189 protein-coding genes, 3 rRNA genes and 2 pseudogenes (2 of these 194 only partly in view) are annotated in these 230,686 nt (G+C 64.7%); 87 read left to right on the top strand and 107 right to left on the bottom strand.

All coding sequences use genetic code 11. The annotated features are described in order from the left end of the window. Together AC4EEV_RS16790 and AC4EEV_RS16785 are read left to right on the top strand one after the other, a co-directional pair. Positions 1 to 293, top strand: the final stretch of a protein-coding gene (locus AC4EEV_RS16790; protein ID WP_491329531.1) for an aldehyde dehydrogenase family protein. It extends 1,123 nt beyond the left edge of the window; only the last 293 of its 1,416 coding nucleotides appear in the window; its start codon lies off the left edge, out of view; the stop codon is at positions 291 to 293. Between the two features lie 55 nt (positions 294 to 348). Beyond that, positions 349 to 1,760, top strand: a pseudogene (locus tag AC4EEV_RS16785) (aspartate ammonia-lyase). Here AC4EEV_RS16785 and AC4EEV_RS16780 read toward each other — a convergent pair. After that, positions 1,757 to 2,218: an Lrp/AsnC family transcriptional regulator gene (locus tag AC4EEV_RS16780; RefSeq protein WP_018761987.1), complete on the bottom strand. Its 462-nt coding sequence runs from the start codon at positions 2,216 to 2,218 to the stop codon at positions 1,757 to 1,759. The pseudogene AC4EEV_RS16785 and the gene AC4EEV_RS16780 sit on opposite strands and share 4 nt — an antisense overlap. A 73-nt stretch (positions 2,219 to 2,291) precedes the next feature. On the opposite strand from AC4EEV_RS16780, the gene AC4EEV_RS16775 reads away from it, so the two are divergent. Together AC4EEV_RS16775 and rlmC are read left to right on the top strand one after the other, a co-directional pair. After that, positions 2,292 to 3,026 (top strand): HAD hydrolase-like protein, encoded by a 735-nt coding sequence (locus AC4EEV_RS16775; RefSeq protein ID WP_491329530.1) that lies wholly within the window; start codon positions 2,292 to 2,294, stop codon positions 3,024 to 3,026. A gap of 85 nt (positions 3,027 to 3,111) precedes the next feature. After that, a complete protein-coding gene (gene rlmC / locus AC4EEV_RS16770; protein ID WP_491329529.1) occupies positions 3,112 to 4,239 on the top strand; it encodes a 23S rRNA (uracil(747)-C(5))-methyltransferase RlmC in 1,128 nt (375 codons plus the stop codon). 12 nt (positions 4,240 to 4,251) lie between these two features. Here rlmC and AC4EEV_RS16765 read toward each other — a convergent pair whose 3' ends face one another. Both AC4EEV_RS16765 and AC4EEV_RS16760 read right to left on the bottom strand, forming a co-directional pair. Next, positions 4,252 to 4,875 carry an FMN-binding negative transcriptional regulator gene (locus AC4EEV_RS16765; protein WP_491329528.1) on the bottom strand — a complete coding sequence of 208 codons (624 nt, stop codon included), beginning with the start codon at positions 4,873 to 4,875 and terminating at the stop codon, positions 4,252 to 4,254. A 16-nt stretch (positions 4,876 to 4,891) separates the two neighbouring features. Next, on the bottom strand, positions 4,892 to 5,767 hold the full coding sequence (locus AC4EEV_RS16760; protein ID WP_491329527.1) for a DMT family transporter: 876 nt from the start codon (positions 5,765 to 5,767) through the stop codon (positions 4,892 to 4,894). A 52-nt stretch (positions 5,768 to 5,819) separates the two neighbouring features. Here AC4EEV_RS16760 and AC4EEV_RS16755 point away from each other — a divergent pair, with 52 nt between their 5' ends. The 3 genes from AC4EEV_RS16755 (at position 5,820) to AC4EEV_RS16745 (ending at position 10,168) form a co-directional block, all read left to right on the top strand. Beyond that, positions 5,820 to 7,232 (top strand): aminotransferase-like domain-containing protein, encoded by a 1,413-nt coding sequence (locus AC4EEV_RS16755; RefSeq protein ID WP_491329526.1) that lies wholly within the window; start codon positions 5,820 to 5,822, stop codon positions 7,230 to 7,232. A gap of 139 nt (positions 7,233 to 7,371) precedes the next feature. Further along, the gene (locus AC4EEV_RS16750; RefSeq protein ID WP_491329525.1) at positions 7,372 to 8,388 is read left to right on the top strand and encodes a DUF6454 family protein; all 1,017 of its coding nucleotides are present in this window, start codon (positions 7,372 to 7,374) and stop codon (positions 8,386 to 8,388) included. Positions 8,389 to 8,449: 61 nt separating this feature from the next. Then, entirely contained in the window at positions 8,450 to 10,168 is a 1,719-nt protein-coding gene (locus AC4EEV_RS16745; protein ID WP_491329524.1) for a phospholipase C, read from the top strand. 402 nt (positions 10,169 to 10,570) lie between these two features. On the opposite strand, the gene AC4EEV_RS16740 is transcribed toward AC4EEV_RS16745, so the two are convergent. Both AC4EEV_RS16740 and AC4EEV_RS16735 read right to left on the bottom strand, forming a co-directional pair. Beyond that, complete coding sequence (locus AC4EEV_RS16740) at positions 10,571 to 11,395, bottom strand: SDR family NAD(P)-dependent oxidoreductase (RefSeq protein WP_043424016.1); 825 nt, start codon at positions 11,393 to 11,395, stop codon at positions 10,571 to 10,573. 190 nt (positions 11,396 to 11,585) lie between these two features. Next, a complete protein-coding gene (locus tag AC4EEV_RS16735; protein WP_491329523.1) occupies positions 11,586 to 12,539 on the bottom strand; it encodes a plastocyanin/azurin family copper-binding protein in 954 nt (317 codons plus the stop codon). A gap of 471 nt (positions 12,540 to 13,010) precedes the next feature. On the opposite strand from AC4EEV_RS16735, the gene AC4EEV_RS16730 reads away from it, so the two are divergent. Next, on the top strand, positions 13,011 to 14,192 hold the full coding sequence (locus AC4EEV_RS16730; protein WP_491330907.1) for an MFS transporter: 1,182 nt from the start codon (positions 13,011 to 13,013) through the stop codon (positions 14,190 to 14,192). Between the two features lie 134 nt (positions 14,193 to 14,326). Beyond that, positions 14,327 to 14,761, top strand: a complete 435-nt coding sequence (locus AC4EEV_RS16725; protein ID WP_491329522.1) for a YdeI/OmpD-associated family protein — start codon at positions 14,327 to 14,329, stop codon at positions 14,759 to 14,761. Between the two features lie 205 nt (positions 14,762 to 14,966). Here the strand turns inward: AC4EEV_RS16725 and AC4EEV_RS16720 are convergent, their stop codons facing one another. Further along, positions 14,967 to 15,170 (bottom strand): cold-shock protein, encoded by a 204-nt coding sequence (locus AC4EEV_RS16720; RefSeq protein ID WP_009372930.1) that lies wholly within the window; start codon positions 15,168 to 15,170, stop codon positions 14,967 to 14,969. A gap of 353 nt (positions 15,171 to 15,523) precedes the next feature. Here AC4EEV_RS16720 and AC4EEV_RS16715 point away from each other — a divergent pair, with 353 nt between their 5' ends. Both AC4EEV_RS16715 and AC4EEV_RS16710 read left to right on the top strand, forming a co-directional pair. Further along, positions 15,524 to 15,925 carry a TfoX/Sxy family protein gene (locus AC4EEV_RS16715; RefSeq protein WP_285320147.1) on the top strand — a complete coding sequence of 134 codons (402 nt, stop codon included), beginning with the start codon at positions 15,524 to 15,526 and terminating at the stop codon, positions 15,923 to 15,925. Positions 15,926 to 15,927: 2 nt separating this feature from the next. Next, the gene (locus AC4EEV_RS16710) at positions 15,928 to 17,193 is read left to right on the top strand and encodes a flavin-containing monooxygenase (RefSeq protein WP_491329521.1); all 1,266 of its coding nucleotides are present in this window, start codon (positions 15,928 to 15,930) and stop codon (positions 17,191 to 17,193) included. 59 nt (positions 17,194 to 17,252) lie between these two features. Here AC4EEV_RS16710 and AC4EEV_RS16705 read toward each other — a convergent pair whose 3' ends face one another. After that, positions 17,253 to 17,957: a hypothetical protein gene (locus AC4EEV_RS16705; protein ID WP_285320149.1), complete on the bottom strand. Its 705-nt coding sequence runs from the start codon at positions 17,955 to 17,957 to the stop codon at positions 17,253 to 17,255. Between the two features lie 252 nt (positions 17,958 to 18,209). On the opposite strand from AC4EEV_RS16705, the gene AC4EEV_RS16700 reads away from it, so the two are divergent. Then, positions 18,210 to 18,893 (top strand): response regulator, encoded by a 684-nt coding sequence (locus AC4EEV_RS16700; protein ID WP_491329520.1) that lies wholly within the window; start codon positions 18,210 to 18,212, stop codon positions 18,891 to 18,893. Positions 18,894 to 18,920: 27 nt separating this feature from the next. Here AC4EEV_RS16700 and AC4EEV_RS16695 read toward each other — a convergent pair whose 3' ends face one another. From AC4EEV_RS16695 to AC4EEV_RS16685, 3 genes are all read right to left on the bottom strand, one after another. Then, positions 18,921 to 20,597 carry a GAF domain-containing sensor histidine kinase gene (locus tag AC4EEV_RS16695; protein WP_491329519.1) on the bottom strand — a complete coding sequence of 559 codons (1,677 nt, stop codon included), beginning with the start codon at positions 20,595 to 20,597 and terminating at the stop codon, positions 18,921 to 18,923. A gap of 95 nt (positions 20,598 to 20,692) precedes the next feature. Continuing rightward, complete coding sequence (mgtA, locus tag AC4EEV_RS16690; RefSeq protein ID WP_491329518.1) at positions 20,693 to 23,440, bottom strand: magnesium-translocating P-type ATPase; 2,748 nt, start codon at positions 23,438 to 23,440, stop codon at positions 20,693 to 20,695. Between the two features lie 109 nt (positions 23,441 to 23,549). Continuing rightward, entirely contained in the window at positions 23,550 to 24,257 is a 708-nt protein-coding gene (locus AC4EEV_RS16685; RefSeq protein ID WP_491329517.1) for a hypothetical protein, read from the bottom strand. Between the two features lie 201 nt (positions 24,258 to 24,458). Here AC4EEV_RS16685 and AC4EEV_RS16680 point away from each other — a divergent pair, with 201 nt between their 5' ends. Further along, the gene (locus tag AC4EEV_RS16680; RefSeq protein ID WP_491329516.1) at positions 24,459 to 26,048 is read left to right on the top strand and encodes an alkaline phosphatase D family protein; all 1,590 of its coding nucleotides are present in this window, start codon (positions 24,459 to 24,461) and stop codon (positions 26,046 to 26,048) included. Between the two features lie 127 nt (positions 26,049 to 26,175). Next, positions 26,176 to 26,901, top strand: coding sequence for a hemerythrin domain-containing protein (locus AC4EEV_RS16675; RefSeq protein WP_491329515.1), 726 nt, complete (start codon positions 26,176 to 26,178; stop codon positions 26,899 to 26,901). A gap of 93 nt (positions 26,902 to 26,994) precedes the next feature. On the opposite strand, the gene AC4EEV_RS16670 is transcribed toward AC4EEV_RS16675, so the two are convergent. From AC4EEV_RS16670 to AC4EEV_RS16615, 12 genes are all read right to left on the bottom strand, one after another. Further along, positions 26,995 to 27,837, bottom strand: coding sequence for an esterase/lipase family protein (locus AC4EEV_RS16670; protein WP_491329514.1), 843 nt, complete (start codon positions 27,835 to 27,837; stop codon positions 26,995 to 26,997). Positions 27,838 to 28,258: 421 nt separating this feature from the next. After that, positions 28,259 to 29,296, bottom strand: coding sequence for an AAA family ATPase (locus AC4EEV_RS16665; protein ID WP_018762010.1), 1,038 nt, complete (start codon positions 29,294 to 29,296; stop codon positions 28,259 to 28,261). A gap of 96 nt (positions 29,297 to 29,392) precedes the next feature. Continuing rightward, the gene (locus AC4EEV_RS16660; protein WP_491329513.1) at positions 29,393 to 30,409 is read right to left on the bottom strand and encodes a metallophosphoesterase family protein; all 1,017 of its coding nucleotides are present in this window, start codon (positions 30,407 to 30,409) and stop codon (positions 29,393 to 29,395) included. 18 nt (positions 30,410 to 30,427) lie between these two features. Beyond that, positions 30,428 to 31,102, bottom strand: coding sequence for an SDR family NAD(P)-dependent oxidoreductase (locus tag AC4EEV_RS16655; RefSeq protein WP_491329512.1), 675 nt, complete (start codon positions 31,100 to 31,102; stop codon positions 30,428 to 30,430). Then, a complete protein-coding gene (locus AC4EEV_RS16650; protein WP_491329511.1) occupies positions 31,099 to 32,337 on the bottom strand; it encodes a sialidase family protein in 1,239 nt (412 codons plus the stop codon). Before AC4EEV_RS16650 ends, AC4EEV_RS16655 begins: the two co-directional genes overlap by 4 nt. Before the next feature lie 4 nt (positions 32,338 to 32,341). Then, entirely contained in the window at positions 32,342 to 33,133 is a 792-nt protein-coding gene (locus AC4EEV_RS16645; RefSeq protein ID WP_491329510.1) for an HpcH/HpaI aldolase family protein, read from the bottom strand. Positions 33,134 to 33,177: 44 nt separating this feature from the next. Continuing rightward, on the bottom strand, positions 33,178 to 34,167 hold the full coding sequence (locus AC4EEV_RS16640) for an aldo/keto reductase (protein WP_491329509.1): 990 nt from the start codon (positions 34,165 to 34,167) through the stop codon (positions 33,178 to 33,180). 34 nt (positions 34,168 to 34,201) lie between these two features. Continuing rightward, entirely contained in the window at positions 34,202 to 35,032 is an 831-nt protein-coding gene (locus AC4EEV_RS16635) for an ATP-binding cassette domain-containing protein (protein WP_491329508.1), read from the bottom strand. Continuing rightward, positions 35,025 to 35,897, bottom strand: coding sequence for an ABC transporter ATP-binding protein (locus tag AC4EEV_RS16630; protein WP_491329507.1), 873 nt, complete (start codon positions 35,895 to 35,897; stop codon positions 35,025 to 35,027). The genes AC4EEV_RS16635 and AC4EEV_RS16630 overlap by 8 nt, the downstream gene beginning before the upstream one ends. A gap of 1 nt (position 35,898) precedes the next feature. Next, positions 35,899 to 36,837: an ABC transporter permease gene (locus AC4EEV_RS16625; RefSeq protein ID WP_491329506.1), complete on the bottom strand. Its 939-nt coding sequence runs from the start codon at positions 36,835 to 36,837 to the stop codon at positions 35,899 to 35,901. Continuing rightward, positions 36,834 to 37,769 carry an ABC transporter permease gene (locus AC4EEV_RS16620; RefSeq protein ID WP_018762019.1) on the bottom strand — a complete coding sequence of 312 codons (936 nt, stop codon included), beginning with the start codon at positions 37,767 to 37,769 and terminating at the stop codon, positions 36,834 to 36,836. The genes AC4EEV_RS16625 and AC4EEV_RS16620 overlap by 4 nt, the downstream gene beginning before the upstream one ends. Before the next feature lie 3 nt (positions 37,770 to 37,772). Continuing rightward, positions 37,773 to 39,347, bottom strand: coding sequence for an ABC transporter substrate-binding protein (locus AC4EEV_RS16615; RefSeq protein ID WP_491329505.1), 1,575 nt, complete (start codon positions 39,345 to 39,347; stop codon positions 37,773 to 37,775). Positions 39,348 to 39,535: 188 nt separating this feature from the next. Between AC4EEV_RS16615 and pdxA the strand changes: the two genes are divergently transcribed. The 3 genes from pdxA (at position 39,536) to AC4EEV_RS16600 (ending at position 43,116) form a co-directional block, all read left to right on the top strand. Then, the gene (pdxA, locus tag AC4EEV_RS16610; RefSeq protein ID WP_491329504.1) at positions 39,536 to 41,911 is read left to right on the top strand and encodes a 4-hydroxythreonine-4-phosphate dehydrogenase PdxA; all 2,376 of its coding nucleotides are present in this window, start codon (positions 39,536 to 39,538) and stop codon (positions 41,909 to 41,911) included. A 75-nt stretch (positions 41,912 to 41,986) separates the two neighbouring features. Next, positions 41,987 to 42,760: a DeoR/GlpR family DNA-binding transcription regulator gene (locus AC4EEV_RS16605; RefSeq protein ID WP_491329503.1), complete on the top strand. Its 774-nt coding sequence runs from the start codon at positions 41,987 to 41,989 to the stop codon at positions 42,758 to 42,760. Positions 42,761 to 42,813: 53 nt separating this feature from the next. Next, positions 42,814 to 43,116, top strand: coding sequence for a YciI-like protein (locus AC4EEV_RS16600; protein WP_491329502.1), 303 nt, complete (start codon positions 42,814 to 42,816; stop codon positions 43,114 to 43,116). Positions 43,117 to 43,146: 30 nt separating this feature from the next. On the opposite strand, the gene AC4EEV_RS16595 is transcribed toward AC4EEV_RS16600, so the two are convergent. Beyond that, complete coding sequence (locus tag AC4EEV_RS16595) at positions 43,147 to 43,626, bottom strand: nucleoside deaminase (protein ID WP_491329501.1); 480 nt, start codon at positions 43,624 to 43,626, stop codon at positions 43,147 to 43,149. Further along, positions 43,623 to 44,153, bottom strand: coding sequence for an SRPBCC family protein (locus AC4EEV_RS16590; RefSeq protein WP_491329500.1), 531 nt, complete (start codon positions 44,151 to 44,153; stop codon positions 43,623 to 43,625). Before AC4EEV_RS16590 ends, AC4EEV_RS16595 begins: the two co-directional genes overlap by 4 nt. 225 nt (positions 44,154 to 44,378) lie before the next feature. On the opposite strand from AC4EEV_RS16590, the gene AC4EEV_RS16585 reads away from it, so the two are divergent. After that, positions 44,379 to 44,726: a PH domain-containing protein gene (locus AC4EEV_RS16585; RefSeq protein WP_206073952.1), complete on the top strand. Its 348-nt coding sequence runs from the start codon at positions 44,379 to 44,381 to the stop codon at positions 44,724 to 44,726. Between the two features lie 20 nt (positions 44,727 to 44,746). Here AC4EEV_RS16585 and AC4EEV_RS16580 read toward each other — a convergent pair whose 3' ends face one another. Next, positions 44,747 to 45,613, bottom strand: coding sequence for a class I SAM-dependent methyltransferase (locus AC4EEV_RS16580; RefSeq protein ID WP_491329499.1), 867 nt, complete (start codon positions 45,611 to 45,613; stop codon positions 44,747 to 44,749). A gap of 184 nt (positions 45,614 to 45,797) precedes the next feature. Here AC4EEV_RS16580 and AC4EEV_RS16575 point away from each other — a divergent pair, with 184 nt between their 5' ends. The 4 genes from AC4EEV_RS16575 to AC4EEV_RS16560 are packed head-to-tail and all read left to right on the top strand — an operon-like array spanning position 45,798 to position 52,531. Further along, positions 45,798 to 47,240, top strand: a complete 1,443-nt coding sequence (locus tag AC4EEV_RS16575) for a DUF3375 domain-containing protein (RefSeq protein ID WP_491329498.1) — start codon at positions 45,798 to 45,800, stop codon at positions 47,238 to 47,240. Further along, positions 47,237 to 47,899: a DUF4194 domain-containing protein gene (locus AC4EEV_RS16570; RefSeq protein WP_491329497.1), complete on the top strand. Its 663-nt coding sequence runs from the start codon at positions 47,237 to 47,239 to the stop codon at positions 47,897 to 47,899. Before AC4EEV_RS16575 ends, AC4EEV_RS16570 begins: the two co-directional genes overlap by 4 nt. Continuing rightward, positions 47,896 to 51,303, top strand: a complete 3,408-nt coding sequence (locus AC4EEV_RS16565) for an ATP-binding protein (protein WP_491329496.1) — start codon at positions 47,896 to 47,898, stop codon at positions 51,301 to 51,303. Before AC4EEV_RS16570 ends, AC4EEV_RS16565 begins: the two co-directional genes overlap by 4 nt. Next, positions 51,293 to 52,531 carry a Wadjet anti-phage system protein JetD domain-containing protein gene (locus AC4EEV_RS16560; protein WP_491329495.1) on the top strand — a complete coding sequence of 413 codons (1,239 nt, stop codon included), beginning with the start codon at positions 51,293 to 51,295 and terminating at the stop codon, positions 52,529 to 52,531. Before AC4EEV_RS16565 ends, AC4EEV_RS16560 begins: the two co-directional genes overlap by 11 nt. Before the next feature lie 281 nt (positions 52,532 to 52,812). Here the strand turns inward: AC4EEV_RS16560 and AC4EEV_RS16555 are convergent, their stop codons facing one another. Both AC4EEV_RS16555 and AC4EEV_RS16550 read right to left on the bottom strand, forming a co-directional pair. Further along, complete coding sequence (locus AC4EEV_RS16555; RefSeq protein ID WP_491329494.1) at positions 52,813 to 53,868, bottom strand: 2,3-butanediol dehydrogenase; 1,056 nt, start codon at positions 53,866 to 53,868, stop codon at positions 52,813 to 52,815. Between the two features lie 14 nt (positions 53,869 to 53,882). Then, a pseudogene (locus tag AC4EEV_RS16550) lies at positions 53,883 to 55,682 on the bottom strand (NAD(P)-binding domain-containing protein). A gap of 170 nt (positions 55,683 to 55,852) precedes the next feature. On the opposite strand from AC4EEV_RS16550, the gene AC4EEV_RS16545 reads away from it, so the two are divergent. Next, complete coding sequence (locus AC4EEV_RS16545; protein ID WP_491329493.1) at positions 55,853 to 57,136, top strand: GAF domain-containing protein; 1,284 nt, start codon at positions 55,853 to 55,855, stop codon at positions 57,134 to 57,136. A gap of 6 nt (positions 57,137 to 57,142) precedes the next feature. Here the strand turns inward: AC4EEV_RS16545 and AC4EEV_RS16540 are convergent, their stop codons facing one another. Then, on the bottom strand, positions 57,143 to 57,391 hold the full coding sequence (locus AC4EEV_RS16540) for a hypothetical protein (RefSeq protein WP_491329492.1): 249 nt from the start codon (positions 57,389 to 57,391) through the stop codon (positions 57,143 to 57,145). Between the two features lie 604 nt (positions 57,392 to 57,995). Between AC4EEV_RS16540 and AC4EEV_RS16535 the strand changes: the two genes are divergently transcribed. Continuing rightward, positions 57,996 to 58,586, top strand: a complete 591-nt coding sequence (locus AC4EEV_RS16535; RefSeq protein ID WP_491329491.1) for a hypothetical protein — start codon at positions 57,996 to 57,998, stop codon at positions 58,584 to 58,586. A 29-nt stretch (positions 58,587 to 58,615) separates the two neighbouring features. Here the strand turns inward: AC4EEV_RS16535 and AC4EEV_RS16530 are convergent, their stop codons facing one another. Together AC4EEV_RS16530 and AC4EEV_RS16525 are read right to left on the bottom strand one after the other, a co-directional pair. Further along, complete coding sequence (locus tag AC4EEV_RS16530) at positions 58,616 to 61,321, bottom strand: restriction endonuclease (RefSeq protein WP_491329490.1); 2,706 nt, start codon at positions 61,319 to 61,321, stop codon at positions 58,616 to 58,618. 10 nt (positions 61,322 to 61,331) lie between these two features. Beyond that, positions 61,332 to 63,179 (bottom strand): site-specific DNA-methyltransferase, encoded by a 1,848-nt coding sequence (locus tag AC4EEV_RS16525; RefSeq protein ID WP_491329489.1) that lies wholly within the window; start codon positions 63,177 to 63,179, stop codon positions 61,332 to 61,334. A 119-nt stretch (positions 63,180 to 63,298) separates the two neighbouring features. Between AC4EEV_RS16525 and AC4EEV_RS16520 the strand changes: the two genes are divergently transcribed. Beyond that, positions 63,299 to 63,580 carry a helix-turn-helix domain-containing protein gene (locus tag AC4EEV_RS16520; protein WP_491329488.1) on the top strand — a complete coding sequence of 94 codons (282 nt, stop codon included), beginning with the start codon at positions 63,299 to 63,301 and terminating at the stop codon, positions 63,578 to 63,580. Positions 63,581 to 63,603: 23 nt separating this feature from the next. Here the strand turns inward: AC4EEV_RS16520 and AC4EEV_RS16515 are convergent, their stop codons facing one another. The 3 genes from AC4EEV_RS16515 to AC4EEV_RS16505 form a co-directional block, all read right to left on the bottom strand. Then, the gene (locus AC4EEV_RS16515; RefSeq protein WP_491329487.1) at positions 63,604 to 66,480 is read right to left on the bottom strand and encodes an SNF2-related protein; all 2,877 of its coding nucleotides are present in this window, start codon (positions 66,478 to 66,480) and stop codon (positions 63,604 to 63,606) included. 201 nt (positions 66,481 to 66,681) lie between these two features. Beyond that, entirely contained in the window at positions 66,682 to 68,472 is a 1,791-nt protein-coding gene (locus AC4EEV_RS16510) for a GmrSD restriction endonuclease domain-containing protein (RefSeq protein ID WP_491329486.1), read from the bottom strand. 1,253 nt (positions 68,473 to 69,725) lie between these two features. Beyond that, a complete protein-coding gene (locus tag AC4EEV_RS16505; RefSeq protein WP_491329485.1) occupies positions 69,726 to 71,219 on the bottom strand; it encodes a DUF3427 domain-containing protein in 1,494 nt (497 codons plus the stop codon). Positions 71,220 to 71,295: 76 nt separating this feature from the next. Between AC4EEV_RS16505 and AC4EEV_RS16500 the strand changes: the two genes are divergently transcribed. From AC4EEV_RS16500 to drmB, 5 genes are all read left to right on the top strand, one after another. Further along, positions 71,296 to 72,483, top strand: coding sequence for a DNA cytosine methyltransferase (locus AC4EEV_RS16500; protein WP_491329484.1), 1,188 nt, complete (start codon positions 71,296 to 71,298; stop codon positions 72,481 to 72,483). 878 nt (positions 72,484 to 73,361) lie between these two features. Further along, positions 73,362 to 78,011 (top strand): DEAD/DEAH box helicase, encoded by a 4,650-nt coding sequence (locus tag AC4EEV_RS16495; RefSeq protein ID WP_491329483.1) that lies wholly within the window; start codon positions 73,362 to 73,364, stop codon positions 78,009 to 78,011. Beyond that, positions 78,008 to 79,816, top strand: a complete 1,809-nt coding sequence (locus tag AC4EEV_RS16490) for a UvrD-helicase domain-containing protein (RefSeq protein WP_491329482.1) — start codon at positions 78,008 to 78,010, stop codon at positions 79,814 to 79,816. Before AC4EEV_RS16495 ends, AC4EEV_RS16490 begins: the two co-directional genes overlap by 4 nt. Before the next feature lie 9 nt (positions 79,817 to 79,825). After that, the gene (locus AC4EEV_RS16485) at positions 79,826 to 83,059 is read left to right on the top strand and encodes a helicase-related protein (protein WP_491329481.1); all 3,234 of its coding nucleotides are present in this window, start codon (positions 79,826 to 79,828) and stop codon (positions 83,057 to 83,059) included. Then, on the top strand, positions 83,052 to 85,139 hold the full coding sequence (gene drmB / locus AC4EEV_RS16480; RefSeq protein ID WP_491329480.1) for a DrmB family protein: 2,088 nt from the start codon (positions 83,052 to 83,054) through the stop codon (positions 85,137 to 85,139). Before AC4EEV_RS16485 ends, drmB begins: the two co-directional genes overlap by 8 nt. Positions 85,140 to 85,208: 69 nt before the next feature. Here drmB and AC4EEV_RS16475 read toward each other — a convergent pair whose 3' ends face one another. From AC4EEV_RS16475 to AC4EEV_RS16460, 4 genes are all read right to left on the bottom strand, one after another. Then, positions 85,209 to 86,204: a protein NO VEIN domain-containing protein gene (locus AC4EEV_RS16475; RefSeq protein ID WP_491329479.1), complete on the bottom strand. Its 996-nt coding sequence runs from the start codon at positions 86,202 to 86,204 to the stop codon at positions 85,209 to 85,211. Between the two features lie 41 nt (positions 86,205 to 86,245). Continuing rightward, positions 86,246 to 88,453: a 3'-5' exonuclease gene (locus tag AC4EEV_RS16470; protein ID WP_491329478.1), complete on the bottom strand. Its 2,208-nt coding sequence runs from the start codon at positions 88,451 to 88,453 to the stop codon at positions 86,246 to 86,248. 559 nt (positions 88,454 to 89,012) lie between these two features. Beyond that, positions 89,013 to 90,164, bottom strand: coding sequence for a hypothetical protein (locus tag AC4EEV_RS16465; RefSeq protein ID WP_491329477.1), 1,152 nt, complete (start codon positions 90,162 to 90,164; stop codon positions 89,013 to 89,015). A gap of 136 nt (positions 90,165 to 90,300) precedes the next feature. Continuing rightward, the gene (locus AC4EEV_RS16460) at positions 90,301 to 90,972 is read right to left on the bottom strand and encodes an NUDIX domain-containing protein (RefSeq protein ID WP_491329476.1); all 672 of its coding nucleotides are present in this window, start codon (positions 90,970 to 90,972) and stop codon (positions 90,301 to 90,303) included. A 93-nt stretch (positions 90,973 to 91,065) separates the two neighbouring features. On the opposite strand from AC4EEV_RS16460, the gene AC4EEV_RS16455 reads away from it, so the two are divergent. From AC4EEV_RS16455 to AC4EEV_RS16430, 6 genes are all read left to right on the top strand, one after another. Continuing rightward, positions 91,066 to 92,031, top strand: coding sequence for an ARPP-1 family domain-containing protein (locus AC4EEV_RS16455; RefSeq protein WP_491329475.1), 966 nt, complete (start codon positions 91,066 to 91,068; stop codon positions 92,029 to 92,031). Beyond that, positions 92,028 to 93,557: an ADP-ribosylglycohydrolase family protein gene (locus AC4EEV_RS16450; protein ID WP_491329474.1), complete on the top strand. Its 1,530-nt coding sequence runs from the start codon at positions 92,028 to 92,030 to the stop codon at positions 93,555 to 93,557. The genes AC4EEV_RS16455 and AC4EEV_RS16450 overlap by 4 nt, the downstream gene beginning before the upstream one ends. 29 nt (positions 93,558 to 93,586) lie before the next feature. Then, entirely contained in the window at positions 93,587 to 94,588 is a 1,002-nt protein-coding gene (locus tag AC4EEV_RS16445; RefSeq protein WP_491329473.1) for a sigma factor-like helix-turn-helix DNA-binding protein, read from the top strand. A 21-nt stretch (positions 94,589 to 94,609) separates the two neighbouring features. Beyond that, a complete protein-coding gene (locus AC4EEV_RS16440) occupies positions 94,610 to 96,148 on the top strand; it encodes a TY-Chap domain-containing protein (protein ID WP_491329472.1) in 1,539 nt (512 codons plus the stop codon). A gap of 66 nt (positions 96,149 to 96,214) precedes the next feature. After that, on the top strand, positions 96,215 to 97,729 hold the full coding sequence (locus AC4EEV_RS16435) for a TY-Chap domain-containing protein (protein WP_491329471.1): 1,515 nt from the start codon (positions 96,215 to 96,217) through the stop codon (positions 97,727 to 97,729). An 88-nt stretch (positions 97,730 to 97,817) separates the two neighbouring features. Beyond that, a complete protein-coding gene (locus AC4EEV_RS16430) occupies positions 97,818 to 99,602 on the top strand; it encodes a hypothetical protein (protein ID WP_491329470.1) in 1,785 nt (594 codons plus the stop codon). Between the two features lie 114 nt (positions 99,603 to 99,716). Here the strand turns inward: AC4EEV_RS16430 and AC4EEV_RS16425 are convergent, their stop codons facing one another. After that, positions 99,717 to 100,325: a DUF6308 family protein gene (locus AC4EEV_RS16425; protein WP_491330906.1), complete on the bottom strand. Its 609-nt coding sequence runs from the start codon at positions 100,323 to 100,325 to the stop codon at positions 99,717 to 99,719. Between the two features lie 439 nt (positions 100,326 to 100,764). Here AC4EEV_RS16425 and AC4EEV_RS16420 point away from each other — a divergent pair, with 439 nt between their 5' ends. The 5 genes from AC4EEV_RS16420 (at position 100,765) to AC4EEV_RS16400 (ending at position 111,729) form a co-directional block, all read left to right on the top strand. After that, on the top strand, positions 100,765 to 101,328 hold the full coding sequence (locus tag AC4EEV_RS16420; RefSeq protein ID WP_491329469.1) for a hypothetical protein: 564 nt from the start codon (positions 100,765 to 100,767) through the stop codon (positions 101,326 to 101,328). Continuing rightward, the gene (locus tag AC4EEV_RS16415) at positions 101,325 to 103,010 is read left to right on the top strand and encodes a nuclease-related domain-containing DEAD/DEAH box helicase (RefSeq protein WP_491329468.1); all 1,686 of its coding nucleotides are present in this window, start codon (positions 101,325 to 101,327) and stop codon (positions 103,008 to 103,010) included. The genes AC4EEV_RS16420 and AC4EEV_RS16415 overlap by 4 nt, the downstream gene beginning before the upstream one ends. 78 nt (positions 103,011 to 103,088) lie before the next feature. Beyond that, positions 103,089 to 105,605 (top strand): sigma-70 family RNA polymerase sigma factor, encoded by a 2,517-nt coding sequence (locus tag AC4EEV_RS16410; protein WP_491329467.1) that lies wholly within the window; start codon positions 103,089 to 103,091, stop codon positions 105,603 to 105,605. Positions 105,606 to 105,625: 20 nt separating this feature from the next. Further along, positions 105,626 to 108,436 carry a PD-(D/E)XK nuclease family protein gene (locus tag AC4EEV_RS16405; RefSeq protein ID WP_491329466.1) on the top strand — a complete coding sequence of 937 codons (2,811 nt, stop codon included), beginning with the start codon at positions 105,626 to 105,628 and terminating at the stop codon, positions 108,434 to 108,436. Continuing rightward, positions 108,433 to 111,729: a UvrD-helicase domain-containing protein gene (locus AC4EEV_RS16400; protein WP_491329465.1), complete on the top strand. Its 3,297-nt coding sequence runs from the start codon at positions 108,433 to 108,435 to the stop codon at positions 111,727 to 111,729. The genes AC4EEV_RS16405 and AC4EEV_RS16400 overlap by 4 nt, the downstream gene beginning before the upstream one ends. 13 nt (positions 111,730 to 111,742) lie before the next feature. Here AC4EEV_RS16400 and AC4EEV_RS16395 read toward each other — a convergent pair whose 3' ends face one another. After that, the gene (locus AC4EEV_RS16395) at positions 111,743 to 111,988 is read right to left on the bottom strand and encodes a hypothetical protein (RefSeq protein ID WP_491329464.1); all 246 of its coding nucleotides are present in this window, start codon (positions 111,986 to 111,988) and stop codon (positions 111,743 to 111,745) included. 174 nt (positions 111,989 to 112,162) lie between these two features. Between AC4EEV_RS16395 and AC4EEV_RS16390 the strand changes: the two genes are divergently transcribed. Next, positions 112,163 to 112,300 (top strand): hypothetical protein, encoded by a 138-nt coding sequence (locus AC4EEV_RS16390; protein ID WP_491329463.1) that lies wholly within the window; start codon positions 112,163 to 112,165, stop codon positions 112,298 to 112,300. Positions 112,301 to 113,105: 805 nt separating this feature from the next. Here the strand turns inward: AC4EEV_RS16390 and AC4EEV_RS16385 are convergent. Both AC4EEV_RS16385 and hisC read right to left on the bottom strand, forming a co-directional pair. Beyond that, positions 113,106 to 114,518 carry an amino acid permease gene (locus AC4EEV_RS16385; RefSeq protein ID WP_491329462.1) on the bottom strand — a complete coding sequence of 471 codons (1,413 nt, stop codon included), beginning with the start codon at positions 114,516 to 114,518 and terminating at the stop codon, positions 113,106 to 113,108. Positions 114,519 to 114,559: 41 nt separating this feature from the next. Further along, a complete protein-coding gene (gene hisC / locus AC4EEV_RS16380) occupies positions 114,560 to 115,669 on the bottom strand; it encodes a histidinol-phosphate transaminase (RefSeq protein WP_491329461.1) in 1,110 nt (369 codons plus the stop codon). Between the two features lie 93 nt (positions 115,670 to 115,762). Here hisC and AC4EEV_RS16375 point away from each other — a divergent pair, with 93 nt between their 5' ends. Continuing rightward, entirely contained in the window at positions 115,763 to 116,266 is a 504-nt protein-coding gene (locus AC4EEV_RS16375) for an Lrp/AsnC family transcriptional regulator (RefSeq protein WP_491329460.1), read from the top strand. Between the two features lie 116 nt (positions 116,267 to 116,382). Further along, a complete protein-coding gene (locus AC4EEV_RS16370; RefSeq protein WP_491329459.1) occupies positions 116,383 to 118,041 on the top strand; it encodes a thiamine pyrophosphate-binding protein in 1,659 nt (552 codons plus the stop codon). A 78-nt stretch (positions 118,042 to 118,119) separates the two neighbouring features. Here AC4EEV_RS16370 and AC4EEV_RS16365 read toward each other — a convergent pair whose 3' ends face one another. Further along, positions 118,120 to 119,202 carry an endonuclease NucS domain-containing protein gene (locus AC4EEV_RS16365; protein WP_109863577.1) on the bottom strand — a complete coding sequence of 361 codons (1,083 nt, stop codon included), beginning with the start codon at positions 119,200 to 119,202 and terminating at the stop codon, positions 118,120 to 118,122. A gap of 404 nt (positions 119,203 to 119,606) precedes the next feature. On the opposite strand from AC4EEV_RS16365, the gene AC4EEV_RS16360 reads away from it, so the two are divergent. The 5 genes from AC4EEV_RS16360 (at position 119,607) to AC4EEV_RS16340 (ending at position 124,072) form a co-directional block, all read left to right on the top strand. Then, complete coding sequence (locus tag AC4EEV_RS16360; protein ID WP_491329458.1) at positions 119,607 to 120,539, top strand: DUF4352 domain-containing protein; 933 nt, start codon at positions 119,607 to 119,609, stop codon at positions 120,537 to 120,539. Positions 120,540 to 120,663: 124 nt separating this feature from the next. Then, positions 120,664 to 120,816 (top strand): hypothetical protein, encoded by a 153-nt coding sequence (locus AC4EEV_RS16355; protein WP_491329457.1) that lies wholly within the window; start codon positions 120,664 to 120,666, stop codon positions 120,814 to 120,816. Positions 120,817 to 120,881: 65 nt separating this feature from the next. Further along, positions 120,882 to 121,631: an SDR family oxidoreductase gene (locus AC4EEV_RS16350; protein ID WP_491329456.1), complete on the top strand. Its 750-nt coding sequence runs from the start codon at positions 120,882 to 120,884 to the stop codon at positions 121,629 to 121,631. Between the two features lie 83 nt (positions 121,632 to 121,714). Continuing rightward, on the top strand, positions 121,715 to 122,470 hold the full coding sequence (locus AC4EEV_RS16345) for a hypothetical protein (RefSeq protein WP_491329455.1): 756 nt from the start codon (positions 121,715 to 121,717) through the stop codon (positions 122,468 to 122,470). A 60-nt stretch (positions 122,471 to 122,530) separates the two neighbouring features. Then, entirely contained in the window at positions 122,531 to 124,072 is a 1,542-nt protein-coding gene (locus AC4EEV_RS16340; protein ID WP_491330905.1) for an HD domain-containing phosphohydrolase, read from the top strand. A gap of 50 nt (positions 124,073 to 124,122) precedes the next feature. Here AC4EEV_RS16340 and AC4EEV_RS16335 read toward each other — a convergent pair whose 3' ends face one another. Continuing rightward, entirely contained in the window at positions 124,123 to 125,250 is a 1,128-nt protein-coding gene (locus AC4EEV_RS16335; RefSeq protein ID WP_491329454.1) for a methyltransferase, read from the bottom strand. Between the two features lie 306 nt (positions 125,251 to 125,556). Between AC4EEV_RS16335 and AC4EEV_RS16330 the strand changes: the two genes are divergently transcribed. Both AC4EEV_RS16330 and AC4EEV_RS16325 read left to right on the top strand, forming a co-directional pair. After that, positions 125,557 to 125,973 (top strand): SRPBCC family protein, encoded by a 417-nt coding sequence (locus AC4EEV_RS16330; RefSeq protein WP_491329453.1) that lies wholly within the window; start codon positions 125,557 to 125,559, stop codon positions 125,971 to 125,973. Continuing rightward, the gene (locus AC4EEV_RS16325) at positions 125,973 to 126,455 is read left to right on the top strand and encodes a MarR family winged helix-turn-helix transcriptional regulator (RefSeq protein WP_491329452.1); all 483 of its coding nucleotides are present in this window, start codon (positions 125,973 to 125,975) and stop codon (positions 126,453 to 126,455) included. Before AC4EEV_RS16330 ends, AC4EEV_RS16325 begins: the two co-directional genes overlap by 1 nt. Here the strand turns inward: AC4EEV_RS16325 and AC4EEV_RS16320 are convergent. The 9 genes from AC4EEV_RS16320 to AC4EEV_RS16280 all read right to left on the bottom strand — a co-directional run bounded on the left by AC4EEV_RS16320 (position 126,448) and on the right by AC4EEV_RS16280 (position 136,903). Continuing rightward, entirely contained in the window at positions 126,448 to 127,884 is a 1,437-nt protein-coding gene (locus AC4EEV_RS16320) for an MmgE/PrpD family protein (protein WP_491329451.1), read from the bottom strand. The genes AC4EEV_RS16325 and AC4EEV_RS16320 overlap by 8 nt on opposite strands. Next, positions 127,881 to 128,789, bottom strand: a complete 909-nt coding sequence (locus AC4EEV_RS16315; RefSeq protein ID WP_491329450.1) for a polysaccharide deacetylase family protein — start codon at positions 128,787 to 128,789, stop codon at positions 127,881 to 127,883. The genes AC4EEV_RS16320 and AC4EEV_RS16315 overlap by 4 nt, the downstream gene beginning before the upstream one ends. Next, complete coding sequence (locus AC4EEV_RS16310) at positions 128,786 to 129,646, bottom strand: polysaccharide deacetylase family protein (protein WP_491329449.1); 861 nt, start codon at positions 129,644 to 129,646, stop codon at positions 128,786 to 128,788. The genes AC4EEV_RS16315 and AC4EEV_RS16310 overlap by 4 nt, the downstream gene beginning before the upstream one ends. After that, entirely contained in the window at positions 129,643 to 130,515 is an 873-nt protein-coding gene (locus AC4EEV_RS16305; protein ID WP_491329448.1) for an ABC transporter substrate-binding protein, read from the bottom strand. The genes AC4EEV_RS16310 and AC4EEV_RS16305 overlap by 4 nt, the downstream gene beginning before the upstream one ends. A gap of 29 nt (positions 130,516 to 130,544) precedes the next feature. Then, positions 130,545 to 131,312, bottom strand: coding sequence for an amino acid ABC transporter ATP-binding protein (locus tag AC4EEV_RS16300; RefSeq protein ID WP_491329447.1), 768 nt, complete (start codon positions 131,310 to 131,312; stop codon positions 130,545 to 130,547). Next, positions 131,309 to 132,226 (bottom strand): amino acid ABC transporter permease, encoded by a 918-nt coding sequence (locus AC4EEV_RS16295; protein WP_285320643.1) that lies wholly within the window; start codon positions 132,224 to 132,226, stop codon positions 131,309 to 131,311. The genes AC4EEV_RS16300 and AC4EEV_RS16295 overlap by 4 nt, the downstream gene beginning before the upstream one ends. A 66-nt stretch (positions 132,227 to 132,292) precedes the next feature. Beyond that, complete coding sequence (gene argH, locus AC4EEV_RS16290; RefSeq protein WP_491329446.1) at positions 132,293 to 133,735, bottom strand: argininosuccinate lyase; 1,443 nt, start codon at positions 133,733 to 133,735, stop codon at positions 132,293 to 132,295. 323 nt (positions 133,736 to 134,058) lie between these two features. Beyond that, on the bottom strand, positions 134,059 to 135,120 hold the full coding sequence (locus tag AC4EEV_RS16285; protein WP_026264666.1) for a LacI family DNA-binding transcriptional regulator: 1,062 nt from the start codon (positions 135,118 to 135,120) through the stop codon (positions 134,059 to 134,061). 424 nt (positions 135,121 to 135,544) lie between these two features. Then, positions 135,545 to 136,903 carry a virginiamycin B lyase family protein gene (locus AC4EEV_RS16280; RefSeq protein WP_491329445.1) on the bottom strand — a complete coding sequence of 453 codons (1,359 nt, stop codon included), beginning with the start codon at positions 136,901 to 136,903 and terminating at the stop codon, positions 135,545 to 135,547. Positions 136,904 to 137,151: 248 nt separating this feature from the next. Here AC4EEV_RS16280 and AC4EEV_RS16275 point away from each other — a divergent pair, with 248 nt between their 5' ends. Then, entirely contained in the window at positions 137,152 to 138,378 is a 1,227-nt protein-coding gene (locus tag AC4EEV_RS16275; RefSeq protein ID WP_491329444.1) for an amidohydrolase, read from the top strand. A gap of 1 nt (position 138,379) precedes the next feature. Here AC4EEV_RS16275 and AC4EEV_RS16270 read toward each other — a convergent pair whose 3' ends face one another. Continuing rightward, entirely contained in the window at positions 138,380 to 138,646 is a 267-nt protein-coding gene (locus AC4EEV_RS16270) for a hypothetical protein (RefSeq protein ID WP_026264667.1), read from the bottom strand. 145 nt (positions 138,647 to 138,791) lie between these two features. Between AC4EEV_RS16270 and AC4EEV_RS16265 the strand changes: the two genes are divergently transcribed. The 3 genes from AC4EEV_RS16265 (at position 138,792) to AC4EEV_RS16255 (ending at position 140,560) form a co-directional block, all read left to right on the top strand. Next, positions 138,792 to 139,562, top strand: a complete 771-nt coding sequence (locus AC4EEV_RS16265) for a YoaK family protein (protein WP_491329443.1) — start codon at positions 138,792 to 138,794, stop codon at positions 139,560 to 139,562. Positions 139,563 to 139,640: 78 nt separating this feature from the next. Further along, the gene (locus AC4EEV_RS16260) at positions 139,641 to 140,090 is read left to right on the top strand and encodes a DUF3592 domain-containing protein (RefSeq protein ID WP_491329442.1); all 450 of its coding nucleotides are present in this window, start codon (positions 139,641 to 139,643) and stop codon (positions 140,088 to 140,090) included. Between the two features lie 71 nt (positions 140,091 to 140,161). Next, positions 140,162 to 140,560, top strand: coding sequence for a hypothetical protein (locus AC4EEV_RS16255; RefSeq protein WP_491329441.1), 399 nt, complete (start codon positions 140,162 to 140,164; stop codon positions 140,558 to 140,560). A gap of 38 nt (positions 140,561 to 140,598) precedes the next feature. On the opposite strand, the gene AC4EEV_RS16250 is transcribed toward AC4EEV_RS16255, so the two are convergent. Both AC4EEV_RS16250 and AC4EEV_RS16245 read right to left on the bottom strand, forming a co-directional pair. Further along, positions 140,599 to 141,186 carry a hypothetical protein gene (locus AC4EEV_RS16250; protein WP_491329440.1) on the bottom strand — a complete coding sequence of 196 codons (588 nt, stop codon included), beginning with the start codon at positions 141,184 to 141,186 and terminating at the stop codon, positions 140,599 to 140,601. Positions 141,187 to 141,316: 130 nt separating this feature from the next. Next, complete coding sequence (locus tag AC4EEV_RS16245; RefSeq protein ID WP_018762072.1) at positions 141,317 to 142,186, bottom strand: DUF1295 domain-containing protein; 870 nt, start codon at positions 142,184 to 142,186, stop codon at positions 141,317 to 141,319. Positions 142,187 to 142,326: 140 nt separating this feature from the next. Between AC4EEV_RS16245 and AC4EEV_RS16240 the strand changes: the two genes are divergently transcribed. The 3 genes from AC4EEV_RS16240 to AC4EEV_RS16230 are packed head-to-tail and all read left to right on the top strand — an operon-like array spanning position 142,327 to position 145,081. Next, on the top strand, positions 142,327 to 142,788 hold the full coding sequence (locus tag AC4EEV_RS16240) for a MarR family winged helix-turn-helix transcriptional regulator (RefSeq protein WP_491329439.1): 462 nt from the start codon (positions 142,327 to 142,329) through the stop codon (positions 142,786 to 142,788). Then, positions 142,785 to 144,653, top strand: coding sequence for an AMP-dependent synthetase/ligase (locus tag AC4EEV_RS16235; RefSeq protein WP_491329438.1), 1,869 nt, complete (start codon positions 142,785 to 142,787; stop codon positions 144,651 to 144,653). The genes AC4EEV_RS16240 and AC4EEV_RS16235 overlap by 4 nt, the downstream gene beginning before the upstream one ends. Next, positions 144,650 to 145,081, top strand: coding sequence for a DUF2177 family protein (locus AC4EEV_RS16230; protein ID WP_491329437.1), 432 nt, complete (start codon positions 144,650 to 144,652; stop codon positions 145,079 to 145,081). Before AC4EEV_RS16235 ends, AC4EEV_RS16230 begins: the two co-directional genes overlap by 4 nt. 134 nt (positions 145,082 to 145,215) lie before the next feature. On the opposite strand, the gene AC4EEV_RS16225 is transcribed toward AC4EEV_RS16230, so the two are convergent. Beyond that, on the bottom strand, positions 145,216 to 145,359 hold the full coding sequence (locus AC4EEV_RS16225; RefSeq protein ID WP_285249306.1) for an MFS transporter small subunit: 144 nt from the start codon (positions 145,357 to 145,359) through the stop codon (positions 145,216 to 145,218). A gap of 1 nt (position 145,360) precedes the next feature. Then, positions 145,361 to 146,746 (bottom strand): OFA family MFS transporter, encoded by a 1,386-nt coding sequence (locus AC4EEV_RS16220; protein ID WP_491329436.1) that lies wholly within the window; start codon positions 146,744 to 146,746, stop codon positions 145,361 to 145,363. A gap of 340 nt (positions 146,747 to 147,086) precedes the next feature. Here AC4EEV_RS16220 and AC4EEV_RS16215 point away from each other — a divergent pair, with 340 nt between their 5' ends. The 5 genes from AC4EEV_RS16215 to AC4EEV_RS16195 all read left to right on the top strand — a co-directional run bounded on the left by AC4EEV_RS16215 (position 147,087) and on the right by AC4EEV_RS16195 (position 151,205). Then, positions 147,087 to 148,352, top strand: a complete 1,266-nt coding sequence (locus AC4EEV_RS16215) for an alkaline phosphatase family protein (RefSeq protein ID WP_491329435.1) — start codon at positions 147,087 to 147,089, stop codon at positions 148,350 to 148,352. 2 nt (positions 148,353 to 148,354) lie between these two features. After that, complete coding sequence (locus AC4EEV_RS16210) at positions 148,355 to 149,485, top strand: alkaline phosphatase family protein (RefSeq protein WP_491330904.1); 1,131 nt, start codon at positions 148,355 to 148,357, stop codon at positions 149,483 to 149,485. Between the two features lie 143 nt (positions 149,486 to 149,628). After that, on the top strand, positions 149,629 to 150,150 hold the full coding sequence (locus AC4EEV_RS16205; RefSeq protein WP_018762080.1) for a hypothetical protein: 522 nt from the start codon (positions 149,629 to 149,631) through the stop codon (positions 150,148 to 150,150). Between the two features lie 258 nt (positions 150,151 to 150,408). After that, positions 150,409 to 150,849 carry a hypothetical protein gene (locus tag AC4EEV_RS16200; RefSeq protein ID WP_240617818.1) on the top strand — a complete coding sequence of 147 codons (441 nt, stop codon included), beginning with the start codon at positions 150,409 to 150,411 and terminating at the stop codon, positions 150,847 to 150,849. 98 nt (positions 150,850 to 150,947) lie between these two features. Further along, entirely contained in the window at positions 150,948 to 151,205 is a 258-nt protein-coding gene (locus AC4EEV_RS16195; protein ID WP_109863597.1) for a hypothetical protein, read from the top strand. 65 nt (positions 151,206 to 151,270) lie between these two features. On the opposite strand, the gene AC4EEV_RS16190 is transcribed toward AC4EEV_RS16195, so the two are convergent. Continuing rightward, complete coding sequence (locus tag AC4EEV_RS16190) at positions 151,271 to 152,167, bottom strand: diacylglycerol/lipid kinase family protein (protein WP_491329434.1); 897 nt, start codon at positions 152,165 to 152,167, stop codon at positions 151,271 to 151,273. Between the two features lie 124 nt (positions 152,168 to 152,291). On the opposite strand from AC4EEV_RS16190, the gene AC4EEV_RS16185 reads away from it, so the two are divergent. Together AC4EEV_RS16185 and AC4EEV_RS16180 are read left to right on the top strand one after the other, a co-directional pair. Continuing rightward, on the top strand, positions 152,292 to 153,968 hold the full coding sequence (locus tag AC4EEV_RS16185; protein WP_491330903.1) for an FAD-binding dehydrogenase: 1,677 nt from the start codon (positions 152,292 to 152,294) through the stop codon (positions 153,966 to 153,968). Between the two features lie 34 nt (positions 153,969 to 154,002). After that, positions 154,003 to 154,506 (top strand): DinB family protein, encoded by a 504-nt coding sequence (locus AC4EEV_RS16180; RefSeq protein ID WP_491329433.1) that lies wholly within the window; start codon positions 154,003 to 154,005, stop codon positions 154,504 to 154,506. A 43-nt stretch (positions 154,507 to 154,549) separates the two neighbouring features. Here the strand turns inward: AC4EEV_RS16180 and ppsA are convergent, their stop codons facing one another. From ppsA to AC4EEV_RS16140, 8 genes are all read right to left on the bottom strand, one after another. Further along, entirely contained in the window at positions 154,550 to 156,970 is a 2,421-nt protein-coding gene (ppsA, locus tag AC4EEV_RS16175) for a phosphoenolpyruvate synthase (RefSeq protein WP_491329432.1), read from the bottom strand. Between the two features lie 142 nt (positions 156,971 to 157,112). After that, positions 157,113 to 157,931, bottom strand: coding sequence for a pyruvate, water dikinase regulatory protein (locus AC4EEV_RS16170; RefSeq protein ID WP_026264675.1), 819 nt, complete (start codon positions 157,929 to 157,931; stop codon positions 157,113 to 157,115). Positions 157,932 to 158,025: 94 nt separating this feature from the next. Further along, the gene (locus AC4EEV_RS16165) at positions 158,026 to 158,835 is read right to left on the bottom strand and encodes a slipin family protein (RefSeq protein WP_018762088.1); all 810 of its coding nucleotides are present in this window, start codon (positions 158,833 to 158,835) and stop codon (positions 158,026 to 158,028) included. Between the two features lie 227 nt (positions 158,836 to 159,062). Continuing rightward, the gene (locus AC4EEV_RS16160) at positions 159,063 to 159,284 is read right to left on the bottom strand and encodes a hypothetical protein (RefSeq protein WP_491329431.1); all 222 of its coding nucleotides are present in this window, start codon (positions 159,282 to 159,284) and stop codon (positions 159,063 to 159,065) included. A 235-nt stretch (positions 159,285 to 159,519) separates the two neighbouring features. Next, a complete protein-coding gene (locus AC4EEV_RS16155; RefSeq protein ID WP_491329430.1) occupies positions 159,520 to 160,617 on the bottom strand; it encodes a DUF2891 family protein in 1,098 nt (365 codons plus the stop codon). A 34-nt stretch (positions 160,618 to 160,651) separates the two neighbouring features. Then, positions 160,652 to 161,623: a DUF979 domain-containing protein gene (locus AC4EEV_RS16150; RefSeq protein WP_018762091.1), complete on the bottom strand. Its 972-nt coding sequence runs from the start codon at positions 161,621 to 161,623 to the stop codon at positions 160,652 to 160,654. Next, positions 161,620 to 162,333 (bottom strand): DUF969 domain-containing protein, encoded by a 714-nt coding sequence (locus AC4EEV_RS16145; protein WP_109863603.1) that lies wholly within the window; start codon positions 162,331 to 162,333, stop codon positions 161,620 to 161,622. Before AC4EEV_RS16145 ends, AC4EEV_RS16150 begins: the two co-directional genes overlap by 4 nt. A 211-nt stretch (positions 162,334 to 162,544) precedes the next feature. Then, positions 162,545 to 163,222, bottom strand: coding sequence for a GntR family transcriptional regulator (locus AC4EEV_RS16140; RefSeq protein ID WP_018762093.1), 678 nt, complete (start codon positions 163,220 to 163,222; stop codon positions 162,545 to 162,547). A gap of 59 nt (positions 163,223 to 163,281) precedes the next feature. On the opposite strand from AC4EEV_RS16140, the gene AC4EEV_RS16135 reads away from it, so the two are divergent. Then, positions 163,282 to 164,295 (top strand): prenyltransferase/squalene oxidase repeat-containing protein, encoded by a 1,014-nt coding sequence (locus AC4EEV_RS16135; RefSeq protein ID WP_491329429.1) that lies wholly within the window; start codon positions 163,282 to 163,284, stop codon positions 164,293 to 164,295. Here AC4EEV_RS16135 and AC4EEV_RS16130 read toward each other — a convergent pair. The 7 genes from AC4EEV_RS16130 to AC4EEV_RS16100 form a co-directional block, all read right to left on the bottom strand. Further along, positions 164,292 to 166,040 carry an acetyl/propionyl/methylcrotonyl-CoA carboxylase subunit alpha gene (locus AC4EEV_RS16130; protein ID WP_491329428.1) on the bottom strand — a complete coding sequence of 583 codons (1,749 nt, stop codon included), beginning with the start codon at positions 166,038 to 166,040 and terminating at the stop codon, positions 164,292 to 164,294. The two genes, AC4EEV_RS16135 and AC4EEV_RS16130, sit on opposite strands and share 4 nt — an antisense overlap. Then, positions 166,033 to 167,682, bottom strand: a complete 1,650-nt coding sequence (locus tag AC4EEV_RS16125; protein ID WP_491329427.1) for a 5-oxoprolinase subunit B/C family protein — start codon at positions 167,680 to 167,682, stop codon at positions 166,033 to 166,035. Before AC4EEV_RS16125 ends, AC4EEV_RS16130 begins: the two co-directional genes overlap by 8 nt. Before the next feature lie 2 nt (positions 167,683 to 167,684). Continuing rightward, positions 167,685 to 168,443: a LamB/YcsF family protein gene (locus AC4EEV_RS16120; protein ID WP_133831988.1), complete on the bottom strand. Its 759-nt coding sequence runs from the start codon at positions 168,441 to 168,443 to the stop codon at positions 167,685 to 167,687. A gap of 93 nt (positions 168,444 to 168,536) precedes the next feature. Next, positions 168,537 to 170,144, bottom strand: a complete 1,608-nt coding sequence (locus AC4EEV_RS16115) for a hypothetical protein (protein WP_491329426.1) — start codon at positions 170,142 to 170,144, stop codon at positions 168,537 to 168,539. 327 nt (positions 170,145 to 170,471) lie between these two features. Then, positions 170,472 to 170,588, bottom strand: a 5S ribosomal RNA gene (gene rrf / locus AC4EEV_RS16110). Positions 170,589 to 170,752: 164 nt separating this feature from the next. After that, a 23S ribosomal RNA gene (locus AC4EEV_RS16105) occupies positions 170,753 to 173,881 on the bottom strand. Between the two features lie 530 nt (positions 173,882 to 174,411). Next, a 16S ribosomal RNA gene (locus AC4EEV_RS16100) occupies positions 174,412 to 175,936 on the bottom strand. Together the 16S, 23S and 5S rRNA genes form the textbook arrangement of a ribosomal RNA operon. Between AC4EEV_RS16100 and AC4EEV_RS16095 the strand changes: the two genes are divergently transcribed. Further along, on the top strand, positions 175,933 to 176,442 hold the full coding sequence (locus tag AC4EEV_RS16095) for a hypothetical protein (protein ID WP_491329425.1): 510 nt from the start codon (positions 175,933 to 175,935) through the stop codon (positions 176,440 to 176,442). The genes AC4EEV_RS16100 and AC4EEV_RS16095 overlap by 4 nt on opposite strands. Before the next feature lie 40 nt (positions 176,443 to 176,482). On the opposite strand, the gene AC4EEV_RS16090 is transcribed toward AC4EEV_RS16095, so the two are convergent. Beyond that, on the bottom strand, positions 176,483 to 177,571 hold the full coding sequence (locus AC4EEV_RS16090) for a TerC family protein (protein WP_491329424.1): 1,089 nt from the start codon (positions 177,569 to 177,571) through the stop codon (positions 176,483 to 176,485). Between the two features lie 347 nt (positions 177,572 to 177,918). On the opposite strand from AC4EEV_RS16090, the gene AC4EEV_RS16085 reads away from it, so the two are divergent. Then, positions 177,919 to 178,791 (top strand): universal stress protein, encoded by an 873-nt coding sequence (locus tag AC4EEV_RS16085; RefSeq protein ID WP_347876408.1) that lies wholly within the window; start codon positions 177,919 to 177,921, stop codon positions 178,789 to 178,791. On the opposite strand, the gene AC4EEV_RS16080 is transcribed toward AC4EEV_RS16085, so the two are convergent. The 3 genes from AC4EEV_RS16080 to AC4EEV_RS16070 all read right to left on the bottom strand — a co-directional run bounded on the left by AC4EEV_RS16080 (position 178,788) and on the right by AC4EEV_RS16070 (position 181,740). Continuing rightward, entirely contained in the window at positions 178,788 to 179,579 is a 792-nt protein-coding gene (locus AC4EEV_RS16080; RefSeq protein WP_133832443.1) for a DinB family protein, read from the bottom strand. The genes AC4EEV_RS16085 and AC4EEV_RS16080 overlap by 4 nt on opposite strands. 103 nt (positions 179,580 to 179,682) lie before the next feature. Beyond that, complete coding sequence (locus AC4EEV_RS16075; RefSeq protein ID WP_491329423.1) at positions 179,683 to 180,393, bottom strand: PASTA domain-containing protein; 711 nt, start codon at positions 180,391 to 180,393, stop codon at positions 179,683 to 179,685. A 66-nt stretch (positions 180,394 to 180,459) separates the two neighbouring features. After that, positions 180,460 to 181,740 (bottom strand): GmrSD restriction endonuclease domain-containing protein, encoded by a 1,281-nt coding sequence (locus AC4EEV_RS16070; protein WP_491329422.1) that lies wholly within the window; start codon positions 181,738 to 181,740, stop codon positions 180,460 to 180,462. Positions 181,741 to 182,120: 380 nt separating this feature from the next. Between AC4EEV_RS16070 and AC4EEV_RS16065 the strand changes: the two genes are divergently transcribed. Continuing rightward, positions 182,121 to 182,516, top strand: coding sequence for a VOC family protein (locus AC4EEV_RS16065; RefSeq protein ID WP_109863989.1), 396 nt, complete (start codon positions 182,121 to 182,123; stop codon positions 182,514 to 182,516). Here the strand turns inward: AC4EEV_RS16065 and AC4EEV_RS16060 are convergent. Genes AC4EEV_RS16060 through AC4EEV_RS16040 form a run of 5 tightly spaced genes read right to left on the bottom strand, consistent with a single transcriptional unit; the run spans position 182,513 to position 186,973 of the window. Further along, positions 182,513 to 183,016 (bottom strand): GNAT family N-acetyltransferase, encoded by a 504-nt coding sequence (locus tag AC4EEV_RS16060; protein ID WP_491329421.1) that lies wholly within the window; start codon positions 183,014 to 183,016, stop codon positions 182,513 to 182,515. The two genes, AC4EEV_RS16065 and AC4EEV_RS16060, sit on opposite strands and share 4 nt — an antisense overlap. A 29-nt stretch (positions 183,017 to 183,045) precedes the next feature. Continuing rightward, positions 183,046 to 184,071: a LacI family DNA-binding transcriptional regulator gene (locus AC4EEV_RS16055; RefSeq protein WP_026264725.1), complete on the bottom strand. Its 1,026-nt coding sequence runs from the start codon at positions 184,069 to 184,071 to the stop codon at positions 183,046 to 183,048. Positions 184,072 to 184,107: 36 nt separating this feature from the next. Further along, positions 184,108 to 184,839 carry a cupin domain-containing protein gene (locus tag AC4EEV_RS16050; RefSeq protein ID WP_133832447.1) on the bottom strand — a complete coding sequence of 244 codons (732 nt, stop codon included), beginning with the start codon at positions 184,837 to 184,839 and terminating at the stop codon, positions 184,108 to 184,110. 2 nt (positions 184,840 to 184,841) lie between these two features. After that, positions 184,842 to 185,810, bottom strand: coding sequence for a DUF6807 domain-containing protein (locus AC4EEV_RS16045; RefSeq protein WP_491329420.1), 969 nt, complete (start codon positions 185,808 to 185,810; stop codon positions 184,842 to 184,844). 29 nt (positions 185,811 to 185,839) lie between these two features. Next, positions 185,840 to 186,973: a Gfo/Idh/MocA family protein gene (locus AC4EEV_RS16040; RefSeq protein WP_491329419.1), complete on the bottom strand. Its 1,134-nt coding sequence runs from the start codon at positions 186,971 to 186,973 to the stop codon at positions 185,840 to 185,842. 309 nt (positions 186,974 to 187,282) lie between these two features. Between AC4EEV_RS16040 and AC4EEV_RS16035 the strand changes: the two genes are divergently transcribed. After that, positions 187,283 to 189,661: a glycoside hydrolase family 3 N-terminal domain-containing protein gene (locus AC4EEV_RS16035; RefSeq protein ID WP_491329418.1), complete on the top strand. Its 2,379-nt coding sequence runs from the start codon at positions 187,283 to 187,285 to the stop codon at positions 189,659 to 189,661. Between the two features lie 18 nt (positions 189,662 to 189,679). On the opposite strand, the gene AC4EEV_RS16030 is transcribed toward AC4EEV_RS16035, so the two are convergent. Further along, entirely contained in the window at positions 189,680 to 190,375 is a 696-nt protein-coding gene (locus AC4EEV_RS16030) for a helix-turn-helix transcriptional regulator (protein WP_285318553.1), read from the bottom strand. A gap of 73 nt (positions 190,376 to 190,448) precedes the next feature. Between AC4EEV_RS16030 and AC4EEV_RS16025 the strand changes: the two genes are divergently transcribed. Next, a complete protein-coding gene (locus AC4EEV_RS16025; RefSeq protein WP_018762286.1) occupies positions 190,449 to 191,186 on the top strand; it encodes an alpha/beta fold hydrolase in 738 nt (245 codons plus the stop codon). Positions 191,187 to 191,191: 5 nt separating this feature from the next. On the opposite strand, the gene AC4EEV_RS16020 is transcribed toward AC4EEV_RS16025, so the two are convergent. The 7 genes from AC4EEV_RS16020 to AC4EEV_RS15990 all read right to left on the bottom strand — a co-directional run bounded on the left by AC4EEV_RS16020 (position 191,192) and on the right by AC4EEV_RS15990 (position 199,119). Then, entirely contained in the window at positions 191,192 to 191,869 is a 678-nt protein-coding gene (locus tag AC4EEV_RS16020) for a DUF624 domain-containing protein (RefSeq protein WP_043424104.1), read from the bottom strand. Between the two features lie 48 nt (positions 191,870 to 191,917). Then, positions 191,918 to 193,552, bottom strand: a complete 1,635-nt coding sequence (locus tag AC4EEV_RS16015) for an ABC transporter substrate-binding protein (protein ID WP_018762284.1) — start codon at positions 193,550 to 193,552, stop codon at positions 191,918 to 191,920. 6 nt (positions 193,553 to 193,558) lie between these two features. Next, positions 193,559 to 194,428, bottom strand: a complete 870-nt coding sequence (locus AC4EEV_RS16010) for a carbohydrate ABC transporter permease (protein ID WP_491330902.1) — start codon at positions 194,426 to 194,428, stop codon at positions 193,559 to 193,561. Positions 194,429 to 194,511: 83 nt separating this feature from the next. Beyond that, positions 194,512 to 195,492: an ABC transporter permease gene (locus AC4EEV_RS16005; RefSeq protein WP_018762282.1), complete on the bottom strand. Its 981-nt coding sequence runs from the start codon at positions 195,490 to 195,492 to the stop codon at positions 194,512 to 194,514. Between the two features lie 8 nt (positions 195,493 to 195,500). After that, entirely contained in the window at positions 195,501 to 197,579 is a 2,079-nt protein-coding gene (locus AC4EEV_RS16000; protein ID WP_491329417.1) for a beta-galactosidase, read from the bottom strand. 388 nt (positions 197,580 to 197,967) lie between these two features. Continuing rightward, positions 197,968 to 198,549, bottom strand: a complete 582-nt coding sequence (locus tag AC4EEV_RS15995) for an SOUL family heme-binding protein (protein WP_018762280.1) — start codon at positions 198,547 to 198,549, stop codon at positions 197,968 to 197,970. A gap of 54 nt (positions 198,550 to 198,603) precedes the next feature. Beyond that, positions 198,604 to 199,119, bottom strand: coding sequence for a DUF3592 domain-containing protein (locus AC4EEV_RS15990; protein ID WP_491329416.1), 516 nt, complete (start codon positions 199,117 to 199,119; stop codon positions 198,604 to 198,606). 125 nt (positions 199,120 to 199,244) lie between these two features. Here AC4EEV_RS15990 and AC4EEV_RS15985 point away from each other — a divergent pair, with 125 nt between their 5' ends. Beyond that, positions 199,245 to 199,706, top strand: coding sequence for a MarR family winged helix-turn-helix transcriptional regulator (locus AC4EEV_RS15985; protein ID WP_018762278.1), 462 nt, complete (start codon positions 199,245 to 199,247; stop codon positions 199,704 to 199,706). Further along, entirely contained in the window at positions 199,703 to 200,956 is a 1,254-nt protein-coding gene (locus tag AC4EEV_RS15980) for an MFS transporter (RefSeq protein WP_491329415.1), read from the top strand. The genes AC4EEV_RS15985 and AC4EEV_RS15980 overlap by 4 nt, the downstream gene beginning before the upstream one ends. A gap of 57 nt (positions 200,957 to 201,013) precedes the next feature. Here AC4EEV_RS15980 and AC4EEV_RS15975 read toward each other — a convergent pair whose 3' ends face one another. The 9 genes from AC4EEV_RS15975 to AC4EEV_RS15935 all read right to left on the bottom strand — a co-directional run bounded on the left by AC4EEV_RS15975 (position 201,014) and on the right by AC4EEV_RS15935 (position 206,936). Next, positions 201,014 to 201,364: a cupin domain-containing protein gene (locus AC4EEV_RS15975; protein WP_491329414.1), complete on the bottom strand. Its 351-nt coding sequence runs from the start codon at positions 201,362 to 201,364 to the stop codon at positions 201,014 to 201,016. A 136-nt stretch (positions 201,365 to 201,500) separates the two neighbouring features. Next, positions 201,501 to 201,887 carry a VOC family protein gene (locus tag AC4EEV_RS15970; RefSeq protein ID WP_018762275.1) on the bottom strand — a complete coding sequence of 129 codons (387 nt, stop codon included), beginning with the start codon at positions 201,885 to 201,887 and terminating at the stop codon, positions 201,501 to 201,503. A 245-nt stretch (positions 201,888 to 202,132) separates the two neighbouring features. Next, positions 202,133 to 202,456 (bottom strand): hypothetical protein, encoded by a 324-nt coding sequence (locus AC4EEV_RS15965; protein ID WP_018762274.1) that lies wholly within the window; start codon positions 202,454 to 202,456, stop codon positions 202,133 to 202,135. 63 nt (positions 202,457 to 202,519) lie between these two features. Continuing rightward, positions 202,520 to 203,005: a hypothetical protein gene (locus AC4EEV_RS15960; protein WP_491329413.1), complete on the bottom strand. Its 486-nt coding sequence runs from the start codon at positions 203,003 to 203,005 to the stop codon at positions 202,520 to 202,522. A gap of 170 nt (positions 203,006 to 203,175) precedes the next feature. Then, the gene (locus AC4EEV_RS15955) at positions 203,176 to 203,520 is read right to left on the bottom strand and encodes an iron chaperone (protein ID WP_018762272.1); all 345 of its coding nucleotides are present in this window, start codon (positions 203,518 to 203,520) and stop codon (positions 203,176 to 203,178) included. A gap of 7 nt (positions 203,521 to 203,527) precedes the next feature. Next, entirely contained in the window at positions 203,528 to 203,995 is a 468-nt protein-coding gene (locus tag AC4EEV_RS15950; RefSeq protein ID WP_491329412.1) for an SRPBCC family protein, read from the bottom strand. A gap of 31 nt (positions 203,996 to 204,026) precedes the next feature. Continuing rightward, entirely contained in the window at positions 204,027 to 204,944 is a 918-nt protein-coding gene (locus AC4EEV_RS15945; RefSeq protein WP_018762270.1) for a 2-hydroxyacid dehydrogenase, read from the bottom strand. Further along, positions 204,941 to 205,723, bottom strand: coding sequence for a DeoR/GlpR family DNA-binding transcription regulator (locus AC4EEV_RS15940; RefSeq protein ID WP_491329411.1), 783 nt, complete (start codon positions 205,721 to 205,723; stop codon positions 204,941 to 204,943). Before AC4EEV_RS15940 ends, AC4EEV_RS15945 begins: the two co-directional genes overlap by 4 nt. A 70-nt stretch (positions 205,724 to 205,793) precedes the next feature. Further along, on the bottom strand, positions 205,794 to 206,936 hold the full coding sequence (locus AC4EEV_RS15935) for a Gfo/Idh/MocA family protein (protein WP_018762268.1): 1,143 nt from the start codon (positions 206,934 to 206,936) through the stop codon (positions 205,794 to 205,796). 136 nt (positions 206,937 to 207,072) lie between these two features. On the opposite strand from AC4EEV_RS15935, the gene AC4EEV_RS15930 reads away from it, so the two are divergent. The 9 genes from AC4EEV_RS15930 (at position 207,073) to AC4EEV_RS15890 (ending at position 216,934) form a co-directional block, all read left to right on the top strand. Next, positions 207,073 to 207,978: a carbohydrate kinase family protein gene (locus tag AC4EEV_RS15930; RefSeq protein WP_491329410.1), complete on the top strand. Its 906-nt coding sequence runs from the start codon at positions 207,073 to 207,075 to the stop codon at positions 207,976 to 207,978. A gap of 31 nt (positions 207,979 to 208,009) precedes the next feature. Then, positions 208,010 to 208,894: an aldolase gene (locus AC4EEV_RS15925; RefSeq protein WP_018762266.1), complete on the top strand. Its 885-nt coding sequence runs from the start codon at positions 208,010 to 208,012 to the stop codon at positions 208,892 to 208,894. Between the two features lie 94 nt (positions 208,895 to 208,988). Next, positions 208,989 to 210,278, top strand: a complete 1,290-nt coding sequence (locus tag AC4EEV_RS15920) for an ABC transporter substrate-binding protein (protein ID WP_018762265.1) — start codon at positions 208,989 to 208,991, stop codon at positions 210,276 to 210,278. Continuing rightward, complete coding sequence (locus AC4EEV_RS15915) at positions 210,275 to 211,231, top strand: carbohydrate ABC transporter permease (RefSeq protein WP_018762264.1); 957 nt, start codon at positions 210,275 to 210,277, stop codon at positions 211,229 to 211,231. The genes AC4EEV_RS15920 and AC4EEV_RS15915 overlap by 4 nt, the downstream gene beginning before the upstream one ends. 4 nt (positions 211,232 to 211,235) lie before the next feature. Beyond that, entirely contained in the window at positions 211,236 to 212,051 is an 816-nt protein-coding gene (locus AC4EEV_RS15910) for a carbohydrate ABC transporter permease (RefSeq protein ID WP_018762263.1), read from the top strand. 59 nt (positions 212,052 to 212,110) lie between these two features. Then, complete coding sequence (locus tag AC4EEV_RS15905; RefSeq protein ID WP_018762262.1) at positions 212,111 to 213,550, top strand: NAD-dependent succinate-semialdehyde dehydrogenase; 1,440 nt, start codon at positions 212,111 to 212,113, stop codon at positions 213,548 to 213,550. After that, a complete protein-coding gene (locus AC4EEV_RS15900) occupies positions 213,551 to 214,294 on the top strand; it encodes a sulfite exporter TauE/SafE family protein (RefSeq protein ID WP_018762261.1) in 744 nt (247 codons plus the stop codon). Positions 214,295 to 214,344: 50 nt separating this feature from the next. Beyond that, positions 214,345 to 215,592, top strand: coding sequence for an AGE family epimerase/isomerase (locus AC4EEV_RS15895; protein ID WP_018762260.1), 1,248 nt, complete (start codon positions 214,345 to 214,347; stop codon positions 215,590 to 215,592). Positions 215,593 to 215,692: 100 nt separating this feature from the next. Continuing rightward, a complete protein-coding gene (locus AC4EEV_RS15890; RefSeq protein ID WP_018762259.1) occupies positions 215,693 to 216,934 on the top strand; it encodes an MFS transporter in 1,242 nt (413 codons plus the stop codon). Positions 216,935 to 217,006: 72 nt separating this feature from the next. Here the strand turns inward: AC4EEV_RS15890 and AC4EEV_RS15885 are convergent, their stop codons facing one another. Together AC4EEV_RS15885 and AC4EEV_RS15880 are read right to left on the bottom strand one after the other, a co-directional pair. Next, positions 217,007 to 217,342, bottom strand: a complete 336-nt coding sequence (locus tag AC4EEV_RS15885) for a cupin domain-containing protein (RefSeq protein ID WP_018762258.1) — start codon at positions 217,340 to 217,342, stop codon at positions 217,007 to 217,009. A 10-nt stretch (positions 217,343 to 217,352) separates the two neighbouring features. Continuing rightward, positions 217,353 to 218,396, bottom strand: coding sequence for a helix-turn-helix transcriptional regulator (locus AC4EEV_RS15880; RefSeq protein WP_491329409.1), 1,044 nt, complete (start codon positions 218,394 to 218,396; stop codon positions 217,353 to 217,355). Between the two features lie 87 nt (positions 218,397 to 218,483). On the opposite strand from AC4EEV_RS15880, the gene AC4EEV_RS15875 reads away from it, so the two are divergent. Together AC4EEV_RS15875 and AC4EEV_RS15870 are read left to right on the top strand one after the other, a co-directional pair. Then, positions 218,484 to 218,891, top strand: coding sequence for a DUF1304 family protein (locus AC4EEV_RS15875; RefSeq protein ID WP_026264716.1), 408 nt, complete (start codon positions 218,484 to 218,486; stop codon positions 218,889 to 218,891). Between the two features lie 125 nt (positions 218,892 to 219,016). Next, a complete protein-coding gene (locus AC4EEV_RS15870) occupies positions 219,017 to 219,772 on the top strand; it encodes an ArsR/SmtB family transcription factor (protein ID WP_018762255.1) in 756 nt (251 codons plus the stop codon). A 306-nt stretch (positions 219,773 to 220,078) separates the two neighbouring features. Here AC4EEV_RS15870 and AC4EEV_RS15865 read toward each other — a convergent pair whose 3' ends face one another. Further along, a complete protein-coding gene (locus tag AC4EEV_RS15865) occupies positions 220,079 to 221,200 on the bottom strand; it encodes an IS110 family RNA-guided transposase (protein WP_491329408.1) in 1,122 nt (373 codons plus the stop codon). A gap of 373 nt (positions 221,201 to 221,573) precedes the next feature. Here AC4EEV_RS15865 and AC4EEV_RS15860 point away from each other — a divergent pair, with 373 nt between their 5' ends. Continuing rightward, entirely contained in the window at positions 221,574 to 222,878 is a 1,305-nt protein-coding gene (locus AC4EEV_RS15860; RefSeq protein ID WP_491329407.1) for a hemolysin family protein, read from the top strand. A gap of 5 nt (positions 222,879 to 222,883) precedes the next feature. On the opposite strand, the gene AC4EEV_RS15855 is transcribed toward AC4EEV_RS15860, so the two are convergent. The 4 genes from AC4EEV_RS15855 to fdhA form a co-directional block, all read right to left on the bottom strand. Further along, complete coding sequence (locus AC4EEV_RS15855; RefSeq protein WP_026264715.1) at positions 222,884 to 224,245, bottom strand: MFS transporter; 1,362 nt, start codon at positions 224,243 to 224,245, stop codon at positions 222,884 to 222,886. A gap of 68 nt (positions 224,246 to 224,313) precedes the next feature. Continuing rightward, the gene (locus AC4EEV_RS15850; RefSeq protein ID WP_491329406.1) at positions 224,314 to 225,249 is read right to left on the bottom strand and encodes a serine hydrolase; all 936 of its coding nucleotides are present in this window, start codon (positions 225,247 to 225,249) and stop codon (positions 224,314 to 224,316) included. Positions 225,250 to 225,417: 168 nt separating this feature from the next. Next, positions 225,418 to 225,771 (bottom strand): GNAT family N-acetyltransferase, encoded by a 354-nt coding sequence (locus tag AC4EEV_RS15845; protein ID WP_018762251.1) that lies wholly within the window; start codon positions 225,769 to 225,771, stop codon positions 225,418 to 225,420. A 111-nt stretch (positions 225,772 to 225,882) separates the two neighbouring features. Then, positions 225,883 to 227,094 (bottom strand): formaldehyde dehydrogenase, glutathione-independent, encoded by a 1,212-nt coding sequence (gene fdhA / locus AC4EEV_RS15840; protein WP_018762250.1) that lies wholly within the window; start codon positions 227,092 to 227,094, stop codon positions 225,883 to 225,885. Positions 227,095 to 227,416: 322 nt separating this feature from the next. On the opposite strand from fdhA, the gene AC4EEV_RS15835 reads away from it, so the two are divergent. Continuing rightward, positions 227,417 to 228,391, top strand: a complete 975-nt coding sequence (locus AC4EEV_RS15835; protein ID WP_285318517.1) for an aldo/keto reductase — start codon at positions 227,417 to 227,419, stop codon at positions 228,389 to 228,391. 28 nt (positions 228,392 to 228,419) lie between these two features. Then, on the top strand, positions 228,420 to 228,749 hold the full coding sequence (locus tag AC4EEV_RS15830) for a DUF6457 domain-containing protein (protein WP_018762248.1): 330 nt from the start codon (positions 228,420 to 228,422) through the stop codon (positions 228,747 to 228,749). 139 nt (positions 228,750 to 228,888) lie between these two features. Here AC4EEV_RS15830 and AC4EEV_RS15825 read toward each other — a convergent pair whose 3' ends face one another. Continuing rightward, a protein-coding gene (locus tag AC4EEV_RS15825) for an FdhF/YdeP family oxidoreductase (protein ID WP_491329405.1) crosses the window boundary here: on the bottom strand, positions 228,889 to 230,686 show its 3' portion. The gene runs 530 nt beyond the window's last position; 1,798 of the gene's 2,328 nt are visible here — the last part of the coding sequence; its start codon lies off the right edge, out of view — the gene reads right to left on this strand; its stop codon occupies positions 228,889 to 228,891.

Here is a 230,686-nt window from a genome sequence, read left to right as displayed (position 1 = left end):
TCGGGCCGGTGGCCATGCTCCAGCCGTTTTCAACCCTTGACGAGGCGCTGGAGATGGCCAACGCCGTGGACTTCAGCCTCCACGCCGGAATCTTCACGCGGTCGCTGGAAACAGCGCTGCAGGCGGCGTCCCGCCTCGAGGCGGGCGGCGTCATGGTCAACGACTCGTCCGACTACCGCTTCGACGGCATGCCGTTCGGGGGATCCAAGTACGGCAGCATGGGCCGCGAAGGCGTGCGTTTCGCCTACGAGGAGATGACCCAGCCCAAGGTTGTCTGCATCAAGCGCCCATGACGGAGTGCACCCGCCGTTCCCAACAACCACAAGATTCTTCCCGGCGAAAGAAACCATGGAATATCGCATCGAGACGGACACACTAGGGCCCATCGCCGTTCCGGCGTCCGCCTATTGGGGAGCCCACACCGCGCGGGCCCTGCAAAACTTCGCCATCAGCGGCATCCCCGTATCCGCCCATCCGCACCTTGTTCGGGCACTGGCGATGGTCAAGAGCGCTGCTGCCCGCGCCAACGGAGAACTCGGCGTGCTCTCACAGGACAAGGTCCGTGCAATCCGGCAGGCGTGCCAGGAGATCCTGGCCGGAAAGCATCACGGGCAGTTCTGCGTGGACGTCATCCAAGGTGGGGCCGGCACCAGCACCAATATGAATGCGAACGAGGTCATCGCCAACCTGGCGCTGGAGAAGTTGGGCCACGGCCGCGGTGACTACGGGCACCTGCATCCGATTGACCACGTCAACAAGTGCCAGTCAACCAATGACACCTATCCCACGGCCCTCCGGCTGGCGCTGGCCGCCGGTGCGCTGGAACTGGCCGAGGAACTGGAACAGCTTGCGTCCGCGGCCATGGCCAAGGGAACCCAGTTCAGCGGCGTGGTGAAGATTGGGCGCACCCAACTGCAGGACGCCGTCCCCATGACGCTGGGGCAGGAGTTCCGAGCCTTCGGCACCACTATCCGGGAAGACTGCGCCCGCATCCTGGAAGCCGTTGACCTGATGCTCGAATGCAACCTCGGCGGGACGGCTGTGGGGACCGGCATCACGGCCGAAGACGGATTCCAGCGGCGGGCTTTGGCCGCCCTCGCGGAGATCTCCGGCCTTCCGGTCCGTGCCGCCGACGATCTGTTCCAGGCCACATGGGACGTCGGCGCCTTCATGCACTTATCCGGAATGCTGAAACGCGCCGCGATACGACTCTCAAAGATCTGCAGCGATCTGCGGTTGCTGGCGAGCGGGCCGCAAAACGGGCTCGGCGAAATATCCCTGCCGGCGCGCCGGCCGGTTCTTCCATCATGCCCGGCAAGGTGAATCCGGTCATTCCGGAGGCCGTCAACCAGATCGCCTTTGCCGTGGCCGGAGCGGACACCACGGTGACAATGGCCGCGGACAACGGGCAGTTGCAACTCAACGCCTTCGAGCCCGTGATGGCCCATGTCCTGCTGCAGTCCATTGGCTGGCTGGGAGCGGGTGCTGCGAGCCTCCGCACCCTCTGCATCGATGGAATCGAAGCCAACAGCCAGATGCTTCGGACTCGCACCGAGGCATCTGCCGGCGTCGCGACAGCCTTGGTACCGAGCATCGGATACGCGGCCGCTGCGGCGGTGGCAAAGGAGGCCCTCCGGAGCGGGGAAGCCGTGGTGGACATCGTGGCCGGGAAGCAACTGATGGACCTTGTGTCAGCCAAGTCCGTGGTGGATGCGGCCATTGCGGGAGGTGGCACCCGGATGCCCGGTTCCGTTGGCTAGGCCGGCAGCACTCCTGCGCCGCGCCGGACATAATTGGACAGGGTCATTGCCGTTACCGTGTCCGTTACGCCGGGTGTGGCCGCAATCTGCTCCCAGATCTCCTGGATCCGTTCAAGCGAACGCGCTTCAACGCGCACCAGGAGGTCAAAGTCGCCACTGACCACGTCGCACAGCACCACCTCCGGGATCGACTGCAGCACCGCAATAACGTCGGCCCCGCGAACCCTGTCCTTCCGGTAGACCATCAGGAAGGCCGAAACTGTGCCCTGTCCCGGAGCGCCGGCCACCACGGTATAGCCCTGGATGTAGCCCTGCCGTTCCATTCGGTCGATCCGTTGCCGGACGGCATTGCGGGAGAGCATGACTTTCGCTGCAAGTTCCGCATGACTGATGCGGGCGTTGCGCGTCAGTTCCGCCAGGATGCTCTGATCGATCCGGTCAAGACTAGCCCGATCCATGTCCACCCTTCACCGTATGTACTCCCAACATGCAGACACGAGTCGGCCGGCTCCAGAATGAAAGCACAAAGAGATGATACTTCGGCACCAGAGCCTCCAACGCACGGCAGCCTTCGGTTGCGTGCTGTTCGACATGGACGGGACGCTGCTCGATTCGGCACCGGGTGTCACGGCCAGTGCCGCCCTCGCCTTGGCTGCCGTCGGGGCGCCGGTTCCAGCGCCTGCAGGGCTGCTCCGCTTGGTGGGGCCGCCCATGCTCGAATCCCTTAGGGAGATACTGGGCCACGATGAAGTCCTCGCCCGCCGGGCCCTGACCCATTACCGGCAGGCCTATGCGGACGTCGGCGCGCACCAGTCGGTTCCGTACCCGGGCGTCCGGGAAATGCTGGAACAACTGCGCCTTGCCGGCATACCGATGGCGGTGGCGACGTCCAAAGCCGAAGACCAGGCCGTCCGGATGGCACGCCGTTTTGGGCTGGACCACTACTTCACCACCATTTGTGGTGCGTCGGACCTGGACGCGAGGTGGAGCAAGGCGGATGTTATTGCCGAAGCGCTGGTCAGGCTGGAGGCTGCAAAGGTGGACCTCCGCGCCCCGCTCATGGTGGGCGACCGCAGCTACGACGTTGCCGGAGCCACAGTCCATGGCATTCCCGCAGTGTTCGCCAGCTGGGGTTACGGCTGCTCGGGAGAAGAAGAAGGAGCCAGCCTCGTGGCTGCCTCCCCGGCCGCAGTGCTCGCTGCGGTCATAGGCCCCGACGGAAGCACCGGACAGAAGGCACGGCGCACACCGCGTCACCACCCTTAAAGGTACGACGGCGGCGCTGAGCCAAGTGCCGTCGTCGTCCGTGCACTTCGAGGCTGCGAAAGGCAGCGGGTAAACTTGTCCGGTCATGGACTGCTCCTATTTCGATGCCGGCGCCTGCCGTTCCTGCACCCACATGGGCATGCCTTACGGCGAGCAGCTGGCCGGCAAGCAACGCCACTGCCAGGGCCTCCTGTCGGGCCACACCGGACTGGAATGGCTGCCCCCGGTGGCCAGCCGGGAGTCCGGCTTCCGCAACAAGGCCAAGATGGTGATCGGCGGGACGGCCCAGAACCCCACCATCGGAATCCTCGACGCCGACGGCCACGGCGTGGACCTGCGCCGGTGCGGCGTCTGCTCCCCGGGCCTGTTGGCCTGCTTCCCGGTCCTGGCGAACTTCATCCGCCGGATCCGCCTGACGCCCTACGATGTGCCGCGCCGGACCGGCGAACTCAAGCACGTCATTATCACCGAATCCCCCGATGGCGAGATCATGCTCCGCCTGGTCCTGCGCTCCGAACAGGTGCTGCCGCGTATCCGCAAACACCTGCCGGAACTGCTGGCGGCGCTTCCCCAGGTGAAAGTGGTGTCGGTCAACCTGCATCCGGAGCACAAGGCCGTCCTGGAAGGTGACCGGGAGATCCTGTTGACCAGCCAGGAAACCTTGGCCATGCGCGTCAACGACGTCACCCTGCACTTGCGCCCGCAGAGCTTCTTCCAGACCAACAGCGAGATGGCCGCGGCGTTGTACCGGCAGGGCCGCGAGTGGGTCACCGAGCTCGCGCCCGCATCCGTCTGGGACCTGTACTGCGGGGTGGGCGGTTTCGCCCTGCACTGCGCCGCCCCGGCCCGCACCGTCACCGGCATTGAAACCAGCGGCGAGGCAATCGTGTCCGCCCGGCTCAGCAGCGGGGAGGCGGGCCTGGAGGGAATGGAGTTCCAGGCCGGCGACGCCACCGCCTTCGCCTTGGCTTCTGATGAGTCGCCGGACCTGGTGATTGTGAACCCGCCCCGCCGCGGCATCGGCACGGAACTGTGCGGCTGGCTGGAAGCCTCGGACGTGCAGCACGTGGTGTACTCCAGCTGCAATGCACAGTCACTGGCCCGCGACCTGGCGAACCTTCCGTCCTTCACGGCGCGCCGGGCCCGCGTCCTGGACATGTTCCCGCAGACCACGCACTACGAGGTGATGGTGCTCCTGGAACGGGCAGCATAGGGCCCTCAGGCGTCAGTTTCGGCGGGCGCGTTCGACGGCGGCCGCCCCGGCTTCGCGCCCCTCGGCCCGAAGACCCGCTGCCACTCCTTCAGCGTCGGCGTCGGACCGGTTTTGGCTCATCTTTTCCTTCGCCTCGATCCGGCTGACCAGCAATTCCACGCCGACCACCGCCCGCAGCTGGCCGGCGACGAACTTCTCCGGGGCGTCGTCCACGGCCCAGGGATGCTCCCGGCCGTCCTCGTGCAGGCCGGTCAGGTGCCGGACGTGCCGTGCCAGCCAGCCGGCGTCGTCATGGATCACTAATTCGCCGTAGACATGCAGCGTGGCGTAGTTCCAGGTGGGCACCACCCGGCCGTGCTCGGCCTTGGCGGCGTACCACGACGGCGAGATGTAGTCGTCGGGGCCCTGGATGATGGCCAGCGCTTCGCCGGTGGGCAGGGCGGTCCACTGCGGGTTGTTCCGCGCCATGTGCGCCTGCAGGGAACCGTGCGCCCCCACGCCGGGGTTGAAGGCGAAGGGCAGCAGCGTGGCCAGTAGGCCCTGGTCCGTCATGGTGATGAGGTTGGCTGCGCCGGGCTCTGCCAGCAGGCTGTGGACGGTTTCGGAGGCGGCAGCGAAGTGCGCGGGAATGTACATGGTGCTCCTTTTCGGGCTAGCGGGCGGGACGGTTGAGGCGGACGCGGACGGCCGCGGCGGCGCAGAGGATGACGGCAAGGGCGCCCAGGAGGGTGGTCCAGGTGAGCGGCTCCCCCAGCAGCAGCGCCGCCCAGCCAATGCTGAGGACCGGCTGCAGCAGCTGGATCTGGCTGACCTGCGCCATGGGCCCGATGGCCAGCCCGCGGTACCAGGCGACGAATCCCAGGAACATGCTGACCACTGCCAGGTAGCCGAAGGCCGCCCACTGGACGGGCGTGGCCGACGGCGGCTGGCTGAGGACGGAGGCAACCGCCAGGACCAGCATGGCCGGGGCGGCGAGGACCAGTGCCCAGGCGATGGTTTGCCACGATCCGAGTTCGCGGGCCAGCAGTCCCCCTTCGGCGTATCCGACGGCGGCGCAGGCCACCGCACCCAGCAGCAGCAGGTCTGCCCACTGCAGGTGCCCCACTCCCCCGGACTGCAGGAAGGCGAAGGCGATCGCCGCCAGCGAGCCAAGCGCCATGACCACCCAGAAGGCGGGGGCCGGCCGCTCGCCTGTGCGGAGCACGGCTGCCGTCGCCGTCGCCGCCGGCAGGAGGGCGATGACCACGGCACCGTGCCCGGCGGGAACCGCAGTGAGGGCATAGGACGTCAGTAGCGGGAAGCCGGCGACGACGCCCCCGGCCACGAAGGCAAGGCGCAGCCAGGTGCCGCGCCGGGGCAGCCGCTGCCGGGTCACGGCAAGCGCTGCGGCGGCGAGGAGTGCGGCGACGACGGCACGGCCCGAGCCGATGAACAGTGGCTGGATCCCGGCGACCGCCACACGGGTGAACGGCACGGTGAAGGAAAACGCTGCCACGCCGAGGAGTCCCCACCACACTCCGGCCGACATTCCCAGCGGTATCGCTGGGCGCTCAAGGACAGTAGCGCTACTATGTTCTTTCATGAACAACGATAGCAGTTCGCGCATCACTGCGGCACTCCGTCAGTGGATCAGCAGTGCGGCTCCCGGTGCGCGGCTGCCGTCCACCCGCCAGTTGGTGGCCGAACACCAGGCAAGCCCCGTGACGGTGCAGAAAGCCCTGCAGGCCCTGGCCGCCCAGGAACTGATTGAAAGCCGGCCCGGCGTGGGAACCTTCGTCCGCGCGGTCAGGACGGCCCGGCCGTCCGACTATGCCTGGCAGACCGCAGCGCTGCGGTCCCCGTCCTCGCCGCTGCCGTCGTCGTCGAGCACCATGCGCAACGTTCCCGGCGATGCCATCTGGCTGCATTCGGGGTACCCGGACCGGGAGCTGCTGCCCGAACGGCTGGTGCGGGCAGCCCTGGCCCGTGCTGCCCGCGGGGATGCCGCGTTGTCGCGCCCGCCCGCCGCGGGCATGCCGGAGTTGCAGCAATGGTTCGCCCGCGAGCTGGGGCAGGCAACACCGGTAGGGGTCACCCCGCCTACGCCCAATGACGTCATCGTGCTGCCGGGCAGCCAGAGCGGCCTCAGCTCCATCTTCCGCGCCCTGGTGGGGGCCGGTCAGCCGCTGCTTATCGAATCGCCGTCCTACTGGGGCGCCATCCTGGCCGCCGCGCAGACCGGGGTGCGCCTGGTGCCGGTCCCCACCGGGCCGGACGGACCCGACCCTGCGGACGTGGACCGCGCCTTCGCCGAGACCGGGGCCCGTGCCTTCTATGTGCAACCCAACTACGCCAACCCCACCGGCACGCAGTGGGCGGCGGCACGCGGCGGCGAGATCCTGGACGTGGCCCGCCGGCACGGCGCGTTCCTGGTGGAGGACGACTGGGCGCACGACTTCGGCATCACCTCCGATCCCGTGCCACTGGCCACCCGGGATGATTCCGGGCATGTGGTGTACATCCGGTCGCTGACCAAAAGCGTCTCCACTGCCATCCGCATCGCAGCGGTTGTTGCCCGGGGTCCGGCGCGGGAACGCATCCTCGGCCAGCGTGCCGCGGAATCCATGTACGTCAGCGGGTTCCTCCAGGCCGCAGCCCTGGATGTGGTCACGCAGCCCGGCTGGCAGACACACCTGCGCAGCCTCCGCCAGCAGCTCCAGTCGCGCCGGGACCTGCTGGCCACCAGCATCGGCGAACACGTCCCGCAAGCACACATCGACAACCTGCCCCGCGGCGGATTGAACCTGTGGGTGCGCCTGCCCGATGGCACGGACCTCCCGCGGCTGGCGCGCGACTGCGAAGATGCCGGCGTCATCATCGCCGCCGGCACCGAGTGGTTCCCCGCGGAGCCCGCCGGGGCCTTCATCAGGCTGAACTTTTCCGGCCCCAACCCGGGCGCGTATCCGGACGGTGCACGAGTCATCGGCGAGGCGCTGGCCCGGCAGGACCGCTGAGGCATTCCGTGGCCTCCTGACGGCAACGCGTCAACCGGACAGTCCGGTGACGACGGCAGTTCACCGGGGCGCCATGCCCGGTTCATTACCCATTAGTAACTTGAGAGCTCCTGTTGAGACCCCAACCTTAAGAGGCCCCATGAGCTCCACTCCCACGCGGCGCGCCCTCACCGTTGCCGCGTCCCTGATCGTTGCAGCCTGTGCGGCCGCCGGTACAGCGGCCGCACAAGCGGACACCCCGGACAACGGCAGCCCTGCTTCCGGGACCCGCCACGAAACAAACACCGACCTGGCGGACGCCTTCGACTCCGTCAGCCGGACCACAGCCTGGCAGCAAACGTCCAAGCTGAAACTGAACTTCCCCACGTACCACACCGAGGGAATCGCCTACAGCCAGGACCACATCTTCCTCTCCGCCGTCCAGATCCTCGAACCCACGGTCAAGTACCCCGCCCCGCAGGACGGCTACGACCGCACACCGGGCAAGGGCATCGGCCACCTGTTCGTCATGGACAAGGCAGGCAACCTGCAAAAGGACATCATCCTGGGCGAAGGCGAAACGTACCACCCGGGCGGCATCGATTTCGATGGCACCAACGTCTGGGTGCCGGTAGCCCAATACCGGCCGGACAGCAGCGCCATCATCTACAGGGTTGATGCGGAAACCCTGGACGTCCACAAGCAGTTCGAGGTCAAGGACCACTTCGGCGGCATCGTGCTGGACAAACAGACCGGCCACCTGGTCGGGAACACCTGGGGCTCCCGGCGGTTCGCGGAGTGGGACCTGCAGGGCAAGGAAGTGTCCACCTGGGAAAACCCGAACTACTTCATCGATTACCAGGACTGCCAGTACGTCCCCAACGCCAAAATGCTCTGCGCAGGAGTCACCAACCTCCCGCAAACCCCGCCGGCCGGCGGGACCGCAGCCACCTACGAACTCGGCGGCATGGCAATGATCGACCTGAAGTCCCATGAGGTGACCCGCGAGGTCCCGTTCCAGCAGTGGTCCAGCGCCGGGCACGTGGCCACCCGCAACCCGTTCAAGATGACCGCCAACGGCGGGCACCTGACCATGACGGTGGCCCCGGACAACGGCGATGAGGGCAACGGCACCGAAATCCTCACCTACGAAGCCGACGCCACCCCCGCAAAGTAGCACTCCCCCGCAACCGCCGCAGGCCGCGGCGGTGCACCCACCAGGAATGATTGGATACCCCATGCCTTATCCGGCACCCAGATTCACCAGGAAGAGCGTCACCGCCGCCACCGGTGCGGCCGCCCTGGCGGCCACCGCCCTGACGGCCGGACTGGTCGGCTTCGGCGCCGCCCCGGCGAGCGCCGGCACCCACAACGACACGGCGACGCCGATCAAGCACGTCGTGGTGCTCTTCCAGGAGAACGTTTCGTTCGACCACTACTTCGCCACCTACCCCAACGCGGCCAACACCCCCGGCGAAACCCAGCAGGGCTCCGGTGCCCCGGCGGCCAAATTCACCGCGTCCACGGACACGCCCAAGGACATCAACACCCTGGCCAATGCAGGACTGCTGGCACCGAAGAACCCCAATTCGGTCCAGCCCTCGCGGCTGTCCCCGATGCAGGCCGTCACGTGCGACCAGGACCACGGCTACAACGCCGAACAGAACGCCTACAACGGCGGGGCGATGGACAAGTTCGTCCAGTTCACCAGCCGTGACGCGTGCGGGACCAACCAGTACGGACGCCCCGGCCTGACCATGGACTACTACGACGGGAACACCGTCACCGGAATGTGGAACTACGCCCAGAACTACGCGATGAGCGACAACCACTTCAGCACCGTCTTCGGCCCCTCGACTCCGGGCGCGCTCAACCTGATCTCGGGCCAAACCCACGGCGCCAAGGAATACAACGCCGCCGGGGCACCCGTGGCCACACCGGCCGCCGGCAGCAGCGCCGTCCGCCAGCCGGACGCCAACGGCGTGGGCACCGTGATCAACGACCCCGACCCTGTCTACGACGACTGCTCCAACAGCAGCCACGCCAAGGCCAACAACCTTGCCGGCATGACCGGCCGGAACATCGGCGACCTGCTCAACGCCCAGGGAACATCCTGGGGCTGGTTCCAGGGCGGCTTCGCCCCCACCACCGCGGCCACCGGCAGCGCTCCCGCCTCGTGCCTGGCCGCCCATACCAACGCCGCCGGCGCCTCCGTGGTGGACTACTCCCCGCACCACCAGCCGTTCCAGTACTACGCCTCCACCGCCAACCCGCACCACCTTCCGCCCGCTTCGGACGCGGAAATCGGGCACAACGGCCAGGCCAACCACCAGTACGACCTCGCCGACTTCAGCAAGGTGGTGGACAGCGACAACATGCCTGCCGTGTCCTTCCTGAAGGCCTCCGAGTTCCAGGACGGCCACGCCGCGTACTCGGATCCGGTGGACGAACAGAACTTCATCACCAAGACCGTCAACCAGATCCAGCAGTCCAAGAACTGGGACAACACCGCCGTCGTGCTCGCGTATGACGACTCCGACGGCTGGTACGACCACGTCGCCGCCCAGCCGAAGAACGCGTCCACCGGGTCCGACGACGCCGCATGGTGCTTGAATGCCGCAGCGAACGGCGTGCCGGTGGCAGGGGGCTACGCTGACCGGTGCGGCCCCGGACCCCGCCAGCCGCTGGTGGTCATCTCCCCGTACGCGAAGAAGAACTTCGTGGACCACACCGAGACGGACCAGGCCTCCATCCTGCGGTTCATCGAGGACAACTGGCACACCGGCCAGATCGGTGACTCCTCGGCCGACGCGACGGCAGGATCCGTGGACGCGATGTTCAACTTCCACCACGAGCGCAACGACAAGGTGCTGCTGGACGAACAGTCCGGCGCCGTGGCCTCCATCAGCCACAACGGCAACGTCCAGGGCGGCGGAGCGGACAACTCCGGCCACTGACCGTCCCGCGAGGCCTAAAGGTCCGCGCCGCCGGCAATGCGTCACTTATCAGCCAAGGTCAGGACATGGCACCCGTCTTCGCGGGGCCATGACCTGCCAGGGCGCTGATAAGTGGCGCATTTCTGCGTCCGCCGACATCTCCGGTTCCGCAGTGGGCCGGTCACAGAATCCGCCACTGCAACCCCCAGGGCAACACCCATTGCCGGTACGGCGTACATTTCTGTCCCCGGGCTCGAAGCCACCCAGTCCAAGCGCTTAACCGAGAAGCCTGCCGCCGCGGCGGCGGCAATGGACCGGCCCACGTCCGGGGCCCGGTGCAGGTTATCGGCCGCGACATCTATGGACTGGACGCGGACCACGACGGCGTGGGATGCGAGTAGGCCCCACGGCCCGAGCCGCGGGTCAGGCTGCGGCTTTGACCAGCTCTTCGCTCTTCTCCCACAGCCCTCGTGCCAGGTCGGCGTCATACGCCTGGCGGTTGGCTTTGGCCAGGGCCCGCTTGGCGTAGTAGGCCCCGGAAATCCAGTCGGTGCCGGCCGTCCCGTTGATCAGCCACAGCATGGTGTCGGCACCCTGGTCCGGGCTGAGCATGAAGCGGTTGGCCACGCTCTTGTACAAATGCCGGAACGGGCTGCTGGAACCCGCCGCGAAGTTGGTGCGGACCACGCCCGGGTGGAAGGCCGCCGTCGTGATTCCCTGGTCGTGGAAGCGGCGGTGCAGCTCGGACGTGAAGAGGATGTTGGCCAGCTTGCCGGTGCCGTAGGCACGGAAGGTGCGGTACCCGTGCTCGGCGTTGAGGTCGAACAAATCCACCTTGCCGGAGAAGTTCGCGGCGCTGGCGGTGTTGATGATCTTCGCGTGGCTGGCGGCCAGCGTGTCCATCAGGGAGGTGGTGAGCAGGAACGGCGCCAGGTGGTTGACCTGGAACGTCAGCTCGTTGCCGTCCACGGTGAGCGTGCGCTTGCCCATCATGCCGCCGGCGTTGTTCGCCAGGACGTCGATGCGCGGATAGGTGGAGCGCAGGGTGTCGGCCAGCGCGCGGACCTGGGCCAGGTCCGCGAAGTCGGCGAGGTGGTGGTCCGCGCCGATCTCAGCAGCCAGGGCGCGGGTCTTCTCCGCAGACCGGCCGACGACGACCACCCGCTCCCCTGCCTTGGCCAGCGTCCTGGCGGCTGCCGCGCCGATGCCGTCGCTGGCGCCGGTGATCACGATGGTGCGAGGAGTCAAGGGGTGTCCTTCGGTCGGCGGGCGGCGCACCGGGAGGGCACACCAAGGGAAACAACGATGGCGGGGAGCCAGGTGTTCCCCGGACTGCAGGTGGCGGGACTTCCCACACGGCCTGAAACGCGGCTGGCCCGGCCGAAGCCTCCGCTTCGGCCGGGCCAGCGCATCCGTCAGTTGGTGTCAGTCAATGGTGTCAGTCGACCACCCGCACCTGGCCCACCATGCCCATGAAGTCATGGAGTGCGCAGATGTACTTGAACGTGCCTGCCGTCTTGAAGGTCACCGAGAACTCCCCGCCCGGCGGAATGATGCCGGAGTTGAGGTCGCCACCGGTGAAGTTGGACGGCGTACCCGACGGCGCAAAGACATTCGCCGGTTCGGTGCCGAAGGTGACCGTGTGGGGTGCTCCCATGCCGGTGTTGGCGAACACCACTGTTTCGCCGACATGCACCGTCACGCTGGGCCGGACGAAGCGCATGACCATTGCAACGCCGTCGTCACCGCCTGCCAGGACCCTGTGGTTGCTGGCTTGTTCGGCCAGCGAGGCGTCAAGCTGGTGCCCGTCCCGAAGGATGGCCCGCGCCTGGGCCCGTGATGCCTTGTTGTAGTCCGCTTGGCTGTACGGGTAATCCGTGCCCTGCTCGCGGACGTGGACGGTCCCCTTCATCATCTCGCCGTGGACCAGGCAGTAGTAGGTGAAGTCGCCCTCCCGCGGGAAGGTCAGGCTGTAGCTCGTCGTGACAGGGAACCCCGGCACCTCCACGTTCGAAAGGAGGCCTGAGTTGTAGTACGAGTGCCCGTCGTAGCTGTCCCCTCCGCGCTTGAGAAGTTCATCCTCGTTGAACGGATTGAACGGCTGCAGCGACTGGCCGGCCGCCAGGAATGTCACCGTGTGGATCTCGGCGGCGTTTGCCGCCCAGTCGATGGTGTCATGCTCATTGATGAAGATCTCCGAAGGGAGGAACGACATTCCCTGGATTTCCTGGTCACGGGACTCGGAGCCCACTTGGACCTGCCAGCTCCGATGGCCCCAGCCGCTGGCCGATGCCGGACCGGCAGCGGCCAGTGAGGCCAGCAGCGCCACGGCGAAGGCGACAATAAATGCGAGTTTGTTGAATCTTGTGGTGTTTCCCCGGTTTTGCTTCATGGCAACGCTCTCTTGAACGGTATTCGGCCGAAAAGCCGATGCAGCGGTGGCCGGTTCAACTCAACCCATGGGCCAAACAGGCCACTGATTTCGGAGTAAAAGGTGCCGGACGCCCGGGCTGGGGAGCACGGGACCCGGTTCCGGCGCATCAACACGCCGGACATGCACCACCCCAACTGGTGTCGCAGAGGTTGAATATGGTTTGTCCACGCGCCGCCGCCGTAGCTTGCCACGCGGCAGAGGCCCGCACCTTTTAGATTGCTCCTTCAACCGAACTTTGTCGAGAAGGGAAACCTTCGGCGGATGGGGGTTCCAGCAGGGACTCCCATCGCTGCCGCATTAGCTGGTTGGGTTGTAGGCGTGGCAGTCCCCAAGGAAGACAACGAGTTGCAGACCGAATCGTCCGCAGGCCCGGCATCGGAACCGGCCACCGGGCCGGCGGGTGTCCCCGTTCCGGGGCGCCCCGCGAGGATCCCCCGCGCGGGGCTTCTTGTCCTGTCCGCGGCAGGCTTCACCGCGGTCACCACCGAGCTGCTGCCCTCGGGCCTCTTGCCGGAAATCAGCCGCGACCTTGGCGTCCAGGAATCAGCCGTGGGCACACTGACAGCGGTTTACGCTGCCGTCATCGTGTTCACGGCGCTCCCGCTCTCGCGGCTGCTCGCCGGTCGCATCCCCCGGAAGACGCTGCTGATCGCCACGATCCTGGCGTTTGGCCTGAGCAACGTGCTGCTCGCGGCCAGCCCCACGCTGCCGCTGGCCATTGCTGCCAGGCTCCTGGGCGGGGTGGCCCACGGGCTCCTGTGGTCCAGCATGGCGCCCTACGTATCGAGAATCGTGCCGGCGCATTCCGTGGGCAAGGCCATGGCCATCGTGTTCAGCGGCAACAGCATTGCCTTGGCCGTCGGTGCGCCGCTGGGCACCATGATGGGTGCCGTGCTGTCCTGGCGCAGCTCATTCCTGGCCCTGGCCGGAGTCGCGGCACTCCTCGCGTTGCTCGCCATGTACCTGCTGCCGACGGCCACGGATTCCGGGCGGGAAGCACGGCCGTCGCTGCGTGCGGCCCTTGCCGTGCGCGGAGTGATTGCTGTTGCCGTTGCATGGCCGCTCCTGGTCCTGGCGCACTTCACGCTGTTCACCTACATCGCGCCGTTCCTGCTGGCCTCCGGACTGCCGGCCGGCGCGGTCAGCATTTCGCTGTCCGTCATCGGAGTGGCCAGCCTGGTGGGAATCTGGATCGCGGGCGTCACCACCGATTCCAGGCCACGGCGCTCCCTTCTCGTGACGGTGGCCGGACTGCTGGCGGTCTTCGGCCTGCTCCCGTTGCTGGGCGCCACCTGGCCCGGAGCCATGGTCCTGCTGTCACTGTGGGGAATAGCGTTTGGCGCCATCGGCATCTACAACCAGGCAGCGATCCTCCGCGCGGGAGGCGAGCACCGGGACGCCGCCAACAGCCTGACGGTGGTCACCATCCAACTGGGCATCGCCGTCGGCGCCTCCTACGGCGGCCTTGCGTTCACTGCGTTCGGTGCCGGCCTGGTGCCGTACGCCGCCGCCATCCCGGTGGCCGCGGCCCTGGCCATCATTGCAGCCAGCGGCAAGGGCGGCTACCCGGCAGGTCCACGGGAATCGTCGCGTCGCGGGGGAGCACCGTAAGCCGCATGGCCGGGTGCCGGCCCGGCGGCTCCCAATTCTTGAAAAGCGTGGATATTGATGGCCATGGCGGCGTGCTCCATGCTGAACTTGGTTCCAGCAGCATTCCCTGCCCGCAAGCCTGACAGGAGCCAGCCATGAAGTTCACGACCATCCTCCAGCTCGACGGCGCCACCGCAACCGGAATCCGCGTCCCCGACGACGTCGTCGCCGCCCTCGGCGGAGGCAAGCGTTTCCCTGTCCAGGTCACGATCAACGGGGTTACTTACCCGAGCACGGTGGCCACCATGAAGGGCGAGCCCAAGGTCCCGGTGAGCTCGGAGATCCGCAAGCTCGCCGGCATCAAGGCCGGCGATGAAGTCACAGTGGAGCTCTCTGCGGACGACAAGCCGCGCTCGGTGGATGTTCCTGAGGACCTTGCCGCCGCCCTCGCTGCGGATACAGCCGCCGCGGAACGCTTCCAGTCCCTCTCCTACAGCAACCAGCGGCGCCATGTGCTCGCGGTGACCGGCGCGCGCACCGAGGAAACGCGCTCCCGCAGGATCGCTGCGGTCCTCGCCGAACTCGGCTAGCCCACCGCTGCCCGGCCACGGAACGGCGTACCGGGCGCATCCGCCAGCCTGGGCGGCACTGACGGCGGGGCGTCCCGGACCGCACTGGCGGCCGGTGAGCCGCAGAAGGCACCGGGAGTTCGCACACCCGGGTTAACACAAAGCAGGGCTTGCCGGTGACGGCAAGCCCTGCTTGGAAACCTAACGGTCCCGGAACCCTAAGAAATTAGAGAGCCTGGATGTTGGTGGCCTGGGGACCCTTGGGGCCCTGCTCGGTGTCGAAGGAAACCTTCTGGTTCTCTTCGAGGGAGCGGAAGCCGTTGGAGTTGATCGCGGAGTAGTGCGCGAAAACATCCTGCGAGGAGTCGTCCGGGGAGATGAAGCCGAAGCCCTTTTCAGCGTTAAACCATTTGACGGTACCAGTAGCCATTATTTTTGTCCTTCGTGAAGGTGGAGGGAAAATCCCGACTTTCGGGCCCTCCGGTGTGGGGTGTTCAAAAACCGCTACTTCAGAAGAACACGGACTTTCGACCGCGCGTACTGCCTGAACTACCAACTGCATAAACACAACAACAGGTTCAACACTACAGGAGATTCGGCCCACGCCTAATTAAGCCGGGGTCACCGCCGTGCGCCGTCATCCGGGACCGGACTCTTGCCGGAGTGTCCCCCGACGAATGGGCCGCCGAAACGGAGGGCAGCCGCCCCTCGACCAGTGTTCCAAACAGGCATATCCTGCATCCATATCCGCGGACAACCACGCTGCCACCGGGAGATCACGCCATGGAAATGCCCAAAGCGACGGAGGAAGAAAAGGAACGCTTCCGGCGCCTTGTGCCGGACCATCCGGGCGTGGTGGTGAAGCCGATGTTCGGCAACCTTGGCGCGTTCGTCAACGGCAACATGTTTGCGGGCTTGTTCGGCTCCACCATCGGGCTGAAGCTCTCCCGCGAGGACAAGGAACTGTTGGAGTCCTCCGAGCGGACAGTTCCGTTCGGGCCCGCGGAGCGGCCCATGGGCGGCTACACCGGGCTGCCTGAAGTCTGGAACGAAGAGGGCGACGGCGACGACACGCGGGCGCGTGCCTGGGCCGGGAAAGCCCTGGACTACGTGGCCACCCTGCCGCCTAAGGAACCCAAAACCCGGACGCCCCGGACCAGCGGCCGCGGGACAGCGGCGCGGTAGCCGTGTCCGCCTCCGCAGTTCCCCGGCAGGACACCAACACCTTGGTGGTGGGTGCGGGCCAGGCGGGCCTGGCCACCAGCTACTGGCTGGCGCAGCGCGGCGTGGAACACCGCATCCTGGAACAGCGGCCCGCCCTCGGCGGCGCCTGGCAGGACCGGTGGGATTCCTTCTACCTGAACACGCCGAACTTCTCCGTCGCCCTGCCGGGGTCCCCCTATGCAGGGCCTGACCCGGACGGGTTCCTGACCAAGGACGCCACCATCGGGTTCTTCCGCGGCTACGCCAGGGACATCCAGGCCCCGGTGGAACTGGACACCGGGGTTACCCGGATCACCCCGACGGAAGGCGGCTTCGACGTCCTGACAGGCCAGGGCACCTGGACGGCCCGGAATGTGGTGCTCGCCAGCGGCGCGTTCCAGCGCCCGCGGATCCCTGCCGCCGCCGTCGGCATCTCCCCGCAGGTCCTGCAACTGCACAGCCATGACTACCGCAACCCGGACCAACTGCCGCCCGGGGCCGTCCTGGTGGTGGGGACGGGGCAGTCCGGCGGCCAGATCACGGAGGACCTGCTCGACGCCGGCCGGAACGTGCACCTGTCCGTGTCGTCCTGCCCGGAGGCACCGCGCCGATACCGCGGCCAGGACATCTTCCACTGGATCTGGGAGGTAAACGTCCATGGCCCCGACTTCGGCATCAACGCGCTGCTGGTGGACCAGTTGCCCTCCCCCGCCGGGCGGTTCCTGTGCAACCCGCTGCTGTCCGGCACCGGGGGCGGGCACAGCGTCCGGCTGCGCGGACTGGGCCGGCGCGGGGTCCGGCTGCACGGCCGGTTCGAGGGGGTCGACGACGGTGTGCCCGTCTTCACTGACGACCTCGCCCAGCGCCTGGCTGCCGCGGAGGCGGGGTTCGGCCAGCGGTTCAAGAAGCTCTTTGACGCCTACATCGACGCCGCGGGGATCGACGCCCCCAAGGCCGAGCCGGCGGAACCGGACAGCTGGCAGCCGGACGGGCCGGGTTCCCGGCTGGACCTCCGGGAGGAAGGAATTACCTCCATCATCTGGTCCACCGGGTATGGGCTGGACTTCAGCATGCTGGACCTTCCGCTCCTGGACGAGTGGAACTACCCGCGCCACAGCAAAGGCGTGACGGAGCACCCGGGCCTGTACGCCGTCGGGCTTCCCTGGCTTACCCGGCATATTTCCGCCACGTTGGTGGGGGTGGGCCCGGACGCCGAATACGTGACTGAACGCTTGGCAGCGCGGGGCTGACCGGATCCACGACCTTGCTTGAACTGGCCACCGCTCCGGATGGAGCGGCCGGCTGAGCCTTATCCTGCCGTGGGGCCGGGACCGTGCGCCTTCTGCCGTCCGTCGCGGTGGGCGAGGTAGGCGTAGACCATCAAGGCGAGCCCTGCCAGGATCATGACCGCCGGGAACGCGAAGTCCAACGGGATGAGCACCGCCGCGGACTGGAGGATGAAGATTGCGCCCATGGCCGCGAGGATTCCGGCCGGGACCAGCGGCCACTTCATCCGTTCCGCCTGGTTGCCGGCAGGGCCCGCTGCATGGACCGGAACCAGGGACAGCACGCCAAACGTGGCTGCCAGGCCGAGGAAGAGCACGGCGGCGGTGGGGGTGCCCTGCATCGCCTGCGGAAGGGCCACGATGGCCGCCAGGGTGAACATGACTCCGGACGGGATCAGGGCCCACCAGTTGGCGCGCTCCCGCAGGTAAACGGCCGCGAATCCACCGCCCATGAAGACGAACAGGAAGGCCGCGCCCCAGGCACCGTCCGTCAGTTGGGTCGCGACGATGACGGCCGCCAGCCCAAGGAAGACCGAGCCCGGGATGGCCGCCCACCAGTTTTCCCGGCGTCGCACGAACAGGGAAGCGAACAGGACCCCCACCGCCGCGAATATCAGTGGTGCCACAAAGGCCCCGCTGTCCGTGACGCCAAGCCGGTCCAGCAGCAGCAACCCACCCAACGCGATGAGGACGATGCCTGCGATGATGCTTGCATTTGTCGATTTCACCGTGCGCCTCCCGGATCAGGCAGGCGGCGCGGCACCGCCCTGCTCATCTCAGGCTAGGGCGGCCGCATAGGCCGAAACAGGGCACAAAGCCCCCGCTTGCCGCCCTCTTGATCGGTGAAGAAACCGGCTATGGACTTTGGACCCTGCCAGCTGGGGACGATGCTGCGGGATGATAATTGAGGTTCCTTCCACCAGGGGCGGCTGAGTCAAACCGGCGGCCGGGAAGGGCCACGAGCCGACGAGAGCATACAGATGGAAACACCCGCAGCACCCCGGGATGTGTTCCGGTCCCCCGGGTCCGCCCGGATCTTCATCCTCAACGACCACGAACCGGTGCGGCGGGGCCTTCGGGACCTGCTCGAAAACGATGGCTTCGCCGTGGCCGGAGAAAGTGGTTCGGCGGCGGAGGCATGCCGCCTCATCCCCAGCCTGAGCCCGGACCTGGCTGTCTTGGACGACCGGCTGCCGGACGGTACCGGGATAGAGGTCTGCCGGGACCTCCGCGCCACGGCCCCGGCGGTGAAATCCCTGATCCTGACCGGCTGGGACGAACAGCATGCGGCGCGCGCCACGGTTCTGGCGGGCGCCTCCGGGTACCTCCTCAAACAGGTAAAGGACCACAAGGAACTGCTGAGCCGCATCCGGCGGACCGCCGAAGGCGACACCTTGTTCACCTCCGAAAACAGGGACCGGGTAGCCGAGAGCCTCTACGCCGCGTCCTCTGCCTCGTGGTTGAAGAGCCTCACGGATATGGAGCGGAAGGTACTCGCCTTCATGGCGCGGGGGCTGACGAATCGGCAGATCGGGCAGGAGCTGCGGGTGCCCGACGATGCCGTCATCGGCAGCGTGTCCTCTGTCCTGCAGAAGCTGGGTTTCCGGCGCCGGAGCCCATTGATCCCGGCCCCTATCCCCAGGGCCTGGGAGGTGGTGTCCTGACGTCCGCACACCCGCACACGGTGGCCTTCACACCACCACGGGCACCGTCCAGACCACGCTGGTGCCCTTTCCGGGGGCGCTGTCAACGACGCAGGTACCGCCAAGGCGTGAGGCACGGGTCTTCATGTTCTCCAACCCGCTGACCCTCTCAGGATGGTCGAACCCGTTCCCATGGTCGCGCACGGTGAGGACGACTTCGCCGTCCTGCGCCGCCAACAACACATGGATATCCTCGGAGCCGGAATGGCGCACCGCGTTGCTGACGCTTTCGGTCAGCACGGGCAGGAGCTGCTCGGCAACCTCATCCCCCACCAGGTCGATGGGTCCGGAGAGCTGGACTCTCGGCAGGAATCCGGCGGCGTTGGCGGCTTCCAGGACGGCGCGCAGGACCCGCCCGCTGAGCAGTTCCCGGTCGGGTTGCCTGGCCTGGAGCGAGTAAATGGTGTCGCGGAGCTGGTGGATGCAGTCGTCAAGCTCTGCGGTGATGCCGGCAATACGGCGTTCATGGGCATCCGGGTCAGAGGTGTAGCGGCGCAGGCTTTGGATGCTGAGTCCGGCCGCGAACAGCCGCTGGATGACGAGGTCGTGCAGGTCCGCCGCAATCCGCTCACGGTCGATGAACAATGCGTGTTCTTCCCGCAGCTGATTGGCCTTCAACAGTTCAAGCGTCAGCCCGATCCTGGAAGCGAACACTGCGCTTTGTTCAAGATCCAGGTCTGTGTAGCGTGCTCCGCCGGCAGCCCTGGCCAGGATGAGCACCGTGTCACGCTGGCCGTCCGTGTCGCTGCCCAGGGCCGCCACCAGGACAGGGCCGAGTTTTTCTGCCGATTCCGGGTCGAATACCTTCCGTGGATCGGTGAAGGACTTCGATTGCCTCGACGAGAGAACCTGGCTGAAGACTGCTGCGGGCGGGAGTTCCTGCCCTGCGGGTATCGATTGCACCCCCAGGGAGGTCCGGCATCTGAGGCTTCCGTCCCCCGAAACCGATGCAATAAGGGCCAACGCGGAGGCGGAGGCGTGCATTGACCCTTCCGCGATCATCTCCAAATTCTCGGTGTCGGAGCGCGGGTTGGCCTTTAACCGGTCGCTGACCTCGATCCCTGCTTCGAGCCACCGTTGGCGGCTGCTGCTGTCCTCGTACAACCGCGCATTCTGGATCGCCACACCTGCCGCAGAGGCGAGCGCGACCGCCAGGTCTTCATCCTCGGCAGTGAAATCCTGGCCGTCGATCTTCTCGGTCAGGTACAGATTCCCAAAGACGGTGTCCCGCACCCGGACCGGGACACCCAGGAAGGTCTTCATGGGCGGGTGGTTGGCCGGGAAGCCGACAGCCATCGGGTGCTCGCCCAGGTCATGGAGCCGCAAGGGCTTGGGTTCGCGGATCAGCTGCCCAAGAACGCCGTGGCCGGTGGGGAGGTCACCAATGACGCGGATGCCGTCGTCGTCGATGCCGACGGTGATGAAGTGGCTGAGCTGCTGGTCGTCGCCGATGACGCCCAGCGCTCCGTAGCGCGCGCCGACGAGTTCGCAGGCGGATTGCACCACCCGGTCAAGGACCGCTTCGAGGCTGAGGTCTTCCGCGAGGGACACCACCGCACCGAGGAGGCCCTCCACATGCTCCTGTGTCCGCACCAGCTCGTCTGCCCGGTCCACGAACTCGCGGAGGAGTTCGCGGGTCCGCCGCCTGATAGGTTCACGCCACACGATAAGACACCTCGGTCGGTTGACCAGCATGATCCACGGCGGGCTTCATCGCCTGAATCCATATGAGACAGCTTAAAATCCCTCTTCCAGCCATGTTAGCCCCCGGAGCGCCGCATCGTTCCCTGTTCTGGCGAGGCGGATCGGATCCGCTCCGTCCGCCGCTTCCCGGGACGCCGGAGTCCCTCGGGACTCGGAGTGAAGGGGGGCATTTTGACGGGGATGCTGAAGCGGAAGGCGCGGCGGGCGATGTGGTGGGTGTCCGCGCGGCGCCGGACCGGGACAGTGGGCACCTGCTGGGCGGCGCGGGCGAAGAACCATGCCTTGGCGATCTCCACCAGCACCAGGTACAGGACGATCATGCCCAGCAGTGCAAGGAAGAACGGGACGGGAAGGGGATCGAACCCGAGCACGCCCTGCAGCGGCGAGAGGGGCAGGAGGATGCCCAACGCCACCACGCCCAGGGACGCCGTGATCAGCCCGGCGGACGGCCGGCTCCGCACGAACGGCACGCGCCGGGTGCGGATGGCGAAGATGATCAGTGTCTGGGTGGCGATGGACTCGATGAACCAGCCGGCCCGGAACTCCCCCGGTACGGCATCGAACACGAACAGCATCAGGGCAAACGTGGCGAAGTCGAACAGCGAACTGATGGGCCCGAAGAGGAACATGAACCGGCGGATGAAGGCGATGTTCCAGTGCGAGGGGGCGCGGAGCTGTTCTTTGTCCACGCGGTCGCCCGGGATGGCCAGCTGGCCGCTGTCATACAGCAGGTTGTTGAGCAGGATCTGGCCGGGGAGCAGGGGCAGGAAGCTCAGCACCACGGACGCGACGGCGGCGCTGAACATGTTGCCGAAGTTGCTGGAGGTGCCCATCAGGACGTACTTGATGGTGTTCGCGAAGATCCGCCGTCCCTCCATCACCCCTTCGGCCAGGACGCCGAGGTCCTTGTCCAGGAGGACGACGTCGGCCGCGTCCTTGGCGACGTCCGTGGCACTGTCCACGGAGATGCCGATGTCCGCCTTGTGCAGGGCGAGGGCGTCGTTGACGCCGTCGCCCATGAACCCGACGGAGCCGCCGCTTTGGCGCAGCAAGGCGATGATGCGGGCTTTTTGTCCGGGCGATACCCGGGCGAAGATGGTGGCCGTCCGGGCGGAGGCGGCAAGGTCGGCGTCGGACAGGGCGTCGATATCCGCCCCGGTGAGTGTGCCACCCGAGATGACGTCCAAGTCGGCGCAGACTTTCTCGGCCACCTTGGCGTTGTCACCCGTGGCGATCTTGACCGAGATGCCCAGTTCCTCCAGCCGGTCCAGCGATTGCCGGGCATTGGCCTTGGGCCGGTCCAGGAATACCAGGAAACCCGCCAGGGTGAGGCCGCGTTCATCGGCCGCGGTCAGCGTGCCCGGTCCGTCGGCCGGGCGGGTGGCGACGGCCACCACCCTGGATCCGGCGTCGAACTGTTCATCCAGCAGGGCCTGCACGGCCGGGGCGACCGGGCCGCACAGGGCGAGGACGTCCTCGGGGGCGCCCTTGGTGACCAGTTGCGGCGGCCCGCCGGCTTCCCGCACCAGCACGGTGGTGCGGCGGCGCTGGTGGTCGAAGCCGATCATGTCCAGCCGCTCGTAACGGCCGGGGTCGAACCCGGAGGCGCCCGGGCTGTCCCAGAGGGCGGCGTCCAGCGGGTTTTGCCCGGCGGAGGTGAGCTTCGCGTCGGTGTAGTCCGCCTCGGTGGCCAGCAGGCCCAGGGTGAGCAGGGCGTCGCCGGGCAGCTCCGCCGTGGCGGGGAGGGCAGCGGTGAAGCTGATCTTCCCTTCGGTGAGGGTGCCGGTTTTGTCCGTGACCAGGATGTCCATGTCCCCCAGGTCCTCGATGCACACCAGCCGCTTGACCAGGACCTTCCGCTTCGCGAGCTGGCGGGTTCCGGTGGCCAGGGAGGTACTGACGACGGCGGGGAGCAGTTGCGGAGTGATGCCCACCGCGATGGCCAGGGAGAACAGCAGCGATTCGATCAGCGGCCGCTGCAGCAGCAGGTTGGCGATGAAGATGAGCGTGGTGAGTCCGATGGCCACCTGGAGCAGCAGGAAGGAGAACCGTTTGAGGCCCAGCTGGAATTCAGTTTGCGGCTGCCGTTCGCCCAGGCCCAGGGCGATCCGGCCGAATTCGGCCCGGCCGCCGGTGGCCACCACCACGCCGGTGCAGTTGCCGGACTGGATGACGGTGCCCATGAACGCGCATGAAGAGAGGTCCGCCAGCGCCGCGCCGGCCTGCACGGCGGCGGGGTCCTTGGCGGCGGGCAGGGACTCCCCCGTCAGGATGCTTTCGTCGCAGAGGAGGTTGCCGGTGGCCAGGAGGCGGATGTCCGCCGGGATGATGGCACCCAGAGAGAGATGGACGACGTCGCCGGGCACCAGCGCGGTGACGTCCACTTCCGTGGTGGCTCCGTCGCGGAGCACCACGGCACGGTGGGTGACGCGGTCGTGCAGGGCCTCGGACGCGCGCTCGGCCCGGAACTCGTTGGTGAATCCGAGTCCCACGCTGACCAGAAGGATCACGCCGATGACGATCGAGTTGGTGGCGTCCCCCAGGAAGAGGGACAGCCCGGCGGTGATGAGCAGCAGGATCAGGATGGGGCTGGCGAACTGGCGGCCCAGCACGGCCCACCCGTTGGCCCGGTGGGTGCGGACGGCGTTGGGCCCGATCTCCGCCAGGCGCCGTTCCGCTTCCTCGCCGGTGAGCCCACCCGGACCGGATCCCAGCCGTGCGAGTGCCTGGTCCGTCGTCAGGCCCGCTGCCTCGGTAATGGGCAGCAGGAGGGATGTCCGCTCCTGCACGTTCAGCTCTGGCATCTGGGTCCGTTCGCACACTTAGGTAGTGGATGGATCCAAGAGTACGACGCCGGGCCGACAGTGGCGCTGCACGTGCTCCTATGCCTTTAAGCGGTCGGGGCTGACGGCGCTACTTAAGGCTGAGGACCTCATCAATGGGGCGGCCGTTGACGAACACTTGCGCGCTGGTGGCACCGGAGGCGGCCATGGCGGTGTACTCCAGTTGGGCCTTCGCCCGCGGGATGTCGCACACGCCGCCCAGCATGAACTGCCCGGTCAGCCAGATGGTGATGGTGCTGCCGTCCAGCTCACCGGCCACGTACGTCAGGTTCGACTGGTACAGCGCGTTGATCAGTCCGGACATGCCCACGTCCCGGCTCTTGTTCGCGAGCAGGGTCCCGACGCTGGGGCCCACCTGGTCCGTGAAGCGGACCGGCCCGGTGGTGGTGGCCACCAGGCTGTCGCCGCAGCCGATCTTGGGACCGGACACACCGTTGTCATCGACGGCCACGTAGTAGATGGTCAGCGGGCCCACCTGCTCCGGGAGGCCGGTTGGGCTGGGTTCCTGCGTAGCCGTCGGGCTGGCAGGGGCGGACGACGGCGGCGCGGCGGCGGTGGTGCCCGGCGCGGCTGCCGTCGTGGTCGGCGTTGTGGTGGCGGCTGTGGAGGTTGGCGCGGCGGAAGGGCTTGCCGTGGCACTCGGGGTGGGGGCCGTCGTCGTACTTGGTGCCGCGGAACTGGTGCTGGGGGACGGGGCCGGCGGGCCAAAGCACCCTGTCAGCATGATCGTGGCGGTAAGCCCCAAAACACTGAGAACCGAAAGCCCGGCCTTGGCCATGATGCCCCCTACTAACGCGGTTCCCGCAGGCGCAGGATCCACTTTTGACGGTACTCCCGGGGGTTACTCCAGAACAGGGACTAAAGTCCGGCGGCCCCTGCCGAGATCCGCCAGCGCGGCTTGTCACTTCTTGCATGCTGTTAACCAGCCATTCATATGCTCCTAAAATCCTGTACAAGGGCTGAAAATACGGTGGGAGCCATGGACAACATTTCCCGCAGATCCCTTATCTCCGCCGGCCTCGGGGCCGGCCTGGTCGCCGCATTGCCGGGTGCCGCCGTCGCCGTTTCCACCGCGGACGACGCCGGACTCCGCAGCGATCCCTTCATGCTCGGCATCGCGTCGGGCGAGCCCTGGCCGGACGGCTTCGTCCTGTGGACCCGGCTGGCCGTCAACCCGGTAGCGGAGGACGGGCTGGGCGGCATGCCGTCCCGGCCGGTGGCCGTGCAATGGGAAGTTGCCGAGGACGCAGGCATGCGCAGCGTGGTGGCCCGCGGCGTGGAGCAGGCCAGGATCGAGACCGCACACTCGGTGCACGTGGAGCTGCGGGGCCTGAAGCCGGGCCGCGAATACTTCTACCGGTTCCGCACCGGCAAGCACGTCAGCCCGGTGGGACGGACCCTCACCAGCCCCGCCCTGAACGAGACCCCCGCGGCGCTGGCCATGGCGTTCGCCAGCTGCGCGCAGTACGAGCACGGCTACTTCACCGCGTACCGGCGCCTGGCGGAGGACCACCCGGACCTGGTGCTGCACCTGGGCGACTACCTGTACGAGTACAAAAAGGACAGCTACGTGATCGGCGGCGGCAATCCGCGCGACCACGAGGGCCCGGAGACGGTCTCGCTGGCAAGCTACCGCCAGCGGCACGCGCAGTACAAGGCCGACGGCGACCTCCAGGCTGCGCATGCCGCCGCGCCGTGGCTGGTGGTCTGGGATGACCACGAGGTGGACAACAACTGGGCGGACGACGTTCCGGAGAACAAGGACGCCGGCCAGCTCAATGACAGCGTGGAGCATTTCCGCCAGCGCCGCGCCGCCGCGTTCCAGGCGTACTACGAGAACATGCCGCTGCGCCCGTCCTCGCTGCCGGCCGGACCGGATATGAAGATCTACCGCAGGGTCCAGTGGGGCCAGCTCGCCAACTTCCACATGATGGACACCAGGCAGTACCGGGACGACCAGCTGGCAGGCGACGGCTGGCAGAAGAATGTGGCCGAACGGCTTGCCGAGGACCGGACCATCACCGGCGCCGAGCAGGAAAAGTGGCTGCTGGACGGGTTCCGCAGCTCCACCCAGCGCTGGGACATCCTGGGCCAGCAGGTCTTCTTCGCGGAGCGCGACCGGAACAAGGCCCCGGACATCGACGACGTTTCCATGGACGGCTGGGACGGGTACGCCGCCTCCCGCCGCCGCATCACCCAGGGGTGGGTGGACGCGAACGTCCGCAACGCCGTGGTGCTGACGGGCGATGTGCACCGCAACTGGGCCAACGACGTCAAAGTGGACTACAAGGACCCCGCCTCCCCCGTGGTGGGCTCGGAACTGGTGTGCACCTCGATCACCTCCACCGGTGACGGCACCGGCTCCACCACGGATGCCACCATGGCCTGGAACCCGCACCTGAAGTTCTACAACGACAACCGCGGCTACGTGGCCACCCGCATCACCAGGGACGCGATCACCGCGGACTTCCGGGTGCTGGACCACGTGACCACGCCCGGCGCACCGGTGTCCACGAAAGCCTCCTTCGAAATCCGCGACGGCGTTCCCGGGTTGCAGGCGCGGGCCTGACGGGTCCCAAACTACGCCGTCGCCGCCTGGAGCCCGTTGCGGTGCGCATTGTGTGCGCCGGGGCGCAGGACTAGGATGCTCGCGGGGAGAGGTCCTTAGTCTCGCGAGACTGGAAAGGGCCACGCTCATGACCGACTTCTTCACCATGCAGCCCGGTGAGACCGCAGCTCCGCTGCCGCCCGGACCGGTGCTGTGCACCGGAACCGCTGCCATGCGCCGCATCCACCGCTTCTTCCTCTGGGCTTACGGCGAGGCACCGGGACTGGTGCGCTCCGCCGCCCCCGGCGACACTGCGCGGGCAGCCTACGTGGGCGAAGTGCTGGGCAACTTCGACAAGGTACTGCATATCCACCACGAGGGCGAAGACCTCCTGATGTACCCGCAACTGAAGGAGCGGGCACCGGCATGCGCACTTCATGTGGGGCAGATGCTCGAGCAGCACAGGCAGGTCACGCAGAGGCTGCAGGCCATAGAGCCGGTCCGGCTGCGCTGGATGCAGACGGCGGATGAGGAGTCCGGCGCGGAACTCGCGGCCCGCTATGAAGACCTGTCCGGTGTCCTCAATGTCCATCTGCGCCGCGAGGTCACGGAGATGATGCCGGTTGCGGACAGGGTGATGACAGAGAAGGAAGCTGCCGCGGTCGGCCAGCACGGGATCCAGGAACTCGACAAGAAATTCCTGGTGGGGTACCTCGGCATGGTGCTTGCGGCGAATCCGCGGGAAGACCAGGTTGAACTGTTCAAGGAAATCCCCGCACCCGTCCGGCTTGCCTACAAGCTGGTTGGGCGGCGGATGTACCGGAAGCAGTATGCCGCGCTCTTTCCGGGACGGCCCATTCCCCCAACGCTCTAGGCCTCTTGGCCGGGTACGACGGCGGGCGGCCGGCGTGGGTGCCGGCCGCCCGCCGTCGTTATTGCTGTCAGGGGTTAGGCGTTGCTTCAGGGGCTAGAGGCAGACGGGCTGGAACGCCGGGTCCGCCGGGCCGGACGGCTGGCCCAGGGCGTTGCCCACGAGCTGGTGGACCACGGGATCATTGGGCGTTTGATCGTGTTCGAAGACGTCCGCCGGGCACTTGTCCTGGATGGTGATGTTGGTGACCTGCCGCGCACTCCCATTCAGGAATTGGCTGTTGTACGGGATGACCACCTCGTCGTGGGTGGTGGAGATGACCGTGTAGGCGGGACCGGCCACGGTGTCGCCGATGGAGTTGAGTTCCTGCATGAACGGCGAGCCTGCCTGCTGGTCGGCGCAGGCGGCGCAGCCGGCGGCCGTGTAGTCGGGAGTGGGAACCAGGTCCGGCGGCGGCAGGATCACGCCTTTGGTGCCGTGGTTGGACGGGGCGATGCCGACGAGCTGGTGGACGTACTTGGCGCCGCCGAGGAAGCCCATGTAGTACCGGGGCATCATGCCGCCCTGGCTGTGGCCCACCAGGTCCACCTGCTTGGCGCCGGTGGCCGAGCGGACAGAGTCCACGAACGGGGCGAGCTCCTTTGCGGATTCGGTGACCGGAGCCGTGGCGTACACACCGTTGGTGGCGCCGTAGTTGAGGGCGAAGACACAGTAGCCCTGGCTCTTGAGGTACGGCGCCATGGTGGACCAGTTCTTCTCCATGCTCTCGAACGTGCCGGGAACAAGGATGACCGGATATGGGTGTTGCGCAGATGGCTTGCAGGTCCAGTCGTTGGCGCCCGGCGGAGAGACATCAACGGCCTGGGCAGGGACTGCCATCAGGGAGGAGGCAAGGACGGCGGCTGCCGCAACGGACAGGGCCCGGGTTAGGAGTGACATGGAAACCTCTTTGTTTGTCAGTCTGCGGGGCGCCGGGCCTCATGGTTTTGGGGGATCCATGAGGCCCGGCCGAGGTTTTCCATGCTTGCAGTGATGCCTTCCCTGCGCAGCGGATCTGCACAGACGTGCGGCCAAAATCCCGTCCCTGCAGCGCGGCCATGTGCACCTGATGTGACCCACGGCACAGGTATTGTTACTGGTGAGTAGCTATTTTTGGTCTTATCGCGGCGTGGACGGGCTCCCAGCGGCGTTTGCACAAATGTGCAGTTTTGCGGCTCGCGCCGAGATCGCCGGAGCGGTGTCCGGGTCGCCGGAGCGGTGCGAACTCGCCGGAACGTTCCGGCGGGCTCGCACCGCTCCGGCGATCTCGAGGGCTGGCGGATTCAGGGCGCCCGAGGATCCAGCCCGGGCGTAGACAGCGTCAGGCCAACAGCCAGCGTTTCCAGCGTGGCTGCTCGGGTGGCGGCGTCGGTTCCGGTTCCGGCTCCTCGCCCAACGCCATCGCGGCCTGGACGAGGTCGTCAGCGGTGAGCGTCATGACGGCCTCCCGGTCGAGCGCGTCGAGGCTTTGGTCCTTGTCGAGGGAGAGCCGCAGCGCCTGCCTGTTGAGCGCTTGCTCGAACAGCGTGCGGGCGAACCGTGCGTTGCCGGAGTCTTCACCGGCGTGGAGCCCGGTGAAGATGCGGCGCAGCATCTGGTCCGCGTCCGGCTCCAGGATGTACTCGTGCTGGGCCAGCATCTGGCTGAAGATGGCCAGGAGTGCGTCCACGGAGTAGTCCGGGAACGTGATCTCGCGGGCGAACCGGGAGCGGAGTCCGGGGTTGGAGAGCAGGAAAGCCTCCATCAGCCGCGGGTACCCGGCCACGATCACCACCAGGCGGTGGCGGTGGTCCTCCATGCGTTTGAGCAGGACCTCGATGGCTTCCGGGCCGAAGTCCATCCGGCCGTCCTCCGGGGCGAGCGCATAGGCCTCGTCGATGAACAGGACGCCGTCCAGTGCGCGCCGGATTACCCGGTCCGTCTTGATCGCGGTCTGGCCGACGTATTGCCCCACCAGGCCCGAACGGTCCACCTCGACCAGGTGGCCCTTCTGCAGCAGGCCAACCGCCCGGTACATCTCGGCCAGGAGCCGCGCCACGGTGGTTTTGCCCGTACCCGGGTTTCCGAGGAACACCAGGTGCTGTGAGGTGGCCACTTCCGGCAGGCCGTGCGCCTTGCGGCGTGCCTGGACCTGGAGCAGCGCGACCAGGGCACGCACCTGTTCCTTGACGGTCTCCAGTCCCACCAGCGCATCGAGCTCGGCTTGCAGCTCGGACAGCGGCCGCGCCGGCCCGGGCCTGGCACCCATAAGATCGCCGACGAGGTCGTCGACGCGTTCCGAACCGGGCAGCTTGAGTTGATCGGCGAGGTGGCCGATGGTTTCACGCAGGTCATCGAGCGGATTGCGGCTGAGAGCCATGCCTCCACTGTAGACCTCGATTCGCCACCGGGGCGGATGGGTCATGGGTGCGCTGGAGGATGGGGAGCACGCGCGGGGTTCTGCCTGGCGGACAGATCAGGGTGCCGACCGCGAACCTGTGTCCGTGCTCTGCCCTGTGGTCGGGACGAAGTTCCAGTCGAACGAACCGTCACCATGCAGCGTCAGCCGGAGAAACCCGTGGGTGTCGCTGAACCGCTTGGCGATGTATTTTGGGCTGCTGGTGAACGGGCGGAGGGTGCGGCCTCCCGTTGAAACCTGGAAGGCTGTCATGCCGTCATCGACGCACGTATCCGCATTATCCACGGGGCAGGACCGCTCGTAGTTGTGTTGTGAGGCGGACAGGGTCAGCCGGACCCGGTGCTTCCACATCACGTTGATCCAGGGCTTATGGTTTGCGGCCCGCTCATGTTCGTCCGTGTCCGACGTGAAGTAGGGCTCGTGGTAGACCACCGCAAGGTGTTTGCCTGCTGCCCTGGCGGCACCGAGGTCAGTGTCCAGCCATGTTGTCGCGGCGGAAGCCGCTGCCTTGTCGTACCGCCACAGCCCGGAAGGCAGGAATGCGAAGTGCCAGTTCCCAAAGTCCTTTGAATACGGTTTTTCGTTGGGAATGAAGCCCCTTTCCTCGTTGATGGCCGCTTTCGCGTCCGAGCCCGGGCACTGGCCGTTCATGAAATCATCAAGGTCTTCGTTGCGGCCCGGTTGCCAGTCGTGGTTGGGGGCGGACACCCAGTACAGCTTGGGCATCGTGCCGCCCCACAGCTGCGTCCAGTAGTCCACGTAGTCCCGGCAGTAGGCGGTGTCGTACTGGAAGTCGCCGAGCCCGAGGAACGCATCGATCTCATTGTCCTTAACAAGCCGGGAGATGGCCGCACCGTTCCGGCCAGACCTGCTGTCCGGGTCCGCGTTCCCCTCGGGGTTCATGTCCCCGACGGCGGCGATCCGGACATCCGCCGCGGGGCCCGCGGTGCCGCCGGGCGGCCCAGGGGGTTCCGGGGCACCGGTGCAGCCCGCGGCGGCGGCCACCAGGAGGGCCGCAGCGATTGCGGCAACACCTCGAACGCGCTTGCGGTACGTCAACCCCACGAGGACCATGATCCTCCTCACCGAGCGCTAAAGGGAGGCGCCGCCGCAGATCACGTAGTTTTGGCCGGTGATGGACTTGCCATGCGGACCCAGCAGGAACGCGGCCAGGGCGGCCACATCCTCCGGGTCCACCAGGGCGCCCAGTGCAGGCAGCTTCACCGGAGTGGCGGCGCGGCCCGGGTCGTTCAGCATCGGGGTGTCGGTCGGGCCCGGGGAGAGCACGTTCACCGTGATCCCCCGCGGCGCGAGCTCCTGCGCCCACGTCCGGCCGAGCCCCATCAGCGCCGCCTTCGTCGCGGCGTAGTGGCTCTTACCCGGCATCCCCGTGGAGGTGCGGCTGCCCAGCAGGACGATCCGGCCGCCGTCGGGCATGGACGGCACCAGTTCGTTCGCCAGCACCGACGCGGCCGCAACGTGGACCGTGAACATCCCCGCCAGCGCCGCCGGGTCAAGGGAGCCAAGGTGCGCGGTGCGCTGGAATCCTGCGGCATGAACCAACGCGTCAACGGAACCCAGCCCGGCCAGGACATCCGGCAACGATTCGGGCTCCGAGAGATCGGCCTGGCGCCACGCGAACTTCCCGACCAGCGAAGCCCCGGTCCGACTCAGGCCTGTCACCTGCCACCCGTCGGCCAGGAGCCGCTCGGCTATCGCCTTGCCGATCCCCGAGCTGGTGCCGGTGACCACAGCATGCCGGGTCATGAGTCCCCGCCCGGCGTGGTGGTGCCCTCGTAGGCCCACTGCGGGTCGATCCGGACGAACTTGATGGCCTGCCGGAAGTATGTGTAGGCGATGTTGAGGGCGCCGTCCGGGCCTTGGTGGATGGACGGGTACGAGTACTCGCGGTTGAGCCCGTCACGGGAGTTGTTGGACAGGCAGTACCCGTCCCCCACGTCCAGGTTCCGGCGGATCGGCCACGTCCGGCCTGAATCCTCGGAGATGGCCAGCGTCATAGGTGAGCGCGGCGTCCCCCAGAAGGCGCGCTTCACGCCGTCGTCCGGAACAGAAGCATCCGGCTCGGCCACCTGCCCCTGTTCGTCGGCCAGGCCGTCGTCGTCAATCTCGTCGTAGAGGGACAGCCGCCGTTCGGTGCCCTCCCCCGCCCGGCTGTGGTTGTACACCAGGGCAAGGCGGCCGTCGGCGAGCGCGGTGAATTGGATGGAGGAGTTGTTGTTCGGCAGCTCGGTGGGGACGGGCTCGCTCCAGGTGGTGCCGTCGTCCGTGGAGCGGGATTCGTAGATCGAGTCGGCCCAGCGGCTGCGGAACAGGGCCAGCAGGGAGCCGTCGGCCACGGGCTGGATGTTCATGTGGACGCAGCCCAGGCTGCCGGGAAGCACGGTTTCGGTCCAGGTGGCGCCGGCGTCGTCGGAGATCATCACGGCGCTGTCGTCGCTGTTGCCCACCCACTTTTCGCCAGGCGTGGTGATGCAGCGGAAGATCGGGATGATCAGCCGGCCGGACGGGAGCACCACGGGCAGCTGGCGGACGAACACGCCGCCGGTCTCGTTGGCCGGGAACAGGGTCTCCACCTCACCCCAGGTGCGGCCGCTGTCCAGGGAGATACGACGGCGGACCTCGGCGGTGTCCTGGTTGCCCGCCTTCTGCGCGGTGTACAGCAGCCACAGGGCTTTGTCCGGCGCAACGAACAGGATGGGGTTTTGCTCGGACCGGGTGGAGTCATCCGAAAGCTGGACGGCGTCGGACCACTGCCTGCTGCCAGGCTCCAGGGTGGAGAACCAGATGGAGATGTCCGGCACGCCTTCCTGGGTGCCGCCGAACCACACACAGCCTAAACGGCCGTCGGGAAGGGTGAGCAGGTTGGCTGCGTGGCTCTGCACGGTGGGTGCGGGCAGGTAGGCGAAGTCGGCGCCGTCGGCCGTCTTGACCGCCCCGTCCGGGGTGATGGTGTTGTACGCGTCGGTTGTGGTGTTCTGCATGGGATTAGCTCTCCTTGGTGCCGGCATCGGAGCGGGCAGCGTCGAGGTGGGACTTGGCGATCTGTTCCAGGTGCGTCAGGTCCGAGGCCACGGTGGTGAACGTGTAGCCCTGCCGCAGCCGCTGGTTGGCAACTGTGCCAGCGGCCGTGTGGATGCCGGCGGCGATCCCCGCGGAGGCCGCTGCCTCGGCGATGGTTTCCAGTGCGGCGTTGAATTCGGTTTCGACGGCGGGATCCCCGGGGAAGGCACCGCCCACCGCAATGCAGAGGTCGGAGGGGCCAACGTAGATGCCGTCCAGGCCGGGGGTGGCGCATATTTCCTTGACGTTGGCCAGGCCCTCGGGGGTCTCGATCATGGCGAACACCAGGGTGGTGGCATTCGCCTCGGCCGGGACGGGCCCGATCCGCAGCGCCGAGCGCATGGGCCCGTAGGAGCGGCCGCCCAGCGGCGGGTACTTGGCGGCGGCCACGGCGGCAGCGGCGTCTTCGGCGTTGTTGATGAGCGGAACGATGACCCCCGCGGCGCCGGCGTCCAGTGCCTTGCCGATGGCGGTGAAGTCGTTGGCCTCCGTCCGGACCATGCCGACGGCGGTGTGCCCGGCGTCGATGGCCATCAGCCCGTTGAGCACGCCGGAGTAGCCGAGCAGTCCGTGCTGCGCGTCCAGGGCCACGTAGTCGTAGCCGAGCCGGCCGATGCGTTCGGTGGCCACGGGCGCGTCCAGCACCGCCCAATAGCCCACCGCCTGCTCACGGGCGCGGATCTTGCGGGCGAATTCGAGGGCCAGTTGGGAGGTCATCAGAGTCCTTCAGTTTCGTAATCGGTTCAGTCGGGAGGAATGGGTCAGCGGTTGTAGGCGGGCATGGGGCCGCGCAGCGAGGTGCCCACGGCGTCGCAGGCGTCCGCGACGTCGGCCGGCAGCGGCCCGTTGGCCACGGCGGCGATGTTGGCGCGCAGCTGTTCCACGTTGGAGCCGCCCAGCAGCATCGAGCCCACACCGTCGCGGTAGGCGAGCCAGCGCAGCGACAGTTCCGCGAGGGTCACGTCAGCGTCGGCTGCGATCCGGGACAGCTCGCCGATCGCGTCGAAGAGCTGCTTGTCCCAGTAACGCTGCGTGTACATGGCGGCGAGCTTGGAGTCTCCGTAGCGGCCCTCGGTGGGCTTGGCGTCGAAGCTGTGCTTGCCGGTGAGCAGGCCGCCGCCCAGCGGGTTGTAGACCATGGTGTGTACGTTGTGGGTGGACGCGAACTCGAGGTATTCCTCCTCCAGCCGGCGCGCCACCAGGTTGTAGAGCTGCTGCGCGACGACGGGCTGCGGCGCCCCCACTTCGCGTGCCGTGTGGATGACATCGGCGATCTGCCAGGCGGCGAAGTTGGACACGCCCAGCGCCCCGATTTTGCCTTCGGCGACCAGGGCCGCCACGGTGGAGAGCGTTTCGGCCAGCGGCGTGGCCCGGTCCGGCTGGTGCAGATAGAAGAGGTCGAGGCTGTCCACGCCCAGCCTGCGCAGGCTGCCTTCAACGCTGGCGCGCAGCCCCGCCGCGGAGAGCGGTGCATTGGAGCCGTGGTCCGCGTGCGGCATGCCGGCCTTCGAAGCCAGGATGACGGCGTCGCGCTTTCCCTTCAAAAGGCGTGCGAGCATCTCCTCGGTCACCCCGCCCACGTAGGCGTTGGCGGTGTCGATGGTGGTGATGCCGGCGGCGAGCGCTTCTTCCACCATCCGACCCGCGGTGGCCTCGTCAGCGGTGTCGCCGAACGTCATGGTCCCCAGGACCAGCCGGGAGATGGGTAGTTCCAGGCCGTCCACCTGGGTGCCGTTGGGCTGCGTGCTCATGCGTTGATTCCTCGTGGTTGCGTGTGTCAAAGGGTCAGGGCTGGTTGGCGAGCGCCAGGGAACGGACGATGTGCCGCGGCTTCAGGCCGGTCATGGTGGAGGGGTCCAGGGCCGCGCGGCGGAGTTTGCGGGTGTAGTCCTCCTTGGGGGCGGTCAGGACGTCGGCGGTAGGGCCGAGTTCCACGAGCTTGCCGCGCTGCATCACCATGACGGTATCGCTGATTTCCTGCACCACGCCAAGGTTGTGCGAGATGAACACGTAGGTGATGCCGGTTTCGTCCTGGATGGACTTGAGCAGCCGCAGCACCTGCGCCTGGACAGAGACGTCCAGGGCGCTGGTGGCTTCGTCGCAGACCAGCAGTTGGGGCTTGGAGGCCAGCGCCCGGGCGATCCCGATGCGCTGGCGCTGGCCGCCGGAAAACTCGCCGGGGTGCTTATCCAGGGACCGGACCGACAGGCCCACCTGGTCAATCAGCTTCGCCGCCGCCGCATGCCGTTCGGCCTTGGAGCGGACTCCCTGCAGCTTCAGCGGCTCGGCCACGATCTCCTGCGCGGTCATGTGCGGGTCCAGGGAGCCGTATGGATCCTGGAACACCATCTGGAACTTGGAGCGCAGCGGCCGCAGCTTGGCCTCGCTCATGGCCGCGATGTCGGTCCCGTCCAGGTTGATGGACCCGCTGGTGGGGGTCACCAGCCGCATCAGGGCCTTGGCGATGGTGGATTTGCCGCAGCCGGATTCACCCACCACGGCGATCGTCTTGCCTTTGTCCACGGAGAAGGAGACGTCGTCCACGGCGCGGAAGGTGCCGCCGGGGACGTGGTAGTCCACCACCAGGTTGTCGACGGCGAGAAACGGCTTAGTCATGGCGTGCTCCAGTAGTGGTCAGGGTGGAGTTGGGGGTTTCGTCCCACGGCCCCAGTACGGGCACCGCGGCCAGCAGGGTGCGGGTGTACTCCGTGGCGGGGTGGTCCACGATCTGCTGGACCTCGCCGGATTCGACGAAGGACCCGTCCTTCATCACGTGGATCCTGTCAGAGATGAGCCGGGCCACGCCGAGGTCGTGCGTGATCATCAGGATGCCGATGCCGCGCTGTTCCTGCAGTTCCAGCAGCAGGTCCAGGATGCCGCCCTGCACCGTGACGTCCAGGGCCGATGTCGGCTCGTCCGCCACCAGCAATTGCGGCTCGGACGCCAAAGCGATGGCTATGAGCACGCGCTGCAGCATGCCGCCGGAGAGCTGGTGCGGGTACTTCTTCAGTTGCTTCTCCGGCGTGGGGATGTGCACCTGATCCAGCAGCCGCACGGCCCTGGCCTGCAGGGCCGCCTTGTCCTTGGCGGACGCGGCGCCGGCGATCCGGATGGCCTCGAACAGCTGGCTGCCGATCGAGTGCACCGGGCTCAGCGCCGTCATCGGGTCCTGCGGGATCAGCGCCAGCGTCCTGCCGCGCACCTTGTCGATGGCCTTGGGGTCGGCGGAGATGTCGACGCCGTCAATCAGCACGGTGCCGGACAGGACCGCCAGGTCCTCGGGCAGCAGGCGGAGGATGCCCATCGCCGTCGTAGATTTTCCCGAACCGGACTCCCCGATGATGGTGACCGTCTCGCCCCGGTGGATGCTGAAGCTGACGGAGTCCACGGCGCGGATGATGCCGGCGTCCGTGATCAGTTCCACCTGGAAGTCGCGGACCTCCAGCAGCGGCTGCTCGGTGAACGTGGGGGAAACAGACATGTCAGGCACCCTTCTTCTTGCGGCGGGGACGGTCGCGGAGGCCGTCGCCCAGCAGGTTGACGCCCACCACCATGAGCACGATCACCAGGCCGGGCAGGGTGACCATCCACCAGGAGGTGGTGATGTAGTCCTGGCCGTCGGAGATGATCCGGCCCCAAGTGGCGAAGGGGCGCTGGGGGCCGGCACCGAGGAAGGACAGCGCGGATTCGAGCAGCACGGCCTGCGCCAGCAGGAGCAGCACCACCAGGGTTGCCTGCTTGATGACGTTGGGGATGATGTGCCGGATCAGGATCTGGATGCGGTGCAGGCCCAGGATCCGGGCGGCGGAGACGTAAGGCTTTTCGCGTTCCACCAGGACCATGGAGCGGGTCAGGCGGGCCACCTCGGGCCACTGCGCGATGGCGATCACGAACGTGATCACGGGGATGGAGGGGCCGAAGAGGGCCACCACCAGCAGCAGCATCATCAGCAGCGGCAGGGACATCTGGGCTTCGAGGAGACGGGAGACAATGGTGTCCACCCAGCCGCCGAAGTAGCCGGCGGCGGAGCCGAGGATCACCCCGATGGCCCCTGAGACCAGGACTGCCATCAGGCCGATGGTCAGCGAGACCTGGCCGCCGTGCAGGACGCGGGAGAGCAGGTCGCGGCCCAGCTGGTCGGTACCGAACAGGTGGCCGTCGGTGAGCGGGGGCAGGCGCCGGGCGGCGAGGTCCTGGAAGTTGGCGTCCGGGAGCGGGAGCACGTTGGCCAGGATGATCGGGATGATCACCAGCAGGGTGCAGATGGCGCCGACCACCAGTTTCCATTGCGCGGCTTTCCGACGTCGGGTGGCGCCGGCGCGGGCAAGGTCCGCCTTGGTGACGGCGCTGGGGCTTGGCTGCCGGGTTGGCGCGCCGGTGCTTCCGGACGGGCCGGCCGGGGTTGCGGTGTGGAGGCTCATGCTGTGGCCGCCTTTCCGAGACGAACGCGGGGATCAAGGAGCGGGTAGGCGAGGTCGATCAGCAGCTGCACGCCTACGGCCAGGAGCGCGGTGATGAGGACCGTGGCCTGGATGAGGGGGTAGTCGCGGGTTTCCAGGGCCCGGACGATCAGGGAGCCGACGCCGGGCCAGGCGAACACCACTTCCACCACCACCACGCCGTTGAGCATCGCGGCAAACCGGGTGCCCAGTGCGGTGAAGACGGGGATGGCGGAGTTGCCCATGGCGTAGCGCCAGGTGAGCACGGAGTTCTTCACGCCGCGGGAGCGGGCCACGGTGAGGTACGGGGCGGCCAGGTTGTTGGTCATCTCGCGGCGCACCATGCGGGAGATCAGCGCGATCTGCAGGATGGCGATGGTGACCGTGGGCAGGACCAGGCCGCCCCAGGTGGCGAAGCCGGAGGCAGGAAAGAGGGGGACCAGCACGGCAAACCCGGTGAGCAGCATGATGCCGGTCCAGAAATCGGGCATGGACTGCCCGGCGATGGTGAGCACGTTGACGCCGAATTCGCGGCCGGTGTCAGGGCGGCGGGACATCCACACCCCCAGCGGGATGGCGACGACGGCGGTCAGCAGGATTGCCGACGTCGCCAGGGTCAGGGTGTAGGGCAGGCGTTCGAAGACCACCTGCATGGCCGGCGCCTGGAACGAGTAGGACTGGCCGAGGTTGCCGCTGAACAGTTGCTGCAGGAAGATCCAGTACTGCTCCAGGAGGGGCTTGTCCAGGCCGAACTGTTCGCGCACCTTGGCGAGCTGTTCGGAAGTGGCCAGCGGACCGGCGTAGGAGACGGCGGGGTCGCCGGGGGCCATGCGGATCAGGATGAACACGGTGGATACCGTAAGGAACACGGTGAGCAGGCCTTGTCCCAGGCGTTTGAGGATGTAGTTCGTCATGGCTTAGGCCTCCAGCCGGACATCAACGAGGGGGTAGGAGTTGGTGGGTGCCAGGTTGATCCCGGACACCCGTTCCCGGTGGGCAAGGACGGACTTGGGCACGAACGCCCAGGCGCAGGGCCAGGTGTCCCAGACTGCCTGCTGGGCGTCGTTGAGCAGTTGCGTCCTGCGCGCCGGGTCCGCCTCGGCGGAAGCGGCCTGGATCTTGGCGGTGACCTCGGGGATGACGTACCCCTGGTAGGTGTCGCGGGTGGCTTCCTTTTCCGGGGTGCCGGCGTACATGCCTTGGAGCATGGTGATGGCCAGGCCGGTAGGGCTGGGGTAGCCGTTGGCCAGCAGGTCCCAGTCGCCCTGTTTGCCCTGGCGCCAGGCCATGATGTTGCCGCCGGGTTCGAACTGCTGGAGTTCGGCCTTGACGCCGATCTTGCCGAACATTTCCACCAAGGCTTCCATCACGGAGGTGTCGGAGGCGAATTCGCCGGTTTCCCAGATGATCTTCAGGGTGAGGTCCTTGACGCCAAGTTCTGCAAGGGTGGCCTTGGCCTTCTCGGGGTCGTAGACGTATTCGCCGGTCTTGTAGTAGCCGGTGAGGCTGGATGGGGTGACGCCTGCGGCCTGGGTGACGGAGTCCACCAGGACGTCCTTCACCAGGGACTGTCCGTCGATGGCCATGCTGAGGGCCTGGCGGACGCGGGGGTTGGCCAGCGGGTGGCCGGCGGGCTTGCGGAAATTGAAGAAGATCTGGTTGAGGCGCAGGCTTGAGGCTTCCTGCAGCGTGACGCCGGGCAGGCCTGCGAGCTGTTCGCGGGAGTCTGGGGTGATGGAGTCGATGACGTCCACCTCGCCGCTGCGCAGGGCGATGACGCGGCTGGATTCCTCAGGGAGGAACCGGACCTCCACGTTGTCGATGTGCGGCGCGGGACCCCAGTAGTTCTTGTTGCGTTCCAAGCTGTAGGTGCCGGCACCACGGTTGTACTTGGTGACAACATAAGGACCGGTGCCCAGGCCTTCCTGGAGTTCCTCCGGTTTGTTCTGTGCGGCCGGGGTTATCAGGATCATGCTCATCAGTGAGTCCAGGATGGGGACCGGCTTCTTGGTGACCATCCTGAACGTGCGGTCATCCATGGGGACAACCTCGGGGAATTCGGGGAAGAACCCGGCCACGAAGGAGCCCTGGACCTGCTTGTACATCTTCAGGGCGGTGGAGACGTCCTCCACCGTGACGGGGCTGTTGTCCGAGTAGCGGATGCCGTCGCGGAGCCGGACGGTCCATTCGGTGGGGCCGGTCATCTCGAAGCGTTCGGCCAGGACCAGGACGGGCTTGGTTTCGGGGCCGATGGCGGTGAGTCCCTGGCGGACCGAGCGTTGCACGGTGACGGCTGCGTCAAACTGGTTGAGCTTGTTGTCCAGGCTGACCAGGGACCGGTTGAGGGCCAGGGTCAGGGTGCTGGGTCCGGGGAGTCCGGTGGGGCCGGCGCAGCCGGCCAGGCTGCCGGTGCCCAGCAGAAACCCGGCGGCCGCACCGAACTGCAGGAGGCGGCGGCGGGAAATCTCACTTCCTTGAGGAAGAACGGTCATCGTTGACCTCTCGGTAGATCGGGGATGGCGGGCTGCCGGAATGGCTGCGCCGAATGTTGTGTCCATCACTTTGCCACTCCTGCGCAAATTGCGCAACCTATCTAGCGCGATTCGCGCAACCATGTCATGATGTTGGAAAGCTTCCCGCTGATTGGCGGGTTCCAGCCGACTATGACGAGAGGAGCACCGTGGCTTCCGTATTTGTGCAGGCCGACGACTTCTCCGGCGCCGCCGAGGTTGGCTATTGCTTTGTGGAACATGGGCTGACTGCGCAGGTCATTCTCGCCGCGTGTACGTCTTTCGGAACGCACGACGGCGGCCCCTCCTTTGCGGGAGAGGTCACCGACGTGGTGGTCGCCGATACACACTCCCGTGGCGTGTCCGGGGCGGAGGCTGAGGCGTTGGTGAAGGAGGCGTTCTCCGGTCCCGAGGCCTCTGCCGCACAGGTGCAGTTCAAGAAGATGGATTCCCTGTGGCGCGGCAACATCCAGGCTGAGGTGTCGGCCTTGGCCAGCCTTGGATTCCACGCCGTGATTGCGGGCGCACTCCCCCAGCTGCAGCGCACAGTACTCGGTGGCAAGCCGCTGGCTGCCGGCACTCCCCTGGCGGAAACGGACCTCTGGCAGGCCGAGCTGTCGGCCCCGCCAGTCGATGTTCCTTCATTGCTGGCCCCGGCGGATCCGTCCTCTGTGCGCTCCGTTGATCTGGCTGCGGTCCGCTCCGGATCCCTGGCTGCGAAGCTCGCCGGGCTGCTCGAATCCGAGCGGCCGCAGCTCGTGGTGGTGGACGGCGAGACCGTCCGGGACCTGGAGAACACCGTGGACGCCCTGCTGGACCTGGAGTTCCGGGCCGGCGGACGCCGCATCGTGCTGGTCGGAACCGGCGGGGCGGCCGATGTCCTCGCCCAGCGGCTCAGCCCACGACTTGCGCGAAATGCGCAACATGTGGCAACGGCTGACGCAACCACCGCGGAACCGCAGGAGGCACCCGGGCCGGTGCTCGCCGTCGTCGGCTCCGCTTCACAGACCGCGCAGGCGCAACTGGCTGCCCTTGAAGCCCAAGGGTTCACGGTGGTCCGGCTGCACCCGCTCTACGCCGGTGCGGACGGCGCCTACGTGTCCCAACTGGCCCAGGTTTCGGCGGATTTGCGGTCAGGTGCCCGCGTGATCATCACGTTGGCGGCCCAGAAAGTGGACCCGTCCGCCTCGACCCGCATCGTGCAGGCGCTGGCAAGGTTCGCCGCCGAGGCCGTCAAGGGAACTGGGGCCGACCTGATCCTCACCGGCGGTGAGACGGCCAGGGAAGTCCTGGACGCCGTCGGCCGCTCCAGCTTGGCGCCGCTCGCGGCGGTGCAGCACGGAGCCGTGCTGAGCCGCGCGGACGACGGGACGCTGGTGGGCACCAAGCCCGGCAGCTTCGGCGACCACCTGGCCCTCCTTCAGCTGTATGACGAAATCCGGAAGCGCCGCGGCCAGGCCGCCGCAGCTTCCACCCAAACCCTTTCCCACAAGACTTCCGAAGAATCTGGAGCAACAATGACTGACGAATCAACGCAGAACCAGCCCCTCCCCTACGTGGCCGTGACCATGGGCGACGGCGCCGGAGTTGGCCCCGAGGTGGTGGTGGCCGCCGTGCTGGATCCGCAGAGCAATGCTGAGTGCCGGCCCGTGGTGATCGGCGACGCGCTGCGGCTGCGGCAGGCGGCGGAGGTACTGGGCATCGGGGCGGACATCCGGCCGATCGAGGATGTGGACGATGCTGTGTTCACGCCGGGCCGGGTTAACGTCATCGATCTGGCGTTGCTGCCGGCAGACCTGCCGTGGGGCCAGCTCTCGCCCGTGGCCGGGCATGCCGCCTACGAATACATCCGGGTGGCCAGCGAGCTGGCGATGGCCGGGAAGGTGCAAGCCATTTGCACCGCGCCGCTGAACAAGGAGGCGCTGCACGCCGCCGGGCACATCTACCCCGGGCACACCGAGCTGCTGGCGCACCTGACCGGCACGGAGGAAGTGTCCATGATGCTCTCCACGCCCAAGATCAGGGTGATCCACGTGACCACGCACATCGGCCTGGTGGATGCCATCCGCAAGATCAACCCGGACCTGGTGGAGCGGACCATCCGCCGCGGCCACGAGGCGCTGGTGCGGGCGGGCATCCCCAACCCGAAGATCGGCGTGTGCGCCATCAACCCGCACGCCGGCGAGAACGGCCTGTTCGGGCAGGGCGAGGAAGCGGAGAAGATCGAGCCGGGCGTGAAGGCGGCGCAAGCGGACGGGATCAACGCCGTGGGCCCGCTGCCCGCGGACACGCTGTTCTTCCTGGCCGGCCGCGGTGATTACGACCTGGTGGTGGCCATGTACCACGACCAGGGGCACGGACCGGTGAAGGTGCTGGGGATCGAGGCAGGCGTGAACATCACGGTGGGCCTGCCGGTGATCCGGACCTCCGTGGACCACGGCACCGCGTTCGACATCGCGGGCAAGGCCATCGCCGATTCCCGGTCCATGGTGGAGGCCCTGCACCAGGCGGCAGAAATGGCCACCCGGCCGGCTGTGGCCGTGTAGTCCTCCGGTTTGATGAGGGCCGGAACTAGCATGGGTAGCACTGCCACCGCCATGCCCACGGGAAGGAGACCGGGAATGCTCAGCGCAAACGCGCGGCGCGAGGAGATCTACCACCTTGCCGTGACCACCGGCCTCGCGTCCGTGGAGGAGCTCTCGGCGAAGTTCGAGGTGACGGCGTCCACCATCCGCCGCGACCTGGCATTGCTGAACGGCCAGGGCCGCCTGGCCCGCACCTACGGCGGGGCAATGGCGCTGGGCGCGCACCCGGAGGCGTCGCTGCGGCAACGCACTGGTGAGGCGTTCGAGCAGAAGCATGCGATCGCCCGGTGGGCGGCCTCGGTAATCCAGCCCGGGGAGAGCATCCTGCTCGACGCCGGCTCCACCGCAGGTGCCCTGGCGCACGAGCTGCGCGGGTTTGACCGGTTGTCGGTCACGACGCCGGGAATCAACACGCTGCAGGAGCTGGCCGAATGCGATGGCATCGAGGTGGACTGCCTGGGCGGGCGGTTGCGCAGTGTTTCCCAGAGTTTCGTCGGCCCGCTGGCGGAGGCGGCGCTGGAGCGGATGAGCTTTGACCGCGTGTTCCTGGGGGCGGACGCCGTCACCGCCGACGACGGCATCTGCGAGGCCGACCACGCCCAGACCCGCCTCAAGGAGCTCATGGCCCGGCGCGGGCGCTCCGTCTACGTTTTGGCCGACTCCTCCAAGCTGGGCCTGCGGCCCTTCCACGCTTGGGTGCGGCTGGCGTTGCCGTGGACTTTGGTGACGGACGACGGCGCCGACCCCGCCCAGGTGCAGAAGTTCCGGGACGCGGGGGTCAGCGTTGAGGTGGCGGCGGTTGCTGCGTAGGTTCTGCCGGGTACGCTGCTGCTACCAAGCACCTGAATGAAACGGAGACGTCCATGCACGCCGTGCTCGAATACACCTACGCTGACGACTATCTTGAGAGCCGTGAACAGTACCGCGGCGACCATCTCAGGGCCGGGTGGGCAGCCGTGGAGCGCGGCGAGCTTCTGCTGGGCGGAGCAGCCGGCGAGGGCCCCTTCAAGGGACTGCTGATTTTCACCGGAGAGAATCCGCTCGAGGCCGCCAAAGCGTTTGCCGCCGCAGACCCTTACGTCATCAACGGCGTCGTGACATCGTGGGCCGCCAGCCCATGGACCACGGTATTGGGCAACGAGGCCGCTTCACCGGTCCACCCGTAGACGTGAGCGCTTGGCCGCACTGACCTGAACCTACTCGGCGATGTCTTCGGCCCACAGTTCCGGCTTGTCGGCTTGGAACGAGCGCATCATGTCCACGCAGCGCTGATCGTCCAGGACCACCACCTCAACTCCGCGTGCGCGCAGGAGGTCCAGTTCGCCGTCGAACGTGCGCGCCTCCCCCACCACCACGCGGGGGATCTTGAACTGGATGATGGTCCCCGCGCACATGGCACACGGGGCCAGCGTGGTGTAGAGCGTGGTGTCCCGGTAGCTCTTCTGCCGGCCGGCGGCGCGAAGCGCTGACATCTCGCCGTGCGCGATCGGATCGGCGTTCTGGACCCGTTCGTTGTGCCCGCTGGCGAAGACCTCACCGTCCCGGGCGATCGCGGCCCCAATGGGGATCCCGCCCTCGGCCAGGCTCTTCCGGGCGGCCTGGTAGGCGGCCTCGAATGCCTGAAAATCGTTGCTCTCCAGTGCCGGCGCGGCTGTTTCGTGCTGTTCGTGGGTCATAGCGGGGACCTTACGTCGTCGTGTGCGGCGATGGACTCGGCGATTCTCTTGATTGCCTCGAGTGTTTTCGGGATGCCGTCCAGCGCTTGCTGGGTGCGGTCGGCGATCTGCGCGTCTGCGTCGGCGCCGTACTTTTCTCCGAACATGGCGATCCCTTCGGGCAGGAATTCCCAGGACTCGGTGAGGACGGTTCCGGTGCCTGCCGGGGAGAGGGTGAAGCCCCAGCGGACGTATTTGCCGCCCACCACCCAGGCGAACTCGTGTCCCGGCTCGGCGGCCACCACCTGCGAGCGGGTCTCCCAGGTCCGTTCCGGGAGCTCGTTCCGGCCGGTGAACCAGGCGCCAACGTGGTCGGCGCTGGTCTCGTCGTCCCACCAGCACGCTTTGCAGACCGGGCTCCACTCACCGGTGCGGGTGACGTCGGAGACCAGGCTGTAGAGCGTCTCGGCTGATGCGTTGACCGTGACGGAATCCTGGTGTTGGCGGGGGCTGCTCTGGTTTATGGCTCCATCCTTGCAGACGGGCACTTCTTGTGCCGGGCTACAGGGCGCGCCTGTCCTCCCGCTCAAGAAGGATTCCGTCCGGCCACCCTCCTCCACGTGATCACCGAAATCCCAGAGGCCTGCCGGTAGGGTAGGGCAGCAGCAGTTCCACGCCACGATCTTGCCGGAACACGGCCGAAATAGATCTGGTTTGACCTAGATCCAAAACAGGGGGAAATCGTCTTGGAAGCAGCCGCAGTAACTACCTGGATGTTCGTCGAAGAATGTCCTATTCCGAATGACGTCATGGAGCTCATGGTTGGTGGGGAGCAGCCGGTCGCGGCCTACAGGACCTTCCGGGACAGCGCCATCTTCACAACCAAGCGCATGATTGTCCGGGATGCCCAGGGCATCACGGGTAAGAAAGTGGAGATCTATTCGCTCCCGTACTCGGCCATCAACATGTGGTCGTCAGAGAATGCCGGGAAATTCGATTTGGATGCGGAGTTGGAACTGTGGACACGGGCAGGGCATATCAAGATCAAAGTCGGCAAAAAAGCCGACATCCGGCGCCTCGACATGTTGATTGCCCACTCCGTTCTGGGAACGCAGCACTGATGTGATGGGCGCCGTCAGCGTTAGTTTGCCCGGTTCGGCTGAGCACCAGGCGCCCCAGCCTTGGCGAGCGTGAAGATCCCGTAGCGCATGGCACCGGTGCGGTAGGCCAGGATCAGGCGCGGGATGCTGAGGACGAAGACGCGGTTGCGGGCGCGAAGGGCCAGCCGGCGCATCTCGGGATCGACGAGCAGGGCCTTCACCAGCCGGCGAGCGCAGATCGGCCAGGTGCGGGCGACCCAGCGGCTGACATCCTCATAGCCGGTGACCTCAAAGCCGGCCGTCATAGCCATCGCCTCATATTCTTCGCGCGTGCCCATCGATGGCAGGCGCCCTTCGCGGCAGATCGGCTCCAGAAGGTGGCGGACCTTCCAACCGCTCGCATCGGTCTCGGCGAGCCACGCGCAGATGACGAACTGTCCGCCGGGTGCCAGCACGCGGTGCGCCTCGGCGAAAAACCGGGACTTGTCCACCATGTGCTCGCTCGACTCGATGGCCCACGCGGCATCGGCCGAGGCGTCGGCTAGCCCGTTGTCGAGCCAGTCGCGGACCTGGATGTCCACGGCCGGTACTGGGCGCCCGGCGGCATACTGGGCCTGCTCAGCGGAGAGGGTGAAGCCGGTAACCCTGACCCCGCGCATCACGGCGAGCCGCCGTGCCGTGGAGCCGCAGCCGCAGCCGATGTCCACGCACGCGTGGCCGAGTATGAGACCCAGCCGGCCGCCAACGGTGTCCACGAGCGCCTCTACCGCCTCGGCAGGTGTCTCGCGGCCCGTCGTCCACAGTCCGTGGTGGACATGATCGCCCCACACCCGGCGGTAGATGGGATCGAGCTCGTCGTAGTGGTCCGCCACCGCCACGGCGTCCTGGGAGATATCGGGGACGATCACGCCCCGACCCTACAACGGGGCATCAGCGCGACGGAAGGGAGGAACGACGACGAAACTCTACTTCCGCCGTCGTCCGTCCACCGGTCCCTACCAGTTCGTCGTTGACACGCTGGGGTGAAGGTTTGTCGTGGGTGTCGCTTAGAGTAAAAGCCGACGACGTGACGCACCAAACACGGGACCCCCAATGGACTTCTACGCCATCAATTCCCTGCGGGAGAACCATGCAGGCTGGTCACTGCTCCGTGCCCAGAGTGCCCCGCTGGCACTGACGTTTTTCATGGCCGCGTTCACGGGTCCCAATCAGCGCAACCTGGGCCGGCAGGAGCTGATCGATGTCCTGGATGACGTGCTGTTCGGCCTCCGCGACAGGGAAGGCGGGGACAGGTTCCCCCGTCCCGCGGGTGAATACCTTGATGACTGGGCGGCCGACGACCGCCAATGGCTAAGGAAGTACTACGTCCCCGGCGAGGACGAACCCCACTACGATCTCACGGCGGCCGCGGAGGACGTGGTCCGCTGGGTGGAGAACCTGCGCGGGCGGGACTTCGTCGCAACCCAATCCAGGCTCACCAGCATCTTCGCGGTCCTAAAACAGCTGGTGCAGCAGTCCGAGACGGACCCGGAGGTGCGGCTCGCAGAGCTGCAGCGCCAGCGGGACGGGATCGACGCCGAGATGCAGCGGATCCGCGAAGGCAACATCCGCGTTATGACCGGCCCGGAGGCATTGGACCACTTCCAGCAGCTGACGTCCCTGGCCAAGGACCTGCTGTCCGACTTCCGTGAGGTGGAGCAGAACTTCCGGAAACTGGACCGCCAGGTCCGCGAACAGATCGCCACGTGGGACGGTACGCAGGGTGAACTGCTGGAATCCATTTTCGACAACCAGCAGGACATCAGCAGTTCCCTCCAGGGGCGCACGTTCCAGGGGTTCTGGGACTACCTGATGTCGCCCCAGCTCCGCACCGAGCTGCAGGACCTGCTTCAGCGCGCCACCCGGATCGAAGCCCTGGCCAACGCGGACAGCCTGAACGCGCTGGCCAACCTCCACCAGGACTGGCTTCCCGCCGTTGAACAGACCCAGGCCACGGTCCGCCAGCTTTCCCAGCAAATGCGCCGGCTCCTGGACGACAAGGTGTTCCTGGAGAACAAACGCATCATGCAGCTGATCCGCCGCATTGAATCCGGTGCATTGGGCACCCGGGAGGCGCCGCCGTCGGGCGCTTTTATGGAGATTGACGCCCCATCCGTGGACGTGGTGCTGCCCTTTGAACGGCCCCTTTATGAGCCCAGCCGCAAAGTGCTGGTGGACGACGCCGTCGAAACGGCCGATGACGCCGATGTGGACGCCTCGGCCCTGTTCGGCCAGTTCTTCGTGGACAAGGAACGCCTGCAGGCCAACATTGACGCCATTCTGGCCGATGCGGAGCAGGCCACCCTCGCCGAAGTCACGGCAGCGTTCCCCCTCTCCCAAGGCTTGGCGGAGGTGGTGGCGTATTACCAGCTGGCCACCGAATCGGACTGGGCCACCATCAACCCGGAACAGTCCCAGCGCCTGTCCTGGCAGCTGCCGGACGGCTCCATCCGCGAAGCCACCATCGAACAGATCATCTTCGGAAGGCCGGCATGAACGTCCCAGCCCCAGCTGCCCCTGAAACCCGCACGCCGGAGGAGCTTCCCGCCGTCGTCACCCGGCTCTTCAAGGGCGTGCTGTACGCGGAGAACGACGAAAAGCTCTGGCAGTCCCTGCTCGGGCTGACCTCGCACGTGCGCGACTACGTGGCGGTGCTGGGCCTGGACCTGTTGCTGGACGAGTCTGAGGGGTACGCGTTCCTGCGGTCCAAGGATGATCCGGACGGCACGCTCCCCCGGCTCATTGCCCGCCGCTCCCTGACCTTCAACGTCAGCCTGCTGCTGGCCCTGCTCCGCCGGCGCATGATGGAGTTCGACATCAACAGCAGCGAGATCCGGCTCATCATGAGCGAGCAGGAAATCGCGGACATGGTCTCGGTGTTCCTGCCCGAATCCAGCAACGAGGCCCGGGTCCTTGACCGGCTGGGGGCTGACATCAAGAAAGTGGTGGAGCTCGGTTTCCTGCGCAAGCTCAGGGGGCAGGCGGACACGTACGAGGTGGCACGGATCCTGAAGGCGTACGTGGATGCGCAGTGGCTGGAGGAGTTCGACGCACGGCTGGATGACTATCGCCGGACGCTCGCCGGCGAGCCGCCCGCCTCTACGGAGCAGGGCAAGGCAACCGACGCCGCACGCACAATTGGGGAGGACCAGTGACCACGGATTTGGGCACGGACCTGCAGGAGAGCCTGTTCAGTCTGGATGAAACATCTGCCGACGGCGGCACTCCCCCGGGCTTCCGGCTGAACCGCCTGGAGCTGCTCAACTGGGGCACCTTCCATCAGGGGGTGCGCACGTTCCGACTGGACGGGGCCAACAGCCTGCTCACCGGCGACATCGGTTCGGGAAAGTCCACGGTGGTGGATGCGATCACCACACTGCTGCTTCCGGCGCACAAAATCGAGTACAACAAGGCCGCAGGGGCGCAGAAGAAGGAACGCTCCCTCATGTCGTACGTCCGGGGCTTCCACAAGAGTGCCCGGAGCGCCGGTGGAGAGTACTCCAAGCCGGTACCTTTGCGCGCCACCGGCCAGCTGACGGTGGTGCTGGGCGTTTTCCACAACGCCGTGCTCGGCAAGTGGGTCACGCTGGGCATCACGTTGTGGGCTACTCAGGAGGCGGGGCAGCCCAACCGGTTCTACTCGCTCGCGGAAGCGGACCAGACGATTGCGGCGGACTTCAGCAATTTTGGCCAGGACCCACTGAAGCTAAAGAAGAAGCTGCGTGCGGCCGGCGTATCGGTTCACGACGCCTTCGACCCGTACTCCGCAGCTTTCAAGCGCCAGTTCGGGATCAGCGGTAACCAGGCCATGGAGCTGTTCCACCGCACGGTGTCCATGAAGCAGGTGGAGAACATCACCTCGTTCGTCCGCGGCAACATGCTGGAGGAGGACGACGTCGCCGCCCGGATCACCAACCTGATCCACCACTTCGACGACCTGAAGAAAGCCCACGACGCCGTCCTCCGGGCCAAGGACCAGATCGCCCTGCTGACACCCATCAAGGAAGGCGCCGCCCTCCATGCCGGGCTGACCGCCGACGACGAGCTGGCCCGGAAACAGCGTGACCAGCTGCATCCGTGGTTCACGGACCGGAAACTGCAGCTGAGCCTGGAGCACCAGGCCGAGCTGGAGCGCACCGGTGTGCGGCTGCAGGAGGACTGGACTCGGCTGAACGGCGAAGTCAAGCAGCTGCGCCGGGACCTGGCCGGAGTGGATGAGGACATCCGCACCAACGGCGGCGGACGTCTCGCAGCAATCGACGCCGAACTTGCTGCTTTGGCCGCCAAGTCCGCCGAGCAGCGGCAGCGGTTCGAGGCCTACTCGGATGCAGCCGCGGAGCTTGGCCTGCCGGCCCCGGAGGACCGTGTCCTCTTTGACGCGAACCGGGCCCGCCTCGCCACCGTGGAACAGGAGTTGGCGGACCGGTCCAACGTGTTGCACGAAGAGCGGACAACGCTGTCCATCAGGCAAGCGGAACTCACCTCCAAGTCAGCGGAGATCAAGGCCGAGCTCACCAGCCTGCAGGCCCGCCGCAACCTGATCCCCCTACCCCAGCTGGACATCCGCCGTCGGCTCTGCGAAGGCACCGGGATCACGGACAGCGACCTGCCGTTCGTGGGCGAGCTGCTCAAGGTCCGCGAGGGCGAAGCCGCGTGGGAGGGCGCCGCGGAACGGACCCTCCACGGGTTCGCCCTCTCGCTCCTGGTCCCCGCGGAGCACTACGCCGCGGTCAGCAGCTGGGTGGACGCAAACAACCTGCGGGGCCGGCTGGTGTACCTGAGAATCGGGGAGTCCTACGCGCCCGGGGCCGCCGAGCCGGGCACGCTGGCGGCGAAGATCGCCATCAAGCAGGGGACCCCGTTCAGGGACTTCCTGCAGGACGAGCTCAGCAGCCGGTTCGATTACTTCTGCTGCGAGAACCTGGCCGATTTCCGCCGCTACCCGAAGGCGCTGACACCCAACGGCCAACTCAAAGGCGGGCGGGGCCGCCATGAGAAGGACGACCGCAAGGACCTGGCCGACCGGCGCAACTACGTGCTGGGATGGGACAACCACGACAAGATTGCCGGGTTCCGCGCCGACCTGGACGAGGTGCAGGGCACGCTGAAGGTTCTGGCCGGGCAGCTGGAGCGCGTCAACACCAAGCTGGGGTCGCTGGGCCGGCACAACCAGCAGCTCGGCACCGTCCGTTCCGTCACGGAATTCGGCGAGATCAGCTGGCACGCCACGGCCCGCAGCATCGAAGACCTGAAGGCAGAGAAGCGGGCCTTGGAAACCGCCAGCGACGTCCTGCAGCAGCTCATGGCCAAGCAACAGCAGGTCACGGCGGAGCTGGAGCGGCAGGAGGATAAAGCGGGCAAGCTCCGAGAACGGGTTGGCTCCAACGAGAAGGACGCGCGGGACATTGCCGAGGGAATCGAGGAATGCCGGGCTGTCCTGAGTGATTCACCGGTGACTGACGACGCGGGGGTGCTGGCCGCCGTCGGACGCCTCACCGACGCAGCACTCGGGGACAAGCCGCTCACGTACAAGAACACAGCCGCCGTGGAAAGCACTGTGCGGAACGGGTTGACGGACACCATCGACGCGTTGTCCAAGAGGATCGCCCGTGCAGCGGAGAGCACCGTCACCAAGATGGCGGATTTCCGCAACAAGTATCCGAACGAAACCACCGACGTCGACGCCTCGCTGGAAGCCGCGGCGGACTACAACCGGCTGCTGGAGCAGCTGGTGGGCAACGACCTGCCCCGGTTCGAGAACCAGTTCAAGGACCTGCTGAACCAGAACACTATCCGCGAGGTGGTGGCGTTCAATGCGTTCCTGGACAGCCGGCGGCAGAACATCATTGACCGGATCGGCGAGATCAACCAGTCCCTGTCAGGTATTCCGTACAACACGGGGCGGCACATCCAGCTGGAGCATCAGGCCACATCGGACCAGGACGTGCGGGAGTTCGGCAGCGACCTTCGGGCGTGCTCGGAGGGGACCATCGGTGGGATGGACCAGTACTCCGAGCAGAAGTACCTGCAGGTGGAGCGGCTGATCGACCGGTTCCGTGGCCGGGAAGGCCTGACGGACCTGGACCGGAAATGGACGGCGAAAGTGACCGACGTGCGGAACTGGTTCACGTTCTCGGCGTCGGAGAAGTGGACGGAGACCGGAGAGGAATACGAGCACTTCACGGATTCGGGCGGCAAGTCCGGCGGCCAGAAGGAGAAGCTGGCGTACACCATCCTGGCGGCGGCCCTGGCGTTCCAGTTCGGGCTGGGGTCCGGCAAAGGCGCGGGCAGGAACGCCGGCAGCGGCAGGAGCTTCCGGTTCGTGGTGATTGACGAGGCGTTCGGCCGCGGCTCGGACGAGTCCGCCCGCTATGGGTTGGAGCTGTTCCAGCGGATGAAGCTGCAGCTGCTGATCGTCACTCCCCTGACGAAGATCCACGTGATCGAGCCGTACGTCTCGCACGTTGGGTTCGTGGCGAACACCAACGGCGACGATTCGCAGCTGCGCAACCTGACCATCCAGGAGTACCGCGCGGAGAAGGACCGGCATGGCGGCTGACTCCTGGACCACGCTGGCGGACCTGAAGGCCCTGTCGTTGAAGGCCTGGAGCAGCGGTTCGCTCCTCCGTGAGCTGCTGGAACCCACCGGGCTGTACCCCCGGCGTCGTCCGTTGAAGCGTCCGACGGCGGCCGAGCTGCTCAGCGATTACGCGGCGGTCCGCGCGTGGGCAGCTGAGCTTTTTTCCGGGGCAGGTGCCTACTCATTGGAGACGGTAGAGACCGGGCGGCGGACTGTGGGGGCCAATTCCCTTCCCCGCGCGGCTGTATTTGCCACTGTTGAGGACGAGATCGGCTTTGTGGGGAAGGCACGGGAGGCCGGGGTCTTCCGGTCCCTTGTCGACGGACTTGGCGCGCTGGATCCCGGGTTCATCACTTGGGCCGCCCGGCGCCCGCTGAAGCTCCTGGACCTGGGTTCGGACGCCCCGACTGCGGCGCGAGTGGCATTATGGCTCCGCAACAACCCGGCCCCGGGTATCTTCGTCCGGCAGATCGGATTGCCGGGCGTGCACACGAAGTTCATCGAGCGGCACCGGCAGGTTATTGACCAAATGCTGGTCACCCTCGAGCCTTCTTCGCGCGACCAGGAAATGTCCGCGGGTGACGACGAGCTGGAGTCCTCGGGCCGTGATTCGGGGCTCGAAGACAGCGCGGGAAGGACACCTGCGGCGAGATTTGCCCGCCGGCACGGGTTCCTGCACCCTCCGGAGTTAGTGAGGTTTCGTCTGTTGGATCCTGCAATTGACCAGTTCGGTGGGGCGCGGGACATCACATTGACAGCCGAAGCGTTCGGCGGGTTGCGGCTGCCGGTGGATACCGTCATCGCAACGGAAAACCAGGTCAATTTCCTGGCGCTTCCCGACCGCCCTGGGACGCTGGCACTTTTTGGGGGCGGGTACGGATTCTCTTCCCTGCGGGACGCCGCATGGCTCCGTGACTGCCGTGTCCTCTACTGGGGCGACATTGACACCCACGGCTTCCGGATCCTCGACCAGCTCCGGGCCGCCCATCCGCATGTGGAGAGTGTCCTGATGGATGAGCGAACCCTGCTTGCACACAGGGATGCCTGGGGTAGAGAAGAATCGCCCTCGCGGGCGGCGCTTGCGAGGCTGGCGGCGGCAGAAGCGGCGCTCTACGAATCGCTGGGGAACAGCACCTATGGCTCGAATATTCGTCTGGAGCAGGAGCTGATCAACTGGTGCTGGGCGCTCAAAGTGCTGGGGGCCTGAGTCCTTATCCCAGTTACCGGGCCAGGCCGAGAAAAGACAGCGAGCGACTGCTCCACAGCCACCATCGTTTCCGAATTCGTAGCGGCTCACGCCGGCCAGTCTTCTGAAATCTGCTCGACGAAATCCTGGTCGTCTGTAGTGCGGTCAGTGGCTGCGACGGCGCGTGCCTGGCGGTGGGCTGGAGCACGGGGCCTTCCACCAGAGCGAAGGGGAAGGGCGACGACGGAACGTGCGTCCCGCCGTCGTCCTCCCTTCCGTGCCGGGCGTCCGCCCACCGGGCCCTACGGGTGCACCAGCACCTTCACCGCCGTGTCTTTGTGGTTGATCAGGGTGTCGAAGCCCTGCTCCACCAGGTCCTCCAGCGCGATCCGGCCGGTGATGAACGGCTTGAGGTCCACCTTGCCCTCCTGCACCATCTTGATCACGGCGGGGTGGTCGCGGACGTAGGCGATGGTGCCGCGCAGGTCGATCTCCTTGAGCACAATCTTCTGCATGTCCACGGTGGCGGGAGCGCCCCAGATGGACACGTTGACCACCACGGCGCCGGGCCGGACGGCGTCGAGCATGGTGTCCAGCACCGCGTTCACGCCGGCGCACTCGAACGCGACGTCGGCCCCGGTCCCGCCGGTGAGTTCCCGCACCCGCTCCGGGACGTCCTCCTTGCTGGGGTCCAGGACGTGGTCCGCCACCCCGCTGGAGGTGGCCTTTTCCTTCCGCGCCTGGGTGAGCTCGCTGATGATCGTGGTCACCCCCATGCCCTTCAGGACGGCGGCGGTGAGCAGGCCGATGGGCCCCGAGCCGCCCACCAGCGCCGTGTCGCCCGCCTTCACGCCGCTGCGCGCCACCGCATGGTGCGCCACGGACAGCGGCTCGATCAGCGCCGCCTCGTCCAGCGGAATGTCCCCGATGGGGTGCACCCACCGCTGGTCCACCACGATCTTCTCGCTCAGCCCTCCCCCGCCGCCGGACAGCCCGATGAAGCCCATCTGCCGGCACAGGTGGTAGCTGCCCGCCTGGCACATGTCGCAGGTTCCGTCCACAAAATAGGGTTCGACGACGACGTTGTCCCCCTTCGCCAGGCCCGTCACCCCTTCGCCCACCTCGGAAACAGTCCCGGAGAATTCGTGCCCCAGGGTCACCGGGGATTCCTCGTGGGACAGCGGGTGCGGATGGCCCGGCGCCGGGCAGAAGATGGGCCCTTCCAGGTACTCGTGCAGGTCAGTGCCGCAGATACCGCACCACGCGACGTCGATCTTCACCGCCCCGGGGCGGAGTTCCGGCTCCGGGATGTCCTCGATGCGGATGTCCTTGCGGGCGTGGAAACGTGCTGCCTTCATGATGGGTTCTTCCTTTAGCGGGTGTGGTGGCTGGGCTGCAGTTCGTACACCGGCGTCTCGAGTCCTTCCATCCGGGCCTTGAGCTGCAGCGCCAGGTAGGAGGAGTAGTGCCGGCTCTGGTGCAGGTTGCCGCCGTGGATCCAGAGGTTGGGGACGTTGGTTGGTTTCCACATATTGCGCAGCTCCCCCTCCCACGGACCAGGGTCTTTGGGCGTGTCTGAGCCGTATCCCCAGCATTTGCCCACGCGGTCCGCGATCTCGGGCGAGACCAGGTCCGCCAGCCACCCGTTCATGGAGCCGTAGCCGGTGGCGTAGACGATGAGGTCGGCCTCCAGCTCGGTGCCGTCGTCCATCACCACGGCGTTGCCGGTGATCTTGGAAACCTGCCCGTTCTTCAGCTTTACGCGGCCGTCGATGATCAGCTGGGAGGCGCCGACGTCGATGTAGTAGCCGGAGCCGCGCCGCAGGTACTTCAGGAACAGGCCGGAGCCGTCCACGCCGAAGTCCAGGTCAAAGCCGGCGGCCTCCAGCTGGGAGTAGAACTCGGCGTCCCGCCGGGCCATCTCCTGGTACACGGGCACCTGCGCCTCGGGCAGGATGCGCATGGGAAGGGATGCGAACAGCAGGTCCGCCTTCTCCGTGGTGACGCCGCCGGCCAGCGCCTTCTCCGAGTACAGGTCCCCCAGGGCCAGGTCCATCAGCGATTCGCTGCGGGCGATGTGGGTGGAGGAGCGCTGGACCATGGTGACGTCGGCGCCGTGCTCCCAGAGGTCGGCGCAGATATCGTGCGCGGAGTTGTTGGAGCCGATCACCACGGCCTTCTTCCCCGTCCAGTCCCCGCCGCCGGGGTGCTGGGAGGAGTGCCGCTGCTCCCCCAGGAAGGACTGCGCGCCGTCGAACGCGGGGATGTTCGGGTAGCCGGAGACGCCAAGGGCGAAGACCAGCTGCTTGGGCCGCAACGTCACAGGCGACCCGTTGCGGAGGACCCTGACCGCCCATTCCTGCGTGCCGTCGTCGTACTCCGCGCCCACGCACTCGGTGCCGGACCAGTAGTTCAGCTCCATGATGCGGGTGTAGTGCTCCAGCCAGTCGCCGATCTTGTCCTTGGCGGCGAAGACCGGCCAGTCGTCCGGGAACTTCAGGTACGGCAGGTGGTCGTACCAGACGGGGTCGTGCAGGTGCAGGGACTTGTAGCGGTTGCGCCAGGAGTCGCCCGGGTTCTGGTTCTTCTCGATCACGATGGTGGGCACTCCCAGCCGCCGCAGCCGCGCCGCGAGGCCGATGCCGCCCTGCCCGCCGCCGATGATCACGCAGTAGGGCTGCTCCTCGTAGCCCAGCCGCGCCTCCTGTTCCTCCTTAAGTTCCTTCCAGGAGCGGCGGCCGCGGATGATTTCGTGTGCCACGCCCTGCTCGCGGCGCGGACCCTTCTTCTCCTCGAAGCCCTTCAGCTCCTGCATGGTGGTGAGCAGCGTCCAGCATTTGCCGTTCCGCAGCCGGAGGTGGCCGTAGCCGCGGGCGGCGCCGGTTTCGAACGTGATTCAGGCTTCCACGGTCCCGTCCCGGCCCGCGTTGCCGGTGGCATCCTCCGCGAGCGCCCAGTTGGCCGGCTGCACGTGGTCCAGCGTGGCCTGCAGCATCCGGCGGATGTCTGCCTTGCCTTCCAGTGTTTTCAGGTTCCAGGTGAACGCCACGAAGTCGCGCCAATAGCTTTCATCCTCGAAGAGGTCCAGCGCGGCGTCCACGTCGTGCCGCTGCAGCGCGCCCTCCAGGCTGGCAAGCCAGGCCTGGGCGGCGGCGGTGGGTGTTTCGGTCATCTCCACTCCTTTGTGTCGGTCCCTCAGGTGGTCCGGGCGGCTCCATCCCGCCGGTGTCCCTGCGGTATGCTGGGGCGGGCGTGAGCTGCATCACTATTGGAACGCGGCGGGGGTTACAAGCGCGTTACACGGGCACTGCCGGCAAGGACGCCGGCGGTGAGGAGGAGACGGTGGACTACGGCCTGAGGTTCTCGGACCCGGCGAAGTACGCGCGTGCCCTGCGCCGCGCGCACGAGCAGGTCATCTCCGGTGTCCGACGCCCCGAGATCCCCACGCCGCTGGCGGAATCGTGGCGCCGGTCCATGGCGCTGGGCATCAGCCCGGACCAGCACAGCCCAAGGCACCTGCACGATCCGTCCGAGGTAGTGCAGCTGCGGCGCGAGCACCGGCTGCAGCGGGTGATGCCGGCGCTGCAGGACCTGCTGGCCGACGATTCCAGTTCCGGCCGGCACCTGCTGGTGCTCACCGACGCCACTGGGGAGATCCTGTGGCGGGTGGGCAGCCGGGAGGCGTTGCGCCGGGCGGACCGGCTGGAGTTCTCCGAAGGGGCCGACTGGTCCGAAGCTGGCATCGGCACCAACGCCATCAGCGAGGCCCTGGTCACCGGCGGGCCGGTGCAGCTGTTCTCGGCCGAGCACCTGGTCCGCACCCACCACGAGTGGGCCTGCACCGCCGCGCCCATCACGGACCCTTTGACGGGCGCGCTGCTGGGAGTGCTCGACGTCTCGGGCCCGCTGGACACCATCAGCGCGGACACCCTGCGGATGGTGCGGTGCGCGGTCCGGGTGGCGGAGTCCCTGTTGGGAACGTCCGACGGCGGCACCTCCCTGGGTGCTTCGGCTTCCGTGCGTCCGTCCCGGCAGCCTGTCCTGCCTCGTGTTGCGGTTCAGCGGCTGGAGCTCCTCGGCGACCGGCCCGCCGCCGTGTTTGCCGACGGCAGCCGGGTGCCGCTGACGCTGCGCCGGGCGGAGATCCTGGCGCTGCTGGATTCACGGTCCCAAGGGTGGAGCGCCGAGGAACTGGCCTATGAACTGCATGGCGATGCAGGGACGCCGCAGGCCATCCGCACGGAGATGTTCCGGGTGCGGTCGATTCTGGGTGATGCCGTGGAGTCGAACCCGTACCGGCTGGCTGCCAGGCTTGTTGGGTGTTCGGATTCGGGGCGGGTGCTGCGGCTGCTGCGCGAAGGCCGTGTGGCCCCGGCGCTGGAGGCGTACACCGCTCCGCTGCTCAGCCGGTCCGGCGTCCTAGCCGTCCAGTTGCTGCGGGACCAGCTGGACCTGGCCGTCGGTTCGGCTGTCAGGGCCAGCGGCGACGCCGGGCTGCTGGTTCGATGGTTGTCCACGGATATGGGTGCAAAGGAGGTTCGAGCGGTGGAAGCCCTGGGACGGCTGGTGGGACGAGGCGATACGCGCTATTTGTCCTTTCTCGCTTCATCCACTTTCGGTGGCTGAGCGGTTCTAAACGCTGGCCGGCCGCGCCGAGCACGACCTGGTGGTCGCCATGTCCCATGACCGGGGGACGGGCCGGTGAAGGTACTGGGCATCGAGGCCCGCGTGAACATCACGGTAGGCCTGCCGGTGATGCACGTTCGTGGACCACGGCAGCCCTACAGCGAGGTCGCGGTGGACGGTGAGCTGGAATTCCGCAAGCTCGCCGTGGACCCTGCCCTTCAAGGCGGCGGGGCGGGCAGTGGTGCGCCGCGTCATCGAGCATTCCCGATCCCTGTCAGAGAACGGCGCGATCAGGATCACCAGCGCGACGTTCATTGAGCGCGCTCACACCCTGTACGAGTCCCTGGATTTCCGCCGAGCCCCCCGAGCGGGACTGGTACGTGCCGGGCGAGGATGTCCTGCTATGGGTATTCACGCTGGAGGTGTAAGGCGAGGTGACTTGCCCGGCCGAACTCTTAGGCATGGGCCACCAAAAACCCAGTGGCGCATCTTTCGTAGCCGCAAGACGGGCATGCATTGATCAACACTGCCACGCGAAAGGACACAGCGTATGTTCTATGCCGCTCGACTGGTTTAGCAGCATTGACTGCTCAGGTCCGCCCACGAGGGAATCCGGGAAAGGCGAGTAGTTGCACTTACTGTGAACAAGTACTCATCACTCGCGCAAGTACGAAGCAGGATTTGTAGCCTTGCCTGATAGAGCTACCGCAAATTCTGGCTTGTGTCTGCGAGGACGGTTATGGCTTCAGGTAACGTACGCCGGTCGCAACGATATAGAGGACCTCGGATTCCCAAAACTCCACTCCGAAAAGCTGATACCCTCGCCACTCTCCCGCGAGCAGACTCGATATTTAGGCATGTGCTCGATGGTGTTTCCATATTTGCTTCCCATGCGCCCTCGGGCCATGACCGCTTACCAGAGATAATCAGTGCGGAAATCCAGTGGCTTCGTAGGACCAAGCACTATACATGCAACGATGCGCGAAGATGTTTTGAGTTTTGGGCAGCCCTAGACGACACCTACGGCAGCGAAGGAAGGATATCCCCCGAAGGTGTTGCAACCCTGTTAGACACTTGGCAGCTATGGTTGAGAGAAACCACTGAGCTCGCAGAAGCGGAACTGTCAGCAATGAGCCTTCGATGGCTTGAGGAGTTTGAAAATTCAGGAATCGGCTGGAGGCCAGCAAAAAGAGAACTGTTTAGTTTTCGTGTGGAGCGTCTTCGAGACGCTGCGCAACACTTTTTTCGCTTACACCAGCGAAGGTTTCCGAGCATCACCCAGATTGCCGATATCCGCCCGCTGCAAGAACGGCAAAAGCGGATGCAAAAACGCAAAAAGCAGATTCCGAGAATATGCGGGCAACGCGGCGCGTATGTAGGACCAGATTTCGTTTCAGTCAGAGATGACTTCATGGGAAACAGACAAGACTACTGGCCCTACCCAAAATAACGCTAACGACTCTCCAATAAAACTAAGACCTAAATTTCAGCGGCTGTAACTACAGGCCCCTCATACCGCACATCGATCGCGCCGAAGTGGGCGCGGCCGCAGGCGATTTTCCGAGCCTCTTCGGGGTGAAGCTTCTCGATCTCATGGGTTGACTTGGTCTCCACCACCATGGTGACATCGGTTTCGCGCCCGTCCTGCACATCGATCTTGAGGATTGCCCAGTCCGGGTTGTAACCGCCAAGCGGTGTGGGGACCTTGAACCGGGGCGGCAGTTTCATGAACATCCGAATGTCTCCGTCCGTGTCGCCGTCGGCAAGACGCCCGGAAAGGTCTAAGGCGAACTGCTCCTCCACCGCCGAGTCGAACCGCACATGGCTGAAGATGGAACCGTCCACTTCGACCAGGTATTTGCGGTCGACCGGGCCTTCGGCGTCCGTTACGATGTCCAGCTGCCATTCCGAATCATCATGGTCCTCGATGCGGTGGTAGACGATTCCTTCCACCATCAATGCACGCTTGGACTCGTTGATGGCTCGGGCCAGCAGGTCCAGCACGCCCTGCGGATTGATGCCCAGCTGCGCTGTCCGCCCCGAAGCCTTGATAATCTTGGCAAGCGTCCCGCGGGTCAGCCCGGTCTCTCGCTGAAGGTAGCCCAGGACATCCGGAATACGGACCCTGGCTTGCACGGAATCCACCTCGTGCAGGGCCCCTGCCAGTTGTGCCTTCACACCACCGGCAGCCTGTTCCGTTCCCCGTTTGATGGCCAGGGAGGCGTCGGCGATCACGAACTTCGGTGCGGTGATGTCATCCGCTTCCTTGAGCCGCTGTACGACGTCGGCTAGCAGCTTGTCGCTGTCAATGGTCACCTCATAGCGGGTCCGGGGCTTGATCCTGTCCCACAATTCCTTGAAGTACAGGTTATGGCGGAAGCCCGGATCCAACGTGACGGAAACTTGGTCGCGCTCGTTTCGGATACGGCCGCCGTCGAACTTCACTCCCGTCTCTTCCTCGATCTCGGACTGCAGTGCCGCAGCGAAGTCGTCATAGTGCTCGTTTGCAATGACGGTCACCTTGTTCACGGCCTTGTCGAAGCAGCGCACGCCCGACTCGTTCACCGGCAGGCGTAGTCCGCGGCCAATTTCCTGGCGTTTGCGATCGGCGGAGACCGATTCATTCAAGGTGCAGATCTGGAAAACGTTTGGGTTATCCCAGCCTTCCCGGAGCGCGGAGTGGCTGAAGATGAAGCGGCGCGGGTTGTCCAGGTTGAGGAGCAGCGTCTTGTCCCGCATGATTTCGTCATAGATCGCCTGGTCATCGGCCGTCGTTCCAGAGGTGTCCTTCGCGACGCTCGAGCGGTCTTTGGCGAAATAGCCACTGTGGACTGCATCGACATCCGGAAGGTTCAGCTTTGCAAAGCGCTCTTGAACACTCAACTCGGCGTAAGCCTGCTCGAACCAGCGCCGGATCTTGGGCTGGGCGGAGTCCGGACCGGCATAGTGGGCCACCTTGTCGATGAAGATGACCGAAAGCACCTTGACCCGTTCCCCCGGAGCGGTGAGTTTTTTCCGCAGGTACTCCTCATGCTGCAGATGCTTCTCCACGGTTGCATGGACCTGGGCCTGCATCAGTGCGTCACGGTCGACGCCCAGGTCCTCGCCTTCCCGGACGATTTTGTCGTTCGCGAAGATGACCTCCCCGGTGTCCGCCTTGATGTCCTCCACCATCCAGGAGGCATACTGGCTCAGTCCGCCGGAAAGTTCATAGAGGCTTTGCCCGGCACGGTCCAGCTTTACGGTCTTCTTGCCGATCTTGCCGTTTGTGATCACGAAGATTTCGACGTCGGCAATCACCTTGGTTTTGGTGGCCAGGATTTTCTTCACCTTGATGCTGGTAGCGTTCAGGTTTTGTTCCTGAACCACCGAGCGCACCATGATCTGCTTGACCAGCCCGAGGTCGTAGGCGCGGACCGGGTCCAGCTTGTAGATCTGGTGGTAGTGCTCTTTGTGGGTGGCGGAGTAGCGCAGCGTGAAAAGCGGGTTGAGCTGGGCAAGGGCTTCCTTGCTCTTTTTGCTCTCCATTTTCTGCGGTTCGTCCAAAATGACGATGGGGCGCGTTCCGGCAATCAGGTCTATGCCCTGGCCAAGGCCTTCGATGTCCTTGAACAGCACGTTGCCGGCCTTGTTGAACGAGGCCAGGGTCATGATCATGACCTTGAGGTCGCTGTCCCGGTTGAAGCTGCGCACCTTGTTGATGTCCTTGGAGTCATAGACCCAGGCGTCCATGGATTGCCGTTCGAAGACCTCGGCGAAGTGGTCCGCCATGCCCTCGATGCTCTGCTTGACGCCTTCACGAATCGCAACTGATGGCACCACGATGATGAATTTCCGCCAGCCGTACAGCTCGTGGAGCCGGCGGATGGTCCGCAGGTAGACGTAGGTTTTGCCTGTGCCGGTTTCCATTTCCACTGTGAAGTTGTTGGAAACCAGCTGCTGGTCCCGAGCCTCCTGGGGAACAAAGTTTTCTTCCCGGCCTTGCACGAGGCGGAGGTTCTGGAGGACCTGGTCGTCGGTGATGGCGAGCCGGTTACCGATCCCGGTTTCTGTCAACAGCGCACCTTCCTCCACGAACGACGTTTCGAAGGCGCTTTGTGCCAGCGGTTGGCCGGCAAAAAGGTCGACGACGGCGTCAACGGCCGCGCGCTGGTACGGCTGGGTGGCGTCAAACTGGAGTTTCATATGCAGTGCCTCAGACGGTACGGAGGGCGTTGTCTTTGTCCGGATCCGATTCCGGGCGCCGGCTGGCAAATTGGTGCCGCGCGTTGAGTTTGAGGGAGTCGTTGTCCCCGAACCCGGCGTCCAGCAGGACCACCTGCACAGGCCACGGTTCCAGCGCGAGGAGGCCGTCGATCAGTTCCTGACTGATCTTTCGCCCAGCGCTCACGACGAAGAGGCCACCCATTGCCACATAGACGTCCTCGCCTGCGATCTTGATCTTATTCAGGTCAACGTCAAGAGGCACTCCGGCCTTGAGCAGGATCTCGTGGACCACATCGTCATCGGAGGCACCGGAGTTGATGTTGTCGATGTAGAAGTCGAGTTCCTCGCTCAGGAATGTGTCCGTATCCGAATCCCAGTTCCTGAAGTTCGATTCGGCTAGCCTGAAGGCCCTGAAACCGATATCTAGGTTTGCGCCCTTTTCTCCGCTCTCTTCCTTGATTTTCGTCCCCGCACGGCGGACTCGTTCGCGGGTGATGTCAGAGATCTTGGGGTACTCGGGATTGTCCGTGGCCTCGGGAAGCTGAACGAGGATAAATCGGCGGTTTCCGCCGTCTTCGGCATTCTGCTTCATGACGGCGTGGGCAGTCGTTCCAGACCCGGCGAAGAAATCCAGGACAATATCGGACGATCGCATCGTCGTTTGCATTAGGCGCCTGATGAGCAGTGTCGGCTTCGGATAATCAAAAGTGCCTGCTGGAAGGAGCGCATCGACCTCCTTCTTTGCTGTCGACGAGTCCCCGGCGTAATCCCGTCGCAAGAGAGTTACAGGAACCAGACCGTCTTGTACATCCGCCAAGTAGCGCTTGACCATTGGATATGAGTCGCCACTTCCCCAAATAACCTCGTTGCGGGCCACCTTCGTCTTCCATGTTTCCTCACTCAGAGCCCAGAAGCGGTCAGATGGCCGTTGCAGGAGGACACCATTGGGTTTTTCAATGGTGTAATCAGCCGAGTAGTAATTGTGCGCGGTGATCGGGTCAGTCTTCCATGGCCCTTTCGGATCGTTGTCAGGGTTGGCGTAAAGTGACTTACCCTCACGGGCGAGCAGTTGGCGATCCCAACTCTCCTTTTTCTTGGCATACACGACGACGCTGTCGTGACTCAGCGAAAAGTACTTTGCTGAATTCTTCCTGGTGTGCACTTTCTCCCACACGAGCGTGGCAAGGTGGTTTTCCGGACCAAATACCTCGTCGCACAAGTGCCTGAGATTGTGGACTTCATTGTCATCGATGGTGATGAAGATTGCCCCAGTTTCTGCGAGGACGTTTCTTGCGGACATCAACCGAGGACACATCATTGTCAGCCAGTCTGAGTGATACCGCCCTGAGGACTCAGTGTTTCCGCTAGTACGCAGACCCTGCCCGTCCACCTGAGCTGAGCGGCGGAGGTAGCTGTCAGTGGGTTCAGCAAAATCATCATCGTAAACAAAGTCGTTTCCGGTGTTATAGGGCGGGTCAATGAATATCATCTTGACCTGGCCGTAGTAGCTCTTCTGAAGGAGCTTCAGGACTTCGAGGTTGTCGCCTTCGATGATGACGTTCTTGGTGGTGCCGAAATCTACTGACTCGGTCGGCATTGGCTTGAGCGTGGCGGTGGACTGCTTCTGCGCGAGGCGGATGGCATCGCGCTTTCCGGGCCAGGTTAGCCCGTAGCGTTCGGGAGATTCCTCGATAGTCTCGCCGAGGAGCAGCTTCAACTTCTCGACATCTAGCTTGCCGTCAGTCATTGCCTCCGGGAACAGCTGCCCCAGTTCGGCGGCCCGGTCCGGCAAGCCTTCCGACGCCAGTTCCTGAATCTTCCATGCGCCGTCGGACATCAAATTTGCACCCCGTGTTCAGCAAGACAAAAGCGAGCGGGCCTGAACGTGACCGAGCTCGCAAACAATGACATATAAATATGGCATTAACCCACCGGGATTGCACGCATATGGAGTGAGTGTCCAGCCACAACAAGCTCAGCCCGGAGGCCTCGCGGGCTCTTGGGCTTCGGCTGCAGAATCTGCGGGTGGACTTCGGCTGGACGCAGGCGGAGGTGGCGGGTCTTGCCGGCATTTCTCGGGGCCACTACCGCACCCTGGAACTGGGTCACGCGGACTATGGCGACCGGTCGCCGTCGAACCCCACCATGGCCACCCTCCTGGAGTTCGCACGCGTGTACCGGATCGATCCGAAGGAACTCATCGATTTGGTCATCACGAACAGCTCCTCGGAGCAGTAAACGCCACGCTGCGACAGTGAACCTCAGACCAGCCTCCAGCGGATGGCAAACAGCTCCTCCACGATCACCTTGGCCGCGAGCTTAGTCTCCACCTCGGACAATAATTCATCCCTGCGGGTGTCAATCCTGTCCTGTTCCTCGTAAAGTTCCCTCCGCTTCTGGTTCCGCTTGCGCTCCAGCTCCTGCTTTTTCCGCTGTGCCAAAAGTTTTTCCTGGATGCCCATCCCGGCGGACTGGCGGGCTTCCCGGCCGGCGTCCTTAAGCGTCTTCTCGATCTCCTTGAGCTCCAGTTCCAGCCCCTGCCGGAGATCATCCGCCCAACGGTCCAGCTTTTCCGATTCCTCGGAGAGCAGCACGTCCAGCCGTTCACGTTGCGCTGTCTCGAAGGCTTTGACGTCACCATTGACCTGTTTGGCCAGGACGGAACGGACCTCGCCGGGCGCCAGCGCACTGCCAAGCTCGGCGGCCTGCAGACTGAACATCCTGGACAGCTGCTCTCCGTCGAGCACGTCGCCGCCATCGGTAACACCGGTCAGGATCAGCTCGAGCATGCTGTCGGCCGATTCAACGGTAACGAGTTGGGCCGCCATGAGCCCTGAGGTTCCTCGAAGTGGCTCCAGCGCACCCACAGTGCTGCCATGGGACGAATAGTCGAAGACCACCTCGGACTCGGGAAGCTGTCGCGCCGCCGCCCTTGCGCTCAGCAACTCCGCGAGCGGTGAGAGATGATGGTAGAAGGTCGCTCTGAGCTCATCGGCTCTTGCCCAGTCCATGACATAGCGTCCTGAATGTTCGCCGCCGTCCAGTTCAAACATCAATTTGTCCCGGTCGAACACCGCAGCTGCATTGACAGCCTGCTGGAGTTCGTACTGTGTCAGAAACCAGAGTGCCGCCTGCTGGAGTCCGAGCGACCGTTTGCTTTCGCCAAGCTGTACGTCCAGGCGCTCGATGACCTCATCGTCAAAGTCCTCCAGGAGCGTGGCCTTCGTGGCATCCATCTTGGATTCAATCTCGGTCTCGAGTTCACTGCGGAGTTTGTCGAACTGCTCCTCGATCTCCTGGGCCGTGCGGCAGGTCTGGTACACCGCGCCGATCCGCTTCTCGAGGTCGAAACCGGATGCCAGCGCACCCAGCACCTCATCGCTGGCGCCGAACACCCCGCTGAACAGCTTGAATTTCTCATCGAGGAGTTCGAAAACCCGCTTGTCCGCCTCGTTGGACGTGTTCAAGAAGTTCACCACCACAACGTCGTGCTTCTGCCCATAGCGGTGGCAACGCCCAATACGCTGTTCGATGCGCTGGGGGTTCCACGGCAGGTCGAAATTTACCACGAGGGAACAGAACTGAAGGTTGAGGCCTTCTGCCGCCGCTTCAGTGGCCACCAGGATCGGGTAGTCATCCCGGAAGGCGTCCACGATCGCTGATTTCGTGTCCGACACCCGGTTGGCCACGGCCAGCCCGGCTTCCAGCCGCTTGGCCCGCCACGCGCTGTAAACCGCCTGGACCTGCGCCTCAGTGTTCTGCCCGTTGATGGTGATGACTTTTCCAGCGTAGCCAGTTGCTTCGAGGAGCTCCACCAGATGATGCTGGGTCCGGCGCGACTCTGTAAAAATGACCGCCTTCTCCTGGGCTCCACGTTCCTGGGCCATGGCAAGGGCCTTGGGCAGGATCTCGATTAGTGACTTCGCCTTTGCGTCGAGCTGGATCGAATGCGCCAGGTCGGCAAACTGCCGCAGTTCGGATGCTTCGGACCGCCGGCCGTCGATATCCTCCGCAAGTTCCCGGTCCACAAACTCGACCCCGCCGGATTCCTCCAGCTCGCCGTCGTAATCCTCATCGATCTCCAGCTCCTCAGCCAGATCCTCCGCATCGGAGTGGCGCGTTCCGCCGTCGGACCTTTCCCCGGAAAGGTGGCGCACCTGGCCCTCCAGCTTGGCTGCCATATTCTCCAGAGTTGCGGCGATTGCCACCGATGAGGATGCGAGGATCTTGCGAAGGATCAGTGTCATCAAGGTACGCTGCGCCTTGGGCAGCGCATAGGACTCCTCCTGCTGCAGATAGTCGGACACGAGGTCATAGAGCACCTGCTCGTCCTCGCTTGGCGTGAAGTCCTGGGTTATGGGGATACGGCTGGTGAACTTCACATATTCCCGAACCTGGCGGCGCAGTGTCCTCTTGACCATCGGCTGCAGGCGTGCCTTTAACTCCAGCATGGTGGCTGCATCCGTGGCTGCGCTGGAATAGGCGCTGCGGAACGTCTTCTGGTCACCGAAGACGTGTTCATCAATGATCTGGACGAGACCGTAAAGTTCCATCAGCGAATTCTGCAGGGGCGTGGCCGTCAGCAGCAGTTTGGGAGCGTGGCGGGTTGCCCTTGCGAGCGCCTTGGCCCGCTGGTTCTGGGACTTCCAAACGTTCCTCAGCTGGTGTGCCTCATCAAAGACGATGCGGTCCCAGGCGATCATCTGGATGTCGCCCTGGTGGCGGGCGGCAAAGTGGTAGGAGCAGATCAAAACCGACCGGTCGTCGTCGAACGGATTCCCTCTGCCCCCATACGAGTCTGCATCAAGGACCCGGGCGGGAAGTCCGAACTTTTCAGAAAGTTCGGATGCCCATTGGCGGCGGAGGGTTGCGGGGGCAATGATCAAAAGCCGCCGTTTGCGCCGGGCCCACAGCTGCAGCAGCACCAGCCCGGCCTCGATGGTCTTGCCGAGGCCTACTTCGTCGGCAAGGACCACGCCGTTGCTCAGGGGCGAGCGCAGCGCAAAGGACGCCGCCTCCACCTGGTGGGGGTTGAGATCCACCCGCGCCGATGACACCGCAGCCATGATGTCGCTGCTGGTTGATGTTTGTGCCTTGAGCAGGTTTGCCCAATATTTGGCATGGTAGTCCGTGGTCACGCGCGCCCCCTGGGATACATATATATCTGTCAATTGTGCATGGGAGCGGCGGCTTTTACGTTGTTCTCGAACCATTCACATCGCTGACGGAGTTAATTTCGATGAGTCGTTCCAGTGCACCAACAAGCTGCCTGACAAGCTTGCAATCGGCAGAGAGCGCGCGAGCAACCATGCCGAGATGAGCTCAGTCCAGTGTTTTGATCAAAGGCTGCGGTAGTAATCCCGAATGTAGTGCGACATCATCAGGCGGCGGTCTACCAGGAACTGTCCGTAAGTCTCCGCTGTGGTGTCATGAATGGATTCCGGAACAGCGTTCGCTGCCAGGTTCTCCTTCAGCTCGTACCGCTCAGTGATTTCACCGAGCCGTAGTTCACCGTCGTCGATCTGTTGTTTCACCCGTTCCATGTAGTCAGCTGGTGCAGAATCCTTGATGCCAATATTGATGGGCGTCTCAGTCAGCGCGTAGTTTGCAATCTGGTTATAGTCGCTACGGTCACGAATACCGTTCTTTTGTAGGTAATTCTTCGGGACGAGGTGATGGATATCCCCGGACTCTTCCAGCATGTTGGCCACAGTGATGTTCTTGGAGAGGAATCCGCGCGCACCGGAGTGAACTTGGGCAGCAAGGTAGGTCTGGAAGAAGGGGCTGCGGATGCTGGATGACTCCATCGACATAGGCACCGCTACATCCCAAAAGTTCTCGCTCATGGAAGACCGCTCGATGTTGGTCAAGTATTCGCTGGCCCCGTACTCCGAAAGCCTGCGTATATCCGCTTCGAAAGCAGTCTCGAAGGAACCCGTGTACCTGCTGGTGATGAGGGACATAACGAACCACTTTCGAACGACGCGTTTGATGTCGCCCTCTGTAAGCTGTCCCTCGCTGCGTAGGTGCAGGTAGAGGGCATAAGCAAAATTCAGTGCGTTCTTAGAACTGATCATGCCGGGAGAAATGAAACCGGCAGACTTAATGGTCATGACGAACTGCTGGAAGTTGTACTCATTGGCAATTTCAAGCAGAACCTTTTCCAGCCGGGCAAAGGACTCCACAGCAAGCTGCTCATCAAAAGTTCTAGTCTCGAAGTCACGACCCGACAAAAGGCTGACCAAGGCGGCCACTTTACCCCGCTTGAACTCTTTAATTCCGGCAACCCGGATGACGTCCGTGTAGGTGGGGTCGTAGAGGTCGGAGGCATCGCGCCTAAGCCAGGCGATTTTCTTCATATAGCCGGAGGATGCGAAAGCAGTGTCATTCTGCGCAATGTCGTCATACACGTGGGGAGACACAGCTAGGTGGCAGAAATAATCGATGAGCTTCCGAAGGTTAGATCCGAACTCGCCGTGGCTTGCGATCTTGCTCATGGCAAAGTCCGCACTGCTCAGCGGGACGCCCTTCGAGTTAATTCGAATAAAGATCTCTGTCACCGTAGTGATATCCAGGTCATCCGCCAGAGTGATAATGCCCACTTGCGCTGTCTTAATCGCCCCGAGCCTACCGAAAGCCTGTTCGACCGCTAATTCGTCGGCCTCCGGGTTGGCGGCAATGTAAGTCTTCATAAGGCCGAGGACAGACGGGGCACTAATAAACTCCGCCACGTCGGGAATCCATTCTGGACTTTTGGCAAGCACCGGGGTCAGGGTGGCGAATTCCTCGGTCACCGGGTTGAAAGCGATCTTGATTCGCTTTCTTGCGTAAGTCTTATCAACAACTGGCTCTCCGACCAGCGCTGCCGTCATGGCCGTAATGCGCTGCTGTCCATCGATGAGGATCTGCTTGAAGTTTGATTTACTTCCGTCCTTCAATCCAACGTCCAGGCTTTGCCAGGTGATCAAGTAACCAATAGGAAAGCCGTTATACAGCGAGTCCATGAGGTCACGAACCTTGGTGGAATTCCATACGAAGGGCCGTTGCATCTCGGGAATCGCCACCTGCCCGCTGCGGACCCACCCAAGAAGCGTGTCCACTTGCTGCTGCTGAACCGTGTACTTCGCCATGATTACTCCCACTGTGCTTCGATATAGTGCTGGCAGTGATGCCATCTGAACGACCGCCTATACAGATTGTGCCTGCTTAGGCCCCCCCTACTCACGGAGCTGGCAGAGTAGCTGACACGCAACTTGTCACTGCAACAGCCCGGGGCCCGTGACCATATGGCCGAACGATCGCAGATGAAGCGTTGAATGCTGCTGTGCCCATAATGTAACGACGGATCAGCGGCGCTTGCCAGTGCCTTGTGAAGCGCCGAGCCTCACCCTGCGCCAGCCGCCATCGGTTTCGATGTCCTGCCGAGGGGCATCTTGAAACAACGTCCAGTGATCTTCGTCCTTTATGCGGTTCTTGGGGAGACTGAAGCCGCCGGCGGCCTTCTTGCTCGGAAGCATGTCGGGACGTTCCCTGTTTCCAGGGACGGGTCGTTCTAATGGCTTTATTTGCAGCGTCGGTCGGGGTGAGGGCTTCGGGCTTTTCTTACGGGCTATAACTCTTCCTCGAGCCCCCTGACCAACTCTTGGTGCCGCTTTTGCCGAGAGGCTTACAGCCGCCTTACCTACACCGCTACACAAATCTCCTCTGCCATTTGCATGCTTCGTAACCCTTCCGGCCAGAGGCTTGGCCGCCAAGATTCTGTTGCAAGCAGGACACTGCCATTTTGAGTCGCTTGCGCCGGCCGAAGGCGCCATCTTCCCCCCAAGGAAGTTGAAGATTGAAACATCGACCAACCTACGACACCAGTAGCAGGCATGTATTTATTGCAGAACCTTCAAGACGCGTGTCGCCAGCGCCAACCCCGACGTGACGCGTACCAAGGTAAAGGCTGGCGACGACAGATCGAGATACTAACGGCGTTTCCCAGTTCCTGGAGGTGAGGATGGGGTTGCTCGGACACTTGTTGAGCCGAGTTCGGGTAAGCCAAAATTCGGCCTGTACGGCCTTCGTATACGAGCCCGCTCTGCCTCCCTGCCTCCACCGGAACATATTGGCCCCGTCTTCCATCTATGTGCAGGCAGAAGCCTTGACCCAGAGAGTAGTTGTTTCTCCTGCCCACAGGATGGGCAACGGCCCATTCGTATAGGCCTGTCTGGTTCAGGTTCAATGAGGAGCGGATTCATTTGTGCCTCAACAGCGAAGAACGAACGTCCGGATGCGGAACAATATCGGCCTCGCGGACTTGAGTGATTAGGGATCCTGACATCGTCACTCAAGGTGTCCAAGGCTTTTTCACACATCGGGCATTCCCGGGCAACCGGACTCACTGAGCCACCGCAGCTGCGGTCGCAAATACATCCGCCGGCATCGCCCGGTGCAGCTTCCAGGTGATCGCGATCGGCTTCTCCCCCGAGTGCTGAACGTAGTCCACCTGTCCCAGGCAGGTGTACGGAACTGTCAGCCCCGTCTCGTCGCCGGCTGTATCCCTCGTGAAGATCAGAACCTTTGACCCATGCGATGTCGGGTCCAGATATCGGCGACCCGTCGGGCTCGTGGGAGCCGTTGCGTTCTGCGACTCCCAGTGGAACAGCTCGGGGCTAATTGCGTAGTCCTTGTACATCGTGGTGACCGAATGCTTCTTGTCGTCCTTGTTCAGAGTGACAAAGAAGGCGTCAGTGGACGTAGCCGGACACCACGCAACGCCCTCACGGTGCTGGACGTTCTTGCCCTGTTCCAAAGAGCCGTACTGCAACGCCGCAAGAACCTCCTCGCGCCGATAGGTGGCGTGCGAGAGCAGCGGAATGTGCTGCAGCCCTGCACCGAGGCTCTTGGCCGCGTGTTTGGACGCGGCAACGCCGAGCTTTACGATCTGCTGAATCTCGCGGCACACAAACTGGTAGCCGCGCAGGTAATCCAGTCCGTCGTCGTACGTTTTGAAACCGCCGCCGTCATCCCACAGAGTGTAAAAGAGCATTCGCGCGAAAGCCTGCTCGCGCATGCCAAGCTCCGTGTAGCGGGGCGCGTCGGGAGAAACCAGCATGGAGTAGGCGGCGGCGCGTTCCGGATCGTCCACTTGAATCAGCGCGGCCATGCGGCCCAGCAGCTTCTTTTCCTCCGCGTCCGACAGCTCCTCGATCTTCCCGCGGAGCACCGTCTCCAGGGGCGAGTACCCTTCGATCAGCCCAGCCTGCCGGAGGTAACCGGTCCACGAGTCCCTGGTGGACCGGTAGATTGTCTTCACCTCATTCCCCGACCGCTCCAGATAAGCCTCCAGCTCGGTCTCGGCGTACGAGGCGATGTCCCGGACCAGCTGCGCCCGGTTGAACCGGAGCTGTGCCTTAATGTTGTCCAGCACCACCTTCTGCGCCACCCGGTCCAGCACGATCTGCGAGCCAGACGGCAGGTACGGGAACTCATCCTCGACAGCCTTCTCCAGCTCCTTGCCCCCGTAGCCGGTCAGCGCCCGGTAGCGCAGATCAAAGCGGAACTCACGGCGCTGCTGGCCAATGAAGTCCAGGACCGTCAGCACCGCTTTGCCCTCGGCACGGCGCAGCCCGCGCCCCAGCTGCTGGAGGAAGACCGTCGCGCTCTGAGTGGGTCGGAGCAACAGGATGGTGTCCACCTGCGGCAGGTCCAGGCCTTCATTGAAAAGGTCGACGGCGAAGATGCAGCTGATCTCCCGCTTCTCCAGGAGCCGGAGGGCTTCCTCGCGGTCAGCATTGTCAGTGGTGCCGTCGACGGCAAATGAGGGCCCGCATCTTATCTGTGCTGGTGACCTTGCCCGCGGGCACACCGCTATTACCGCCAGTAAATGCATCGGTCCAGACTCCCATGACCGATTGCACTACTGAGTTGCCCGGTCGGCGACCCGCGGACCGATATCATCGTGTCCCATGAACCTTGCGCAATCAGACCCAACTACTTCTGGCGCTCAAATGGTGGATCTCTTCGCCGGTCCGGGTGGGTTGGATGTCGCTGCACGCTGGTTGGGATTATCCGTGGCCGGTATCGAGTGGGACGATAATGCCTGCGCAACCAGGCGGGCCGCCGGGCTTGGAACTATCCAAGGTGACGTACGGGATCACGGTCCGGCCGAGTTTCCCCGTGCGACGATCCTCGCCGGGGGGCCGCCCTGTCAGACGTACACCGTGGCCGGGGCAGGTGCTGGTCGCAAGGCACTGGACCAGGTCCTGTCCTTCATTGCACGCATGGCCGATGGGGACGACGTCACAACCGAGCTAGCCACTTTGGACGATGAACGGACCGGGCTGGTGCTGCAGCCGCTGCGATGGGCATTGGAGGCCCATGAGGCGGGGAACGCCTACGAGGTGATCGTATTGGAGCAGGTGCCAGCGGTTCTGCCTGTTTGGGAGGCCATGGCGAAGGCCCTGGAACCACTGGGTTATGAGACCGTGACTGGCATACTCCACGCAGAAGAGTACGGGGTTCCGCAGACCCGTCGCCGCGCGATCCTCATCGCGAACCGGTACGGCACGCCCGTACTTCCCGCCCCATCGCACCAGCGGTTTAGGAGAAAAGAGGTCGAAGCTCCTACGGACCGACCAAGCTTGCTGCCCTGCCAAAGCATCGGCGAGACCTTGGACCGTGTAGAGCCTTTTGTGATGATCTCCAATTATGGAACTGGTGGTGATCCGAAGGCGCGCGGTCGGCGCACTTCAGAGGAACCGGCTTTCACGGTTACCGGGAAAGTGTCCCGGAACCGCTTGTTCTCCACCAACGAGGATGAACTCGATCGCCTCAAAGTTTCTGAGGCAGGCCGGCTCCAGACCTTCCCCGCTGATTACCCGTGGTCGGGCAAGGACGTCTCACAACAGATTGGCAATGCCATTCCACCCCGTCTCGCAGCTCACGTCTTGGCAGCAGCGCTCGGTCAAGAACTTGACGCGGATTTCTTCGACACGATGACAAGAAAGCGGTGGACCGATGCGGCCTGCGAAACGGCACCCGCACCACAAGACACCGACGGTCCCAACGGCCGTCCTGTGCCGAGAAATGGACTAGGGCCTCAGCTATCACTCATCGACATTCCCGATAGCGCCCTCAGCCTCGTGTCCTCCTGAGCGTCCACTTAGTAAGAGGACTCCCTCTGGATCCGTTTGTCGGTACTCGACCAACGACCAACGTATATTCACCGCTACCGAAACGGTCGGTGGTGACCACTTCACTGGCCGGGACGGTGTCATCAAGGATGATAACTTCCGGCGGCACGTCTTGAACGCAGCTGGCTACGTGGCTCCCCAGGTGCGAAATCGCCAGCCTGATCGGCATCACAAATGTCCCTTTGGAGATTTCAGGTGCCAACACACCTCAGCAGCACCGCATGGTGTGGCAGACCTTGCGGAAAATCGATATTCGCCTATCGCAGACGGTAAATCCTGACCGTAATACAGGACTGGTGTACTTCGGCGGAAGAATTCCGAACGTTTGAGTTACCGGCCGAGACTACGCCAGGCTATCGTTTGACGGATTCGCTGAGGTCCCCTTGGCCGGAATCGCTTCGATCGTCCGCAGAATCTCCACGCATCTTGCTCCTTACTGCCTGAAGCACGCGACTGGAGCTGTTGAGGCACCGGACATATGCATTGGGACAGACTCTCCGTCACGTACGAAGCGAGTCCTTCAAGTCGAAAGAGGGCCGCTACCTCTATCTAGTCGAGCCTCGAGCCATCACGCATCTCGTGGCGTCCGCGTTGCAGGGTGTCGCGGAGGACCGGTTGTTGATCCATTCAAAAACTGCAATTTGAAAGCATCTCCACAACACTGGACCCAACGGCCTCGGCTCCACGATCGCCGTCCTCTTGCCGTAAAAGTTCAGCCAAACACTACATAAACCGGAGTCGTGTCTTGTTTTGTCTATACCAGGTGATAGAACCATAAACGTAAGTCTTAGGCGCCGCTCTGATACATCGGTGTAGCAGAGTTGTTATGAGGAAATGATTTGAACACTTTTTCGACGTGGCAGGGGCCGCTAGGGCACCTGGGGACTTGGGTCACTCAAGATGCCGAGGCGGCCCTTAAGGCTTACAGGATCCGCCCCAACCTGGCACGCGAGCACGACAACATCGAGCGAAGTACCGTCGAGAGCGGCTATGGGCGCAAGCAGTTACACGAGCTTGTCCAGAATGCGGCGGACGCCATGGATGGAATGTCAGGCCGCATCGCCCTCGTCCTTACTGCCGATACTCTCTATTGTGCAAACGAGGGAGCGCCACTGTCCCAGTCCGGTCTCGAAGCGCTTTTTATGTCGCACTCCTCTCAAAAGCGTGACGACAAAATAGGCCGATTCGGGCTGGGTTTCAAGTCGGTTCTTCAAGTCAGTGATCGACCGGAAATCATAAGCCGCACGGTTTCAGTACGTTGGAATCGCGACAAAGCTCGTGAGGCCATTTTACGGGTTCTTCCTGAACAAAAACATTTTCCGGTATTGCGCCTAGCCGAAGCCTTCGAGCCAGTTGAGGCGGCTCAGAATGATGCAGTACTGGCGGAGCTCATGGAATGGGCAGCCACGATCGTACGGTTACCGCTCCGGGAAGAGTTTCTTTGGCTTGATCAGGAATTCAAGGATTTCCCCCCTGAATTTATGCTCTTTTCCGAACAAATTCAGACCTTAGAATTAGACAACCAGCGCACGGGGTCAAGAGCGTCATGGAATGCGTCGAGAGAAGGTCACGAGGTAAGACTCCTGGCAGACGACCAAAAAGAGATCCTTTGGGACGTACTCAGCATCCCACACCATCCAACCGCTGAGGCCAGGAAGGAAGCCGGGTCCATTGCTGCCCGAGCGGAACTGCAAGTATCTTGGGCCGTCCCTCGTAAGAACAGGGGCAAGCGTGCTGGCCAGTTCTGGAATTACTTTCCAACCCCCACCTTCACGTCGCTGAGCGGTATCGTCAACGCTGCATTTAAGTTGAATGAGGACCGGCAGAACATGCTGGCGGGGCGATACAACGAGGAAATTCTCAAGCTCACGCTCCCCCGCATCGTTGCCGCGGCCCTTCCCGAACTCGTTGATCCTGAAGACCCCGGAAGTATTCTTGACATCCTTCCCGCCCGTTTTCGCCCAATCGAGTCACGATCCTGGGCGGATGAAGTTCTGAACAACCCTGTCATGCAGGCTGTTGCATCCATGAGTTTTATCCCAGACCTAGCGGGCAAGTTGAGATTCGCGAGCGAGATACGTGTGGCGCCAGACCTCCGGGAAGCGGGAAAGATTGAGGCATTGTGGGATGCTGCCGTCCCGCGCGATCGACCTTGGGCACATCGGACGACGTTCGTCGGCAAAGACCGAAACGCCACCCTGGAGCGCCTGCTTGGATTTGCCAAGGTTGAACGCACCACTGTGGTGGAATGGCTCGAGGAGGTCGTTCAGGCGGGTACAATTAAAAGCTTTGCCAGTGCTCTTGAAATTGCTGTTGCCATAAACAAGTCACACCCGGAACTCTGGGCCGACATGAGGCAGTCGAAGATTGTCCTTGCTGGCGACGGCAGCCACCAGAAACCGCTTGCTAGCTCAATTTTTGTTCCCATAGATGATGACGACAACGCTGAAAACCTAGTTTCGCTGGAACTGGCTAGTTTCCAGAATGTGCGAGAGCACCTGAGGGCTCTTGGCATCGGCCTGCTGGACGCGCAAGGTCAACTGCGCAAGGTAGTTGCAATCGTCTTGAGCGATGGGTCCGATGACGATGCCAAGAGCAGCATGTGGCGGCTTGCTCGTTCCGTGCCTGCACCTCAGATGGTGATTCAGCTGCAGGAGGCCTTTCCGCAGCTTTCCGTTCCTCTTCGATGCGAAGACGGCAGTTGGCGCAAGGCTTCGGAAGTTTGGCGCCGAGGAGGAATTTTTCCGACTAACGGCACAGGAGACGCCGAACTCGTTGTTGACGGCGTATTCCACGCTGCGGACATGCCGCTCCTTCGACAACTTGGAGTCCGGACCGGCCTCAGCCAACCCGTCCAAACCTCCTCCGGCCAGCTCTATCGTGACTGGCGTGAGGCGCAAGGTAAAGCAATTCAACAGCGCTTCGTTGGTTCTCCCACACCGGTTTCCAGCATTCACTTGAAGTTCGCCGCTGCGTTCACAACTCCTGGGCTTGAACTCCTCTCCAAGGCAAGCAAAGAAGCTCGGCTAATGGCCACGCGACACGTCCTAAGCAGCCGTCATTACCCCGTGGTAGTGAGCATCAGCAACCAGTATGTCGCAGACATTCAAGTTGACGATCCTGACCTCTGGTGGGCAGTAACATATGGAGTTGTGGACACAGCCTTGGGGGTCGTGGACGCGGTTAATGCAGTCAGCCCTGTCGACGGCATACCCAACGGATTCCTTCCCACGCCGAGTGATCCTGAGTCCGCTGCCATCCTCCGGTTGCAGTCCGATCCCTCGAAATTCAATTGGTCTCATATCTACAAATTGGCCGCCGGAAGCCTAGTTATCTCCCAGCTGCACCAGCTCTATGGGATCGCTGCACTGAAGCGGCTGCCGCGCCCCAAGCAAATCCGGGTGGAAACGAAAGACGGCCCTACAGAGCTTCCCATCTCCGATGCAACGGTAGCGATTGACGAAGCCACATACCAGCACTACGCGAAGACCCGTGGCGCTGCGGTTATCTTCACGAACAACACCGACCTAACCAGCGCTCTCTCTGAAGTTTGGAAAATACCTACAGTCAACGTCAACTTCACCACTGAGCTCGTGTTCACTGAAACCGGTCCGCGGCAAAAACTCGGGGACCGGATCCCGTATGTTCATATACCGTTTGGGGGCACTTCCAAAGTGGAGCTCGTTCCTTGCTCCGATCTGTCGTTCGTAACCGCCAACGACGTTGACGACTACAGAAGTAAGCGCGCCCTCGAGACTCATCTGGATGATCAGACCTTCTACTACCTCTCTCACCTAAGTCCCCAGAGGTGGCTCCAAGCACTTCTCGAAGCAAGAGGGAAGAAGTCGACAGCCGCCAACGTACTTGCGGCAGCGAAAGCCGCCGCCGCCGAAGCTGAGCGAGCCCGCAAGCTCAAAGAAATCGCCGGACTGACGGATGAAGATGAAAAGCTCGTGGCGCTCGTTGGCGAACAGGCTATACGCGACCTCATCCCGGCGCATGTTTTCGAAATGCTTGATTATCGTACTGATGAGCAGCTAACGGGGAAGAAGCTTGCTGGGCTAGCAAGTACTCTGCACGGCGCCAGTCTCTTCAAAAAGCTAAAGCCGCTCCTGGACGAACAGGGGATCGAGACTCCGGCCCAATTCAACGGCAGTGCGTCCGCCAGAGCCTTCCTCAAGAGTCTTGGTATCTCGGAAGACTATTTTCCAACTTCTCTTGGCGCTAAGAAGCCAGCGCGAGAAGAAGTGGTTGGCCCTATCCAGCTGAGCCCTATGCATGATTATCAAATAGACGTCGGCAAGCAGATTGAAGATGTGTTGGCTGGCAAGCGCAAGTCCCGTGCGATCGTCCAGTTGCCGACAGGTGCCGGAAAGACACGTGTAGCGGTCGACTCGATCGTGGCACATGCTGCAGCGACTGATAACCCCCAATTGGTCGTCTGGGTGGCACACACTAAAGAGCTCTGCGACCAGGCGGTGGACGCCTGGATTTATGTTTGGCAGGCCGGAGGCATTCCTGGGGAGCGTTTGGCCGTGAGCCGGCTATGGGACGGCAACGAGGCCAAACACGAAGAGACGCGGATGCACGTCGTCGTCGCATCAATTCAGACGCTGAGCAGCGTTCTGGAAACGCGGCAAGCTGAGTATGACTGGCTTTTCAAAGCCGACATCTTGGTAGTCGATGAGGCACATGGCGCTATTGCGCCCACCTACACGGACGTTTTCAGGGCCTTTGGCCGCACCAACTCCGAGCGTGGAAAGCCCGTAATTGGCCTTTCCGCGACTCCCTATAGGGGGGTGAATGAGGGCGAAACCGAGCGCTTGGTAAAGCGGTTCGATGGCCAGCTGCTTGTGCCGTCGCAATTTGATTCAGAACACGCCCACACCTACCTTCAAGACATGGGTGTGCTCGCGGCTGTCCGTCACGAATCACTTGACGGCATACAACTCAAACTCACAGCGGGAGCAGCGCTCCCAGGAAAATCCACGAGCGCGATGCTTGAAACTCGCATCGACTTAGGTACGGTCGCTCGAAGCAAGGCCCGAAACGACACGATCCTCAACCATGTCAAGAGCGTCGCGGCCAGTCAGACTGCCCTGGTATTTGCTGCTTCCGTAGAACATGCGGAGGCACTCGCAGCGACACTCGCCGCGGAAGGGGTGCCGTCGGCTGCAATCTCGTCCAAAACACATCCGGCTGATAGACGCCGTCAGATCGAAGATTTCCGCGCCGGAAAAATCCGCGTTCTCACGAATTTCGATGTACTTTCTCAAGGATTTGATGCTCCGAAGGTTGGCGCAGTATATGTTTGCAGGCCTACTTTTGCACCAAACAAGTACCTCCAGATGATCGGCCGTGGTCTGCGCGGCCCCAAAAATGGCGGAAGCGAGGAAGTTCTAATCGTCAACGTCAATGACAATATTGACCAGTTTGGGGAGCAACTGGCCTTCAACCACTTTGACTACCTCTGGAATCGGGAATCATGACAGTGACGGAACTGGATTCAAGCCAGGCAGCCGTGGCATTCGCTCCCTTGAACGATAGACAGTACGTCATCGCTGGTGCAGGCCAGGGCAAGACAGAAGTCCTCGTCTCCCGCATCGAATATCTAGTGGAGCACGAAGGATTGAATCCAGCGGACGAAATTCTCGTGCTCAGTTTCTCAAGAGCTGCCGTCGAAGCTGCCCGCAACCGGGCCGCAGCCGCGGATGTCGAACAGGTGACCGTTCGGACCTTTGACTCTCTGGCTTCCACCATCTTGATGGAGCTTGACGACAATGAAGAGTTTCGCGGCCTGTCCTTCGACAAACGAATCCAAAGGGCAATCTCCCTCTTAGCAGAGCATGGCTTACCCGACTTTCTGGCCGAGCTTAAGCACTTGTGCGTGGATGAGGCACAAGACCTCGTCGGCGATCGGGCGCAGCTGGTTACAGCAATAATCGAGCGAGCCGACGATGAGTTCGGCTTCACTTTCTTGGGTGACCCTCTTCAGGGGATCTACGATTTTCAGCTGGGCGATTCGAATCATAAGACCACGGCTAGGGATTTGTTCCGAAGACTGCTGGTTGGCTTTGGTGCGACTCGTCGCGAGCTCACGACCAACTATCGCGCGCGAAGCCAGAGAGCAAGGGATCTTGTCCTAGTCGGGAATGGACTTCGAGACCTGGGGTTCGAAAAAAGCGAAGCCGCCGAGGTGGCTTTCGCAAGTTTAGAGGAATTTCGTTTAAAGGAGCCGACCTCCCGGTCTTTCCTGGATGTAACATCGGTCCTGGATCCTGAGCCTGATACCGGAGCGGTACTCTGCAGTAATAACTATGAGGTCCTGGTTGCTAGTGAGCAATTGGACGCTGCAGGATGGGCGCACTCGGTTCGGCGTCAGGCTCGAGAGTTGGGGGGTGCTCACTGGATCTGGTTAGCACTCCATGACCTTGCACCCACAAAATATGCACGGGAAAACATCGAGCAAAACCTTTTTACAGCTGGCCGGCCCGAACCTGAAACCGATTGGTTAGCGCTGAAACAGTGCGAAGGAAACTGGCGCGACCCTGAGACGCTCAATATCGGGTTCCTGGCACGGCGCCTGATGGCTGGCAGTATTCCCATGGCACTGACAGTCCAGGACAAATCCGCGTTAACCGTCTCCACTGTTCATCGGGCAAAAGGCCTAGAGTACGGGCACGTACTCTTCATCGAACCCGGAGATCAAAGGGAGGGGGACAAGAATTACGACGAAATCACCCGCCACAGGTATGTTGCACTGAGCCGGGCTAGAGACTCGATCCTGTCAGCAAAGCTAGCTGCACCTCCAGGAACGTTTGGCAAAAAGCATCAGAAAAACAAGCGATGGACCGAATTACATTTTGCAAGGCCGAGGCATTATGTGACGCGAATGGAAGTTTTTTCCAGTGATATCCGAACAACTTCGCCCTATGCTTCAGAGGGGCTAGACGGCATGTCCATCCAACACAACATACTGCATGCTGGATTCGGAACTCCCGCTCAAGCCGTCCTTGTCGTGGAAGCCCACGACGATCAGCCTGCATTCTATGAATTGCAGACAACAGACGGAACTCCGCTAGGGATAACTACGGAGCGGTTTGGCCGCGAAATGAAGCAAGTGTTTCACCGATGGGGTGAGTTCAAATGGCCCACGAGGTTCACCGGTTTACGGGTTGCGTCCATAGAGTGTGCAGCAGGTGCCTCAGAGCAAACGGAAGAAATGGGTCTCGGCAGATCGGGTTTGTGGCTCGTGCCTAGGTTCTCGGGTCTCGCAAGAGCAAGCTGGAAGTGAGTTAGTCAAATGGGAAGCCTTGATTCAAAGTACGCCTTCCGGGCAGAAACGGTTGATCGACTCGAACGCGATCTCTACGGCCCCGACGCCGTTGACGAGATACTCGACGAACGCCCTCTGGACCGATACCTGACAGGGGTCCTCTGGCCAGTATCAGACGACGCGCAAGAAGATGTTCCGGAGGATGCGGACGCGGCGACAGGCGACGACGATGAAGTCGTGGACAGCCCGGTGGCTAGCAGCCGAATGACGTACCCGTCCAGCATCGGAATGACCTTCACCGTTGATCTGAACGTTGCGGACAGGGCTATTATCCACCCGAAGGCCGCACGCTACGTACCTGTCTCCGCCGGGCACGAAGCGACCGACCCTGATGTGGAGGGTTCGGTTAGGGCCTCGAAAAGCATCGTCGATCGGTGGGGCCGGCGTGAACTCTCACTGGCCCCGATCTCTATTGATCTCCTCTCGCCTCCTTCCGTGCCCACGCCCCTGGTAATTGGTGCCCTCGAGCTATACATTCTCGTTCGACCTCCAATTCAAGGTGCCGTAACCGTGACCGTCGCTCTACGGAACCTCCTGCGCAAACCTGCGGAGGGTGACCGGGACGCTAACTGCTGGTTCCAGGTTGGGCTGGGCGTCGAGACAAAAACTCCCGCGCTCATGGATCGTCAGGCACTTCACGAAGGTGTCTCCGACGACAGCGACCTGGCGACGGCGCAACTCCTGTACCGAAATGCACGGATGTTTGCTGCAGGTCATGGGTGCGCTACCACCTGGAAGGAGGAAGACATTCACGAAGGCCTTTGTAGTTATGCCGAGACGACATTTATACCGCGGCAAGAAGTGCCCCGAGCCATGACGGGCGATGTCCTGGCTGACTTGTCCTTCGGGTTCCTCGCCAGCGCATCTCCGGATCAGGTAACTGCTCAGCTTTCCCTACTGGTCCAGGAATACCGCGATTGGATCGCCGTCAAGCTGGCTGGCCTCGACGTCCAAGTAAGTGCGGACGAGGATGTTCCCAAGCATCTACGCTTGCAAGCGGAGAGCCATCTAGAGGCAGCGTCTGCAGCTGCCGAGCGAATACAGGCCGGCATAGACCTCCTACAATCCGAGCCCTTAGCTTTTAGTGCGTTTCAGCTAGCGAATAAGGCGATGCACATCCAGCGATCAAGGCAGGACTGGGTGCGGGCAAAATCCGGCGGAACATTTGTACTAGACGCCAAACAGTCCTGGAGACCGTTCCAAATTGCGTTCATTCTTCTGAATCTTCCGTCTCTTACTGAGGCAAGCCACGAGGAACGCGATGTCGCCGACCTCCTATGGTTTCCAACGGGCGGCGGGAAGACTGAAGCATATCTTGGCCTTATTGCGTACACGATTCTCCTTCGACGCCTTCGTGATCCTGATGCCAAAGGTGTGGCTGTGATTATGCGCTACACTCTCCGGTTGTTGACGATCCAACAGTTCGAGAGATCCGCCATGCTTATTTGCTCCCTTGAGTACTTAAGGAAAGAGGCCGTAAACCTCGGGGCCGAGCCATTCAGCATCGGACTATGGGTAGGGGCTGGCGCGACGCCCAACAACACAGACGTCGCCCGACGAAATCTGCGGAAACTGGCCGACGGCCTGAATGTTATCGAAGGCAATCCCGTCCAGCTCAAAGCTTGCCCGTGGTGCGGGCGGGTCCTTTCGGAGTCGGACTATTCAGTCCGCAGCGCTCCTACTCAGCGCATGCTAATCAAGTGCCCAAATTCCTCGTGTGACTACAGGACCGGCCTTCCGGTGCACCTCGTGGACTCCGACATATACCGGGAGCGCCCAGAACTGGTAATCGCCACTGTGGATAAGTTCGCACAGATGGCATGGAACGGTGCAATCGCCAATATCTTTGGCCGGGGGGTAGCAACAGACTATGGCCCAGACCTTGTCATACAGGATGAACTCCATCTGATTTCGGGGCCGCTCGGGTCGACGGTAGGTATCTACGAGGCGGCATTCGATTTGGCAGCTGGAGATGCTCTAAGAAGCGGTAGTGACAGTTCTACTCGCCGCCCCAAAATCGTTGCATCAACAGCCACAATCCGTCGCGCTGCAAAACAGATAGAGGCCGTTTTCGACCGTCGCTCGTCCTTGTTTCCCTCGCCTGGACTTCTACCCGATGACTCGTTCTTTGCAGAACGCGCACCACGTGACGAATACGGGACCAGAGAGTACGTCGGCGTCATGGCCTCGGGAACTAGCCATGCGACATTGATGGTCCGTGTCTACGCATCCTTGTTGAATTCGGGGCTGCGAGTTGAGGGAACGGACGAGGATCGGGACCCTTACTGGACCCTTATCGGATACTTCAACAGCCTGCGCGTACTCGGAAGCGCCTATCTTCAGGTGAGCGATGACGTCCGCGTCAGACTTGGCCTGCTGGCGTCTCGCGATGGCGAAGCAGAATCGGTGCGCCAAGCCCACCCTAACGAGCTAACCAGTCGCGTACCAAACAACTTGATACCTGCTCAGCTTAAGAACCTTGAAACTCGATTGGGCCAAGAAGGGGTTGAAAACGTCGTCCTAGCGACAAACATGATTTCCGTTGGCCTGGACGTCGATCGACTGGGCCTAATGGCAGTCATGGGCCAACCTCAGTCGAGCGCGGAATACATCCAGGCTACGAGCAGGGTCGGGCGAAAATTCCCAGGCTTAGTTGTCACGATTTTCAACTCGTCGAAGTCCCGGGACCGTTCCCATTTTGAGGGCTTTGTTCCGTTCCATCAGGCCATGTACCGGGCGGTAGAGGCCACAAGTGCCACGCCTTTCGCTGCCCGCTCACGCGACCGCGCCCTTCACGGTGTCCTCGTCTCTGCAGTCCGTATGCTATCGCAAGAGTTGGCTGGCTCCGGCGCCGCTGCATACATCAGCCGAAAAACGGAAGTCGTAGACGATATAGTACGGCGGTTGGTTAGCCGCAGCAGGTCGGTGGCGAAGCCGGAGGCTGAAGCCACACGTGAGCAGCTTCAGACCCTCCTAGATGTGTGGGCCGCGGAAGCGGCTGGCAAGGCGTCACTTCAGTATGAAGACCAAAAGAACTCAGGCAATGCCCTGCTTATCCGCTACTCCAAGGCTCTAGAACAAGACGACTTCGACTTCTCTCTGGATCAGGCTCCCTGGGCCACTCCGGAAAGCATGCGCGACGTCGATGCAGTTACTCCGCTACGGCAAGTTACCCTCCGGAAGGAAACTTCTAATGAATGAGTTCAATCTCCGCAGGGCACAGCTTCTGTCTACTTACGGGGTTGGCGGACTGCTGCCTGACGAAAACGCCAGTTTCATGGTGGCCAGTTTAGATCAGTGGGATACGGAGCTTCTGTCCCGAGTACCTGAACCGCGGTTGGCACGCGCTCTGCACGTGTCAGATCTCTTCTTGCCTTCTTCCAGCAAGCGCCAAGGATCAGTGCCGGTTATCCGCTTCCCGTTCGTTCAGTCCTGCGGCAAGTGCGGGCGCCTGGGAAATCTCCATAGTTTGAAATCGAAATGGAATGATCCCATATGCGGCTTTTGTAAGCCGAAATCTGCCCTCACTCCATCTCGCCTTATTATCACGTGCGAGGACGGACACATAGATGACTTCCCATACCACTTCTGGGTCCACGATGAATACTATTCGTCTACTCCAGACGATCATCAGCTCTCCTTGAAAGCAAGGGGCCGTACATCCTCGCTGGGTGACATGCTCGTCTCCTGCTCTTGCGGCCGAAAACGCAGCCTTGGGGACGCGTTCACCCCCGGCGCCTTCGGCCCCATGCGATGCAGTGGTCGCCGCTTATGGCTCGGTGGACCATCTTTTTCGCAGAAAGGGTGCGCTAAGCCGCCCCGCACGGTACAACGCGGTGCTTCAAACGTTTGGTTTCCATCCATTTCTTCTGTCATTTCAATCCCGCCTTACTCTGAGGCTCTCGCAAAAGCAGTAGCGCAAGACGGTCATATTCTGTCCGAACCTGAGGTTCTCGGGCCAGAAGGTACATTCGTCATTAAAGCCACGGTCAAGAAGCACGGATCGAAATTTACAGCCGAGCAAATTCTGGCGGAGGTAAGACGCCAGTTTCACAGCGGTGAAGACGACGTCCCAGACATGGTGGAGCTTCGCCGCCAAGAATTCGACGCCTTGATTGAAGGCCGCGAAGACGGTCCGGGCCGAGACTTTGTCTGCCTCCCAGTTCAAGTTGATCCGAGCATTCAGCCACTCGTTACGGCGGTTCGGCGTGTTACTCGTCTTCGCGAGGTCAGGGCCTTGTTCGGTTTCACGCGGCTGTTGGCTCCGTCTGAGGATAATCCCGACGTCAAAACCTGCGTTCTAAGCCCGGAGGATGGACGAGTCAACTGGCTTCCGGCCGTGGAGAACATCGGTGAGGGAATCTTCATTTCCCTTGATCGCGACCAATTGCATACCTGGGCTGAGCAGGATTTCGTCAAGAGCCGGAAGGCCCAGCTGGATTCCAATGCGCGCAAGGCGGCGGCGCAGCGCAAGCAGAAGCCGGTTCCCGTAGATATTGTCAAGGTAGCGGTTCACACGTTGTCGCACGTGCTGATAGACCAACTAGCTCTGGACGCAGGTTACCCGACGTCGTCTATACGTGAACGCTTATACGTAGATGAGGAATCTGCGGGCCTTTTGCTGTTTACGGCTTCTGCTGACTCCGCTGGCAGCTTAGGAGGCCTGGCCGCCCAGGCTGACAGTGACGTTCTCGCGAAGGTATTCATAGATGGGCTCCGAAGACTGGAATGGTGCTCAGCCGATCCGGTCTGCATCGAATCCTCAGGCGCAGGAACCGATGGTCGCAACCTTGCGGCCTGCCATAACTGCGTCTACTTGCCGGAGACAAGTTGCGAGCACTTTAACGGTGCCCTGGACCGAGGGCTTCTATATGGAACAGGAGCGGACCTCGATAAGGGCATGTGTAGTGCCATGGTCGGGAACGCGGCAACAGGCGGTGATATCTCCGGCCTCGGGGTAAGCCCGAGCAACCCGCTCGAACCCGAGCAAGCCGAGGATTTCAGTCCGTGGGAGTCAGTACTAGAGCTGACAAGTGAACGAGTCCGGCCTTTGGCACACGCGTTGAAATCTCTGAATGTTCCAGTTCCTGAGACAGGTGCGGATATTGGGCCATCGTGTGAATGGATCGCTGAGCTGGTATGGCCCACTCATAAGGTGGCCGTCGTTGATGGAGAAAATGAGGCACGCGACGAATGGCTCTCGAAGCAGGCTTGGACCCACTTCAACGCAACGTCCGTCCACCCTTCCGAAGTCTCGGCGGCGCTGATTGGGCGACTCTGACAAGGACCGGCACATACACGCCTTGTCAGGGTCGCCCGGCCAGAAGGGGCACCTTTGAGCAGCTAAGGACTAGTCGAGGAAATACTCGAAACTGAGCGGCTTCAGATTTTCCTGGGACGGCCGCCAGTCTGGATACACGCTCATGATCCCCTTGCCTGTGGTGATAGAGCCGTCGAGATGACGCTCCCATTCGATATCCGCAACGACTACTAAATCTGTTCGGCCGAAATGGTTAGCGTGAGTTACCTCATTGCGAGTTAGGATGACTTTCTGCACGTAGCCCTGAGAGCCTTTAACCTCGACGTGCCGAACCTCATCCCCGCGCTTTACATCGAGGTCGTACGACTCGAATGCCCCGACGTCCTTGACCTTGTAGCCGGCTGCTTCGTAGTGCTCTGTGGCCTGACGTACGGCCTGCATCTCGATGGCCTTTTTTAGTATAGGATCGGCGCAGAAGCCGGCGTAGCTCTGCTTTACGCCATTCTGTCCCGCCACCGGAGGCGCCACTAGGGGACGGTCAAACCCTCCCCAATCACTGTCGGGCAGGAGGTCCGGGACGGCGGCGATAACCTTTATCGGCAGCTTGAAGAGGTAGCCTTGGTTAGGTTTCAGGCCAGTCGTAGGGTGCTTCTGAAACGGAAAATAGATCGTATATCCCGCGGCGTCTGCAAAATCTCGTTCCAGCTCGCCTTTGACCCCAAGAATGTCGTCCTGGTGGTCCGCGCGAAGATCTGTCAGCAGGTAAGGGCGAGAAAGCGGCGAGTACTCTGTGAGCGGAATCGTGTTGGCTGGCTTCCCGAACCAGTCTCCTGCCCGCGGCTGCAGCTCGCCGGCCACAATCGAGGCCCCGTACATTCCGGATTTGAACCCCATCGGGTTGTTCTTTCCCACCCAGTGGAGAACAACATCGCCGACTCGGACATCGTGCATGAGATCGTAGCGAGGCGTGTCAGGGGCAATGAGTTCGCTTCCCCAGGTATCGACGTTGACCAATTCCATCCAGTACCGCTGCGTGGCGTCGCCGTCCCACCATCGCGCTTTTTTGCCTGTCGCGCTAACCGCCATTCCTCCCCCAAAAGTTTGTTTATTGCCCTGAACTATCGAGACTACTTTGTACCAAGCAGCTCTGACGGTTTACCGTTCCATGTCACCACAAGCTCGTCGCGGGCGCGGGTCACTGCCACGTAAAGCAGTGATCTTTCCCGCAGCAAAGCATCGTCGCGCTCCGCTTCCGCCAGACCCTGGATAGCGTGCTTCTGTGGAAGGCTGGAGTCGCTAACACCGAAGAGAATGACCTTGGCGAATTCCATTCCTTTAGCCCGATGCATTGTCATGACCACTGGCTCTTTGTTGTCCCCTGCCGATGCGTCGATAGATCGGACCTGGATTCCACGCTCGTTCAGGCTGCTAACCAACTGAGCCTGGTGATGCTTAGCTCGGACTAGTATTCCAATCGAAGCACCGTCGGTCCCCGCCTCCTGCCACCGACGAATGTGGTCGGCAGCGAGGTCCAGCTCGCTGTTCAGCGACTCAAGGCCTTTCCGGACCGGCTCCGGACCGCTGCGTGCTGAGCGGTAGTCGCTGGACTTCTCCTCGCCGTCCTCGATGTCGCGGAACTCCGCCCCGGAAAGGAGTTTCACAGCGAAGGCGAGGTTCTGCGCCGTCGTGCGGTAGTTCAGCGTTAGTCGCCGGGAACGGCCAACAATGTGTATGCCAAAGCGGGACAGCGGCACCTTCTGTCCATATAGCCGCTGATGGGAATCCTCGGCGATGAAGAGGTCATTCGTTCCCTCCGCAACGAGGGCCCTCAGCAGGAGCCAATGTCCTGCATGAAAATCCTGCGCCTCGTCCACTATAACGTGATCCGCCGGCCGCGGTCCCCCACTTGAGACCCGGTGGTTCAGGGCTGCCGCAGCGAGGGCTGCGATTTCCGCGTAGCTTGCTTCGTCCTCCATCCGGTTCGCACGTCGATACGCCTCGACGATCCGCCACACCGCAATGCGCCTTGTCCGGTTCAAGGCAGTGCCGCGTCCGCCGCGGGAGACCTTCAGGTACTCGTCCTTGGTTGTCACACCGTTGGCCAGGACCACAGAGAGGTATTCCTGCTCTAAAAAAGTGGAGTTGGCCAGCGTTGACTCCAAGCCATGGTCCACGGAATCGGCCGCCCGGTCCCAGGCATCGTTGTGGGTCCGCTTAGTCGTCTTCTGGTCCCCCGCCCTAAAAACCCTGTCGAGCGCAGCGGACCGCTCGTCTGCGGATGCCGTCGTCCAGATCTGAAATGCCAATGAGTCGATGCCAGCCACGCAGAGGCCCGGGCGGCCCAGCTTTGGGGAAATCGCCAGGGCTGGGTCCAGCTTGGCCATATTCGTGGCCAGCGATTCGGCCAGAGTGGTGGTGTATGTCGTCAGGACGACTCTAGCTGGCGTCTTTGCGTCGGCAAGGACTTTGGCGCGGTGCAGCGCAACGACAGTCTTGCCCGTCCCGGCTCCACCCGATAGGCGGAACGATCCGTTGCGGCTCTTCTCTGCATACTGCCGCTGCTCCGGGTGCAGGAACGTTCGCCAGGCTTCAAAGTCACCGAACTCGATGATGTTCTTCAGCTCCTGCGCGTTCTCGCCAATGAACGCAAACTGGATCTTCGATGCGGGGTGTTCCAACGCCTCTTGAATCTTCTCGTCCTCGGACTTCGTCTCATCTTCGACGTATTGGCCGAGCCCGAGCTCTTCCTTCACCTCAGCCAGGGACTTTCCGGCCTCGAGATCGATCAGTGCAATGCCCTGCCACTCGGGCGCATTGTCCACGACCGCTGAAAATTCCTCGAGTGAACGCGCAGCCACTGCCCGCCGGGCGACCTCGGCATCGATGCCTAGGTCCTCCATCAGATACTCTGGCGTGTAGCCCGCTGAAACCAGTCCGTTCTCATACCCCGGCTGAGGCCTTGGGTTCACGACGGGCGGCTTAATCTTGGACGTGTCCCCGGGCTCGCCGCCCACTGTGTCGGGTTCCGAGTCCTTGATAAGTTCCAGCACGCCATTGACCGGGTTGACTTGAAGCACGCTGGCGCGGGCGATCTCTATTGCCTCATCGTGCGGCCACGCTCCGATGTAAATGTAATGTGGCTCACCCGCCGGGTCCAGACGGTAGAGGACGGCCCTGTAGTTCAAATCTACGCGGCCAGTCCGGACACGTTGGTCCTTCGGCTTGTGCATCGGTTCAATGTGCAGACCGGGTGCCGTATCGTCTTCCTGCAACTTTTCGAGAAAGTTGTAGATTTTCGATTTCAAGGATCCATCAAGTTTGGATTTGCCCTTCATCCACGTTACTAATGGCATTACTTACCTTCCGTCACACTGAGCGACTGGACTATGTCTGCGGTATCTGGTCCTCCGGACGTCCATCCATCCGCCGTCGTTTAGTGCCTGTTGGTCGTCGCCGTCCAGCAGAATGCCCACTTTGAGTTCTTCCCATGGAAATGACAATGCCGACCCCCAGCTGGAATCCGAGTTCGGCAACAGGTAGACCGTCGATTGTGGCAAGTTCCATCAGCAAACGCCTTCATCGTCGGTGGCATTCAAAAACGACCCAAACCTGGGTAGCCCGCAATTCTGCCGCCCATCCATCTGTCCATGGCGCGGTCAGCAGTTTGTTCTCTTACCATAAACTAGACTTCCTTGGTCCTACCAAAAAACATATATCGTGAACTCCAGAGAAGGCCGCGTCTGAGATGCGTATAAGGAGCCAGCAGCGACTGACCACTTTGACGCTTACGCTAATCACGCTGACTTCGACGAGAGATTCCTGGACTGGTTCTACAGATCCTAAGGGGCCACCTGTGCGCGGGTAAGCGACCGAGCCAACTGCAGCAGCGCTGTGTCAGTTTCCCAACATGTGGGAGGAATGTTTTCCTGCAAACCAACGGCCGGTCACCCGTGATTTTCGGAATTCGCCAATGTATCCGAGCGGTGCTGACGTGACATCGACTCTCCACGATCGCCCGTCTGGACGCACGGGCAACTGGCCCGCACTCAGGTGCAGAGCCTCGTACCATCCGCCCCCCTCGGCGAGGAGCAGGTGCGTGTGTTTAGTTGAGGTAACATCGTGACCGCCTGTGAGCCGAGGAGTTCGAAGACCTGGCCCAATCAAGTGTGTCCGCAAATGTTCGCTCAAGTGCAAGGAATCGGTGCCCTCATCGGACATTGCGCGCCACCTACTGTTGTTGTCAACGATCTGCTGAACGTCCGGATGCTCGAGCAGGAACAGGGAAGGATCAAATGTTCCTGAACTTTCACCCCCACGGTCAACGGTTCTGGCAGCCATCTCGTTGGCAACATAAGTAACATTCGCATTGAGTACGACAGCGGCGGCATCAGCTCCATAAAGGCGTTTCAAACCGGTAAGAACTCCCCCGTCCCCTGGCATTCCGCAATTGATCCACCGAGTCATGCCAAGAGCTGGGTTGGCCCATGCTAAATGGCCTAGGACTACGGCTGAGAGTGAATACCAATAGGTGATGAAATAGGCGTGCACGCCGGACCCTGCGGGATCGGCCGGAGGCAGCCACTCCTCGTTGCCGGACCTCAAAGCTCTCCAGACCAACGGGAGCTCGTATTCAGAGTTTCGCAGCCCACTGTCCCAGCCCGCGTTGAAATCGCTCCACTGCCATCCACATTCACTCAGCTCTCGTGGTTCATGCACAGATCTGACCACTTGACGAAGCCGCTGCAACAGTATTTTCACTTGATCGAAGAGCTCGTGCCGCGTCCTACCACCTGTTAAAGTCGAGCTTCCGCTAAGAGCCAGCAAACGGCCTACGACGGCAGCCGCGTCTGCTGACCTCATGTCTTGAAACCCGCCCACCGGATTTTCGTCTCGCCGTGGTTCACCCGAGGAATGCAGCCCCAGAACCTTATGAATATAGCTGGCGAGGTTACTGGCGAGAAGATGAACCGCCGGTGTTGCAACCTTCTCGGCAGAGTTTGCCGACACAAGACTTGCTAGTTTTTCCAAGTCGTCGAGTTTCTCCATGTCTGACCTCGTCAAGAGGGCAATCCTCACTGCCACTTCGAACTCAAATTCTCGGCTTTGCATGATTCCTTCAACGCTGGCTGGGTGTATTTGGATCGAGTCTAAGCAGGACGGAAATACTGAGGACTTAGGCGCGCTAGCCAGCAGCCCGCACCCACAATCGCGAAGGCCTCCCCCGCGTCCCGTCCGACATCTGCCCCGCCCCGGTCAGCTTCGGTTCCATAAACCGCCGAAACGTGTCGCGCATCAAAGGCGCTCCCGCCACCACCTCGTGCAGCTCGCGCAGGTCCTTCAGCGTGAACGGCTCATCCAGCAGCGCCCCCGGATCCGGCTCCTCCGCGTAAGCAGCCCGCAGCCACTCCACCGCCTTGGCCACGATGTTCGCGTGACCGTACGGCAGCCCGGCGATCAGCTCCGCTTCCCTGGTCACGGAAGCCAGCCGGACGCCGTCGGACTTCAATGCCTCCTCCAAAGCGGCCAGCGGCACCACATCCACGTGCGCCACCGACAGCACCCAGCCGCGGTCATCACGCCCCGGCTCGTCGAAGACCTGCAGCTGCCGCGGCACCCGGCCGGAAATCACCGCCTTCTCCCGAAGGCACCGCAGCACGGCGTCCGCCAGGGTCTCGCGCTCCCGCAGGAACGTTCCCGGCAGCGCCCACTTTCCGTGCTGGTGGTCCTCGGCGCGGCGCACCAGCAGCACGCACACGCTCCCGTCCGCAACAGTCAGCACCGCGGTATCCACCGCCACCGACGGCCGCGGGTAGTCGAGCAGCGACAGGGCCGGACTGTTGTTGGAATCCTTCACACTCTTATTTATCGCAGTATTGCGCTAAAGAAGCAACCCGTGCATACTGGAACCAATTAGCGCAGAAATGCGATAAATCAACCGGAGGTTCCCATGAAAGTCCCCCAGCTCCACATTGGCGCCGGCAGCAGCCTCGGCCCGCTCAGCATCTTCCCTGTCTGGACCTCCGCGCCCGGAAGCCTCGGCATCAGCACCGGCACCCACGCCGACGTCGCCGTCAGCGAACTCGCCAGCGGCGCCCAGGTGTCCCGCCTAACCGTCACCAACAACGGCCCGCACCCGGCACTGATGCTGGAAGGCGAGCTGCTCGAAGGAGGCCAGCAGCACCGGACCTGCGCCCGCGACGTCGTCCTCGGCCCCGGCGAAACCCGCGACATCGACACCTTCTGCGTCGAAGCCGGCCGCTGGGAAGCCGGACAGAACAGCCACCGGAGGCAGGCACGGCGCGCTCCGCTGAACGTGTGGTCCGAGCTGGCCGACGGTATGAACGGGCAGCGGGGAAGGAACCGGCAGGACCGGATCTGGGAACGGGTCCGCCGCTTCGACGCCGCCCGCGGCGCCTCCGCCACCAGCTCACTCCTCCAGCACCTGGATTGGTTCAAGGACGACAAAGAGGAACGCAACCGGTTCAGCGCCGCGGACGCGCCCGCCCCGCTGGAGGGCCAGCGCGGCGTGGTGATCGGCCTGGGCCGGCAGCCGCTGCTCCTGGAGGTCTTCGGCACCAGCACGCTGTTCCGCCGCCATTACCGGCAGCTGATCGAGTCTGCGCTGCTGGACCTTGAGCTCCTGCCGCCCCAGGCGCTGGCCTCCGGGCCGATGCCCGGCCAGCGCGCCCGCGACTTCGCCGCCGGCGTGCAGGCGATGGACTTCGGCACGTTCGACGGCGGCAGCGCGGCCGTTGAAGTACGGCACCACGGCTCCCTCCGGAGCCGCAACGTCTCCCGCACCGCCGGAGCGGTCACCGCCGCCGGCATCGCCGTCGCACTCCCCCAGCGCCCGCCCCAGCTGGCCCACCTGACCGGCTGGAACACCCAACACCCCCTGATGGAGATGGCATGAAACTGAACTCCCTGCAGCATGACCGAGCGGCCGGCGTCCTCGTCGCCATGGCCGCCGGCGACGCCCTCGGAGCCGGCTACGAGTTCGGCGCACCGCTGCCGGACGGCGCCGTCGTCACGATGAAGGGCGGCGGCCCTTTCGGGTTCGCGCCGGCTGAGTGGACCGACGACACGTCCATGGCCATCCCGATCGCGGAGGCGCTGCTGGAGTCCGCGTCCGAGGGCGGCCCCTCCTCCCCCGCGGCCCTCACCACGGTGGTCCGGGCGTGGACTGGCTGGGCCACCGGGGCGAAGGACGTCGGGGCTCAGACCAGCTCCGTCATCGCTGCCGCCGGCAGGCTGGCTGCTGCTTCCGGCCGCGAGGTTCAGGCCGCCGACTTCACTGCTGCTGCCGCCGACTTCCATGCCCGGACCGGCCGCAGCGCCGGCAACGGGTCCCTGATGCGCACTGCTCCTTTGGCCTTGGCGTACCTGGACCGGGAGCCCGCTGAACTGATGGCTGCCGCCGGCGAGCTTAGCGCCCTGACCCACGCCGATCCTGATGCCCAGGAGGCGTGCGGCCTGTGGTGTGTGGCGATCCGTCACGCGGTCCTCACCGGTGTGCTCGATATCCGGGCTGGCCTGCCGCTGCTGCCTGCCGATCGCGCTTCGGTGTGGCTGGAGCGGATCAAGACGGCGGAGCGGTCCCGGCCCCGCGACTTTACCCGCAATGGCTGGGTGGTGGAGGCATTCCAGGGGGCATGGAGCGCCATCCACTATGCCGGCCTGTCAGCTGTTGGCCCCGCCCATCTTCGGGCTGCTTTGGAGGAGGCGGTGCGCGGCGGGCGCGACACGGACACCGTGGCCGCCATCGCCGGCGGCCTGCTTGGCGCTGCCTACGGCTACACCGCGGTGCCGTTCGAGTGGCGGCAGCGGCTGCACGGCTGGCCGGGCCTGCGGGCCCGCGACCTGATGGTCCTGGGCATGGAGCTGGGCCGCGCCGAGGGCCAGCGGTCTCTGTCCTGGCCGCGGGCTGAACGGCATGACTACAGCATGTGGGGCCGCACCGACGTGCTGGCCCGGCACCCGCACGACGACGGCGTGTGGCTGGGCGGGGTCGGCTCGCTTCAGCGGGTGGCTGAGCTGGGCATCGACGCGGTGGTGTCGCTCTGCCGACTTGGCACGCGGGATGTACCGGGCGTGGCGCCCGAGGACCATGCCACTTTCTGGGTGGTCGACTCCGCTGTTGAAGGCGACAACGCACACGCCGCCTTTGTCCTGCAGGAGGCAGCGGCCGTCGTCGAACGCTACCGCGCAGAGGGCAAGACTGTGCTGCTGCACTGTGTCCGGGCGGAATCCCGGACACCGACTGTCGCTGCTTTGTATGGTGCCCACGCTGCCGGCATTTCTCCGTTGGCAGCGTTGGCAGACCTGCAGCGCGTCCTACCGGGTGCGCGGCCCAACCCTCTCTTTATGCGCCTTCTGGAGGATGCACATGCTGCTGGCCGTCCCGCGTGCACCGAAGCCACGGCTGCCGCTGCCGAGTAATGTCCGAGCCTGCTGATAGGAATATGACCATGACAACAACCCCTGAACTCAGCCGGGAGCAGCGCGACGCTGCGATGGTTGAGCGCTACGCCGACGGCGAGACGTTGGACGCCATCGGCCAGAGCTTTGGCATCACCCGCGAGCGGGTCCGGCAGATCATCGCCAAAGTGGGCGGAACGAATGCGGAGGAATCTCGTAGGAACCGGATTGCGGCACGAGAAGCGGCTACACGGGCCGCTCATCAAGCCTTCCTGGCAGAGTACGGGGACATGGCCCGGCAGATGGCGAAGCGTGGTGTGACCCGGCCAGATGCCGTGCTCAAGCTGCAGGCACTGTACCCGGGGATCGACGTGGATATCGCTGAGGAAGCCTTCAAGGGGTCGACCATTGTCTTTTCCAAGGCGCAGGCAGACGATATCTTCTCAAAGGAGGCGCTGGCGGCAGCGATCTGGTTCCTCCTGGGATCCGACCGGAGCCTCGCTCCTGACCATGCGTGGGCGGCAGTAAACCTGGACCTGTCCCTCATAAGCGAGCTGCGGGCCGCCTTGGAATTGGCAGAAGCGACGCCAGATGACGTGGCAACCATATTGGGAGTCATCGGCGCCGCGCAGAAGCATGTTTCTGAGGACCCGGCCGCCAGCATCACCGGCGCCCGGTACCAGGAGCTCCGTGACGAACTTGTTGTCGCCTTCGGCCTGGTTTCTCGGCAGGGAGCCTTCCCGTGGCCACCTACCCGGCAGACTGTGTCAAAGCGCTTCGGCGGCTGGAACGAGGCCTTGGAGGCCATGGGCATCGGACTTGCGACCAAGGGCCGTCCCAAAGGCCTCGTGAAGTTCACCCGCGAAGACTACGACGATACCGTGAGCGACTTCTGCTTTTACGCCAAAGCAGCCGAAATGAACGCGACCTATGCCGCATACGACGATTGGGTGAAGCAGGAACAGGCAGCTGGTCGCTCCCGCCCTTCGGGGGCATCGGTAAGGAACATCTACGGCACCTGGGCGGACGCCCTGCGTTCGGTGCAAGAGTAAGTCGCGAAGCTGGGGGATATTTTGAAGGAACGCGCGGTCGCCGCACCCGAGCATTGGACGGGACGGACGGAGCTGGTCAAGTCATATCGCGAGGGCGATCCGCTTTGGGTGATTGCCGCCGCAGTTGGCGCAACGGTTGAGAGCCTTTGCTCGCTACTGACCCAAGCTGTCCGCGACGAAGACGAATTGGCTCGGATGCAAACGACCCGTGCCAGGGCCGCTGGTGCGATGTCTGCACTGGATGCACAGTCTCACCTCGTGTGGCGTCTTTTGGAGTCCGGGTTTTCCACGGTAGAAATTCCAACGGTGCTTGGGGCGCTGGCCACAGGGACCGCGAGTGATTCGGCCATCACGACTGCAGTGCTTCAGTATCTAAGGCTTCAGGACCCCCGCATTTGCAGAGACATGCCGCCGCCGGAGACACCCCGGCGGAGTGACACACTCAGCCTGCTTTATGTCCTTGGAAAGCATCACGGCATCGAACCGGACTACCAGCTCGCGTTGGGACAAATTGCCCCCGGTGACCTCGCCGAAATCCAGCAGCTGAGCAAAGCTGGCTGTCCTCCACGGCGGTTGGCTGAAATCTTGGCAGTCGTAGAGACCACAAAGCTGGCCATTCGGGCACGGGTTATTACAAGTTCGCCGGTGACAGAGTACGCCGCAACAGCCGGACCTATTGCAAGGCTGTTAAGAGGCCATATCTTCGAGGAATCCGCCTCTTGGCCAGCCCCTGCTTCAGACCTGGTCCGCCGACTGGGTGGCGGATTCTGGGACCAGGCATTGGCGACGGTCAGGCTGGAGATGGGACGGGCGGTGGACCGGTTCCAAGAGCACGACTTTCCACTTGCAGTCGATGATTTTACCGAAGAACGTTCTGGTCGCGGTCTTGCGCCGAGCCTCGAAAATTATGATCGGTGGGTTATTGCCGAGCTAGCACTGCGCAGGGACCGGCCCTCCGCCCTGGAGCTAGTGGACCATTATGGGGGCTGGGCTGCGGCTCTCCGCAAAGCTTTGGCCAGCCGTAGCAACGTCCAGACAGATGCCCACGCCAGTGCGATGCCCCTTCACGACGACGGGGCGCTCTTCGAGGTTCCTGATCCTGCGCATGAAGCAGCCTGGGTCCGAGCCGGCGAGTACATCTGTGAACTGCTTGCGCGCATCCCCCGACGACGATCTCTTGTGATCGAGTACGCTGCAGCTGCCGACGGCGCTTTCCAGCTATATGCCTGGGCCGGCCGTGGCGAAGCCGGTGTGTGGTGCGAGATTTTCCCCGATGAACTCCTGTCCGGTGAGCTCTCGGATACCGACGAGGATCATTTGGCTTGCGAAGGCTGGACCTCGCCAAACGACGCCTCATCAAGCTGGCGCAGGGAAGGGATGCTCTTCGAGGACGCGGGACACCTCATTCTCGACGGCCTAAGGTACGGCGGGCAATGCCCCGACCCCTGGCTGCTCAGGTGGAGCACCCGACAACCAATCAGCGGGCAGGGACGCAATAACGGTGTCACCATCGAAGATGCTCTGGCCGGCGATGTCCAGTCACTGCGGAACGCCGGGTAAGGCCGCCAAGATTCTGCATGTTCATTGCCGAACTTGATCTTTACTACGACTTTTGGGGAGCACATGATGACGGAACCCGATTCCAATCGACCAATTACCTCTGACGTCCGCAGCCCAACCGACCAAGCCGTGGCGTCCTACCTCGCCGGTGACCCACTGCGGTGCATCGCCGCCGCGCTGCAAGAGCAAAGTTACCAAGTCTTGCGAATGGTGAGCACGCGCATAGCGGATAGCGGCGAAAAGCAGCGGTCAGAGGCGCTCCGAAAACGTTGTGGCGCGACTGCTGAGCTCCTTGGTGGGGAAATGGAACGAACCGAGCGGCTTATGAGCGCTGGAATAGAAGCCATCGATGTGCCCAAGGTTCTGGTGGCTTTCGGAGTGCCGCTTGATGTTGAGATCGCTGTCGAGTTGCTCCGGAGTCTCGAAATCTTGGAAGACATCTACCTACGGGGGTTCCAAGCCGACGGCAATAATCGTCCGGTGGTGCGCTCAATCGAAATGCTCAGCTTGTTCTACGTCATCGGACGGCATCGGGGCGTGGAACCTGATTACCGTTTTGCGCTCGGGAAGATGCCGCTGCCGGGAATTGCAGAATTCCGTGAGCTTCAAACGGGGCGACTCCCTGCGTCTGAGATAGCCAAAGTGATTGCCACGGTTGAGAAAACAGCCGAAGAAGTTAGAACAGGGAACACGGCGGGGATTTCCTATTCGGACTACAGGGATACAGCCCTGATGTTGGCGGAGGAATCAGATCATGGCGGACACGGCTGGCTGGTTCCGGCTCCTGTTATTCGCGATCGGGTAGGCCGGGGGTCGTGGTCCACTACGCTTATGGCTGCCTGTCTTACACCGCCTTCAACGGAGGAGCGCTTTAGCCCCAATGACTACGAAGACGCAGCCCAAGAATTTTTGAGGGTATTTCACTATTTCGGCTCGCCGAAAGACGTTGCGAGCTACGACAGTTGGGTCACTGCCGAAAAGGCCGCCGGACGCGACCGCCCATCGGTGGTCGCAATTCGTCGATACTTCGGAGCCTGGGAGTCCATGATCGGGGCGGCTATGCCCCCGGAGGTCGGCGTGGACGAGTTCGCTGGGCTCGTTGCCATGTGCCGGAGCCAGAATGATGTGGAATACGATTGGGCCCGCGCGGGCGAGCGGGTCAGCGAAGTGCTGGCTCAGATGCCATGGAACTCATTCCTGAGCATCGATTACGGGGACGAAACTGACGGACCGAATCGGCCGTACGCGCAGGCAACCACGAGTGCAGACGGTGTTTGGTGCGAGATCGTATCGGAAGAGTTCCTTTCCGCAGAGCTGTGGCCGATTAGCATCGACTATCTCGTTAGGAATGGCTGGTCCGCACCAGACGAGGTAGTCCCCAACTGGCACAAACAGGGCGTCCCGCCGATCGAGGCCGGCCACCAGATACTGGAAGGCCTGGCGTACGGCCGGAACTGCCACGATCCGCAGAAGGTCCGCTGGCACAGCGGAGAATTCCCCGGCGGCCCCGGACCTGATGGTGGCGTCATTCTCGACTTTGCATCCACTGGCGTGGACCGAGCTTTGCGGAAAGCAAGTTGATGGAGTGACGCTCGCTCCAGTGAATTGTCTCAGGCTGGATCTACTCTGAAACCAGCCGGCCAGACACCGGGAAGAAAGGAGCGCGCTCGTGCCCAAACGTCGCCGCCACCGCCAGCCCGCTGGCGCTGCAACTGAGGTCTTGGATACAGCCGGGTTGGCACACTCGGCAGCGCTTTTCGATCTAGATCCTCAGGACTTGGCCGTTCTATTGCTGGAACCATCCCGCGTGCGGCCGGTCGTCGTTATTTCCCGGTTCTCCGAGGAGGAAGACCCTTGTCTCGACGGGGTCAGCATCGCCGACGAGCTTAAGGGCGTCGCCGACGTCGTAGTCGTAACGAACGGCCCTTTCACATACGAACTGGAAAAGCTCCTGCCACCTGACACCCACATCTTCGGTAGTGCCGCCAGAGTTTACGCGCCCGGCCTCAAATGGGTTGAAAACCCTTATAGCAGTCCACTGCGGCTTGTCCGGAGCAGGTCTGATGTTGGGCCTGTCACCGCGCAAATAATCAGGGATGCAGAGGACCTTGCTTTCTCCGCGGGTTGGAAGACGGCCAGTCCCTCCAATACGAGAAACTCCCGGGAGACGGGGTTGGTGAAAAGCATTGCTCCAGATGGAACAAGGGCAGTTCTGGAGCTCAGCAACGGCTCGCAGGTGTTCCTGCCCATGGAATCCACCCGCCTTGAAGTCCCGCTGCATTGGATACTGCGCGGAGGGATGACGATTTCGGGTGCCTTCGATGCTACGAAACGACTCTTTACCAATGCACCTATCGAACTGCCAGCCCCAGGTGCGGGCTACGCGGACGGTGCTGTGGTGCCTGCCCTTGTCCGGTCGGTTGGGCCACATTCAGCAGACCTCGCCTTGGTTCCCGGACACTCGCACACCCTGCCTCTCAGCAGCATTTCCTCAAATGAGCTGGATTCAGTGGCTGACCTCCTGACCGTGGGTGAAGTTGTCGCCGTCCGGCTCCATCGGAGCAGCGGCCAGCTAGCCCTGTCGATGCTGGACGTCAATGAGGCAGAACCTGTCCTGACCGCTCCAGAGCTGGTTCCGGGCGGAGGGCCCTGGCTTGTTCCCGGCCGAGACCTTCTGCAGGCCACAACTGAACCCGCAAACACGAGGCTCACCACGCAGGCGCCTGAGCCGCGAAGCGCAAGTCCTGTGTCGGGAGCAACGGCACTGAAAACCGCGGAACTGGCGCTTGCGGTGGAGCGCGCCAAACGTGAACGGCTTGAAACAGAGCTAAATGGACTGAAGTCGGCTAACCACCAACATCAGGTGCACGCGGCTGAGCTGAATGCTGACGTAATGCTCGGCCGTCAGCAGGCGGCCGAGCTTGCCCGACTGCAGCAGGAAACCGAGCGCCTTCGCCGTGACCTTGCCGCCGCCAACAAACAGCTCAGCGACCTACGAAAGAAGCTGCGCGGAGTTCGCAAGGAGGAAGCAATCCCGGATCGTGTGTTCCTTGACCCGAAAGAAGACTTCGATTTCCTGCTCCTCCAGACATGGGCGGTTCAGATCCCGGCCGGAGACAAGGACCGGCTACCACTGAGTCGATACCGCATCGGAGAGAACTTCCTGGAGAGTTTGAACGAGCAGCCCAGAGAGAAGCGGAAGAAGGCTCTCAAAGCCATCGTCGATCTACTGGTCAAGGATCCGGCAATGCTCAACGCGCGCGAGGCCCACCAGCTCCGAACTCATGCGTCTGGAGGATCCGAAGCAGTCACTCGCAACAACGGCCAGGACGTTTGTTGGCGGCTTTATATCGAACAAAACGTCGCGGCGGCAAGGCGCCTCCATTATTGGAAATGCGCCGACGGCGTGATCGAACTGTCCAGGGTGGCCGTGCACGACGAAACCTTGGCCTAGGTGGACACTTCTTGTCGGTCTAACCGCCCTATCCGGATCCCCCGTTTCCTAGGAGCCGAGTGCTCGTAGGCGCTCCATGGAAAAGCTGCCGGGCACCCGAATTGCAGCGGGCCGTTAGTCCGCATCTGAATCGTCAACGCGCTCCAGCCCTTCAATGCCACTACTACCATGCATCCAAAGCACGACATCGAGGACGCGCAACAACGAGATATGTTCAATGTCGGCTGCTTTACGCAGGATGTGCAGTCGATCTCGAAATTCCTTGTCAGAGGTCAATGCGTGATGCCATGCACACCATGTCCCGTCCGAATTGGCAAACCCTGTCACCCTAGCGATGACGGAATCAAAGATCGGGATAAGAGCAGGTCGTTTGCGGGCGGCCAACTTGCTAACAGTAGTGGGACCAACGCCATAGTGCGCCCGAAGAAGCTTCCAGAGCAACAAAGGGGAGGAACCCTTGCCAAAGTACCTGTCATGGTCCTCGAAAGGAATGTCTTCAAGGGCTAAATCAGTCGGTATAGCCGCGAGAAGGGCTGATACCTCTTCCGACTCCTGGGTCAACATCTTGACGGCAGCCTTCGATGGCACATGGATCGACAGGCAGGCTACAGCGACAATGTCTTCAGCTGTCAGCCGGTCTGTCTGTTTGTCCTGCACAGCGTCGAAGTAGGAGCCGGTGTATTCTTGGCCCCGCCATTTCCTTAGCCCGTAGTAACGTTCCAGGTACCCTATAGCCGCTTCGTCAGAGATGGCCGCCAGTGCAGAAGTGACTCTCGATCCGTCGCAAGTTGTTCCCGTGATTTCTCGTCCCCTTCAGAGAGAGCCTTTTCTATTTCGAACATAGGCCGGAGTGGAGCTACCGCCAGCCTAGTGCGCTCCAGTCCTCTGAGTCATTCAAAGCGCTGGGTTTGCTGTACTCCGCCCGATGCGGGGAGCCTATAAACGGAACAAGGTTGGATTAGGGCAAAATGGGTTAGCCAGTTCAAATAATGCGACACTCCTGGAGACGAGCACCAGGCTGCCGAATAATGTAAGACCCTGCTGATACAAATATGACCTGAAACAAGTTCTGAACTCTGCGAGGCGACGCACGCTGAGGTGGCCGGAGCTTAAGAACCGTGCGCGTTCAAATGCGCAGCAGTGGAAAGATTGATACCCCGTTATGGAAATGCTCAGCGGAGCCAGCGTAGACACGTTCAGGAATCTCGTATTGTCCGCTGCCGTGCTTGTCGGCTTCCTGTTTCTACTCGGAAGCCGTGTGTCCACTCCCCTGACAATTGCCGCCAGGCTTGTCACCGCCGCCACCGCAGGCACGGCGGCCTTTGCCGCGGCCAATCTCGCGGTGGTCTTCTATATCCTTGCGCACCTCATGGATCCGCGCTGGTCCGTCGGGAGAGATGCAACGCTTCAGAGCCCTGAACTGTCTGCAGGACCGTTCTTCCAGCCGGTCACCGACACCTTGAATGACATCTTGGACGGCCTGACGGGCAACTTAAACAATGTCATTGCACTGAAGAACGCGTTCCTCACCATGCCGGAATTTATCATCGCCGCGGGATGGGCCTCCTTCGCGCTGGTGGGCTTTGCGATCGCGAATCGCATTCTTTCCTCGATCATCGAAAAGAAACAGATGAAGCAGATCGACCGGAATACGCAGGACCTTGCTGACATCCGCGCCCAGATTGGGTTGGCCGCCTTCCAGGACACCAAGGTTAGGGCGCGGTGAGGTGCATTCCGGAGGAACCGGAGTTCGGCGAGGGACACCACGCGGAGAAGGCCGTCTGGACCGCCCTGCGGAACAGCCTCGCCGATGACTGCGTCCTGGCCCACTCGGTCCATGTCCGCGACGGCCGGAACGAATACGAAATTGACCTGCTGGTCCTCTGGCCCAATGTGGGCATGGCCGCGATCGAGGTCAAGGGCGGCCAGGTCTCCATTGACAGCGGCCAGTGGTACCAGTCGGACCGGAACCAGAAGCGCAAGATCAAGAGTCCCGTCGCGCAGTCCCAGAGCTCGCTGCACGCCCTCAAGGACTGGCTTGAGATCCAGCTAGGTTCGCGTATCAGCAGCCGCTGCGCCTACATGGTCAGCCTGCCCTATACCGACGTGCCACGGAACTGGACCATGGCTGGCTGCCCTCGGTCACTTCTCCTTGACCAGACCGACAGCAAGTCCCCGGCTGAACTCGTCCGCCAGGCCATTGAAATCGAGGGCGGCGGCGCCTCCCCGCTGGCCCCGGCCTTCCTGGAACGCATCGTCCGCAAGCTTGGCGGAAACATGGACACCGCCGTCGTACCTTCCACCACATCCCAGGAGGATGAGGCAGCGCAGGACCATCTCACTGAGCGCCAGTCCGTGCTGCTTCAGGCCACCCGCGCGCTCCCCCGGATCCGCTTCACCGGCGGCGCCGGCAGCGGAAAGACCTGGCTCGCCGTCGAAAAGGCCCGCATGCTCAGCAAAGAGGGCAAGCGAGTGGGCCTCTTCTGCTACAACAAAGGTTTGGGGCAGTACCTTCAGGACCGCGTCGCAAGCTGGCGACAGGCCAAGCCGGTGTTCACTGGCGAGTTCCACGAATACGTGCGCGGACTCGGCGTCCCCGATGGGCAGGGACAGGACTATTTCGACGTCGAGATGCCCCGCCTCCTGAAGGAACTGGCAGCCGGGATGGCGCCGCGCGAGCGGCTGGACGCCGTCGTCGTCGATGAAGCGCAGGACTTCGCACCCCTGTGGTGGGACGCGCTGCTCGCCTGCACCACCGCTCCCGAGGCCGGTGAGGTTTACGCCTTTATGGATGACCGGCAGGACGTCTACCAGCGGTGGGGAGGCGCGACGGCGGACCTCACCATTGGTCCGATGGCCACGCTGGTGCCCATCCACATCGACGACAACCTACGCAATACCCGTAAAATCGCCGAGACCTTCAAGCCCTTCGCCGGCGCGTATTTCACACCCCGGGGCAGCACCGGCCTGCCCGTTCGTTTCGTGGACTGCCCAACCGAGGAGGCGCTCCAGGTCGCCGATGACTGTGTGGATGCCCTAATTGACGAGGGCTGGGCGAACAACCAGATCGCGCTCCTCACTACGAAGGACCGCCACCCCATCCATTTGGACTACTTCAACCGGGGTGCCACGGAGGAATACTGGCGGGACTTCCACGCCAACGACGGTGAGTTCTACGGGCATGTGCTGGGGTTCAAGGGCCTGGAGCGGTCCGTGGTTGTCCTTTGCGTCAACGGGTTCAAGGACATGGGCAGGGCCCGGGAACAGCTCTACGTCGGGTTGTCCCGGGCGCGGAGCCTACTGGTCGTTGTGGGTGATTCCGGGCTGCTGGAGGAGGCCGGCGGCCGCGAACTGGGGCTTGCGTTGTCGCGAAGCCAAGCATGGAAGCCGGCGCTGGAAGACGGTTAGTGGCGCTGCTCACCTAAATTGTCGGTGCCTCGCAATACTCTTCAGGCACCAGATCAGAACCGTCCAATGGGGGATGAAATGCCAGAACTAGCCGACGCCGGGCCCCACCCGATTGCGACGCTTCCGCGGGTGCCTGTCCCGGCTCCGCCCACGGCGGTGCCTGCCTCGTACGACTACGCCTTCCTCTATCCCTGGCAGCAGGAAGCGCTGAAGGCTTGGCACTCAAATGCACGGCGTGGCGTGGTGGAGGCCGTTACAGGTTCCGGTAAGACCCGTGTCGGGATTGCCGCCGCGTTCGAGGCCGTCCGGCAGGGAATCAAAGTCTTAATTCTGGTGCCAACTGCGGAGCTTCAGCGCCAATGGCTGGTGTCCCTCCGGCGCGACCTGCCCTCCGCGCGGCGGGGTGCCCTTGGCGACGGCCGGTCAGATTCCCTCGATGACGTGGACATCCTCGTGGCCATCGTTCATTCGGCGTCCAACCGGGAGACCCTCCGCTCGCACAAGGCCGGCCTGATCATCGCCGATGAGTGCCACCGTTATGCGGCGCCCATGTTTACCGGCGCCCTGCAGGAGGGGTACGCCTGGCGGCTTGGGCTGACGGCCACGTTCGAAAGGGCGGACGGTGAGCACGAGAGCCTCCTGACGCCCTACTTCGGCGGCATCATCTACAACCTCTGGTATGACCGGGCGTTGAAGGACCAGGTCATCGCCCCGTTCGACATCGCTTTGGCCGGTGTTGATCTGACGCCGTCGGAACAGAATGACTATGACGAGTTCTCCACAGTGATGGTGGAGGCGGCGCGGAACCTGGAGACGTACGCGGGCATCCCGCGGCGGCCCTTCCCCCAGTTCATCACTGCCGTGGCCGCGCTGGCCGCCTCGGATTCGCCCAGCCGGGAAGCAACCATCGCGCGCAGGTACATGCGGGCGATGTCCTCGCGGCTCACCCTGCTGGCGGAGGCGAAGACAAAGTACTTGGCGCTGGCAGCTCTGAAGGGAACGGTTGATGGGTCCCGCGGGACCTTGGTCTTCACGCAGACCCAGGACTCAGCCCGGCGGGCACAGGAGCTGTATACGTCCCTCGGATCGACGGCGTCGGCCGTGTTCAGCGGCATGGCCAAGGATGACCGCCGGCAGGGCCTGGAGGATTTCCGCACCGGCGCATCACAGGTTCTGACGGCACCGCGGCTCCTTGATGAAGGCATCGACGTACCCGAGGCCGACCTCGGGATCATCGTTGCAGCCAACCGCAGCCAGCGGCAGATGGTGCAGCGGCTCGGCCGCGTTATCCGCAAGAAAGCCGACGGACGGCCCGGACGCCTGGTTGTCCTCTACTCCAAGGGCACGGTGGAGGACCCGGACGTCCAGGGCGAGGAGTTTTTGGGCAAAGTCCTCCCCTTCGCCCGCAACGTGGGGTTCTTCGACATCAGGACGGACCAGGACGGGTTGGAGGAGTTCCTCCGCCAGGCCGAACCTGAAGAGGCTTCAGGGCCCGAGCCCGATGAGCCCGCGGCGGGTACGCCCGGCGACGGCGCTGGACCGGAGGCCGGCAATGACCAGGAGCCGGTGGTGGAGCCTCCCGTGGACGAGGACGACGACGACGAGAGCGCGCCGACGTCGTTTGACCTCGAGGACTCCGGCTGGCGTGAGGAACTCCAAGGGCTGGAGGGCTTCAGCGACGACGGTGTGTCGGACTACCTCCAGCGGGCAGGCCGCGCGGACCTGCTGACAGCCGAGCAGGAAGTGGAGCTCGCCAAAGGCATCGAAGCCGGCCTTTACGCTGCGCACCTGCTGGCGGATGGCACCGCACGTGGCCGCCGCGAGACCCGGGAGCTCCGGATGGTCGCACAGTTGGGCGAGCGGGCCGCGGACGCATTGCTCGAGGCGAACCTCCGGCTGGTGGTCTCCATCGCCAAGAAGTACGTGTATCAGGGTATGGACCTCTTGGACCTGATTCAGGAGGGGAACATCGGTCTCCATCGAGCCGTCTGCAAGTTCGACTACACCTTGGGTAACAAGTTCTCCACGTACGCCACTTGGTGGATCCGGCAGGCTGTGTCCCGCGCCCTGGCCGACCAAGCGCGGGTCATCCGGCTCCCGGTCCACATGGTGGAGCAGATCAATAAGGTGAAGACCATCCAACGCGATGCGTTCCGGAAGGGCCTCGAATACAGCCTTGAGGAACTCGGCAAGCTCACGGACCAGTCGACTGCAAAAGTGGAGCACCTTCTGTCACTGGACCAGCCCGTGCGTTCGCTGGACTACCTTGTACCGGACGGCAAGGGGGGCCTCGAGCCGCTAGCGGACCAGCTCCTCGATCCCTGGCACGTGGATGTCGTTGACCAGATCGCCAAGGAACAGCTGACGGCACAGGTGCATGCGGTCCTGGACACGCTGACTGAACGGGAGGCCGGAGTCATTGCGATGCGTTTCGGCCTGGACGACGGCGAGGAAAAGACCCTGGATGCCATCGGCAAGGCCTACGGCGTCACGCGCGAGCGCATCCGCCAGATCGAGTCGAAGACGATGGCTCTGCTCAGAGAACCAGAACGATCCCAGTCCCTACGCGAGTACAACTATGGTGGTGTTGCATGACCTGCACGATTTTCCCTTTGGTGAGTCTCGCTTTGGCCGAGCTGGAAGCACTGATCAGCCATGCCCAGGCCGCCGATCCGCTGACTCCCGTCACCATCCTGGTCCCTTCCCATGCCGCAGGGCTGGACGTGACCCGTTACCTGGGCAGGACCCTCAACGGGGGCGCCGGGAGTGTGGGGGTCAGGGCGTTCACACTCAGGGACCTCGCAACCGAACTTATTGCCGACGACGACGCTGTGAACGGGCGACGTCCCCTTCTTCCCGTCCTCCGGCTTGGAGCCGTGAGCCGGGCCCTGCTGGACGAACCAGGGCTTTTCAAGGATGTCGCCGACCAGCCCTCGACCGCCCGTGCGATAGCCCGGACAGCCGAGCTCCTCGACGCGGTTCCGGATCCCACCGACCCGGAACTGCCCGAGCTCATGCAGGAAGTGCTCCGGCTTCACGGGGCCGCAAAGGAGGCTCTGGGCCGGCGGTGGTTCACGGACCATGAGGCTTTTACCCTTGCCAGCAACAAGCTCGTGACCAAGACCGTGATGCAGCGGCTCGGCACCATTATCGGATTCATGCTCGGTACAGAAACCCGTCCCGGCGAGGCAATCTTCAGAGCGAGCCTCGACGGGGCCGGAATGCAGCATCTCACAGCGGCCGGCTCGACAGAGAATGGCGTAACACTTCTGACAGCGTCCGACGCCGACGATGAAGCTCGCGCCGTGGTGCGCCTCGTCGTCGAGCGGCTTGCCGCAGGGACCCCAGGCCACCGTATCGGAATATTCCACTCGGCCTCCCAGCCCTACGCCGCGCTCCTCACCCAGCGCCTCAGCCAGGCCGGAGTCACTTTCGTCGGACCATCAGCCCACCGGCTCATGGACTCGCCCCTGGCCCGCGGCCTCCTTCAGTTGCTCAAACTGGACCCGCTGGATCTCGACGCACGGACCATCCTGAACATCCACGCGGAAGGTGCCCTCTGCTGGCACGAGCAGAAACTGCCCAGCAGCGCAGCATGTGAAAGGTTCTACGCAAATCCACCAGCCGAAGAGGATTACGTAGGAGCAGACACCTCCGCCCACGCGGACTACTTCGAAAAGTTCCGGATATTCCAGTCCTTTAAGGAGGCACTGGCGGCACGGATAAGCCTGGTCCAGGCTGCTGCCTCATGGAATGACGCCTCCGCGTCCCTGATCTCGCTTCTTGAGGACTTCATGGGGGCCAAGGGCGCCGGCGAACGCCCGGAGAAAAGCGCTGCCCGCAACGCCTTGATCGAAGCCGCCTCGGATCTCCGGCATCTGGACCTTGTTGGTCCTTTGCCCAGTCCGGCACTCCTACAAAGCGCCCTGGAAGACGGCGTAGCTGCAAAAGGCCGCTGGACCGGTAAGAGCGGCACGGGTGTCGTCGTGGGTAGCTTCGCTGATGCGGTCGCCAGGGACCTTGATGTCGTCTTCCTCATGGGGGTTGCGGAAGGGCTTGCGCCAGCACGGACAAAGGAGAACCCACTGCTGCCCGACAGCGCCCGTGCCATGCTGGCCGTCGGCCTCCCCACGGTTGAAGAGCGTGCCGAGGCCAACAAAAAGCAGTTCTTCACTGCCCTCGCTACAGGATCCGAACGGTTCATCACCAGCCCCCGCGGGGACCTGCGCGGCTCCGGGAGTTACGAAGTGTCACGCTGGATCAACCGCAAGCCTGAACCCCAGGACCAGTTGCGGTCCTTCTCCCACGGCATTGAGAACGGCGCACCCGCCTCCGATGCGTTGCCCCCAACAGCTCAGGAATGGCGGCTCCGTCGCATCCTCACCGCTGGGGAGGGCACCTCGGTATTGCAAGAGGACGAGGCGCTGCAGCATGCGCTAGCTGCCACCCGGGACAGGCGGGCTGGCATCTTCTCGAGGTTCAACGGCAACCTCGGTGCATATGCAGGGATCATTGTGGATCCCGAAAAGCCGCTGTCCCCCACCCGGCTTGAGGAATGGGTCACCAGCCCGTTCAGCTACTTCATGAAACACGTCCTGAAAGTCAACATCTTGGAGGACGTGGCACTCGAAGTGCAGATCTCGCCGCAGCAACGGGGCAACCTGGTTCACCGAGTGCTGGAAGACTACGTCCGCAGCATCACGAAAGACGGTCTTCCGCCGTCGTTGGACCGCCTCATGGAGCTGGCAGACTCCGCTTTTGAGGACGTCACAAACCCGGCATGGCTCAACCACGTGTGGGACCGCAACCAGGCCATGCTCCGCCAAGACCTAAAGCGGGTACTGGCGGACGACCAGGAGAGGTTTGCCGATGGCTGGAAGTATCTCGCCGAAGAGGCGAGCTTCGGGCCCGAGGACACGGACAGCCACCCGCCTGTTGAGCTGACTCTCGACGACGGCACTACGGTTCGCTTCCGGGGAAAGGTGGACCGGATTGATCAGCATTCCGATGGCAGTGTCCGGGTTATCGACTACAAGACAGGCAAGGCCGACAAGTACAAACCGCTCAGGGACCACCCCACCGCGGAAGGCACCCGCTTCCAGCTTCCGGTCTACGGACTGTTTGCCCGGACACTCGCGGACTCTTCGTCCGACGTCGCGGCAGAGTACTGGTTCATCTCGAAAGCAGGTGCCTTCGCCAAAATCGGCTACACAGTGACTGACAAGGTCGTGGAGCAACTGCGCACAGATGTGGGCTTGATCATTTCTGCCCTGCGGAACGGGATCTTCCCGCCCCGGCCTGAGTCGGATCGATACGTCAACTTCACCACCATGATGGGTGCCCAGGAGCTCGGCCAGCAGTGGCTGAAGCTTCAAAACGCCCCCGAATTGCAGCCTTATGCCCAGCTCCTGAAGGCGGAGAAATGAACCCTGAAGTCCTGGAACTCACAGACCAAACCGACCGAACACTGATCGAGCAGGAGCTCGAAGCCAACATCTTCGTCGAAGCGGGTGCAGGAAGCGGCAAGACGCATGAACTCGTCGAGCGTATCTGCGCGATGGTTGACGCCGGCGTCGAACTCAAGAGCGTGGCAGCCATCACCTTCACCGAAAAGGCAGCAGGTGAGCTGCGGGAACGGGTACGTCGGCGGCTGACGGACGCCAGCCCCACAGACCTGCGCCAGCGGGCGCTCGACCAGCTGGATACGGCTCCCATCGGCACCATCCACTCCTTCGCGGCGCGCATCATCAGCGAACATCCGATCGAGGCCGGAGTCCCTCCCCTGATCACCGTGGTGGATGAACTGCGGTCCCAGATTGCGTTTACGCGGCGGTGGGAAGATGCCCGCCAGAAACTGTTCGCCGACGCGTCCTTGGACGACGCACTCCGTATACTCCTCGCCGTCGGCGTTTCGCTTGACCACCTGCAAAATGTTGCGGCAGACTTGGATGCCAACTGGGACCGGCTGGAAAGTCATCCTCCCCACAGGCGCCATATCCCGGCCGTAGATCTTGGTCCGCTTCTCCGCCAAACTTCAGACGTCCTCGCACATGCCGACCATTGCACTGACCCTGCCGACAAGCTGCTGACCGCCTTCGAACACATTAAGAGCTGGCACGGTCGCCTCTCCGAGGCAGAATCCGGGGAACTGGGCCTCGTCCTCGAGCTGCTCCACGCTGTTCCGCAATCCGGCTTTAGTGGGGGGCAAAAGGGCAACTGGTCCGTCAACGTCGCCGAGGTGCGGAGCTCCTGTAAAGATCTGGCCCAACAGGCGATAGCCCTGCGCAACAGCTTCGTACAGCCGGCCGTTGAGACCGTTACCGCCGCCATGGCCGAAGTCCTTCTTCAAGCGGCTCGCGAACGTCAGCGGAGCGGCGAGCTTGAGTATCACGACCTTCTCGTTCACGCACGGGACCTCCTCATCGGCAAGGACAAACAGGGCGTCCACGCTGCCCTGCATGATCGCTACCGCTGCATCATGCTGGACGAATTCCAGGACACGGACCCCATTCAGGCTGAACTGGCCACGCGGATAGCCGCCAGCGACGTCTGCGGGCCCGACGGCTGGGAGCATCTCAGCGTACCTCCCGGCCGGCTGTTTACTGTCGGGGATCCGAAGCAGTCCATTTACCGCTTCCGCAGGGCAGACATCGCCACCTACCTCGCGGCACAGCAGCGCTTCTCACACGACGCGGATTCCAGAATCGCGTCGCTCCAGACAAACTTCCGTTCCACCGGAAAGCTGCTTGAGTGGATCAACGGCACGTTCGGCGAGCTCATCACGGCCAACGGCACGGTTCAGCCGGAATACCAGGCCTTGGTGCCTGATCCCCGGCGTCCCGAATGGAGCGACGAAGATGGTCCAGCCGTCTCGATCATTGGTCGCGGCGGTGCGCAGCCCGATGAAGCGGGAAAGGTCTCTGCCGATGCGATGCGCCGGCAGGAAGCCGCGGACGTTGCTGCAGCAATCAGAGTCGCGACCGGTACCGCAGGCCTTTCAGCTTGGCAGAAGCAGAGCAAGCGATCGGGTGACGGCTTTACAAGTTCGCCGGTTGAGTTGAAGGACATTTGTGTCCTGATCCCAACCCGGACGTCCCTCGCCGCTCTTGAGGATGCCCTCGACGATGCAGGCATTGAGTACCGGGCTGAGGCATCGTCTTTGGTTTACTCCACTCAGGAGGTTACCGACCTGCTGCTGGGGATGCGGGCCATCTCCAATACAGCGGATGAAGCCGCGCTGGTGCTTTGCCTGCGGTCGGCATTGTTTGGCTGTGGTGACGACGAGCTGTTCGAGTGGAAGCAGGCCGGGGGCCATTGGAACCTGTTCTCCCCCGCGCCCGACCCACTCAGAAACTCCACTGTGGCACATTCCCTGGCTTACCTTGCGGCCCTGTGCCGTGAGATCGAGGTGCTGACGCCTGCCGAAATTATGGAGCGCCTTGCTACCGACCGCCGCATGCTGGAGGGAGCCATCGATGCCCCGCGTTACCGGGACGTCTGGCGCCGGCTGCGCTTTGTGATTGATCAAGCTCGGGCGTGGACGGAGGCCACTCACGGCAGCCTGCGTGACTACCTGGTGTGGGCCGCCGTACAGCAGGAGGAAAACTCACGGGTCAAAGAAGCCGTAGTGCCGGAAACGGATGTTCAGGCCGTCAGGATCATGACCATCCATGCCTCCAAGGGCCTGGAATTCCCGATGGTGATTCTCGCAGGTACTGGTTCCGGACCCAACAACCAGAAGGCTGCTGCCCTCTGGGATCAGAGCTCCCAAGTGCAGGTGCACTTCATAGGCGACATACGGTCCGCAGGATACGGAAGTGCCGAGGCCATCGAGAAGCAATTCGACGACGCCGAGCGGCGTCGGCTCCTCTACGTTGGCTGCACACGCGCGGAAAGCCACCTCGTTGTCTCCCACTACGTGAATGCCAAGAACAGTCTCGGGCAATTGCTCAAGGACGCAGCCGATGCTGTTCCCGTGCCAGATCTCAGCATCCCAGAGGACATGCCTCTTCATGGGAGGTCGGCTCACGAAGTCCAACCAGTCAAAGCGCTTGAAGAGTGGCAGCAGCGGTGTGATGTCTGGCAGAAGAACTCGGCCGTCGTATCGTCCACCTCTGTCACGGCAACTGCCAAAGGAACGGACGGCCTTGCCGCGTCTGAGGTGGACGGGACCCCGCATTTTGTGAGCATTGATGAGGACGGCTCGCTCCCGACTCCGGCAGCGACGGGCGGGGAACACGGCAAGGAGTTCGGTACGGCCCTGCACCGGCTGCTTGAGCTGAGTGACCTAAGAGAAAACGAGAATCTCGACGTTCTCTCTGAAAGGATCGCCAGCACCGCCGGACTGGCAGACCCCGCTGGTTTGGCTGAACGTGCCCGTTCTGCACTACGGAGCGCACCTGTACAGCGTGCGGCTGACCGGAAGCACTGGCTTGAGCTTCCCGTGGTCACACCCAACAACGGAATGACTCTTGAGGGCATCATCGACCTGATGTACCGCGAGGATGACGGAACCCTGGTCATCGCCGACTTCAAGACTGACATCAGTGTCACGCAGGAGACCTTAGGGGCTTACTGGCGCCAGCTGTCGACCTATGCGGGCATGGTGGAGCGCATCACCGGCCAAAAAGTGAGTGAGTTGGTATTGATTTTCTGTAGGGCTGGCGACGCCGAAATCCGCCGTCAGTCTCAAGACGTGGGTGCTGAGGGAAGGGCGTAGGCGTAGGGTGCCGTCACCACCAACGGTGGCGGCACCCTGGGCTCTGACAGGCCCACTTCGGCACGCCCCACTCAACGTGGCCGGTCGTCGGGTAGAGACGCTGTTCCTCCATCATCACGCAACCGGCAAACTCCGCCTTCGGGTATTGCTCCAACACGTCGGGCATAACCATGCCGTAGATGACGCGCCAGGATTCGTACCCGCACACCGGGCATCTCCTCGTCGCAGCTGCCTTCTTTGTCTTTCTCTCCTCAGTCATGAAAGCAACTTAGCCGCGGAGCCAGACATTCCCCGACTTACAAAAAGTTCTTAGCTGCTGAGCGCGCTTTGTTAGCGAGCGGTTGCTCAGGCCGTACCGCTCCCTCGCCCACATACTAGGGGCTACTTCCCCTCTCCCCGGTGAGATACGATAAATTTATAGTTTATTTCCAGAATGGAGAAAGTAATGGGGCGCCCACCGGGCTCGACGAACAAGACACCGAGGGAACTTCGAGCAGAGGCGGCGCGTCTCATCGAGAAGGCTAAGTACATCGAGAAGCTGGCGGCCTTGAAGAAGGACAAGAAGAAGTAAGCTACTCGGCGGCGCCAGGCGGATATGTTACGTCGGAAGTTTCGAAGCCTTATGCAGTGAATAGGGTACTTTTGCAGCAGTATGGCAAGGCCAGTCAGTATTTTGCCGCCTAGTGCAGGCGAGCATCGTTGCAAACTTAGAAGGAGAAAAATGGGTTTTTTCAGTACGTTACTCAGCGGATTGGCCGGCAGCAGCGATGGAAACAGTGGTGAGGACGAGACGACCCTGACATGTGACTCGTGCGGCGATGACGTCAACGAAAGCGATATGCAGGAGGGACAGTGCGAAGACTGCTATAACTCCGACTATTCAGGCACGAATTACTGCTGTGGCGCTATTTATGAGGAGGGAGAGGACACTTGCATGAGTTGCGGTGAGCCTCTGTAGCCGGTTACAGCTCAACGGAGACTTCTCCTCGCCGTTGGAGCGAACGTGCCGTTTGAGAAGCCTTACCGCGATCCTGGGAGTCGATAGGTGACTTCAGTAAGGGTGTTCGTTGCACTCGCGGCCGGTATTCGACCGCGTGCTGCTTGCACCAACACTGCCAGAACGTTCATCTTGTACGGGCGCTACCGCGAACGCGCAGCCTTTTCTTGCATTCCTGCGTACCTTCATCGTCAACCACATAAGCGATCGAGATAACCGCGGTCACGCTCTGGCCGCGCTGCAGCTCACACGACTTCAGCAACTGGCCGACGTTCGTCGCGAGAGCCCGATCCTCGGCTAACTGCTCAACGTCGGACGCGCCCGGCCAAGCCGGACGCGCCCTTCGTTTAATGGCTGCTAAGGCATCTGCCCGATTGATCTAGTCCATGAGCACTGGCTGCTTGGCGTCGTTCGATGACTCGACGACGGCCGGGGCCTTCCGGTTCCGGCGGTTGATCCAGTTCGCCACCGCCAGCAGCGCCACGAGTCCAAACGTGCTCAGAAGCTGGGGACGGGAATCCTCGCCGATGAAGCCCACCGTGAAGATCGCCGCGAGGATGACCAAGCCAACCACCGTGAGCCACGGGAATCCGGGCATCCGCAGCGGAAGCGCTGTTCCCTCGCGGTCGGCGCGGAGGCGCAGCGCGAGTTGGGCCAGAAGCGCTGAGGTCCATACCAGCAGGCAGGTCGAGCCCACGATGTTGAGCAGAACGCCAAGGACCATCTCGGGGAACATCAGCTCCAACACAACCGTGACAACGCCGAAGGCAACGCTGGCCAGCACGGCCACCACGGGAACCCTGGCCTTGGACACCGAAGCAAGCATGCGCGGAGCCTCACCGCGCTCGGCAAGGGAATACGCCATCCGGGAAGCACCGTAAAGGTTGGCGTTGAGGGCAGACAACAGTGCCGCAACAGCCACCAGAGTAATGGCGGTGGCAGCGCCCGGCATGCCGGCGGCGTCCAACACTGCGGCGAACGGGCTCTTCAGCCCCTCGGACCCAACCGGAACCACCGCAGCGATCACGAAGATGGCGCCGATGTAGAACACCAGGATGCGCCACAGCACGGTCCGGACTGCCTTCTTCACGCTGCGGGCCGGCTCAGCCGTCTCCGCTGCAGCCACGGAGACGATCTCTGTGCCGCCAAACGCGAACGCCACCACGAACAGTGCCGTCGCAATGCCGCCGAAGCCGTTGACCGCGAAGCCCTCACCCATGAAGTTGCCCAGGCCCGGCGACTGTGCGCCCGGCAGCAGACCGAACAGCAGCGCAAAGCCCACCACCAGGAAACCCACGATCGCCGCCACCTTGAGCAGGGCGAACCAGAACTCGAACTCCCCGAAGTTCTTCACACTTGTCAGGTTCACGGCGGTGAGCACCACGATGAACACGAAGGCCATCAGCCACACCGGTAGGGCGGGGAAGATGGTGGCCAGTAGGCCGGCCGCGCCCAGCGCTTCGGCCGCGATGACCACCACGAGCTGGATCCACCAGAGCCAGCCGACGGTGGCGCCGGCCACCGGCCCGTAGGCCTTGGCGGTGTAGACGGAGAAGGCGCCGCTGTCCGGGTTGGCCGCGGCCATCTCGCCGAGGGCCCACATCACCAGGATGATGAGGGTGCCAGCCACGAGGTAGGAGATCAGCACCGCCGGGCCGGCGGCCTGGATACCCGCGCCGGAGCCGATAAACAGGCCCGCACCGATCGCGCTGCCAAGCCCCATCATGGTGAGCTGGCGTGGTTTGAGGGCCGCGCCGAGGGGGCGGGCAGACGTCGTTGTCTGTTGTTCCATGGGGATTCCTCTGGTTGTAGTGGAACGGAATGAGAAGAAGATCAGAGAGATGCCAAGGGTGCGTGGGCTGCCAGGAGCCGGAGCACCCGGTTATTGGAGTCGGGATCGGCAACAGTGATGCGCACGCCGTCGCCCTGGTAGGCCCGGACCATGATGCCCGCGTCGTTGAAGGCGTCCACCAGCGCCCCCAGGAGCGCAGCATCCGCGCGGATCCACAGGAAGTTGCCCTGGCTTGGCTGCAGCTTCCAGCCCTGGGCTTCCAGCTCGGCGGCCATCCGGGCACGCTCCTCCTTCACCAGGGAAACCCGCGCTGCCATCTCCTCCCCCGCGTCCAGCGATGCGATGGCCGCCTTCTGCGCCAGCGCGCTCACGGCGAACGGCAGGGCGGTGCGGCGCAGACCCTCGGCGATTGCCGCCGTCGTAATCGCATACCCGACGCGCAGGCCAGCGAGCCCGTAGGCCTTGGAGAAGGTGCGCAGGATGCACACGCTCGGGTACCGGCGGTAGAGCGCCAGGGAATCGGGGCTGCTGCCGGCGTCGGCGTACTCCACGTAGGCCTCGTCGATCACTACCAGGACGCTGGAGGGCACGGACTGCAGGAAGGCCTCGAGGCGGTCGTGGCTGATCGGCACGCCGGTGGGGTTGTTGGGGGTGCAAAGCAGGATCACCTTGGTGCGGTCGGTGACGGCGGCGGCCATGGCGTCCAGGTCGTGACCCTCGGCGTCGTCCAGCGGGACGCGGACTGCCCGGGCGCCTGCCAGCTCCACGAGGATGGGGTACGCCTCGAAGGAGCGCCACGCGAACACCACCTCGTCCCCGGCGTCGCACAGCCCGGTAATGATCTGCTGCAGGACGCCCACGCTTCCGGGCCCCACCGCCACTTCCTCCGCGGTGACGCCCAGGTGCCGGGCGAGCCGTTCGCGGAGTTCGACGGCGGCCATGTCCGGGTAGCGGTTCATCCTGCCGGCCGCTTCGGTCACCGCAGCCATGGCGGCGGGCAGGGGGTCGTAGTGGCTTTCGTTACTGGCGAGGGCGGCGATGTCCGCGCCAGCGCTGCGCCGGCCCGGGATGTAGGACGGCAGGCCGGCCACTGCGCCCCGCAGGGTAGGCAACGCAGTTTCGGGAGCGGCAACAAGCTGATCAGTGGTCATGAAGTCCGATCATGGAAGTGACCCGGACCACAATGCAAGGTAGGCTCCGGTGCTTGGGACTTCTGCTCAACTTCTAGTACCTCTGGTGAAAATATGACCATCGCAAACTCTCGCACCCTCGATTCCCTCGACGGCCGGATTATCCTTGCCCTGGACAAGGACCCCGAAGCCAGCGCCCTGGCACTCTCCCGGTCACTCGGCGTCGCACGCAACACCGTCCACGCCCGGCTGGCGCGACTGGAGCGCAGCGGCGCGCTCCGCTCCTTCAGCCGCAGGCTGGACCCCGCCGCGCTCGGCTACGAACTCATGGCCTTCCTCTCGCTCTCCATCAGCCAGACCCGGACAGGCTCGGTGGAGAACGGGCTCGCCGCCATCCCGGAAGTCATCGAGGTGCACGCCACCACCGGCGACGCGGACCTCATGGCCAAGGTGGTGGCCCGCGGCACGGCCGATCTCTACCGCATCACCAACGAGATCCTGGAGATCGACGGGATCGAGCGGACCAGCACGGCCATCTCCATCCTGGAGCTCATGCCGCCCCGGTACGACGGCCTCATCAGCCGGTTGTCGGAGCAGGAATCCCGCACACACGACTAACCCGTGACGCCCGCCACAGGTGGGCAAATTGTCACTGTGAATGCCTTCTGCTGCCAAAAGTCCCAGCGGCATCCCACGGTATTGCAAACGTGAGATGCAGGCCACACGATGCCTGCATGACTTCACTTACCGTCTCCGGCCGCGTGGCACAGGTTCTCAGCGGCTATGTCAGCGACGTCTTCGGCGTCATGGGCAACGGCAACGTCTACTTCCTGGACGCCGCCGAGCAGCAGGGCCTCCGCTTCTCCCCCGTCCGGCATGAGGGTGCCGCCATCGCCGCGGCTGACGCCTACTACCGGACCTCGGGACGGCTCGCCGCGGGCACCACCACCTACGGCCCCGGCTACACCAACGCGCTCACCGCCCTGGCCGAGGCGGTCCAGGCGCAGATCCCGGTGGTGCTGGTCACCGGCGACGCCCCCACCACCGGCGCCCGGCCCTGGGACGTGGACCAAACAGCCATCGCCACCGGCCTCGGCGCGGCCACCTTCACCGTCACCCGCGACGCCGCGGGCGCCATCACCCGGCAGGCGGTGGAGTACGCACTCACCCGGCGCACCGCCGTCGTGCTTGCCATCCCGTACGACCTCGCCGCACTCGATGCTGCGGACGAGGACCTTCCGGAAGCAGCGGCACCAAAGGTGACGGACGACGTCGACGGCGGCCTTGGGCAGGTTGCCCGCCTCCTCGCCGGTGCCAGGCGGCCGCTGATCCTGGCCGGCCGGGGTGCGCACCTCGCCGGCGCCGGCCAGGAACTGCGCGAACTCGCCGACCGGCTCGGCGCCCTGACCGCCGGAACCGCCCTAGCGCTCAACCTCCTCAATGGCGAGGGGTACCTGGGCGTGGCCGGCGGTTTCGGCACCGACACCGCGGCCGGGCTCATGGGCGAGGCCGACGTGGTCCTGGTGGCAGGGGCCAGCCTGAGCCCGTTCACCATGCGGTTCGGGCACCTGCTGGGCCCGGACAGCACCGTCATCCAGATCGACACCGCCCTGCAGCCGACCAACCCGCGGGTGGACCTGTTCGTTCACGCTGATGCGAAAGCCGCTGCGGGACGCCTCCTCGCGCTGCTTGACGGCGAGACTGCGGCGGAAGCCTGGCGCGCGGAAGCCCGCCGTCGACTGGCCGGGGGGCCGGGGCACCACCCGGGCTCCGCGGAAACCCCGGACGGTCGGCTGGACCCGCGCGCCCTCGCCACTGCGTTGGATGCCGTCCTACCGCAGCGCCGCACGGTGGTCCAGGACGGAGGCCACTTCATCGGCTGGGCGCCCATGTACTGGAACATCCCGCGGCCGCAGGATCTGGTGATGGTGGGCACCGCGTTCCAGTCCATCGGGTTGGGCCTGGCCAGCGCCGTCGGGGCGGCCCGTGCGCTGGAGGATGGCCGCACCCTGGTGCTGGCCTCCGGCGACGGCGGTTTCCTGATGGGACTGTCCGACCTCGAGTCTCTGATCGGTGCGGCCCGCAGCGCCATCGTTGTGATCTACAACGACGCCGCCTACGGGGCCGAGATCCACCAGTACGGCTCGCAGGGACTGACCGAGAAGCCGATGCTCATACCGGAGGTGGACTTCAGTGGCGTTGCCCGGGCGCTGGGGGCTGAGTCTGCTGTCATACGGTCCCTGTCTGATCTGTCTGCGCTGCAGGAGTGGATCGACGCCGGCGCTCGTGGGACTTTTGTTGCGGACTGCCGGATCACGTCCTCCGTCCGCGCACCGTGGCTGACCGAGTGGATGAACGCCACGCGGGCGGCAAAGGCGGCGGTGGCGGGGTAGCGTTTCCCGTGCGTCAGGCTCGGCAGCTACCTAACCGGCTGGCGTTCCGGTTGCTATCTGGACCGCCAGCCTCGTCCATCAGTTCAAATTGAAATGACGGGAAACTTCGTCAATGGTGAACTGATTGCGCAGTTTGCAGGCACTATTTTGGTTCGCAAACATGCCTTCGCGCCACAGGGCGTTGTCGAGGGAGACTTGTTTTGTCCATTCAACGGGAACCACGTACTCAGCTGAGTCAGCTCCTTCCCCAGCCTCCGGATGGACATACTTCGCCTTTAAGTTTAGGCTTCTGAAATTCCTCAACTCCCCGTTGACTTGCAAAACTGCTTCGTCTGCCGGTTTGGCGGAAGCGAGCACTGTACCCACTCCTACGTAACCGCGTTTCGGAACGTGTACGAAAATTCGGGCTCCTACTGGAAGCCCCTTCAAAGTGCGCGAGTACCAGTCCGCTCCCCCCGCAGAAACGAAGCCATAGGCCGCTGCATCCTCCCAAGAACGGGACTCGCCGTCGACGCCGAAAGCTACGTACCAATCCTGACCGTTCCATGATGCTCGCGTTCCCCTCTTTGATGCGGGAGTCGGCAGGACCTGAACGGCGTCGTCAATAAGCCAGGTCCGAGCAAGATACTCATGGCCTTCATCCACGAAGTAACGGAAGATCATGACGTTGATGGGCACACCATGGGTCCGGTTAAGGTACGAAACGATCCTTTCAGTGCTGCTATCCAAATCGCTGGCTACGATGGTCATAACATGGCTGGAGTTAAGCTCATCAGGGACAGGGGCCCCGTCAAATCGGATGGCAAACTCTTCATCAAAGCTTCTGTCTGGGTGGTTTGCTTCGAAAATGCCACGGACCTCTTCGTTGCCAAGGGCTTCAACCCACGAAGCGTAGTCCAGCGCCTGCGCCACGACTTCACGCGGAGTCCTGTCCCTTTTCAGTTCCAGGATGTGGAGTGTACCTTCGGAATCTACCCCGAGGATATCTATGAATTTCCCATATCCAGTTGGTACTTGGCTTCCAATGAGCAGCAGTTTTGCTTCCAGTATTTCCGGGTCCTGCAGGATGAGCCTTTCGAGTTTTGCCTCTAGCGGCATGGCCTGTGTAGCTATTCTTCGGGGAGCGTCATCGACCCGCCACAGACCGAGTTCTACAGCCATGAAATCTCCTGGACTCTAACAACAGCCGATATATCTGGGTCAAGGATAGCGCCAGAACAGACAATACAGATCAAAACAGGGGAGTCTTACGTTAGCTATTCAGACATTTAGTCGTCCGGCACGAGGGCGCAGCAGGGCTGGCGGAGGTAGCCGTAGTCTGATGGCGCGCTTCTTCAGCTGTGGCGGCCGTCCTCCGCGGGGCGCTGCTGATTGATCTCTCTAGGGTGGGCCTCCAAACAGAGCAGAGCGCAGCGACAGTGAATCTAGATCAAGGTTTGTGCAGGATTTTCCTAGTAAAAACCAAATATTGCCAGAGGGTTGAGGAAAGTTCCAGTGGGATAAAGAGTTGGCCTGCCGAAACAGGCCAAAACCACGGCGGCCCAGCAATTTTCAAAATCAAAGTCATGAATGCGGAAAGCCAAATATTCTGGCATCATCATCACATGACTACACCAGAGCTTCCGGGGGCAAGCTCTCAGCAGACTTCGCCCCACCAGCAACCACCAATTCCACCCTCACCGCCCAGCTATGGTCCACCAGGACTTTCGGGCCCCAAAGAGTACGCGAAAGCAAAAAAGCAGCGAAATGTCATCGGGCTCATCGCCCTTATTGCGGCGATTCTCGGCTTCATCCTTTCATGCATTCCCGGTGTGCTCATTGCCGGCTGGGTCTTGTTGCCGATTGCGTTCATCTTGGCAATTGTTTCCCTCTTCCTAAAGGACAAGGCCAAGGGAATGGGCATCACAGCCCTGATCTTGTCCATCGTGGGAACCATTGTCGGCTTTGTTGTCTTCTTCTCCGTTGTCACCGCTTCCGCCAAGGACGCTTTCGGCGGCACCGACACTAAAGTTTCGGCACCGACCACTGAAGCGGGTGGAGGTGCTTCAGCAGCAGCGCCCGCTGCCAAGGCCGGAACACGGGAAAATCCTTCGCCGATCGGTTCAGTCGTGGAGTCAAAGGACTGGCGGGTAGTGGTTAACTCTGTCACTTTGGCGGCTACCGACGCAGTCGTGGCGGCCAACCGGTTCAACGACGCTCCCACTGCGGGTTCGGAGTACATCCTGGTGAACTACTCGGCAACCTACGTCGGCAGCGACGCCAATGGACAAACGCCGTCTTTCGTCTCCGTGGAATACGTCACCGCAGACGGTAAAACCATTAATTCGTACGATCACCATGTCGTTGCGCCCGACGCGATCGACAGTAACACCCTCTACAAGGGCGGCACCGCAACGGGCAATATCGCCATTCAGGTACCAAGCGCGACAGCTGGCCAAGGCGTTCTCGCCGTCCGGGCGGGCATGATCGCCGACAAGGTCTTTGTCGCCGTCAAATAGCTTCGTCCCCAACAACACAAGGCCTCCGGCAGTTACCGGAGGCCTTGCTGTGTTGTTAGCGTGACATGGGACTGACGGTGATCGTCAAGCCCGCGGACGACTCCGGTTGGTACAAGATCACGCAGTGACAGTGACCTCCGCTTTGCAGCACTGGATCGACGCCGTCGCTCAGGGCACGTTTGTGGCCGACTGCCGGATCACCTCAACTGTCCGTGCACCCTGGCTGACTGAGTGGATGAACGCCACCCGGGCGGCGAAGGCTGCGGTAGCGGGGTAGGACCCGTCGGGACGCCGCGCGGCGGGCACCCGTTTTTGTCAGTCATCCCGCATAGGATTTCAACCATGAGAATCGCCGTTGCAGGGGGAACCGGGACAGTAGGGCGCTACGTGGTGGCCATCGCCAGGGAGCGCGGGCACAACGTGGTCAGCCTGAGCCGCGCGGATGGGGTGGATCTCATCACCGGGCGCGGCCTCGACCAGGCACTCGAGGGCGCCGACACCGTCATCGACGTCTCCGGCATCCAGGTCCTGTCCACCAAGAAGGCCGTGGATTTCTTCACCAACGCCACCCAGAACCTGGTGGCGGCCGGGAAGAAAGCAGGCGTAACGCACCATGTGGCGCTGTCCATTGTGGGCATCGATAAAGCCAACTCGGGACTCTACGCCGGGAAGCTGGTGCAGGAGGACGAAGTCAGGCACGGCGGCGTTCCCTGGACCATCCTCCGGTCCACCCAGTTCCACGAGTTCGTGCCAACGTCCATCAAGGCCGCCTCCGTGGGCCCGCTGGCCTTCGTGCCAACCATGGTCACCCAGCCCGTGGCGGCAAAAGAGGTGGCAGCGGCCCTGGTGGACGCGGCCGAGGCCGGCCCGAAGGGACGGCTCCCGGACCTCGGCGGCCCACGGACCGAACAGCTGAAAAGCCTGGTCACGGCCTACCTGGCCAAAACGGGGCAGAAAAAACGGATCATTCCGCTCCGCGTCCCCGGCCCCATGGGCACGGCCATGCGCACAGGCGCGCTGATCCCGGCGCCGGGCTCCGCCGTCGGACGCCAGACGTTCCAGGAGTGGCTCGACGCCATCGGTGCCGCGTAAAACCGACGCTAAATGGGGCACTTGCCCCATGCCCCTGCCGCGGCCCGCTCCTAATCTCAAGGCATAGAGACAAGGAGGCGGCCATGACCATCCACCAGCCGCAGTCATTAGCACAGGCAACACCGACACTTGCCGAACTCCCCGAAGACCCCGCCGAGCACTTCGCCGGCAGCGCCGTCTTCGGGCTACCCTTCGCGAGCGGCCACTACCTGGCATTCCGGGATTTCCCGGTGAGCTCCGTCGGCCCCGGCTACCGCTCCGTCTGGCACCGCTCGCCCGGCGGCGAATGGACCCTCTACGCCAACGTCCCGCCCCAATTCAGCTGCGCCCGCTACTTCGGGCTGGCGTTCCACCGCACGGTGGAGACCGACGTCGACATCAGCTGGAGCGGCCCGTCCAGCGCCGTGATCACGGTCCCGGGAGTCCTCGACTGGGACCTGCAGCTGGGCACCTCCGCGGCCACGAAGATACTGACCGCCATGGCCGTCCGGATGCCCGAAAGGTTGTGGCGCAGCGAGCCCGTCCTCAGGGCCATGGGGGCGTTCGCCGGTCCGCTGCTCGGCGCCGGCCGGATGAAAATGTCCGGCCGCGTGCCCAACGGCCAGACGTTCCAGGCCCAGCCCCGGCAGCTGTGGCTGGTCGCCGATTCCAGGGCAACTGTCCTGGGCGAGGGCGCCGGACGGCCCGGCCCGCTCAAGGTCCAGGACCACCTGGCGGACTTCTGGCTTCCGCAGCGTGGACTGTTCGGCGCGCAGGTGGGCGTCAGGTTCCCGTCCACCGCCCATCCCGCCGGGCCAGCCGCCGCCCAGGGACGGACCGGGACAAGCCAGGCGGCATAGCGGCCGACGGCGCGCGGTCCCTACTGCCGCGGCCGGCGGCTTCCTAGAATGGCAGGTGTGATGCAGTCACCGGCTGCGCCCCGCCGCAGCGAAGTCCTGGCCGCGCTGTCGCTCGCCATCGACCTGGGGCTGGGGCAGCCGATGGAGCACATGCTGCGTGCGTCCCTGCTGGCTCTGCGGATCGCTGCGGCGGCAGGCGTCGACGCGGCGGGCCAGGGCAGGATCTACTACGCCAACCAGCTGGCCTGGATCGGCTGCCACGCGGATTCCTTTGAGCTCGCCGCGCTGTTCACGGACGATATCGGCTTCCGCGCCGACTACTACCGCCGCGACCAGCACGGCCTGCCCATGTACGCCGGCATGTTCAGCCACGCCGGGGCCGGCCTCCCGCCGCTCCCCCGCCTCGCCCGCTGGACGCGTTTCGCGGCGACCGGCAGCGGGGCAGTGCGCACCATGATTGCCTCGCACTGCGTCTCCGCGGGGGTGCTGGCCAGCAGTGTAGGGCTCGACGACGGCGTGGCGGGACTGCTCGCCCATACCTTTGAGCGGTGGGACGGCAAGGGGCTGCCGGAGGGAGTTGCGGGGACGGACATCCCGCTGGAAATGCGGATCATGCACCTGGCGGATACCGCCGAGGTGTTCCTGCGGACGGAAGGAGTGGCCGGCGCGGTGGCAATGGTGCGGGCCCGCCGCGGCAGCCAATTCGATCCGGCACTGGCTGGGCTGTTCATCGACCAGGCCCAGGCCCTCACCGATGGACTCCTCGACCTCGACTGCTGGCAGGCGGCCCTGGACGTGGCCCCCACTGACGCTCCCCTGTCCGGCAGCCAGCTCGACACGGTGCTGCGCGCCATCGGTGACTTCGCCGATCTCAAGTCCCCCTACACCGCCGGACACTCCCGCGCGGTGGCGGCGCTGGCGGCCGCCGCCGGCGAGGAACACGGGCTCCCGGCGGGGGACGTCAGCGAGCTCCGCCGCGCGGGATGGGTGCACGACCTGGGCCGCTTGGGGGTGTCCAACCAGGTGTGGGACAAGAAAGAGCCCCTCTCCGCCCTGGAGCAGGAACGCATCCGCATGCATCCGTATCTGGGCGAACGGATCCTCAGCCGCGTACCCGGGCTGAAGGGCGAGGCGGCCCTCACCGGCTCACACCACGAGCGGCTCGACGGGTCCGGTTATCCGCGCGGGATTGGCGGAAGCGAGCTGGGGATCAAGCAGCGGATTCTGGCGGCAGCGGACTCCTACCATGCCTCCGTGGAGCCGCGCCCGCACCGGCCCGCGCTCACGCCGCCCGATGCCGCTGCCCGGCTGCGGCAGGAAGTTTCGGCCGGGAGGCTCGCCGCCGCTGCGGCGGAGGCAGTGCTCGTGGCGGCCGGCCAGCAGCCCCGCCGACCGCATTCGGCCGCAGCTGGGCTCACCCCGCGGGAAGTGGAGATCCTCGGCATGCTGTGCCGCGGCCTGACGCCGGCCCAGATCGCAGACGGCCTCTTCCTTTCCCGGAAGACCGTCCGCAACCACGTGGAGCACATCTACACCAAGATCGGTGCCACCAACCGGGTGGGTGCCACCTTGTTCGCGATCAGGAATGGGCTGACCGAATAGGAGAGCCCAATTGGACCAGTCCGCGCTGGCCCGGGACACATCCCTTGTGACTATTGGCTGACCAGCCGCCACAATGACGTGACCTCGGCCGAGCGCGCCTCGAACAATGGATCTTCGCGGTCCGAGGCCTTCGGATGCGTTGGCTTGGTGTCCAGCCGCTCCACCACCGTCAGCCCGGCCGCTTCGATGGCGGCCAGCAGGTCCGCACGTGAGCGCAGGCCCAGGTGCTCGGCCAGGTCGGACAGAACCAACCAGCCCTCACCGGCCGGCTCCAGATGGCCGGGGAGTTCTGCCAGGAAGCGGAACAGCATCCTGCTTCCGGGGTCGTAGACGGCGCTGTCCAGGCTGGAATGCGGCGTGGCCGGGATCCAGGGCGGGTTGCATACGATCAGCGGTGCCCGTCCGGGCGGGAACATGTCGGTCAGCACTGCCTCGGCCCGGTCGTCGACTCCGAGGTTACGGAAGTTCTCCGCGGCGCAGGCAATGGCACGCGGTTCATTGTCCGTCGCCACCACGCGGCGGACGCCGCGGCGGGCGAGGACGGCGGCGAGCACTCCGGTGCCCGTTCCGACGTCGAACGCGAGCGTGTCCGCGGGCAGCGCGGCCGCTGCCACGAGATCCACATACTCGCTGCGGGTAGGGAAGAATGTGCCGTAATGCGGGTGGATGCGGTCCTGCAGGGCATCGACGTAGACCCCGGTCCGCCGCCACTCGTGGGCGCCGATGGCCCCCACGAGCTCATGCAGGGACACCACGGAAGACTCTGCAATGTCTCCGTACGCTTCCGCGGCGGCTTCGCCGATGTCCGGTGCGCGGCGCAGCGGCACCACCGGACCCGGATTAAGGGGAATCAGCAGCAGGCCCAGGATGCGTGCCCGGTGCGAGGCGGCCTGCCGGTGCCGGTAGAACCTTTCAGCCGGGGTTCCTGCGGCCTTCTTTCCGGCGCCTATCCGGCGGTCCTGGGCGTTGAGGATCTGCCGCGCGTTGTGGAAGTCTCCGTGCCAGAGCAGCGCGATCCCCTGGGATGCCATGCGGTACGCCTCATCGGCCGTGAGGGCGTCGTCCACCACCTCCACCCGCCCGGGCGCCGGCCTGCCGTTGGCCGACCGCCACCGCGCGGACATCCCGGTGCCGGCGTCCTTCCAGGTCACGTGCCCGGCCGCCGCGGCTGTGTTCAAAGGGGTGGGGTCAAAGGGCGGGACTTCCGCCGGAGCTGGGGTGCCAGTAGGGATGAAGTTCCATTCCAAGATGTTGGGTGCGATCGGATTCGGGCCGATTACAGCGGGGGTTCGACGACGTCGAAGGGGACGGTGCCAAGAGACCAGACCGTCCGCCGGCAACAAACGCGGGATGAAAGAATGGAGGGCGCTCAAGCCCAGAACCTACTGTGTCAGGGTACAGGTAAAACATGCGATTTCCCTCTGGACAAGAAATAGTCCGTGCACAGATAATCTTTGTATAGACCATCTTCCGAGGAGGACACCATGTGGGAATACGAGCACGGCATCGACACCAACGCCACGCCAGAGGCCATCTGGCGGCTCTGGTCCGACGTCGAGAACTGGGGCGCCTGGAACGGGGAGATCGAGAAGATCGAGATCAACGGCCCCTTCGCTGAAGGAACCCAGATCCTGATGGCGCCTCCGGGGGACGATCCGATCCCCCTGGTCATCGCCGAGGCGGTCGAAAACGAACGCTTCGTGGACGAGGCCCGCTTCGGCGGCCTGCTCCTGCGCACCACCCACCGCATCGATCCAGCCGGCGGGGACCGGATCCGGGTGGTGTACCGGATGGAGATCACCGGCGACGGCGCCGACGAGGCCGGCCCGCAGATTGGGCCCGGCATCACCGCGGACTGGCCGGAAACCATGGCCGCGCTGGTCAAGATGGCTGGCGGCTGATGCCGCTCAACCCCGGCGAGAGCCCCGGATTCCTGCTCTGGCACGCCACGCTGCGCTGGCAGCGGGAGATCGCCGCAGCACTCGCGCCGCTCGACCTGACCCACGTCCAGTTCGTGCTGCTCGCCTGCGCCTGGCGGCTCAACAACCAGGGCGAGCACCCCAACCAGCTGGCCCTCGCCCGGCAGGCGGGCACCGACGTCAAGATGGCCTCCCAGGTCCTGCGCGCCCTGGAAGCGAAGGGACTCATCGAACGGGAAGTCGACCCGGCGGACACCCGGGCCAAACGGCTGCGCGTCACCAGCGCCGGAGCCGAGCTGGCTCCCCGGGCCATCGCCGCCGTCGAACTCGCCGACGCCAAATTCTTCGGGCCGGTGCCCCTGGACGATGCCGTATCCCTGCTCCAGCGCCTGGCCCGGCCCGGGCCGGGCACACCGCCAACGGCCGGCGGTGACCGCACGGAACCCGAGGCACGGGCTACGTAAGGACGGCGGGCTCCGAATCTGCCGCGAGCAGCCCCAGGAGCGGTCCGGCGTCGTGGGTGGATTCCAGGCCCAGCACCATCCGGCTGATGGCTTTGACGCGGTCGCCGGGCAGCCTGGTGCCGGCCAGCCCCTCGAACTTGCCGATGGTCTCCTGGTCGCTGAGCCGGTTGGTGGCGGCCCCCTTTGCCTTGACCGCCTGCACCCCGAACGAGTCCGTATCCGTCTGCACAGAGAGGAAAGGTTCGGCCGATCCGCCGTGCTGCTCCGGGTCCACTTCCACGTGGATGCGGCCCATCAGCTCCCTCAGCCGGGGATCGTTCCGGCCCTGTTCCGCCACCTCGTCCAGTCCCACGGTGCCGTGCATCAGCGCGGCGGCGAGGGCGAACTGCATGCTCAGCTGGGTCGAGACGAGGGAACGGACATCGGCGGTGCCGCACATGTCCGCGATGAGGGCGCTGGTCCGCACCGTGATTTTCTGCGTTGCCTCCGCAGTGATCCCCCGGTCACGGAGCTCCAGGATCGCGTCAATGGCCGAGTGGGTGCTCCGGCAGGTGGCGTACGGCTTGATGGACGCGCGCTGGACCTGCCAGTCCTCCCCCAGGGTGTCAAAGAGCCGTGACTCCTGGACCTCGCCCGGCTGGCCGTAGAGCTTGAGGAAGCTGCCCCACGGAGCGGAGAACAGATCCCGCGGCCCCGTGAATCCGGCCTTGGCCAGCAGCGCACTGTTCAGCCCGGCTTCGGCCGCGCGCCCCACATGCATGCGCTTGGACATGGCCCCGTCCCCGATGAACGCCCAGGTTCCGCCGGTGAAGGAGCCGGCCAGGCCCATGGCGGACACCAGTTGCGGCGCATCAAGCCCCAGGACCACGCCCGCCGCCACCGCGGCCGCGAACGTGCCGGTCACCCCCGTGGAGTGCCAGCCCTGGTTGTTCACCGGGTCGTAGCCGCCCAGGGCGTCCTGCACCCGGCGGCCCACCTCGTACCCGCTGACGACGGCGTGAAGGAGCCTTCCGCCGTCAACTCCCGAGCCGCCGTCGTCCGCTCCGCCCGCGGAACCGCCGGCCCGGACGGCCAGGGCGGCGAGCGCGGCCGGAACCACCACCGCCCCGGAATGGTCGCACCCGCCCGAATCGTCAAGCTCAAAGGCATGGCACGCCACGCCGTTGACGAAGGCTGCCGCCAGCGGCGGCAAACTGGAGGGTGTGCCCCACACCGGCGAGCCCGTTCCGGGCGGCGGGGTTCCGTGCGCTGCGGCGAGCGCCGACCTGCTGAGGTGGACTTCCCGCGACGCCGCCCCGGCAATACCTGCGCCGAGGGTGTCCAGCAGGTGGAGTTTCGCCCGGTGCAGGACCTCGGGAGGGATGTCCTCGGGCCGCAGTGCCGTGAGAAAGTCCGCTATGCGTTCTGATGCTGTCCGCTCTGGGCTCATGCCGGGGTGCCTTCACGTGTGAGGGAATGGAAGATTTCTGCCGGGTGGGAGGGGCTGTTGGGCGCGGCGGTGTCCCGCCACCACCGGGCCACGTCCCCGCCGGTAGCGTGCCAGACGTCGCCGTACGCATGGACGTGGTCCAGGAACTCCCGGAGCATCCCGATCCGCCCGGGAGTGGCGATAATCTCCGGATGCAGGGTCAGGACGAAGCAGAGTCCTTCGGCGCGGTAAGCCTCGAATTCCAGGATCCAGTTGCGGAGCACCTCCCGGCTGGACGCGATCCGCGGGCTGCCCTTGGGGATGGGCGGGTCCAGGTTAAAGACAAAATAGGGAAAGTCGTCCAATTCGTGGTGCCGTGGCACCTCCACCAGTCCTGCAGCGCGGCCGGCATGGAAATGGGGCAGGTCGTCGCCGTGCCACGAGGAGGACCAGGTGAACCCCAGGTCCAGCAGCTCACCGGGCAGGCCGTGCGCCATTGATCCGCGGGCCGCCCGGAAGCCCTGCGGCCGCACGCCAAGGAGCGCCTCGAAAGCGTCCTGGCCCCGGCCGATGCTGTCCAGCTGTTCCGGCAGCGGCTGCAGCCCCATATCCTCCAGGGCCCAGCCCATGTTGGCAAGTTCGTGCCCGGCCGCCGCCACGGCTTCAACCTGGCGCGGGTAGGTGCAGAGGTTGGCCCCGGGAATGAACCAGCTCGCCGTGGTGCCCGTGCGCCCGAGCTCCGCCAGGAGCCGGTCCACGCCGCGGGTGGCGCCGTACTGGCCAACGGACAGGCTTTTGGCGCGGTCGACGGCGTCCGGTGCCGCCGCGAGCACCGACAGTTCCGCTTCAAATCCCACGGTGACCACGAAGGCGCACCGGTTCGCCCCGGGCCAGCGGCCCGCCGGCGGTTCCTGCGTGAACGTCATGCTGCCTGCTCCGTTCCGTGCTGTTGCTGCCACCAGGTGGCGATCTCCGCGCACGTGCCGAACCACACGCCGTCGGCCTCCTTCATGTGCTGGATCCAACGGTCCAGGAGCGCTGCCCGGCCGGGCTTCCCCACCACCTTCGGATGGAAGATGGTGGAAAGGCACAGTCCCTCGGCGTGGTACCCGTCAAACTCCCTGGTCCAGTTGTCCAGGGTGGGCTCGTAGCCGGCGATCCGGTCACCGCCGGAGGGCCAGTCCGGGTTGGTGGTGTAAGCCAGGGAGGCGTAGTCGTCCATATCGGACCTGGCCGGGATCTCGATGAGCTTCCCGCCGGCATGGAGGTACGGCCGGTCATCGCCCCGCATGGAGCTGGAGTAAAGTAAGCCCATCTCCGCCAGCAGGGCCGGGGTCTCCGGACGCCAGTCACCGGACGGGGTGCGGAAACCGACGGCAGTGGTGCCCAGGACGTCCTGGAAGATCCGCTGGCTGGTCTCGATCACCTGCCGCTGTTCGTCAGTGCTGAGGTCCCAGTACTTTTCGTGCTTATAGCCGTGGTGTGCTACTTCGTGGCCGTGCTCCACGATCCGCCGGCACTGTTCGGGCCAGGTTTCCACCACCCAGGCGGGGGTAAAGAAGGTTGCCGGGACCTGGTGGGCGTCCAGGAGCCGGAGCATCCGGTCCAGGGCCCGCCACGGTCCGTAGGCACCTTGGCTGAAGTACTCCGGCCGGGACCAGATGGTGCCTTTCAGCATGGCATCGCCGGTGGGCCCGTCAAGATCGAAGGCCAGGGCGACGGCGCTGCGGTTGCCTTCCGGCCACCGCACCGCCGCCCCCGCCTCCAGGGACTGCTGGCTCACTTAACCCCGTTGATCTCGGGCTTCATGGCGCCGTAGCTGATGCCCCACTTGTCCAGGATCTTCTGGTAGTCACCGCTGTCCGTGACCTTGGTCAGGGCATCCTTGACCGCGTTGGCCAGCTGGGTGTTGTCCTTCTGCATCAGGATGCCGAAGGGCTTCGCCGGCAGCGGATCGAGCACGGCCGCGTACTTTCCGGGATCGGTCTTGTCGAAGTAGGCGAGGTTCTCGGCACCCTGGGCGGCCAGGTCCACGCGGCCCTGGTCAATCTGCAGCCGCGCGGCCGCGCCGGAGTCCGTGGGCAGGATGCTCAGTTCCGGGAGGCCCTTGTCCGTGCAGATGGTCTTGCTCAGGGTTTTCACCTGTTCGAAGTAATCGGTCTTGCCGCTTACCGCGAGGGTCTTGCCGCAGAGATCGCTCTCCTGCTTGAACTCACCTGCCCGGGTGCCCGACGTGTAGAGGCGGCCCTGGGACTTGAAGTAGTCAACGAAGTCGGCCGTCTTCTGCCGTTCCACGGTGTCCGAGATGCCGGACATGACCAAGTCCACGCGGCCGGTCTGGACGGAGTTGATCAGCTGGTCAAAGGGCGATTCCACCACTTCGACCTGAACCCCGAGCGCCTCGCCCAGCTTTTGCTGCAGCTCGATGTCCACGCCTGCCAGCTTCTTGTCGGAGTCGCGGAATTCCATGGGCGGGAAGTCCGGGGACAGGCCGATCCTGATCTTCCCGGCGTCCTTGATGGCCTGGGGCAGGCCGGTGGTGCCGGCGCTTGTGTCCGCGGTGGTTTCGGCGCCGCCGACGCAGCCGGTGAGGCCGAACGCTGCAACTGCGGTGAGGGCCGCAATGCGGGCGGCCGTGGTGAACTTCTTCATGGATGGCTCCAAAGGGGTTGGGGTGATGTTTAGAAGACGCGGGAAAGGAAGGCTTTGGTCCGCTCGTGCTGCGGGTTGCCCAGGACCCCGGCCGGAGGACCGATTTCGACGATTTCGCCGCCGTGCATGAACGCCACACGGTCGGCCACTTCCTTGGCAAAGCCAATCTCGTGGGTCACCACGATCATGGTGAGGCCGGACTTTGCCAGGTCCTTCATGACGTCCAGCACTTCGCCCACCAGTTCGGGGTCCAGTGCCGACGTCGGTTCGTCAAAGAGGATCAGCTCGGGTTTCATGGCCAGGGCCCTGGCGATCGCCACGCGCTGCTGCTGGCCGCCGGAGAGCTGCCGCGGGTAGGACCCTTCGCGTCCCTCCAGGCCCACCCGGGCCAGCAGTTCGGAGGCGTGCCGTTTGGCCTCGGCCGGTTTGACCTTGTTGACGAGGACCGGGCCTTCGATGATGTTTTCCAGCACGGTCATATGGGGGAAGAGGTTGAACCGCTGGAACACCATGCCGATGGACCGGCGCTGGCGGGCGGCTTCCTTGTCCGAGAGCTCAAAGAGGCGGTTGCCGTCCTGGCGGTAACCCACCACCTTGTCCCCCACCCAGATCCGCCCGTTGGACAGCGTTTCCAGGTGGTTGATGCAGCGCAGGAAGGTGCTCTTTCCGGACCCCGAGGCACCGAGCAGGCAGACCACCTCGCCGCTGTTGACCTCGAGGTTGATGCCCTTGAGGACCTCGTTGAGGCCAAAACTCTTGTGGACGTTTTCGGCGCGGACCAGAACGTGGGTGGTCATGACTTTGCCTTCCTGTTGGTACCGAAAATGCTCGACAGCCGCTGGAGGGGCGTCATGGGCAGCTGCCGGCTTGAGGATCCCTTGGCGAAGAACCGTTCAAGGTAGAACTGCCCGATGCTCAGGATGGACACGGCGCCCAGATACCAGACGGCGCAGACGATCAGGAGCTCCATGATCCGGTTGTTGACGTAGTAGATGTGCTGGGCCTCGGAAAGGATCTCGCTCACGCCGATCGCGGAAGCCAGCGATGTGGTCTTCAGCATCCCGATGACCTCGTTGCCCACGGGCGGGATGATGACCCGCATGGCCTGCGGCAGGACGATCCGCCGCATGGCCTGCAGCCGCGTCATCCCGACAGCCTGCGCGGCCTCCAATTGCCCCTCATCAACGGAGAGGATGCCGCCGCGGACCACCTCGGAGGTGTAGGCGCCCTGGTTCAGCCCCAGGCCGATGGAGGCGGCGACGAAGGGGGTCAGGATGTCGATCATGCGGCCCGAGTAGAGCCCCGGGATGCCGATCACCGGGAAAATGAGGGCCAGGTTGAACCACATCAACAGCTGCAGGTACACCGGGGTGCCTCGGAAGACCCAGATGTAGAGCCACGCAACGCCAGAGACCACCGGGTTCTTCGACAGGCGCATCACGGCGGTGACCACGCCAAGAACCAGTCCGATCGCCATGGCGACGGCGGTGAGGATCAGGGCTACTCCGATTCCCTGGATCAGGACGGGAACGGCCAGGTATTCCTGCACGGTGGGCCAGTTGATCTTGGCCCGTGAGAAGGAGACGGCCAGCCAGACCAGGAGCAGCACCACGGCCGCAGCACCAATCCACCTCCCGATATGCCGGCGCGGGACGATTTTCAGATCTGCCGCTGCAGTGCCTGTGATGCTGGGCGCTGGTTGAGTCTTCATGGCGTTTTCCTGATCGTGGAGGGTTTTAAGGTCGCCGCGGGGACCGGCGTTGGTGGGCGCCACGGGTCAGCCCGCTGCGCCGGACGGGACGCGAAGCCCCTGGTAGTCGGCCGCCCAGCTTCGTGCCTGGTCAAGCTTCGCCCGGAGACGCGTCAGTTGTTCGGCGACTCGTTCCGGGGCGGTACCGCCAAACCCGGAGTGGGCCGCGAGGGCAGCTTCAAGGGTGAGGACCTCCCTGATATCAGGCGTCAGCCGCGAATCCACGGCAGCGAGCTGTTCATCAGTGAGGTCGTCGTAGTCCAGGCCGTGTGACTCGCAGAACCGCACCAGCGCTCCGGAAATCTCGTGCGCCTCGCTGAACGGAATTCCCTGCCGCGCCAGCCAGTCGGCAACCTCGGTGGCCAGGGTGTAGCCGGCGGTTGCCTGCCGGCGGACCTCCTCGACGTTGACCGAGAACGTCCGTACCAGGCCGGACAGGGCGGGCAGGGCGATCTCGATGGTCTCGACCGCGTCGATGACCGCGTTCTTGTCCTCGGCAAGGTCCCGGTTGTAGGCGAGCGGCAGCGACTTGACCGAAGCCATCAGCCCCATGAGGTCCCCCAGGACCCGGCCGGCCTTGCCCCTGGCGAGTTCGGCGATGTCCGGATTCTTCTTCTGCGGCATGATCGAGCTGCCGGTGCAGTAGGCATCGTCCATGGTGATCCAACGGAACTGCTGGGACGCCCAGGAGACGATCTCCTCGCAGAGCCGGGAGATATCGATAAGCGTCAGGGAGCAGACGAACAGGAACTCGATGGCGGCATCGCGGCTTCCCACGGCATCGATCGAGTTTTCCGCGCTCGAATCGTAGCCCTGGTCCAGGGCCGCGAGTTCCGGAGACAGGGCGAAGGTGGATCCGGCCAGCGCTGCCGCGCCCAGGGGCGAGACGGCTGCCCTGCGGTCCCAGTCCCGGAACCGGTCCAGGTCCCGGACCAGGGGTTGGGCGTGGGCCAGCAGCTGGTGCGCGAACACAACGGGCTGCGCCGACTGCAGGTGGGTGAATCCCGGGACCGGAGTGTGGAGGTGCCGGTCTGCCTGGGAGGCCAGTGCCCCGGCCAGTTCCACCAGGAGGTCGGCGATCAGCCGGACCTTGTCCCGCATGTAGAGCCGGAGGTCGTTGGCGGCCTGGTCATTGCGGGAGCGGCCGGCGCGGATCTTTCCGCCCACCGGACCCATGCGTTCGATCAGCAGCCGCTCCAGGAACGTGTGGACGTCCTCGTCCGCTTCCTGCGGGTGGACCAGGTCCGCTTCAATGTCCCTGGCCAGGAGATCGATCGTGTCGAGGAACAGCGCGAGTTCGGCGTCATCGATGAGGCCCGACCGGTTGAGTTCGCGCACGTGGGCCCGGGAACCATGCAGGTCGTAGGGGGCCATCCGGAAGTAGCGCGGATCGGACCGTGAGAAGCGGGAGAGTTCGGGACTGGAGGCACCAGAAAACCGGCCGCCCCACAGCTTTGTCTGTTCTTGCATATGCGTCTAGCTCCTTGGGAAGACTGCCCGGGAAGTGATCCGTATCACTTCGTGCAACGAAAGTATTTCTGGGGTAAACCCTAACTGTCAATGATTTCCGCTTTGTTTCGCGGCTATTAATTTGATGACGCCGATTTTGTGACACCGGTTTCAGAGAATAAATCATTGTGGCTGAGACACCGGTATCCTGACCACTCCTCCGCTCCAGGTGACCGGAGAACTTGGTGTTTGTTACGGGTCCGGAAGGCGCGTCGAAGCACCAGGGCACACTGAACGAACAGGACGCCACGCGGCGCAGAGCCCCCGGAGGAGCTGCCCTGCCGTTACGCGCCTGCGGGAATTTTCGCCACGGAGCCACGCTCCGTGAACGTGGCCGGCAGCAGATGGTCCCTCTGGTCCGGACCCGAGTGCTCGATCCGGCCAACCAGGACCTCCGCCGCCTTCAGCCCCAACTCATAAGCGGGCAAGGCAACGGCCGTCACCTCGGGGCTGCTGACGGTCATCCACTCGGCGTCGTCCAGGCAGACCAGGGAGATGTCCCGGGGAACCTCCATGCCTGCCTCCCGGATGGCTTGGAACGCCGGCAGCGCCAGGCGGCTGTAGGAGGCAATGACGGCGCTGGGCCGGTCAGGGCGGCGGAGGAGGGAGGCAACAATTTCGTGGGCCCGCTCCGGGGACATGGCGTCGGAGATGAACTCGTACCGGATCCCCGCTGCCCGGGCGGCCGTGCGGACGGCGCGCACCCTGTCCGCGATGGTGGAAATGGGCAGCGGATGCCCGGATTCCAGCTCCTCCGGCGTCTTTGTGGTGGCCGAAAGGAACACGATGTTCGTGTGGCCGCGGCCGATAAGGTACTCCATGACCGCGGTGGCGTCGGCATAGCAGTCAGTCCCCACCCAGTCGGCTTCCACGTTGTCCGGGCGCCGGTCGAAAAGGACCAGCGGCCGGCCCATCCGCACCACGTCCAGCAAATGCGCGGAGTCGCTTCGACTCGTGGAGGCTACGATCAGCCCATCCACCCGCTTGTCCAGGAACACCTGGACGGCTGCCCGTTCGGCGTCCAGGTTCTCATCCGTATTGGCCAGGATGACGTCGAACCCGGCTGCCTTCGCGGCATCGGTCATGCCCCGGACGGCTTTGGCGAAGTGGGGATTCTCAATGTCGCTGATGACCACCCCGATGGTGTGCGAGCGTCCGGAGCTCACGCTCCGGGCCAGGGCGTTCCCCCGGTAACCCAACGCTTCGGCAGCAGCCGCCACCATCGACTGCAGCTCATGGCTTACCGAGCCGTAGCCGCCGAGCGCCCTGGCCGCGGTGGACCGGGAGACGCCGGCCATGCGCGCGACATCCAGCAAGGTAGCGCTGCCATACCGTCGAGATTCCATTCAAGAAATTTACCCCAGAATTTTCAGCCGGATGGAAAAGGGGTCTATTGACACCGGTTTCATTGATATGCTTCGCAGCAGTTGTCAGCTCTTCTCCGGGAAGCGCCAACCTCCCGCCGGGTCACGGCCCAGCTCCGGCCGGCCGAGGACCGGCACGCACGGGGTGATCTCAAGATTCGCGCAATTAATCCCCGTCATGGATAAATCCCCTTCCCCGCCGCAGCACAGGTCCCTATGGTGTTCAGACAAGCTCGCCCAAGGGGGTCCCTCTTGAAATTCACGGATGAATCTTCAGGCACAAGCTGCAACGCATCGGATGCGGCAGAGCACGCAGGCACAGCCAAACCAGCGGTGTCCAAGGAGCAGCGAACGGCGGCACCGGCCGCCCACCGGCGGCCTGTCCCTGCTCCCCCACGCACCAAGCTCACACCCATCCAAGGCCAGCCTTCCCGGGCAAGGAACCGGGAGCATGAGGTACGGCGCCTGATCCACGATCTGGCCGCCCTCGCGTCAAGGCAGTGCCCGCAGTAGTTACCAGCCCGGCACCCCGGACTGGGAGCCGGGCTGAGTCCAGCGCCCAGGCCTCGGCACCGTCGGCCCCGCCGGTTTTCCTGCGCCGCCTGAGCACCACCACAAGGAGCGCAGCACTGGCGAGGAGCCCAACACCCGCCACAGCGGCAACTGCCGCAACGGGCACGTTGAAGGACGCCTTGGCAACAACCGCACCGTCTGACGCGCCGCCGTCGGCCGCTGCTTCCGCTGGCTCGTCCCCACCCGTGGCGGGGGCCGCAACAGCGCCGGCCTGTCCGGCGTCGAGCACTGTCAGCCATCTGCTCCGCCTGTTGACCACCACCACGGACCCGTCAGCCCGCTGGGCCATGCGGCCCGGATCATCGCCGGCGGCAACCGTCTGCGCGGCGGCAGCACCGGCCGCGATGACGGACACAGTATCGTCCATGCTGTTGGTCACGTACACGGTCCCGTCCGCGGCGGCCAGGACCTCCTGCGGCGCCTGGCCTACGGGGATCCGCCGCGCCACCGTGGTCCCGCCCGGTTCGATCACCGCCACATCGGCGGTCATGATGTTGGCAACGTAGACGGTCCCGTCCGGCGCGACGGCAATCCCGTGCGGGTGGGCCCCGGCTTGCACGTCGATGGTGTGCGACGGCCACGGCGCACCGGCCGGAATCACGGTCACGGTGCCTGCGGCTTCGTTAACGGCGTAGGCTGTCCCGTCCTTGGCCACCGCCAGCCTCACCGGATGCGGGCCGGCCTGGATGGTCCGCTGGACCCACGCGTCGCCCGGCTTGACGACTGACACCGAGTGCTCGTCCGGATTCACCACATACAGCGATCCCTCCGGGCCCACGGTCAGCCAGTGGGTCCCGGAAGACACCTTCATCACCAGGGAAACCTCGCCGGCGCCCGGGGCAACGACGCCGATCTGGGACTGGGCGCCCTCGCTTTGGGACACGTACAGGGTCCCGTCGGCGGTCACCGCCAGCGAGGTAGGGCCGCGCCCGGTCTTGATGGTGCGGGACGGTGCGGTCTCCCCGGGCGCGTAGGCGTTGACAACCCCGGCATAGTCGTCGTCGCTGACGTACAGGGTGCCGTCCGGTCCGGTGGCGATGCCCAGGGGCTGGCCGACGGCGTCAAGCGACTTGGCGGCGGCGGCAGGCGGGGGCACGACGGCGGAGGCCAGGACCAGCGCGGCGCCGGCCAGCAGTGCCATCCCGGCAGAGGAGACCGCGCCGGCGGCACGGCGAAGCGGCTGATGGATCACGGTGTCCCCCCAAATTCCTGCCGACCCCCGCGGCAGTCCTCCGATCCTACCTACACGGCGCAGCAGACTCAGTGGCGGGCCGCACCGCCATCAGGAAGCCTTGCCGCCCGGACCGGCCGGGGCACGGCACCACGCGGCACCAGGCGGCTCCTGGCACCCGGGTGGGGCCCGTCGTCGTACCCTCCGCCGCCGGCCCTAAACTGAAGTCCGAACCCTGCCGCCGACTTTCCCATGACAGGACCGCGCCCATGACCCTCGTCCTCCACAACGTCCGCCCCTGGGGCGGGGACGCCGCCGACGTGACGCTCGACGGCGGGGTGATCACCACCGTCGGCCCCGTTGCCGTGGAAGGGACTGCTCCAGGGGACCCGGGCTCCAAGCCCGCCGCCACCGTGGACGGGCGCGGCCGGATCCTGCTGCCGTCTTTCTCCGACGTCCACGTCCACCTCGACTCCACCCGGCTGGGGCTGCCGTTCCGCCCGCATACCGGAGCGCCCGGGGTGTGGAACATGATGCTCAACGACCGGAACAACTGGCGCGACGCCGAAGCGTCCATCACCGAGCGGGCCACGCACACCCTTGGCGCGATGATCGGGCGCGGCACCACCCGGGTGCGCAGCTACGCGCAGGTGGACGCCGACGCCGGGCTGGAACGCTTTGAGGCGGTCCTCGCCGCCCGGGAAACGCACCGCAGCCGGGCGGACGTTGCGGTGATCGCGTTCCCGCAGGCCGGGCTGCTTCGCGAGCCCGGAAGCGCCGAGGTACTGGAGGAGGCGCTGAAGCTCGGCGCGGACGTGGTGGGCGGGATCGACCCCTGCGCACTGGACCGCGACCCGGTCCGGCACCTGGACATCGTCTTTGGCCTGGCCGAAAAGTACGGCAAGCCCGTGGACATCCACCTGCACGAGCCGGGCCAGCTGGGCCTGTTCAGTACCCAGCTGATCCTGGAACGCACCAAGGCGCTGGGCATGCAGGGGCTGGTGACCATCTCGCATGCCTTCTGCCTCGGTGAGCTGCCGGACGCCCAACTCGACGAGCTCCTGGCGGACATGGCCGAGCTGGACGTCTCCGTGGCAACGGTTGCGCCCGCGTCCCCGCTGCCGCTGGAACGGCTCACCGCCGCCGGCATCCGGGTGGGCCTGGGCGAGGATGGCCAGCGCGACTACTGGTCCCCCTACGGCAACGCGGACATGCTGGACCGGACATGGCAGCTGGCGTTCACCAACAAGTTCCGGGCGGACGGGCTGATCGAGCATTGTGCGGCCGTGGCCACCATCGGCGGGGCAAGCATCATCGACCCCGCGGCACAGCGGCTTGGTTCCGTGGCGGACCGGCCCGGCCTGGCAGTGGGCGACCCCGCGGAACTGGTGCTGCTGGAGGGCGACACCGTCACCGCCGCCGTGATGGACAAGCTCCCCGGCCGCACGGTGGTCCACCGCGGCACCGTGGTGGCCGACGGACTGCAGCTGGCCTGAGCTACTCCCCCATGCCAGGATGCACCGGAACGTAGTCCACGGTGTTGCCGGAGTTGGTCCGGCCGGCAGGGGCACGGTTGAACCCCCGCGCGTCGAGCCCGTTCTTGGCCCGAAATTCCGCGAGCGCAGCATCGTAGGCGTTGTTGAGGGTCCGGCCGGAGAATTCACCGGTGCTGCCATCGGCGAAAGCGATCCGGATGCGGATACCGGCCGGGTAGTGCCGGCTCATCCGGATAAAGCCTTCGGCGTCCTGGTGCAAGGTAATCAAGGGGGCTGCTTTCGGTCGTGGATCAGCCTCAAGTCTGCCACCCCTCCGCAACGCCCGACGGCGGCACCCCGGGTTCCGCGGGCGGCCACCTGCACCGCTCATACTGGAATCATCCCGTCACGGCACCTGACCATGGAAGGTACCCATGCCTGCCCGCTTCCTCCCTGCCCATCCGCCCAAGCTGCACCTGGTGCTCATGCTGGCGCTGACCTTCTCCACAGGCGTGCTGGACGCCGTCGGTTACCTGGGCCTGGACCGGGTGTTCGCGGCGAACATGACCGGCAACGTGGTCATCCTGGGCATGGCACTCCTTGGCGGCGGGAACCTGCCCATCCTCGGCCCCATCGCAGCCCTGGCAGGGTTCATGACCGGTGCCATGATCTCCGGGCGGACGCTGCGGCTCAGCACCTCCGGCTGGAACCGGCGCACCACGGTGCTGCTGATCGGTGTCAGCGCCATCATGGCCGTAGTGGCATTACTGCTGCTCAGCGGCCTGAACCCGCGGGACAGCGAAGCCCTTACGGTAACCATCACCGGCACGCTGGCCGTCTCCATGGGGGCGCAGGCCGCCACCGCCCGGCACCTCAACGTCAAGGACGTCCCCACCGTGGTGGTCACCTCCACCATCACAGGCCTGGCAGCCGATTCTCGCTTTGGTGCAAATACCCACCCGGTTTGGGGCCGGCGGCTGGCTGCGATCGGGCTCATCATGGCCGGCGCGGCAGTGGGTGCAGGGTCCGCGCAGCTGCACCTCGGGCTCGGGGTACTGCTGACCGCCCTGCTCACCCTTGGGGTCGCCGTGCTGGGCCGGAGCGCCACAAACCGGCAGCTGCGTGGGCATGGCATGGAAACGGCCACGGCCGCACCCGCCCCGGATGCCGCCGTCGTGAATCCTGACGCCGAGGCCGGTCAGTAGTCCCCGGCTCCAGTCGTGGGCCGGCCATGGGGCAGAATGGCCGATGTGAGCAAACCCCAGCCCCCGAGGAAGCGACCCATGAAAAGCCACCGAAGGCGCCTAGGCGCCTTCGCCTTTATCCTGATCGTGCTGCTCGCAGGCCCCGGGCTGATGGTGCTGGGGACTGTCATGATCGATGCTGATGCTGAGCTGTCCCGGACAGGGGTGCAGAGCACGGGCACCATCACGGACTTCAACGACACACAGCGCGCCTCCAGCCGGGACATCAAAGTCCAGTACACCTCCACAGACGGAGCCGAGCATGTCGTCTCGGCTAGCGTTGACCACGACCAGCACCCCGAGGTCGGCACCCCCGTAACGGTTGTCTATGACGGCCAGGAGCCCTCCCGCGCCGTGGTCCTGGGTTTCGAGAGCGGGGGCGTGTCCATCCGCGGGGTTGGAACCATCCTGACCCTCGTGGCCGCCTTGGTAACGCTCATCGCGTTCATCATGAGGGTAGCCGGGAAACGCCGTGCGGGGCGCAGCTGATGTCGCAGCCGGGGAGGGACTTGATACGGGCCTACGGAATGCCACCCAAAAAGCGGAAGGTGTGGCCATGGGTGGCAGGTGGAGCGGCCATCGTGGCGCTCTGCATTGGAATCATGGTGGTGTCGCTGATGCCGTTGATCAACGGGGCTCCGGCCCGTGAAACAGCCCGGATCAACGAGATGGTGTCCATCGCGGACGCAATTCCCGCCGGGGACGGCTGGGAAGTGACTGCAGCCAGCGATCCGAAAAATGATCCCGGCTGCATCCCCTTGGAGACGTCCTGCCACAATCTGGACAGGACCTGGTCCACCCCCTCGCAGGTCACCCTGGACGACCTGCGAGATTCGACCGGCTACGCCCTCAAGACGTTCACCAATCCCAACTGTGCCTCGGGCACCGTTCAGGAGAACTACCACATCGAACTCTGCGTCCGCCCGTACGAGGTAGAGCTCCGGATGTACGACAAATAGGGGCAGCCCTCCTGGCATCACTTGTCCTGCACGGGCAGCTACCGAAGGCTCAGCGCCACCACAAGGCCGATGACCACGGCGGCCACAACCCCCAGCGAGATGTAGAGTCCGGCCTTCATCGAACTCTTCTGCACCGTGGCTCCGGCGTTGGGGAGCGCTTCCTGCCACGCTTTGATGGCGTCCAGGCCCTGGTAGTAGGCGAACATCATGGCAGCGCCGCCGGCCGCGCCCGCCACAGCACCCAGGCCGCCCGCGCCGCTCATGGCGGCCCCGGCGGAACCGGCGCGGCTCAGGCCGGTAGCGTCCGTGCGGCCATCCGCGCCGGCGGCCATCTCCGCGAGTTGCCAGGAGGACGGGCTGGGCGACAAGGACGCGCCCACGCCCACGATGTCGTACTTCCGGCCGTTCGCCGTGACCACCATCGTCCCCATGCTTGTGAACCGTACCGCCGCCTGGGCTGCCGGCACGGAAAATACCGGCACCCCGTCAGCGTCATGCATGCTGAACGTTCCCGCGCTGTCCATGGCCACGATGGCAGGTACTGTCCTGGCTCCGTTGATCATGCTCTTGCGCCAGTAGAGCAAGGACTTCATTGGGGGCGCGGAAGCTGAGGGTGTTATCTCCATGACCACAGCTTAGGCGGCACCATCCCCTGCCCACCCGCAGCCGGCATGGGGAGATCTTCCCTTGCCGGGCCGCCGGCCCTGTACGACGGCACCCGGGGCGCGCGCCGTCGTCGTACGTCCTTCCGGGGCGCTATTTAAGTTTTGGCACCAGCACCGGCGTGTTCTTCTTGTACGCCTCGTAGTCCGGCTGGCCGCCCCACTTCTTGTCCGCCTTCTTCTCCAGGGGCGGGACGCCACTGCCCTTGGTGAGCAGCAGGGCCACGAACACCGGGGAGATCAGCGCGGCCCACTGCCAGCCCTGGAGTACGGGCAGCGCGATGATGGCCACCCCCACCCACAGGGTGATTTCGCCGAAGTAGTTCGGGTGGCGGGACTTTGACCACAGCCCGGTATTGATGAAGCGTCCCTTGTTGGCGGGATCTGCCTTGAACCGGTTCTTCTCAATATCCGCCAGGGTTTCCACCGTGATGCCCGCGGCCCACACCAGCAGGCCCACCCAGAAGAACCCGTCCAGGCCAACCTTTTTGTCCGAGGTGATGGCCACCCATGCCAGCGCCGCCGTGAGCACCACCCACAGGCCCTGGATGGTCCAGGTGTTCAGGAAGCGGAGGAAGTCCGGCTTGAGCTCATCGAACCGGTCATCCTTGCCGTGCTTGCTGATCCGCAGGAACAGGAAGCTGCCCAGGCGCGCGGCCCACAGCACCACCATGGCCGCCAGGAGCAGGCCGCGTGCATCGACGCCGGGGGAAGCCAGCACCAGGAACACGGTGATGGAGATGTAGGTAAGGGCCCCGGTGAGGTCATAGAACTTCTCGGTCTGCGCCTTGAAGCTGGGAATGAACACCAGCCACTGGATCACGAACGCCGCGGCAACCCCCAGCGCAAACACCGGGAACCCGCCAATCCGGGAACCTCCCTGGCTTCCGGCGAGGGCAATGAGCACCGCCACCACCACGGCGATGACAGTACTGACGAGCGCCTTGCGGCTGCTTCCATTCACGGACAGGCTCCTTTCCCGGGGCCCCAGCGCGATCCTGCGCTGACGATACCCTCTTATCCTGCTAGTCTCTCATGTATTCAAATCTATTTGATCACTAGAGGACAATAACTACAATATGGGAAGGCCAAGGAGGAGGACCCGTGGACGCACCGCTGCACCATCCGGCCGCCGCCGCGCTCCAGAACTTGTTCAACCTCGCCAATGAGACAGAGCGCGAGGTGGCCCGCCATCTTGAACTGAACCTCACGGACTACCGGGCACTTAGCGCCCTGGTCCAGTCCGGACCGCTCACCGCCGGCGCTCTCGGGGAAACTTTGGGCGCCACTGCGGCCACCACCACCGCCATTGTCGGCCGGCTCGAAGCACGCGGCTACGCTGAACGCCTGCGTTCCGCCGAGGACAGGCGGCATGTCCATGTCAGCGCCACCCCCGCCGCTGCCGACAGGATCCTGCACCTGATGCTCCCCCTCATGGATGCCACCAACCAATACATCCACACGCTCCCCGCGGACGAACAGGCAACCATCGCCGGATTCCTGGACGTCGCCTTGACCCTCATGCAGGACCATCTGCATTCCCTTTCCGAGAAGGACACCCCTTGAGAGAGTTCACCTCGCCGCCCCTGGCCGACCTGTCCACCCACCGGAACGCCACCGATCTTCTAATGCACCGGTACCGCACCTCCCCGGAGCACGTCGCTTTCGAGGTGCGGGCCAACGGTGCCGACATCACCGCCCCCTGGCGCCAGGTGACCACCCGCCAGTTCGTTTCTGAGGTCCGGGCCCTTGCCAAGGGCCTGATCGCGGCCGGCCTGCAACCCGGCGAAACCATGGCCATCATGTCCCCCACCCGGTACGAATGGGCGGTGGCGGACATGGCGGCGTGGTTCGCGGCCGCCGTCGTGGTCCCCATCTACGAAACCTCCGCCCAGCCCCAAGTGACCGCCGTGCTGTCCGACGCCGACGTCCGCCTGGCAATTGCCGGCACCACAGCGCACGCCGCGCTGCTGGAGCAAGGGTACGCCCGGACCGGAACTCCAAACTTGGGCATTTGGACCATGGATGCCCGCCCCGGCGCTGACCTTCAGGCGCTGGTGGAACTGGGCACCGACGTTCCGGACCGCGACGTGGAGGAACGGCGCCTGCTGCCGGACCAGGAGTCCGTGGCCACGATCGTCTACACCTCGGGCACCACCGCAGACCCGAAGGGCGCGTTGATCACCCATGGCAACTTTGTGGGCCAGATCCTCAACGTCGGCGCCGCCTACACCAGCGTGGTCCGCGAGGGCGGCAACACCATCATCTTCCTGCCCATGGCGCACGTCCTGGCCCGCGGCCTGCAGCTCATCTGCCTGGCCAACGGCATGCGCATCGCACACCTCGCCGATCCCCGTGAAGTGGTGCCGGCCCTGGGCGCCCTCAAGCCCACGTTCCTGGTGGTGGTGCCCCGCGTCCTGCAGAAGATCCAGGCGTCCGCGGCGGCCGCCGCGGCGCAAAAGCACCTGGGCCGGGTCTGGGCGCTGGCGCAGCGCACGGCGGTGGAATGGGGCAGGTTCGCGGAAGCGCACGACGCCGACCCCGGCGTCCGTGCCCCGCTGGGCCTGCGGGCCCGCCGGGCCGTGTTCGACCGTGTCTTTTACGCGCGCCTCCGCGCGCTGGTGGGCGGACGCCTTGACTACGTGCTGTCCGGCGCCGGCGCACTGGACACAGAATTGTCCCTGTTCTTCCGGGGCCTCGGGCTGCCCGTCATCGAAGGCTACGGACTCACCGAAACCACAGCCCCGCTCACCGGCAATCTTCCCGGCGCCATCCATTCCGGGTCCGTGGGGGTCCCCATGCCCGGCACCACCGTACGGATCTCCGATCAAGGCGAAGTGCTGGCCAGCGGGGTGGGCGTGTTTGCCGGGTACCGCCGCGTTTCCGACAACGACGAAGCGTTCGTGGACGGGTTTTTCCGTACCGGGGACCTGGGCGAACTGGACTCCCACGGCCGGCTCACCCTCAAAGGCCGCATCAAGGACGTGATTGTGACCGCCGGCGGCAAGACCGTCACACCCGCCATCTGGGAAGGCTATGTGGAGGGCGATCCCCTGGTGGCCCACGCCATCATGGTGGGCGAAGGCAAGCCCTACCTTGGCGGCCTGGTGCTGCTGGACCCGGAGTCCGTCACGGCGTGGGCCGAGCGCGAAGGCATTGCAGACCTTAGCGCGCTCAAGATTCCGGATGACGGCGGCGCCGTCCGGATCGAGGACACCCGGCTGCTCAGTGTGGTGGGCAAGGCGGTCAGTGCCGCAAACGCCCGGCTGGCCCGGTCCGAACAGGTGCGCAAATTTGTCCTGCTGCTGGCGGACCTCAACGAGGCGCACGGCAATGTCACGCCCACGATGAAACTCAAACGCACCGTGTTTGCAGAACGCGCCCGGCATTTCGTGGACCACCTGTACACCGATCCAAGGAGCCAAGCATGAACCCCCGCACCAAAAACTGGCTGACCGCCTACGTTGTCAGTGCCGTGATTTTCGCCGTACTGGACGTGGCGTGGATCCTGCTGGTGGCCAACCCGCTGTACCAGAACCAGATCGGCGGCCTGCTCGCTCCCAAGGCAAACCTGGCCGGGGCCGTGCTGTTCTATGTCATCTTCGTCGCCGGAATGGTGCACTACGGTGTCCGCCCCAATACCCCCGACGCCACGGTACGCCAGCGCGTCACGGGAGCAGCCTTGTTCGGGTTCTTCACCTACGCCACGTGGGCGCTGACCGGGTTCGCCGTGCTGAAGGATTTCCCTGCCCTGGTGGCCGTCACGGACATCCTTTGGGGAGCCGGGGCCTGCAGCATCGTCACCTGGGCCACCGCCACCTTGCTGCGGCGCCGGCTCGCCCGCCCCGCCACAGCCTGAGTCTTCGTGGCGCCCGCGTCACGGACAGCACGCTTTAGACCAAGGAACGGCGGCGGAACCCCGTAAAGCCGGGACCCGCCGTCGTCCGCCCCTGCTAAAGCCTGCCCTGCGTGACGCGGGACGGCGCGCAGGGCTCACCCGAACAGCGCCGCCACCTGGGTCAGCGTCTGGAACACCCCGTACGCCAGCGGGATGCCCACCAGGATCCAGCCCAAGACCAGCCTGCCGGTGGACCTTCGCACCGGTTCCTGCACGTTGTGGGTGTGTGCTGTGGTCATCTCAGGCCTCCATGGCTGGTTCGTGCCGCGCGGAGCGGGGTTCGTGGAATCGGGCGTCGACGGGGGTGACCAGCAGGTTGGCCACGAAGCCCACCACCAGCAGGGCCACCATGGTCAGCAAGGCCGGCTGGTAGGACGCGCCGGTCAGCTGGCCCGGTTTCCCCTGCGCGTCCAGGATGCCATTGACGATCAGCGGACCGGCCACCCCGGCCGCTGACCAGGCCGTCAGCAGCCGGCCGTGGACGGCGCCCACCTGGAACGTCCCGAACAGGTCCCGCAGGTACGCCGGGGCGGTGGCGAAACCGCCGCCGTAGAACGAGATGATCAGGAACGCCAGCACCACATAGAGGAACGTGGCCGTGGCACCGGCCAGCGCCAGCACGGTGTACAGGACCGCGCCGACGCCCAGGTACACCATGTAGATCCGCTTGCGGCCGGTGATGTCGGAGGTGGCGGACCAGGCGAACCGCCCTGCCATGTTGCCGATGGACAGCAGCCCCACGAAGCCCGCGGCGACGCCGGCGCTGACCAGGGAGCCGCCGTCGGCCTTCCGGAAGAAGTCCTGGATCATGGGCGCCGCCTGCTCCAGGATGCCGATGCCGGCGGTGACGTTGCAGAACAACGCCACCCATACCAGCCAGAACTGCCGGGTCTTGATGGCGTTCTTGGCGGAGACGTTCTCCGTGGTGACCAGCCTGGCGGCCTTGACCTTGGCGGGGTCGAACCCGGCCGGGCGCCAGCCGTCTGCGGGGACTTTGATGGTGAAGGCGCCGAACAGCATGTAGGCGAGATAGACGACGGCGAGCGTCAGGAAGAGCTTCCCCACGGCATCGCCGCTGGCCACCCAGCCCTGCGCACCGGAGTTGGGATCGTAGGCCTTGAGCAGGGCCTGGGACACGGGGCTGGCGATCAGCGCGCCGCCGCCGAAGCCCATGATCGCCATGCCGGTGGCCAGGCCGGGGCGGTCCGGGAACCATTTAATGAGCGTGGACACCGGCGAAATGTAGCCAATGCCAAGCCCGATGCCGCCCACCACGCCGTAACCCAGGTAGACCAGCCAAAGCTGGTGCGTGAAGATGCCCAGGGAGCCGACCAGGAAGCCGCCCACCCAGAACATGGCCGAGGTGAACATCGCCTTCCGCGGACCGTTCCGGTCCACCCACGTGCCCATGACCGCCGCGGAGAGGCCCAGCATCACGATGGCGATGGAGAAGATCACCCCGATCTCGGTCAAGCTGGCGCCGAAATGCTTGACCAGCGCGGTTTTGTACACGCTGGTGGCATAGGCCTGGCCAATACAGAGGTGGACAGCGAGCGCTGCCGGCGGGACAAGCCAGCGGTTGAAGCCCGGCGGGGCGATGGTTCGGTCACGGTCCAGGAAGCCCATGATGATGATTCCCTTGCTAGGTGGAAGACGACGGTGTCCAGCGGCGAAGGGCCCGGCCCGTTGCCTCCGGCAATCATCATGCAAATCATCAGCAAACGTACTGTTGGCGCGCCGACCGGTAGTGAATATACGGCGAGCGGCACCACGGGACGCGCCTCAAGCCGCCGAACGTCCGGTGAACTCTGCATGAACGGACCCCGGTTTGGGCCCGGGCCGTAACCTCGCCGTGATCTACTGGTGAACGCGAAATATACCGACCAGTAACTTACGGTCCGGCGATCGGCCCATCGTGGGGGGCGTGCCCGCTTCGCCGTCCTCCATGACGGACAAGGAATCTGACGTGAATCTTTCCAGACGCCGCTTCTTCGCAGCGGGCACCGCGGCTGCCACCACCCTGGCCGCCGGAAGCACCCTGCGGGCAGCCGCCGCGGCCCCGCCGGCCCTCCCGGCTCCCGGTGACTCCGGCATCGAGCACATCGTCGTGGTGATGATGGAAAACCGCTCCTTCGACCACTTCCTCGGCTGGCTGCCCGGGTCCGACGGCACACAGTCCGGACTGACCTTCCGGGACCGCTACGGCATCCCGCACTCCACCTACCACCTGACCGACTTCCAGGGCTGCGGCCACCCGGATCCTGACCACTCCTACGAGGGCGGCCGGATCCAATACAACAACGGCAAGAACGACGGCTGGCTCCGGGCCGGCGAAAACGACGAGTTCGCCGTGGGCTACTACGGCGCCGAAGACCTGGACTTCTGGCGCCAGGCCGGCCCCGACTGGACTGTCTGCGACCGCTACTTCGCCGCGACGATGGCCGAGACCTACCCCAACCGGTTCTACCAGCACGCCGCCGCCACCGACCGGATCCACAACTCCACCGCCACCAGTACCCTTCCCACGATTTGGGACCGGCTGGCCAGCGCTGGCGTATCCGGTAAGTACTACTACGGCGACATCCCGTTCACCGCACTCTGGGGAGCCAAGTACCAGGGCATTTCCCACCCCTATGCGGAGTTCCTCGCCGACTGCTCCGCCGGGGCGCTGCCGGCGGTGTCCTTCGTGGATCCACGGTTCACCGACGAAGGCTCCGGGACCTCCGGCGATGACCACCCGCATGCCGATATCCGCTCCGGAGAAACGTTCCTGGCCGAGGTCTACAACGCCGTGACGTCAGGGCCGGGCTGGGCCACCACCCTGCTGGTGGTCAACTACGACGAATGGGGCGGCTTCTACGACCATCTGCCCCCGGCCACCGCCCCGGACACCAACCCGGATACCGCCCTGCGGGGCTTCCGGGTGCCGTCCCTGGTGGTCTCGCCCAGGGCGCGGCGCCGGTACGTCGCCCACGATGTCTACGACCACACCTCGGTCCTGAAAGCGATCGAATGGCGCTGGAACCTGGCGCCCCTCACACAGCGTGACCAGGCCGCCCGCAATATTGCAGAGGTCCTGGACTTCGGCACCCCTGCCAACCTGGCCGCCCCGAGATACCTCGTTCCGCCATTCGTGGCCGGCCCCGCCTGCTCCCCGGTGGGTCCGCCGCCGGAAGAGGAATGGTCAGGACTGAAACAGAAAGCACTCGCCGACGGATGGAAACTCCCGTGACAATGAAACTCCGTGCCGCCGCAGCGGCCATCGCCGTGTTCGCCGCCGCCATCGTCGGCGGGGCGGCAACGCCGTCACAGCCGGCCGCCGCCGCCCCCGCTCCCGCCACCGCGCCGGCGGCCTCCAGCTACCTGCCCGGCGCCAACCACGTCTTCGTCATCAACCTCGAAAACAAGGGCTACGACGAAACCTGGGGCCCGGCGTCGGCCACTCCTTATCTTTCCCAGACCCTGCGCAGCCAAGGCGTCCTGCTGAACCAGTACTACGGCACGGCGCACAACTCCCAGCCCAACTACGTGGCGCAGATTTCCGGCCAGGGACCCAACCCGCAGATGCAGGCCGACTGCCAGACCTACACCCCGTTCGTCGGCAGCGGCACCGCCAGCCCCGGCCAAGCAGTCGGCGACGGCTGCGTGTTCCCGGCCAGCGTTCCCACGGTGGCCGGGCAGCTCAAAGACGCCGGGAAATCCTGGAAGGGGTACATGGAGGACATGGGCACCCCTTGCCGGCACCCGGCCCTGGGCGCCGTCGATGACACCCAGAAAGCCAAGGTGGGCGACCAGTACGCCGCCCGCCACAACCCGTTCGTCTACTTCGCCGGGATCACCGGCTCACCGGACTGCGCCACGAACGACGTCGACCTCTCCGCCTTGCAGACGGACCTCGCCTCGGCTGCCACCACGCCCAACCTGTCCATGATCACGCCCAACCTTTGCCACGACGGACACGACTCCCCCTGCGTGGACGGGCAGCCCGGCGGCCTGGCAAGCGCTGACGCCTGGCTCAAGCAATGGGTTCCGGTCATCACCAACTCTCCGGCGTTCAAGCAGGACGGCGTCCTGGTGATCACCTTCGACGAATCCGACGGGCCCCAGTCGGACGCCAGTGCCTGCTGCGGCGAAGGCCCGGGCCCGAACGCGGCCCTGCCAGGCATCACGGGCATGGGCGGCGGACGCGTCGGCGCGCTGGTCCTCTCCCCCTTCACGAAGGGCGGAACCTGGTCCACCACGCCGTACAACCACTACAGCCTGCTCGCCAGCATCGAGGACACCTTTGGGCTGCCGTACCTGGGGTACGCCGGGACGCCCGGGCTCAACCGGTTTGGCCTGGACGTGTACAACGCGGGGGTCTGAGCCTGACCGGGGCTGCATGCCTCCCCTCGAATGGACCCGGCAAACGGACTGCAGTGCAGCGTTTGCCGGGTCCATTGCTGTTCCGCGGCCGATGCGTTATGGCGACGTTAGGAAAGGGTGGCGGCGAGGCGCATAGTTAGGAGATGACAAGCCCTTACACCCGCGGCGACTCCTTCAGCAGCGAGGCTTCCCGGAAGCACATCAGGCAGGCGCTCACGGACTACGGGGCAACGGACATCCTGTTCACCCAGCGAGGGGACCGGAGCGCTGTGGCTTTTAGGGGGACCGGACGGCAATTCCGGATTGTCATGCCATTGCTGCAGTCCGACGGCGCCCTGGCCATTCGTGGCGACATCGCGGACAGCCGGGTCCACGAAGCCAACGCGAAAATCCTCGAACGCGCCAACCGCAAATCATGGCATGCCCTGGCCCTGGCCATTGACGCCAAACTCGGAGCCGTGGCCGCGGGAATCGCCTCCCTCGAATCGGAATTCCTGGCCCACGTGGTGCTCCCCGGAAACCACACCGTGCTGGACGAACTCGCATCCGTGATTGATTCCGCCTACCGTTCCGGCCGGCGTCCGACCTTCGGCGGGCCGGTTCCGCATCCCGGCCCGGAAGAGTCGCTGATGAGCGTAGACTCAAAGTATCTCGGGACATCGTGACAGGACATCCGTTGCCCCGAAAATGAGCCCGATTCCCGGTTGCCTTCCACGGCCGCCGGCGCGCGCCGTACCGAGTAGCCTCGACGCCGGCACACCAGGGAATCGGTACGACGAGGGGCCGCACCACAACACCGGCCGGAACGGGTTAACACCGTTCACCTCCACTGCAGCCGATCCGGCCCCGGATCCCCTGCCCCAGCCACTCCGCCCCGCGTCCCGGGATCCGGCAGTGCACCCTTCAGAACGCTGGTAGACACCATGACCACCATCCAAGACTCTGTTATACGCGCCGACTCGGCGCTATCGGTCAGCGGAGTCCTCGCATCCGCGTTGCCACCGAACCTGGGCACCGCCCAAGGCCCCACGCGGTACACCGTTCCGGCCGTATTCTCCCGCCGGCCGCAGCCCCGCGAAATCGAGCTGCTGCACGGCGAAGCGACGAAACAGCGCCTGGCCGACGCCGGGTACAGCGATGTGGAACTCCGCGTCTCAGACCGCCGCCTCCTGATCACCAACACCAACCTGGTGGACCTCAAAGCAGGCCTGGCCCATCTTGTAGGCGTGATCCTGCGCGACATTTCAGCCCAGGCCGCCCAGGAACGGACCCACCGAACCGACGAACTCGAAGCGTTGGGCCTGGTGGAAGAAGAGCGCCTTGAGTCGCTGCGCAAGGCGGCCGCAGACATCCACTTCGATTAAGCCTTTCCTCCTCGTGTGCCGGCTGCGTAAACCGCGGCCGGCACCGGCGCATCCCGGGCCTGGGGGCGTCCTTGACACCATTACGAAAGGCACACCCCATGACTGACATCAGTATTCGCGACCAGTGGAACCTGCTTCCCGCTCCGGTCACCCAATGGCTGCTGGCGAACCCAGGCTGCATGATTCTGCCACGGACAATTTCCGCCCAGATCAGTGCAGCCGCCGGCGAGGGAGCCAACGGAGATCCCCACGGTGAGACCACGCTGTCCCGGGAGGACGTGGACTTTATCAGGATGAAATCCCATGAGGCCGGGCCGAATCCGGATTACACGTTCTTCGACTCCGTGCAGCCGTAGCTGGTCCCGGGGTACTGCCGCCCGGCGGCGGTACCCCGGCCCGCGCGTCACTCCGACCTAAGACGTCAGAGGGTGGCCAGGGCTCCCTTGGCGCTTTCCACCAGGACATGGGTTCCCGCCTCGACGTAGACCACCTCACCATCAATCTGGCAGGGCACCGTATCGCTGGTGGAGAAGGCATAGCGGCTGACGCTCGGTTGATGCCCCAGCCCCAGGGTGACCGCGCGGAGCGTCATCAGGGCCATCTTCATCAACCCGGCGTGGGGCAGCGTCACCACCTCGAACCGCCCATCGTCCGGGTAATGCGACTCGCTGACGGTGCCGTACTTGGCCATGCGTGAGACGTTGGCCAGGATCAGGCTGTCGAACCGGGCGGTGGCCCCGTCATCCCGGACAAGTTCGAAGGGCTTCAACCTCGAGAGCGTGCGGGCCACGGAGACGAGCTCCAGGACCTTACCCTTGCCGCCCTGTTCAATGCCGAGGGCCATCAGCGAGGTCAGCCCGAACCCCACGTAGGAATGCGCGTACAGGACCCGTTCCTGCGTTCCGGTGCGGAGCGTGATCCGCAGCAGGTCGACGCGCCGGCCCACACCGGCCGACGCCGCTTCCGCGAAGGTTCGCACCGGCAGGCTTCGGTAGTGGTCGTTGGCATTTCCGGCGGGAATGACGGCGCAGACGGCCTTGCTCCCGGGCACGTCCATCACGCCGTTGACCACCTCGTTGTACCCGCCGTCCCCGCTGACGGAAAGGATGAGCGGCACACCCCGGCGCGCCTCGCCCCGGGCAAGTTCACGGGCGTGGCCGGCAAATTCCGTTGGCAACAGGTGAACGGGCAGCCCCGGCAGGTCGGTGGCCAGTTCCCGCTGCAACGCCTCGATCCGCTGGCCCATTCCAGGCCGGCCGGGATTGAAGATCAGGACGGCACGGTCGAAAGGTGCGGCAGGTGCTCCGTCATCAGCCATGGCGTACGTGTTCTCCGGGTTCCTGGTGCGGGTGCCTCCAGCCTAACCCGCGGCCTTGGTTTCCGAAGGCCCGTTCGGATGGCAGAGTGGGACGATGAGTGGACAACCCGCCGGGCAGGCACGCATGGATGCGGACGTGATCATCATTGGTGGCGGGTTGGCCGGGCTGGTGGCCTGCAACGAGCTGGTCCGTGCGGGAAAGCGCGTCGCCATCCTGGACCAGGAGAACCAGGCCAACCTGGGCGGCCAGGCGTTTTGGTCGCTGGGCGGGCTTTTCCTTGTGGACACCCCCATGCAGCGCCGTCTGGGCGTTAAGGATTCCTTCGAGCTGGCGTGGCAGGACTGGCAGGGCTCAGCGCAATGGGACCGGCTTTCCGGACCGCACCCGGAGGACGAATGGGCCGCGCAGTGGGGCCGCGCCTACGTGGAGTTCGCCGCCGACGACAAGCGCTCCTGGCTGCAGGAGCAGGGCATCCGGTTCACGCCGCTGGTGGGCTGGGCCGAGCGCGGAGACGGCAGGGCCGGCGGCCACGGCAACTCGGTTCCCCGCTTCCACGTCCCGTGGGGCACCGGCACCGGGGTGTCCGAACCGTTCGCGGACAAGGCGCGGGAGGCGGCCGCGGCGGGCAGAGTCACGTTCTTCTTCCGGCACCGGGTGGACGGTTTAACGTACGACGACGGTACGGTCACCGGGGTGCGTGGCGCAGTGCTGGCACCTGATGCGTCGCCGCGTGGGGTGTCCTCCAACCGGGACATTGTTGGGGACTTTGAGTTGCGGGCGCAGGCTGTGGTGATCGCTTCCGGCGGGATCGGCGGCAACCACGAGCAGGTGCGGCGCTGGTGGCCGGACCGGCTGGGAACACCGCCGCGCAGGATGGTCACCGGGGTGCCGCAGCATGTGGACGGGCGGATGCTGGACATCGCCGACGGGTCCGGAGTCCGGCTGGTGAACCGGGACCGGATGTGGCATTACACCGAGGGGATCCAGAACTGGAATCCCATCTGGCCGGACCACGCCATCCGGATCCTGCCCGGCCCCTCCTCATTGTGGTTCGATGCTCTGGGCCGGCGGCTCCCCTCCCCCGGCCTGCCCGGTTACGACACGCTGGGCACCCTCCGCTTGCTGCGGACCACCCCGGACATCCAGCAATACGACCATTCCTGGTTCATCCTCAACCAGCGGATCATCGAAAAGGAGTTCGCCCTTTCCGGCTCCGAACAGAACCCGGACATTACCAACCGGGACCTCAAGCTGCTGCTGAAGACCCGGCTGGGCCGGGGCGCGTCCGGTCCCATCGAGGCGTTCAAGGAGCACGGCGCGGACTTTGTGGTGGCGGACAACCTGCCGGACCTGGTCCGCGGCATGAACGGGCTCACCGCGGAACCGCTGCTGGACGGTGCGCTGCTGCGGCGCCAGATCGGGGAACGCGACGCCGAGATCCGTAATGCCTATTCCAAGGACGCCCAGGTGGCGGGCATCCGCAACAGCCGCCGCTACCTGGGTGACCGGCTCTTCCGGACAGTGAAGCCGCACCGGATCCTGGATCCGAAGGCGGGCCCGCTGATCGCGGTGCGGCTCCACGTCGTCACCCGGAAAACGCTCGGCGGCATCCAGACGAATTTGTCCGGGCAGGCCCTCGGCCAGGAAGGCGCCCCCATTCCCGGGCTGTACGCCGCCGGGGAGGCCGCCGGGTTCGGCGGCGGCGGCGCCCACGGATACAACGCCCTCGAGGGCACCTTCCTGGGCGGCTGCATCTTCACCGGCAGGACGGTGGGGCGTTCCCTGGCCCGGGCGTTGTAGCCGCGCATCCTTTCCGGCTTGCTAGGGTCGGCGTATGGCCATCCTCCCCCGTTCCATGGACGACGTGATTTCCGAGCCGCTGCGTGCCCAGTTCGAGTTCTTCCTGGACGAGCACCGGGCTGCGCTCGACGACTGCCTGGACGGCTTGACCGAAGAGCAGGCCCGGCGCCGGCTGGTTCCGTCCCGCACCACGCTGCTGGGCCTGGTGAAGCACGCCACCTTCGTGGAGAAGGTCTGGTTCGACGAAGCCGTCACGGCCCGCACGCGCAGTGAGATCGGCATCCCGGCCACCCCGGACGAATCGTTCATGCTTGACGACGCCGACACGGTGGCCTCCGTCCGGTCAGCCCACCGGGAGGCGTGCGCCGCCTCCCGGGCGGCCGCGGCCGGGCTGGGCCTGGACGATGTGGTCACCGGCAACCGGCGGGGCCCGCTTCCGCTGCGCTGGGTGTACCTGCATATGCTGCGGGAACTGGCCCAGCACTGCGGCCACGCGGACATCCTGCGCGAGCAGGTGCTGGCGGTCCCGTCCCGGTGATGACACCGCGGCGGGACCGCCCCTGGACCTTTCGGCGCTCTGGTCAGGCTGCGCCGGCCGCGGCAGCCACTGGCCCGGCGGACGAGTCCTCCGCCGCGCCCGCGAGCCGCAGCCAGGTGTCCACCACCGTGTCCGGGTTCAGGGAGAGGGAGTTGACGCCTTCCTTCACCAGCCATTCAGCGAAGTCCGGATGGTCGCTGGGGCCCTGGCCGCAGATGCCCACGTACTTGCCGTGCGCCCGGCAGGCCTTGATGGCCATGCTGAGCAGCTTTTTCACTGCCGCGTCCCGTTCGTCGAAACTGTTGGCCACGATGGCCGAGTCACGGTCAAGGCCCAGGGTCAGCTGGGTCATGTCGTTCGAGCCGATGGAGAAGCCGTCGAAGTACTCCAGGAAGTCGTCGGCGAGCAGCGCGTTGGAAGGCAGTTCGCACATCATGATGACCTCAAGGCCGTTTTCGCCGCGGCGCAGGCCGTTCTCGGCGAGCAGGTCGATGACGCCGCGTGCCTCGTCCAGTGTCCGCACGAACGGGATCATCAGCTTGACGTTGGTCAGGCCCATCTCGTTGCGGACGAAGGACAGTGCCTCACATTCAAGGTCGAAGCAGTCCCGGAAGGATGGTTCCAGGTAGCGGGACGCGCCGCGGAACCCAATCATCGGGTTCTCCTCGTGCGGTTCGTACGCCGGGCCGCCAATGAGGTTGGCGTACTCGTTGGACTTGAAGTCGGACATGCGGACAATCACCGGTTCGGGCGCAAAGGCGGCGGCAATGGTGGCCACGCCCTCGGCCAGTCGCTTGATGTAGTAGTCGCGGGGGCTGTCGTACGCGGCAATCCGCCCGCGGATCTCGGCGGCCACCTCCTCCGGCTGGCTGTCCAGGTTCAGGAGCGCCTTGGGGTGGATGCCGATCTGCCGGTTGATGATGAACTCCAGCCGGGCCAGCCCCACGCCGTGGTTGGGCAATTGCGCAAAAGTGAACGCCTGTTCCGGCGTGCCGACGTTCATCATGACCTTCACCGGCGCCTCGGGCAGATCGGTGACCCCGGTCTCCTCGACGCTGAAGTCCAGCAGGCCCTCGTAGATGGTGCCGGTCTCGCCGTCGGCGCAGGAGACGGTCACCTCCTGGCCGTCGGCCAGCGCGTCAGTGGCGTTGCCGGTGCCCACGACGGCGGGAATCCCCAGCTCGCGGGCGATGATGGCCGCGTGGCAGGTGCGTCCGCCGCGGTTGGTGACGATCGCGGAGGCACGCTTCATGATCGGTTCCCAGTCAGGGTCGGTCATGTCCGCCACCAGGACGTCGCCGGTCTGGAACGAGGCCATCTGGTCGATCGCGGTGAGGATCCGGACCTTGCCGGCGCCGATCCGCTGGCCGATGGCGCGGCCCTCCACCAGCACCGGGCCGGTCGCGTTCAGGCGGAACCGGCTCATGCTGCCCGGGGCCCGGCGGGACTGCACGGTTTCCGGGCGGGCCTGCAGGATGTACAGTCCACCGTCGATGCCGTCCTTGCCCCACTCAATGTCCATCGGGCGGCCGTAATGCTTCTCAATGGCGACGGCGTGGCGCGCCAGCTGCTCGACGTCGTCGTCCGTGAGGCTGAAGCGCGAGCGCTGGGACTCCTCCACCGGCACGAAGTCGATGGTGCGGCCGATCTCGTTGTTGGTGGTGTAGGTCATCTGGAGGGCCTTCTCGCCCAGGCCCCGCTTGAGGATGGCCGGCCGGCCGGCTTCCAGGGCGGGCTTGTACACATAGAACTCATCGGGGTTCACGGCGCCCTGGACCACTGCTTCGCCCAGCCCGTAGGAGGAGGTGACGAACACGGCGTCCTGGAAGCCGGACTCGGTGTCCATGGTGAACATGACCCCGGAAGCGCCGACGTCGGAACGCACCATGCGCTGGATGCCCGCCGAGAGTGCCACCTCGGCGTGCTCGAACTTGTGGTGCACGCGGTAGGCGATAGCGCGGTCGTTGTAGAGCGAGGCAAAGACGTCCTTGATGGCCTGCAGGATGTTCTCGATGCCGCGGACGTTAAGGAAGGTCTCCTGCTGCCCGGCGAACGAGGCGTCGGGAAGGTCTTCTGCCGTGGCGCTGGAGCGCACCGCCCAAGAAAGATCCTGCGAGCCGGCGTGCTTGTCCACCAGCTGCTGGTACGCCTCGCGGACCTGCGCCTCGAAATCCGCCAGGAACGGCGTGTCGCGGACCAGGGACCGGATCTCCTGGCCGGCAGCCGCCAGCGCCGTCACGTCATCGGTGTCCAGGCCAACGAGCCGGTCGGCGATCTTCTGGTCCAGGCCGGAGTCGGACAGGAACCGGCGGTACGCGTCCGCCGTGGTGGCGAATCCGTCCGGGACCTGTACGCCGGCGGACGTCAGGTTCTGCACCATCTCGCCCAGGGAGGCGTTCTTGCCGCCCACCTTGTCCAAGTCCTCAAGCCCGAGTTCGGAGAACCAAAGAACGTCTGTGGTCATGTTTACTGCTCCTTTGCAGAGGTGGCTTAGGCATTGCTGGCCGCCACGGTAGTGCCGGCCGGAAGAAAAACCTTGTCAACAGTGGCAGGTCTGCCGCGCACTTTCCACATGATGTGCGCCACGCCACGTTTGTGAATTGTTGCTAATGCTTGAGATTCATCCGCTGCAGGATGGTGGCCGCCATCTCCTCCACGGACACGGTGGCGGAGTTCAGGTACGGGATCCGGTGGGATACGTACAGCTGCTCGGCGCTGCGCAACTCAAAGCCGCACTGACGCAAGGATGCGTAGGGCGAGCTGGGCCGCCGTTCGGTGCGGATCTGGCTCAGGCGCAGCGGGTTGGACGACAGGCCGAAACACTTGGACACGAAGGGCTGCAGCGGCTTCGGCAGGCCGTCCCGCTGGAAGTCCTCGTCGACGAGCGGAAAGTTGGCGGCGAAGATCCCGTGCTGGAGTGCCAAATACATGGTGGTGGGCGTCTTGCCGCACCGGGACGGGGCCACCAGGATCACCTGCGCCTTCTCCAGGGCACGCAGGCTCTGGCCGTCGTCGTGCTCCATCGCGTACTCCACAGCCGCCATCCGGGACTGGTAGCGCGCGGCGTTGCCCAGGCCGTGCGCCCTGCCGGGTTCGCCACTGGCAGGCGCGCCGAGCGCCTGTTCCAGCACGCCCACGTGCGTGCCGATCAGGTCCACGATCACGCCTTTGCAGCCGGCCAGGATCTGCCGGATTTCGCTGCTGACGGCGGTGGAGAAGACCAGCGGCCGGGGCCCGGTGGCGGCAAGGCCGTCGATGGTGCGCACCACCGCCCGTGCCTGCTCGGCCGTGGTGATGAAGGGGATGGTGACACGGTCAAAGTCGGCCACCGGGAACTGGGTCAGCAGCGTATTGCCCAACGTTTCCGCGGTGATGCCCGTACTGTCCGAGAGGAAGTAGACAGGGCGTAGAGCAGCAGTGGTCATGGCACGACTTTAGCGGCCGCTGTGGTGCGGACCCGAAGTCTGGACCGGCGCGGGCCCGGCCGACGCGTTGGTTGTACGCGGGCCGGTTCGCCGGTCAGGCCGCTTTCACAGGGGACGGCCCGGCGGCGGACGCTGCCTGGTTCTCGCGGGCCAGGAAGGCGGAGAGTTCACCGATGGTGCTCATCAGCGGGGCGGGGAACACCACCGTGGAGTTCTTGTCGACGGCGATTTCCACCAGGGACTGCAGGTTGCGGAGCTGCAACGCGAGTGGGTGCGCCATCATGGTGTCGGACGCATCGCCGAGCGCTGAAGCGGCGATGGCCTCGCCTTCGGCGGCAATGATCTTCGCTCGCTTCTCGCGTTCGGCTTCTGCCTGGCGGGCCATGGCACGCTTCATGCTTTCGGGCAGCTGGATGTCCTTGAGCTCCACCAGGGTGACTTCCACGCCCCATTCGACGGTGAGCACGTCGAGGATTTCGCGGATGTCGCCGTTGATCCGTTCGGTCTCGGACAAGGTCTGGTCCAAGGTATGGCGGCCAACCACCTTCCGCAACGTGGTCTGGGCGATCTGGTCGATGGCCGCGGCCACGTTCTCGATGGCGATGACGGATTTCACGGCGTCCACCACCCGGTAGTAGGCCACCGCTGACACGTCCACGCTGACGTTGTCCTGGGTAATGATGCCCTGCGACTGAATGGGCATGGTCACGATCCTGAGGCTTACCAGCGGCAGCCGGTCGATAACAGGAATGATCAACCGCAGGCCGGGGTCTCTTACGCCGACTACCCTGCCAAGCCGGAACAGTACGCCCTTCTCGTATTGGCGGACGATCCGGATGGACATCCGCGCAGCAACGAGAAGCAGGATAACGAGGACAATGACAGTCACGGTGGTGGGGTCCATCGGGATCCCCTCCTGGTCTTTGCGCGGGCCGTGCCGGCACCTGGCTGGCGCCGTGACAGGGGCCCTGCACTTATTGTCCCACCAAAGGCGTCAGGGAGCTTGGAACCGGAGCGTACTGGACGTGTGAATGCGACAGGCGCCGCCTTAAGGTTGCCTTGGGACGTGGTGGGCGGAGTTGTGTGGCTCGTGGCCGGACGTCCGCGGCCGCCCGGGCTTCGGCGTCGAACCTAAACCGCAGAAACGATGCTTCCGTACCCCTGCAAGAACATCCTGCGGCCCTGACCTTCATCGGTCCACACCCAGATGATCGAATAATCGGAGGTCACGGCGTCCACGACCCCGGTGCCGGCCAAGGTTCCTTCGGCAAAACTGACCCGGTCCCCCACCGCAAGCCGGGGGTGCCTGGTCCGCTTCCGCCGGGGCTTGAGGGTGGCGGTGTCCCCTGCCACGGCAGGGTCTGGCAGGCATGTACTGACGTGCTGTCGCATCGGTTTCCTCCGGGCTCATGGGCGGACAGTCAGCTCATTACAACCCTGCCCGCTGCTCCCAGGTCACGCACGCCGGCGTGGTGCAGCAAGACTAACGCGCCATGGCACAGCATGCATGGTCCGGAGGCTTTGGACGGAGTGTGACTGGTCAGCCGGCGACGGGCCTACCGGCAAACCGGCCCCGGCCAGCGAAGAATCAGTCCAGCGCCGCCACGGATCCCAGCGCGTCCCAGGCGAAGCTCGCCAGCCAGTGCGTGGACATGAAGTCGCCGCTCTCCAGCCCGGCGAGCCCGGCCTTCAACAGCGGATCGAGTGCCTCACTGAGGACGGCCGCCGCGGCGGATGCCTCGGGCTTGGAGGATTCGCGCAGGGCGGCGATGATGCGCGCCACCTGGCCGGCCCGGGTCAGGTTCAGTCCGTGCAGGTGCACCAGGTAGCCGTCGGTCTCATCCGTCACGCTCACCGGCTGCAAGATCCGCGACGCCGTGGAGAGCTCAGGCAGGAACCCCGCGAACCAGCCTGCGAACTTGTCCGCGGAAAGCACGCGGCGCATCAGGTCCGCCTCGCTGAGGCCGGCGGAGAGGAAGTCCTGGCCGCTGAGCTCCCAGTCCCCCGGCCAGCCGCGGTCATCCGCGAACCAGCCGCGCGCCGCTTCCTCGCACGCCGTCGCGGCGTCCTCGCGGCCCAAGGATCGGAAAGCGTCGAGCATGTAGCCCACACCGAACGCGGCGTTGGTGTGCAGCCCGTGCCGGACGGGGTATTGCGCCTTGGCCATCCACGCCACGCTGAGTTCCGCCACTGCATCCACCAGCGGCTCCAGGGCGGAGCCCCATTCGCGGATCTGCGCATCGGAGGACGCGGAACAGGTGGCCGCAAGCCGCATGAGCCACGCCCAGCCATACGGACGTTCCCAGGACGGGTTGGCCAGCAGGTAGTCCCGTTCCACCGCCAGCTTGGCCGGGGTCAGGTTGGCGCCCAGGGCTTCCCGCAGCGACGCGGCAGTCGGGCCGTCCACCCAAGCCGCCGTCCCGCCGTCGGACGCCCCCTGCGGAGCAGCCCCGGACGAAGGCGACCCGGAGGCGGCCCCCAGCAGGCTGGTCCCCAGCCAGTGCATGTGGACGCAGGAGTGCCAGTCGAAGGAGGTGTAGAACGCGGGGTGGATCTGCTCCGGCGTGGGACGGTCGTCGGCGGACACCTGGGTGTGGTGTGCCGAGTGCGGGTAGGGCTCCGAAAGGTTGCCCAGCACCACGGCGGCGTAGTCCGGGGCCGCCTGTAAGCGAAGATCGTTGTCCATCATGCTCCTTTGAAAGCCGGGATGAGCGGAAGGTTTAGTGGAAGGCCAGGAAGTACATCAGCACGATGTTGACTGCCAGCAGCGGGATGGCCGTGCCCACTTGCGCCGTGATGACGCCGTACTTGTTCTTCATCTCCAGCAGCGCGGACGGCACCAGGTTGAAGTTGGCTGCCATGGGCGTGCAGAGGGTGCCGCAGAAGCCGGCGAGCATGCCGATCGCGAAGATGATGGCGGGGTCACCGTGGAAGGTCTGCACCAGTACGGGCCAGCCGATGGCGGCGGTCATGATCGGGAAGGCCGCGAAGCCGTTGCCCATCAGCACGGTGAAGAGGAACATGCCGATGCAGTACACCAGCACGCCCGCGATCAGCGAGCCCTTGGGCAGCAGCCCTGAAGCCAGGGTGCCCACCGCGGTACCGACGCCGGCCTTGGTGAAGAGGATGCCCAGCGTGGTGAGCATCTGCGGCAGCAATGCGGCCCAGCCGATGGATTCGAGGATCCGGCGGCTTTCGAAGAGGGGCGTGGCCGGGTTCTTGGGCTTGAGGATGACAAGGGCGACGACGACGGCGGCTACGGCGCCGATGGCCAGCGCCACGAGCGTGGTGTTCTTGGGATCCAGCAGCGGGGTGCCGCCGATCACCAGCACAGGAGCAGCGAGCACCAGGATCACAGTGACCAGGGGCAGGGTCAGGGCGGGGATAAAGAGCTTGTTGCCGAAGCGTTTGGCGTAGGCCTCGCGCTCGGGCCCGGTGGAGGTGCGGTGCTTGCCGTGGCCCAGCAGGCCGGTGGATGCCAGTACCACCAGGACCAGGACGGCGACGCCCAGGATCCAGGCGGGTGCGGTTCCTGCCTGGACCCAGGTGCTGTAGAAGAAGCACAGGCCCAGCAGGCCCCAGAAGGCCGAGCTGCCCCAGCGGCGGGGGTGGTTGGTGTCGGCGGCGATCAGCGACGCCCATGCGACGAACAGAATGCCGACCAGCCAATAAACGGCTTCAACGTTGATCATTTGGCTTCTCCTGCAGTTTCCTTCTGGGCGGTGAGCTCAAACTCGCGGTATTCCCTGTCCAGTTGCTTGTCCAGGCGCAGCAGCCTGAAGCCGTGGATGAGGAAGGCGGCGATGGCGGTGGGGATGGCCCAAAGCGCCAGCTGGAGCGGTTCCAGGTGCAGGTGGTAGGTGGTGTCCACGAACGTGGTGATCAGCAGGATGGAGCCGACCGCCACGAACACGTCCTCGCCGAAGAACACACCAACGTTGTCGGCGCCGGCGGCGTGGCCCTTGATCTTCTCGCTGATCTTTTCCGGCACGTGGCCGTAGCGGCGCAGCGCTGCGCCCTCCGCCATGGGGAACACCAGCGGGCGGACGGTCTGTGCGTGGCCGCCGATGCTGGTCAGGCCCACGGCGGCGGTGATCTGGCGGACGGCCAGGTAGCCGATCAGGACGCGTCCGGCGGTCAGTTTGGCGAGCCGGCCGATGAGGGTTTTGGCCTGCTCCTGCAGCCCGAAGAACTCGATAATGCCCACCACGGGCAGCACCGCCACGAAGATGGTGACTGACCGGCTGCTGGCGAAGCCGGTGCCGAACGACTCGAGGATCTGCGCGGGGTTCATGCCGCCCAGCAGCGCGGTGACGATGCCCGCGACGGTGACGACAATCAGGGGGTTCAGGCGGATGGCGAAGCCAACGATCACCAGCAGCACCCCGATGAGTACAAGCATGATTATCCCTTCCCAGGGGACCCGTGACGGGTCTGCGAAAGTGGGGGCCGGCGCGTCCGTGCCCAGGTTTAGTCGGTGGGGCGGCGCCGAGGGGCGGGAGCCCCGGTCACGTTAGGGCTGCAGGATTGTGTGTGCTGCAGGACAACGGTGTGATCCACAGCATAGCGTTTTGTTCAACAATCCCGCAACCCCTCCTGCGGAAAGGATCAGGTCAGCGGCCGACGGCGGCGAGCAGTTGCGCTTCGGCGCGCTCCAGGTAGCCGGCCAGGAAGTCCGCTGCCGCGGCCAGTTCTCCGGCCTCCAGGAGCTCGACGATCTTCGCGTTGTCCTCCACGTAGGGTTCGTGGAAGGCGGGATTGGCGGCCATGGAGTGGAATACCAGCCGCATCTCGGCCAGCACCTGGTCCATAAGGCTGTTCAGGCGTTCGCTGCCGGCGCGGTCCACGATGGCGCGGTGGAAGTCCTGGTTGGCGCCGGCCATGCCCGGGATGTCGCCGTCGGCTGCGGCAGCCCTCGCTGCCTTGACGATTGCCGCCAGGGGCTCCGTGGAGACCGTGCCGGACCACAGGACCGCTGACGGCTCCAGGAAGCGGCGGACCCGGTAGATCTCGCGGATGTCCTCGGCCGTGGGGTGCGCGACGAACACGCCGCGGTTGGGAATGCGGGTGACGATATGTTCCGAGTGGAGGGCTGCAAACGCCTCCCGGAGGGTGTTCCGGGACACGCCGAGGGCCTCGCGGAGGGCTTCCTCGGCGAGCTTGGAGCCGGGCTTGAGCTGGCCGGCCTCAATGCGGCTGCGAAGCTGTGCGGCCACCCACAGCCCGGTTTCGGCGTGCTTGGTGGTCCTGGCCTGGGCTTGAAGATCGGCCAGCACCTCGTCAAACGTCATGGCACCACGATATCGGCAGGGCACGGGTACCCTGTCCGCGCCTGACGTATTCCGCCATCATGGTGACCATGACATGGCTGCACGGCCTGCGCTTCGACCCGATCAGTCCGCTGCTGTCGAGCGGGCACCCGGCTGTGCGTTACTGGGCTGCCAAAGAACTCCCCCCGCCACCGTCAGGCCCTCCCGCCGGCCCGGCGGGAACGCCTGAAGCGGCACTCTGGGACCTTCCGATCCCGCGCCGGATCCTGCGGCGCCAGGCGGCGGACGGGTCGTGGACCTACCCCGGGAGACGGCCCCGGGCGCGGACGGATTACGACCTGCTGGAAACCTACCGGCAACTCGGGTTCCTGGTGGAGATGTTCGGGCTCACGCACCGGCATCCCGCCCTCGCGGCAGCGGCCGACTATGTCCTCTCACGCCAGTCCGCCGAAGGTGATCTTCGGGGGATTTACGGCAACCAAGTGTCTCCCAACTACACGGCGGCCCTCATCGGGCTCCTCAGCAAGGCGGGCTACAGCGGAGACCCCCGGGTGGAACGTGCCTTCAGTTGGCTTGAGGCGTCGCGGCAGGACGACGGCGGCTGGGCCCTTCCGTTCCGCACCCGGGGAAGAAACCTCGACGCGCTCGACGACCAGCGGACCATCACCGGCGACCCGGCCCGGCCCTTCTCACACCTGATCACCGGGGTAGTCCTCAGGGCGTACGCGGCCCATCCTGGGCACCGCGCCGGTGCCTCCGCACAACACGCTGCGGCGCTGCTTGCGGGCCGCTTCTTCGAGCCGGATGCCTACCCGGACAAGGGCCGCGTCTCCGACTGGACCGAGTTCAGCTTTCCCTTTTGGATGACGGACCTCGTGTCCGCCCTCGACGCAATCAGTGTCATCAGTCCCAACCTCCAATCGGAAAAGACCGACAGGGCGCGCGACTGGCTGTCCGCTCACCAGGAACCCTCGGGGCTCTTCACCGGCCATCTGCTCCGGGACCGGTTCCACGACCTCCAGCTCTGGTTCAGCCTCGCGGTGTGCCGGGTGTTCGCGCGCATGCCGTCGCCAGGTGCCCCGCCGGCCGCCTAAACGATGGTGGTGAGCGCCTGGCCGGGCCCGACGGCGTCTCCGGGCGCCGCGTACAGCTCCCCGACCGTGCCGGCACGGTGGGCGGTCACGGCCGTTTCCATCTTCATGGCTTCGAGCACCAGCACCGCCTCGCCTTCCTCGACGAGTGTTCCGGGCTCAGCCAGCCACTTGACCACGGTGCCGGCCATGGTGGCCAGCAGGTCGCCGTCGTTTTTCCCGGCCGGAGCAGCCGCGCTCCCCTCCGCCGCGTCGGAACGGCCGCGGCCACCGCCGTTGAGCAGCGAATCCAGCAGCACGGCAGGAAGTCCGAGCTCCATCCGCTTGCCGTCCACTTCGATGCCGATCGTCCGGCGCGGTTCCTCGGGTGCGGCGGGGCTGAACGCCGGGTCCGCTTCCAGCTCGGCGGCGAATTCACTCTCGATCCAGGTGGTGTAAACGCCCAGGGAATCCGTGCCGGTGAAGTCTGAAGCCTCCACCACGGCGCGGTGGAACGGCAGGACGGTGGCCAGCCCACCAACACGGAACTCGCGCAGCGCGCGGCGGGCACGGCGGAGGGCCTGTTGCCGGTCCGCGCCGGTCACCACCAGTTTGGCGAGCAGCGAATCGAATTGTCCCGGCACTGTTGACCCGGCCCGCACACCGGTATCCAGCCGGATTCCCGGCCCGGTGGGCACCTCGAAGGAATCCACGGTGCCCGGGGACGGCAGGAATCCGCGGCCCGGGTCCTCGGCGTTGATCCGGAACTCAAACGCGTGACCGCGCGGCTCGGGGTCCTCCAGGACCGGAAGCACCTCCCCCGCCGCGATGGACAGTTGGGCGGCCACCAGGTCCACGCCGGAGGTTTCCTCCGTGATGGGGTGCTCCACCTGGAGCCGGGTGTTGACTTCCAGGAAGCTCAGGAAACCGGAGCCGTCCAGCAGGTACTCCACGGTGCCGGCGCCCACATATCCGGCTTCCTTACAGATGGCCTTGGCCGAGGCATGGATGGCGGCCCGCTGGTCCGGCGTAAGGAATGGCGCCGGGGCCTCCTCCACGAGCTTCTGGTGCCGGCGCTGCAGCGAGCAGTCGCGTGTGCCGACCACCACCACGTTGCCGTGTGTGTCCGCGATGACCTGGGCCTCCACGTGCCGGGGGCGGTCCAGGAATTTCTCCACGTAGCATTCGCTGCGGCCGAAGGCTGCAAGGGATTCGCGTACCGCAGAGTCGAAGCTTTCCTCGATGTCGGCAAGGTTCCGGACTACTTTCAGGCCGCGTCCGCCGCCGCCGAAGGCCGCCTTGATGGCTACCGGAAGGCCAACCTGTTCCGCGAACGCACGGACTTCTGCGGCGTTGGCCACCGGGCCGTCGCTTCCCGGTGCCAGCGGGGCACCGGCGCGGACGGCAACCTCGCGGGCGCTGACCTTGTCGCCGAGCAGCCGGATGGTGTCCGGCGAGGGCCCGATCCAGGTCAGGCCGGCGTCGATCACGGCTTGGGCGAACCCGGCGTTCTCGGACAGGAAGCCGTATCCGGGGTGGACGGCGTCGGCACCGCTTGTGGCCGCGATCGCCAGGATCTTTTCAATGTCCAGGTAGGTTTCCTGCGGCCGGGAACCGGCCAGCGAGTACGCCTCGGTGGCGGCGGAAACGTGCAGCGCATCGGCATCCGGATCGGCGTAGACGGCAACGCTCTCCAGGCCCGCGTCGTCGCAGGCCCGGGCGATCCGGACGGCAATCTCGCCGCGGTTGGCAATGAGGACTTTACGCATGGAAGCTTTCCTTCGGTGTTTCGGGCTGGTCTGCCGGGGATGCTGCGGTGAACCGCACCGTGGCACCCGGCGGAAGTTGGGCGGCTTTGTCCAGGTCAGCGTGGACGACGACGGCAATCACCGGATACCCGCCGGTCACCGGATGATCAGAGAGGAAAAGGACCGGCTGGCCTTCCGGGGGCACCTGCACGGCGCCGCGGACAGTGCCTTCACTCGCCAGTTCACCCTCCTTGCTCCGTGTCAGTCCATGTCCGTCCAGGCGCAGGCCGATCCGGTTGGACTTGGGTGTCACGGTCCACTCCTGGGACAGGAAGCTTTGCAGGGTTTCATCGTTGAACCAGTCCTGCCGCGGTCCAGGAACCACGCGGAGCACTGTGGCGTGGCCTTGGTCCGGGAGGGGTGAGATTTCGGGGTTGCCCACAATGCTGCCCGGTTTGGCGGCATGCACGGGCAGGATGGTTCCTGCGGTGAGCGGTTCGGGACCGATCCCCGACATGGTGTCGGTGGATCGGCTGCCCAGTGCGGCCGGGCCCGCGACCCCGCCACGGACGGCCAGGTAGCAGCGCAGCCCTGCCGTGGGCGCACCCACTGTGAGCCGCTCCCCTGCCAGCAGCGCGAACGGGGCGTCGCACGCCGGATGCCGCACCGCCGTCGTCGTTTGGGCATCGTTCGACGACGTCACCTCCAATGGCGCGCTGGCGCCGGTGACGGCGAGGACCTGGTCGGTCAGGGCTTCGAGTTCCAGGCCGCCGAAGAGGGTTTCGATTCCCGCGGTGTCCTCCGGGTTGCCCACCAAGCGGTTGGCGCGGCGCAGGGCACCCCGGTCCATGGCACCGGAGCTGCTGACACCCAGGGCTGCGTAGCCCGGCCGGCCGAGGTCCTGGATGGTGGCCTGGAGGCCAGGCTTTCGCACGGCCAGGCCCGCCGAGGCATGTTCCTCGTGAGCCTCCGCGCTGGCAGCAGTTTCGGTGTGCCGCCGAACGGTGGCTTGAGCCCGGACGGCGGCGAAACGGACGGTATCGCCCGGGCGGATGAGCGCGGGGTTTTCCCGCTCGAGGTCCCAGAGTGCGGCGTCGGTCCGTCCGATCAGCTGCCATCCGCCCGGTGACTGCCGGGGATAGATCGCCGAGTATTGTCCACCCAGGGCCACTGCCCCGGCGGGTACCGCCGTTCGCGGGGAGCGCCGGCGCGGCACGTCAAGGGTGGAATTCTCGCCGGTGAGGTAGGCGAAGCCCGGAGCGAATCCGGCGAAGGCTGCCGTCCACAGCTGGCCTGTGTGGGCTGCCACGACGCCTTCGCGGCCGAGGCCGGTGAGCGCCGCGGCCTCGTCCAGGTCGTCGCCGTCGTACACCACCTCAATGGTGACCAGTGTGCTGTCGGCCTCCGCGGGCGCGTCAAGGTCCAGGCCGCGAACGTGCGCGGCCAGCTCCTGCAGGGCATGCGGCGAATCAGCGGTGATCAGCACTGTCCCGGCGGCGGCAATGACGTCGATCTGGCCCGGCCTGGGGTGCGCCATAAGTTGTGCCTGGAGGCTGAGCACCGCGTCCAGGGAGGAGAGCTCAACCAGGATTGCCCGGTCTCCTGCAGGCCTGATCGCGGTAAGGACCGGCGCCGTGGCCGGGCGCTGTTGTGTGGCAGCCATGGCTACGCGAAGCTTTGGATGGTGATGCCGGCATCGGCCAGGGCGGCGCGGACGGCGGCGGCCATTGCCACAGCGCCGGCGGTGTCGCCGTGCAGGCAGATGCTTTCCGCTTTGACCGGGACCAGTGAACCGTCCACGGCGCGGACCACGCCATCGGTGGCAAGGCGCAGGACGTGCTCGACGACGTCCTTCACCTCGTGCAGCACGGCTCCGGGTTCGCGCCGGGAGACCAGGGTGCCGTCAGGGTTGTAGGCACGGTCGGCGAAGGCCTCCGTGACCGTGCGCAGCCCGGCGGCGTCGGCCTGGCGCTGGATCTCGGAGTTCGGCAGGACCATGAGGGGAAGGGTGGGGTCCACGGCAAGGATGGCGGCCACCACGGCGCCGGCCTGCCGGGGGTGGTTGACGATGGTGTTGTACAGCGCACCGTGGGGTTTGACGTAGCGGACTGCGGTTCCGGCGGCGAGGGCTACGGCCTGGACGGCGCCGATCTGGTAGACCACGTCAGCGGTCAGTTCCGCCGGGGTCATGTCCACGAACCGGCGGCCGAAGCCGGCCAGGTCACGGTAGCCGGGGTGGGCGCCCACCGTGACGCCGGCCTTGGCGGCGGCCTGGCAGGTGGCCATGATGCCCACGGGATCGCCTGCGTGGAAGCCGCAGGCCACGTTGGCGCTGGAAACACTTTCGAAAATGGCGGCGTCATCGCCGAAGGACCAGTTTCCAAACGATTCGCCGACGTCGCTGTTCAAGTCGATGCTGGGCATGTGATCTCCGTCTCGGATTGGTGGTACTCCAAGAATGCCCTATAAATCAGGATTGTTCAACAATCCTGATGGTTGGCGCTGCCGTGACCAGCCTCAGGCCTTGGGGGCAAGGAGAATCTGCACGGCCTCAATCCGTTTGCCAACGCCCGTCGTTCCCGCCGTTCCCCCATCGGCCACCCAGGACTGCCAACCCAAATCCTGCACGTGGGCACGGTAATAGATGCTGTAGTGGTTCGCCAGCTCGCCGGTCAGCCTGATTTCGAAGGCTTCCAAACGCAGCCCCCGCCCCACGGTACCAATGGGGTTGGCCGAGGAGGTCCAGGGCTGCCAGCCAACGTCCTGCACGTGCCCCCGCCACAGGATGTCTCCGCCGTAGGACATGCTGGCCACGCTGAGGCGCAGCGCCTCGACTCGAAGGGCCTGGCCCGTGGTCCCGGCGACGGTGCCATCGGAAACGTTCGCCATCCAGCCGATGTCCTGGACGTGGGCGGCGTATACGGCCGTGAATGCCGGCGCCACCTTGGGAACCAACTCAATCGTCACCGCCTCCACCCGCAGACCCTGCCCGACAGTGCCGGCCGTGGTCCCGTCCACCCTGTAGGGCTGCCAGCCGAGGTTCTGCACGTGGGCGCGATACCTGATGCTGTACTTCGAGGCCAGGTCCCCGGTCAAGCGCAGCTCAAACGCCTCCAGTCGCAGGCCCAGGCCCGTGGTTCCAATCGGGGACGCCGACGTGGTCCACGGCTGCCAGCCGATGTCCTGTACATGCCCCCGCCAGAGAATGTCACCCGGGAGGCGGTCCCCCGCCACCGACAGGCGCAACGACTCCAGCGGCAGCGACCGGCCGGTGGTGCCCGCGATCGCACCGTTGGCGACGCTCGGCTGCCAGCCAATCGTCGCGACGTGGGCCTGGTAGACGCCACTGCACGTCATGTCATAGTCGTAAGTGCCGTCGGTCCACTGCGTGATGTGGACAGTGCCGCCGGAGAAGCTCGGGTTCACGCAGAGGTCGGACGCTTCACTGGCGTAGTCGAGTCGGCCTGCCGGTGACCAGACAGGCACGTCGGCGAGCTGCCACGACCCGGTAATGGCTTCCCAGGCGCTCGCGTAAGAGTAGATCCCGTGCGGGTATCCGGCGTCTGCCAGTGCGGCCAGGAGTCCGGCGATGACGTAACGGTTCTCCTGCCGCTCGGCGGGCGACGAGCTGGGCCAGGGCTGTTGCGGGCGGGGTTCGACGTCGACCCAGATTCTCTCCGGCCGCCATCCCACCTTGGCAAGGGATGCCAGGGCGGCGAGACCCTCCGCATACCCGACGTTCCGCAGGCGGTCCGGCCGGGTGATGGCGGGATAGGGGCCGTCGTCTCCGTAGGCCTCATACTGCGCCCCGGTGGGAAAGGTCGCCATGGCATATGCCTGGGCCCTGACCACGTGGTCGAGCACCCATTGGAACTGGCCTGCCAGGCAGGGGTTTTCGGTAAAGGCGAGTCCGCGCGTCAGGCCAACGACGACGAACCCAGTATCTTCGGGCGGCATCGAAAGGCCACCCGGACACTGCGGCCAGGAAATGTCGTGTCCATAGTCGACAGCCCGTGCGGGTGAAGCGAACAGCACCCCGATCGCGAACACGAGTACAACCGCCAGGAGCCTGGGCACGGATGCCCGGGAGCGGCGGCCAGGTTGGAGAACTCCCAGGCCGGCCATGATGGCCCCCCTATTCAAAGGATGACCAAATTCTCCCACTCCGCCGGTGCCGCCGCCAGCCTCCCCCGACGCCCGCTCACATCCTGCAGCTCCAACCCCAACGCCCGCTCAGATCCTGCAGCCTCAACCCCAAACGCCCGCTCAGATCCTGCAGCCTCAACCCCAACGCCCGCTCAGGGGTGAGCGGGGGTTGCGGGGTTACGTGTCGGGTGTGAGCGGGGGTTACGTGTCGGGTGTGAGCTGGCGTGGTCGTGTGGTGGGTGGGTGGTGGTGTTTTTAAATGTGGGAGGCCCCAACCGTTTTGGTTGGGGCCTCGACCAAGTGTGTGTCCGGCGGTGTCCTACTCTCCCACACCCTCCCGGGTGCAGTACCATCGGCGCTGTGGGTCTTAGCTTCCGGGTTCGGAATGGGACCGGGCGTTTCCCCCACGCTATGACCGCCGTAACCTTGTTACCCGTCCCAACCCTGGGGTTGGTGGGAAGACTGTGGTTACAACATGTGTGGTGTTGTTATTCAGTTGTTGGTTCCGTGCCGTATCAAACCCCGGGTGTTGGGGTTGTTGGTTGGGAACCACATAGTGGACGCAAGCAGAATTTGTATGTATCTGTGTGGTGTAAGTTGTTGGCCTATTAGTACCGGTCAGCTTCACGAGTCGTTAGTCCTCGCTTCCACATCCGGCCTATCAACCCAGTGGTCTGGCTGGGGGCCTCTCACACATAAAGTGTATGGAAATCTCATCTTGAAGCGAGCTTCCCGCTTAGATGCTTTCAGCGGTTATCCCATCCGAACGTAGCTAATCAGCGGTGCACTTGGCAGTACAACTGACACACCAGAGGTTCGTCCGTCCCGGTCCTCTCGTACTAAGGACAGCCCTTCTCAAATTTCCTGCGCGCGCAGCGGATAGGGACCGAACTGTCTCACGACGTTCTAAACCCAGCTCGCGTACCGCTTTAATGGGCGAACAGCCCAACCCTTGGGACCTACTCCAGCCCCAGGATGCGACGAGCCGACATCGAGGTGCCAAACCATGCCGTCGATATGGACTCTTGGGCAAGATCAGCCTGTTATCCCCGAGGTACCTTTTATCCGTTGAGCGACGGCCATTCCACAATGTACCGCCGGATCACTAGTCCCGACTTTCGTCCCTGCTCGAGATGTCTCTCTCACAGTCAAGCTCCCTTGTGCACTTACACTCGACACCTGATTGCCAACCAGGCTGAGGGAACCTTTGGGCGCCTCCGTTACTTTTTAGGAGGCAACCGCCCCAGTTAAACTACCCATCAGGCACTGTCCCTGACCCGGATTACGGGCCGAAGTTAGATGTCCAAAGTGACCAGAGTGGTATTTCAACGATGACTCCACCCGAACTGGCGTCCGGGCTTCAACGTCTCCCACCTATCCTACACAAGCCACTCCGAACACCAATACCAAACTATAGTAAAGGTCTCGGGGTCTTTCCGTCCTGCTGCGCGTAACGAGCATCTTTACTCGTACTGCAATTTCGCCGAGTTTATGGTTGAGACAGCGGGGAAGTCGTTACTCCATTCGTGCAGGTCGGAACTTACCCGACAAGGAATTTCGCTACCTTAGGATGGTTATAGTTACCACCGCCGTTTACTGGGGCTTAAATTCTCAGCTTCGCCGTGAGGCTAACCGGTCCTCTTAACCTTCCAGCACCGGGCAGGAGTCAGTCCGTATACATCGTCTTGCGACTTCGCACGGACCTGTGTTTTTAGTAAACAGTCGCTTCCCCCTGGTCTCTGCGGCCCCGATCCCCTCCACACCGCGAAGGTGTATCAAGGTTGGGGCCCCCCTTCTCCCGAAGTTACGGGGGCATTTTGCCGAGTTCCTTAACCATAATTCTCTCGATCGCCTTAGTATTCTCTACCTGATCACCTGTGTCGGTTTGGGGTACGGGCGGCTAAAACCTCGCGTCGATGCTTTTCTCGGCAGCATAGGATCACCAAATCCCCCCAAACGGGGGTCCCATCAGATCTCAGGCACCATGAGTGGCGGATTTGCCTACCACTCGCCCTACATCCTTAGACCGGGACAACCATCGCCCGGCTCGGCTACCTTCCTGCGTCACACCTGTTAATACGCTTGCCTCCCAGGATCAGGTCCCGCGCTCCACCAAAACCCACAACACCACAAGGGTGAGCGGGCAGGTCTCGGGCGGTTAGTATCCCCTGTTCAACATGGACGGTTTTTCGCCGGTACGGGAATATCAACCCGTTGTCCATCGACTACGCCTGTCGGCCTCGCCTTAGGTCCCGACTTACCCAGGGCAGATTAGCTTGACCCTGGAACCCTTGATCATTCGGCGGACGGGTTTCTCACCCGTCTTTCGCTACTCATGCCTGCATTCTCACTCGTGTAGGCTCCACCGCTGGTTTACACCGCGACTTCACCGCCCACACGACGCTCCCCTACCCATCCAAACACCTGAACCACGAAGGCTTAGTAAATGTTTGAATGCCACAACTTCGGCGGTGTACTTGAGCCCCGCTACATTGTCGGCGCGGAATCACTTGACCAGTGAGCTATTACGCACTCTTTTAAGGGTGGCTGCTTCTAAGCCAACCTCCTGGTTGTCTGGGCAACTCCACATCCTTTCCCACTTAGCACACGCTTAGGGGCCTTAGTTGGTGGTCTGGGCTGTTTCCCTCTCGACTATGAAGCTTATCCCCCACAGTCTCACTGCTGCGCTCTCACTTACCGGCATTCGGAGTTTGGCTGACGTCAGTAACCTTGTAGGGCCCATTAGCCATCCAGTAGCTCTACCTCCAGCAAGAAACACGCAACGCTGCACCTAAATGCATTTCGGGGAGAACCAGCTATCACGAAGTTTGATTGGCCTTTCACCCCTACCCACAGCTCATCCCCTCCATTTTCAACTGAAGTGGGTTCGGTCCTCCACGACGTCTTACCGTCGCTTCAACCTGGCCATGGGTAGATCACTTCGCTTCGGGTCTAGATCACGCCACTGCAACGCCCTATTCAGACTCGCTTTCGCTACGGCTGCCCCACACGGGTTAACCTCGCGACGTAACACTAACTCGCAGGCTCATTCTTCAAAAGGCACGCCGTCACCAGAATCAGACTGGCTCCGACGGATTGTAAGCACACGGTTTCAGGTACTGTTTCACTCCCCTCCCGGGGTACTTTTCACCTTTCCCTCACGGTACTGGTCCGCTATCGGTCATTAGGGAGTATTTAGGCTTATCAGGTGGTCCTGACAGATTCGCACGGGATTTCTCGGGCCCCGTACTACTTGGGATACTCTCACAGGCGGCACAAACACATTACGGTTACGGGACTAACACCCTCTCTGGCCGGCCTTTCAAAACCGTTCACCTATGCGCGCACATCACACCCCACCAGCCCGGCAGAACTGGTATGGAAAGTCCCACAACCCCGACCATGCAACGCCCGCCGGCTATCACACATGGAACGGTTTAGCCTGATCCGCGTTCGCTCGCCACTACTAACGGAATCACTATTGTTTTCTCTTCCTGCGGGTACTGAGATGTTTCACTTCCCCGCGTTCCCCCCACGCACCCTATGTGTTCAGGTACGGGTCACCAAGTCACTCGCGCGCTTGGCGGGGTTTCCCCATTCGGACACCCTGGGATCACAGTCCGGTTATCGACTCCCCCAGGCTTATCGCAGATTCCTACGTCCTTCTTCGGCTCCTAATGCCAAGGCATCCACCGTGTGCTCTTAAAAACTTGACCACAAAGATCAAAAAAAATTTCTCGAGAGAACCACAGAAACCAACCACACCCCAACACCCACAAAGGGCATCAACAGCGCAGCCAGATCCAGGTTCATATTCTTGGAAATTGCTTCTTATACAAGATGCTCGCGTCCACTATGTAGTTCTCAAACAACAACCCCAAACCACACACCCCACACACCACGCCCGCAACAGCAGACGCACCCATGCATGATCGATGCAGCCAGGAAACCAGAAACAAACAAACCCACCAACAACCCCCACCCAAACAGGCAGGGGCCGTCCGTGGCCCTGTTGCCTCAGGACCCAACAGTGTGCCAAACACTAAACCGCGCCATCACCCACCCACCGTTCCAGAACCATCACTGGCTCGTACTAAGACAAGCAGAAAACACCACGACCGCTATTTGTTGATATTCCACCCTTGAGCACCCGCCACGAAACACTCGTCCGCGAAACGGGCCTTTACTCCTGACAACACCACCACCCCGCATACACGGGACAGCAACCGTTGTAGGTGCTCCTTAGAAAGGAGGTGATCCAGCCGCACCTTCCGGTACGGCTACCTTGTTACGACTTAGTCCCAATCGCCAGTCCCACCTTCGACAGCTCCCTCCCACAAGGGGTTAGGCCACCGGCTTCGGGTGTTACCAACTTTCGTGACTTGACGGGCGGTGTGTACAAGGCCCGGGAACGTATTCACCGCAGCGTTGCTGATCTGCGATTACTAGCGACTCCGACTTCATGGGGTCGAGTTGCAGACCCCAATCCGAACTGAGACCGGCTTTTTGGGATTAGCTCCACCTCACAGTATCGCAACCCTTTGTACCGGCCATTGTAGCATGCGTGAAGCCCAAGACATAAGGGGCATGATGATTTGACGTCGTCCCCACCTTCCTCCGAGTTGACCCCGGCAGTCTCCTATGAGTCCCCACCATCACGTGCTGGCAACATAGAACGAGGGTTGCGCTCGTTGCGGGACTTAACCCAACATCTCACGACACGAGCTGACGACAACCATGCACCACCTGTAAACCGACCACAAAGTGGGGCACCTGTTTCCAGGTATTACCGGTTCATGTCAAGCCTTGGTAAGGTTCTTCGCGTTGCATCGAATTAATCCGCATGCTCCGCCGCTTGTGCGGGCCCCCGTCAATTCCTTTGAGTTTTAGCCTTGCGGCCGTACTCCCCAGGCGGGGCACTTAATGCGTTAGCTACGGCGCGGAAAACGTGGAATGTCCCCCACACCTAGTGCCCAACGTTTACGGCATGGACTACCAGGGTATCTAATCCTGTTCGCTCCCCATGCTTTCGCTCCTCAGCGTCAGTTAATGCCCAGAGACCTGCCTTCGCCATCGGTGTTCCTCCTGATATCTGCGCATTTCACCGCTACACCAGGAATTCCAGTCTCCCCTACATCACTCTAGTCTGCCCGTACCCACCGCAGATCCGGAGTTGAGCCCCGGACTTTCACGGCAGACGCGACAAACCGCCTACGAGCTCTTTACGCCCAATAATTCCGGATAACGCTTGCGCCCTACGTATTACCGCGGCTGCTGGCACGTAGTTAGCCGGCGCTTCTTCTGCAGGTACCGTCACTTTCGCTTCTTCCCTACTGAAAGAGGTTTACAACCCGAAGGCCGTCATCCCTCACGCGGCGTCGCTGCATCAGGCTTCCGCCCATTGTGCAATATTCCCCACTGCTGCCTCCCGTAGGAGTCTGGGCCGTGTCTCAGTCCCAGTGTGGCCGGTCACCCTCTCAGGCCGGCTACCCGTCGTCGCCTTGGTAGGCCATTACCCCACCAACAAGCTGATAGGCCGCGAGTCCATCCAAAACCACAAAAGCTTTCCACCAACCACCATGCGATGGAAGGTCATATCCGGTATTAGACCCAGTTTCCCAGGCTTATCCCAGAGTCAAGGGCAGGTTACTCACGTGTTACTCACCCGTTCGCCACTAATCCCCAGTGCAAGCACCAGTTCATCGTTCGACTTGCATGTGTTAAGCACGCCGCCAGCGTTCATCCTGAGCCAGGATCAAACTCTCCGTTGAAGAAAAACAGACACAACCAAGCAGGTGGAAATAACACCACACCCGGCTGCACAAAATTTGAAACCAGCTGTAAAAACCAGACCACACCACGGGGGTGGCGGATCCAGTCAATTCAACCAATCCATAAAACAATTGGTATCAACAAACTTGGCACACTATTGAGTTCTCAAACAACAGACACACCCGGCACCACCACAACCAAAAACCAGTCGCAGATCGCTCCGGAGCAACTTTCCAAACTTACCCGATCCCCCACCCCAACGCAAATCCATCACCCAGGACCCACACCAGGAAGAAGACCACCCCAACCCACCAGGCTCGCCACAAAGCGAACCATTTTCCAGGCCGTTCAGAAGGGGGTTTTCGCCGCTATCTTTCCGCATCAGCGGCGGCGACTCAGAAAACAATACACGCCCACCAACCCCACCGCAAATCCGGCTTGTCCGGCGGCCGATGGCCCCAAAATCCTTGCAGCTGCGCGGATCTCGGGGGCCACCGGCACTTGAGGTCCGTCTTAGCGGCCGGATCTCCGTCTTATGCGTTGGGTCACAGTGATGACTTGGGTACGCCAGCCGCGTGGCGTGGGTCTTCGTCGGGCTGCCCATCCTCCTCCCGGTCATCCGCGGATGCCGCGGCCGGTCCGCCGTCCACAGAATGGCGGCCGCTCCCGCCGTTGTCGCCACGGGTCTTCAGGAGGCTGGCCACCGTGGCAACGGCGATGGTGGCAGCGATGAACAGCAGCGAGAACCAGATGGGGATCTCGGGGACCCACAGGAGCGGCTGGCCGCCGTTGATGAAGGCCAATTCGTTCACGTGCAGTGCGTGGAAGACAAGCTTCACGCCGATGAAGGCGAGGATGACGGCGAGGCCCTGGGCCAGGTAGACGAGGCGTTCCAGCAGTCCCCCGATCAGGAAGAACAGCTGGCGCAGGCCCATGAGGGCGAAGGCGTTGGCGGTGAAAACGATGTACGCCTCGTTGGTAAGCCCATAGATGGCCGGAATGGAGTCAACGGCAAAGATCAGGTCCACAAAGCCAATCGCAATGATGGTCAGCATCATGGGGGTATAGAAGCGTTTGCCGCCTTGCTTCACTGTGAGCTTGTCGCCGTGGTATTCGTCGGCAATCGGCAGGACGCGGCGCACCAGTTGCATGAACTTGCCGTCAGCAGGGTTGGAATCGTGGCTGCCGAAAGCCTGCTTGTAGGCGAGGAAGAGCAGCAACGCACCGAAGATGTAGAAAATCCAGGAGAAGTTCTCGATCAGGCCGGCGCCGATGGCGATGAAACCGCCCCGAAGAATCAGCGCGATGACGATGCCGATCATCAGCACTTTCTGCTGGTACTTCTTCGGGACAGCGAACCCGCTCATCACGATCAGGAAGACGAACAAGTTATCGATCGAGAGTGCCTTCTCGGTGAGGTACCCGGCGAAATACTCGCCGCCGTAGGACCAGCCGGACACCAGGCCGATGCCAACTCCGAACAGGAGGGCCAGCCCAATGTAGAAGGCCGACCAACGCGCTGATTCACCGATGGAAGGCTCATGGGGTTTGCGCACGTGCGCGAAAAACTCGTAAACGAAGAAGAGGACCGTCACAGCAAGGGTGATGATCCAGATCAGTGGTGTTACCTGCATTTGGGTACTCCAAGGGTTCGGCGTTGACTATTACGCCAAGGTCTCCTCCGCCCGGACTGATCCGGAGCTGACGGCCCGGGATGCTTCGCTGCATCCGTATTGACGGGCCAACCACAGACGGGAGTACTCCCCTTGATTCGTCAATTCTAACGTATGCCGGCGGTACGCATCAAAAGCTTTTCCCGCACCTCGCCGACGGCAGTTGGGAGTCGGGTGCAGGGCTGTCAGCGCAAACAATGCTGTCCGTCGAGGGACATTGGCCCCTGGCCCGCCACAGGCTCGGCAATAGAAAATAGACCCGGGCATTCCACGACGCCGTGGTTGCCGGGACCGGAGGATGGGGCATTGTGGAATCCAAAACCATTGTCGTGGGCTATGACGGTTCGGAGCCGGCTGCACTGGCTGTCCGGTGGGCTGCGAGGGAGGCGTCCCGGCGCAAGGTTCCCCTCCATCTGGTGCATTGCACCTTGTGGCCACTGCTGACGAAGAACCTGGGGCCAGTCCCCGGCATCAAGGACAGCGGGCTCCAGCACGCGGCGGAAAAAACACTGCAGGAGGGCGCCGCCCACGCGCGCCAGTCCGCCCCGGATGTGGAAGTCCGGACCAGTCTGTTGTCCGGGAGCCCCAACGTCAATCTGCCCAGGCTCTCCGCTGGCCAGGACATGCTGGTCCTCGGGAGTCGCGGACTCGGCGGATTCATGGGCCTGCTCATCGGCTCCGTCAGCCTTGAGATGGCAGCCACCGCATCGTGTCCCGTGGCTGTGATCAAGCCCGGCGAAGACCCTGACGGCCCCGTGGTGGTCGCCGTTGAGGACCCGGAGTCCTCCGCGGCACTTGAGGATGCTTGCACCGCGGCCGCCTCGTCGGGAGCCCGGCTGGTCATCATCCACGTCCGGACGGTTCCGGCCGGCTACCGGCTTGTCCGGGACCCTGTTGACCCCGGTGCCGCGGCCGAGGCTCTGCTGGACTCGGCTGTTGCCAAGGCGCAGGAGTTGGCGCCCGGGCTTATGGTCGAACAGCAGCTCCTGACCGACACCTCTGTACCCCGCGCCATCCTGCACGCAGCCCAAGGCGCACGCCTCACCGTCGTCGGGACGAAAGGCCACGGACTGATCAAGGGAAGCATCGGTTCGACGGCCCATGCCGTCCTCCACCATGCCAAGGGTCCAGTGCTCGTTTCCCGGCGCCCGCCCGCCACCAAGGCAGCGCACGAGTCCTAATCCGGGGCGGAGGTTGGTGCCCGGTCCTGCAGCTTGGACGCCTTCGCTTCGATGGCGTCCAGATCCCTGACCGCGAACCGGTGGTGTTCCCATTCTTCATGAAGGATGACGTGCAGGCAGTCCAGCGTGGTGACAGTGAAGCGTGAATCATCCGGTGCCGGATGTGTCCTCTGCAGTTCCTCCTCTGTGGCTCCGGCGATGAAGTCCCGGACCATGGCGACGCGCCCGGCGCGGACCTTGAGCACCTCATCGTAGGAAGGGTGAGTTTCCTGGAAGACGGACATGTCCAGTCCATCAGTCTCGTATTCGGCGTTCGGCAGCCCCATGGGGTGGTAGGGAGGTTCGATGCCAAGGACCGCGCCGCGCAGCCATTTGTCCGTGGCCATCACCAAATGCCGCATTGTCTGCGCGAAGGACCACTCACCGTCCACCGATATCTCCTCGGTGCCCGGCGGCAGCCCGGCGAGCCGCTGCCCCGTGGTGTCCCAGGTTTCCTGCAGGACTGCCCACGCCTCCCGCAAACCGTCTGGCCCTGCGGCATGCCGCAGCTGCCTGCCGGGGAAACGCCGGTTCAACTCGGCATCGACCAGCGGAGCCACGTCCACCCCGTTCACAAGCAGGGACCCGCCGTCTTCCAGCAGCCAGGGCGAGTCGATGTTCGCGTCTTCGATCTCGACGCCGCGCATCACCACCCTGGCGAGGCTACTGCGAATAAACCGGGCCCCGCGAAGACTGACGTCGAAAAACTCAGCGCCGCGCAGGTCATCGGATCCGGTGAAGGTAGCCATGCGCGCTATCCTTCCCCGTGGCCTGCCGCAGTTCAAGGAGTTCCCGCCACATATCCTGCAGCTTCCCGGGGCACCGTCTTTCCGGGAATGAAGGTTCCGTTAGCTAATTTGCGATGCCGCCATGCCTGCTGCAGGCGCCCTGGCGAGTGGCACTGGGCCAGACATAACCGTCCCTGCAGATAATGGTGCCCCCGACGGCGGGAGCCGCCGGCGCAGCAGGAACGGCCGCGGGAGCAGGCGCCTGCGCCGCCTGCTGAGCCGCGGCGGCGGCAGCTTGGTCTGCTGCCGCTTTGGCAGCAGCAGCTTGATCAGCCGCAGCCTTGTCCGATGCCGCTTTGTCCGCCGCGACTTTGTCGGCAGCGGCCTTCGCGGCGGCGGCCTTCGCGGCCACGTCTGCAGCTGCCTTGTCAGCTGCAGCCTTCTCGGCCGCAGCCTTTTCAGTGGCGATCTTTTCCAGGGACTTAACGCCAAGGTGCACCGTGGAGCCCTTTGCTGCCTGGGCTCCGTTGGAAGGGTCCTGGGTCAGCACCTGCCAGTTCTTCTTCACGATGATCGATTTGCCGTCAACAGAGTCAACCGCGTCAACCTTGAAGCCAAGCTTTTCCAGTTGGTCCGTCGCCGTGTCCAGGGTCAGCCCTACAACTCCCGGGACCGTGACGGAGGCTTCCACCGTGGCAGTCGCCGATGCCGCGGAGGCCGGCTCCACCGCAGCCTGCTTGCCGCCGCCGCAGCCGGTCAACATAAGTCCGGTCAACACAGCCAACGCCAGCGTCTTCTTCAACCTGCCGGCGGCAGGCCCGATGTTTTCTTTCATGATTCCCCCTAGGAATGCGTGATAGTGATGGTGGAAAGAGAGCCCGGCGAATCCCGGGCAAGAGCCCTACTCGCAGGCGACGCCGTCGGAGTCGCGGTCCAGCGCCGGCCGGTATCCGGCCTGGCCCGCGTAGATCGGCGCCGCTCCTGCTGCCCTCGCCGCAGTGCAGTTGGAGTAATACGCAGCGGCCGGCGCGGGGGCGGGCGCAGCAGGAGCAAGACCGGGGGCGGGCGCAGCAGGAGCAGGAGCGGGGGCAACCGGAGCAGGCGCGGGAGCAGCCGGAGCCGGCACGGGAGCTGCAGGAGCAGGCGCAACGGCGGAAGGTGCCGGCTCGGCAGCGACGGGCGGCGGCGCCTGCTGGTTGGTCGGTGCCAGCTGCCCGGTGCAGTCGCCCAGGATTCGTGCCATCGCGTCGTGCTCCGCCTGGGTCACCCACAACCCGTACGTGGCCTTCACGGAAATTTGCCGGGCGACGTACTCGCACCGGTACCCCTTGTTGGGCGGCAGCCAGGTGGCGGCGTCACCGTCGCCCTTTTGCTGGTTGGCAGGCCCGTCAGTCGCCTGCAGGTTCAGCGGGTCATTCGCGAATGCCGTCCGCTGCCCGGCGGTCAACTGCTGGGCCCCCTTCTGCCAGGCGTCGCTCAACGCCACCACGTGGTCGATCTGCACGGCGGTGCTCGTCGCGGATCCGCGTACGAAACCGATGGTGGTGCCGGTATACGGATCGGCGAGGGTGCCGGACTGCACCTTGCAGGGCACATTGTTCGTGAACGTGATGCCGGTGAGGTCCCGCTGGAGGATGTCATTGCGCGTATCGCAACCGTTCCGGTCCACGTCCGCCCATGCCTGCCCGAATTGCGCCCGGTCATAGCCCGTCTTCGGCGCGCGGCCCTTGATGGCAAGCGTTGCAAGCAGGTCGATCGCCTTGGTGGCGTAGGCGGGCTGCGGGTTGGGCGCTGCCGCGGAGACGCCCGCCGCTACGGCGTTGGGGGTGTCCGGGTCCAGCGGCTCGCCGGTGTCCCCAGTCGTGGGCGTAGGAGTGGGCATGGACGACGGCGCCGCCACGGCCGGCGCAGTGACGCTCGCTGTCGCTGCCCTCGCCGTAGCCCTGCTTTCCGCGGAGGCGGCCTCAAGGTCCGCGCCTGCGACACGGGGCAGCGCCCCGGCACCACCGATGAGAAGGGCGAAGGACGCGGCTATGGCGACGGCGCCGGCCTTGCGTTTCGCCGGCAGCCAGGCCCAGGACCGCCTTCCAGTGAGCACGACGTAAAGACCAGTCAGCGCACCGGAGATGCCGAGGAAAATCAGGGCGCCTCCAACACCGCCGCTGAGTGCGCCCAACAGCATGAAGATGGCGGTAATTGCTCCGATGGCAAACGTCGAAGCGCGTGGATTCCGCGGCGGCTTCGGCGTTGGCGCGGATTGAGCAGCCCCCAAGAGGGTCTGGTAGTCGGACATTCTTCCCCAATGATGAGGACGCCGAGCAAGTCGGCACCCCTTTTCTGCCGGGCCTTCTGCTAAGCCCTGCAAAGATCGATGCCGCTGAGCCTACGGCCCCATGACGTGCGGATTTGCCGCCGCCGTGAATACTCGGCCAACATTCAGCCAGTCTTGAGGGAACCTTGAGGAAGCGGGCTTCCCGCGCGTCACAATACGGCCGGAGGGCGAATGGACCTGCGCCGGACGACCGTTCCCCCGCTGGCATGGGCAAAGGTAGAGTTGCCCGCATGCAGATGCGCCTCGAAGTGGTCCAGGTCCCGGTTTCCGACGTCGAGAAATCAAAAGCGTTTTACACCGAACAGCTGGGCTTTGTGCTGGACCATGACGTGGAGCACATCCCCGGCATGCGCGTTGTCCAGCTGACGCCGCCAGGTTCTGCCGCCTCGGTAGTGATCGGAACCGGCATGACCGCCATGGCTCCGGGCAGCCTGGAAGGTCTTCAACTGGTGGTTCCGGACCTCCCGGCCGTCCGCGATGAACTAGTGCAGCGCGGGGCCGAGATCAGCGAAATCCAGGACCTGGGCGGCGTCCTGTTCGCCTACTTCAGCGACCCAGACGGCAACCGCTGGGTCATGCAGGGACAAACCCCGCCCGCCGTCCGCGACGCCCACAAAGCCGGCTAGCCCGCGGGCCGGTCCCGGACCATCCGCAGTTCCGGCACGCTTTCCCACTCCGGCGGCAGGTTGCCGCGGCCGCCGTCGAACCTAAAGCCTTGGCGGAGGTAGAAGGACTGCGCCTTGACGTTCTCCTCAAGAACCCATAAATAGGCGGGCGAACCGCCCAGGGCGGCCTCCAGCAGGGCCTTCCCCAGCCCGCTCCCCTGTGCGCGCTTCAGTACGAAAATCGAGTACAGCTCCAGCGCGAACGGGCTGTCTTCCTGGCGCGGCGGTCCGGCGTCGGCAAGGCCTACAATCTCGCCGTTGGCGTCCTCGGCGACGATCCGCGGGTGGGGAGCCTCAAGATACGGCCGACGCCGGGCCACGCGTTCCGGGATTGAGCGCCGCCGCTCAGCAAAGAATCCGGGCGAAAGCAGGTGTCCGTAGCTTTCTTCGTGCGCGGCTGTATGCATCAAGACGATGGCCTCGGCATCCTCCGGGCTGGCCCGTCGAAGTACATAATCCATCGCTCCAGCCTAATGAGGGCGGCACCGGATTAATGTGCTGGCGGGGCCGCCGTGGATCCGCGGACCACCAGTTCGGTGCCCAGCTCGATCCGTTGCGGCAGTTCCTCGTCGCCGTCCAGGTGCCGCAGCAGGGCACGCATGGCGGTCTCCGCCATCTGCACCACCGGCTGCCGGATGGTGGTGAGGCCCGGCTCAACCCATTCGGCGGCCGGGATGTCGTCGAAACCAATGATGGACAGGTCTTCCGGGATGCGCAGCCCGGCAGAGCGCGCCGCACGGTAGGCGCCCAGTGCCTGGTCGTCGTTGCCGGTGAAGATCGCCGTCGGCCTGTCCGGCAGTTCCAGGAGCTTGCGCGTGGCCGCCTCGCCGGCCTCGATGGAAAAGTTGCCCGGCACCATCAGGGCCGGGTCCAGCGCAATGCCGGCCCGGCGCAGCGCGGAGATGTAGCCGTCCTCGCGGGCGCTGCTGCATTGCAGGTCCTCGCGTCCGCCAATCATGGCGATCCGTTTGTGCCCCAGCTTGAGCAGGTGTTCCGTGGCCGAGTAGCCGCCCTCCCAGTTGGCCGCGCCCACCGTCATCAGGTCCGGTCCGGGCTGGCCCACGGGGTCGATCAGGACCACCGGGATCCCCAGCGATTTCACCCGCTGGATCTGTTTGGCGTCCAGCTGGTACACGGCCATCAGCAGGCCGTCGGATTTACGCTCCGCGAGGTTTGCCAGCCAGGGCCGGATTCGGGACCCGTCCAGGCTCAGGCTGCTCACCACGGTTCCGTATCCGGCGTCCTGCGCCACCCGCTCCACGCCCTCGATGATCTCCAAGGCCCATTCCGAGCCCAGGCCGGGAAACACGAGGTCCACCAGGCCGGCCTTCTGCCGGCGCTTGGCCGGGCGGCGCGCGTAATCGCGGCGGGCGATGATTTCCTCCACCCGCGCCCGGGTCTCCGCGGCGACGTGCGCATGCCCGTTCAGCACCTTGGACACGGTGGGAACGGATACGCCGGCCTCGCGGGCAATCTCGCTGATTGTCGCGCGCCCGGTGTCCTGTTTGCTCACCACGGAAACCACCCTTTCACCCGGGTCACGCGCCCGGGGCTAGTTATCGGAAAGTTCCCACGCCTGAATCCGGCCGCACATGCCGTAAATCCTGCGGTTTTCCCGTTTTCCCATCGTAGTTCGCGCGTTCGCCAGATAGATACTTTCCGCCGTGTCCAGAGAAACCAGTTGCCGCCGGGTGACCTCGGCCTGCCGGGCTGCGCCGGCTGCCAGAAGCCCGGCCCAGGCTCCGGCCCTGGCGGACGCCAGCCGGGCGGCCGCGGCGTGAAATCCCGCCAACGCCGCCGGCCCTGATTCGAGGACAGCGTCCTTGAGCGCCAGGTAGCCTTCCAGCGCCAGGTCACGACGACGGCGCGCGGCTTCCTCGGCTGCGGCCAGTCCCGTGTCGGCATCCGTCTGCTCCAGGACCGCGGCGCGGCGGTACGCTGCCGGGTCGGTGAGGTGCTCCGGCGGGAAGGTCATCACGGCGTCCCCGTGTTCGGGCAGCCCTGCGTTTTGCATGACCACCAGGATCTTCAGGTCCCCCGAATCGTTGATGGCGCGGTGGACTGTACCGGGGGTGAACCAGAGAACCACGCCGGGCTCCAGCGCAGTGGTGGTGAACCCTCGTGAATCAAGGGTCTCCAGCCGGCCCGCTCCCGCCAGCACCACGTACGCCTCGGTGGAGGCGGTGTGCACGTGCGGCGATCCGCCGGCGGCGCCATCCGCCCCCGGCCAGTCGTAAATGCTGATCTCGGACAGGCCGGTAGCACCCGGGAACGTTGAGCCCATACTCAGGCCCAATTGCCAAGGGCGGATTGCGCGGCCGCCGCCAGCGCCGCGGCACGGCCCTGGTCCACGCCGCCGTCGGCGATCACCACCGCATACCGGTACGTCAGCGGCTCACCTGCCCGGAGCGGGACCTCGGCGCTGAAGAAGGGTGCTGAACCCAGGCAGGCGAACATGGAGGACCGCGCGAACCACTGGTTCGGTGCGCCGGGGTTCGAACCGTCTTCCACGAAGGCAACGGTGGAGGACCGGCAACTGACGTCGTGCTTGCCGGTAAAGGCGATCCACGGCGATCGGGTGCCCATGAATTCGTCGGTACCGGCGCCCTCCTGGTTGCGGAATTCGCCGCCGGTAAAGGACCGTGGGCCGCGCCAGAAGAGACCGCCGTAGCCAGCGTTGTGGCGGCCTTCCGTGGTGGGGCTGCCGATCCTGATCTCTGCCCCGGAGATGTTGTCCATCCGGGTTTCGAAGAGGATGGCGTAGGCACCTCCGGTTTCGTCGCCGGCACCGCCGTCCGCCAGCAACTGGACGCTGAACCGGCGGGCCTCCGCAATGACCGGGCCACCGTCCTGCGAGGTCCAGGTGAGGGATTCCGCTGCGGTGATCCCTGCGGCGGAGTGCTCGATCCCGGTGAAGGCGGTGTGGGTCATGGCCCCGTTGTTGTCCAGGTTGGCGTACTCGGTGGCGCGCGTGTAGGTGGCTCCGCCCCAGAAGTTGTGGCTGCCCACGTTCGGGAGCGCCCAGGAGAGCCCCTTGTGCCAGACGTGGTCCCAGGGCCGGGAAATGGTCACGTCGTCTCCGCCCAGGGTGGTCAGCGGATGGAAGAACGGGCGGGGGCTCTCGTATTGGGGGTCGGTGGGCCGGTAGGTATAGGTGGCGATGGGCTTGCCGTCAGCGGTGAACGTGAGGGCTGCGCCTTCGTCGGTGACATCCAGCTGGGCTGTGTGGACGGCTGCAGAGGCGGTGGTGGGCATGGCGGGAGGCTCCTTGGGGGTGTGGGGTGTCAGGCGCGGGTGGCGTCGAAAGCTGTTTCGTTGAGGGCCGTGGCATCCAGGGCGGCGGTGCCCAGCCCGTCTCCGTCCATCCCGCCGTAGAAGGGGTGGCCGGGGACGATCTCGCCGCGGCGGACGGCCCTGCCGGTAAAGGCGGAGGCGTAGATCGCGGCAGCGAGCTCAAGGGTCTGCCGGGCGGAGTCTGCGCCGGCGGGCAGCGGAAGCCCGGCGTCGAGCGCTTGGTACATGGCCAGGAACTGGGCGGAGTGTCCGCTGCCGCCTTCCAGCGGCCGGCTGCGCCATTCGGTGCGGACCCGGTCTTCGTGGCCTGGTGCGCCGGTAACGGTCCAGTTGTCCGTGGCGTAGCCGTAAAGGTGGCTCAGTTCCACGGTGGCGAACTCGCAGTCGATCCGGATGTCCGAGGTCTCCCGGGGCGAGAGCAACGAGTTGACGATGGTGGCCACGGCGCCGTTGCGGAACCGGACCAGCGCGGCGGACAGGTCTTCGGTGGACGTGGCACGTGCCTGCCGGCCTGCTATCGCGGTGACTTCCTCCCACGGTCCCAGCAGGTGCAGGAGGAGATCGAATTGGTGGATGCCGTGGCCCATGGTGGGGCCGCCACCCTCGGCGTTCCACGTGCCGCGCCAGGGCAGGTCCCAGTAGCTGTCCGGCCGGTACCAGAGGGTATCGCAGCGGGCCACCAGCGGGCGGCCGAACCCGGCGCCCCCGATCAGTTCCCGGGCGGCCGCGGCGGCATCCCCAAACCGGTGCTGGAACACGCAGGAGAACTGGGCGCCGCCTTTGGCCTGGGCTTTCTCCAGCCGGTCGAAGTCCGCCAGGCTCAGTGCCGGGGGCTTCTCCGAGAGGACATGCACCCCGGCTTCAAGGCATTCGATGGCTTGGTCGATGTGCAGCATGGGCGGGGTGCACAGGTGCACGATGTCCGGCTGGGCCCCCGCGAGCAGTTCGGCCACCGTGAGGTATGTGCCGGGAATGCCGTGCTTCTCCGCAAAGGAGTCCAGCCGGCCCTGGTCCACGTCGCAGGCTGCGACGAGCTCGGCGCGCCCGCCTGTCCGTGCCAGGTTGTCCGCGTGGACCGCGGCGATCCCGCCGGTGCCCACAATGGCCACTTTGTACGTGCGCATGTTCTCTCCGTCGTTGCAGTGAAGTCGTTGCAGTGAAGTCGTTGCCCAGAAGCGTGCCCCGAAGCGGTTGCCGTGATGATGCCGGACCACCCGGCATTGCACCGGCCGGGTGACCCTGCATCGCCGATGCTCCTAAAGAAACTTTCTGTGCTCTCTTCGAAGTTTCGGATGCTCGCTACAGCTACCTGCCCAAGGCTCGTTTTCAACCGTAGGAAGATTTTGATTCCAGAGTCAAGGGTTTCGATCTAGAAACTAAACATAAGTTTCTGATACTTTCTTAGAAACATCGTCCGATCCTAGGAGACGTCCGTGACCAGCGGTGCCGCCGAAAAGCAAGCCCTCCCCTCACCCGCGGCGGGCGTCGAGCCGCCTTCCGCCGTCGGACACCTGTCCCTCGAGGAGCTGGTGCGGCAGATGACCCTTGAGGAAAAACTGGCCCAGCTGGTGGGCGTGTGGGTAAATGCTTCCACTGAAGGCGACTCTGTTGCCCCGTTGCAGAACGAAATGGCAGGCGACGCCCGTTCCTGGGACGACGTGATTTCTGCGGGCCTCGGCCAGATCACCCGGATGTACGGCACGGTTCCGCTGGAACCACTTGAGGGGGCGCGCCGGCTGGCCGCTGCGCAGGAGCAGATCATGGCCGCCTCACGGTTCCGGATCCCCGCGCAGGTGCACGAGGAATGCCTGGCCGGGCTGGCCGCCTGGAAAGCGACCGCCTTCCCTGTACCGCTGGCCTGGGGCGCCACCTTCAACCCGGCGCTGGTGCGCCGGATGGCCGGCTTGATCGGCGGCCAGATGCGGCAACTGGGCGTCCACCAGGGCCTCGCGCCGGTACTGGATGTGGTGCGGGACCTCCGCTGGGGCAGGGTGGAAGAAACCATTGGCGAGGACCCCTACCTCGTGGGCACCGTGGCAAGCTCCTACGTCAAAGGGCTGGAAGCCGAAGGGATCATTGCCACCCTCAAGCACTTCGTGGGCTACTCCGCCTCACGCGCCGGACGGAACCACGCGCCCGTCTCCATGGGCCCCCGGGAACTCGCGGACGTCATGCTGCCGCCGTTCGAACTGGCCATCAAGGACGGCGGCGCCCGTTCCGTGATGCACGCCTACACGGACACCGACGGTATTCCCGCCGCGGCAAACCGTGCCCTGCTGACCTCCCTGCTCCGGGACGAGTGGGGCTTCGCCGGGACCGTGGTGGCGGACTACTTCGGCATCGCCTTCCTCAACGCCACGCATGGCATCGCCGCCGATTCCGGAGAGGCTGCAGCCCTGGCGTTGGCAGCGGGCGTGGACGTGGAACTGCCAACGGTGCACTGCTACGGCCTGCCCCTGCTTGAGCGCGTGCGCTCCGGGGAGGTCCCCGAATCCCTGGTGGACACCGCACTCCTGCGGGTGCTCCGGCAAAAGCAGGAAGCCGGGCTGCTCTCGCCGGACTTCGACCCAGCTCCCCCGGCCCTGGCTGCCGGCGCCATCGACCTTGACCCTGCGGCCCACCGGGCGCTGGCCCGGGAGATCGCCACGCAGTCCCTGGTGCTGCTGACCAACAGGGCGCACGACGACGGGCCAAGCCTGCCGCTGCCGGCGGCGGCTTTGGCGTCGGTGGGCGTCGTGGGGCCGCTGGCGCAGGACCCGTTCGCCATGCTGGGCTGCTATTCCTTTGACGCCCACGTCGGCGCATCGCATCCCGAGGTGCCCATGGGCATCCGGGTTCCGACTGTGGCCGGTGCAGCCGCCGAGCGGTTTGGCCGGATCCGGACCGCCGCCACCGGAACGTGCGAGGCCATCAGCGACACGCAGGTCCTGGAAGCCTGCCGGATTGCCTCAGCGGTAGACACCTGCGTGATCGTAGTGGGTGACAATGCGGGCCTCTTTGGCCGGGGCACCTCCGGCGAAGGCAACGACGCTGCCGACCTGCGGCTCCCCGGTGACCAGCACCGCATGCTGGACCAGGTCCTCACGGCTGCCGAGGCCGCCGGCACCCGCACCGTCGTGGTGGTCCTCAGCGGCCGGCCTTACGCGCTGGGCGACTTCGCGGCCAGGGCCGGAGCGATCGTGCAGGGGTTCTTCCCGGGCGAGGAGGGCGCCGAGGCGCTGTGGGACGTCCTGACCGGAGCCGTGACTCCGTCCGGCAAGCTGCCGGTTTCCGTGCCGCGGACCTCCGGCGGACAACCGGGCACCTACCTGCACAGCCGCCTGGCCGGGCCGTCCGGCGTCAGCGCACTGGACCCCTCACCGCTGTTCGGTTTCGGGCACGGCCTGTCCTACACGACCTTCGACTTTTCCTGCCACACGGCCAGCGGGCCCACGATGACGACGGCGGGCTCCGTCACCGTGGGATGCTCGGTGGCCAATACCGGCCCGGTTGACGGGGCGGAAGTGGTGCAGCTGTACCTCGAGGACCCGGTGGGCGAAGTGGTGCGGCCTGTCCGTGAACTGATTGGCTACGCCCGGGTTGACCTTGCGGCCGGCGCCGCGGCCCGGGTGGAGTTCACGGTGCACGCGGACCGGACCTCCTTTACCGGGGTGGACCTGAAGAGGGTGGTGACCCCCGGCCTGGTGAAGCTGCATGTTTCGACCTCCAGCAGCCGGGACCTCCACACCCACGAACTCATCCTGCACGGCGGCCGCCGCGAGGTGGGCTTTGACCGGGAGATGCTGACACCGGTAACGGTAACCCCGCTTTAGCCGTGCCGACCGGACATGTCATCCCCGGCCGTGCACTGGCCTGGCGTTAGCCGGGGGTTCCCCAACCTCATGGATGCCATGGCCGCTGCAGGCCGTCTTGGTGACGACGGCCCGCTCGATGCGCGAGACGGTGAACCACCGCATTGCGTCGCGCAGCCGGCACCACCCAACCAGGTACCACTGGCCGTTGGTGGCGGCGAACAGCACCGGCTCGACGTCGCGGGTGGTGGCGGTCCCGTCCCCCGCCGTGTAGCGGAGGCGGATCACGCGCTGCTCGGCCATCGCCTCCTCCAGTGCGGATTTGATGGCGCGGGACGAGGCGGGAAGCGCGTTGACCCAGACGCGGTGGGCCAGCTCGTCCGCTTGTGCCCGGGTTTTGGGATCGAGGACATCCATGATCTTTCGGACACCTGCTGCTGCCAGATCGGCGTAGGGGGCATCGGGCGCGGCGGACACCGCTGCCATGAGCGCCACGGCCTGGGCCGGTGACAGGCTGACGGGTGGCAGGGACGCACCTCCAGCCAAACCGTAGCCACCGCCCGGACCCGGCCGGGACCATACTGGCGCCCCGCTGTTCTCCAACGCATCGAGGTCCCGCTTGATGGTGCGAACGGATACCTCAAACGCTGCAGCCAGCCGTTCGGCGGAAAGCCCCCGCCTGCCGCTGCGGCGCAACATCTCGGAGAGGGCATGGAGCCGTTCGACCCGCTTCACCGTTCAGCCCCTGGCAAATTCATGACATAAATAGTGACACACCCTTGTCCGGTACGCCTGCGAGGGTATTGGCATGACAACTACTTCAAGCCGTCCCATCGTTCTCATCGCCGGCCACTGGCTGGGCGCCTGGGCGTGGGACGAAGTGCTGGAACACCTGGCAACCGACCACTCCCGCGCAGTCGCGATGACGCTGCCCGGCCTCGACGTGGACGATCCCGGCCGTGCGGCAAAAACCCTCGACGACCAGGCCGCAGCGGTCCTGGACGTCATCAGCCGGCTCGGGGCCTCTGCGGACCAGCCCGCCATCCTCGTCGCCCACAGCGGGGCAAACGCCCCCGTCAGCCTCGTCCTTGACCGACACCCCGAACTTGTCCATCGAGTGGTGTGGGTCGACTCCGGCCCTGTGGCACCTGGAAGCGCCTTCGGCGCGGGCATCCCGGAAGAGTTGGCGGAGCTTCCGCTGCCGCCCTTCGATGTCCTCGGACAGCAGGCGAGCCTCGAGGGCCTGAGCCCGGACGTCCTCGAGCGTTTTCGGGCCCGGGCCGTCCCTGAACCCGGGCCTGTGCTTCGTCAGGCCGTCGAGCTCAGGAACGATGCCCGCCACAAGGTCCGGACCACCCTGGTGTGCTGTTCGATCCCGAGCGCGCAGGTGCTGGAGCTCGCCCGCGCCGGGCATGCCATGTTTGCAGAAGTCGCGCGCGTCGAACACCTCGACGTCATCGACCTCCCAACGGGGCACTGGCCCATGTGGAGCCGTCCCCGCGACCTCGCCAAAGCCATTGGGTCAGCCGCGTCCCGCACAAACTGACGAGGTCAGGCGAGAGTGAATTCCTCCTCAACCAGCGCCAGCAGCGGGCGGGAGTTCAGGCACACCAGGAACACCACGGTCCCGGCGAGCAGCGGCAGCAGGTAGGTGGTGGTCATCAGCAGGAGGGTGGCGGTGACGAACAGGATGCCGGCGTTGCCCAAGGAGACCCGCTTCCGGGCGCTGAAGCTGTACAGGGAGAGCCGGTACACGTCCCGGGTCCGGAACGAGAACCGGGACAACAGCAGCAGCGCGTTCAAGCCCGCTGTGGCCACGAGCAGCGCGAGGACCAGCAACGCCGGCCGGAGCGCCGGTGCTGCGGGTCCGAGCGACGGCAGTCCGGCGAGGTTCACCGCGATGACGGCCAGGACCAGCAGGTACGGCAGCCACACCTGCAGGGCCTGGCCGGCATTCATCCGGTAGCCGCGGATGAAGTCCTGGTACACCTGTCCCTCATGCCCCGTGAGCATCCGGTTGAACGCATAGATGCACGCCACCAGCGCCGGACCGGCCGGAATGAGCGCCGGCAGGACCAGCCAGGCCCCTGCGAACGGGGCCGCCACCAGTGCCGCCGGCAGCAGTACGTTGGCCAGCACCAGCAGGGCCGAGCCCGTCATCACGCCCGCCACGGTGCCGGCCGCCCTGAAGAGGGGGCCGGCACCGTACTCCGCTTTCTTCTGAACCACCAACTGCCTTTCGGTTGCCGCGGCAGGCAGGCTGCCGCCGTCGTCCGCCTACTTCTTGTCCGCGTAGGCCTTGTACGCCTTGTTGGCCAAATCTACATACTTGCCCATGCCCTTGCTGTCCAGCTCCTTGACGTAGGCGTCGAACTCGGAGAGGGGCCGCTGGCCGGTAATGAACTTCAGGGTGTTCTGCTTGACGTGGTCCTTGAGCGGCGTGAGCACCAGCGTGGCCTGTTCGCGGTCCGTGTCGCTGAACGGCACGGGCGGCGCCACTGGCTTGGGCGTCTTGCTCTTCATGGCCTTTTGGAACGCCAGCTCCTCGTCGTTGAAGGTGGACTGCAGCAAGTCCGTGGTGCCGCCATAGGAGAAATTGCCACCGGAGAAGCCGTAGTCCACGCGCAGGTCCTTGGTGCCTGCCGGGTTCAGGCCCTGGAAGTTGATGTCCTTGGCCAGGACGCGCTTGCTGCCTTCCTTGGTGTAGGTGGTGCCCTGGACGCCCCACTTGGAGAATTCCTGGCCGGCGTCGCTGTAGAACAGCCAGTCGATGTACTGCATCAGCGCCACGAAGCTGTCTTTGTCCTTCACCGATGAGTTCAGCATGATGCCGTTCTCCAGCCGCGAACCACCGATCAGGTCACCGGCCGGGCCGCCGGGGACGGTGATCTTGCGGACCGCGAAGTTGCCCTTGCCCAGTGACTGCTCCATGGACGTGCGGTAGGTGATGATGTTCTGCGAGTTGGCGCTGATCACGAACGACTTGCCGGACGTGAACTTCTGGATGGCGGAATCGTCGGTCTGGGTGAAGCTTTCCGGGTCCATCAGGCCCTCGGACACCAGCGAGTTGAAGTAGGTGACCAGGTCCTTGAACTGGCTGCTGGCCGAGCCGAAGGCGAATTGCTTCTTGCCGTCGTCGAACGTCAAGCCGTCCACCAGGCCCCAGCCTGCCACGGTTCCGAACGCGGTGCCGGCAATGTTCAGCACGCTGTTGCCATTGAACCGGTCGGAGAAGGGCACGACGTCGGGATGGGACTTCTTGAGCTTGCGGAGCACCTCGCGGAACTCGTCCCAGCTCTTGGGCTCGGCAATGCCTTCCTTCTCCAGCACGTCGGTGCGGAACGCCAGCGTGTAGTCCGGCCAGAGCTCCTCGTGCAGGCCAGGCAGGACGTAGTACTTCCCGTCCTCCTGGGTGAGTCCTGCGATTTCAGGTTCCAGCTTCCATTTCTTGATTTTGTCCTGGTAGTGGGGCATGAGGTCCACGTAGTCGCTGACCGGGAGGACCGCACCGGAGGACACATACGCGCTCTCCTGGCCGGGGTAGGTCTTGGCGATGATCTCGGGGGCACTCCCGGAGCTGATCAGGAGGCTGCGCTTCTGCTCGTAGTCGCTGCTGGGGACGATGGTGGGCTGCAGCGTGACGTTGTTGTCGCTGGCCATCTTGGTGAACAGCAGCCAGTCCTTCTTGTACGGGTAAGTGGGCTGGTCGCTGAAGAGGAACGTGAAGCTCAGCGGCGTCGTCGCCTTGAACGTGTCCCCCACCCCGAAGCTGTCCATCGCACCGTTGCGGGCCTTTGAGGTGTCCACCTTGCTGCCGGAATCTGAGTCGCACCCGGCCATCACCAGGCCGAAGGCTGCGAGCGCGGACAGGCCGAGGAAGTCTCGTCTGCGGATCATGGGTTTTCCTTTCATAACGGGTTATTCCTTGACGGAGCCGAGCATGACGCCCGAAAAGAAGTACTTCTGGACGAACGGGTAGACGCACAGGATGGGGATGATGGTGAGCACGATGGTCACCGACTGGATGTTGGCGGCGATCTGGCCCACGTTCTCTGCCGTGCCGCCGGCCGAACCCGCGGTGGTGACGCCGGCAATCATGTTGCGGAGGTAGATGGTCACCGGGAACAGATCCGGGTTGTCCAGGTAGAGGAACGCCTGGAACCAGGAGTTCCAGTTGGCCACGGCGTAGAACAGGACCATGGTGGCCACGATGGCCTTGCTCAGCGGCAGCACCACCTTGAACAGGACCCCGTACTGGGTGAGCCCGTCGATGGCGGCCGCCTCCTCCAGTTCCCGCGGCATGTTCTCGAAGAACGACTTCATGATCAGCAGGTTGAAGACGCTGATGGCGTTGGGCAGCACCACCGCCCACAGGGTGTCCCGCATGCCCAGCGAGGTGATGAGCACGTAGTTGGGGATCAGGCCGCCGTTGAAGAACATGGTGAACACGGCGATGCCGATGAACACGCTGCGTCCCTTGAGGTCCTTCTTGGCGATGGCGTACGCGAAACTGGTGGTCAGGACCATCGAGATTGCGGTGGCCACCACCGTGTACAGGACGGTGTTGCCGTAATTCCGCCAGAACACCGAATCCGCCAGGATCAGCTCGTAGGTCTGGGTGTTGAACCCCAGCGGGAAAAGGTTGACCTGCCCGGCGTTGATGAACCCTTCGCTGGAGAAGCTCTGCGCCAGGATGTTCAGGAACGGGTACATGGTCAGGAAGACCACCACCAGCAGGAACACCAGGTTGGCCACGCGGAACACCCGCATGCTGCGGGAGACCTTCATGTCCTTGACCAGCACACCGGTGTCCGCCGTGGGCTTTTGCACTGCGGTTTCCTTCACGGTTGTCTCTTTCACGGTGGCCCCTTTCACCACAGGCTCGTTCCGGCGAGCCGTTTGGAGATGGCGTTCGCGGAGAGGATCAGCGTGAGGCCGATGACGGATTCGAACATGCCGATCGCGGCCGCGTAGCTGAAGTTGGACGATTCCAGGCCCACCCGGTACAGGTAGGTGGAGATGACGTCCGAGGTCTGGTAGTTGAGCGGGTTGTAAATCAGCAGGATCTTCTCGAAGCCCACGGCCATGAACGTGCCGATGTTCAGGATCAGCAGCGTGATGATGGTGGGCCGGATGGCCGGGAGGGTCACATGCCAGGTCTGTTGCCACCGGTTGGCGCCGTCGATCCGGGCGGCCTCATACAGCGACTCGTCGACCCTGGTGAGGGCGGCCAGGTACAGGATGGCGCCCCAGCCCATGGTCTGCCACACCTCGGAGCTGATGTACATGGGCCGGAACCAGGCGGCGTCCTGGGTGAAGTTCACCGTGCTTCCGAAGACCGTGCTGGCGATCTGGTTCACCGTACCGGTCATGGAGAAGTTCTGCAGGATCATGCCGGCGATGATCACCACTGACATGAAGTGCGGCAGGTACGCCACCGTCTGGACGAATTTCTTGAACTTCTGCGAGCGCAGCTCGTTCAGCATCAGCGCGAAGATGATGGGCATTGGGAAGCAGAACAGGAGTGTCAGCACGCCCAGGATGATGGTGTTCTGGAAGGCCTGCCAGAAACTGGGATCGTTGATGAATAGGGTGACGTACTTCAGTCCCACCCATTTCTCGCCGAAGATGCTGCCGCCGGGCTGGAATTGCCGGAACGCGATGACGTTGCCGGCCATGGGCAGGTAGCGGAAGATGGCGAAGTAGGCCAGCGGCAGCAGCACCAGCGTGTAGAGCCGCCAGTCGCGCTTGATAGCGAGCTTCCAGCCGCCGGGCTTGTTCCGTGGTTTGTCCTTGCGGCCGGGCGGCTGTGTGGTGACCGCTCCGGGAGGTACTTCCAATTGCGTGGCCATGTTGCCTCCTACCGGCCGGCTTCTGCGTATGTGCGGGCGTGTTCGCCAGCTGCCTCTTCCAGGACCAGGACCCCGTTGGCGGCCAGTTCCACTGCACCCGTGATTCGGGTGCCGGTGAGCACGTCCGTGCCGCCCGCCCCAACATCCACCCGGGCCGGTGCGTCGTTGTGGTTGAGGACCAGCAGGTAGCTGCGTCCGTTGCCGGCACGACGGCGGACCTGCACTCCCAGCGGCGCGTCCAGTTCGGGGCGGATCCCCGCAGCGGTCCGTTCGGCGTCGAGCAGTTCCTCCAGGTAGGTGCCGTCCACCCTCGCCGAGAGGTAGACGGCGGTGCCGCAGCCGAAACTGTTGCGGGTGACGGCCGGCGACCCGGCCAGCCTGCCCGAGGCGTAGCTGGCCAGCACCTCCGCCGAGGTGGCGTGCAGGTGTTCGGTCCAGTAATCCGCTGAGGCCGTGCCGCCGTCGGCCGTTGAAAGCTTGACGGCCTCGCCCTCCCCGGCCAGCGGGTGCATCTCCTCGCTCCACGCGCCCAGGACGTTGCGGAGGGCGCCAGGGTAGCCGCCGAGCCGGATCGTGTTGTCCTGGTCCACAATGCCGGAGAGGTAGCTGGCCACCAGACGGCCGCCGCCGGCGACGTAGTCCTCGTAGCGCTGTGCGGCGTCGTCGGTAAGCAGGTAGGTGGCGGGAAGGACCACCAGGCTGTACTGGTGAAGGTCGCTGGTGGTGTCCACGAAGTCTACTGTGATGTTGGCGTCAAAGAAGGGCCGGTAGAGGCGGAGGACTTCCTGCGCGTAGCTCAGGTCCGAGCGGGGCGAGTTGCCCAGTTCCAGGGCCCACCAGCAGTCCCAGTCAAAGACCAGCGCCACCTTGGCGGTGGAGCGGGTGCCGGTGATTCCGGAGAGGTTCTTGAGCTCCCGGCCCAGTTCGCAGACCTCCCGGAACACCCGCGTGTTGGGGCCGGCATGGTTGACCATGCCGGAGTGGAAGCGTTCGGTGCCTCCCCTGGCCTGGCGCCACTGGAAGAAGAGGATGGAATCGGCTCCCTGGGCAATCGCCTGGTAGGAGCCTAAACGCATTTTGCCGGGCAGTTTGGAGACGTTGACGGACCATTGGCTGACGGCTGCGGTGGCTTGTTCCATGACCAGCCAGGGCTGGCCCTTCCGCAGTGAGCGCATGAGGTCGAAGTTGAGGGCGGCGGCAACGTGCGCGTCGGATTCGCGAGGGTCCGGATAGATGTCCAGTGCGGCGGCATCTTCCTCGGCGGCCCAGGCCCAGTAGTCGTTGTTCTTGTAGAAGCGCATGAAGTTGGTGACAACGGGCAGTTCCGGCGTGTGGCGGCGCAGGATGTCCCGTTCGGCCTTGTAGTGCGCCAGCATGCTGTCCGAGGTGAACCGGTGGTAATCGAGCCGGCGGGACGGGTTGGACCAGGTGCGGGGCTGGGCAGGTGCATTGACCTGGGCCCAGTCGGAGTAGACCTGGCCCCACACGTCGGTGCTCCAGGCCCGGTTCAATTCCTCCAGGCTGCCGTACTTGTCCTGGAGCCATTTCCGGAAGGCGCGGTCGGCGTGCGGGCCGTAGGAGACGGGGCCATACTCGTTGTTGACGTGCCACATGCACAGGGCGGGGTGGGCGGCGTACCGCTCCCCCATCTTTTCCGCCATCGCCAGGGACTTTTCCCGGTAGGCGGGGTGGGAGACGTCGAAGTGCTGGCGGGAGCCGAAGCCGAAGGTGCTGCCATCAGCCAGGACCGGAAGGATGTCCGGGTGCCGGGCGATCAGCCAGGCCGGCGGGACAGCGTCCGGAGTGGCCAGGTCCACGCCGATGCCGTTGGCGTGCAGCAGGTCCATGATCTCGTCCAGCCAGCTGAAGTCGTAGATGCCGTCCGCCGTTTCGAGCCTGCTCCAGGAGAAAACGGCCAAGGTAACCAGGTTGACCCCTGCTTCCTTCATGAGGCGGACGTCCTCGTCCCACACCTCGCGCGGCCACTGCTCGGGGTTGTAATCCCCTCCGTAGGCGATGCCGCCAAGCCGGTCATGCAGGCGCTTAAGCCGGTGTTCGGGTGTATGGGTGCGTTGCTCGCTGGTCATCATTGTCCTTTGGTTGGCATGTTGGCCGCGGGCTCCCCACCAGTGCGACCTGCATCACACAGAGAAACTATCGTAAACTTTCAGCAATAACAACAGGTACATGAAAGTAGGAGCGCACTTCTTTCTCCGAATTGCCGCGGATGCGAACGCTAACATGGATGCATGCAGGGGCCCCCGTCCGGAGAAAGTCGGTCCACGCGCAGGCCAGGTTCCGTATTTTCCAGGGTTGGAAGAAACTATCGGAGCTGCTTGTACGACCGGCGTGGCAGGTTTCGCAGCGCCAATGCCAGTATCAACAGCCAGCCTGGGACCGCACGATCCAGGCCGGCCACCCCCGGGGGGCGAGAACGCCCTCCTCCGCTAGCGGCAGGCAGTGGTCCGGCGCCCGCTATCCTGGCTCTTTGATGTCCTGCAGCACTTCATTGCGTCGCAGGAACCAAGGCTTGAAGGGCGGGTCGAAGCGCGCGTATCGCGGAGCGCCGACCGGCGTCAGCCCGGCAACTTTCAGTGCCGCTTGGAGCCCCGCGGTATGCCGCTCGAAGGAAGAAGCGGAGCCGCCGCCCGTGAAGCTGAGGGCAGCGGAAAGGGAGGCCGGAACGGCGCGCACCGTCACCCTGGGGTCGGCGGGAGCCGGGGCCGTGTCGGCCGTGACGCCGGCCGGGAGCACGAATCCCACCACGAACTCCGCCGGCCCACGGGCTCCCGGCAACGGCCCCTGCTGCAGCACGGGAGCCGTCATGGCCAGCTTTTGCGGGGAACCAGGCTCCTGGATGACGGGCGCAGTCATGGCCAGCTTGCGGCGGGCGGAGTTGTTGCCGCTGATGTAATTGAACAGGTAACGGAACGCCGCGTTTCCGGCCCGGTCGAAGTCCGCCCTGACCTTGACCTCAGCCACGACGTAAGCCGGATACCAACGGAGCTCGAAATGTGGATACCGGCGGATCAGTTCATAGGGCTGCTGTTCAGTCATGGTGCGTCAGAGCCTACGCCCGTGGCGCCTGGGCGGCCAGACCTGCACCCCGGCTCACCCCACGCGCCGTGTGGCGCGCCTCCGAAAGAAGCCGCGAAGGGTCCCCACTCCCATCAGGACGACGGCCAGGATTCCAATTCCACCGAAGAGCGCTGTCAGGACCACGCCGGCACCACGGAACCACTCTCCGCCACTTTCATAGCCCGGAACGATCGCCCGGCCAGGATCATCTTCGGCATAGATCACAGGAACATCGGTTCCCACCACAGGGTGCTGGTCGTGGTCCACGGCCGCGAACGTCCGGTGGGCCGATCCGTCCGGCGTCGTGAAGTCAACCCGGATCCTGCGCTGGGATGCCTTGGTGACATCGTCAAAGTGGACGATCGTTCCGGTTGCCCGCGCTCCAGTGCGCGCGAGTTCTTCGTCCGCGTTGATCATGAAGCTGCCCGCACCGATCATGATGGGCCCCAGGCAAAGGACCAGGACGGTGACCGCCAGGTTCAGCCTTATCTTCCACGGCCGCGCGGGTTTGCGGTTCTTGTCGGTTCTGCGCCCAGTCACGGCTCCCATTCTGCCCGAGCCTGTCAGCAAAACCACACACTGGACCGTTGCCATGGGCAACCATGAGCGGCATAATAGTTAGCAGAACTAATTAGCACTGCTAAATAACCGCAGCAGGAGGCGCACCCGCTTATATGTCACCCGCCCACACCAAGCCCCAGGCCACAGCAGACCCCACCGCCCCGGACACCCTCGCCATCGACCTGCGCACCGCCGTGATGCGCACGTCCCGCCGGCTCCGCGTCGAAGCAACCGGCGACATCATCACCCCTGGCCAGTACACCGTCCTGGCCCTGCTCAACGGCAGCGGTCCCAGCACGCTGCGCGCACTGGCAGAGAGCGAACACGTCCAGGCCCCGTCCATGACCAGGATCGTCAACGCCCTCGCCGACCAAGGATTCGTCACCAGGTCCGCCCATCCCGACGACGGCCGCCAGGTTCGCGTGGACATCACCGACGCCGGCAGGACGGTCCTCGAGGAAGCACGCCGGCAGCGGACCGCCTGGCTGGCCCGGCGCGTAGCAGGGCTCAGCGAGGACGACCGGCTCACACTGAGCCGCGCGGCCCGCATCATGCAGGAAATGAGCGCCAAATGAGTGCCATGTTCCGGGCCCTCGAAAACCCCAACTACCGCATCTGGGCCGGCGGCGCGATCGTGTCCAACATCGGCACCTGGATGCAGCGGGTGGCACAGGACTGGCTGGTCCTGACCGTCCTTACGGACCACTCCGGTGCCGCGGTGGGCCTCACCACCGGCCTGCAGTTCCTGCCCATGCTGCTGTTCGGCCCGTACGGCGGAGTGCTGGCGGACCGGTACCGCAAGCGCATCATCCTGATGTGGACGCAGCTGGCCATGGGCTTCACCGGCTTGGCCATCGGCCTGCTCGTGGTCACCGGCACCGCCCAGTTGTGGCACGCCTACGTGGCTGCGTTCTGCCTGGGAGTTGCCAGCGCCGTGGATGCCCCCGCCCGCCAGGCCTTCGTGTCCGAACTGGTTGGCCAGGACAACATCTCCAATGCGGTGGCCTTGAACTCGGCGTCCTTCAATACCGCCCGGCTTACCGGCCCCGCAATCGCCGGCGTCCTCATCGCGTGGGTGGGCACCGGCCCGGTGTTCCTGCTCAACGCTGCCAGCTTCGCCGCCGTCCTGGTCTCGCTGTTCCGGATCCGCATCACCCAGCCGGCCCCCGTGGCAGGCCAACGCAACAAGCACCAGGTGGTGGAGGGCATCCGGTATGTGCGCCGCCGTCCGGATCTGATGTTGATCATGGTCCTGGTGGGTATCCTGGGCGCGTTCGGCATGAACTTCCCGGTCATCAACTCGCTGATGGCCACCACCGAGTTCAGCATGGGGCCCAGTGAATTCGGGCTCCTCGGCTCGATCATGGCGGTAGGTACGCTCGCCGGCGCCCTCCTGGCCGCGCGCCGGTCCGGCCCCCGGCTGCGCTTCCTCCTGGGCGGCGCGTTGGGGTTGGGCTTCTTCACGATCCTCGGCAGCCTGGCGCCATCGTTCTGGACCTACGCAGCCATCCTGGTTCCGGTGGGCCTGGCGTCCATCACTTTCCTGAACAGCTGCAACACCAGCATCCAGCTCTCCGTGGAAGCCCCGTTCCGTGGCCGCGTCCTGGCGCTGTACCTGGCAGTGCTGCAAGGCGGCACCGCGCTGGGTTCGCCCCTGGTGGGGTGGATAGGCAGCCAGTACGGTGCACGCTGGTCGGTCGCCTCCGGCGGCATCGTGGTGCTCCTGGCCGGAATCGCGGCGGTGGTGGCGGTGAGCAGGCGGAACCGGATTACTTTCCGCGGCGCGCTCCGGATGGCGCTGGGCAGGCGGGAACCGGCCGTCTGAGTGTCGGTTGGGCGGGTACGGCCGATCCCGGCACCTGCGGCAAAGCCCGGCCAAGATTTACGGCATGGGCACGCCGACGATATCCACCGAGATTTCGACCGCCGGCACCACTCCCCGGTTCTCCAGCCAGTGCAGGGTGTTCCGGTCCTCCGGCCAGCCCACGCCCGGCCCGTACTCCGTGGCGACCCCGTCCCGGTGGTCGGTGATGATCCCCGAGAGGACATAGACAGTGCCTGGCCGGCCTGCATGGTCATGGAGTGGGCCGAACACTCCACCGGGCTCGATGGTCACCATCCGCATCCGCAACTGGCGCCCTTCCATCCCGTCGATCTCGCCGGCAAGGTCGACCGCAGCCAGCAACTCCACCGAGACGCCAGTGGTCTTCGGTGCCACCTCCTCGACGCTCATCGCGCCCCTTCCCACAACCTCAATCTGCGGCGGCGCCGGCCCTGCCCCTGCCGGGGCACCCGGGTGCAGGTGCTTCCGGTGGCGGGTGCCGGCGTCGTCCTTAATGTGCCGGGCCTGCGACAGCGGGCCGCGGCGTTCAACGGGGCAGCGATGAAATGTTCAGGATGTTGCCCTCACTGTCCAGGAACCAGGCGGCGTCGCCCATTCCCTCCATCGAGGCGATGCCGTTCTCTGTCTTCAGTCCGGGCATGTCGTACTCCTCGAAAACGACGCCCCGGCCGCGCAACTCCTCGACGTCGCGCCGTACGTCATCGGTTCCCCACCCTATCTGCGTGTTCTTGGCCGAGCCGGCGTTGTCCGTTTGGTAAATCAGGAACGCGGTACCCTTCCCGCACCGGTACACGAGCCCGCCGTCACTCATGGTCCGCTCGGGCTCCAAACCCAGCTTGTCCCGGTAGAACTCCCGTGCCCGGTCAATGTCCTTTGCCGGCAATACAGCCATGACTTCCAGATCTTTGAGCATGACAACAACTCTCCTTGCCACTTTTCCTGATGGCGATGCTCTCCCCCGAATCGGTCCGGCCGTCCCCCGCCGGGCCTCGTGGCCGTCCTTCCCGCCGAATGCCGGGGCGGCCACCTGGAGCTCCCTGATCCGCGGCGGCAGAAGCCATCGGTACGGGGTTCCCGAAGTCTACGAGGCCATTATGGAACTGTTCGTCCCCGCATGGAATAGGGGTTTTTATTGCGGGTGGGGCAGCGGCAGTGCAGCTATTTCCGGGCCGCCGAGATGGCCCTGCGGGCCGCCCTGCCTGCCACGGCCACCAGGGGAACCAGGCATGCCAGGACGGCGATGGTGTTGGGGCGGAACGCCGCCCTGCCATTGACTGTCCGGTACACCCCCAAGGGCAGGACGAACCCGCCGCCGCCTCCACCTGACGCACCTTTCTCCGATTCCATGCCGCCACCGAAGCCGAAGGAGACCAGCGCCACGGGCACGATCTCCTCCCCGCCGAGAGTGACCGTCGTGCCGTAGGCGCGGGCCACGCCCATGTTCTTGAAGGTGTCCACCAGGGATGCGAAGGTGTCAGGCATGGGTTCAGGATAGGCGCCGCCGTGGACGGGCCGGCAGGTCCTTTGGTCCTGCCACAGCGTTCCTCACCGCTTCGCAGGCGTTCCTGCCCGCCGAAGCTTGGAGAAGGCTCCGAGGCTGTAGGCAAGCAGGACCATCGCCATGGCCACTCCGGCGGTCGCCGCCGCCGACGCCGCGCCCGGTTCCGTCCCGCTCAGCAGCCCAATACCGCCAATCGCTGCGAGCAGTCCGCCCAGAAGGTAGAACATGGGCTCCTTGAAGGCCCACGCGAACGGCACGAAATGGAGGCCGACCACCAGTGCGATCAGCGCCGGACGCAGCACCAGCGCACCTCGGGCGTCAAGCAATGAACTACCGGCCGCTATCAGGGCGAATTCAGCCACCACGCACAGGACATAGACCGCAATGTGTCTGCCGCGGGGTGGCACGAAGGGTCCCAGGAAACGTGGCCTGGCGAAGAGGAACCACAGGCTGGCGCCCACCGCCCCGAGGACCAGGACGCGCGCGGCGCCGGACAATAGGTCCGCAAACCCTGACGTGTAGGAGAACACGAAGAGGCATGCACCCCCAAGGCCAAGCAGGGCTCCCGTACGGCGGGGGTCAGCAAACCGCGGAGGTCCATCAGCCGGCAAAAAGGTTGTCCGCTGAAGTAAAGTCACTGGATAATTTTCGCAGAGACCCTCCCGTTGCGGAACCAACCGACGTCCTCAACTGCAGGGTTTCACTTCCGGATTTCCGCCAGCCGCAGCCTGACGATGTCCGCTACGACGTCGTCCGGCACCGGCCTGGCTGCGCTGAAGCGGATGGTTCCCTTGGACAGCGAGTAGCCCTCCAGGCGTCCGGCCACCGCCTCCACCACGGCCGAGGAGAATGGAAAGATCGAAAGGTGCTTGGCCGCGGCCACGGCAGCCACCAGCGGCTTGCCGTCGACCTTGAGGGCCGGCATCCCGTAGCTCATGCCCTCGGTGGCGTCCGGGGCCACGGACCGGGCAATCTCCACCACATGCCGGAGGCAGCCGCGGCCCGGTTCATCCGTCGCGGCCAGGGCATCATCCACGACGCCCATGGAGCGATCAGCCCTTCCGGGCGGCGACCGTGGCTGCGAGCGCCGCGAGGCCGCGCTCAAAGTCGCCGCCCACCAGCTTGTCCATGTTCATGAACAGGGCAAAGACCTTACCGAGCCCTTTGTTCTCCCCGGTCATCAGCCACGTCACCTCGGTGCCGCCAGGAGCCGGGCTGAACGTGAACGTCGTGGGGTTCAGGGCCTTGAACGGCTTGGTGAACTGCAGCCGGATCCCTATGCGGCTCGAAGGCACCGACTCCACGATCTCCATGGTTCCGCTGCCGGCCTTGCGGTTCCCGTTCCACTCATAGCCTGCGCCGGCCCCTGATTCGCTGCCGAAGTAGCGGCGGCTCATGCCCGGATCGACCGCCTCCCAGGGGGACCAGGCGGTCCATTCGTGGAAGTTGTTCACCAGCGGAAAGATCTCCTCGGCGGAGGCAGGGATGACCGCGCTGCGGCGGACTTCGAAAGTAGACATGGGCCAAGCATAGGGCCGCAGGCCGCCGGCGTTAAGGGAGGACCACGTTGACGGGTTCGCGGCCCTCGAGCAGCAGTCCGATCTGCTTCCTGACCAGGCGAACCATGCGGGGGAACATGGCCGAGCTGGCGCCGCCCACATGCGGAGTGATGAGCACTCCGGGGGTGGTCCACAGCGGGTGGCCGGCGGGCAGCGGTTCCGGATCCGTGACGTCCAGGGCGGCGCGGAGCCTGCCGGTTGCAGTCTCGGCCAGCAGCGCGTCGGTGTTGGCCACAGGGCCGCGGGCCACGTTCACCAGCAGGGCGCCGTCTGGCATGGCGGCGAGGAACTTGGCGTCCACGAGGTGCTCTGTTTGCCCGTTGAGGGGAACACTGACCACTACGATCTCGTGCAGCGGCAGCTGTTCATAGAGCGAGTCGATCCCGTGGATGGTTCCGCCACCGTCCTCGCGTGAACGGCTGGCCATCCGGGTGACCTCGGCTTCGAACGGGAGGAGCCGGGCCTCGATGGCCTTGCCGACTCCCCCGTAACCCACCAGCAGGACGCGCCGGTCCGCCAGGCTGGGGCGCTGGCTGTTGTCCCATGTGCCGTTGTCCTGGTTCCGGACAAAGTCCGGGATGCCTCGCTGGGACGCGATCATCATGCCCACGGCGAGCTCCGCCGTCGAGGTCTCATGGACTCCGGCCGCGTTGGCAAAGGTGACACCGCCGGGCAGGATGCCCGCTACGCCGTCGTACCCGATGGACTGGCTCTGCACCAGGCCTACGTCCACGCCTTCCAGCGCGGCGAGCGCGGACGGCTTGCCCATGTAGGGCGGCACCAGGAGGTCCAGCCGGCCCTCGGGGGCCGGGCCCGCGAGGTCCCAGAGCACAAACTCGACGCCGTCCACCGGGGCGAGTGCGTCCAGCAGGTCTTGGGCGGGCAGGCAGACGCGCAGGCGGGCGCTCATGCGGCGACCATCAGCTTGACGTTGGCGGCGCCCAGGGCATCCTCGACTTCCTGCGGCGGTGGGGCATCCGTCACCAGGATGTCCACCGCATCAAATGCTGCCAGCCGCGCCAGCGCGTACCTGAGCATCTTCTGGTGGGTTGCCACCACCACTACCTGTTCCGCCGAATTCATAAGGGCGATCTTAGTGGCGCGCTCCACGTCGCGTTCGATGTAGAAGGCCTCATCGTGGATGCCGGTCACCCCGATGAACGCCGTTTTGGCGCGCAAACCGGCAGCCGCGCTCACGGTCATGGGACCGTTGAACGCCTGGCTATCCAGCAGCAGCTCCCCGCCGAGGCAGATGGTGCGCGCCTCGGTCAACTGCAGGCAGCGCTGGATGGCCGGGGCCGAGTGCGTGATGATGGTCCCCCTGAAGGACGTGGGCAGTTCCTGGGCGATCTGGTACGTGGTGGTACCGGCGTCAAGGATGATGGCGTCCCGTTCGCTGATCATCGACACACAGGCCCGTGCGACCCGGAGCTTGGCGTCTGCGTCCTCCCGGACCCGGGCGGCGAAGTCGGCGTTCTGGCCGTGCCCGTCCACGGCACTGACCCCGCCGTGGACCACCCGGGCCAGGCCCCGCTTGGCCAGCACCCGGGTGTCCCGCCGTACGGTCATGTCGGAGACTGCGAACGTCCCCGCGAGGTCGTTCGTGGAAATGAAGCCTTTCCGTCCCAACTCATCGAGGATGGTGCGCTGGCGCGGCGTCAGCGGCGCCTCTCCATGTGCTGTGCTCATAAGCTGCTTATCCCTCCCCAATGCGCCGGGCAGAGCCTGGCGGCGTGTTGGACTTCCAACACAAATCTTCTTATGAACGTACCCCGGAAGCCGCATTCGCGAGCTCCACGGGGCGTCCTTCCGTAATAGAACGTTCCGCTGCCAGGCCCATCCGCACGGACTGCAGGCCGTCGGCAACAGTCACCTCTACGGGGCCTTCGCCCAGGATTGCCTTCCGGTATCCAAGGTGCTCGTAGTACGTGGAGCCGTGGTGGGCGCCGGCGGCGAGGACCGCCTCATCCACCGGCACGTCATGCTTCAGGGGGCCCAGCGGGGACCGGGGGCTGAATTCCACGGTCGCCTCGGCTTCGTCGCCGGGGATCCAGTGGTTGGCCGCCACCGGGATGAGGGTTTCGATCTTGGCGGCGTCGCCCACGATGGAGATCCGCTCCTGGAACTTGGACCCTTCGGCGAACATGGACAGCTCCAGCATGGCCCGCCGGCCTCCCTTGAAATCGACGATGACGTAGGCGTTGTCCACCATGTCCGGGACCTTGCCGTCGTACACCTCGTCCATATGGTTGACGTCGTGGCCGCCGCTGGCGTAAATCCGGACGGGCTCGTCCTGGAGGATCAGGCGCATCAGGTCGAAGAAGTGGCAGCACTTCTCCACCAGGGTGCCGCCCGTCCGCTCGGCGAAGCGGTTCCAGGAATCCACCTTGTGCAGGAACGGGAAGCGGTGTTCCACGATGGAAAGCATGTAGATGTTCCCAAGCTTTCCGGTGTGTGCCGCCTGGATAACCTCCTGGACCGGCGGCATGTACCGGTACTCCATGGCAACCCACACCGGTGCCGGGTAGCCCGCGGCGAGGACTTCGAGCTCGTCCGCCTGTTCTGCGCTGGTGCATACGGGCTTTTCGACCAGGACCGGGAGGTTGGTGCCGCTGGCGAAGATGTCCTTCAGGATGCCCAAGTGGGTGTCGTTGGGGCTGGCAATCACCAGCGCGTCAACCATTCCCGAGGCCAGCAGTTCCTGGTGGGAGGTGAAGAGTTGCACGTCGTAGCCGATTTCCTTGGCAGTCTCGTCGAGGGATGACGGCGTGGGGTCTGACACTGCGGTGATCCGGCTCCCGGGGATCAAGGCGAGGTTCCTGACATGTTCGCGGGCCATGTGGCCTGCCCCGATGAGTCCGTACCGGATGGTCCGGACAGATTCCGCAGTAGGCAATGACATGAGCTGCTCCGTTTCTCTACGTTGAGTGGGGGGTGCGGCGTTGCATCCCAAACACAACTATACAGAAAGTGTTGTTTTTCCAACATAGCGTGTGTATATTTCTTCAATACCAGCCGGAACTACAACGAGGTGGAACGTGCCCCAACCGTCAACTGGACCCCTGCTCTTCGTAGGCTGCGCCACTCTTGACTCCATTGCCCTGGTGCAGGATTACCCCGCTGCGGACAGCCGGACCGTGGCCACGGATTTCGCGACGGCGGGCGGCGGCCCTGCAGCCACGGCAGCCGTCGCAGCAGCACGGGCGGGGGCGGATACCGCCTTCGCCGGCGTCTTCGGCACCGACGAAGAAGGCGACCGCATCATTTCCGGGCTGCAAGCCGAAGGCGTGGACACCTCCGCCGTGATCCGCGATCGCGGCGTCAAGACCGGCGCCAGCGTGATCATCGTCAGCAAGGCAACCGAGAGCCGGGCCATCGTCACCAGGCCCGTGCCGCCGGTCAGGTTCCCTGCGGGCAGCCGCTTCTTCGACCTGCTGGCATCCGCCGCCTGGGTCCATGCCGACCACTTGGGATGGAATGCCGTCGCAGGTGCCCGCTCCGGATCGCTGAACATCAGCGTGGACGCCGGCAATCCCATCCCATCCTTCAGCCCCCGCGGCATCGCACTCTACGTACCTACCGTGGAAAGGCTCCAGGCAGAGTACGGCGCCGGGCACTCCCCCGGAGCCCTCCTGCGCAAAGCGCTCGACGACGGCGCCGCGGCCGTCGTGGCCACCGCCGGCTCAGACGGCGCCTGGGTCCTGGAACGCGGCGGCGGTCCCGTCCACGTACCGGCCACGCCGGCGGACATCGTTTCCACCCTCGGCGCCGGCGATGTCTACCACGGCGCGCTCCTCGCAGCCGTTGCCGCAGGCCTGCCGTTGGTGGACGCCGCCGCATTCGCCGGCCGCACCGCCGCAGCATCCTGTGCCGGGCTGGACGGCCGCTCTGCCATCCCCCGCCAGGCCATCACCACCGAATTCGCCTCCAACCACCATTCCTGACCCAACCCGCCCAGCTGAAAGTAGCCAGCCCATGAACCATGCAGACCTCTCCCCGCTCCAACGGCCCTCAGGCGCCTTTGCGATGCTCGCCGTTGACCAGCGCGAAGCCATGCGCAACATGTTCGCAGAGCACACTGACCAGCCCGTCACGGACCAGGACCTCCGGGACTTCAAGCTCGAGGCGGCCCGGATCCTGACCCCTTATGCCTCCGGCGTCCTCATCGACCGCCAGTTCGCCCTGGACCACGCAATCGAGGAAGGTGTGGTGGACCCCGGCTGCGGGCTGATCGCCTCCGCCGACCACTTTGAACCCGCCCACGGCGAACTGGTGGGCGAAGTGACCATCGACCGCCTGGTGGATCCGCACAAATACGCCGCCCTCGGCGTCAAGGCCCTGAAGCTGCTGGTGCTCTACCGCCCGGACGAACCCGCCGAGGGCCGCGTGGCCATGGTCCGCGAGTTCGTGGACAGCTGCCGGTCCGCGGGGCTGATAAGCATCATCGAACCCGTCTCCCGCAAGCCCCTGGCCGGCGGCGACTTTGACTGGAACGCGGGCATCCTGGCCGCCGCCAAGGAACTGGGCAGCCTGGGTGCCGACTTGTACAAGGCCGAGGTCCCGTTCCACGGCCAGGCTTCGGAAGCTGACGTCCGCGACGCCTGCGCCGAGCTCACCAAAGCCATCGACGGCCCGTGGGTGGTCCTCTCCTCCGGTGTTCCCGAAGACGTCTTCCCGGACGCCGTCCGGTGGGCCTGCCTCGAAGGTGCCAGCGGCTTCCTCTCCGGACGCGCAGTCTGGGCTTCCTGCATCGGCGCTCCCGACGTCGTCGAATCCCTCTCCACCGACGCCGTCCGCAGGCTGCAGCGCCTTTGCGCCGTGGTGGACGACGTCGTGTCCGCCCAAAGGACCAACGCCTAGGCAGTTCTCCCGCACCACAAGCACCGTCACGGGGCCCGGCCCCTCTCAGCAGCAAGCAAACAAGGCACAGCAAACACTCAACGAGGAGATTATTGTGAGTCAGATTTCACGCCGGCAGGCAGTCGCCCTTCTCGGGGCCCTGGGCTTCGGCGCCGCTGCGGCAGCGTGCGCCGGGCCCGGCGGTTCCACCAAGCCGGGAGGGGCAACCGGTCCGTCGGCACCCGCCACCGGAGCCGTCACCGGCAAGGTGTCCTTCGCCCACTGGCGCGGCGAGGACAAGGCCGTATTCGACGAACTCATCAAGCGCTTCGTGGCACAACACGACGGCGTGGAAATTGCCCAGGACATCTCGACCTCCAACGACTACAACGCCCAGGCACTGCAGAAGCTTCGCGGCGGCTCCATCGGCGACGCGTTCGCCACCTTCCGCGGCTCCCAGTTTAAGAACTTCACCGAGGCCGGGGTGTACACCGACCTCAAGGGCAGCAAAGCCGTAGGCAACTACCAAAAGGGACTCCTGTCCGCCGGGCAGAGCGGCGACAACCAGCTCGGCCTGCCCTACCAGGTGGTCTTCCCCATGCCCATGGCCAACCTGGACCTCTTCGACAAGGCCGGTGCAGAAACCTCGCCCAAGAACTGGGACGCCTTCCTGGGCATGTGCGAAAAACTCGCCGCCTCCGGGGTCATTCCCATCTCCTGGCCGGGCGGCGACGTCGGAAACGGCGGCCAGCTGTTCAACTGCATGATCGCCAACAACGCCCCCGTGGACGACATGTGCGCCCAGATCGAGCAGGGCAAGCTCAAGTGCACCGATGACTGGTTCCTCAAGATGCTGGGCCAGTACAAGGACCTGAAGCCCTTCGTGCAGCCCAACGCCACCGGCACCGCCGTTGAACCGGCCCAGAACCTGTTCTCCCAGGGCAAGGCCGCCATGCTCGCCACCGGCTCCTACCACCTCGCCGCGGTCCGCGGACTCGGTGCCAAGTTCCCGATCGACCTGGTGTTCCCCAACACCACCTCCGACGGCAACGGCAAATACGAGGGCGCCTACAACGCCACCTTCATCCTGGGCGTCAACTCCGCCAGCAAGAACCAGGCGGCCGCGGCGGCATGGATCGATTTCCTCTCCGAGCCCGAGAACGCCGGCTACTACGCCAACCAGACTGCCCAGCACGTCTCCGTGGACAAGGTGGAGTACACCAACCCGGACCTGAAGCGCCTCAGTCCCTGGCTGCAGAAGAAGACGGCACTCGCCGCCCGCTTCCAGTTCAACAACCTCGATGTCCGCAACGCGGTGGAGGCCAGCGCCACGGCCGTCATTTCCGGCACCAGCCCGGAGCAGGCAGCCGCTGCCGCCCAGAAGATTGTTGACGAACGGCTATGAGCATCCATCCGGGAACGGCTGCCCGGCGGAAGGCCCCGGACAGCCACACCCCCGACAACCCTGCCAAGGTGCGCCGCCGCTCTCCCACACGGGTGAATCCGGCCCTGTACCTTTTCCCGCTGCCCGCAGTCGCCGTCGTCGCCTTCTTCCTGGTGATGCCGACGCTGCAGGCGTTCCAGTACGCCATCACGGACTGGAACGGATTCTCCGCGGCGTTCAATTATGTGGGCGTGGACAACTTCGTCCGGGCGTTCACCAAGGACTCGCTGTTTACGAACGCGCTGACGAACAACCTGAAGTTCGTGCTGCTGGTGGTGATCGCCCAGACAGCGTTCTCGCTGGTCCTGGCCCTGCTGCTGACCAAGAACTCGCGGGGCAGCATCCTGCTGCGGGCACTGTTCTTCTTCCCCACCATCCTGTCCTCCGTCTCGGTGGCCTTCATCTGGAAGTTCATCTACGACCCCAACTTCGGCCTGGCCAACTCCGTCCTCCGAACCGTCGGGGTGGACGGTGGAGCCTACCTCGGCAACGACGCCCAGGCTTTGTACTGGGTGGCCGTCACCCAGGTCTGGTTCCATTCGGGCCAGATGATGGTGGTCTACATCGCCGGGCTGCAGGCCATCCCCAAGGAACTCTACGAAGCGGCGGAGATGGACGGCGCCAGCAAATGGCAGCAGTTCAAATCCATCACCTGGCCGTTCGTGGCCCCGGCCACCTCCATCGTGGTGGCTTACACCACCGTGCAGTCCTTCAAGGCCTTCGACCTGATTCTTGGCATCGCCGGCAACCCGCCCAAGGCAGCCCTGGATATCCTTTCCACCCGCATATACAGCACCTTTGCCAACTCGGAGTTCGGCTACGCCGCCGCCCAGTCGATTATCTTCATGGCGATGATCGCCCTGGTCACCTGGCTGCAGCGCCGGTTGCTCCGGCTCACCCCGAAGGGGGACTAGCAGCATGCTCGCAACACTAAGCCGCCGCGCCATCCTGGCCATCTACGCGGTCATCATCATCATTCCGCTGACAGTGGTGGCGTTCGGCAGTTTCAAGTCCACCCAGGAACTGTTCGCCGGCCCGTTCAGCCTTCCGCATTCACTCGCCCCGGATAACTTCGTCGAGGTGGTGGGCGGCCAGAACCTGGGTTCGTCCTTCATGAACAGCGTGATCGTTACCGGCGTTTCGGTGCCGTTGACCTTGTTCGTGGCCAGCCTGGCCGGCTACGCAGTGTCCCGGTTGAAGGGGTTCATGTCCTGGGCCATCTTCGGATTCCTGGTCCTGGGCATGGCCATCCCGGCACAGGCCAACATGGTGCCGCTCTACGTCCTCTTTGGCAGGCTGGGCTTGCTGGACAACCTGGCCGGCCTGATCCTGGCCAACGTCGTGTCCACGTTGCCCATTGCCGTCTTCATCCTGGGCGGGTTTATGCGGACCTTGCCCAAGGAACTCTATGAAGCTTCCTCCATCGACGGCAGCGGGCCGTGGAAGACCTACGCATCCATCGCCCTGCCGCTCTCCGCACCGTCGATCGCCGCGGCCGCCATCTTCCTGTTCGTCATCCACTGGAACGAGCTCCTCTACCCGCTGTTGTTCATCCAGTCCCCCGGCAACCGGACCCTGCCGCTGGCATTGCTCAGCTTCCAAGGTGAGTTCCAGACCAATTACCCGCTGCTGTTCGCCGGCGTGATCCTGGCTTCCCTGCCGGTGGTGGTGGCCTACGTCTTCCTGCAGCGCTACTTCGTTGCCGGCATCACGGCAGGGGCAAGCAAGGGATGAGTACAACGACGACGCGCGGCACCGGCGGTGCCCTCACGGCCCAACGAAAGGCTCCTTCCATGAACCTCACATCAGCCCGGCACCTTGTCAACGGCACCTGGCACACTGCCGGAACCGCAAGGGACGTGACTGATCCGGGCAACGGCAGCACCGTGGGCGAGGTCGCCTGGGGCTCGGCCGGGGACGCCACCAAGGCCGCCGACGCCGCCGCCGAGGCCTTCGGCAGCTGGTCCCGCACCACCGCCCGCCACCGGGCAGACCTGCTCCGCAACGCGGCGGGGCTGTTGGCGGAACGCCGCGACGAAATCGCGCACACGCTGGCACTCGAGGCAGGCAAGAGGCTTCCCGAAGCGCAGGGCGAGGTGGACTTCTCGGTGGAGTACTTCCGCTGGTTCGCCGAGGAGGTCCGCCGCGCCACCGGCACCATCAGCCCACCTGAACTCCGGGGGCGCCGCCACCTCAGCAACCGCAAGCCCGTCGGTGTGGCCCTCAGCCTCACCCCGTGGAACTTCCCCGTCTCCATCCAGGCCCGCAAGCTCGCCGCGATGCTCGCCGCCGGGTGCACCGTGGTGGGCAGGGTGTCCGAGAAGGCCCCGTTGGCTGCGACCGGCCTGTTCGAAGTCCTGAATGACGCCGGTTTTCCCGCCGGCGTGGTGAATCTGGTCCATGGCCCTTCCCGCGAAATCACCGCGGCGCTGATGGCCCACCCGGCGGTCCGTGCCGTAAGTTTCACCGGTTCCACGGGCGTGGGCCGGCAGGTCATGGCGTCGGCCTCCGAGCGCGTGGTCCGGCCCCTGCTGGAACTCGGCGGCAACGCACCGTTCATCGTCTTCGAGGACGCGGACCTTGACGCGGCCGTTGACGGCGCCGTCCTGGGCAGGCTCCGCAACACCGGCCAGTCCTGCGTGGCCGCCAACAGGTTCCTGGTCCAGGACAGCGTCGCCGACGAGTTCGCAAGGAAGCTGGGCGCCCGCTTTGACGCGATGACCATCGGTCATGGCGTTCCCGACGGCGGCGCGCAGGTCCCGGACCTGGGCCCGGTCATCGATGCCGACAGGGTGTCCGCCGTACAGGCGCTGGTGGACGACGCCCTGGGCCGGGGCGCCCGCCGCGTCACCCAGCGCACGGCGGTCCCTGGCGGGGGTGCGTTCATGGCGCCCACCCTGCTTGCCGATGTTCCGGACGACGCACTGTTGGTGACCGAAGAGGTGTTCGGCCCGGCCGCCGGCGTCGTCACCTTCTCCTCGGAGGAGGACGCCATCCGGAAGGCGAACGCCACCGAGATGGGCCTGGCCGCTTACGTGTGGAGCGGCAGCCCGAAGCGCGGCTGGGAGATCCCGGAGCAGCTTGAGGCCGGCATCGTCGGCGTGAACGACCCCCTGCCGTCCGTTGCCTTCGCCCCGATGGGCGGCGCCAAACAGTCAGGGCTGGGACGGGAAGGATCGAGCTTGGGCCTCGAAGAGTTCGAAGAGGTCCAGTACGTGGCCTGGAGACCGTAAATGCTGACCACCGGGCTGGTCCTCGGGGCCGTCGTCATGGGTGCCGGGATGCAGCGGATCACCGGGATGGGCTTCGCGCTGGTGGCGGCCCCGTTCCTGGTCCTGCTCCTGGGCCCGGTGGAAGGCGTGGTGCTGGTGAATGTGTGCGGTGCGGTGACGGCAGGAGCCATTATCTTCCGGGTGCTGCGCGACATCGACTGGAAGCGCTACGTGTTTCTTGCTGCCTCTGCCCTGCTCGGCATCATTCCGGCGGCCTTCCTGATCCGCCTGATTCCAGCGCCGGTGCTGGAGATCTCCATCGGGGTGCTCCTCGCGGCCGGGCTGACTGTTCTGCTGGCACTGAAGTCCGCCACGCTGCCGTCGCGCCGGCGCTACCTGCTGGCCGCCGGCGGCCTCAGCGGATTCATGAACACTGCCGCCGGGGTGGGCGGGCCCGCCGTCAGCATGTACTCGATCGCCACCAATTGGCAGCATAAGTCGTTCGCTGCCACCATGCAGCCGTACTTCTTCACGATCGGTACGTTCTCACTCATCTCCAAGGCCATCACTGCCCCCGCGACCTTCCCCGTGATGCCATTGGGCATGTGGGGTGCCGTTGCCGTCTCCTGCCTGGCCGGGCTGGTGCTCGGCGACGTCGCCTCGAAATTTGTTCCGGCCCGGGCAGCACAGAAACTCCTGGTGGTCCTGGCCTATCTGGGAGCGGCTGCCACGATTGTCCGCGGCGTTCTTGAAGCCGCCGGCTGACGCAATATTTTCTACCTACCACGCAACTGAGAGAACTGAGAGGACATGACATGACGTGGCTGAACAGCGCCGCCCACGCACGATGGCTTGAGGCGGAAACCGACCGGTTGGTCCGTTTCGCCGAGGCCTCCAAGGTCGCCACCGGATTCGGCTGGCTCGACAACTACGGCAAGGTATTCGCCGACAAGCCAACCCACCTGTGGATCACCGCGCGGATGACGCACAGTTTCGCCGTCGCCGCCCTGATGGGACGGCCGGGAGCGGCCACGCTCGTGGACCACGGAATTGCCGCCCTCAACGGCGTCCTCCACGACGACGAGTTTGGCGGTTGGTACGCGGAGGTGGACCAGGACGGTCCGGTGGACGACACCAAGTCCGGCTACCAGCACTCCTTCGTGCTCCTGGCCGCGGCAAGCGCCGTCGCGGCCGGTCGACCCGGAGCGCGGGAGCTGCTGGATGAAGCGCTGCAGGTCGCCGACACGAAGTTCTGGGACCACGAGGCCAACATGTGCTTCGACTCGTGGAACCGGGACTTCACGGAAACCGAGGCATACCGCGGCGGCAACGCCAGCATGCACTCGGTGGAGGCCTACCTCATCGTGGCTGATGTGACCGGGGAGAACAGGTGGCTCGAACGGGCCCTGCACATCGCCGAGGTGCTCATCCACCGGTTTGCGCGCAACAACAATTACCGGGTGTTCGAGCACTTCGACCCGGACTGGAACCCCATGCCCGAGTACAACACCGATGACCGCGCCAGCCAGTTCCGCGCCTACGGTGGAACCCCTGGCCACTGGGTGGAGTGGGCGCGGCTGCTCCTCCACCTCCGTGCCGGGCTTGAGGCCCGCGGCCTGGACGTCCCGGAGTGGCTCCTCGAGGATGCACGGGGCTTGTTCGATGCCGCCATCCGGGACGCCTGGCAACCGGACGGCCATCCGGGCTTTGTCTACACAGTCGACTGGGAAGGCAAGCCCGTTGTCACCACCCGCATCCGGTGGGTACCAGCGGAAGCGATCGGCGGTGCGGCCGCCCTGTATATTGCGACGGGCGAGCAACAGTACGCGGACTGGTATGAGCGGATCTGGGACCACGCCCGCGACTGGTTCATCGACTACGAGCACGGTTCCTGGAAGCAGGAACTCGACGAGAACGGCAATGTCACCTCGACGGTGTGGTCCGGCAAGGCGGATATCTACCACCTGTGGCACTGCCTCGTAGTCCCGCGCCTCCCGCTGGCGCCCGGACTGGCTCCAGCGGTCGCGGCCGGCTTGCTGGACGCACGCCTGAACACGCCGTAACCGGCGCGGAGCAGGGGGTTCGATCCTGTAAATTTAAGGGAGGAATTTGTCCGGCCAGCGAGCCGCTTTCCAACCCCACCCCTTGAATGGACGCACCCCCATGCCTTCCGCGATTTCCGCGCCGTCCCCTGCCCGTTTTCCCTATGCCGCCATGGCGGTGCTGGCCACCATAGCCTTCACTGCCATCACCACGGAGCTGCTGCCGTCAGGGCTCCTTCCGCAGATCAGCTCCGGCCTCGGCGTGTCCGAGCCCGTGGCCGGCTACCTCGCCGCCGCGTACGCCGCCGTCATTGTTGTCACCGTGGTTCCGGCGGCGCGGCTCCTGGGGAAAATTCCACGGCATGCGCTGCTCGTCGCGTTGGTCCTGACGTTCGCGCTGAGCAACGCCATGGTGGGGATGGCGCCGGACTTCACCTCGGCGATGATCGCCAGGTTGGTGGGTGGACTGGCGCACGGACTGCTCTGGACCACCATGGCGCCGTTCGTGGCCCGGGTGGTCCCGGCGGACAAGGTGGGCAAGGCCTTGGCCATCGTGTTCAGCGGCAACAGCCTGGGGTTGGCCATCGGGGCTCCGGTGGGCACCGCCCTGGGCGGGTTCCTGGGATGGCGGGCAGCGTTCCTGGTGCTGGCCGGCTTTGGGCTGGTCCTCACCGTCCTCGCGTTCTGGCTGCTCCCCCGGGTCCGCCGCATTACCGACGCGGCCCGGCCCTCGCTTCGGAAGGCTATTGGCCAGCCCGGAGTAAAGTCCGTGGCCGTCGCCTGGCCGCTGCTCGTGTTGGCCCACTTCGCTCTCTTTACCTACATCGCACCCTTCATCCGCGAGGCGCACCTGCCGGACTACGCCACCAGCCTCTCCCTGACCGTGCTGGGCGGCTCTGGCCTGCTGGGCATCTGGATTGCCGGGCTGACCGTGGATTCGCGCCCGCGCCGGTCCCTGATCGTGACGACGGCGGCCATCGCCGCGTCGATGTTTTTACTCCCCCTGGCGGTAGGAAACCTCCCCGTCACCCTGGTGCTGATGACGGTCTGGGGGGCCGGCCTCGGGGCAATCGGCATCTACAACCAGTCGGCGATCCTCCGGGCCGGCGGTGAATACAGCGAGGCCGCCAACGGGCTGACCGTGCTGACCATCCAGCTGGGCATCACCGTTGGTGCCCTGTACGGTTCGGCCGCCCTGGTGGTGGGCGGCGCGCTGCTGGTCCCCGCCGCGGCGGCGATCCCGGTGGTTGCCGCGTTGCTGATCACCTTTGCCGGGAAGAGGTACGCCTATCCGCCGGGCCCGCGGGAGCGGATCTGGCTGGAGCCACGGCCGGTGAAGGAAAGCGTAACCGACCGTTCCTGACAAACCTGCTTCGAGTGCTCCGTACCAGTCGTTTTCAGCGCCCGGAACGACAACGGCGGAGCAGTCGATGGGTCAGTCGCGGTGCTTGGCCACGGTGAACAGGAAGGTGGAGTCTTCTTCGGCCGTCAGGCTGTGCAGGCCGGGCGGGACGATCAGCAGGTCCCCCGCCTTGCCCTGCCAGGAGTCTCCACCCGCGGTCAGCCGGATGCAGCCGCGGATCACGAACACCGTGGCGTCGCCGGGGTTCTTGTGTTCGCTCAACCGGGTTCCGGCCGCCATCGCCATCACGGATTGCCGGAGGATTTTCTCGTGGCCGCCGTAAACGGTATCGGCGGCACGACCGTTGGGGGATGCGAGCGCTGCCTCGAGCTGCTGGCGCGCCAAGGCGTCGACCGATATCTTCTGCATGCGCCCAAGGCTACCCAGTTGCCGTCAGCCTGGCGACCAGTTCCCCGCGGCTGCCCACCCCCACTTTGTCGAAGATGGATTTGAGGTGGTCGTAGACGGTGTGCGGCGAGATGAACAGATGCCGGGAGATATCAGCGTCCGGGCTGCCTGCGATGAGTTCCAGGCAGACTTCCTGTTCCCTCGGGGTGAAGCCGTAGGCAGCCAGGAGGAGGGTCAGCAACTGGCCGGTGGTGGCCGGCTCCACCGTGACCACCATCTGTCCGGGATCGTCCCCGGTGAGGAGCCGGCTGGCCTGAAGGACCACCCAACCGGCGTCGAGGTCCCGCATCCGGGTCCGCGCCGTCCCGGTGCGTGACGCCTTTGCCTGTTCCACCACGGCGTACAGCACCATGCTGAACCGGCCCGGAGCCGCGTCTTCGAGTGCCTGGAGCCACGTGGTGGCGGCCGGGGTGGCGGCCCGCAACTCACCACGATCGCCGGCGAGGACGATGATCGGGCCCCCATGCTGGTGCCAGACCGCGTGGTGGGCGCGGGTGGCGATGCGGGTTGCGGCGGCGAGCGTGCCAGTAACCGCTGCCAGGAATTCCATCTCCCGGTCGCTGAAGTCGACCGCCCCATTACGGAACAGGCTGCCCACTCCCCAGCACGACTGGTCCACGCGGAACGCGCCGCGCAGTTCATGCACCAGTCCCAGCGGGCGCAAGAGGTCATTGATCCGGATGCTGCCGGCCACCGCGGGGCCAGGCGCATCCGAAATCCGAGCCACCGGGCGCGGACGCCCCATCAACTGGGCAAAGGTATTCGGCTCGTTCCCTTGATACTCGGATTGGGCGAACCGGACGGCGTACTCGTCGGTGACGGGCCAGGGCCGCCAGTTGGTGACCGAATTCATCACCATCGTGTCGGGGTCCACGCCGGCCCAGCAGGCCTGGTCGAACGGCACCGACTGCCGCACCAGTGCCAGGGCGGCGGCATAGAGGGCGGACAAGTCCAGTCCGTCTGTGGCCAGCGCGGCGATCTCCCGCCGGGCGCGCTCAGCGCGTTCCTCCCACATAGGTTCAGTATCCGGCTCCCCGGGTTCCCGTGGAATCCCCCAATCCGGGGATGGTGCGCTACAGTGCCGCGGCCCTACCCTTCCGGCATGAACATCATGTCCCAGGTCTTTGCGGTGATGGCCGTGGCCATCTACGTGGGCGTCTTCCCGGTGGAGAGTTTCCTGCTCTTGCGCAGCAGGTGGGCGCAGAAGTTCCTCAGCACGCCGCCGGAGAACGTGCCCGCGGTGATGATGTGGGCCATCCCCACCGGGTACAAGAACCTGGTGGTCGCGCTGGGCCTGGCGGCCGGGCTGGTGGCGGTCAACATCGGCGAAACCGTGGTGGGGTACACGTTGGTTGTGTATTGCTGCCTGAACATGGTCCTCACCGCCCCCACCATGCTGCTGGCCGACCTGCAGGGCCACTACCCGAAGCGGTGGGAGAGCGTCCCGGGGACCCTTGCCGCCACCCTTCCCGCCCTGCTCACCTTGCTCTTCCTCCCCCTGGGGCCCTAGGCCACCCGGCCGCCGGGGTTCCGCACGCGCGGCTGACGGCGAGGAACCGCCCACGCGGCTCCCGGCTTGAGCCAACTGCGTAAAACCCTTGATAGGTGACCATTTAGTCACCTATCATTGGCGGTATGGACGACGTGTTCAAAGCACTCTCCGACCCCACCCGCCGGGACCTGCTTGATGAGCTGTTCCGCGAGGACGGCCAGACCCTGAGTGCGCTTGAGGCGCGGTTCAGCATGACCCGCTTCGGCATCGCCAAGCACCTGCGCATCCTGGAGGATGCAGGCCTGGTGGCCACCCGCCGTCGGGGCCGGGAAAAGCTGCACTTCCTCAACCCGGTGCCCATCCGCCTGGTCCACGACCGCTGGGTCAGCAAATACGCAGAACCATGGGCCGCTGCCCTCAGCGACCTCAAATCCAGATTGGAAACTCCCATGGAAAAGATCTTCGAGATCTACATCAAGACCACGCCGGAACGGCTCTGGGAAGCCATCACCGACAGTGACATCCGCAGCAAGTACCAATTCGGAAACACCATGGAGTCCGACTGGACACCCGGTGGCAAGTTCGTGATGGGCAACCCCAAGGCCGGGGAGGCCCTGGGCGAGGGCGAGAACCTGGAGGTGGATCCGCCGCGCCGCCTGGTCCAGACCATGCGGGCGCTCTGGGGCGAGGACGTCAAGGCCGAGGGCACCTCTAAAATCACCTGGGAGATCGAACCGGTAGGCGACGACTCCTGCCACCTCACCGTTACGCACAGCGACCTGCGCGAAGGGGCCAACGAACAGCTCTACGGCGGCTGGCCGATGATCCTCTCCGGCCTGAAGACCTGGCTGGAAACCGGTGAGAAGCTCACCACCCCCGGTTCGCTGATGTACACCTGATATGTAGGTCTCGTTTGTCAAGAGCGTGAGGAAGCGGTCCTCGGGCTGGATTGCCTGGGACCGCTTCCTTTTTGTGCCCTGGGAAGAGGTGTTGGGTGTGGCCAGCGTGTCGTTGGCGACTGCGCGGTCAGACTGATATGCGCGGGTTGGTTACCGCAGGACGAAGTGTTCGGCTGGAGGTTACCGCTGGTCTAGCAATGACGGGCGTGGCCGTTGTTGGTTGCCCATAGGTGTATCGCGGATTTACTCCACGCGCTGCAAGGAACCACTTCCAACTGGGTTTCCCCGGGGGCTTTCTGTCTCTGATCAGTGCACGGACGCGATCGATCTTGGGGAGCGGGCTGCCGGAGGTGTGCTTGTGGCCAGGGACCAGCACCAGCCGGAGAGTTCGCGGGCGATGGCGACTTTGGCGATGACCGGGCGCTTGCGGCGTTCGAGGTAGCTGAGCCAGCGTTCGTGCAGGCGCCGATTGCCGGCATGGCCGCGGGTTCGTGCTTCGGAGGTGGCTTCCTCCCACCTGGACCGCATGAGCCGGGACGGGTTGTTATAGGGCCTGCGGTGGTGCCATGCGGCCTCCACAAGCAGGCGGCGCGCGTGGCTGTTGCCTGTCTTCGTGATGGACCCCTGGGACCGGGACTGCCCGGAGGAATGCTCAGTCGGGACCAGGCCGAGGTAAGCGCCGATCGTGGAACCAGTAAACCGGTCCCAGTCGCCGATCTCCACGGCCAGTCCAAACGCGGTCAGCGTCGAGACGCCGCGCAGGCACTGCAGTGATCTGACCACCGGGGTGTACTCGCTCGCATACGCCATCTCTGTGATCGCTTGATCGAGGCGGTCCCGGCGGTCTGAGATCTCATGCATCGCTTCCAGGGAGGACTCGTAGGTCAGCTGCCGGACCGGGTTCTCGAAGTGCTGGCGTGCCAGCCAGAGTTCATGAGTGCCAGTCCAGGCTTGCCCGCCGGAATAGACGATGCCTTGGCGCAACAGCAGTTTGGAAATCCGGTGCCGGGAACGCATCAGATCGCCACGGACGTCTTCCCGGGAACGGACCAGATCCCGTGCAGCTTCTTGGTCCGCCGATGGAATTCTTACCCCGGTGACCTCACCCAGCTTCAGGAGCCGGGCCAAATGCAGCGCGTCCTTTGCGTCAGTTTTTACCCGGTCCCCGGACGGGCGCTGGAGCTTCGATGGTGCCGCGACGACTGTGTCGATCCCGGAGGCCAGCAGGAACCGTGCCAGGCCAAAGCCCGTTGGTCCTGCCTCGTAAACGACTCTGACCGGCGACGGCAGGGAAAGAATCCAGGCGAGAATCTCACCACGATCCGGAGTCATGCGGTGCAAAATGACTTCGCCGGTCTGCGCGTCCAGGGCGCATGAAACAACAGTGCGGGCATGGACATCCAAGCCGACGCTTGTACGCTCGAACATAGCTGGAACCTCCAAATTTCAAATGTGGCTCTACCTGTTCGCCAAGTGTGGCAGGCAACCCACGACTTGCTTTGAAAAGGAGGTTCCAGCCCCCTGGGCCACATATTCCGGACCCTTCTGACAGAGGGCCATCAGCGCCGGAACTAGATCCGGAGCGTCCACCGATCCGCATCGGCGACGGGAATCGGCACAAAGCAGGACGCTCCGGAAACGGTCCGGCGACAATGGACCTCCAGAAGGGTCCAGAGGCTCGACAGGTGGTCCTCCCAAGCCGGCCACCTCCTACTACATATCGTCTAGCGACGACACCCGCCCGGCAGCCCGCACTGGAGCTCCGCGTCCACGCGGCCGCCCGCGGGTCTAAGGTCATCTCATGGACAGCGGCACCCTGGTCAACATTGCTCTGGTTCTCAGTTTCGTTCTGCTGGGCGGTGTCTTTGCCGCAGCGGAAATGGCCCTGGTGTCCCTGCACGAGGGCCAGATCCGCCGCATCGAAAAGTCCGGCGAGTCAGGGGTCCGGACCGCCGCCCTGGCGCGGAATCCCAACCGGTTCCTCTCCACGGTCCAAATCGGGGTGACCCTGGCCGGGTTCTTCTCGGCAGCGTACGGCGCCTCGGCGATCGCGCCCGTCGTCGTACCCCTCCTGGAAGCCCTTGGGCTCGGGGCCGCCGCCGGGCCGGCGTCGTTCGTTGGCATGACGCTGCTGGTGGCCTACCTGTCCTTGGTCCTGGGCGAGCTGGCACCCAAGAGGCTGGCCCTGCAAAACCCCGTCGCCCTGACCAGGATCCTGGCTCCGCCGCTGATCACCCTTTCCAGGGTTACGCGGCCGGTCATCTGGCTGCTGTCCGTCTCCACCGATGCGGTGGTACGGCTGTTCGGCGGCGACCCGCATGCCAAACGGGCAAGCATCACGTCGGAGGAGCTGTGGGACATGGTGGCGGAAAGCGAGGCCCTTGAGGAAAGCAACCGCCACATCCTGGCCGATGTGTTCGGCGCCGGCGACCGGACCCTGCAGGAGGTCATGCGTCCCCGCACGGAAGTGACCTTCATCAACGGGACCACAACGGTCGCTGCCGCCCGCGAAATGGTCAGGGACGGCCCCTACTCCCGGTTTCCGGTGATTGGCAGGACCCCCGACGACGTCCTGGGCTTCGTCCATATCCGCGACCTGATGCCCCGGGGCGAGGCGCAGGACCAGGCGCCGGTGAAGGATATTGCCCGGACCATGCTGGCCATGCCGGGAACCAACAGGGTCCTCCCGTCGCTGTCCCGGATGCGCAAGACCAACCAGCACATTGTCTTGGTGGTGGACGAATACGGCGGCACCGACGGTGTGGTCACGCTCGAAGACCTCGTGGAAGAACTCGTGGGCGAGATCTATGACGAGTACGACACCGGCGCCGAACACGAGGACCGTGTCACCGTTGCCAACGGGTCCATCGAGGTGGACGGCGGCCTGATCCTGCAGGAGTTCACGTCAGCCTCCGGAATCGAATTGCCCGAGGGACGCTATGAGACGGTGGCAGGCTTCATGATGTCCCGCTTGGGGCGGCTGGCGCAGGCCGGTGACCGGGTGCAGGTCCCGGGGTACGTGCTGACGGTCCTCAGCATGGACAAGCTGCGGATTGCACGGGTCCGGGTCACCCCGGGGACGCCGCCGTCGGGTGCCGGCGGGTAAGGCGGCTACGCCTTCTGCTGCCGCCAGAAAACAGAGATCCCGAGCGTCACGGCGCAGAGCACCAGCATGGCCAGGACCATCCGCATCCAGCTGTCCTGGTGCACGCCACCGGACGCGAACACACCGATCATCACGGTAGCGGTGATCGCGCCAACGTAGCGGCACGTCTGGTAGATCCCTGCCGCGACGCCGCGGTCCTGCGGCCGGGTGGAGACGAACATGCCTTGGTTGGTGGCGATACTGACGGTTCCGTAGGGAATCCCCATCAGCGCGGTCAGGACCGCCACGAAGGGGATGGCCAGTGTGCCGGTCAGCAGCCACATCAGTGCCGCCACAAGCGTCAGGAGCACGACGCCGGCGAGCAGCACCCGGCGCACACCGAACCTTCCCATCGCGGAGACGGCCCACGGGGTGGCCACCACCGACATCCCGGCAAGGGGCAGCATCAACAGGCCCACGACGCCGGGATCATAGCCGCCCGCCTCCTGCAAGAGCTGGGGCAGGCCGAAAAAGACGAAGTAGTAGACGCTGCTGAACACCGCGAACGCCAGGTAAACGAGCATGAGGGGCCTGTTCCGGCCCAGCAGCCGCAGGTCCAGGAACGGCTTGGCGAACCGCAGCTCCCGCCAGGCGAAGAGGGCTGCCACAACCGTGCCGGCGGCCAGCATCCACCAGCGGTAGTCAGGCGCCACATTCAGCGCCGCCATCATGACCAGCAGCAGGGCACCGATAAAGCCTGCGATGCCCGGAACATCCGAGTCCCGCACCAGCTGGGCCACGCTGCCGCGCTCGCGGACCTGGTCCGCAGGTGCGGCCTGCCGCACGATCAGCAGCGCCGCCACCGCCAGCGGAACGTTAATCAGGAACAGCGACTGCCAGCCCACGAAGCCCACGAGCAAACCGCCGACGACGGGCCCCACGGCAGCTGCCGACGTGTTCGCCATTTGGAGCCGGCCCAGCGGCCGGGCCGAGTCCACCTTGGCCCGGTGCGCAATCGCCCCCACCATCACCACGGCGCTGGGGTACGCGGTGGCCGTGCCCAGTGCCATGACCGCCCGGGCCACGCAGAGCAAGGCAAAGTTCGGGGCCAGCGGTGCCAGGGCGCAGGTAACGGCCACCAGCCCCATGCCCAGCATGAACATCCGTCGTGGCCCAAACCGGTCCGCCAACCTGCCCATCACCGGCTGGCCGGCCGCAGAAGCAAGGTAGAAGGATGTGACCACCCAGGTGACGGCCGCAACGTCGAGCCCGAAATCGGCGCGCAGCACCACCAGGGCCACGGCGATCATGGAGGAGTTGAGCGGGTTCAGTGCCGTGCCCAGGCTGAGGCCTGCGACGGCCAAGGCAGTCCGTGGGTTGTTGCTCACGGTAACAGTCTGGCCCAAAGCGCTCACTGAGGGCGAGTCGGCGGACCACGGCGCGGGCGTGGCGTTGGCTACCTGCCCGCCACCCCAACCGGGAACAATGCATCCTCAACGGCCCGGGTCAGGTCCCGGATCACCTCGGCCTGCCCGTCATCGGCCACGCCGTCCCGGTTTTCCGTGTAGATCACCAGGGCGAAGGTCGAGCCGCGGTAGCTCAGCAGTGCGGCGTCATGCAGTTCGCCGGAGAGCTCACCGTATTTGTGGTGGACGTCGATGCCTGCCCTGGAGCCGGCGGGAATGAGGTCTTCGTTGTTTGTGTCCTGCATGTAGCTGAGCAGTTGGGCGGTGTTGTCGGCGTTGAGCAGCTCCCCCGCGTACAGCTTTTTCAGGATCAGGGCCATGTCCGCCGCGGTCAACAGGTTCTTTTCGGGGTCGTAGGTAACACCGATTGAGGCCGCGTAGGCAATCAACTGGGGGTACCCGACGGCGTCCATCAGCAGCTGCCAGGAGTCGTTGTTGCTGTCGTTGACCATGGCTTTGAGCTGGAAAGCGGCGTCGTAGTCGCCCATGGGCTCATCCAGGGCCGCCTCCCCCTTTTCCACCAAGTGATAGTAGGCAGCAGCTGTCAGGATCTTCGCCGTGCTGGCCGCGGTGAAGGCGTCCGCATCGCCGAACGTGCGTTCCGCGCCGCCGGACACGTCCGCGAGCGCCAGCCCGATCCGGTACTGGTCCGCCTCGCTGAGGATGGTGTCCACGCTGTCCTGCAGGGACTCCGGGGCTGCCGCAACGGGTGCCGGCGCCGCCACAGGCTGGGTGGGGGCAACGGAACCGGTCGGCGGCTCGGACCGGGCTACGGCAAGGGCGATGGTTCCCGCGATGACCAGTATGACGGCAAGGGCCAGGATGACCAGCGTACGGATGCCCCGGCCCCTCCCGGGGGCCGGCTGGGCGGGCGGTGGCGGCGGAGCGGCGCGGCCTGGTGTGGGCACCTGGGGGTGCTCGGACATACAAGGGCTCCTGTCCCGCCTCGGCAATGACAAACAACGTCAGCGCGGCGTTGAGCCGCGCTGACAGATGCGATTAAATCACCGGAGTTTGGGAGCTTCCTGAAGACTTGCGGTGTGTTCCACCGGACCGCCCGGGCGGCCCACAATCAACGTTTGCGGCGCCCGGGGCTACGCCCGGGCCCTGGCCGAAAGGGCGGTTTCGAGGAATTCCAGGTGCGCCGGAGCCACGGCCACCACACTGTCCGAGTACTCCGGGTGCTTGGCCACGAACTTCTTGATGAACGGGCAGACCGGGACAATGCCCGTCCCGGCCTCCACCGTCGCGTCCAAGGCAGCCGCGGCGAGCTTCCCGGCCAGGCCCTGCCCGCCGTATTCCTCGTTGATCACCGTGTGGTAGAAAATCCGCTGTGGTGACGCGCCGCCGTCGTAATCCTGGTAGGCGGCCTTGCCGATCACGTTCCCGCGGTCGAGGATCTCGAAACGGCTGCGCTCGGCGTTGTGGCGGACGGTGATATCACTCAAGGGAAACTCCTTCGTTGCGGTCGTGCTGCCCGTGCAAAGCCTAACCCGGCACGGGCAGCACATATTTCCGCCTGAGAGGAGTCCCTCGTGGCATCACCGTCCGCCCACGGCTCAGCTGAGGTAGCCGTTCGGATTCAGGACGTACTTGGTGGCCGCGCCGGCGTCGAACTCGGCATAGCCCTTGGGCGCGTCTTCCAACGGAATCGCCTTGGCGTTGACGTTCTTGGCAATGTGCACCCGGTCGTTCAGGATGGCCATCATCAACTGCCGGTTGTACTTCATGACCGGGCACTGGCCCGTGGTGAAGCTCAAGGATTTGGCCCAGCCGGTGCCCAGGCTCAGCGACAAGGCACCCTTCTTGGCGGCCTCGTCGATGCCGCCCGGGTCGCCGGTGACGTACAGGCCGGGGATGCCCAGGGCCCCGCCGGCCGCCGTGAGCTCCATCAGGGAGTTCAGGACCGTCGCCGGTGCCTCCTTGGCGTCGTGGCCGTGCCCCTTCGCCTCGAAGCCGACGGCGTCCACACCGCAGTCCACCTCGGGGATGCCGAGGATCTGCTCGATCTGGTCCTTCGGATCACCCTTGGACAGGTCCACCGTCTCGCAACCGAAGCTGCGCGCCTGGGACAGCCTGCCCTCGTTCATATCGCCCACAATGACGACGGCGGCACCCAGCAGGTGCGCGCTGGTGGCGGCTGCGAGGCCCACCGGGCCGGCACCCGCAACATACACCGTGGATCCAACACCCACCCCCGCCGTGACCGCGCCGTGGAACCCGGTGGGGAAGATATCCGAAAGCATGGCCAGGTCCAGGATCTTCTCCATGGCCTTGTCCTTGTCCGGGAACTTCAACAGGTTCCAGTCGGCGTACGGCACCAGCACGTAGTTCGCCTGGCCCCCTACCCAGCCGCCCATGTCCACGTAACCGTAGGCGCTGCCTGGACGGTCCGGGTTCACGTTCAGGCAGATGCCGGTCTTGCGCTCCTTGCAGTTCCGGCAGCGGCCGCAGGCGATGTTGAACGGCACTGAGCAGAGATCGCCCACCTTGATGAATTCGACGTCGCGGCCTACCTCCACCACTTCGCCGGTAATCTCGTGGCCCAGGACCAGGTTCGGCGGAGCCGTGGTGCGGCCGCGGACCATGTGCTGGTCAGAACCACAAATATTGGTGGCGACTGTCTTGAGGATGACCCCGTGGTGGACGGGGCGCCCCACGTTGGCGGGGTTGACCCCGGGCCCGTCCTTGAGTTCGAACGTAGGGTAGTCAATATCAATTACTTCGACCTTGCCGGCTTCCTTGTAGGCAACGGCTTTGTTCCCTGTCATCTATCGCTCCTGTAGTCAGGTCCGTCCGGTGGGACGGCAGTGATCTGGGTAGGTTGAAAAACCCCGGACATGGGACCCGCCCTGCTCCACTGGCGATTCCTGATGAATATCAGGGGCAGGTTCCCGGCGTGGGGTCCGCCCAGTCTAGGCAGGCCCCCGGGAGCGGTCTAGGGGTAGGTGCCCCCTGTTTGCCGGTGCAACTGTCTATCGACGCGTCCCCAAGGGGAAGCGCCTATAGTGGCGTACGCGACACCCACCGGCTTCCGCGCAAACAGGCGGGCCGGCTGCCCCTAAGGCAAGTTCTACCGTTGAGGAGAACGGCATGAAAACACGCACTATTGGACAATTGACTGTTTCCGCCTTGGGCCTTGGCTGCATGGGCATGAGCGAGTTCTACGGCGACGGCGACGAGCAGGAATCGATTGCCACGATCCACGAGTTCCTGGACGCCGGCGGGTCGCTGCTGGACACGGCGGACATGTACGGGCCCTTCACCAACGAACAGTTGGTGGGCCGCGCAATAGCGGGCCGGCGCGATGACGTGGTGCTCGCCACCAAGTTCGGCAACGAACGCCGCGAGGATGGTTCCTGGGTGGGCATCAACGGCCGCCCCGAGTACGTCAAGTCGGCCTGCGACGCCAGCCTCCGGCGGCTGGGCGTGGACCACATCGACCTCTACTTCCAGCACAGGGTGGACAAGACGGTTCCTATCGAGGACACGGTGGGCGCCATGGCGGAACTGGTCCAGGCCGGAAAGGTCCGGCACCTCGGTTTGTCCGAGGCGTCGGCGGACACCATCCGCCGGGCGCATGCGGTGCACCCGATCACGGCGCTGCAGACGGAATATTCGCTGTGGGAGCGGGAGCCGGAAACCAAGGTGTTTCCCGTGCTCGACGAGCTGGGAATCGGGTTCGTGCCGTACAGTCCGCTGGGCCGCGGGTTCCTGACGGGTCAGATCCGCAGCGTGGACGACTTCGCCGACGACGACTTCCGCCGGCATTCGCCACGGTTCCAGGGCGAGAACTTCACCCGGAACCTTGAGCTCGTGGACCGGGTGAAGGAACTGGCCGACCACAAGCAGTGCACTCCCGGCCAGCTGGCACTCGCCTGGCTGCTGGCACAGGGTGAACATATTGTCCCGATCCCAGGCACCAAGAAGCGCGACCGGCTGCGCGAGAACCTGGGCGCGGTGGAAGTGGAGCTCAGCGCCGATGAGCTGCGGCTGCTGGACGAATTGGCCCCCGCAGGGTCGACAGCGGGCGCCCGCTACCCGAACATGTCCACTATCGACACCTGAGACATCCGGTGTCAGCAAAGGAGAAACCATGACAGTCAACGACGACGAAGCCCAGGTGCTGGACCAGTGGACCCACCGGCTGGCGCAGGCACTGCAGATCCTGGACCTCGACGTGGACCAGGAGCTGTTGCTGGACCTCGCCCGCAAATCCGCCGACAACGTGATCCATGCGGCCGCGCCCATCACCACGTTCCTGGTGGGGTACGCAGCGGCGCTGGACGCGGGGACGGGCAGCGCCGGGAGCCGTGAGGCGGCGTCGGCTGCCGTGGCCAAGGCGGCCCGGGTCGCCCTGGGCCTGGTCGACGACGGCGCGCACGGCGGGCCCGCCGGCCGCGGCTGGGCGGACACGGGACAGTAACCGGCCACGGCCCGCAGACTCCCCGCCATGTGGACACATCCCCTTCGCGTGACGCAGGGAAAAGTCCAAACGGCGGGGAGTCGCTCGTTCGCGTGCCGCCGGGGCACGGTCAGCTGGGTTTCGACAGGCCCACAACCTGTCAGCCTGCGGCGGCGGGCTCCTCTTCCAGGACTTTCACAGGCTCAAGGCGGACGATGACGGCTTTGGACGCCGGGGTCTGGCTTCCCTCCGCGACGCTCTCCAACGGGACCAGGACGTTGGCCTCGGGGTAATACGCTGCGGCGCAGCCCTTGGCGGACGGGTAGGACACCACCCGGTAGTTGCGCAGGACCCGGGCCACGTTGTCCTTATAGACGCCGTGGATGTCAACGTGTTGCCCGTCGGCGAGGCCCAGTTCGGCAAGGTCCACGGGGTTGACGAACACCACCTCGCGGCCTTTCTTGATGCCCCGGTAGCGGTCGTTGTTGCCGTAGATGGTGGTGTTGAACTGGTCGTGCGAGCGCATGGTCTGCAGGATGAGGGTTCCGGCAGGCCGGTCAACGTGTTCGAGTTCGTTGACGGTGAGCATGGCCTTCCCGGTTGGGGTGTTGAAGGTACGGGAATCCCGCGGACCGTTGGGCAGCACGAACCCGCCCTTTTGCCTGACTTTGGTGTTGTAGTCCTCACAGCCAACCACCACGCGGGCGATGTGGTCCCGGATGAGGTCGTAGTTCTTTTCGAACCCGGCCCAGTCCGCTGACGTCCGGTCCCCCACCGTGGCGGCGCCAAGCCGGCACACGATGGCAACTTCGGAGAGCAGCCCGGGGGCCACCGGCTCCACGACGCCATGGCTGGCATGGACGGCGCAGACAGTGTCCTCCACCGAGACGAATTGTGGGCCGGAGTCCTGCCGGTCGATCTCGGTCCGGCCCAGGGTGGGCAGGATCAGGGCCTCGGCCCCGGTCACGGCGTGGGAGTGGTTGAGCTTGGTGGAGATTTGGACGGAAAGTTCAGTGTTCTCCATGGCCGCTTCGGCGGCCTCGGTGTCTGAAATGGCGCCCACGAAGTTGCCGCCAAGCCCTACGAAGACTTTGACGCCGCCGTCGCGCATTCCACGGACGGTCTGGACCGCGTCCAGGCCGTGGTCGCGCGGCGGCTCAAACTGGAACTCCCGGCCAAGGGCGTCCAGGAAGGCCGGCGGCATCTGTTCCCAGATTCCCATGGTCCGGTCGCCCTGGACGTTGCTGTGGCCGCGGATGGGCGAGGCGCCGGCACCGGGCTTGCCGATGTTGCCGCGCAGCAGGAGCAGGTTGATGATCTCCTTGATGGTGGCAACGCCCTTTTTCTGTTGGGTAATGCCCATGGCCCAGGTGATGATCACCTTGTCCGCCGCCAGGTAGCGGGCCGCCAGTTCGTCGATTTCCTCAGACCGCAGGCCGGTGGCTTCCAGCACCGCGGCCTCGTCCAGGTGGGCCAGGTGCGCCCGCAGTTCCTCGAGACCGTCGCAGTGTTCGGCAAGGAATGCGTGGTCCAGGACTTTACCGGGGTTGGCGGTCTCGGCGTCGAGCACGCGCTTGGACACCGCCTGGAGCAGCGCCATGTCACCGCCGATGCGCACCTGCAGGAACTGGTCGGCGATTTGGGTGCCGTGGCCGATGATGCCCTTGACCTTCTGCGGGTTTTTGTAGCGCAGAAGTCCGGCCTCGGGCAGCGGGTTGACAGCGACGATATGGCCGCCGGCCTCCTTGGCTTCTTCCAACGCCGTCAGCATCCGCGGGTGGTTGGTGCCCGGGTTCTGGCCCATGACGATGATCAAATCCGCCTTGCCGAAGTCATCGTAGGACACGGTGGCCTTGCCCACGCCGATGGTCTGTCCCATGCCCCATCCCGAGGATTCGTGGCACATGTTGGAGCAGTCGGGGAGGTTGTTGGTGCCGTAGGCGCGGATGAACAGCTGG

The organism is Pseudarthrobacter sp. MOO14 (genome assembly GCF_058267675.1).
The sequence above is the reverse complement of the archived record's forward strand: the minus strand, read 5'-3'. Positions and strand labels throughout refer to the sequence as shown.

What these genes read in the sequence shown, in the direction of transcription:
- AC4EEV_RS15990 (WP_491329416.1), bottom strand. Translation starts at nt 199,119, where the DNA reads ATGGGAGCCGTGACTGGGCGCAGAACCGACAAGAACCGCAAACCCGCG.
- AC4EEV_RS16005 (WP_018762282.1), bottom strand. Translation starts at nt 195,492, where the DNA reads ATGGCCACGCAATTGGAAGTACCTCCCGGAGCGGTCACCACACAGCCG.
- AC4EEV_RS16680 (WP_491329516.1), top strand. Translation starts at nt 24,459, where the DNA reads ATGGACAACATTTCCCGCAGATCCCTTATCTCCGCCGGCCTCGGGGCC.
- AC4EEV_RS16605 (WP_491329503.1), top strand. Translation starts at nt 41,987, where the DNA reads ATGCTCAGCGCAAACGCGCGGCGCGAGGAGATCTACCACCTTGCCGTG.
- AC4EEV_RS16485 (WP_491329481.1), top strand. Translation starts at nt 79,826, where the DNA reads ATGGGAAGCCTTGATTCAAAGTACGCCTTCCGGGCAGAAACGGTTGAT.
- AC4EEV_RS16660 (WP_491329513.1), bottom strand. Translation starts at nt 30,409, where the DNA reads ATGGTCCTCGTGGGGTTGACGTACCGCAAGCGCGTTCGAGGTGTTGCC.
- AC4EEV_RS16300 (WP_491329447.1), bottom strand. Translation starts at nt 131,312, where the DNA reads ATGACCACCCACGTTCTGGTCCGCGCCGAAAACGTCCACAAGAGTTTT.
- AC4EEV_RS15935 (WP_018762268.1), bottom strand. Translation starts at nt 206,936, where the DNA reads ATGTCATTGCCTACTGCGGAATCTGTCCGGACCATCCGGTACGGACTC.
- AC4EEV_RS16225 (WP_285249306.1), bottom strand. Translation starts at nt 145,359, where the DNA reads ATGACCACAGCACACACCCACAACGTGCAGGAACCGGTGCGAAGGTCC.
- ppsA (WP_491329432.1), bottom strand. Translation starts at nt 156,970, where the DNA reads ATGACCACAGACGTTCTTTGGTTCTCCGAACTCGGGCTTGAGGACTTG.
- AC4EEV_RS16595 (WP_491329501.1), bottom strand. Translation starts at nt 43,626, where the DNA reads ATGACCCACGAACAGCACGAAACAGCCGCGCCGGCACTGGAGAGCAAC.
- AC4EEV_RS16630 (WP_491329507.1), bottom strand. Translation starts at nt 35,897, where the DNA reads ATGTCTGTTTCCCCCACGTTCACCGAGCAGCCGCTGCTGGAGGTCCGC.
- AC4EEV_RS16305 (WP_491329448.1), bottom strand. Translation starts at nt 130,515, where the DNA reads ATGAAGAAGTTCACCACGGCCGCCCGCATTGCGGCCCTCACCGCAGTT.
- AC4EEV_RS16195 (WP_109863597.1), top strand. Translation starts at nt 150,948, where the DNA reads ATGACTGACATCAGTATTCGCGACCAGTGGAACCTGCTTCCCGCTCCG.
- AC4EEV_RS15900 (WP_018762261.1), top strand. Translation starts at nt 213,551, where the DNA reads ATGCTGACCACCGGGCTGGTCCTCGGGGCCGTCGTCATGGGTGCCGGG.
- AC4EEV_RS16750 (WP_491329525.1), top strand. Translation starts at nt 7,372, where the DNA reads ATGAGCTCCACTCCCACGCGGCGCGCCCTCACCGTTGCCGCGTCCCTG.
- AC4EEV_RS16190 (WP_491329434.1), bottom strand. Translation starts at nt 152,167, where the DNA reads ATGGCTGATGACGGAGCACCTGCCGCACCTTTCGACCGTGCCGTCCTG.
- AC4EEV_RS16735 (WP_491329523.1), bottom strand. Translation starts at nt 12,539, where the DNA reads ATGAAGCAAAACCGGGGAAACACCACAAGATTCAACAAACTCGCATTT.
- AC4EEV_RS15940 (WP_491329411.1), bottom strand. Translation starts at nt 205,723, where the DNA reads ATGAGCACAGCACATGGAGAGGCGCCGCTGACGCCGCGCCAGCGCACC.
- AC4EEV_RS16250 (WP_491329440.1), bottom strand. Translation starts at nt 141,186, where the DNA reads ATGGAGATAACACCCTCAGCTTCCGCGCCCCCAATGAAGTCCTTGCTC.
- AC4EEV_RS16675 (WP_491329515.1), top strand. Translation starts at nt 26,176, where the DNA reads ATGACCGACTTCTTCACCATGCAGCCCGGTGAGACCGCAGCTCCGCTG.
- AC4EEV_RS16755 (WP_491329526.1), top strand. Translation starts at nt 5,820, where the DNA reads ATGAACAACGATAGCAGTTCGCGCATCACTGCGGCACTCCGTCAGTGG.
- AC4EEV_RS16640 (WP_491329509.1), bottom strand. Translation starts at nt 34,167, where the DNA reads ATGAGCACGCAGCCCAACGGCACCCAGGTGGACGGCCTGGAACTACCC.
- AC4EEV_RS16200 (WP_240617818.1), top strand. Translation starts at nt 150,409, where the DNA reads ATGACCACCATCCAAGACTCTGTTATACGCGCCGACTCGGCGCTATCG.
- AC4EEV_RS16345 (WP_491329455.1), top strand. Translation starts at nt 121,715, where the DNA reads ATGACCATCCACCAGCCGCAGTCATTAGCACAGGCAACACCGACACTT.
- AC4EEV_RS16265 (WP_491329443.1), top strand. Translation starts at nt 138,792, where the DNA reads ATGCCTGCCCGCTTCCTCCCTGCCCATCCGCCCAAGCTGCACCTGGTG.
- AC4EEV_RS16575 (WP_491329498.1), top strand. Translation starts at nt 45,798, where the DNA reads ATGGACTTCTACGCCATCAATTCCCTGCGGGAGAACCATGCAGGCTGG.
- AC4EEV_RS16315 (WP_491329450.1), bottom strand. Translation starts at nt 128,789, where the DNA reads ATGACGTTCACGCAGGAACCGCCGGCGGGCCGCTGGCCCGGGGCGAAC.
- AC4EEV_RS15955 (WP_018762272.1), bottom strand. Translation starts at nt 203,520, where the DNA reads ATGGGCGTCGTGGATGATGCCCTGGCCGCGACGGATGAACCGGGCCGC.
- AC4EEV_RS16685 (WP_491329517.1), bottom strand. Translation starts at nt 24,257, where the DNA reads ATGGCCAAGGCCGGGCTTTCGGTTCTCAGTGTTTTGGGGCTTACCGCC.
- AC4EEV_RS16090 (WP_491329424.1), bottom strand. Translation starts at nt 177,571, where the DNA reads ATGCAGGTAACACCACTGATCTGGATCATCACCCTTGCTGTGACGGTC.
- AC4EEV_RS16070 (WP_491329422.1), bottom strand. Translation starts at nt 181,740, where the DNA reads ATGCTGTTGGGCGCACTCAGCGGCGGTGTTGGAGGCGCCCTGATTTTC.
- AC4EEV_RS15835 (WP_285318517.1), top strand. Translation starts at nt 227,417, where the DNA reads ATGAAAACACGCACTATTGGACAATTGACTGTTTCCGCCTTGGGCCTT.
- AC4EEV_RS15980 (WP_491329415.1), top strand. Translation starts at nt 199,703, where the DNA reads ATGAGTGCCATGTTCCGGGCCCTCGAAAACCCCAACTACCGCATCTGG.
- AC4EEV_RS16185 (WP_491330903.1), top strand. Translation starts at nt 152,292, where the DNA reads ATGGATGCGGACGTGATCATCATTGGTGGCGGGTTGGCCGGGCTGGTG.
- AC4EEV_RS16285 (WP_026264666.1), bottom strand. Translation starts at nt 135,120, where the DNA reads ATGGAATCTCGACGGTATGGCAGCGCTACCTTGCTGGATGTCGCGCGC.
- AC4EEV_RS16555 (WP_491329494.1), bottom strand. Translation starts at nt 53,868, where the DNA reads ATGAAGGCAGCACGTTTCCACGCCCGCAAGGACATCCGCATCGAGGAC.
- AC4EEV_RS16060 (WP_491329421.1), bottom strand. Translation starts at nt 183,016, where the DNA reads ATGGATTATGTACTTCGACGGGCCAGCCCGGAGGATGCCGAGGCCATC.
- AC4EEV_RS15870 (WP_018762255.1), top strand. Translation starts at nt 219,017, where the DNA reads ATGGACGACGTGTTCAAAGCACTCTCCGACCCCACCCGCCGGGACCTG.
- AC4EEV_RS16000 (WP_491329417.1), bottom strand. Translation starts at nt 197,579, where the DNA reads ATGACCAGCGAGCAACGCACCCATACACCCGAACACCGGCTTAAGCGC.
- AC4EEV_RS15950 (WP_491329412.1), bottom strand. Translation starts at nt 203,995, where the DNA reads ATGTCTACTTTCGAAGTCCGCCGCAGCGCGGTCATCCCTGCCTCCGCC.
- AC4EEV_RS16340 (WP_491330905.1), top strand. Translation starts at nt 122,531, where the DNA reads ATGCAGTCACCGGCTGCGCCCCGCCGCAGCGAAGTCCTGGCCGCGCTG.
- AC4EEV_RS16645 (WP_491329510.1), bottom strand. Translation starts at nt 33,133, where the DNA reads ATGACCTCCCAACTGGCCCTCGAATTCGCCCGCAAGATCCGCGCCCGT.
- AC4EEV_RS16670 (WP_491329514.1), bottom strand. Translation starts at nt 27,837, where the DNA reads ATGTCACTCCTAACCCGGGCCCTGTCCGTTGCGGCAGCCGCCGTCCTT.
- AC4EEV_RS16745 (WP_491329524.1), top strand. Translation starts at nt 8,450, where the DNA reads ATGCCTTATCCGGCACCCAGATTCACCAGGAAGAGCGTCACCGCCGCC.
- AC4EEV_RS15945 (WP_018762270.1), bottom strand. Translation starts at nt 204,944, where the DNA reads ATGAGCGCCCGCCTGCGCGTCTGCCTGCCCGCCCAAGACCTGCTGGAC.
- AC4EEV_RS16390 (WP_491329463.1), top strand. Translation starts at nt 112,163, where the DNA reads ATGGAGAAAGTAATGGGGCGCCCACCGGGCTCGACGAACAAGACACCG.
- AC4EEV_RS16760 (WP_491329527.1), bottom strand. Translation starts at nt 5,767, where the DNA reads ATGTCGGCCGGAGTGTGGTGGGGACTCCTCGGCGTGGCAGCGTTTTCC.
- AC4EEV_RS16570 (WP_491329497.1), top strand. Translation starts at nt 47,237, where the DNA reads ATGAACGTCCCAGCCCCAGCTGCCCCTGAAACCCGCACGCCGGAGGAG.
- rlmC (WP_491329529.1), top strand. Translation starts at nt 3,112, where the DNA reads ATGGACTGCTCCTATTTCGATGCCGGCGCCTGCCGTTCCTGCACCCAC.
- AC4EEV_RS16205 (WP_018762080.1), top strand. Translation starts at nt 149,629, where the DNA reads ATGACAAGCCCTTACACCCGCGGCGACTCCTTCAGCAGCGAGGCTTCC.
- AC4EEV_RS16130 (WP_491329428.1), bottom strand. Translation starts at nt 166,040, where the DNA reads ATGCGTAAAGTCCTCATTGCCAACCGCGGCGAGATTGCCGTCCGGATC.
- AC4EEV_RS16780 (WP_018761987.1), bottom strand. Translation starts at nt 2,218, where the DNA reads ATGGATCGGGCTAGTCTTGACCGGATCGATCAGAGCATCCTGGCGGAA.
- AC4EEV_RS15850 (WP_491329406.1), bottom strand. Translation starts at nt 225,249, where the DNA reads ATGTCCGAGCACCCCCAGGTGCCCACACCAGGCCGCGCCGCTCCGCCG.
- AC4EEV_RS16115 (WP_491329426.1), bottom strand. Translation starts at nt 170,144, where the DNA reads ATGGCCGGCCTGGGAGTTCTCCAACCTGGCCGCCGCTCCCGGGCATCC.
- mgtA (WP_491329518.1), bottom strand. Translation starts at nt 23,440, where the DNA reads ATGCCAGAGCTGAACGTGCAGGAGCGGACATCCCTCCTGCTGCCCATT.
- AC4EEV_RS16625 (WP_491329506.1), bottom strand. Translation starts at nt 36,837, where the DNA reads ATGAGCCTCCACACCGCAACCCCGGCCGGCCCGTCCGGAAGCACCGGC.
- AC4EEV_RS15985 (WP_018762278.1), top strand. Translation starts at nt 199,245, where the DNA reads ATGTCACCCGCCCACACCAAGCCCCAGGCCACAGCAGACCCCACCGCC.
- AC4EEV_RS15890 (WP_018762259.1), top strand. Translation starts at nt 215,693, where the DNA reads ATGCCTTCCGCGATTTCCGCGCCGTCCCCTGCCCGTTTTCCCTATGCC.
- hisC (WP_491329461.1), bottom strand. Translation starts at nt 115,669, where the DNA reads ATGACCACTGATCAGCTTGTTGCCGCTCCCGAAACTGCGTTGCCTACC.
- AC4EEV_RS16445 (WP_491329473.1), top strand. Translation starts at nt 93,587, where the DNA reads ATGACAACAACCCCTGAACTCAGCCGGGAGCAGCGCGACGCTGCGATG.
- AC4EEV_RS16155 (WP_491329430.1), bottom strand. Translation starts at nt 160,617, where the DNA reads ATGGACAACGATCTTCGCTTACAGGCGGCCCCGGACTACGCCGCCGTG.
- argH (WP_491329446.1), bottom strand. Translation starts at nt 133,735, where the DNA reads ATGCAAGAACAGACAAAGCTGTGGGGCGGCCGGTTTTCTGGTGCCTCC.
- AC4EEV_RS16665 (WP_018762010.1), bottom strand. Translation starts at nt 29,296, where the DNA reads ATGGCTCTCAGCCGCAATCCGCTCGATGACCTGCGTGAAACCATCGGC.
- AC4EEV_RS16320 (WP_491329451.1), bottom strand. Translation starts at nt 127,884, where the DNA reads ATGAGCCCAGAGCGGACAGCATCAGAACGCATAGCGGACTTTCTCACG.
- AC4EEV_RS16560 (WP_491329495.1), top strand. Translation starts at nt 51,293, where the DNA reads ATGGCGGCTGACTCCTGGACCACGCTGGCGGACCTGAAGGCCCTGTCG.
- AC4EEV_RS16635 (WP_491329508.1), bottom strand. Translation starts at nt 35,032, where the DNA reads ATGACTAAGCCGTTTCTCGCCGTCGACAACCTGGTGGTGGACTACCAC.
- AC4EEV_RS16040 (WP_491329419.1), bottom strand. Translation starts at nt 186,973, where the DNA reads ATGCGCACGTACAAAGTGGCCATTGTGGGCACCGGCGGGATCGCCGCG.
- AC4EEV_RS16420 (WP_491329469.1), top strand. Translation starts at nt 100,765, where the DNA reads ATGGAAATGCTCAGCGGAGCCAGCGTAGACACGTTCAGGAATCTCGTA.
- AC4EEV_RS15830 (WP_018762248.1), top strand. Translation starts at nt 228,420, where the DNA reads ATGACAGTCAACGACGACGAAGCCCAGGTGCTGGACCAGTGGACCCAC.
- AC4EEV_RS16720 (WP_009372930.1), bottom strand. Translation starts at nt 15,170, where the DNA reads ATGGCTACTGGTACCGTCAAATGGTTTAACGCTGAAAAGGGCTTCGGC.
- AC4EEV_RS16600 (WP_491329502.1), top strand. Translation starts at nt 42,814, where the DNA reads ATGCACGCCGTGCTCGAATACACCTACGCTGACGACTATCTTGAGAGC.
- AC4EEV_RS16450 (WP_491329474.1), top strand. Translation starts at nt 92,028, where the DNA reads ATGAAACTGAACTCCCTGCAGCATGACCGAGCGGCCGGCGTCCTCGTC.
- AC4EEV_RS16655 (WP_491329512.1), bottom strand. Translation starts at nt 31,102, where the DNA reads ATGACCCGGCATGCTGTGGTCACCGGCACCAGCTCGGGGATCGGCAAG.
- AC4EEV_RS15895 (WP_018762260.1), top strand. Translation starts at nt 214,345, where the DNA reads ATGACGTGGCTGAACAGCGCCGCCCACGCACGATGGCTTGAGGCGGAA.
- AC4EEV_RS16080 (WP_133832443.1), bottom strand. Translation starts at nt 179,579, where the DNA reads ATGGCTACCTTCACCGGATCCGATGACCTGCGCGGCGCTGAGTTTTTC.
- AC4EEV_RS16435 (WP_491329471.1), top strand. Translation starts at nt 96,215, where the DNA reads ATGACGGAACCCGATTCCAATCGACCAATTACCTCTGACGTCCGCAGC.
- AC4EEV_RS16395 (WP_491329464.1), bottom strand. Translation starts at nt 111,988, where the DNA reads ATGACTGAGGAGAGAAAGACAAAGAAGGCAGCTGCGACGAGGAGATGC.
- AC4EEV_RS16275 (WP_491329444.1), top strand. Translation starts at nt 137,152, where the DNA reads ATGACCCTCGTCCTCCACAACGTCCGCCCCTGGGGCGGGGACGCCGCC.
- AC4EEV_RS16125 (WP_491329427.1), bottom strand. Translation starts at nt 167,682, where the DNA reads ATGGCTGCCACACAACAGCGCCCGGCCACGGCGCCGGTCCTTACCGCG.
- AC4EEV_RS16650 (WP_491329511.1), bottom strand. Translation starts at nt 32,337, where the DNA reads ATGCAGAACACCACAACCGACGCGTACAACACCATCACCCCGGACGGG.
- AC4EEV_RS16325 (WP_491329452.1), top strand. Translation starts at nt 125,973, where the DNA reads ATGCCGCTCAACCCCGGCGAGAGCCCCGGATTCCTGCTCTGGCACGCC.
- AC4EEV_RS16700 (WP_491329520.1), top strand. Translation starts at nt 18,210, where the DNA reads ATGGAAACACCCGCAGCACCCCGGGATGTGTTCCGGTCCCCCGGGTCC.
- AC4EEV_RS16540 (WP_491329492.1), bottom strand. Translation starts at nt 57,391, where the DNA reads ATGACGCGGCGCACCACTGCCCGCCCCGCCGCCTTGAAGGGCAGGGTC.
- AC4EEV_RS15915 (WP_018762264.1), top strand. Translation starts at nt 210,275, where the DNA reads ATGAGCATCCATCCGGGAACGGCTGCCCGGCGGAAGGCCCCGGACAGC.
- AC4EEV_RS16045 (WP_491329420.1), bottom strand. Translation starts at nt 185,810, where the DNA reads ATGCCCACCACCGCCTCTGCAGCCGTCCACACAGCCCAGCTGGATGTC.
- AC4EEV_RS16410 (WP_491329467.1), top strand. Translation starts at nt 103,089, where the DNA reads ATGCCAGAACTAGCCGACGCCGGGCCCCACCCGATTGCGACGCTTCCG.
- drmB (WP_491329480.1), top strand. Translation starts at nt 83,052, where the DNA reads ATGAATGAGTTCAATCTCCGCAGGGCACAGCTTCTGTCTACTTACGGG.
- AC4EEV_RS16775 (WP_491329530.1), top strand. Translation starts at nt 2,292, where the DNA reads ATGATACTTCGGCACCAGAGCCTCCAACGCACGGCAGCCTTCGGTTGC.
- AC4EEV_RS15965 (WP_018762274.1), bottom strand. Translation starts at nt 202,456, where the DNA reads ATGCCTGACACCTTCGCATCCCTGGTGGACACCTTCAAGAACATGGGC.
- AC4EEV_RS16170 (WP_026264675.1), bottom strand. Translation starts at nt 157,931, where the DNA reads ATGACCACTGCTGCTCTACGCCCTGTCTACTTCCTCTCGGACAGTACG.
- AC4EEV_RS16375 (WP_491329460.1), top strand. Translation starts at nt 115,763, where the DNA reads ATGACCATCGCAAACTCTCGCACCCTCGATTCCCTCGACGGCCGGATT.
- AC4EEV_RS16360 (WP_491329458.1), top strand. Translation starts at nt 119,607, where the DNA reads ATGAATGCGGAAAGCCAAATATTCTGGCATCATCATCACATGACTACA.
- AC4EEV_RS16150 (WP_018762091.1), bottom strand. Translation starts at nt 161,623, where the DNA reads ATGATCAACGTTGAAGCCGTTTATTGGCTGGTCGGCATTCTGTTCGTC.
- AC4EEV_RS16400 (WP_491329465.1), top strand. Translation starts at nt 108,433, where the DNA reads ATGAACCCTGAAGTCCTGGAACTCACAGACCAAACCGACCGAACACTG.
- AC4EEV_RS16470 (WP_491329478.1), bottom strand. Translation starts at nt 88,453, where the DNA reads ATGAAGGGCAAATCCAAACTTGATGGATCCTTGAAATCGAAAATCTAC.
- AC4EEV_RS16120 (WP_133831988.1), bottom strand. Translation starts at nt 168,443, where the DNA reads ATGCCCAGCATCGACTTGAACAGCGACGTCGGCGAATCGTTTGGAAAC.
- AC4EEV_RS16350 (WP_491329456.1), top strand. Translation starts at nt 120,882, where the DNA reads ATGAGAATCGCCGTTGCAGGGGGAACCGGGACAGTAGGGCGCTACGTG.
- AC4EEV_RS16075 (WP_491329423.1), bottom strand. Translation starts at nt 180,393, where the DNA reads ATGAAAGAAAACATCGGGCCTGCCGCCGGCAGGTTGAAGAAGACGCTG.
- AC4EEV_RS16260 (WP_491329442.1), top strand. Translation starts at nt 139,641, where the DNA reads ATGAAAAGCCACCGAAGGCGCCTAGGCGCCTTCGCCTTTATCCTGATC.
- AC4EEV_RS16510 (WP_491329486.1), bottom strand. Translation starts at nt 68,472, where the DNA reads ATGGCGAAGTACACGGTTCAGCAGCAGCAAGTGGACACGCTTCTTGGG.
- AC4EEV_RS16530 (WP_491329490.1), bottom strand. Translation starts at nt 61,321, where the DNA reads ATGAAACTCCAGTTTGACGCCACCCAGCCGTACCAGCGCGCGGCCGTT.
- AC4EEV_RS15880 (WP_491329409.1), bottom strand. Translation starts at nt 218,396, where the DNA reads ATGTGGGAGGAACGCGCTGAGCGCGCCCGGCGGGAGATCGCCGCGCTG.
- AC4EEV_RS16295 (WP_285320643.1), bottom strand. Translation starts at nt 132,226, where the DNA reads ATGAAGACTCAACCAGCGCCCAGCATCACAGGCACTGCAGCGGCAGAT.
- AC4EEV_RS16465 (WP_491329477.1), bottom strand. Translation starts at nt 90,164, where the DNA reads ATGGAGAAACTCGACGACTTGGAAAAACTAGCAAGTCTTGTGTCGGCA.
- AC4EEV_RS16585 (WP_206073952.1), top strand. Translation starts at nt 44,379, where the DNA reads ATGTTCGTCGAAGAATGTCCTATTCCGAATGACGTCATGGAGCTCATG.
- AC4EEV_RS16220 (WP_491329436.1), bottom strand. Translation starts at nt 146,746, where the DNA reads ATGGGCTTCCTGGACCGTGACCGAACCATCGCCCCGCCGGGCTTCAAC.
- AC4EEV_RS16330 (WP_491329453.1), top strand. Translation starts at nt 125,557, where the DNA reads ATGTGGGAATACGAGCACGGCATCGACACCAACGCCACGCCAGAGGCC.
- AC4EEV_RS16365 (WP_109863577.1), bottom strand. Translation starts at nt 119,202, where the DNA reads ATGGCTGTAGAACTCGGTCTGTGGCGGGTCGATGACGCTCCCCGAAGA.
- AC4EEV_RS15995 (WP_018762280.1), bottom strand. Translation starts at nt 198,549, where the DNA reads ATGACTGAACAGCAGCCCTATGAACTGATCCGCCGGTATCCACATTTC.
- AC4EEV_RS15875 (WP_026264716.1), top strand. Translation starts at nt 218,484, where the DNA reads ATGAACATCATGTCCCAGGTCTTTGCGGTGATGGCCGTGGCCATCTAC.
- AC4EEV_RS16475 (WP_491329479.1), bottom strand. Translation starts at nt 86,204, where the DNA reads ATGGCGGTTAGCGCGACAGGCAAAAAAGCGCGATGGTGGGACGGCGAC.
- AC4EEV_RS16065 (WP_109863989.1), top strand. Translation starts at nt 182,121, where the DNA reads ATGCAGATGCGCCTCGAAGTGGTCCAGGTCCCGGTTTCCGACGTCGAG.
- AC4EEV_RS16385 (WP_491329462.1), bottom strand. Translation starts at nt 114,518, where the DNA reads ATGGAACAACAGACAACGACGTCTGCCCGCCCCCTCGGCGCGGCCCTC.
- AC4EEV_RS16765 (WP_491329528.1), bottom strand. Translation starts at nt 4,875, where the DNA reads ATGTACATTCCCGCGCACTTCGCTGCCGCCTCCGAAACCGTCCACAGC.
- AC4EEV_RS15885 (WP_018762258.1), bottom strand. Translation starts at nt 217,342, where the DNA reads ATGCAGAAGATATCGGTCGACGCCTTGGCGCGCCAGCAGCTCGAGGCA.
- AC4EEV_RS16165 (WP_018762088.1), bottom strand. Translation starts at nt 158,835, where the DNA reads ATGGACCCCACCACCGTGACTGTCATTGTCCTCGTTATCCTGCTTCTC.
- AC4EEV_RS15975 (WP_491329414.1), bottom strand. Translation starts at nt 201,364, where the DNA reads ATGAGCGTCGAGGAGGTGGCACCGAAGACCACTGGCGTCTCGGTGGAG.
- AC4EEV_RS16370 (WP_491329459.1), top strand. Translation starts at nt 116,383, where the DNA reads ATGACTTCACTTACCGTCTCCGGCCGCGTGGCACAGGTTCTCAGCGGC.
- AC4EEV_RS16505 (WP_491329485.1), bottom strand. Translation starts at nt 71,219, where the DNA reads ATGCATTTACTGGCGGTAATAGCGGTGTGCCCGCGGGCAAGGTCACCA.
- AC4EEV_RS16025 (WP_018762286.1), top strand. Translation starts at nt 190,449, where the DNA reads ATGACAACTACTTCAAGCCGTCCCATCGTTCTCATCGCCGGCCACTGG.
- AC4EEV_RS16180 (WP_491329433.1), top strand. Translation starts at nt 154,003, where the DNA reads ATGGCCATCCTCCCCCGTTCCATGGACGACGTGATTTCCGAGCCGCTG.
- AC4EEV_RS15925 (WP_018762266.1), top strand. Translation starts at nt 208,010, where the DNA reads ATGAACCATGCAGACCTCTCCCCGCTCCAACGGCCCTCAGGCGCCTTT.
- AC4EEV_RS16500 (WP_491329484.1), top strand. Translation starts at nt 71,296, where the DNA reads ATGAACCTTGCGCAATCAGACCCAACTACTTCTGGCGCTCAAATGGTG.
- AC4EEV_RS16010 (WP_491330902.1), bottom strand. Translation starts at nt 194,428, where the DNA reads ATGAAGGTCTCCCGCAGCATGCGGGTGTTCCGCGTGGCCAACCTGGTG.
- AC4EEV_RS16620 (WP_018762019.1), bottom strand. Translation starts at nt 37,769, where the DNA reads ATGACGAACTACATCCTCAAACGCCTGGGACAAGGCCTGCTCACCGTG.
- AC4EEV_RS15970 (WP_018762275.1), bottom strand. Translation starts at nt 201,887, where the DNA reads ATGCTCAAAGATCTGGAAGTCATGGCTGTATTGCCGGCAAAGGACATT.
- AC4EEV_RS16525 (WP_491329489.1), bottom strand. Translation starts at nt 63,179, where the DNA reads ATGTCCGACGGCGCATGGAAGATTCAGGAACTGGCGTCGGAAGGCTTG.
- AC4EEV_RS16490 (WP_491329482.1), top strand. Translation starts at nt 78,008, where the DNA reads ATGACAGTGACGGAACTGGATTCAAGCCAGGCAGCCGTGGCATTCGCT.
- AC4EEV_RS16210 (WP_491330904.1), top strand. Translation starts at nt 148,355, where the DNA reads ATGAAACTCCGTGCCGCCGCAGCGGCCATCGCCGTGTTCGCCGCCGCC.
- AC4EEV_RS16230 (WP_491329437.1), top strand. Translation starts at nt 144,650, where the DNA reads ATGAACCCCCGCACCAAAAACTGGCTGACCGCCTACGTTGTCAGTGCC.
- AC4EEV_RS16715 (WP_285320147.1), top strand. Translation starts at nt 15,524, where the DNA reads ATGGAAATGCCCAAAGCGACGGAGGAAGAAAAGGAACGCTTCCGGCGC.
- AC4EEV_RS16615 (WP_491329505.1), bottom strand. Translation starts at nt 39,347, where the DNA reads ATGACCGTTCTTCCTCAAGGAAGTGAGATTTCCCGCCGCCGCCTCCTG.
- AC4EEV_RS16145 (WP_109863603.1), bottom strand. Translation starts at nt 162,333, where the DNA reads ATGCTTGTACTCATCGGGGTGCTGCTGGTGATCGTTGGCTTCGCCATC.
- AC4EEV_RS15910 (WP_018762263.1), top strand. Translation starts at nt 211,236, where the DNA reads ATGCTCGCAACACTAAGCCGCCGCGCCATCCTGGCCATCTACGCGGTC.
- AC4EEV_RS16050 (WP_133832447.1), bottom strand. Translation starts at nt 184,839, where the DNA reads ATGGGCTCAACGTTCCCGGGTGCTACCGGCCTGTCCGAGATCAGCATT.
- AC4EEV_RS15860 (WP_491329407.1), top strand. Translation starts at nt 221,574, where the DNA reads ATGGACAGCGGCACCCTGGTCAACATTGCTCTGGTTCTCAGTTTCGTT.
- fdhA (WP_018762250.1), bottom strand. Translation starts at nt 227,094, where the DNA reads ATGACAGGGAACAAAGCCGTTGCCTACAAGGAAGCCGGCAAGGTCGAA.
- AC4EEV_RS16015 (WP_018762284.1), bottom strand. Translation starts at nt 193,552, where the DNA reads ATGAAAGGAAAACCCATGATCCGCAGACGAGACTTCCTCGGCCTGTCC.
- AC4EEV_RS15905 (WP_018762262.1), top strand. Translation starts at nt 212,111, where the DNA reads ATGAACCTCACATCAGCCCGGCACCTTGTCAACGGCACCTGGCACACT.
- AC4EEV_RS16135 (WP_491329429.1), top strand. Translation starts at nt 163,282, where the DNA reads ATGGTGACCATGACATGGCTGCACGGCCTGCGCTTCGACCCGATCAGT.
- AC4EEV_RS16140 (WP_018762093.1), bottom strand. Translation starts at nt 163,222, where the DNA reads ATGACGTTTGACGAGGTGCTGGCCGATCTTCAAGCCCAGGCCAGGACC.
- AC4EEV_RS15865 (WP_491329408.1), bottom strand. Translation starts at nt 221,200, where the DNA reads ATGTTCGAGCGTACAAGCGTCGGCTTGGATGTCCATGCCCGCACTGTT.
- AC4EEV_RS16455 (WP_491329475.1), top strand. Translation starts at nt 91,066, where the DNA reads ATGAAAGTCCCCCAGCTCCACATTGGCGCCGGCAGCAGCCTCGGCCCG.
- AC4EEV_RS16725 (WP_491329522.1), top strand. Translation starts at nt 14,327, where the DNA reads ATGAAGTTCACGACCATCCTCCAGCTCGACGGCGCCACCGCAACCGGA.